This is a genomic window from Actinomadura sp. NAK00032 (assembly GCF_013364275.1).
In the GTDB taxonomy this organism is placed as follows: Bacteria; Actinomycetota; Actinomycetes; order Streptosporangiales; family Streptosporangiaceae; genus Spirillospora.
The window spans coordinates 7,420,660-7,643,538 of record NZ_CP054932.1 but is presented as its reverse complement, the minus strand read 5'-3'; the positions used below and the strand labels follow the sequence as shown (position 1 = coordinate 7,643,538).

Sequence of the window (222,879 nt, the reverse complement as noted above, 5' to 3'; positions counted from 1 at the left end):
GTCCCGGTGGCGGGGACCCCGGAGGACGTCGCGGTCTCCGGGGTCTCGGCCGCCTCGGACGTCCGGCCCTCCCCATCGGACGGTAGCAGCACGTAGCCGCCGCCCAGCGCCACGACGAACGCCGCGACGGCCACCCCGATCAGAAGCGCGCGCCGACGCCCTTTCCCACTGCGGCCCGCATCCGAAGCGGAGTCCTGGACAGTGTCCGGAGCAGCGGAGACCGCAGGCTCGGCGCCGCCCTCCCAGGCAGGTGAGGGCAGGTCACGCAGCCGCTCGCCCACGTCCGCCGCGGTGGGACGCTTGGCCGGGTCCTTGGCCAGGCACTCGCGGACGATCGCGGCGAACGGCGCCCGCAGGCCCCCGAGGTCCGGTTCGTCCTCCAGGATCGCCCGCATCACCGCCGGGATCGAACCGCCGTCGAAGGCCCGCCTGCCGGTGGCGGCGAAGACCATGGTCGCGCCCCAGGCGAACATGTCGGCGGCGGGGCCGGTCTCGTCCTCCCGGATCTGCTCGGGCGCCATGTAGCCGGGGGTGCCGACGGCCTGGCTGGTGATGATCGACTGGTTGAGGTCGAGGGCGCGGGCGATGCCGAAGTCGATGACGACCGGCCCGTCCGGCCCGAGCAGGACGTTGCCCGGCTTGAAGTCGCGGTGGACGACCTCGGCCCGGTGGATCGCGGCCAGCGCCGTCACCGTGTTGACCGCCAGCCGCTCCAGCGCCGCCCCGGTACGCGGGCCGGTGTCGCGCACCGACGCCTGGAGGGACGGGCCGTCCACGAACTCGCTGACGATGTAGGGCCGGCCGTCGACGACACCGCTGTCGAGCACCTGCGCGGTGCAGAACGGCGCCACCCGCTCGGCGATCTGCATCTCGCGGACGAACCGCGTCCGCGCCACCTCGTTGCCGAACAGATGCGGATGCAGCAGCTTGACCGCCACGGGCGCGCCGTCGGCCGAGCGGCCGACGTAGACCGTCCCCTGCCCGCCGGCGCCCAGCCGATCCTCAAGCCGATAGGGGCCGACCGAGTCCGGATCCGTGGGCAGCAGGCCCCTCCGCTCGCCCACGACCCCTCCTCACACATCCCCCGGACCGGTGATCATATCGACTCGGGAACGCGGAGATTTCGTGCTCGCCGAAGCCGACGGCGGACGGCGGACGGCCGGGGCGTGTTCGCCTCGTGGGGGAGGCGAACACGCCGGGTGGGGGTCAGAGGTTGATCATGTGGCCGGCGAGGCCGTGGACGGCCTCCTTCATCGCCTCGCCCAGGGTGGGGTGGGCGTGGACGTTGCGGGCCACCTCGTTGACCGTGAGGTCCCACTGCTGGGCCAGGGTCAGTTCGGGGAGGAGTTCGGTGACCTCGGGGCCGATCATGTGGGCGCCGAGGATCTCGCCGTACTTGGCGTCGCTGATCACCTTGACGAAGCCGTCGCCCTCGCCCATGCCGAGGGCCTTGCCGTTGGCGCTGTAGGGGAACTTCGCGGTCTTGACGTCGAAGCCCTGCTCCTTGGCCTGGGCCTCGGTGTAGCCGAAGCTCGCGACCTGCGGCTGGCAGTAGGTCGCGCGGGGGATCATGATGTACTCGAGTTCCATCGTCTCGGCGTCCGCGATGGTCTCGGCGGCGACGATGCCCATGGCCTCGGCGGCGTGCGCGAGCATCAGCTTCGCGGTGACGTCGCCGATCGCGTAGATGTGCGGGACGGACGTGCGGCAGCGGCCGTCCACGTCGATCGCGCCGCGCTCGGTGAGGGCCACGCCGGTCTTCTCCAGGCCGTAGCCCTCCACGTTCGGCTGGAAGCCGATCGCCTGGAGGACCTTGTCGGTCTCGATGACCTGCTGGGCGCCGTCCTTGCCGGTGACGGTGACCTTGACCTTCTCGCCGGAGTCGTCGATCGCGTCCACGCGGGTGGAGGTGAGGACGTCCACGCCGAGCTTGCGGTAGCGCTTGGCGAGCTCCTTGGAGACGTCGGCGTCCTCGTTCGGGACCATCCGGTCGAGGAACTCGACGATCGTGACCTTCACCCCGTAGTTGTGCAGCACGTAGGCGAACTCGACGCCGATCGCGCCCGCGCCGGCGATGACGATGCTGTCCGGCAGCTCGGAGCTGAGGATCTGCTCCTCGTAGGTGACGACCCGCTCCGACAGCGACGTGCCCGGCAGCAGCTTGGTGTGGGCGCCCGCCGCGATGATGCAGTTGTCGAACGTCACCGTCTCCGACGAGCCGTCCGCGCGGGCGACCTGCAGGGTGTTCGGGTCGGTGAACGTGCCCCGTCCGTCATAGGACGTGATCTTGTTCTTCTTCATCAGGAACTGGACGCCCTTGACGAGCTTGTCCGACACCTGCCGGCTGCGCTGGAACGCGACGCCGTAGTCGAAGGACACGCTGCCCTCGACGTTGATCCCGAAGGTCTCCTGCTCCTTGGTGAAGATGTGCGCCAGCTCCGCGTTGCGCAGCAGCGCCTTCGACGGGATGCAGCCGACGTTGAGGCACACCCCGCCCCAGTATTTCTCCTCGATGATCGCCGTCTTCAGCCCGAGCTGTGCCGACCGGATCGCGGCGACATATCCACCCGGGCCCGCGCCGAGGACCACGACGTCAAAGTGTTCGCTCATATACATGGACGATATTCGCCGCGACCATGTGTTCGCATCCCGGCGCGAGCCGCCCGCCGCCGCAGCGACCGACGTCACTGTGTTCCCGGAGGATGCGTCTGCCTTCAGGCCGGAGAGGAATCCGGCCGTCATGCATGACCTTAGAGTGGCAATATGATTACGTAGCGTTGATTGAAGGTTGGTGCTCGTGACGGCGGCAGACGGTGGGGGTAGCGCCCGGTACGGGTACCGGTTGCGGTTGTCGTCGGCCGCTGAGCGTGCGCTTCTGGCCGAGTGGGATCGGTGTCGATGGGTGTGGAATGAGTGTGTGTCCCGGTCCCGGGCCGCACACGCGGCGGGTGAGGCGTGCGGTCCGGCGCGGCTGGACAGGATGCTGACCGGATGGCGCGCCGAGCAGCGGTGGCTGGGCGCGGGCGCGTCAGTGCCCCAGCAGCAGACCGTCCGCGACTTCGGCAAGTCGCGGGCCAGGGCGTTGGCCGACATCAAGGCGGGGCTGCCGGTCGGACGGCGGGCCGGGATGCCGCGTCTGAAGAAGAGGGGCGTGGCCCGTCCGACGCTGAACTACACACGACGCGGGTTCCGACTCAAGGACGACCGCCTGCATCTGGCGTGCGGCGTCGCGGCGGTGGTGGTGTGGTCGCGCCGCCTGCCCGGGATCCCGTCCTCGGTGCGGATCCACCGCGACTGCCTGGGGCACTGGTACGCCTCGTTCGTGGTGCTCGCGCGGGTGGAGCCGCTGGCGCCCACCGGTCGCGTCCTCGGCGTGGACTGGGGTGTGGCCGAGACCGCGACCACGACCAGTGATGAACACGACCTGCCCCATGCCGGTCACGGGAAGAAGGGCGCCGCGCGGCTGGCGCGCTATCAGCGGCAGATGGCCCGGCGCCGCGCCCCAAAGGGCAAGTCGCAGTCCAAGGGATACCGCATGGCACGGCGGCGGGCGGCCAAGGCGCACACCAAGGCCGCGCGGCAGCGCCAGGACGACGCCCGCAAATGGGCCAAGAAAGTGATGCGCGATCACGACGTGGTCGCGGTGGAGGACTTCCACCCTAAGTTCCTGGCCCGCTCGACGATGGCGCGCAAGTCGGCCGACGCTGCGATCGGCGCCGCCAAGAGGGCCTTGATCGAGATGGGTCGCAAACACTGCCGGGACGTCCGTCTGGTGGACCCGGCTTACACCACCATGGACTGCGGACAGTGCGGTGCGAGAGCCAAGCACCGCCTGCCGCTGTCGGAGCGTGTCTACACTTGCACCGCGTGCGGGACGTCCCGGCCCAGGGACAAGAACTCCGCGCGCGTGATGCTGGTCCGGGCGGGTCTGGACCCGGACGGTGCCGATGGCGCAAGACCTCCCGCCCCGCCGGGGCGGGAGGCGGCCTGAGCCGTGAATCCCCGCACATCTCGTGGCGGGAGGGGGCTGAACAATCCCTTCCCTTCAGTGAGGGGAGCAGTCAAGTACAGTTGGGGTTTCGGACGGCCTTCCTGCGGTCAGCATCTCGCGGAGGCGCGTCCGGTGCAGGAGAGCGGCGCGCCGGTGCGGGTGCGCGCCCGGACCGTCCCGGCCGCGGTGCCCGGCGGTGCATCCGAACAGCGGCGTCGCGGGGCCGGTGAACCGCCGCGCGCCGGCGCCGCCCGAGCCGAGTGGAGGAGTCGCCGAGTGAGGATCCCCAAGCGCGTCAACACCGTCCTCGACTGGATGGAGGAGCACTTCGTCGCGCTTGCCGTGGTCGTCGCGCTGGTCGCCGTCGCGCTGGTGGCCACGCTCGCGCCGCCCGCGGTCGGCCTCCCCGTCGCCGGGTTCATCCTCGGCGCGGCGGCGGGCGGGTTCCTCGTGCACGTCCGGCTGAGCCGCCGCATCGCGCGGGCCCGCTCGGACGTCGACAACCTGCTCCGCGAGAACGGCATGCTGCGGCACCGCAACAACGTCCTCGCCAGCGGCGTGATCACCCGGGAGTCGGTGGAGACGCAGGCGCTCGTGTCGATCCCCGAGGACGACCTCCTGCTGGACGAGCCGGCGGGCGCGGACCGCACCGCCACCCTCGACGAGTTGCTCGACGGCGACCCGGGGCGCACCGACGAACTGCCCGGCGAGGTCGCGGACCAGCCCACCACGGCGCTGCCCGCGCTGCCCGACGACGAGGACGAGGACGAGGACACCCGCCCGGCGAAGCCGAAGGCGTCCAAGGGCGCCGCGGGCAGGTCCGGGAAGGCGTGACGGCGCCGCTCCGGCGAGTGGCCGCGGCGTGACCCGGCGTTAGCTTCGCCGATCATCGGGCAGAGGTAGCGCGTGAACGACGACGCTGAGCGCACCGGGGCGGCGGACGGGCCGGCGGACGACGGGGCGAGCCTGCCGGCGGACCGGGGCGGCACCGGCGCCGTCCACAAGGCCGTGATCGCGTCCGCGATGGGGAACTGCATCGAGTGGTTCGACTTCGGCGTGTTCAGCGCCGGGGTGATGACGGCGATCATCGGCACGAAGTTCTTCCCGGAGGAGGCGGCGGGCAGCGCGTCGCTGCGCTCGTTCGCGCTGATCGCGGCGGCGTTCCTGGCCCGCCCGTTCGGCGGGCTGTTCTTCGGTCCGATGGGCGACAAGCTCGGCCGCAAGCGGGTGCTGGCCGCGACGATCATCCTGATGTCGGGCTCGACGTTCGTGATCGGGATCCTGCCGGACTACAACACGATCGGGATCGCCGCGCCGCTGGCACTGCTGGCCGTCCGGCTGATCCAGGGCTTCTCGACGGGCGGCGAGTACGGCGGCGCCGCCACGATGATCGCCGAGTACGCGCCGACGCACCGGCGCGGGTTCTTCGGCAGCTTCCTGGAGTTCGGCACGCTGACCGGCTACATCCTCGGCGCCGGCCTGGTGTTCATCATGGACCTGGCGCTCAGCGAGAGCGCCATGCACAGCTGGGGCTGGCGCATCCCGTTCCTGGTGGCGCTGCCGCTCGGCCTCGTCGGGCTCTACGTCCGGACGAGGATCGAGGACACCCCGACCTTCCAGGCCATGGAGCAGGAGGGCAAGAAGGCCCAGTCGCCGCTCAAGGAGACGCTGGAGCACTACTGGCGCGTCATCGCGATGCTGATCGGCATCGTGTTCCTGCTGAACGTCGCGGACTACACGCTGCTGACGTTCATGCCCTCGTACCTCGTCGACTTCCTGGACATGAACGACGACACGGCGCAGCTCATCACGATCGGCGTGGAGTTCGCGATGATGGCCGTGATCCTGCCGCTCGGGCACCTGTCCGACCTCATCGGACGAAAACCCCTGCTGATGACGGCGGCGATCGGCTACCTCCTGCTGGCGTACCCGGCGTTCGCGCTCATGCAGACCGAGAACAAGCTCGGCGTCGCGGCCGGGTACGCGATCGTCGGCGGGCTGCTGGTGCTGATGCTGGCGGTGATCGGCGCGACGTTCCCGGCGATGTTCCCCACGAAGGTGCGGTACGGGGCGTTCGCGATCGGCTACAACATCTCGACGTCGCTGTTCGGCGGGACGGCGGCGGTGCTGGTCGGGTCGCTGATCGACGTGACGGGCTCCAACTACGTCCCGGCGTACTACCTGATGATCGCGGCGGCGGTGGCGCTGGTGCCGATCATGAAGATCCCGGAGACGGCGGGGGTGCCGATCGAGAAGGCCGGGAACGAGCGCGCCCCGGAACCGGCGGGTTCCGGGGCGGCGTGAAGGCCGGGTGCGCGGCCGCTCAGCGGGCGCGGCGGAAGTGCCGGCGGGCCCAGCCCGCCAGCGAACCCGCGATCACCAGTGCGGTGCCCGTCTCGATGGCCAGTGCTGTCCAGACTGCGGTCACTGGGAGCCTCCCCTCCGGTTCGCCAGACCCGTCCTGACCGGGCCTGTTGTGCTCGTTCCGTACAACACCAGGATGCGGTAGGTCTTTCCTTGCCAAGGCCGACAAATCGGGTGATCTGCCTCACGTGGCACCGCGCTGACCTGGGGCGAAACCCCACTGGACGGTAAAAACCACTGGTCGTCCGCTTGGCCTCGGCGCACGCCGGTGCGGCGCCGGATTCGGGCAGTGGCGTGTGGGTGCGAGTTGTGTGGCGATCCGGCAATCCGATGGCTCATTGCGATGTAACAATTACGTTCAGTAGCGTCACCGTTGGCCGGAAGACGGCTCATCATGACGGACCTTCGACGAATCGGTGGTGTGGACGTGACGGAACAGCAGCAGGACCAGTTGAGCCTCGGTACCGCGGCGGCACGGAATCTGGCGACCACGACCAAGTCCGTCCCGCAGATGCAGGGCATCACCTCCAGGTGGCTCCTGAAGCTGCTGCCCTGGGTCCAGGCGGCCGGCGGCGCCTACCGCGTCAACCGGCGCCTCACCTACACCCTCGGCGACGGCCGGGTCACGTTCGTGACCACCGGCGCCGACGTCCGGGTCATCCCCCGCGAGCTGGGCGAGCTGCCTCCGCTGCGCGGCTACGACGACGACCTGACGCTGGACGCCATCGCCGGCCGGTTCACCCAGCAGGAGTACGAGCCCGGCGACGTCATCGTGGAGCGCGGCCGCCCGGTCGACCGCGTCATCCTGGTGGCGCACGGCAAGCTCAGCAAGATCGGGGCCGGCGAGTACGGCGCCGACGCCGCCCTCGGCACCCTCGCCGACGGCGACTTCTTCGGCGAGCGGGCCCTGCTCGCGCCTGACGAGGGCGAGGAGCAGCCGACCTGGGAGCACACGGTCAAGGCCGTGACCGCGTGCACCGTCCTCAGCATGAGCGACGCCGACTTCCAGGAGACCCTCGGCCAGTCCGCGTCCCTCCAGGCCCATCTGGACGAGTACCGGGCGAGCCCCGACCGGCCGAGCAACGCGCACGGCGAGGCGGCCATCGAGGTGGCGTCCGGGCACGAGGGCGAGCCGGTCCTGCCCGGGACGTTCGTCGACTACGAGGCGTCCCCGCGCGAGTACGAGCTGAGCGTCGCGCAGACCGTGCTGCGCGTCCACACCCGCGTGGCCGACCTCTACAACGAGCCGATGGACCAGGTCGAGCAGCAGCTCCGGCTGACCATCGAGGCGCTGCGCGAGCGCCAGGAGAACGAGCTCATCAACAACCGCGACTTCGGGCTCCTGCACAACGCCGACCTGTCCCAGCGCATCCACACCCGCTCGGGCCCGCCCACGCCGGACGACATGGACGACCTGCTCACCCTCGTCTGGAAGGAACCCGCGTTCTTCCTCGCGCACCCGAAGGCGATCGCCGCGTTCGGCCGCGAGTGCAGCGCGCGCGGCGTCTACCCCGGCAGCGTCGACGTCGGCGGCAGCAAGGTCCCCGGCTGGCGCGGCGTGCCGATCTTCCCGTGCAACAAGATCCCGGTGAGCAGGACCAAGACCAGCTCGATCCTGCTGATGCGGACCGGCGAGGCCGCGCAGGGCGTCGTCGGGCTCCACCAGGTGGGCCTGCCGGACGAGTACCAGCCGGGGCTGTCCGTCCGGTACATGGGGATCGACGAGAAGGCGCTCATCAACTACCTGGTCAGCGCCTACTACTCGGCCGCCGTCCTCGTTCCGGACGCGCTCGGCATGCTGGAGTCCGTCGAGATCGCGCACGGCGGTGCCGGCGCGTGACGGAGCCGACCACCGACAGCGGCCCGGCCGGCGCGGCCGGGTCCACCGGGGCGCGGCTCGCGCTCGGCACGCAGGCCGCCCGCAACCTCGCGACGACGACCAAGTCCGTCCCGCAGATGCAGGGCATCACCCCGCGGTGGCTGCTCCGGCTGCTGCCGTGGGTGCGGGCCGACGCGGGCACCTACCGGGTGAACCGGCGGCTCACCTACCAGCTCGGCGACGGGATCGTCACGTTCGTCAACGACGGCGCCGCCGTCCGCGTGGTCCCGCCGGAGCTGGCCGAGCTGCCGCCGCTGCGCGACCTGGGCGACCCGGAGGTGCTGGACGGCCTCGCCGCGCGGTTCGAGCAGCACGAGTACGCGCCCGGCGAGACGATCGCGGCGGCCGGCCGGCCGCTCGACGGCGTCCACCTGATCGCGCACGGCAAGGTCGAGGAGGCCGGTCCCGGCAAGTACGGCGGCGAGGCCCGGGTCGGCATCCTCGCCGACGGCCGGTTCTTCGGCGACCGCGCCCTGCTCGGCGTCGACGAGGAGTGGCCGCACACCTTCCGCGCGCTGACCCCGGCCATCGTGCTGACGCTGCCCCGCGCGGCGGTCGAGGAGCTGACCGAGCGGTCCGAGGCCCTCCGCACCCACCTGGAGGAGTACCGCGACGCGCCGCCACCGCCGCAGACCCGGCACGGCGAGGCGGCGATCGAGGTGGCGTCCGGGCACGACGGCGAACCCGTCCTGCCCGCCACGTTCGCCGACTACGAGGCCTCGCCGCGCGAGTACGGGCTGAGCCTCGCCCAGACGAGGCTGCGCGTCCACGCCCGCGTCGCCGACCTCTACAACGGGCCGATGGACCAGGTCGAGCAGCAGCTCCGGCTCACCATCGAGGAGCTGCGCGAGCGCCAGGAGCACGAGCTCATCAACAACCGCGACTTCGGGCTGCTGCACAACGCCGACCTGCGGCAGCGCCTGCAGACCAGCGGGGGCCCGCCGACCCCCGCCGACATGGACGAGCTGCTGTCGCGGCGGCGCAAGTCCCGCTTCTTCCTCGCCCACCCCAAGACGATCGCCGCGTTCGGCCGCGAGTGCACCCGGCGCGGGGTGTACCCGTCCTGCGCGGAGGTCGAGGGACGCCGCGTCCAGGCGTGGCGCGGCGTCCCCATCTACCCGTGCGACAAGATCCCGATCACCCCGGCCGGGACCAGCTCGATCCTGGTGCTGCGCACCGGCGAGGAGGACCAGGGCGTCATTGGGCTGCGCCGCACCGGGCTGCCGGACGAGGTGGAGCCGGGCCTGTCGGTCCGGTTCGCCGGCATCGGCGACCGGGCGCTGCTGACGTACCTGGTCAGCACCTACTACTCGGCCGCCGTGCTGGTCCCGGACGCGCTCGGCGTCCTGGAGAACGTCGAGATCGCCCGCTGAGCGCGATCGCCCGCTGAAGGAAGGGGAGGACGCCATGCCCGCCGTGCCCGCCTGGAAGGACGACCCCGCCGTCGTCGGCTGCGACCACCGCCCGGACCGGCGCGCCCGGTCGGCGGCCGACATCCTGCGGTGGAGCCGGAGCCTGCTCGACCCCGCCCTGCGGGACGCGGTCGGGGCGCTGCCGGAGACGGCCCGCCGCATCGCCGAGTTCCACTTCGGCTGGCGGGACGAGCGGGGCCGGCCCGACACGGGCCCGGCGGGCAAGGCGGTCCGCCCCGCGCTGGCGCTGCTGGCGGCGGAGGGGGCCGGCGGGACGGCGGACGCCGCCCTGCCGGCCGCCGTCGCGGTGGAGCTGGCGCACAACTTCTCCCTGCTGCACGACGACGTCATGGACGGCGACACCACCCGCAGGCACCGCCCCACCGCCTGGACGGTCTTCGGGACGAACGCCGCGATCCTCGCCGGGGACGCCCTGCTCGCCGCCGCCTACGAGGCGCTCGCCGCCGACGACTCCCCGGCGGTCGCGCACGGCGTCCGCATCCTCGCCCGGTCCGTCGTCGACCTGGTCGAGGGGCAGTTCGCCGACCTCGCCTTCGAGGAGCGCACGGACGTGGCGCTCGACGAGTGCCTCGCGATGGCGAACCGCAAGACCGGCGCGCTGATGGGCGCGGCCTGCGCGCTCGGCGCCCTGTACGGCGGCGCGACCGCCGCCGAGACCGCCCGGATGCGCACCTTCGGCGAGCAGGTCGGGCTGGCCTTCCAGCTCGCCGACGACCTGCTCGGCATCTGGGGCGACCCCGCCATCACCGGCAAGCCCGTCCACTCCGACCTGCACAACCGCAAGAAGTCGCTGCCGGTCGTGGCGGCGCTGACGTCCGGCACGCCCGCCGCCGCCGAACTCGCCGCGCTGTACTTGCGCGACGAGCCGCTGACCGACGACGACACCGCCCGCGCCGCCGCGCTCATCGAGACCAGCGGCGCCCGCGCCTGGGCCGCCGCGCACGCCGACACGCTCCTCGTCGCGGCCCGCACCCACCTGGCGGGCGCGGCTCCCGACGCCGCCGCCGAACTTCTCACGCTCGTCCGGATGATGACCCGGCGCGATCACTGACCCGCCTACACTGCTGGGCGTGCAGCCCCTCGAACCGGACGACCCGCGCCAGATCGGTGCCTACCGGCTCACCGCGCGGATCGGTGAGGGCGGCCAGGGCGTCGTCTACCTCGGCACCAGCGGCGACGGCGACGGCCCCGGCGGCCCCGGCGGCGGCGACGGCGGCGACGGCGCACAGGTCGCGGTGAAGCTGTTCCACGCGCACCTGAGCAGCGACCTCGGCACGCTGAGCGCGCTCGACATGTTCACCCGCGAGCTGGAGGCGGCCAAGCACGTCGCGCGGTTCTGCACCGCGCAGGTCCTCGACTCCGGCACGTCCGGGAACCGCCGCTACATCGTCAGCGAGTACATCGACGGGCCGCCGCTCAGCCGGGTCGTCGCCGAGCGGGGCCCCCGCTCCGGCAGCGCCCTCGACCGGCTCGCCATCGCGACCGCGACGGCGCTCGTCGCGCTGCACGACGCCGGCATCGTCCACCGCGACTTCAAACCGCACAACGTGCTCATCGGCCCCGACGGCGCGCGCGTCATCGACTTCGGCATCTCGCGGGCGCTGTCCGGCGCGCAGACGATGGTCAGCCGCGCGGTCGGCACGCCCGCCTACATGGCGCCCGAGCAGCTGGAACCCGGCGAGCTGACCCCGGCCGCCGACGTGTTCGCGTGGGCGTCGACGATGGCGTTCGCCGCGACCGGGCGGCCGCCGTTCGGCAACGAGTCCGTGCCGGTCGTGTTCAACCGCATCGCGAACGGCGAGCCCGACCTGACCGGCGTGGAGGAGCCGCTGCGCGGCCTGCTCACCGAGTGCTTCGCGAAGGAACCGGCGCGCAGGCCGTCCGCGCAGGGCGTCCTCGACCGGCTCGTCCGCCCGGGGCGCGCGCCGTCGCCGCCTCCGCCGGGGACGTTACGCCCGCCCGTCCCGGCCGCCGCCCTGCTGCCCCCGCCGCCACCGGCCGCCCCGTCCGAGGCGAGCGAGAACACCGCCCACACGCCCCCGCCGCCGCCTCCCGGCATGCCGCCGCCTCCCGCCATGCCGCCGACTCCCGGCATGCCGCCGCCGGTCGTGCCGCCGCCCGCCGCTGGACGGGTGGACGCGGTCACCGCACCGCACGGCGGTGGCGGGCGCGCGAAGATCGCGCTCATCGGGGGCGCCGCTGCGGTGGCCGCCGTCGTCGCCGTCGTCTTCGGAGCGGTGTGGTTCTCCGGCGACGAGCCGGCGAAGCGGGACGAGAGCGTCGCGGTCAACGGCTCGGCCGGGCCCGACACCCCGCAGCCCAGCGCCCCGGCCGAGGCGGGCAGCGGAGCCGGGACCCGGTCGCCGAGCGCGAGCGCGAGCGCCAGTCCCTCGCGGCCGGGGGCGTCGCGGTCGCCGTCGAAGTCGGCGGGCCCGTCGCGGTCGCCGTCGAAGGCCCCGACGCGCGCGCCGAAGCCCGTGCGCGTGGAACTCGGGCCGGGGCACTTCAGCGCGTACTGCGTGAAGCTCGGCTGGGAGTGGGTCGAGTACCGCGAGACGCCGAGCCCCGGCGCGTACTGCGTCAAGCGCAAGGGCGGCACGATGAAGCTGTCGGCGGCCCAGCTCGACGGCGGCTGCCAGTGGCGGTACGGCGACGGCCGGGCCCGCCACTACTTCAAGGGCAAGTCGAACTACTGCTACGCCATGAAGCCCGCCTCGTAGCCCGCCTCGCGGCCCGCCGCTAGCCCTTGATCTGCGTCCAGGCCTGCGCCCAGCGGTCGTAGGGAACGCACTTGTCGCCGCGGTCGTCGCCGCAGTCCTTCGCGGGCGTCTTCCAGAACGCCAGGCGCCGGTAGAACTCGGGATCGCCGACGTGGTAGGTCGAGCAGAAGCCCTTGGCGGTGTACCGGCACGCCTTCGGGTTGGCGGGCGCCTCGCCGAACCACTGCGCGACCTCGGCCTGCACCTTCGGCGCGGTGATCCAGTTCATCCACTTGTACATGCAGGTGGGATGCTGCGCCTTCGACGAGATCATCCAGGTGTCGGACCAGCCGGTCGCGCCCTCCTCCGGGATGGTCGTCGCCACCGGCGCCTTCTCCGCCAGCGCCAGGTTCGCGGTCACCTGCCACGCGGTGCCCGCGTAGTTGTAGCCGCTCTTGAACGACTGGAGCTCGTCCAGGTAGTTCGACCAGTACTGGTTGACGTTCGGGCGCTGCCGCTTGAGCAGGTCGACCGCGGCCTGGAACTGCTCCTCGTCCAGCGCGTAGACGTCGGTGATCTTCAGGTCGGGGCGGTGGGCCTTCAGGTAGAGCGCCGCGTCCGCGATGTAGATCGGCGAGTCGTAGGCGACGACGTGCCCGGCGGCGGGGGAGTCCTCGTCCCACACGACGCTCCACGAGGTCGGACGCTGCAGGATCTTGTCCGTCCGGTACATCAGCATGTTGGCGCCGTAGCCGTGCGGGACGCCGTACATCTTCCCGTTGACGGAGTTGTACGGCTGGTTCTTCAGGTACGCGGCGATGTCGTCGTAGTTGCTGAGCAGGCCCGTGTTGACCGGCGCGACCAGCCCGCCGTAGACGAGCCGCAGGGACGCGTCGCCGGACGCCGACACGCCGTCGTAGCGGCCCGTCCGCATGAGCGCCACCATCGCGTCGGAGGTGTCGGCGACCTTCGTGTGCACCCGGCAGCCGGTCGCCTTCGTGAACGGGGTGACCCAGTCGACCTTCCGGTCGTTGGACCCGTCCTCGGCGTAGCCGGTCCAGGCGACGAGGTCGAGCCGGCCCTCGGGGGTGCCGAGCGTGCGCATCATCTGGACGTCGGGCGGCGCGGCGGCGCCGGACGCGTCACTGCACCCGGCCCCGAGGGCGGCGGCCGTGACGAGCGCCGCCGCGGCTAGCACGGTCCGTGACCTGCGCGTTCGGACGGGTGACCGGCCGGAATCCGTCGCATGGCGAGAACGATCCATCACGCTGAGGCATCGTAGGGGCATTTGCCGCCGTCTGTGTACACAAAACGTGATGATCCGGAAACTGTCGACACACGGTGGCGTGCGGTCTTAGGCTCTCCTTCCGTTCCGGGCGTCCCGGTCGGCACCGCGGCCCTGTCCGTTTCGCCGGCCCGCCGGCCGCCCGAGACCCCCGTCCGACCGTCCCCGGATCCTCCAGCCCCGCAAGCCGTCCGCCCTAGGGAAAGTTCAGCCGCAGTGCCAAAACGAGGCCGCACCGCCACGGACTCGGCCGCCGGACACCGGCGGGCCCCCAAGGCGGCGCGATTCCGCTCCATCCGCTTCAAGGTCGTCCTGATGGTCACCGTCTCGGTGGTCTCGCTGGGCGTGCTGTGGGCCTTCGCCGCGAGCATCGCCCTCGGCGAGGGGCTCAACCTGCGGCACGTCAAGACCGTCCAGGACCACTACGGGTACCCGTCCGGCGCGCTCGGCGGCGCGCTGCAGGCCGAGCGGCGGCTGTCGGTGGTGTACCTCGGCAGCCGCGCGGAGGGCGACCGCGCCGCGATGGAGTCGGGCCGGCTGGTCACCGACCGGCAGGCCGACCTGTTCCGCCGGCTCGCCGAGTCCGCGACCGTGCGGGGCGTCGCCCCCGCGGACGCGCAGCGCCTCGCCGGCAAGATCCTGGCCGAGCTGGACGGCCTGGACGACCGGCGCCGCGCCATCGACACCGGCAGGACCGACCGCACCCGCGCGTTCACCGACTACACGACGCTGCTCGGCGACGTCGGCGCGCTGCAGGGCTCGCTCGCCACCCTGGACAACTCCGAGGTCGCCAAGGACGCCCGCAACGAGGCGTCGCTGTCGCGTGCCCGCGAGGTCCTCGCGCAGGAGGACGCGCTGCTCGCCGGCGCGCTCGCCGCCGGCCGGATGACGCCCGCCGAGCACGCCCGGTTCGTCAAGCTCGTCGGCACCCAGCGCGCCCTCTACGGGTACGCGGCGGCCGAGCTGCGCGACCCCGACCGGGCCTACTACCAGCGCGTCGCCGGGATGCCCGAGTACGGCCGGCTCCGCGCGCTGGAGGACCGGTTCGTCGCCTCGCCCCGCCGCGTGCGGCGCTCCGGCGAGGCCGGGGTGCTGTGGAAGACCACCGCCGACTCCAACCTGACGCGGCTGCGCGGCCTCGAACTCGCCGTGTCGGCGGGCGCGGAGAGGCGCGCCGAGCCGATCTCGGACGGCATCATCACCCGCGTCGTGCTCGCCGGCGCGCTGGGCCTGGTCGCGGTCGCCGCGTCGCTCGTCCTCGCGGTGTGGGTCGCCCGGTCCGTCATCCGCGAGCTGGCCCGGCTGCGCCGCGAGGCGATCGACCTCGCCGACGTCCGGCTGCCCGGGGTGATCCGCCGGCTGCGCACCGGCGAGGAGGTCGACGTGGCCGCCGAGGCGCCGCCGCTGGCGTTCGGCACCCGGGAGATCGACCAGGTCGGCGAGGCGTTCAACGCCGCCCGCCGCACCGCGATCCAGGGCGCGGTCGAGGAGGCGACGCTGCGCCGCAACGTCAGCGAGGTGTTCGTCAACCTCGCCCGCCGCAGCCAGACGCTGCTGCACCGCCAGCTCAAGCTGCTGGACGCGATGGAGCGGCGCATCGAGACCCCCGACGACCTGGAGGACCTGTTCCGGGTCGACCACCTCGCCACCCGCATGCGGCGGCACGCCGAGGGCCTGATCATCCTGTCCGGGCAGGCGCCCGGCCGCGGCTGGCGCAGCCCCGTCGCGATCGTGGACGTCGCCCGCGCCGCCGCGTCCGAGGTCGAGGACTACACCCGGGTCAACGTCGCTCCGATGACCCGCGCCGCGATCGTCGGCCCGGCCGTCGCCGACGTCATCCACCTGCTCGCCGAGCTGGTCGAGAACGCGGCGGTGTTCTCGCCGCCGCACACGACCGTGCAGGTCCACGGGCAGGCCGTCTCGCACGGCTTCACGCTGGAGGTCGAGGACCGCGGCCTGTCCATGGACGCGCCGAGCCTCGCCGCCGCCAACGAGCGGCTCGCCACCGCCGCCGAGTTCGACCTGTCCGACAGCGCCCAGCTCGGCCTGTTCGTCGTCGGCCGGCTCGCGCGCCGGCACGGCATCAAGGTCACGCTGCGGACGTCCCCGTACGGCGGCATGACCGCGATCGTGCTGCTGCCGGAGGCCCTCGTCGTGCCGGACGAGGGCGACACCGCGCCGGGCACGCCCGCGCTCACCACCCGCCGCGCGGAGGACGCGCTCGTCCCCGTCGGCTCGGTGGTCGGCGGCCGGCCCCGCGAGCCGCGCCCGGAACCGGGCGGCGGCGCGGTGCTGCGGCTCCCGGCGGGACGCCACGCCGCCGCGCCCGGGCCGGCGGCCGACGACCCGCTGGCGCGGACCGGGCCCATTCCGGTGTTCGAGGAGCCGCCGGCGCCCGGTTCGGCGTCCAGCGGGGCGTGGGGGATCGTGCCTCCGCAGCCGTCCACGCCGGCGCCGTCGCCGTGGGGCGACCCGCCGTCCGCCGAGCAGCCCGAACCCGAACCGGAGTCCAAGCCGGCGCCGCCCGCCAAGCCGGGGATCCCGCGCTCGCCGCGGGAGGTCAGGCGGCGGCCCGCCGACGGGCCGGGCGCGGCCTCCCGGCCGCCGCTGCCGCGGCGCGTCCGGCAGGAGAACATGGCCGCCCAGCTGCGCGAGGACCCCACCGTCACATCGCCGCGGCCCGCCGCGCCGCGCCGCCCGATCCGGTCGCCCGAGGAGCTGCGGTCGATGATGTCGTCCATCCAGCAGGGCACCCGGCGCGGCCGCGCCGAGGCCCTCGACAACGAGGAATCGTGACGGGCCATGACCGGTCCAGGCAGCGAATGGCTCGATGACGAGGCCGGCCCCATCGTCCGGTCGTACGCGCTGACGCGCGGGCGCGCGCGCCCCGCGACCCGCGAGAACTTCGACATGATCACGATCGTGGCGACCGCGGCGCGGCCCCGGTCCGGCTCGCCCGGCATCGGCCCCGAGCACATCGACATCCTGGAGATGTGCGTGCAGCCGCAGCCGGTCGCCGAGATCGCGGCGCGGATGCGGCTGCCGCTGGTCGTGGTGCGCGTCCTGCTCGGCGATCTGCTGCACCACCGGCTCATCACCGTCACCCGTCCCCAACAGGAGAGCCCGCTCTCCAAGGAACGTCTGCTGAGGGAAGTGCTCCATGGTCTCCAAGCCCTCTGAGTCCGCGGCGAACGCTGAGCCCGCCGGAGACGGCGGGGCTCCGGCGGAGGGCGCGGCGGCGCCGGTCGCGGTGAAGATCCTCGTCGCCGGGGGGTTCGGCGTCGGCAAGACCACCATGGTCGGCGCCGTCAGCGAGATCCGCCCGCTGCAGACCGAGGAGCTGCTCACCGACCGGAGCGTCGGCGTCGACGACACCGCGGGCGTCGAGCAGAAGACCACCACCACCGTCGCGATGGACTTCGGCCGCATCACGATCCGCGACGGCCTGATCCTGTACCTGTTCGGCACGCCCGGCCAGGACCGCTTCTGGTTCATGTGGGACGAGCTGTCCTACGGCGCGCTCGGCGCCGTCGTCCTCGCCGACACCCGCCGCCTCGCCGACTGCTTCCCCGCCGTCGACTACTTCGAGAACCGCGGGCTGCCGTTCGTCGTCGCGGTGAACTGCTTCGACGACGGCTACGACTACACGGTCGAGGAGATCCGGGAGGCGCTCGACCTGCGTCCCGACACCCCGATCGTGCTGTGCGACGTCCGCGAGCGCGCCTCCGGCAAGGAGGTGCTGACGACGCTGGTGCGGCACCTGCTGAGCGTGCACCACGAGCAGCACCCGGCGGGCGCCCCGGCCGGGTGAGCACCCGGCGCGGTAGGCTGCCCGGGACATGTTCCGGACACGCGCACGGCTCTCCGACGGCCGCGAGATCGTCTACTACGACGAGGCGCCGGGCCGGGCGCCCGTCCCGGACCCGCGCGGCCTCGCGCCGGTCGAACCGGTCTGCGAGACGCGCCGCGACCCGCTGACCGGCGACCGCGTCACGATCACCGCGCACCGCAACACCCGGACGTTCCTGCCGCCCGCCGACCAGTGCCCGCTGTGCCCCGGCGGGCCCGCCTCGGAGATCCCCGACGCGTCCTACGACGTGGTGGTGTTCGAGAACCGGTTCCCGTCCTTCGACGTCCGCACCCCGCCCGTCCCGCCGGAGATCGACGGCGTGGAACGCTCCCGGGGCGCCGGGCGCTGCGAGGTCGTGTGCTTCACCGACGACCACTCCGCCTCGATCGCGCAGTTGCCGGTCTCCCGCGTCCGGACGATCGTCGACGCGTGGGCCGACCGGACCGCCGAGATCGCCGCGGTGCCCGGCGTCCGGCAGGTGTACGTGTTCGAGAACCGCGGCGTCGAGATCGGCGTGACGCTGCACCACCCGCACGGCCAGATCTACGGGTACCCGTTCATCACGCCCCGCACCGAGCGCATGCTGGCGATGGCCGCCGCGCGGCCCGCCCTGTTCGACGAGGTCCTCAAGGCCGAGCGGGCGGGCAGCCGCGTCGTGCTGGCGGGCGAGCACTGGACGGCCTACGTCCCGGCCGCCGCCCGCTGGCCCGTGGAGGTGCACCTCATGCCGCACCGCCACGTCCCCGGCTTCACCGCGCTGGACGCCGGGGAGCGCGACGAGCTGGCCGTCCTCTACCGCGACCTCCTGCGCCGCTGCGACGCCCTCTACGGCTCCCCGCTCCCGTACGTGGCGGGCTGGCACCAGGCGCCAGCCGGCGACGACCTGCTCCGGCTGCACCTGGAGCTGTTCTCCATCCGCCGCGCGCCCGACAAGATCAAGTACCTGGCGGGGTCGGAGTCCGGCATGGCCGCCTGGATCAACGACGTCTCCCCGGAGGACATCGCCGCCCGGCTCCGCGACGCCGCCCCGGCCGGGGGGTAACAGCGCCGCGCCCGGCGGAAACGTCACTGGGGAACCGAGTTTCCGCAAGTGCGTGGAACGGAGCGTCCGCGTGTCCTACTCTCCGTCACATGCCGGAAAGCGTGCTGGCCGAGCCGCTGGCGCAAGGATGCTTCGACGGCGCCGCCGTCACCGCCGAGGGCGCGCCGCTGGCGTTCACGTCCCAGGCGGCGCGGGGCGCGAACGCCGGGCGGCTCTGGGACCTCGCCGCCGCCGCGGCCCTCGGCACGCCGCTCCCCGGCTTCCCCGCCGACCCCGCCGCGTGGGCGTTCGGCGCCCCCGCCGGCGCGCCCACCGTCGCCTGGACCTACCGCGACCGCGTGCACGTCCACGATCTCGCCACCGGGCATGAGGCCGTGCTCGACGGCCAGCCCGACCTCCTCGGCCTCGCCGTCCACCACGGGCGCGCCGCCGTCGTCACCGTGTTCGGCCCCGCCAGCGACGCGAGCGTGGTCGTGTGGGACGCGCTCACCGGCGAGCGGCTGACCGAGTTCACCGTCTGGCTCGGCCACCGGACGGCCATCGACCGCTGGATCCTGCACGCCGCGCCCGCCGCCGGGCCCCTCATCGGCCTGCCGGGCGACGCGGCGGTCAGCATCCTGGACGTCGAGCGCGGCGAGGAGATCGCGGCGCTCCCCGGCGGGTACGCGGTGCTGACGCCGTCTCCCGACGGGCTCGTCCTCGTCCAGCCGGGGCCCGCCGAGATGCGCGTCAGCGGCTTGGACGGCGAGGCGCTCGCGGTGCTGGAGACGCCGGGGCCGTGCGACCAGGTCGCGGCGTCCCTCGCGGGCGGCCGCCTCATCGTGGCGGCCGCCCTCCAGGACGAGCCCGACACCGTCCTGGCCTGGGACGCCGCAACCGTGGTCCCGTTCCGCCTGGTGAAGGTCCCAGCCCCGGTCAACGACCTGGCCCTGGCCCCCGACGGCACCCTCCTCGCCGCCACAGACGACGGCCTGCACACCGCGCGCCTCTGCACCGGGCACGAGATCTGAGCAGGCCGACCATAATGGTGATGTGTCGTCGATTCTCGTGCTTGGTATAGATCCACACTCGGTTCCCGGGATGGACGGGGACGCGGTCCTGTCGCTGCTCGACAAGGACTTGGCGCGTCTCCACGGAGAGGGCATCGAAGCCGTCTCCGCCCTGGTCAAGATCAACGAGCCGCCCGAGGCCAGTGTGGTCGCGCCTTTGTCCCAACGGGAGTGGGACGTCGTCGTCATCGGCGGCGGCATCCGTAAGCCGGAGCCTCTCCTGCCCCTGTTCGAACAGATCGTGAACCTGGTCCGCCGGCATGCCCCGGGCGCTGCGATCGCCTTCAACGCCAGCGTCGACGACACCTACGAAGCCGCCAGACGCCATCTGTGAAAGCGGCGGACGCGTAGCCTCGTCGCCCCTTAGAAGCTCGGGGCGGCCACATGGGCGACGCGGTCCAGGGCGGCCAGGTCTCCGGCGTCCAGGCCGATGGCGTCGACGGCCAGGTTCTCTTCGAGGTGGGCGACCGAACTGGTGCCGGGGATCAGCAGCATGCGGTCGTAGTGGGCGAGCAGCCAGGCGAGCGCGATCTGCGACGCCGAGGCGCCGTGCTTCGCGGCCACCGACGCGATCGCCGGGTCGGCGGCCAGCGCCTGGGGCCCGCCGGTGAACGCGGAGCCGAGCGGGTAGTAGGGGACGTAGGCGATGCCGTTCTCGCGGCAGAGGTCGACGACCGGCTCGTCCGTGCGGTTCGCGATGCCGTAGGCGTTCTGCACCTCCGCGATCGGGGCGGTCTCCAGCGCGGCCTCGACGATCTCGGCCGAGACGGTCGAGAGGCCGATGAGATCGAGCTTGCCCTCGTCGCGCAGCTCGGTCAGGGCGCCGAGCTGCTCGGCGAGCGGAACGGCGTCCGGTTCCGGGCCCCCGACCTGGAGGCGCAGGTTCACCAGGCCGATCCGTTCGAGCCGCAGGGTCCGCAGGTCCTGCTCGACGGTCGCCCGCAGCTGCTCCGGACGGGACGCCCGGACCCAGCCGCCCTGCCCGTCGCGGGCGCCGCCGGCCTTGGTGGCGATGACGAGGCCGTCCGGGTACGGGTGCAGCGCCTCGGCGATCAGTTCGTTGACGACGTCGGGCCCGTAGACCTGCGCGGTGTCGATGTGGTCGACGCCGAGTTCGACGGCGCGGCGCAGCACGGCGCGGGCCGCGTCCGGGTCCTTCGGCGGGCCGAACACGCCGGGGCCGGCGAGCTGCATCGCGCCGAAGCCGATACGCCGCACGATCTTGTCGCCGAGTGCCGAGGTCTGAGTGATGGTGGTCATGCGGCCCACCTTGCGGTCGATCCGCCGCCCGCACCAGTGGCGGCGTCAACCTCGGACGCACAGACCCACCCAAGCCGGGCACCCGGCGCCTACCGTTGAAGCATGGCCAAGAACGGTGAGCTGCGAGAGTTCCTGCGCACCCGGCGGGCACGGGTCCGGCCGGAGGACGTGGGCCTCCCGCCCGGCGGACGGCGCCGCGTGCCCGGCCTGCGACGCGAGGAGGTCGCGATGCTGGCCGCCGTGAGCCTCGACTACTACGCCCGCATGGAGCAGGGCCGTCCGCTGCAACCGTCCGACCAGGTGCTCGACGCGATCGCCCGCGCGCTGCGGCTGGCGGAGGTCGAGCGGCTGTACCTGCACAACCTCGTCCGGTCGGCCGTGGCGGAGCCAAAGCCGGACGAACTGCGCGTCACGCCCGTCGACGCGGGCATGCGGACGATGCTCGACGGCGTCCAAGTCCCCGCGATCATCATCGACTCGCGCGGCGACGTCCAGGCGATGAACCGGATGGGACGGGCCCTGCTGGTGGGGCTCGAACCGATGCCGTCCGAGGCGGCGAGCCACCCGCGCTGGCTGTTCCTGCGGCCGGAGACCCGCGAACTCCACGTCGACTGGGAGATGAACGCGCGCGTGAGCGTCGGCGTCCTGCGGCGGACGGCGGGCCGCTACCCGCGCGACAAGCGGCTGCACGCGCTGATCGGCGAGCTGTCCGTCGCCAGCCCCGAGTTCCGGGGCTGGTGGGCCGAGCACGACGTCGAGGTGCCCTGCCGGGGCCCCAAGCGGTTCCGCCACCCCGTCGTCGGCGACCTCACGCTGCAGGTCGAGGCGCTGCAACTGCACGACGAGCGCTGGATGTACGCCTACGCGGCGGAACCGGGCTCCCCGTTCGAAGAGGCACTCCGCCTGCTCGGCACCTGGGCCGCGACCCAGGACGCCGAAGAAACGACCGGTCAGGAGGACGACGCGGAGGTGACCCGCCGGTGAACGCACCGCCGGCGCCCGTGCGAGGCGGGCGCCGGCGGTGGGTGGGTCACTTCCTCGCGAACTTGTACTGGAGCGCGGCCTCCTTGGGGGTGAGGGCGCGGTCGAGGAACATCAGGCCGTCCATGCGGCAGTTGCAGGGGTTCCGTTCGAGGTTGTTCTGCGGGAAGCTGCCGCCGATCTTGATGCCGCGGGGGTCGGTGGCGGACGTGACGTCGGGCTCGGGCTCGCCCTCGACGCCCCACGGGTCGCCCGCGACGGTGTAGAAGCCGGGCAGCGGCGCGCCGTTCTTGTAGAGCGCCATCTGACCGGTGTCGTAGTCGAACGTCGCGGCGAGGTGCACCCAGGTGTTCTGGGGGAGGACGCTCTGCCAGTCCTCGCTCGCCGCGAACGTCTGCGACTTCGACCCGTCCACGCGGCGGCCCAGCGCGACGACGCGCAGGGTGCCGGACACGTCGATGATCTCCAGCAGGGCGCGCACGCCGTGCCCGTCGGAGTCGCCGGTGAGCAGGCCCGACAGCCCGATCGCGTTGTACTTGTCGTCGGGGTTCGCGGTGACGGTGTTGGGGCTCGGGTTGGTGCCGGTCATCTTGAACCAGCCCATGAGCGTCGCGCCCTTGGCGGCGTTGAACGCGCGCAGGGACGGGACGCCCGTCGCCGAGTAGATCCCCGCCTTCCAGTCGTCGTTCCCCTTGGCGGACGGATCCACCTGCTTGAGCTGGATGGCGTGCCGGCGCGCGCCGTCCCTGACCCGCATGGCGGCGCCGCCGTTGACCAGGTCGATCGTCGTCCCGGACCGGCCGCGGTCGGCCTCGCGGGACGGGTCGCCGGGCACGGGGTGCTCGAAGTCGTAGTAGGAGATCAGGTTCTTCTTCAGGGGCGGGAAGACGCCGCCGGTCGATGCCTGGGCAGGGGCGGCGGCGACGGTGAGGGAGGCGCCGAGCAGCACGGTGGCGAGCGCTGCGGGGCCGCGGCGAATCAGCATGTGGACTCCTTGGAGCCCTCCGGGCGGGCGGCGGTGCCCACCGCCCGCCCGGAGGAGGCCGTTACTTCGCAGGGGTTCCGCGGACGGTCAGGCCGCGGAGCCGGCCGGTGTTGTCGAACGAGCCGAAGCCCACCCGGCCGGAGCCGAGGGTCGTGTCGAGCGCCGTGAACACGGGGCGGGACGAACCGTCCACGTAGACGGCGGTCTCGCCGGTCTCCGCGCAGCGGTCCACCCGGACGCCGTGCCACGCCTCGTCCGTGATGGACGGCGGCGCGCCGTGCGACCGGTTGGCGTTCCACTGCTGGTCGATGCGCTGCCGGTCGGCGCCGTTCACCAGGAAGATCCCGTTGTGCGGGTAGATGGTGTTGTCGCTGGACAGGTGCGCGTAGTAGAAGTGCGTGTCGTCCTGGTAGCCGAAGACGACGATCACGTCCCGGTTGCTGACCGACACCGGCGTGTCGAGCCGCACCTGCGCCTCGATCCGCGCCGAGCCGAGCACCGGACCCTTGGTGAGCACCGCGTACTCGAACGGGCGGCGCGGGCCGGGGCGCTGCTCGCCGGCCTCGGCGAGGACGACCTCGCCACCGGTGAACGTCCACTTCGACGGCGTGACGGGCGCCCAGCTCCCGGCGTCCGTCGCGTGCTTGACCTGGACCGGGCCCGCCTTGCAGGACGCGACGCGCTTGGTCCCGACGACCTTCCAGATCTTGCCGTTGGCCTTGGCGAGCAGGTACGGCTCGCCCTTGGCGTCCATGCCGTAGCGCAGGTCGACGCGCTCGTCACCGGCCAGCTCGCGCATCGTGACGGGCTTGCCGGAGGTGTCGTAGGCCGCGAGTTCGTAGATCTGCGCGCGGTTCCTGCCGGACGCGTCGTGCTTCATCTCCGACTCTTCGGTGTACATGAGCCGGCCGTCGACGATGTCGGTGAACAGGTACTTGCCGCGCAGCGCGGGCAGCTTCGCGCCCCGGTAGACGTAGCCGCCGGAGATCGCGTGGCCGACGTCGCTGCGGCAGTCCCAGTCCGGCGGCGGGTCGTGGTCGTAGGCCGCGAGCGGGTACTCGTAGTCGTACTTGTCGTCGTCCGCCGGCAGCGGGTACAGGTGGCAGCGGTCGTCCTTGCGGAAGGTGAACGCGCCCTCCCGCTCGCTCCAGCCGATGTTGGCGCCGGCGTAGATCTCGTGGATCGACTCGATCTCGTGCTCGCCGATGTGCGCGAGGAACATCCGGTGCGTGCCGCCGGTGTCCCAGCTGAACCGGTGCGGGTCGCGCATGCCGTAGGCGTAGATCTCGCCGAGCTTGCCGGCCTGCCCGGCGAACGGGTTGTCGGCCGGGACGCCGTACCTGCCGTTCGCGCTGTTGCTCCCCGCCGGGTCGATGCGCAGGATCTTGCCCTGCGGGACGCCGAGGTTCTGCGGGTCGCCGCCGTTGTCGCCGACGTTGCCGTTGCCGCCGTCGCCGACCGTCAGGTAGAGCATGCCGTAGTCGGCGTCGCCGGGACGGGCGTTGGGGTTGAAGTCGATCTGCTGGAGGTTGTGGATGCGCCCGGAGAACCCGATGCGCAGGATCTCGCGGTGCGTCCCGGAGAACGTGCCGGCCTTCGGGTCGGACGCCGTCCACTCGTCGATGACGCCGTGGTAGCCGGTCTTCGGCTGCGGCGTGAGGTCGGGCGTCTTGGTCTTCAGCGCGTCACCGGCCTCCACGTGCGCGGTGTAGAACTTCCCGTTCTTGCGGAAGTCGGGGTGGAACGCCACGAACCCGAAGCCCTGCCCGAGCCCGGCCTGGGAGAAGAAGTCGGGCGCGAACGTCTCGGCGACGTCCAGGTAGACGTGCGGGGTGCGGGTCTTCTTGTCGAGCAGGTACAGCTTGCCGTTCAGGTCGGGCACGTACAGCCGGCCCGAGTGGTCGGGGACCTCGCCGACGTAGTTGATGCGGTTCCACCGCAGCAGCCGGGGGTCGGTGGGGGTCCCGGTCGGTTTCGACTGCGGGAGCTGCGCGACCTCCTGCAGGACGAGGCCGAGGCCGGACGGGGCGGGGTCGTCGGGGATCGGGTCGAGGATCGGCGCGTCGTCCCGCGCCTGCGCCGCCGGGGGTACGGCGAGCAGCGGCAGCAGCAGCGCCGCGAGGGCGAGCAGACACCAGTGGAGCCTTCGTTGCATTCCGGCCGTCCAAAGGGGGGTAGGTGGTGGCTGGAAAGCGCTTTCTGGAAGCGCTTTCTCGAACGTACGACCGCCCCCGCCCAACGTCAAGAACGAATTTCGGACTTGTCACATGTCCACATCAGGTCATGACCTCGCCCGGCGGCGCCACGCGTGGACGAGCGTCGCGGCCACCGAGACGAGCAGGCCGACGGGTGCCGCGGCCGCGTATCCCGCCAAGGTCAGAGCCACGGCCACCGCCGCTCCGGGTGCCCAGATCCAGGTGGCCACGGGACGTGCGGGCCGTCCGCGCCGCCGCCGCGCCGCCTCCGCCGCCATCGGCGGGACGAGCGCCGGGAGCGCCGCGGCCAGCACCGTCAGCCAGTCGAGCAGCATCCGGTCCACGCGCAGCGCGGCGAGCACCGCGCCCGGCACGGCGATGGCCAGCACCGCCACCGTCTGCCGCGAGCGCAGCATGCGCTGCCTGGCGTCCGGGCGCTCGGCGGGGAGGAAGCGGCGGACGGCGAGAGCACCGGAGTGCACGGCGGCCAGGGTCGGCGCGATGACCGACGCGGCGACGAACAGGTTCGCGGCCGGCAGCCCGTCCGGTCCGGCGAGGACGGCGACGACGTCGGTGGAGCCGCTCGCCGCCGCCACCCCGGCGCCCACGACCGAGGCCGCGAGCGCCGGGACGACGAGCAGCGCGACGCAGGCCGCCAGGTCGCCGCGCCCGCGCAGGCCGACCGTGAAGTCGGGGGCCCGCACGGCGAACACCGACACGTAGCCGATGTATCCGGCGAGGTCGGCGGCGAGGACGCCCGGCGGCCCGTCCCGCGCGAGCGACACCGGGGACGCGGGCGGCGCGAGCTTCACCGCGACGATGCCGATCAGCGCGATCGCGGTCAGCGTGGTGACGACCGCGATCGCGTTCCACCGCCCGCCGCCCGCGATCAGCACCGCGACGAGGGGGACGGCCAGCGCCGTGACGCCGACCGCGTCCGGGACGCCGCCGAGCGCCGCGGCCGCCGCGCCGCCCAGGCCGAGGTTGAACCCGAACCAGCCCACCATCGCGACCGCGAGCAGCGCGGTGAACGCGCGCTCGGCGACCGGCGGCAGGTAGCGCGGCGCCAGGTCGGCCATGCCCGCGTCCTCGCCGGCGGGCGGGCGCAGGCCGAGCCGCCCCTGCGCGAGCAGCAGCACCGTCATGACGGCGCCGCCGACCACCAGGACCAGCAGCGGCAGCGCGCCGCCGTGCCGCCCGCCGACCTGGGCGCCGAGGACGAGGGCGCCCGGCGCCGTGCCGATCCCGAGCCACGCGCCGGACGCCGCCCGCCACGTCCGTCCCCCGTCCCCGGACGCGCGCGGACGGGCCGGCGCGGACGTCACGCGACGTGTTCCGCGAAGCGCGCCAGCGTGAGGGCGAGGGCCTCCGCGCCGGGCATGGCCCACAGCGCGTCGTTGAAGATCTCGACCTCGATCGGCCCGGTGTAGCCGGTCGCGTCCACGGCCTCGCGGAAGCGGCGCAGCTCCACGCACCCGTCGCCGAGCATGCCGCGCCCGGTGAGGACGCCCTCGGGCAGCGGCGTCACCCAGTCGGCGACCTGGAACAGCGAGATCCGGCCCTCGGCGCCCGCGCGGGCGATGCCCGCCCAGGCGTCCGGGTCCCACCACAGGTGGTAGGTGTCGACCATGACGCCGACCTGCGCGGCCGGGAACGGCGCCGCCAGGTCGAGCGCCTGCGCGAGGGTGGAGACCACGCAGCGGTCGGAGCAGTACATCGGGTGCAGCGGCTCTATCGCGAGCTGGACGCCGTGCTCGCCCGCGTAGGGCGCCAGTTCTGCGAGGAGGTCGGCGACGCGTGCGCGCGCGCCGTCCACGTCACGGGAGCCGTCCGGCAGACCGCCGCTCACCAGGCACAGGGAGGGCGCGCCCAGTTCGGCGGCCTCCTCGATGGCGCGCCGGTTGTTCTCCAGCGCGTCCGGCTCCTGGAAGAAGCCGCCCCTGCACAGGGACGTGACCGCGAGCCCGTGGTCGCGCATGAGCTTGCCGGTGCGGGCCAGGCCGTACTCGGCGATGGGCTCCCGCCACAGGCCGACGCCTGTCACTCCGGCCGCGACGCAGCCCTCGGCCAGGTCGGGCAGGGGCCAGTGCCGGGTCGTCCACTGGTTGAGACTGAACCTCGTCATGCGGCTCCTTGGACGGTCAGCCAGGCGCGCATCCGGTGCGCCGCCAGACCGGGGTCGGGGAAGAGGCCGGCGGTGTCGGCGAGCTGGAAGAGGCGGACCATGTGCGGCACGGAACGCGCGGTCTCCAGCCCGCCGACCATGCGGAAGTGCGGCTGGTGGTCGGCCAGCCAGGCCAGGAACACCACACCCGTCTTGTAGTAGTAGGTGGGCGCCTCGAAGAGGTGGCGCGACAGCGGCACGGTCGGGGCGAAGATCTCCTCGTACGCGGTGAGGTCGCCGCCGTCCAGGGCTTGCAGGGCAGCGGCGGCGGCCGGGGCGATCGGGTCGAAGATGCCGAGCAGCGCGTCGCTGTGCCCCTCGGCGTCGCCCCTGATCAGCTCCGGGTAGTTGAAGTCGTCGCCGGTGTAGAGGCGCACGCCTTCCGGCAGCCGCCGCCGGAACGCGATCTCGCGGCCGGCGTCCAGCAGCGAGATCTTCACCCCGTCGATCCGGGACGCGTGGTCGTCGATCAGCGCCAGCAGCGCACCGGCCGCCACGTCGAGGTCGGGGGAGCCCCAGTAGCCGTCCAGCGCGGGGTCGAACATCGGCCCGAGCCAGTGCAGCACGACCGGCCGCTCGACCTGCGCGAGCAGCCGCCCGTAGACGTCGGCGTAGTCCTCCGGGCCGCGCGCCGCGGCGGCCACGTGGCGGCTCGCCATCAGCACGGGGACGGCGCCGGCCGACTCGATCACCGCGAGCTGCTCGGTGTAGGCCGCGACGATCTCCTCCAGCGTCGCGGGGCCGGGCGGGAGCTGGTCGGTGCCCGCGCCGCAGACGATCCGGCCGCCGACTGAAAGCGCTTCCCGGCTGCTCCGCAGGATGAGCTCGCGGGTCGCCGCCCAGTCCAGGCCCATGCCGCGCTGCGCGGTGTCCATCGCCTCCGCGACGCCGAGCCCGTACGACCACAGGTGCCGCCGGAACGCCAGCGTCGTGTCCCAGTCGAGCGAGTCGCCGGACAGGTCGGGCACCACGTGCGCGGCGGCGTAGGCGACCCGCGCCGCGCTCGGCCCCGGAGGCGGCTCGTAGGTGCGCGGTTCGCCCATCGTGTAGGGCGCGAGCGAACCCGGCAGATCGATCTTCACAGGTCCGGAACCTCCAGCCGGCGGCCCTCCCGCCAGGAGCGCAGGCCCAGCTCGGCGAGCTGCACGCCGCGCGCTCCCGCGTAGAAGTCCCACGGGAACGGGGAGTCGTCGGCGACGCTGCGCAGGAACATCTCCCACTGCGCCTTGAACCCGTTGTCGAACTCGACGTTGTCGGGGATCTCCTGCCACTGCGAGCGGAAGTCCTCGGTGGCGGGCAGGTCGGGGTTCCACACCGGCTTCGGCGTCATCGACCGGTGCTGGACGCGGCAGCGCCGCAGCCCGGCGACCGCCGACCCCTCCGTCCCGTCCACCTGGAACTCCACGAGTTCGTCGCGGAACACGCGGGTCGTCCAGGACGAGTTGACCTGCGCGACGATCCCGCCGTCCAGCTCGAAGATCCCGTAGGCGGCGTCGTCGGCGGTCGCCTCGTAGGGCTTGCCGTCCTCGTCCACCCGCTCGGGGATGTGCGTCGCCCCGAGCGCCTGCACGGACCGGACGGGCGCGACGACCCCGTCCAGCACGTACCGCCAGTGGCAGAACATGTCGAGGATGATGCCGCCGCCGTCCTCGGCCCGGTAGTTCCAGCTCGGCCGCTGCGCGTCCTGCCAGTCGCCCTCGAACACCCAGTAGCCGAACTCGCCGCGCACCGACAGGATGCGGCCGAAGAAGCCGCCGTCCACCAGCCGCTTCAGCTTGAGCAGGCCCGGCAGGAACAGCTTGTCCTGGACGACGCCGTGCTTGATGCCCGCCTCGTCCGCGAGCCGGGCCAGCGCGAGCGCCTCGTCCAGGTCCTCGGCGAGCGGCTTCTCGGTGTAGACGTGCTTGCCCGCCGCGACGGCCGCCCGGATCGCCTCCACCCGCGCGCCGGTGACCTGCGCGTCGAAGTAGACCTCGATGCCCGGACGCGCCAGCGCCTCGGCCAGGTCCGTCGTCCACGCGGTCAGCCCGTGCCGCTCGGCGAGGTCGCGCAGCTTGGCCTCGCTGCGCCCGACGAGCACCGGCTCCGGCCACAGCACGGTGCCGTCGCCCGTGCGCACCCCGCCCTGCTCGCGGATCGCGAGGATCGAGCGGAGGAGGTGCTGGCGGTACCCCATCCGGCCGGTGACGCCGTTCATGACGATCCCGATGGACCTGCGTTCCATCCCGTTCCTTCCCAACCTGTGGTGTACGTGTCAATCGGCCGCGGCACCCGCGCCGAGCAGACCTCGGACGCGACTGGTGACGCGGGCGAACTCGGGGCGGGCCATGGTCGCGGAGTAGTCCCGCTCGGCCGGCAGGTCGACGTCGATGATCTCCTCGATCGTGCCGGGCCGGTCGCTCATCACCACGACCCGGTCGGCCAGGTACGCGGCCTCGGCGATCGAGTGCGTGACGAGCAGGATCGTCGTGCCCGTCTCCCGCCAGATCCGGTTCATCTCGACGTTGAGCTGCTCGCGGGTGAGCGCGTCGAGGGCGCCGAACGGCTCGTCCATCAGCAGGACGGGCGGCTCGTGCAGCAGCGCGCGGCACAGCGCGACCCGCTGCTGCATGCCGCCGGACAGCTCGTGCGGCAGCGCGTCCTCGAACCCGGTCAGGCCGGTCATCTCGATCAGCTCGGCGGTGCGCCGGCGGGCCTGCTCGGCCGGCATCTTGCGCATCTCCGCCTGGAGCAGGATGTTCTTGCGGGCACTGCGCCACTCCAGCAGCGCGGCGCGCTGGAACACGTAGCCGATGTCGTGGCGCGGTCCGGTGACCTTGTCGCCGCGCAGGAGAACGTTCCCGGTCGAGGGCTTCAGCAGGCCCGCGACCAGCTTCAGCATGGTGGACTTGCCGCAGCCGGACGGCCCGACGATGGCGACGAACTCGCCCATCGCGACGTCCAGCGACACCTCGCGCAGGGCGGTGACGTCGCGCTTGCGGCTGCGGAACTTGACCGCGACCCCGTCGAGGCTGACGGCGGTCTCCCGCCCGGTCCGCGGTTCGGCCGCCGATTCGCTCATGGTCTTCATCGCTCGTCCCGTCATGACTGCGGAGCGGCCGACGCCTGCCAGTACTCCGACGGCGGCTGCGCCTTCTCGATGACTCCGGCCTGCTGGAAGGTGGCGATCGTCGTCTTCCAGTCCTCCTCGGCGTTCACGCCGGGGGCCTTGCCCTGCGTCGCGGGGGTGTGCAGCAGGGTCAGCGTGGTCTTGAACTGCTCGGTGATGACCTTCTCCGGCGGGAGCTGCTCGGACGCGCCGGCCATGCTCGCGACGGCGCCCGCCTGGTCGCCCTCCGCCGCCGTCCACGACTCGCTCGTGGCGGCGACCATCTGCTTGACGAGGTCGGCGTCGCTCTTCAGCTTCCGCTCGCCGACGATCAGGCCGTTGGAGAAGAAGTTCAGCCCGAAGTCGGCGTACCGCAGGTACGAGACGGGCTTGCCGGACTTGTCGGCCATCGTCGGGCCCTGGTCGTTGGCGAAGCCCATCAGCCCGGCGGTCTTGCCGGCCAGCACCGCGGCCATCTTCCCGGCGGGGTCGGTGTTCTGGACGGGCACGTCGCCCGGGTTGATCCCGTTCTTCTGCAGGAACACCGGGAAGGTGCGCGCGAGCGCGTCCCCGGCCGTCCCGGCGATCTTCTTGCCCTTGAGGTCGGCGGGCTTCTTGATCCCGGACGAGGTGAAGGACTGCACCGACGCGGGCGTGGTCTGCAGGAACACGCCGATGCTCTTGACCGGCATGCCCTTGTCGACGGCGGCGAGCAGCGCGGGCGTGTCGGCCCAGCCGAAGTCGGTCTGCCCGGCGGCGGCCGCCTGGACGGTCTTCTGCGACCCCTGCCCGGCCTTGATCTCCAGGTCGATGCCGTGCTTTTCGTAGATGCCCTTCTTCTTGCCGTAGTAGAACGGCGCGTGCTCGCCGTACGGGTACCAGTTCAGGGTCAGCGTGACCTTGGTCAGCTTCTTGCCCGAGGCGCTGGTGGTCTCGTCGGAGTCCCCGCCGCAGGCGGTCCCGGCGAACGCCACGACCGGTGCGAGGACGGCGATGGCCAGAGTGCGGAGTTTCATATCGGAAGGCCCTCCGTGTGGGGTGGGGTTGCGGCGGGGGGTCAGTAGGTGGTGGTGACGGCTTCGCCGCGGTTGCTCGCGTGCCAGGGCAGCAGCAGCTTCTCCGCGACCTCGACGACGACGAACATCACGACGCCGATGGCCGACATGACCAGCAGCCCGGCGAACAGCATCGGGGTGTCGAGGTTGCCGTTGGCCTGGAGGATCACGTAGCCGAGCCCCTCGTTCGCGCCGACGAACTCGCCGACGACGGCGCCGGTGACGGCGAGGGTGACCGCGACCTTCAGGCCGGAGAACAGGTGCGGGAGCGAGGCGGGCAGCCGGATCTTGGTGAACGTGGCCAGCGGGCTCGCGCCCATCGTGGCCGACAGCTGCAGCATCTCCGGGTCCACCGCCTTCAGCCCGGCGACCATCGAGATCACCACCGGGAAGAACGCGATCAGGACCGCGACGACGATCTTGGGGCCGATGCCGAAGCCGAGCCACACCACGAACAGCGGGGCGATCGCGATCTTCGGGATGACCTGCGCGAACAGCAGGATCGGATACAGGGTGCGCTCGACCGTGGCCGAGTACACCATGATCACCGCGGCCGCGACCCCGATGAGCACCGCGAGCGCGAAGCCGATCAGGGTCTCGTACGTGGTGACCCACGTGTGGTGCCAGATGTAGCCCCACTTGTCGCCCATCAGCCGCAGCGTCGCGCCGGGCGAGGGGACGAGATACTCCTCGACCAGCTTGAACGCGCTGACGGCCCACCAGGCCGCGAAGCAGGCCAGCAGCAGCGCGAAGGGCCGCCACGACCGCTCCAGGCCGTCGCGTATCCGCTCGCCCGCGCCGGGCCGGTCGCGTTCGACGACGCCGGGCGCGTCCGCTGGGGACGGCGCGGTCGTCGTGCCCTGACTCACCATGGGGTCCTCCGGGACGGGTGCCTGTGAAAGCGCGTTCAGAAAGCGCTTTCTGATGTACCGTAGGAAGCGACGCGCACCGCGGTCAAGAGGGTCTTTTCCGAGACCCCCCGCGCCGACCAGCGTCGACCGAGGGGGCGGTGATGACCGAAGCGGCCGAGGAGGAGCGCGCGGAGCGGGCCTACGTGACCTTGCAGGACGTGGCCCGCGACGCCGGCGTCTCCCTCGCCACCGCGTCCCGCGTCCTCAACGGGACCTCGCAGGTCCGCGCCGACCTCCGGGAGCGCGTGCTCGCCTCCGCCGGGCGGCTCAGCTACACGCCGAACGCGCACGCGCAGGCCCTGGCCAGCGCGTCCAGTTCGTCCGTCGGGGTGATCTGCCACGACGTCAGCGACCCCTACTTCGCCGCCGTCGCCCGCGGCGTGATGCGCACCGCCGCCGACCACGGGATGCTGGTGATGCTCGCCAGCACGTTCCGCGACCCGGCCCGCGAGATCGAGTACGTGGCGATGCTGCGCGCCCAGCGGGCCCGCGCCATCCTGCTCATCGGCTCCGGCTTCGAGGACCGCGACTGGGAGCGCTCGATGGCCGCCGAACTGGAGCCCTACCAGCGCACCGGCGGCCGCGTCGCCGTCCTCAGCCGGCACCGCAGCCTCAAGGTCGACGCCGTGCTGCCGCAGAACCGGGAGGGCGCCGCCGCCCTCGCCCGCGCGCTGCTCGACCTCGGCCACCGCGACTTCGGCGTGCTGTCCGGCCCGCGCGCCCTGACCACCGTGTCCGACCGGCTCGGCGGCTTCGCCGACGCGCTCGCCGACGCGGGCGTGCGGATCCCGGCCGAGCACATCGTGGAGGCCGCGTTCACCCGCGACGGCGGCTACGCGGCGGCGACCGAGCTGCTGCGCCGCGACACCCCGCCCACCTGCGTGTTCGCCGTCACCGACGTGATGGCGATCGGCGCCCTCGCCGCCTTCCGCGACCAGGGCCTGTCGGTGCCCGGCGACATCTCCCTCGCGGGCTTCGACGACATCCCGATCGTCCGCGACCTGACCCCGCCGCTGACCACCGTCGCGCTGCCGCTCGACGCGATGGGGGAGCGCGTCATGGGCCTGGCGCTGCGCGAGCCCTCGGCCCGCCGCAGCCGCCTCGAGCGCGTCGCCGGCGAGGTCGTGCTGCGCGACAGCACCGCCGCACCCCGCTGAGACGCGAAGAACCCGCCCGGATCAACCGGACGGGTCCCGATCTATGCGCAGATCAGCGCGCCGCGAGATCCTCGCCGGGCTCGGCCTCGGCGGGACGCTCCGCGTCCGCGTCCATCGGCCGCCGCTCCGGCCACGAGTCGATCTTCGTGCGACGAGGGTTCGCCAGGGCATTCTCCATTGGTTCCGCAGTCCTCCCAGTTCGAGCCGGGGCCCAATCAGCAAATGTTCCCGGCGACCGGCCCGCTTTCGCAAAATGGTCTAGACCGCGTCCCTCCCCCGAGCAGGGACGCGGCAGCACGGGTAACGCCGGGAATTGATCATCCATTCCCGTCCGGGCGAAACCCGATGGCCGCCGCGCCGCCGCCCTGGCACGCTTCTCCCATGGACGCAGCCGAACTGGCCCGCCTGCAGAACCGGGGCACCCGCCTGAAGTTCCTGTTCTTCTGGGGCCACCAGACCCCTGGCCGGGGCTACCTCAGCCAGTGGTGGCCGTCCCCGTTCACCGTGGACGACGTCACCTATCGGACGGCCGAGCACTACATGATGGCCGGGAAAGCCCGCCTCTTCGGCGACGAGGAAACGGCCGCCGCCGTCATCGCCGCGTCCCATCCCCGCCGCGCGAAAGACCTCGGCCGCCGCGTCCGGAACTTCGACGAGGAAACGTGGCGGAACCATCGTGTGGCAATAGTCACACGGGCCAACGAGGCGAAGTTCGCCCAGCACGAAGAACTGCGCGAGTACCTCGCCGGCACCGGCGACCGCGTCCTGGTCGAGGCGAGCCCCCTCGACCGCGTCTGGGGCATCGGCCTCACCGCCGACGACCCCCGCGCCGAACAGGTCGCGTCCTGGCGCGGCGAGAACCTCCTCGGCTTCGCCCTGATGACCGTCCGCGACCGCCTGCGCTGAGTTACCTCCGAGGTAATCGCCCCCATGCCACCGCCTCTGGCAGGGTCGGCGGTATGGAACGCGCACTGGAAACGCTGGCCGCCGGCCGGGTCGCCTGGGGAACGCTGGCACTGGCCGCGCCCGGCCTCAACGTGAAACTCGCGGGCATGAGCGACCGGGACACCCCCGAGTTGCGCTACCTCATCCGCGTCTTCGGCAGCCGCGCCGTGGCGCTCGGCGCCGGCTACCTGATGAGCGACCCGGCCGCCCGACGCCGCTGGCGAAGGCTCTGCCTGCTGGTGGACGCCTGCGACACCGCGGCGGGCCTCGTCCACCTGGCCCGCGGCGACGTCCCCCGCAAGTCGATGGCCGCCCTGGCAATGATGACCGGTACTTACGCGGCCCTCGACGCCCTCGCCCTCCGCCAGGACTCCTGAGCCGTCAACGCCACCCGTAGGTCGAGAACGCGCCGCCGCCGCGCAGCCGGGCGATCGCGTCGGCGAGGTAGTCGACCGTGTTGGACGGCAGGTCGTCCGGATCGTGCCACCAGATGCGCGCGCACTTGTGCGGCTCGGCGTTGACGGGTTCGCCGGTCCAGCGGGCGGCGGCGAAGAAGAAGCCGACCCGGTCGTCCTCGCCGGGCTTGCAGCGGTGACTCACGTGGACGAACTGCGCGTCGTCCTCGGCCAACCGCACACCGACCTCCTCGTAGGTCTCCCGCAGGACGGCCTCCAGTACGGACTCGCCCGCTTCGAGATGCCCGGACGGCACACCGGCCTGGCCGTCGGCGTAGCCGGTATTGGCCCGCTCCATCAGCAGCACCCGACCCTCTTCGTCGAAGAGGAGCGCGTGTACGTCCACAATCGTCCGATGCCGTGCCTTGCTGCTCACCCCGCGACTATCCCAGGCTCAAGAGCGGTGTGGCCGGGGCCGGGGCGGTGATTCCCCCGCTGGATGGACTTCTCAAGGGACGGGGGAGCAGGTGGGGGTGGCGGTGGTGTCGAGGTGGTGGACGAGGAGTTCGGTGGTCTCTTGGAGGTCGATGAGGGGGCGGCGGAGGTAGCGGTGGGGGGTGGACCACCAGCAGAAGGTGCGGCGGTGGACCCAGACGTTGAGCGTGGGGAGGACGAGGACGGAGAGGCCGTCTTCGGTGGTGGTACGTCGGCCTTGGAAGCCGCGGCGGGTGAGGTTGAGGAGTAGGTGGTGTGCGGCGGTTTCGGGGTGGACGCGGTAGTGCAGGCCGGGCCAGTCGCGGGGGAGCGGTAGAGCGAACCAGACCGTCTTGCCGGGGACGGACGTGGTGTCGACGCGGGAGCGGGTGGGGTTGCTGCCCCAGGCGGCGGTGACTTGGCGGACGAGTTCGAGCCCCTTGCCGTGCTCGTCCAGCAGTCCGGCCCCGGAGGTGTGCGGTGCGGTCGTCCGTGCGCCGTCGAAGACGGAGACGATGAGTTGGGGGGAGGGGACGGTCCGCGCCCAGATCCAGAGTTCCGGCGGGGTGGGCGGCCGGTCGCCTCGCGCGCACCTGGCGTGCCGTAGTGCGTTGGTCGCGGTCTCGGACACGGCGAGCTTGCCGTCCTCGATCACGTCCCGGTCGAGCCGCAGTTCGGTCATCGTGTGCCGGACGAGCCGACGCGCCGTCGCCGGGCCGCTGTCGTCCCCGGGCAGCCGCCACGCGCACAGCCCCCCGGTCACCAGCCCCCACGCCCCCTTGACCTCCATCGAAGCCCGACCTCCTCCATGTACCGCCGAAAGTGATACAGAAAGCGACATTTGGTCACCCTCTGTTGTGTGTCTCGGGTCACATGATGAGAGCTCGCGATAGCTTCCGCAACTGTTTCAGGGAAGAAACTAAAGATCATTTTGGGAATCTTCCTTCAAACAGCTTGAGGCGCGATTACTCACCGGGCATGCTCGGTCACATGACAACCAGGCCACCCACCGTCCGTGAGCGCCGCCTCGCCAGCGAGTTGCGGAGACTCAGGGAATTCACGACGGCGCTGAACCTGGAGGAGGCTGCTGAACGGCTCGGTTGGAGCAAGACCAAGCTGTCCAGGGTCGAGAACGCGATCCGCAGGGTCACCGTGGGCGAGGTGCAGCAGATGCTGACTCTCTATGGCGTGAGCGGGCCGCGCCTGGACGCGCTCGCGCGCTTCGCTCGGACGGCCAGGCAGCGCGGCTGGTGGGACGTCTACGAGAACAGCCTTCCGGCGGACTACGCCACCTACATGGGGCTGGAGGCTGAAGCCGAGTGGCTCAACTCCTACACGATGGGCCTCGTCCACGGGCTGATGCAGACCGAGGACTACACGCATCACGTGGCAAAGTCGATCTTGATGCGCTTCTCGCCGGCTTCAGAAGTCGAGCGTCGCGTCACGGCCCGCATGGCACGCCAGCAGGCTTGGGCGGAGCGGGAAGATCCGACCCGACTCTGGACAATCTTGGACGAGACAGCGCTCACTCGCGTCATCGGCGGTCCGGAGGTGATGCGTGCCCAGTACAGACGCATCATTGAGATGACCGAGCAACCCAACGTGATGTTTCAGATCATGCCCGTAGCCGCCGGCGGTCATCCCGGAGTCGTCGGCAGTTTCGCTGTGCTGGGATTCCCTCAACGGTTCACCCCCAACGTGGTGTACGTCGAGAACATGACGAGCGCTCTCTACATCGAGGACGAGAAGGAGGTGCACACGTACTCGCTGGCGTTTGAGCAGATGGCGGCCATGGCGCTGAGCCCCGAGGAGTCGGTGGCTATGCTCGAACAGCTAGCGCGTCAATGAGCATATGGAGGGACAAAGTGTCCAGTCCCCTTCTTCACCGGACCGTCTTTCGCAAGAGCAGCCACAGCGAGGGCGCGAACGGTTGCGTTGAGACCTGTGTCCGCGACGCGCGCCACCTGGTTCGGGACTCCAAAGATCCCGAAGGTGGGGTCCTGGCCCTGAAGCGGGACGTGTGGGAGGCGATGGTGTCGCAGATCAAGCTAGGTGCCTACGACCTCTGATCCACCCCGGTAACACGCCGTAGCTCGTGCCGAGGTACGGCGCCGTGCGGTGGCCGGATCGGCGCCGTGCGATTCGGGCGGAGTTGCTGGTGGACGCATGCGGCATCGCCGCGGGCCTCGTCCAACCGGCCCGCGGCGATGGCCCCGCGATGCGCGCGGGGCATTGCGTCTGCTCAGGTCGAGGGGCGGGCGGTCGGCAGCGGCTGACCGGGGCCTGAGGGGGCGCTCTCACTCCTCGGGGTCTTGCCCACGAACAGGAGGACCTGGTTCTTGGCCCACGGGACCGCGTCGTGGACGTACCACGACTCCGGGACCTGGCCCGGGTAGAGGGCCTTGCTCTCGTTGCCGACCTCATGGCGGTACTCGGGGACGGAGACGTGGCGCTTCTTCAGGGCGGCCAGTACCTCGCCCACGCGGTGGCCCCGGAACGTCATGCCGTGCATGGCCTCGCCCGGCGCGGTGACCGGGGCGCTGCTGTTGTACCGCTCGCCCGGACGGGCGGCCCGGGCGAACACGACCTCGGCGGTGCCCTTGTAGTCGGTGCGGATGCGGACGCCGACCGGGCAGATGTCGCCTCCGCCGCCGGTCTCGCACTCGCCCTTCGCGGTGAGGGTCTTGACGTCGTCCGGCTTCGTGCCCTCGCTCGTGCCCATCATGACGACGGTGCCGACGATGGACGGCGACCCGGGGACGAAGGACAGCTTGACCTTGAGGCCGTGCTGGGCGAACTCCTCCCGGTACCGCTTCGGGTCGGCGAGCGGGTCGCGGACCTTCACGTCGATGTAGCCGCCCTTGCGCGTGAAGGACAGGGCCGCCACGAGGGAGACGTTCGGGCCGGGCTTCGCGGTGGTGATGGCCGGGGTGCGCTCCGGCGCGTCGTCCGAGGGGAGGACGGTCACTGCGACGGCGGCCGCGCAGGCCACGCCCGCGGTGGCCAGGGGGAGGCCGAAGGTCAGCAGCGGTGAGCGCCGCCTGCGGGGCGCGGCCGGCGCGGGGCCGGGGGCGGCGGCGGTGACGCGGTCGGCCAGGTCGGCGGCGGCGTCGTCGGGCAGCAGTTGTGCGGCCTCGGCGTCGGTGATGGTGGCGAGCCGGGCGATCTGGTGGTCGATGTCATGGTTCATGCGTGTTCTCCGTTCGGGATACGCACGGGGGTGGGCAGGGCGGACGCGTCCGCGGCGTCCAGTGCGCGGGCGAACCGGCGGCGGGCGCGGTGCAGGCGGATCCGCACGGCGTTGCGGGAGCAGCCGAGGACGGCCGCGATCTCGCCGTGGTCCAGGCCCTCCCAGCCGACCAGGGACAGCAGCTCCCGGTCGCGCTCCGGCAGGCCGCGGAACGCGGCGGCGACGCCGGCGAGGCCGGCCCCGTCCGGGGCGGCGGGGGCGGCGGTGCGGAGCCGGGCGCCGAGGTCGGCGGCCAGCGCGGACCGGCGGCGCTCGCCCCGGTGGTGGTTGGCGAGCACCCGGCGGGCCGTCCCGTACAGCCACAGCCGCGCCTGGGCGCCCGGCGGGACGTCGTCGAGCCGCCGCCACGCCGTCAGGAACGTCTCGGCGAGGACGTCGGCCGCGTCCTGCGGGTCGGCGGTGCGGCGCATCGCGTACCCGAGGATCCGCGCCCGGTTGGCCGCGTAGAGCTCCTCGAAGCGGCGCCGCCGGTCATCGGGCGGATCGTCGAAAGGGGATGGCAATCCCGCTCCTCTCGTCGCGCGCGCCGGGGCGCGGCGGATTCAGCTGACACCCCCCACATGTCCGCGTCGCGCCCGGCATTTCGCGGGACCTGGCGACGGCCCGGCCCGCAAGTAGCATGGAGGGTCGGGTGAAGATCGAATTCCGGGTCCGGAGGACGGTAAATGGGGCGTCGGCGGGGTCCAGTGTTCCCGGGTTACCTGATGATCCTGCTGGTGGCGCTGCTGGGCCTGGCGCTGCAGGTCTCCCCGCAGACCACGCACGCGGTGCAGAAGTGGGCGCTGCCGGTCATCGTCCTGTGCATGCTGCTGATCCCGCTCGTCCTCGCGTGGGAGAAGGCGCAGGACCGGCGGTCCTTCGCGCGGCCGATGTGGCGGGCCGACCGGTCGCCCTACCCGGGCCTGGACGCCTTCACCGAGGAGGACGACGGCGTCTTCTTCGGCCGCGACGGCGAGGTCCACGAGCTGATGGAGCGGCTGCGGCCGGGGAGCGGGACGCGGTCGATCGCGGTGACCGGGCCCTCCGGAGTCGGGAAGTCGTCGCTGCTGCACGCCGGTGTGCTGCCCCGGCTCCGGCAGCAGCGGGCGTGGATCGTGCTGCCGTCGCTGACCCCGGAGGACGACCCGTACCGGTGCCTCGGCTACGTCCTCGCGGACGCAGCCGGGAGCGGCGACGCCGAGCGGATCGCCGCCGACCTGCGCGACCGCCCCGCCGACCTGCTCCGCCACCTCGACGCGCTGCGGCGCGGCCGGCGGAACCGGTCGCTGCTGCTCGTCGTCGACCAGGCCGAGGAACTGCTGACGCTCACCGGCCCGGAGCGGAGCCGCGCCTTCCTCGGGATGCTGCGGGACGCGCTCGACGCCGACCCGAAGCTGTGGGTCGTCCTGGTGTTCCGCGCCGAGTTCCTCACCGCGTTCCTGAGCGGCGAGCACGCCGGCCTGTTCCGGCACCCGTTCACGGTGACCGCGCTCGACCGGGCGGCGCTGCGGACGGTGATCCGCGAGCCGGCCGAGCGGGCGGGCATCGCGTTCGAGCCGCCGGAGCTGGTCGCGCAGATGGCCGACGACACCGGCGACGGGACGGCGCTGCCGCTGCTCGCCTACCTGCTGCACGAGCTGTACCTCCGCGTCGGGCGGGACGGCACCATCACCGCCGAGCACTACCGCCGGACCGGCGGCGTCGACGGCGCGCTCACCCGCCGCGCCGACCGGGTGATGCGCGAGCTGGAGGCGCTGGAGCCCGCGCCGCCCGTCCTGGAGACGCTGCTGAAGTTCGTCCGGTTCACCGAGGGGCGGCCGACGCGCCGCCGGGTCCCGGCGAGTGAGCTGGACGACGCCGGCCGCCTGGTCGTGGACGCGTTCGTCCGGGAGCGGCTGTGCACCAGCGGCGAGGAGGGCGACCAGGCCGTCTTCGACGTCTCGCACGAGGCGCTGTTCTCCGCGTGGGCGCCGCTGCGGCAGACGATCGCGCTGCACGCCGAGGCGCTGCGCCGCCTCGCCGACCTGGCGCAGTGGGCCGCCGAGTGGGACCGCTACGGCCGCCAGGAGGCCTACCTGCTGCGCGGCGAGCGGCTCGCGGCGGCGCGCAAGTGGCTCGCCGAGGCCGACGGGCTCGCCGCCGCCGAGCCGCTGGTCACCGAGTTCGTGGAGATCTCGCACCGGTCGGACGGGGTCGCGATGCGGCGGCTCGCCGACTCGATCGCCCGGCAGGCGCTCACCGGCTTCCGCACCGACCCCGAGCACAGCCTGCTGCTCGCCCTGGCCGCGCACGAGGAGTGCGCGCCGACGCCGCTGGCCCGTCGAGCCCTGTCGGCGGCGCTCGCGGTGTCGCGGGTGCGGGGCGTGCTGCGCGGCCACGACGACCGCGTCTGGGCGGTGGCGTGGTCCCCGGACGGCGCCCTGCTCGCGACGGCGTCCTCGGACCGGACGGTCCGGCTCTGGGACGCCCAGGGCGGCGAGGTCGCGGTGCTGCGCGGGCACGAGGCACCGGTCGTCGGCCTCGCCTGGTCGCCGGACGGGCTGCGGCTGGCGTCCGCGTCCGACGACGGGACCGTCCGGGTCTGGGACGCCGCCGCCCGCACCCGGGTGGCCCTGCTGCGCGGCCACGGCGACATGGTGTGGGGCGTGGCGTGGTCGCCGGACGGCACCCGGCTCGCCTCCGCGTCCCGCGACGGCGACATCCGGATCTGGGACCCGGCGGACGGCACCGCCACGGCGACGCTGAGCGGCCATGACGGCTGGGTCCGCGACGTGGCCTGGTCACCGGACGGGACGCGGCTGGCCAGCGCGTCCGACGACCGCACGGTCCGGATCTGGGACGCCGCGGGCGGCCGCGAGACCGCCGTGCTGGCGGGGCACGAGGACACCGTCCGCACGGCCGTCTGGTCGCCCGACGGCACCCGCGTCGCCAGCGGTTCCTACGACCGCACCGCACGCGTGTGGGACGTGGCGACCGGCGCGTCCGGCCCGGTGCTGACCGGGCACGCCGACATCGTCTGGGCCGTCGCGTGGTCGCCGGACGGCGCGCGGCTCGCCACCGCGTCCCATGACCGGACGATCCGGCTGTGGTCGGCCGCTGAGGGCACCGAGCTGGCGGTGTTCCGCGGGCACGCCGAGGCGCTGCGCGCGGTGGCGTGGTCGCCGGACGGCGCCCGCCTCGCGACCGGCTCCAACGACCGCACCGTCCGGTTCTGGGACGCCGAGCGCGCCGCCGAGGTCGCGGTGATGCGCGGGCACGAGCGCGCGGTGTCGGCGGTCGGCTGGTCGGCGGGCGGGATCGCCTCCGCCTCGCACGACGGCACCGTCCGCATCTGGGACGATGCCGTCGCGGGAGGCGGCCCGCGCGTGCTGAGCGGGCACACCGACGAGGTCTGGGACGTGGCCTGGTCGCCCGACGGCACCCGCCTCGCGACGGCCTCCCGCGACCGCACCGTCCGGGTCTGGTCGGCGGACGGCGCCGAGGAGAGCGTCCTCGCCGAGCACGGCGACTGGGTGCGGGCCGTGGCCTGGTCGCCGGACGGCACCCGGCTGGCCAGCGTCTCCGACGACCGCACCGTGCGGGTGCAGGCGCCCGACGGCTCCGCGCCCCTCGTGCTGGACGGCCACGAGGACACCGTGCGCGCCGTCTCCTGGTCGCCCGACGGCGAGCGGATCGCCACCGGCTCGCAGGACGGCGCGGTCTTGATCTGGGAGGCCCGGACGGGCCTGCGGGTCACCGCGCTGACCGTGCCGCAGGGCGCCGTCCGCGCCGTGGCCTGGTCGCCGGACGGCGCCCACATCGCCGCCCTCTCCGGCGACCGCGCGGTCCGGGTGTGGAACGCCGCGGAGGGCGCGGAGGTGTCCGTGCTGTCCGGGCACGACGGCTGGCTGTGGTCGGTGGCGTGGTCGCCGGACGGCCGCGTGCTGGCGACCGCGTCCGCCGACCGGACCGTCCGGCTGTGGGACGCCCTGGCCGGCCGGGAGCTGTCGGTCGCGGCCGTCCACGACGACGACATCTGGGACGTGGCGTGGTCGCCCGACGGCGCCCGCGTCGCGACGGCCTCCGGCGACCGGACGGTCCGGGTCTGGGAGGTCGTCACCGACGGCGCGGCGCTTGTCGAGCGGGCCCGGACGCGCGTGTTCCGGCGCCTGACGCCCGACGAGCGCCACACCCTCATGATCCCGGCGCCGCGCCCCGCCCCCGAGCCCGCCGACGCCTGAGCCGCACTGCCCGCCCGGTCAGGGGGACACCCGGTTCCCGAGGCCGCCGCGGCTGAACAGGTAGAACGCCGACGTGCCGATGCCCCTCGGCTTGGGCAGGACCGGCGGGCGCTCGTCGTAGCGGTCGGACTCGCGGTGCCACTTGAGGATGCCCGCCATCCAGTCGCGCAGTTCGCCGACGTAGGCGTCGAGCGCCGCGCGTGCCGTGGCGTCCAGCTCCAGCTCGTCGGCCAGCGCCGGGAGTTCGTGGGCGGCCAGGTGCTCGAACTGGCGGCGGCGGGACGTGATGAGGTCGTTGACGATCGGCAGCGCCTCGTCGCGCCCGCAGCCGAAGAAGTTCTCGATGGCGAGGACGCCGTTGTTCAGCTCGCCCTCGTACTCGATCTCCTTCTGGTAGGAGAAGCAGTCGTTCAGCAGGCAGGCGACGTCCATCACCGACACGTCGATCTCGCGGAGCGTGCGGGTCCGGAACACCTCCTGCGGGATCTCGTGGGAGTGGTCGATCCGGCACAGCGCCATCGTCATCTCGGAGCCGAACGTGTGCCGCCGCATCTCGACGTAGTCGACGGGGTCGGGGATGCGCGACTGGAGGTGGTTGTTCAGCTCCCAGACCCAGCTCTCCACCATGTGCTCGACGGCGGCGCGGAACTCGCGGCGGCCCCGGTCGTCCATCGGCAGGGCGGTGCGCGGCCACAGGTCGGCGAGGGCGGCCTCGAAGGCGTTCTCCGGCGGGGGAGTGGAGCCGCAGTCCAGCGGCATGAAGCCGGCGACGCGGGCGTTGAACAGCTTCGCCCCCGCCATGTCGCGGTCGCGGTTGTAGATGGCGGGGAAGAAGTCGTCGCCGTAGGTGCCGAAGGCGAGCCACTGGGTGGCGAGGTCGAGGCCCTCGGCGCTGGCGTCCGGGTTCAGCGACGCCGCGCAGATCTCCAGCGCCATCCCGCTGAGCCGCTCGGCCGACCACACCGAGACGGGCAGCCGCGGATGCGGCGCGAACATGCCCATCTCGCGTGCCCACACGACGACGTTGCGGCCGGCGGCGTCGCGGTGCGGGTTCACGCGCGGCGGGTACGGGATGTCGAACTCCGGCAGCGGCGTCGGGCCGACCTTCTGGAACGGGACGTGCGGCAGGCTGATCCGCGTCGACTTCAGCAGCGCCGGGATGCGGGCGGCCGACATCCCGAGCGACTTCTTGTTCATGTAGCGGCTGGAGCGCATGTGCCACTCGTGGCCGCCGGACTGCCAGTCCTGGAGGGACTTGACGTAGGCGGCCACGCTCGCCTGCTCGGCCGGGTCGAGCGCGTGGTCGGCGACGATGTGCGGCAGCTCGGTGAGCGCGGTGTTCTCGAACTGCCGGAGCCGGGACGTGAGCAGGTCGTTCACCGTGTTCGCGGCGGTCTGCGGCGCGACGCCCAGGAACCGCTCCATCACCAGGACGCAGTTGTTGACCTCGCCCTCGGACTCGGTCTCGCGCTGGTAGGAGAAGATGTCGTTGCGCAGGTGGACGCCGTCGGCGAAGGTGTCCTTCAGCACGCGCAGCGGCCGCGTCCCGACGACGCGCTCGGGGATCTCGACCCCGGCGGCGTGCTCGGCGAGGTCGGCCGACCAGGGCGCGCCGCCGACCTTGCGCCGCATCTCGATGTACTCGACGGGGTTCGGGATGCGCCCGGTGCTGATGTTGGACAGCTCCCACAGCGACTCGCGCAGCAGGTTCACGGTGCTCACCGAGAAGCGCTCGCGCCAGGCGTCCGACTTGGCGGGGACGGTCCGCGCCCACAGGTCGGCCAGGCCGCGCTCGACGGCGTTGGTCGCCTCGGGCGGTTCGAGCGACATGAACAGCGGCAGCCGGTCGAGGTAGGCGCGGGCGCCCTCCTGGTCCTGGGTCTTCTTGAACACCTCGAGGAAGTGGTCGTCGAAGTAGAACACCCAGACGTACCAGTCGGTGATGAGGTCGAGTTCGGGGCCGTCGCAGTCGGGATGGGTGTAGGCGCACAGGAGGGCGTAGTCCATCGCTTCGAGCGCCGGCTCGTCCCAGATGTCGGGGGTGCCGGGATCCCGGTCGTCGTCCAGCATCTTCATCTCGCGGGCCCACCGCATCGTGTGCTTCCGCGCGCCCTCCAGGTGCGGGTTCAGCCGGGTGGGATACGGGACGTAGAAGTCGGGCAGCTCGAACGGTTGCATCGACCGGCCTCTCTGTCGGCTCCGGGGCGTGGTCCGGTCGGAAACCTAGCGCAACCGTCGAGTGACCGAGGGTGATACTTTGCTCTCCCGGTTCCTTCGCCCTCCTGCGGGTAAGCCGGAGGTCATGACGGAGTCGAGCGAACCCGCGGAGGTCGGCGGCTCGCTGGAGCAGAACCTGGTGCTCGCCCGGCGGGTGGTCGACGCCGCGCAGCGGGAGATGGCGGAGAAGGCCCGGCAGCGCGTCCCGGCGCTGCGGCTGGGCGCGGTCGCCGGGGTCTGCGGGGCCCTCGCGACCGCCGCGACCTACCGGATGAACGTGCTGCTGCTGGAGAAGAAGCTGCCGCCCGAACTGGCGTCGTTCGTCGCGGCGGCGGTGTACGGCGGCGGGGCGGGCGCGGCGGCGCTCGCCGCGTCCCGCAAGTGGCGGGGGCTGCCGCCCCCGCTGCCGGCCGACACCGCCCGGCAGGTCGTGGAGATACTCTCCGACTCGGACTGATTGACACACGGTAGCGGGCGTCAGCAGACTCGGCGGGGTGCGCATCAGCGAGCTGACCGACGTGCGGGCCGCGCGGCCGGGTGCGATCGCCGAGGCCGCGGCCGCCCGGCGGCGCCGGGACGCCCCGCTCGGGCCGTCCGGCCGGCTGCTGATCGTCGCGGCCGACCATCCGGCGCGCGGCGCGCTCGGCGTGGGCGGCGACCCGGTGGCGATGGCGAGCCGCGCCGACCTGCTCGACCGGCTCTGCACCGCGCTGGAGCGGCCCGGCGTGGACGGCGTGCTCGGCACCCCCGACGTCCTGGAGGACCTGCTCCTGCTCGGCGTGCTGGACGACCGGCTCGCGATCGGGTCGATGAACCGCGGCGGCCTGGCCGGGACGTCCTTCGAGATCGACGACCGGTTCACCGCCTACGACGCCGGCGCGATCGCGGCGGCGCGGCTGGACGGCGGCAAGATGCTGCTGCGCGTCGACGACGCCGACCCGGCGACCGCCCGCACGCTGGAGAGCTGTGCGCACGCGGTGTCGGGCCTCGCCGCGCACGGGCTGATGGCGATGGTGGAGCCGTTCGTCGCGCACCGGATCGAGGGCCGCGTGCGGAACCTGCTGACGCCGGAGGCGATGATCCGCGCGGTGTCGGTGGCGTCCGGGCTCGGCACGACGTCGGCGTACACGTGGCTGAAGCTGCCGGTCGTGCCGGAGATGGAGCGGGTGATGGCGGCGACGACGCTGCCCGCGCTGCTGCTCGGCGGCGAGGTCGCGGGCGAACTCGGCCCGGTGCTGGACGGGTGGCGCCGCGCGCTGCGCCTCCCCGGCGTGAAGGGCCTGGTCGCGGGGCGGTCGCTGCTGTACCCGCCGGACGGCGACGTCGGCGCCGCCGTGGACGCCGCCGTGGACCTCCTCTAGCCGGCGGGGCGCACCCCGGCTCCGGCGGGACTCACCCCGGCGGTTCCGGGTAGGGGCGCAGCATGGACACGCCTATGCACGCCGACATCACCCTGGTCGTGAACGGCACCGAGCACCGGCTCAGCGTCGACACCCGCGCGTCCCTGCTGGACGTCCTGCGGGAGGACCTCGGGTTGACGGGTTCGAAGAAGGGCTGCGACCACGGCCAGTGCGGCGCCTGCACGGTCCTGCTGAACGGGCGCCGGGCGAACGGCTGCCTGGCGCTGGCCGTCGCCCACGACGGCGCCGACATCGTCACGGTCGAAGGGCTCGAAGAGGACGGGCGGCTCAGCCCCGTCCAGGAGGCCTTCATCGAGCAGGACGCGTTCCAGTGCGGGTACTGCACGCCGGGGCAGCTCTGCTCCGCCACGGCCGTCCTCGCGGAGGCCGAACGCGGCTGGCCCAGCGCCGTGACCGAGGACCTGAGGTCCGATCCCGTCCTGGACGACGACGAGATACGCGAGCGCATGAGCGGCAACCTGTGCAGGTGCGGCGCCTACGCGGGCATCGTCGCGGCGGTCCGGCAGGCCGCCGCCGCTCGGGCGAGGGAGGAGGCGCAGGCATGAGGCCCTTCGCGTACGAGCGCGCCACCAGCGCTGAGGACGCCCTTGAGCGGCACAACGGCGGAGCCGTCTACCTGGGCGGCGGGACCAACCTCGTCGACCTGATGCGACTCGGCGTCGAGGAGCCCGGCAGGCTCGTCGATGTCGCGCACCTCCCGTACGGCGAGATCGAGCTGCGCCCGGACGGGAGCCTCGTCATCGGCGCGGCGGTGAGCAACAGCGACCTCGCCGCCGACCCGACCGTCCGGGAAGGCCACCAGATGCTGGCGCAGGCCGTCCTCATGGGGGCGTCCGGGCAGATCCGGAATCTGGCCACGGTCGGCGGCAACCTCCTCCAGCGCACGCGCTGCTCCTATTTCCAGGACGCGGCCAAGCCGTGCAACAAGCGGAACCCGGGAAGCGGATGCCCGGCCAGGGAGGGTGAGCACCACAACCTGGCGATCCTGGGGCATTCTCAGGCATGCGTGGCGACGCACCCGTCCGACATGGCGGTGGCACTGGCGGCCCTGGGCGCGTCCATCCGCGTCATGGGGCGCGCGGGGGAGCGGACCTTCCCCATCGAGGACCTGCACCGGCTGCCCGGTGACGAGCCGCAGCGCGACACCACACTTGAGGACGGCGACCTCATCACGGCCGTGGAAGTGCCCGCGCTGGGCATGGCGTCGCGCTACCGCAAGGTTCGGGAGCGCGCGTCGTTCGCGTTCGCGCTCGTCTCCATAGCGGCGGCCCTGGACGTGCGGGACGGCCTGGTGCACGACGTCCGGCTGGCCCTGGGCGGCGTGGCCCACAAACCGTGGCGGGCCTGGCGCGCCGAAGAGGCGCTGCGTGGCGGCGAGGTGACCGAGGAGGCGTTCCGGCGTGCCGCCGAGGCCGAACTGGAGGCCGCCGAGCCGCTGCGCGACAACGGCTACAAGGTGCCGCTCGCGCGCAACCTCATCGTCCGGACGCTGACGGAACTCGCGGGAACGGGGGCATCATGACCGAGCGCTTGGAGAGCCGCGAGAAGGTCACCGGGCGGGCGCGGTACGCGTTCGAGTACCAGGTCGAGAACGTCGCCTACGCCTCGGCCGTCCAGGCGAGCGTGGGCAAGGGCGAGGTCACGTCGGTCGACACCGAGGCCGCGCTGCGGATGCCGGGTGTCCTCGCCGTCCTGTCCTGCGAGAACGCCCCGGCGCTCAGCGACACCTCCGATGGCGAACTGGCCCTGTTCCAGTCGCGGACCGTCTCCTACCGGGGCCAGTTCATCGCCGCCGTGGTCGGCGAGACCCTCGAAACGGCGCGGGAAGCGGCCCGCCTCGTCAAGGTCGAGTACGCGGGAGAGCGACCCGACGTCACGCTGCGCACCGACCATCCCGGCCTCTACAAGCCGGACAAGGTGAACCCCGCCTTCCCCACCGACACCGAGCAGGGCGACCCGGAGGCGGCGTTCAGCGAGTCGGCCGTCTGCGTGGACGTCACCTACACGACCCCGGCCGAGCACAACAACCCGATGGAGCCGCACACCACGCTCGCCCAGTGGAACGACGACGGCTCCCTCACGCTCTACGACTCCACGCAGGGCGCGTCGCCCGTCCAGGCCACGCTCGCGAAGGTCTTCGGTCTGGAGCCGTCGCAGGTGCGCGTGGTGGCTCCCCACGTCGGCGGTGGGTTCGGCTCCAAGGGGACGCCCAGACCGAGCGTCGTGCTGGCGGCGATGTGCGCGCGCGCCGCAGGACGCCCGGTCAAGTTCGCCGTCCCCCGGCAGCAGATGTTCGCCACGACCGGCTACCGCACGCCGACCATCCAGCGCATGCGGCTCGGCTGCGACGAGAACGGCCGCCTGAACGCCATCCTGCACGAGGTGTTCGAGCAGTCCTCCACCGTCAAGGAGTTCGCCGAGCAGGCCGCTACGCCCACCCGCGTCATGTACCAGGCGCCGCATCGCCGCACGTCCCACCGCCTGGTGCGCCTGGACGTGCCCACACCGTCCTGGATGCGCGCTCCGGGCGAGACGCCCGGCATGTACGCGCTCGAATCGGCGATGGACGAACTGGCCGGTGCGGCCGGCATCGACCCCGTCGAGCTGCGCGTCCGCAACGACACCGACCGTGAGCCGGGCAGCGGGCTGCCGTTCAGCTCCCGCAACCTGGTCGGGTGCCTGCGGGAGGGCGCCGACCGGTTCGGCTGGGACCACCGCGACCCCGCCCCCGGCACCCGCCGGGAGGGTCGCAAGCTGATCGGCATGGGCGTCGCCGCGTCCACCTACCCCGCCTACCTGCAGCCCAACCGGGCGACGGCCCGCGCCGAGCCCGACGGGACGTTCACCGTCCGGATCGCCGCCGCCGACATCGGCACCGGCGCCCGCACCGCGCTCACGCTGATCGCCGCCGAGACGCTCAAGTCCGACCTCGACCACGTCAGGGTCGAGATCGGCGACAGCGCGTTCCCGAGGGCGTCCGTCGCGGGCGGATCGGCCGGGACGGCGAGCTGGGGGACGGCCGTCGTCCGGGCATGTGAGGCGTTGAAGGGCAAGCTGAACGGCGCCGTGCCGCCCGAGGGGCTGGAGGTGTCCGCCGACACGGCCGAGGAGGTCCGCGGGCGGGACGAGTACGCGCGGCACGCGTTCGGCGCGCAGTTCGCCGAGGTCGAGGTGGACGCCGACACCGGCGAGATCCGCGTCCGCCGCATGCTCGGCGTCTTCGCCGCCGGCCGGATCATCAACCCGACGACCGCGCGCTCCCAGTTCATCGGCGGCATGACGATGGGCATCGGCATGGCGCTGATGGAGGAGAGCGTCATGGACCGGGAGTTCGGCGACTTCCTCAACCGCGACCTCGCGCAGTACCACGTCCCGGCCTGCGCGGACGTCCGCGACATCGACGCGGCGTGGCTGGAGGAGTCCGACCCGCACCTGAACCCGATGGGCTCGAAGGGCATCGGCGAGATCGGCATCGTGGGCGCCGCGGCGGCCGTCGGCAACGCCGTCCACCACGCGACGGGGGTCCGGGTCCGCGACCTGCCCATCACCCCGGCGAAACTCCTGCACCACCTCTGAACCGCGCCACCTCTGAACCGCGCCACGGCTCTGACCGGGGACGGAGGCCCTGACCAGGGTTGACTGATTGAAAAGTTCACTATCAAGGTGATCTGCGTCACGCGGGTGGGTATCGATCACGTGCTCGGGGGCGCTCCCTACCCGCGAGGTGATCGCCGTGTACCAGCAGGTCCTCGATCCCATCGCCGATTCGCTCGGCTGGAGCTCACTGGTCGCCGCGCTGCCGCTCGCCGTGCTGTTCGTGCTGCTCGGCGGCGTCCGCATGCGCGCGTGGCTCGCGTCCCTGATCGCGCTGGCCGTCTCCCTGGCCGTCGCGATCTGGGCCTACGGAATGCCCGCCGGCCAGGCGCTCCTCGCCGGCACCGAGGGCGCCGCGTTCGGCTTCTACCCGATCCTGTGGATCGTCATCAACGCGCTCTGGGTCTACAACATCACCGTCACCACCGGCCACTTCGACGTGCTCCGCCGCTCGTTCGCGCAGGTCAGCGACGACCACCGGCTGCAAGCCGTGCTGATCGCGTTCTCCTTCGGCGCGCTGCTGGAGGCCCTCGCGGGCTTCGGTACCCCCGTCGCGGTCACGTCCGTCATGCTGATCGCGCTCGGCTTCCAGCCGATCAAGGCCGCCGTCCTCGCCCTCACCGCCAACACCGCCCCGGTCGCGTTCGGCGCGATGGCGACGCCGATCCTCACCCTCGGCAAGGTCACCGGGGAGTCCAGCGACACGCTCGGCGCGATGGTCGGGCGGCAGACCCCGATCCTCGCGGTGTTCGTCCCGCTCGTCCTCGTCGCCATCGTGGACGGGCGGCGCGGCCTGCGCGAGACCTGGCCCACCGCCCTGCTGTGCGGCGCCGCGTTCGGCGTCGCGCAGTACGTCACCGCCAACTTCATCTCGGTGCCGCTCGCCGACGTCGTCGCGTCCCTGGTCTCGGCCGCCGCGGTCGTGCTCGCCGTCCGGCTGCGCCCGCACCGGGCGGCCCGGCCCGCGCCGGTCGCCGGCGGCGCCGCCGACGAGCCCACCCCCGAGTTCGCCGCGCGCGTCGAGAAGGGCGGCGAGCCGGACCCGCGCGCCGAGGTCGCCCGCGCCTACGCCCCCTACGCGATCATCATCGCGGTCTTCGTGGTCTGCCAGATCGACCAGGTCAAGGAGCAGCTGGACAAGGCCACCCGGACGTTCTCCTGGCCCGGCCTCGACCTCACCGGCCCGACCGGGAAGCCGCTCACCCTGCCGACCTTCAATTTCAACTACCTGACCACGCCCGGCACGCAGATGCTCGTCGCCGGGCTGATCACCATGGCCGTGCTCGGGGTCGGCCTCGGCAAGGCCCTGCGCGCCTACTGGACGACCCTCGTCCAGCTCAAGTGGGCGATCATCACGGTGATGGCGGTGCTCGCGCTGGCGTTCGTGATGAACGCGTCCGGGCAGACGGTCACGCTCGGCACGTGGATGGCCGGGGCGGGCGGCGCGTTCGCGCTGCTGTCCCCGGTCCTCGGGTGGCTCGGCACGGCCGTGACCGGGTCGGACACCTCGTCCAACTCGCTGTTCGGCGCGCTGCAGGTCACCGCCGCGAACAAGGCGGACCTGTCGCCGGTGCTGATGGCCGCGACCAACAGCTCCGGCGGCGTCCTCGGCAAGATGGTGTCCCCGCAGAACCTCGCCATCGCGGCCGCCGCCGTGGGCCTGGACGGGCGCGAGGGCGACATCTTCCGCCGCGTCGTGCTGTGGAGCCTGCTGTTCCTCGCCGGGATGTGCCTGCTGTCGGGCCTCCAGTCGACCGGCGTGCTCGGCTGGATGGTCCCGTGACCCCGCTCTCCGCGCCGGGGGCGGGCTACTGCAGGTAGCCCTCCACCTCACCGGCGGGGCGGACCTCGGCGTCGTCCGGGTTCTGCCCCGCCGCCATCCGGGCGCGGCGCTGGCGCAGCAGGTCCCAGCACTGGTCGAGCGCCACTTCCAGCCGCCGCAGCCGCTCCTGCGCCTCGGCGTCGCTCGTCTCGGCGCGCTCGTGCGCCTGCCGCAGGCCGTGCTCCTCCTCGATGAACTCGTTGATACGGTCCAGAATGGCCTTCTCGTCCATGAAATCCGCCCGGTTGGGTTCATAACGTGCCGACAGGTGAGAGCCTGGCATACACGGGGCCGCGCACGGTAGCGGCGCCCCGTCCATGGACGAGGTGCGCAACGACATGACCATCTGGCGGATCAGCGGCGGCGAGGGCGGCCCCGGTCCCGGGGAGCGCCCGGCTCCCCGGGGCGGCGAGGCGCCCCGCTGCGACGTCGTCGAACTCGACACCGCGCTCCTGCACATCGCCGCGGCCTCCTCCTCGCCCTGGCTCCGGATGGCCGGCGAGATCGACGTCTCCAACGCCCCGGACGTGGGCGCCGCCCTGCACGCCGCGCAGGCGCGCGTGCCCGGAGACCTCCACGTCGACCTGGCCGCGATCGCCTTCATGGACGTCGCCGGGCTGCGCGCCCTCACCCTCGCGGCCCGCGAGCTCCACGAGCACGACCGCATGCTCGTCCTGCACGCGGTGTCGCCGCACCTCGACCGGCTGTTCCGGCTGATCGGCTGGGACGCGACCCCGGGCCTGGCGATCCACTGCCGCCCCCGCGGCTGACCCCGGCCCTGCGCTCCGAACCGCCCCGCGGCGCTCCCGCTGCCGTGAGGTCAACCAGACACCATGCCCGCGTCGAGGTCCGGTAAACGAGGCGCCGGCGGTGCTGCTTTCCCGTTGTATCCCGCTTCGTGGCAGTTTGACTGCTCAAACCACGGTTAGGAGGGGTTCTACAGCTCTCCGATTCCAGAGGAGGGATCTCATGGCAAGGCGAAGAGAGCACGCGCAAACGCCGATGTCCGGCGAGCGCGCCGCACCACCGACGCCCGCCGAGGGCGCCGCCACCCCCGCTCCGGGCGCCGCCACGGCGGCACCGCGCAGGGGCGCCAATGAGCCGGGCGAGCACGCGCTCTGGGAGGACCGTACGCGGGTCATGCTGCAGCCCATCGCGGCTCCGTCCATCCTCGGGCTGTTCGGCTTCGCGGGCGCGACCATGATGGTGGGCGCCTGGCAGGCGGGCTGGTACGGGACGGCCGCCACCCCGCTCATCCTGTGGCCGTTCGTGCTCATGTTCGGCGGCCTCGCCCAGTTCCTCGCGGGCATGTGGGCCTACCGCGCGCGGGACGGTCTCGCGACCGCCGTGCACGGCATGTGGGGCTCGTTCTGGCTCGCCTGGGGCCTGCTGTTCCTGCTCGTCAGCGTGGGCGCCGTGCCAGTGGCGCTCGCACCAGTGCTCGGCGTGGCCAGTCACGGCTTCGCGTTCTGGTTCATCGCGCTGGCGGTGATCACCGGGCTGACGGCGCTGGCGGCGCTCGGCGAGAACATCGTGACGGCGCTGCTGCTGGCGTGCCTCGCCGTGGGCGCGGGCTTCACGGCGGCCGGCTTCTGGGCGCCCTCCAACTGGAGCCTGGACGTCGGCGGCTGGCTGTTCGTCGCCGCGGCGGTCATCGCGCTCTACGCGGCGGCCGCGATGATGATGGAGAACACCTTCGGCCGGACGATCCTGCCCACCGGCAAGTACCGCGCCGGCGGCAACATCCCGGGCGGCCGCGGCGTGCGGCCGCTGGAGTACCGGCACGGCGAGCCGGGGGTGAAGATCGGGCAGTGAGTTCGCCGGTCACCGGCGTTTCGCCTTGACATTCCCGTTGCCTTATCCTGGGCCGATCCGGAAGGTTCGGCTCGGAGGGGGAGCGGGAATGTCATCGGCGGTCCGACGGACGTGGCGGCGCCTCGTCCAGTCCTACATCACGCTCTGCGCGCGCGACGACGCCGCGAAGCACGGCTACAGCATCCCGACGGGCGTCTGGTCGTGCGTGCGCTGCAACCAGCCGCACCTTGAGCTCGCCACGCTCAACCACCACCTCCGCACCGAGCACGGTGTGATCGCGGGCTGAGCCCCGCCGTTTCGGCCCGTCCTGTTCCGGGCGATCTCCCGTCCCGACCAGACCCACTGTGGCCCGCCTTATTGGCAGTGTGCTAGTAGTGTGAAGGCGCACCTCAACGACTGCGGGGTGCGGCTCACCGGCGCCGACCTGCACTCCTGGTTCCTCGATCCGGCGATCGTCCCGAACGGCAGCGGCGTCACCAACGACACCCCGCTTTTCATCGGATACCTGAGCGTGGAGACCCCGTCCTTCAGGGCGGGGAGGAAGCGCGGCACGATGCGGTGCTGTGGTCTCCTGGTTTTGTCGGTGGTGGTCGGTAGGTTGCGGGGTGTGTCCCGGTACCGGCTGTGTCCGACCCCCGCGCAGGAGGCGGGGCTGCTGGAGCTTTGCTCGCATGCCCGGTTCGTGTGGAACCTGGCGGTGGAGCAGCACTCCTGGTGGACGCCGCGACGGGGCCCGGCACCGGGGTATGCCGCGCAGGCACGGCAGCTCACCGAGGCCCGGGCTGTGTTCGGGTGGCTGGCGGCGGGGTCGCAGACGGTGCAGCAGCAGGCGCTCAGAGACTTCGCGCAGGCGATGGCGAACTTCTTCGCGGGTACGCATCGGCGCCCGACGTGGCGCAGGGCGGGGGTGCATGAGGGGTTCCGGGTCGTGGGGGCGCGGGGCCGGGCGTGGGAGGTGCGGCGGTTGTCGCGCCGCACGGGTGAGGTGCGGGTGCCGAAGGTGGGGTGGGTGCGGTTCCGCTGGTCCCGCCAGGTTCCGCCGGGGGTGAAGTCGTTCCGGGTGAGGCGTGACCGCGCCGGCCGCTGGCATGTCGCGTTCGCGCACGTGCCCGCCCCGGTGCCCGCGCCCGGCAACGGCACGGCGGTCGGTGTCGATCGGGGCGTGGCCCTCAGCGCCGCACTGTCCACCGGCCAGACCTCTACCGTGCCGGGGTTGACGCCGGGTGAGGCCGAGCGGTTGAAGCGGCTGCTGCGCCGCCTGGCCCGCGCGAAACGAGGGTCGAACCGGCGTGCCCGTGTCAAGGCCGCCATCGCCCGGCTCAGGGCGCGTGAGGCCGATCGCCGCAAGGACTGGGTGGAGAAGACCTCGACGGACCTGGCGCGCCGCTTCAACGTCATCGCCGTGGAGGACCTGAACGTGCCCGCCATGACCCGGTCCGCCAAAGGAACCATCGACGTTCCCGGTGCGGGTGTGCGGCAGAAGGCCGGGCTGAACCGGGGCATTCTGGCCAGCGGGTGGGGGCGGCTGGTGACCCGGTTGGAGCACAAGGCGCCGGGACGGGTCGTCAAGGTCGACCCCCGTTACACGTCGCAGACCTGCAACGCCTGCGGGCACCGCGCCCGGGACAACCGCGAGAGCCAAGCGGTGTTCCGGTGCACGGCCTGCGGGCACCGGGCCAACGCCGACGTCAACGCCGCACGCAACATCAAAGACACTGCCATGAGAGACACCGCCGTGGGACGCACGGTGGCCGCGCGGGGAGGCACGCCGTCAGGCGGGCCGGTGAACCGCGAACCCCAACCCACTCTCCTCTCCGTATAGGAGACGGGTTGGAATCCCCCGCCTTCAGGCGGGGGAGGACGTCAACCAGCAGCCGGGGTCGTGGAAGCTGCGCCCGAACTCCAGGACGAGGATCCCGAACCTGTTCCTCGCGGGGGACTGGGTGAAGACGCCGATCAACGTCACCACGATGGAGGGCGCCAACCAGGGCGGCCGGCAGGCCGTCAACGCGCTGCTGGACGCGGCCGACTCCAACGCCGACCGGTGCGACGTCCACGAGCTGTTCGAGCAGCCGCTGTGGGCGCCGTTCAAGGCCAACGACAGGATCCGGTACGCGCTGCGGCTGCCGCACCAGTTCGACGTCCTCGACACGCGCTGGCCGGGGAGGTGACCCTGCCTCCCCTCAGTGCAGTGACCGGCGGGCGACCAGCGCCGCGTTCAGCAGCTGCAGGTCGCTCGGCCGGGCCGGGTCGAGCCCGGTCAGCGCGCTGATCCGGCGGACGCGGTAGGCCACCGTGTTCGGGTGGACGTGCAGCGCCGCGCCCGTCGCCCGCCGGTCCAGGTCGCAGGCCAGGTACCGCTCCAGCGTGCGCAGCAGCTCCGGCTTGCGGTCGAGCGGCGCCAGCAGGGCGGCGAGCCCGGCGAGCGCGCCGCTCGGCCGGCTCAGCTGGTAGTCGAGCAGGACGTCGGCGAGCCGGTACAGGCCGGGCGGGCGGGCGGCCCGGCGGACCAGGTCCATCACCTCGGCCGTCCGCATGGCGGCGGCGGGGACGCCGGCGGGGCCGGTGATCTCCGCCGCCGCCGTGACGTCGGTGTCGGCGCACTTGGCGGCCCGCGCCACCAGCTCGTGCAGGACGTCCCAGCCGGCCGAGAACGGCAGCAGGGCCGTCCCGCCGGCGCTGTCCAGTGCGGTGAGCGCGGGCTCGTCGGCGACCTCGTCCAGCGCCGTCCGGATCCGGCGGATCTTGCGCCGGGCCGCGATCCGGGCGCGCTGGCCCGTGCCCGCCTCGTCCGGGTGCGGGGCGAACGCCAGCGTCAGCACCGCGTAGCGGGCCGCCGGGCGGTGCCCGGCGGTGTCCCCGCCGAGCAGCGCGGTCATCAGCGCGTGCCGCCCGCCGTGCTCCTGGCTGTCGATGATCTGCCGGACCTCCAGGTAGGCGGAGCTGACCGCCGAGAGCAGCAGCCGCTGGAAGTCCAGGAAGTAGCCGAGCGCCTCCTGGAGGGCGGGCAGGTCGGCCGGCCGCGCCCCGGCGGTCAGCTCCTCCCACGCCATCGCCGCGCCGATCTGGTACGCGCTGAGGATCGCGTCCAGCGGCACCTCCTCCTCGGCGCGCAGCGCCGCCGAGTCGCGCTGGTCGCCGAACTCCTCCGGCGCGGCGGGGCGGCGCCGCTCCAGCACGTCCGCGAACTGCCGCAGGCTGTGCTGGACGATCCCCGCGATGTCCCCGGCGACCTCCTCCTGCGGTAGTTCGGCGTAGACGGGCAGCTCGGTGAGCAGCCGCGCGACGACGCGCCGGGTCAGCCGCGGGGCGCGGGCCCGCAGATACGGCGCCATCGGCCGCCCCGCCATGCACAGCCCCGTGTTGTCCCGCGTCACAACGGCTCCCGCAAGAGTCTGTTTTCACGCCAATTGAACGGTCTGTCCAGATTCTGGACGATCACGGCGACATCGTCCATGACGCCGGGAGTTGGCATGAAGCGTCTGTTGCACGGCATGGTCGGCGCGCTCGTCATCGCGGGCACGGCCCTCGTCGCGTCCCCCGCCCACGCGGCCGCGGTGGAATATGTCGCCCTGGGCGACTCGATGGCCTCCGGGCCGCTCATCCCGAACATCACCGGCCCGATCGGCTGCGGGCGGTCCACCCACAACTACGCGCACGAGCTGGCCGGCGAACTAGGCGCGAACCTCCGCGACGTCACGTGCAGCGGGGCGAAGAGCAAGCACATGACCGAGTCGCAGAGCACCAGCGTCGCCGGCGTCGACACCGGCACCGTCCCGCCGCAGTTCGACGCGCTCAGCGCCTCGACCACCCTCGTCACCCTCACCATCGGCGGCAACGACGTCGGCCTCGTCGGCATCGCCGAGGACTGCGTCAACCTCGACCCCACCGCCACTCCCTGCAAGGGCGAGTTCGAGGCCGAGGTCGCGCAGCGCACCCGCGACTTCGCCCCGCGCCTCAGCGCCGTCCTGGACGGCATCCGCGCCCGCTCGCCGAAGGCCCGGATCGTCGTGACGGGCTACGGCCTGTACATCAAGCCGAACGGCTGCTGGCCCATCCAGCCCGTCCTGCCGACCGACGCCAACTTCCTCCAGGGCGCCGTCAACGCCATGAACGGCGTCATTCGCGACCAGGCGAACGCCCACGGCGCCACCTACATCGACCTGGTCACGCCCAGCGCGGGCCATGACGCGTGCCAGTCGGCGTCCAAGCGGTGGCTGGAGGGCTACGTGCCCCTCAACCCGGCCGCTCCGCTGCACCCGAACGCGCGGGGCGAGGCCGCCTACGCCGCCATCATCGGGAACACGCTCGGTGCCTGAGCGGGCAACGCAAAGTTCTCATTGGTTGGACCTTCCCAAGTGTTGATCTTGAATTTATGATCAACATCACAGCACGCCAGACGGCGCGCCGGCACCGCGGTCCTCCGGGAGGTCCCATGCAGAAGGTCGAACAGGCGAAACCGGCCCCGAAGGCCAAGAAGATCAAGCTGGAGATCAAGCGGCTGGAGAAGGTCGAGACGACCGGTCTCCGCGAAGGCGGCTGATCCTCCCCGAGTGTCCCGGCCGGCCAGGCCCACGGGCCTGGCCGGCCGTTCCCTGCCCACGACCGGAAGGCTCGCATGCGGCTCCCTCGAATCAAGCGCGTCCACCAGCCCCTCGCCCTGCCCGGCGACCGGATCCTGATCGGCCTGATGCAGCAGGGCGTCGCGGCGGAGATCCAGGACAGTGAGGACGGCGCGGTCGCCCGGCTCATCACGCTCATGGACGGCAGCCGTACGGTCGACGAGGTGTGCGCCGCCTTCGCCGAGACCCACCCCGGCGTCGAGGAGGACAGCGCCCGCGAGGTGATCGACGACCTGATCGCGGGCGGTTTCGTCGAGGACGCCGGCGCGCCGCTGCCCGGGAACCTGGACGGACGCGAGGCCGCCCGCTACGAGCCCGCCCGCAACTTCTTCGCGTGGATCGACACGGCGCCGCGCAGCTCGCCGTACGAGATCCAGTCCAAGGTCAAGGACGCGCGGGTCGGCCTGCTCGGTCTCGGCGGCACGGGTTCGGCGGTGGCCGCCGGGCTGGTGGCCAGCGGGATCGGCGCCCTGCACGTCGCCGACTTCGACACGGTGGAGGAGTCCAACCTCACCCGGCAGCTCCTCTACACCGAGGACGACATCGGTCGGCCCAAGGTCGACCGCGCCGTGGAGCGGCTCCGCGCCATGAACGGCCTCGTGGAGGTGACCGGCGACACCGTCAAGGCGGACGGACCCGACGGGATCGCCGCGATGATGGAGGACTGCGACCTGTTCGTCCTCTGCGCCGACGAGCCGCACCCCGACATCATGTTCTGGACGAACGAGGCGGCGCTGCGGACCGGCACCCCCTGGTTCGTCAGCTTCTACACCGGGCCGATGGCCGTGGTGGGCGGCCTGGTGCCCGGCGAGACGGGATGCTGGGCGTGCCTGCGCCGCCATGAGGACCAGCGTGAGTTCAAGGCCCACGGCCGCTCCCTCACCGAGGAGCGCCCCAACGCGGTGATCGCGGCCAGCGCCAACGTCAGCGGGCACCTCTGCGCGCTGGAGGTGCTCTACCACCTCGGGGGGCTGCCCACGCAGGCGCGCGGCAAGGTCTTCCACTGGAACTACGCGATGTGGGACCACTCGTACTTCATCGAGATCCCGCACGACGGCGACTGCCCCGCATGCGGGAAGCCGTGACCACGGTCGAGTTCCACCCGCTCGTGGTCCGCCCGGACGACGACGACCCGGAGGCGGTCGTCGTCGGACGGCTGCGGATCGGCGAGTTCGTGGAGCTCCCCGCCGTGTACGGCGACGGGATCGCCCTGATGCGCGACGGCCTGACGGTCGCCGCGGCCGAGGAGCGCATCGCCGCCGACCACGGCGTCGAGGTCGACCTCTCCGAACTCGTGGAGGCCCTCAGCGACCTCGGGTTCGTGCGGTCCGTCGACGGGGACCCGCTCCCGGACCCGGCCGAGGACGCCCCGCGCAGTCACTTCGCCCGGCTCACCGAGCGGAACACGTCCTGGCTGTTCGGCCTCCCGGCGAAGCTGCTCTGGTCGGCGGCGGTCGGCGCGGCGCTGGTCACGCTCGTCCTGCGGCCCTCGCTGCTGCCGAACTACTCCGACTTCTTCTGGAACGACTACGTCGGGTTCACCGTCCTGGTCAACACGGTGATGATGTCGATGTCGATCAGCGTGCACGAGCTGATGCACCTGATGGCGGCGCGCTCGCTGGGCGCGCCCGGACGCATCGGCTTCGGCACCCGCCTGCACAACCTCGTGGCGCAGACCGACGTCACCGGGGTGTGGGGGGTGCCGCGCCGCTCCCGGTACCGGGTGTACCTCGCCGGGCTCGCCTGGGACGTGCTGCTGATGTCGGCGCTGGTCCTGCTCGTCGCCCACGCCGGGCTGCCCGGGACGGTGGACGCGCTGCTCCAGGCGCTGGTCATCACCGTCCTGATGGCGATCCCCTTCCAGCTCCAGGTCTACATGCGCACCGACCTCTACTTCGTGCTGCGCGAACTCCTGCGGACCCGCAACCTCTTCGACGACGGGCTGGCCTACGCCAAGTACCTGCTCGCCAGGTCGGCCGCCGCGGTGCGCCGGCGTCCGGGCGCCGTGGAGGACCCGACGGCCGAACTGCCGCGCCGGGAGCGCCTCGCGACCCGCGTCTACTCGTTCTTCCTGGTGTTCGGCGCCGGCATCACGCTCACGTCGTTCGCGCTGTTCGGCGCGCCGATCGCGGTCACGGCGTTCCTGCGCGCGGTCGAGGGCGTCGCCGACGGCTTCACCGGCGGACCGGTGCTCCAGGCCCTGGACTCGGCGCTGCTGATCCTCATCGAGGGCGCGATCCAGGTGCTGTTCGTGGTCACCTTCGTCCGGACGCACCGGCACTGGTTCCGCCGCCGCGACCGGCGGGGCGCGCCGGCCGAGGCCGATGCCCCGGCCGAGGCGGCGCCCGCCGGCTGACGCTCCGCTAACCGGCCCCGGCGCCGGTGCGCAGCCGCACCAGCACCGTCCCGTACATCCGGTCCGAGGGGCAGAGGCCCCACTGCTTGGAGTCCTCCGAGCGGGGGTGGTCCCCGCGCAGCGCGAGCATCCCGTGCGGGACGTCGCCGGTCAGGTCGCCCGCCACCCAGGACGGCACCGGGTCCCCGGCCGCCGCGAGGACCCGCTTGACGTACCAGCCGGCGCCGCCGGAGGGATCGGCGGGGCCGCGCCACCCGGTGCGCCGGTCGGGCCGCTGGACGACCACGATCCGGCCGGGCCGGGCGCGGCGCCGGTGGCGCAGCACCAGCAGCACGTCGCCGTGCTGCAGGGTCGGGGTCATGCTGCCGCCCCGCACGGTGACGGTCGACAGCAGGCTCCGGGCCGCCAGCGCCGCCGCCCCGGCCACCAGCGCCGAGGGGACCGCCCAGCCCAGTGCCCGGCTCATCCGGCGGTCACCGCCTGGTAGCCCTCCGCCTGGTTGCGGAAGAGCCGGGCGTACACCCCGTCAGGGGACGCCATGAGGGACGCGTGGTCGCCGCTCTCCAGGATCCGGCCGTCCTGCACGACGACGATCCGGTCGGCCTGCCGGACGGCGCTGAGCCGGTGCGAGACCAGGACGCTCGTGGCGCCCGCCCGCAGTTCCCGCAGCCGCTCGTGGACCTCCCGCTCGGCCACCGCGTCGAGGCCGGAGCTGGGCTCGTCCAGGATCATCAGGTCGCGGCCCCGGCGCATCAGGCCGCGGGCCAGCGCGAGGCGCTGCCACTGCCCGCCGGAGAGGTGGACCCCGTTCGTCAGGGCGGCCTCCTCCGGGTCGCCGTCCGCGTCCCCGGCGTGGAACAGCCTGCTCAGCATCGTCCGGTAGCCGGCCGGGAGCCGCTCGATGGTCTCGTGGACGCCGGCGCGCTCGGCGGCGGCCCGGATCCGGTCCTGGTCGTCGAGCGCCTCCAGGTCCCCGAGCCCGATGTTCTCGGCGGCGGTGAGGTCGTAGTCCATGTAGTCCTGGAACACCGCCCCGATCCGCTGGCGCAGCTGCTCCACGGGGACGTCGCGGATGTCCACGCCGTCCCACAGCACGGCGCCGCGCTGCGGATCGTAGAACCGGCAGAGCAGCTTGACGAGCGTGCTCTTGCCCGCGCCGTTCAGCCCCACCACGCCGAGGGTGGTGCCGTACGGGACGGTCAGGTCCAGCCCGCGCAGCACCCAGGGGGAGTCCTCGCTGTAGCGGAACCACACGTCGCGGAACTCGATGGACTGGGACAGCGGAGCGAGTTCCCGTGGCCGGGAGGGTCCGGCCAGATCGTCGTCACTGTCGACCACCGTCAGGTAGTGGTGGAACAGCAGGGCGGACTGATGCCCCTGGGCGATGCCCTCCACCAGGGCGCCGAGCCCGGACTGGAGCCCCGCCAGCGACGCGATGAACACCGACACGTCGCCGACGCTGATCGACCTGGTGGCCGCGGCGTGCACGGCCCACACCAGGCCCACCGCCGCCAGCAGCGCCCCGAGGGCGGCGAGGAGGACCTGGACGCGCACCACGCCCCGCTCCAGCCGGTCCTCGGCGTCGTTGGCGGCGCGCAGTTCGGTGAGCATCCGGCCGTGCAGGAGGTTCCCGAGCCCGAAAAGGCGGACCTCCTTGGCGGCCTGCAAGTCCGTGAGCAGCATCTGGTAGAAGAGCTTGCGCCGCAGGCCGGGGCTCATGTGCCAGAGCAGCCCGGCCCGTCGCCGGCTCAGCGCCAGGTGGGCGAGCAGCGCGGGCGCGGCCGCCGCCAGCGCGGCGCCCGCCATGACCGGGCTGATCGCCACGAGGGCGCCGAGGAACCCGGTGACGGCCAGGGTGCCCTGCAGCGAGGCGAGGCCCATCTGCAGCAGCTGGTCGGGGGCCTGCTCGGCGGACTGCTGGGCCAGCCGCAGCCGGTCGTGGAAGCGCGGCTCCTCCAGCCGGGCCAGCCCGTTCATGCGGTTGACCGCGGCGAACATCCGGTCCTGGGAGTGCAGGCCGATGGCGCGCCGGGCGCGCCCCTGCGCGTAGGTCGCGACGGCCGAGGTGACGGCCGTCGCGAGGCCGAAGGCGCCGATGGCGGACGCCAGCCACACCAGCGTCCCGGTGCGGGGGTCGCCGGCGGTGAGCTCGTCGATCGCGACCTTGGTCAGCCAGGCGGTCGCCACCGGCGCCGTACCGCCGAGCACCGCCATGGCGAGCTGGAGGGCCAGCATGCCGGGGCAGGCGCGCCACGCCAGCACGTAGGCCGCCTTCATACCGCGCAGAACGGAGACGCGCGGCTCCGCCGCCTCTCCGGACGCCGTCACGTCGCCGCTCATGGCATCGCCGGCCGCAGCGCCGCGTCCAGCTCGTCCAGGCCGAGGCCGGCGGCGGTGGCGACCCCGTCCGGGCCGTAGTGGACGAAGCCCGGGTAGAGCCGGACGCCGAAGGCGGCGCCGAGCGGCGCGTCCAGGAACTCGGGCACCACGTGGTCGGCGATCCCGGCGAGCCGGGCGGCCAGGTCGCTGCCGGCCGCGTCGACGCCGACCACCGTGGCCAGCACCAGCCCGCCGTCGTCCCGGACGCGCCGCGCGTGCTCGGCGAAGCCCGGCACGCTGTCGTCGCAGCCGGGGCACTCCAGCGACAGGAAGGCGATCAGCGCCGGACGGCCCGCGAGCCCGTCCGCGGTGACCGTCGCGCCGCCGGCGTCGGTCGCGGTGAACGCGGGCATCGGGTCGCCGGGCGCGATGCCCAGCTCCGGCCCCCCACCGGAACGGCCGGGGTCGTGATCATGGTCGTGGCCCTGGTGGCCGCCGTCCGGCGGGGCGGCCGCGTGGGCGCGCCAGCGGCGCATCGCCGCCACGGTGAGCAGAAGGTTCAGCGCGGTGAGCGCCGTGGCCAGGAGGAGCCCGGCGACGAGGTATTCCACGGATGTCCTTTCCGGCTCCGGCGGCTCACCGGCCCCGGTCCCCGGCGGCGACCGGGGGCCGGAGGAGCGCGGCGATGTCGTCGACGAAGACGGTCAATGTGGTGAGCAGGCCCGCCGCGACCACGGCCAGCGCGATCCCCGGCGGCTCGCCGGGGACGCCTCCGCCGCGGGTCAGCGCCACGGCCGCGCCCAGGCAGGCCACCGCCAGCAGTGCCGCGTTGCGGACGATGTGCACGCCGCCCATGGGCACCTCGGAGGTGCCGAAGCAGGCGCACGCGACCTTCTGCCCGCGCACCACGACGAGGGTCGGGACGGCCGTCAGGCCGCAGCAGAACAGCGCGGCGGCGAGGAAGCCGGCGGTGACGGTGGCGGGCAGCGCCAGCAGCAGCACGATGAGCAGCTCGGCGGCCGGGACGAGCACGGCCAGCGGGCGGCGCAGCCGCGCGGGGACGAAGTCGAGACCCTCCAGGGAGGCGGCGAAGGCGCCCGGCGCGCGGAGCTTGGCCACCGCCGCCAGCGTCATCACCGCCGCCAGGGCGAGGCGGCAGGCGAGCGAAACGAAAAGCACGGAGGCTCCTGGACAGGGCAGGGCAAGGAGAACAACGGGGAAGCAACGGGACCGGGGCGCGGCGGCCCCCGTCGGAGGGCGCCGCGCCCCGGCGTCGGGCGGGCGTCACGCCCGCCCGCCGGGCATCAGCAGTTGTTCTTGTTGGTGCTGCCCCAGAGGCCGCAGTAGACCTTGCAGGCGCCGTTGGTCGAGCAGGTGCGCACGAAGCAGACGCCGCCGATGGTCTTGTACTGCTGCCAGGAGTCGGGCGGGCAGCCGGCGTCGGCGGTGGTGGTGGGGAGCATCACCTCGATGGCACGGGTGACGCGCCTGGTCACGCTCTGGAGCATGGTTCCTCCTTGTGGTGGGGGTGACTGATTCCGCGCACGGGCGGGTACCGCCGAGAAAGGGTCGATCGCGGCGGAGCATGCCCGTGGGGTATTCGGTAGCGGCTTTTTCCAGCGCGCTAAGAAGTGACCAGTTCAGTACGCAGGGCTGCGATGCCCGCGCCCGCCGATGTCACCATTCCATCGGCTCCGTACCAGGCATAGGTCGGATAATTCTTCGCCCCGTACCGGCGCGACAGTTCCGCATTCGCGTCCTCGGCGATGACGAGGTCCATCACCTCGCCGAGCGCCGCGGCCAGCTCGCTGCCGGCCGCGCCGTCCCCGTGCACGATCGCCAGCGAGACGCCCCCGTCCGCGCGCAGCCGCTCGGCGTGCCCGGCGAACAGCGGCACCGAGTCCGCGCAGGCCCTGCAGGTCAGCGAGAAGAAGCCGACCAGGGTCTCCCTGCCGAGCAGGGTCCGCTCGGTCACCGGGGTGCCGTCCACGGCGCGGGCGGAGAAGGCCGGGACGCGGTCGATCATCCGGACGCCGGCGGCGGCCCGGGCGGCGGGCGTCCCGGCGGCCTCCGCCAGCTCCCGCCAGCGCCTGAGCATGATCAGGAGAATCGCCAGGTTGAGCACGCTGACGACCCCGACCAGTACGAGCCCTGCTGAAGCGAATATCACGACAGGCGTCCTTTCCCAGAATCTGGGTCACCGGTCGGCCGCGGCCACCCGCCCATGATCACCTAGGAATGATCGGGAGGCAATACCCGATTTCCGGATGCACTGCCGCGGCGGGAATAAACATCCGCTGTGTCATCATCATCTCAACAGTTTCGACGCCTGGCCCGCGGGGCCCGGGCGGCCGACGGAGGGCTGACATGAACGACGCGATGCGCGCCAACACCGCCGCCTACGAGCAGACGATCCGCTCCTCCCTCGCGCTCGCCGCGACGCTTGGCGCGGACGACTGGGACCGTCCCACCGAATGCCCCGGCTGGACGGTCAAGGACCAGTTCGCCCACCTGGCGGGCGTCGAGCTGAGCATCCTCGGCGACCCCGCGCCCGAGATCGAGGTGCCGGAGTTCGCGCACGTCCGCACCGACTTCGGGCGGTTCATGGAGGCGCAGGTGCACGCGCGGCGCCCGGTCCCGGGCCCGGCCGTCGCGGCGGAGCTGGCGGCCGCCCTCGACCGCCGGCTGGTCGAGCTCCCGTCCATCGACCCCGACCGCGCGATCATGTGCCCGGACGGCAAGGAGGGCCCGTACTCCCGCTTCATGCAGTTCCGGGCCATGGACTGCTGGACGCACGAGCAGGACGTCCGCCGCGCGACCGGCCGCCCCGGCAACCTGGACGCCCCTGCGGCGCGCTGCTTCTGGGACCTGTTCAGCGCCGCGCTGCCGTTCCTGGTCGCGCGCCGCGCGAAGGCGGCGCCGGGCGAGTCCGTCGGGCTCGCGATCTCCGGCCCGCCCGACTTCGAGGTGGCCGTCGAGGTCGGCGCGGACGGCCGCGGTGCCTGGTCGTCCACCGGCGCGCACACCGCCGGGCTGGCCATGGACTGGGAGAGCTACGTCCGGCTGACGGCCGGGCGCTGCGGCCCGGATGACGCCTCCGTGACCGTCTCGGGCGACCGCGACCTGGCCGCCCGGCTGCTGGCGGTCATGGCCGTCACCCCCTGACGCCGTCACTCCCTGACGCCGTCACTCCCTGACGCCGTCACTCCCTGACGCCGTCACTCCCTGACGCCGTCACTCCCTGACGCCGTCACTCCCTGACGCCGTCACTCCCTGACGCCGTCACTCCCTGACGCCGTCACTCCCTGACGCCGTCACTCCCTGACGCCGTCACTCCCTGACGCCGTCACTCCCTGACGCCGTCACTCCCTGACGCCGTCACTCCCTGACGCCGTCACTCCCTGACTTCGGCGCCCCCGGCCGTCCGACATCGGCCAGAATCACACTCGGTTTTTCGGGGGGACAGGTGTGATCTGTGCTGGTCAGCGTGCCATGATGCGACGATCATCGTTGGAACGTTCCGGGGGAACCCATGACCGAGGTCCACCACTTCTCCTACGGCCTCGTCACACCGGTGGCCGCCTACCTCATGTCCTTCGTCGGCTCGCTGCTCGGGCTGCTGTGCACGGCGCGGGCGCGGGCCACCACCGGCCGCTCCCGGGCGTCCTGGCTCGGCCTCGCGGCGCTGGCCATCGGCGGCACGGGGATCTGGGTCATGCACTTCATCGCGATGCTCGGCTTCAGCATCCCGGACGCCGAGATCCGCTACGACGTCCCGCTCACCCTGCTGAGCTGCGCCACCGCGATCGCGGTCGTCGCGGTCGGGCTGTTCATCGTCGGCTTCGCCGGGGAGGGCGCGCCGGTGGTCGTCACCGGCGGCGTGCTCACCGGCATCGGCGTGGCGAGCATGCACTACACCGGCATGACGGCCATGAAGATGGGCGGCGACATCGGCTACCAGCCCGGCCTGGTCGCGCTGTCGGTGGTGATCGCCCTCGTCGCGGCCACCGCGGCGCTGTGGTTCGCGCTCAAGGTGCGCGGCCTGCTGCCGACCGCCGGCGCGGCGCTGATCATGGGCGTCGCGGTGACCGGCATGCATTACACGGGCATGGCCGCCATGCGCATCAAGCTGCACGAGCACGCGCACGGCGCGCCCCGGGGCGGGGTCGAGCCGACGGACTTCCTGCTCCCGCTCGTCGGCGGCGTCGGCGCGGTCGCGACCATCCTGTTGATCATCATCGCGATGGCGCCCAGCGAGGACGAGATGCGCGTCGAGGCCCAGCTCCAGGAGCGCCTGGCGGCCCGCCGCCAGAGCCCCCAGGCGAGCGCCCCCGCCAACCCCGCCGGCACCGCGGACGCCGCCGAGCGAGGCCGCACCGCCGGCGAATGGTTCGGCGGCGGCACGCCCCGCCGCTGACCCGTCTCCGCCCCCCGCCGGCGCGTCAGCGGTGGCGGGTGGCGGTGGGGAAGTGGGAGGCGAGGAGGTCGGGGGACTCCTCGCGGCCGTCCAGGACGCGGTTGGTGCGGTTGACGGCGCGCCAGCCCTGGGGGGTGCGGCGCAGGTGCCAGTGGTTGGCGGTCGCGCGGCGCAGCACGAAGCCGTCCCGGTTGACGATCATGAGCGTGTAGCCGACGGCGGTGGCCTCGTCGCCGTCCAGGGTGACGTGCGGCGGGCCGACGAAGTGGGCGCAGCCGCCGGAGATCCAGCGCTGGTGGTTGCCGGACCGGACCATCGCCTCGATCTCGCCCGTCCCCTCCATGAGGATCTCGTCCACGTCGTAGACGCCGTCCTCCTCCCACAGGCCGGCGACCTCGGCGGCGCAGCCGCTGTCGACGAGCGGACCGTAGGACAGGATCAGCCGGGTGATCTCCCGCTCGTCCTCCAGCGCGCGCAGGCGGTCCTCCAGGGCGGCTGATCGGTCCTCAAGTGCTGCAAGGCGGTCCTCGACGGTCACAGCTTCTCCTCGAAGGTCAGCCCGTAGGCGCCGGACAGCTCGCGCAGCGCGGCGAGCTGCTCGCAGTAGTGCTCGGCGGACGTGGACGCGAACTTGACGCCCGCGATGGTCGCGCCCGCCTCGCGGAGCCGGGCCAGGGCGGTCCCGGCGGCGTCCGGGTCGCCCAGCGGGTCCAGCAGGCGGGACGGGGCGAGTACCACGTCGAACCCGGGCGGGACGCCGGCGTCGGCGAGCATCGCGGCGAGCGTCTTCAGTGGCAGCCCGAACGGGACCCAGCCGTCGGCGGTCAGCGCGCGGCGCAGGGAGCGCCCCGACCGGCCGCCGATCCACAGCGGGAGCCGCTCCTGGACGGCGTGCGGCTCCACGACCATGCCCTCGAAGTCGTAGTGCGGGCCGTGGTGCTCGGGGACGCGCTTCCCGAGGGCGGCGCGGAGCGCGGCGAGGGCGTCGTCGGCGCGGGCGCCGCGCCCGGCGAAGGGCGCGCCGAGCAGGTCGAACTCCTCCTCCAGGCTGCCGACGCCGAGGCCGAGCACGAGCCGGCCGCCGCTGACCCGGTCGAGCGTCCCGTAGCGCTTGGCGATCGCCAGGGGGTGGTGGTAGCCGAGCACGAGGACCTGCGTGGCGAGCCGGATCCGCGACGTCCGGGCGGCGAGGTAGCCGAAGGTGGCGAGCGGGTCCCAGTAGACGCCGCCGCGCTGCTCGGCCGCCTCGGCGGGGACGGCGACGTGCTCGCTGCAGGTGACGTGGTGGTAGCCGAGGCGGTCGGCCGCCTCCGCGATCCGGGCGATCTCCTCGATTCCCGCGTCCCGCTCCCATGCGGCGTTGCCGGGCGGCGGCTGCGCCACCACCGGCGTGACGATACCGACACGCATCGTTGCTCCCCTCCTCGGCAGGAAAACGTTCTATCACGGGCCCCGCAGCGCCCCGGGCAGCGGATCCCACATCCTGGACTCCGCTGACCTGGTCTTATGGGGGGTCTTCCCATGGCAACAAGCGGTTGCTACATTCCAGGTAACAAGAATTCATTTCAGTCATGTTCTGGGAGGTGCGATGACCGAGGCGATGATTCGCGGGGCAGCGACGCCGGAGGCCATGACGGCGGAGGGGTTGACGGGTCCGGAGATGGGCGGGGCGCGGCGGGAGTCGCCGCCGTCGATGATCGAGCGGATGACGCTGATCCTGGACGCGTTCAACGGGCCCACCGCCCGGCTGACCTTGGAGGACGTGGCGCGCCGCACCCGGCTGCCGCGCTCGACCGCGCACCGCATCCTGGACCAGCTCGTCCGGCAGCGCTGGCTCGCGCACCACTCGTTCGGCTACGGCCTCGGCCAGCGCGCCCTCGGCCTCGGCGGGCAGGACGGCGGGCACGGCAAGATCCGCGAGGCCGCGGCGCCGCTGCTGCACGAGCTGCAGATCACCACCGGCCTCGTCGCCCACCTGGCCGTGCTGGACGGCGCCGAGGTCTTCTACCTGGACAAGCTCGGCGGGCGGCTGGCCACGTCGGTGCCGTCGCGGGTCGGCGGGCGCGCCCCGGCGCACTGCACCGCGCTCGGCAAGGCGATGCTGGCCTGGCTGGAGCCCGAGCAGGTCGACGCGCTGCTCGGCCCGGACATCACCCGGTTCACCAACCGGACGATCGGCGAGCTGGGCACGCTGCACCAGGAGCTGCACCGCATCCGGCAGCGCCGCGGGCTGGCGTTCGAGCGCGGCGAGTCGTTCCCCGGCATCGCCTGCGTCGCGGCCGCGATCCGCAGCGCCGAGGGCCCGGTCGCCGGCATCTCGCTGGTCGGCGACATCCGCACGCCGCTGGAGAACGTCGCCCCGCTGGTGGTCACCGCCGCCCGCGAGACCGCCCAGATCCTCTTCCCCGGCTCGGCGCCCGGCGCCGACCGGCCGCGCGGCCGGCGCGGGATCCGCCGCGCGAGCGAGGCGCCGACCTGGTCGCCGGAGACGATGAACCGGCTGCTCGCCGTGGACGGACGCGGCGACTGGATGTGAGCGGCGCCGGAGAGGCCCGGCGCCGCGCCGCTCCGGGCGGGGCTCAGCCCCAGCCCCACCGGTCGCCGAGGCCCCAGGGATCCGGGGCGATCGGCGCGTCCGGCTCGCCGACGCCGAACCGGCTGCGGAAGAACACCATCGGCCGCCGCCACGCGCCGTCCCGGACGTCGTGCCGCTCGACCTGCAGCACCCGCCCGATCACGACCTCGTGGTCGCCGGCCTCGTGCACGTCGTGGACGACGGCGTGGACGGCCAGCAGAACGTCCGGCAGCACGGGCGCGCCCCACGCGGACATGCCGCAGTCCAGCCCCTCGAACTTGGCCCCCCGGCTGGAGCCGAAGCGCTCGCACAGGTCGCGCTGCTCCTCGCCGAGCACGTTGACGCAGAAATGCCCCGCCGCGCGGATCCGCGGCCAGGAGCGGCCGCGCTTGTCCGCGCAGAACAGGATCAGCGGCGGTTCCAGGGACACCGACGCGAACGACTGGCAGGCGAACCCGACCGGTTCGCCGCCCTCGCAGGCCGTGATCACGGTGACCCCGGTGGCGAACTCCGCCATGGCCTTCCGGAACTCCGCCGGGTCCGGCGCGGCGGCGTCGGAGGGCGTGCGGCCGGTCTCTGCGGTCAGCGCTGGCTCGGCAGGCATCTGTTCCCCTCGGGGCTCGGTGGGCGGGACGGTCCCGGTCAGCGTCCCTCGTCGTCGACGTCCAGGTTCAACAACAACATGTCCGCGAACAATGCCCCATAAGCGGCAATGTCCGATAAGCAGGGTCGGTACGGTGCCGTCCCCGGCGCCGGTCGATGCCGAACGTAGGCAGCCCCCGGACGGCCGGCGCGCACCGGTCCCGATGAGTGGAAGCGCGTGCCGGACGGCCCCCGGACGGCCCCGCTGAGACCCGCGTCCCGCTGATCGGGATCCGCGGGGTGACCTTGCCCCGACCAGAATTACGTTCACGTCAAGCCACCGTCGAAGGACTGGGAGATCATGCCTGCGGAGCTGACCTACGAGTCGACGTTGCGCGAGCTCGCCACCGACCAGGGCGTCCTGCGCTACCACGAGGCCGGCGACGGCCCGCCGCTGCTGATGCTGCACGGATCCGGTCCCGGCGTGACCGGCTGGCGCAACTTCCGCGGCAACCTCGCCCGCTTCGCCGAGCACTTCCGGTGCCTGGTCCTGGAGTTCCCCGGGTTCGGGGTCAGCGACCCGACCGACGAGCACCCCATGATGGCGGCCGGCGGTTCGGTGATCCGCTTCCTGGACGGCCTCGGCCTGTCCCAGGTCGACGTGATCGGCAACTCCATGGGCGGGATCGTCGGCGCCCAGGTGGCGCTCAAGCACCCCGACCGCGTCGGCCGGCTCGTCACGATCGGCGGCCTCGGCCGGAACGTCTTCAGCCCGTCGCCCGGCGAGGGCATCAAGCTGCTGATGGAGTTCACCGACGAGCCGAGCCGCGAGCGCCTCGTCCGGTGGCTGAACTCCATGGTCTACAACCCGCGGATCGTCACCGAGGAGATGATCGAGGAGCGCTGGCAGCAGGCCACCGACCCCGAGACCCTCGCCTCCGCGCGCCGCATGTACGGGTCGAAGGCGATGGCCGCCCGCGCCAAGGCGATGGCCGTCTCCGACGAGCCGCCCTACTGGGCGATGCTCCACAAGCTCAAGGCCAAGACCCTCATCACCTGGGGCCGGGACGACCGGGTCAGCCCGGTCGACATGGCGCTCATCCCCATGCGGACGATCCCCGACGTCCAGGTGAACATCTTCCCGAACTGCGGGCACTGGGTGATGATCGAGCAGAAGGCCGCCTGGGAGAGCGCCGTCCTCGCCTTCCTGACCACCAAGGAGCAGGGATGAGCGCCGCGCCTGAGTGGGACCACGAGTACGACCTGGTCATCGTCGGCAGCGGCGGCGGCGGGATGACCGCCGCGCTCACCGCGCACGACATCGGCCTGTCCGCGCTGATCGTCGAGAAGGGCAAGCGGTTCGGCGGCTCCACCGCCGTCTCCGGCGGCGGCATCTGGATCCCGAACAACCCGACGCTGAAGGCGCGCGGCCACAACGACAGCCGCGAGTCGATCCGCAAGTACCTGGACGAGCTCACCCAGGGCCGGGTCCCGGGGGAGCGGCTGGACGCCTTCATCGACAACGGCCCCGCCGCGATGGAGCTCATCGGCAAGAGCAAGTGGATGCAGTTCTTCTGGACGAAGGGCTACGCCGACTACCACCCCGAGTACGAGGGCGGCCGCCCGCTCGGCCGGTCCATCGAGGCCAAGCCGTTCGACACCCGCAAGCTCGGCGAGGACGAGAAGTCCCAGCGGCCGAACAGCATGAAGGGCCCGCTCGGCCTGTGGATCACCGCGAAGGACTACCACGACCTCGCGATGGCCAAGCGCACCTGGGCCGGCCGGCGCGCGTCGCTGGTCGCGGCGTGGCGCGTCTCGTCCAACATGGTCCGCCGCCGGCACATGTCGACCGGCGGCCGGGCCCTCGCCGCCCGGCTCCGGATGGCGCTGAAGGACGCGGGGCTCCCGCTCTGGCTGAAGACCACCATGACCGAGCTGGTCACCGATGAGGACGGCCGCGTCACCGGGATCGTCGCCACCCGCGACGGAGCCACGGTCCGCATCCGCGGCCGCAAGGGCGTCCTGCTCGCCACGGGCGGTTTCGACCACAACCAAGAGATGCGCGACAAGTACCTCCCCAAGGGCGGCCAGGAGGACTTCGCGATGGGCGCCCGCGAGAACACCGGCGACGGCATCCGCGCCGGCGCGAGCGTCGGCGGCGCGCTGGACCTGATGGACGACGCCTGGTGGATGCCGGCCGTCCGGCACCCGGCCGGCGCGGTGATCCCGCTGCTGTCGGAGCGGTGCATCCCGCGGTCGGTGATCGTCGGCCAGGACGGCAAGCGGTTCACCAACGAGTCGGCCCCCTACGTCAACTTCGTGCACGACCAGCTGGAGGGCGGCCACGTCCCGTGCTGGTTCGTGATGGACGCCAAGGCCCGCGCCCGCTACCCGTTCGCGCAGATCCTGCCGGGCGCGCCGATCCCGAAGGCGTTCTACGACAAGGGCATCGCGTTCAAGGCCGACTCGCTGGAGGAGCTGGCCGGGAAGATCGGCGTCCCGGCGGACGCGCTGACCGACACCGTCCAGAAGTTCAACGGGTACGCCCGCACGGGCAAGGACCCCGAGTTCGGCCGCGGCGACTCCGCCTACGACCGCTACTACGGCGACCCCAACCTGAAGAACCCGAACCTGGACGTCATCGAGGGCGGCCCCTACTACGGCTTCCGGATGGAGGTCGGCGACCTCGGCACCAAGGGCGGCCTCGTGTCGGACGAGCACGCCCGCGTCCTGCGCGAGGACGGCTCGGTCGTCGACGGCCTGTACGTGACGGGCAACTCGTCGGCGTCGGTGATGGGCAACGAGTACGCCGGCCCCGGCGCGACGATCGGCCCGTCCATCGTGTTCGGCTACATCGCGGCGCGGCACGCCGCTGGAAAGGCCGCGGGACGGTCATGACGGCTCTGAAGGCGCGGGTGGTGGAGGTCGTCCACGAGACGGCCGACGCGCACTCGCTCGTCCTCGAACCCGCCGAGGGCGACCGGGACCGGTTCACCTACCGCCCCGGGCAGTTCCTCACGGTCCGGGTCCCGGCCGAGGACGGCTGGGCGGCGCGCTGCTACTCGCTGTGCAGCTCGCCGCACACCGACGACCGGCTGAAGGTCACGGTCAAGCGGGTCGCGGGCGGTCTCGGGTCCAACTGGATCTGCGACAACGTCACCGCCGGCGACGTGCTGGAGGTGCTGCGCCCGGCGGGCACGTTCAGCCCGGCCTCGCTGGACGAGGACCTGCTGCTCGTCGCGGGCGGCAGCGGCATCACCCCGGTCATGTCGATCCTGAAGTCGTGCCTGGCCGGCGGGACCGGCAAGGTCGCGCTGCTGTACGCGAACCGCGACGAGAAATCGGTGATCTTCGCCGCCGAGCTGCGGGAGCTGACCGAGCGGCACCCCGACCGGCTCACGGTCGTCCACCTGCTGGAGTCGGTGCAGGGGCTGCCGACCCCGGCGACGCTCCGCTCGCTGGCCGCGCCCTACACCGGGCGGCAGGCGTTCGTGTGCGGGCCGGAGGTCTTCATGGACCTCGTCACCGGCACGTTCACCGACCTCGGCCTCCGCGTCCACGTCGAGCGCTTCTTCTCGCTGGAGACCGACCCGTTCGAGGAGCCCGAGGAGCCGCCCGAGGACACCGGGGACGCCGGCGAGGTCGAGGTCGAGATGGACGGGGAGACCCGCACCGTCCCCTGGGCGAAGTCGGAGCGCCTCCTCGACGCGCTGCTGCGCGCCGGCGTCGACGCCCCGTACTCCTGCCGGGAGGGCAACTGCTCGGCCTGCGCCTGCATCCGGCTGGAGGGCGAGGTCACCCTGGACGCCAACACGGTCCTCGACGAGCAGGATCTCGCCGACGGCCTCATCCTCGCCTGTCAGGCGAGGCCGGTCACCGACCGGCTGAAGATCACCTACGACGGCTGAAACACATCACGGGAGACAGGCGATGGCGAACCGCGTGCTTGACACGATCATGGAGAGGGCGGAGCAGATCCGCGAGCTGGGCCCGGCCAACGAGGCCCTCGGCCGGCTGGACGACAAGGCCGCCTCGATCCTGCGCGAGACCGGCGTGATCCGGCTGCTGCAGCCCGAGGCGCACGGCGGCCTGGAGGTGCACCCCCGCGAGTTCGCCGAGACGGTGATGGGGATCGCGTCCCTGGACGGCTCCACCGGCTGGATCGCCGGCATCGTCGGCGTCCACCCGTGGGAGATGGCCTACGCCGACCCGAAGGTGCGCGAGGAGATCTGGGGCGCCGACCCCGACACCTGGATCGCCTCCCCGTACGCGCCGATGGGCATCGCCCGCCCGGTCGACGGCGGCTACATCTTCAACGGCCGCTGGCAGTTCTCCTCCGGCACCGACCACTGCGACTGGATCTTCCTCGGCGGGATGCTCGGCGACGAGGACGGCAAGATGGCGATGCCGCCGCGGTCGCTGCACCTGATCCTGCCGCGCTCCGACTACGAGATCGTCCAGGACTCGTGGGACGTCGCCGGGCTGAAGGGCACCGGCAGCAAGGACATCATCGTCAAGGACGCCTTCGTCCCGACCTACCGGACGCTGGAGTACTCCAAGGTCGTCGACGGGTCCGCGCCGCGCGAGGCCGGGCTGACCAACCCGTCCTACCTGATGCCGTTCTCCTGCGTGTTCCCGCTCGGGATCACCTCCGCGGTGATCGGCATCGCCGAGGGCGCGCTGCACCACCACCTCGCCTACCAGCGCAACCGCGTCCAGATCACCGGCACCAAGATCAAGGACGACCCGTACGTGCTGTACGCGATCAGCGAGGCCGCCGAGGAGATCAAGGCGTCCCGGACCGCGCTGCTCGACAACTGCTCCCGGATGTACGACATGGTCGCCGCCGGGCACGTCCCGACGTTCGCCGAGCGCGCCGCCGGCCGCCGCACCCAGGTGCGCGCCGCCTGGCGGGCCTGCCAGGCGATGAACGAGATCGTCGTCCGCTCCGGCGGCAACGCGATGCGCAACGACAACCCGATCCAGCGTTTCTGGCGCGACGCGCACGTCGGCCTGGCCCACGCGATCCACGTGCCCGGCTCCGTCTACCACGTCAGCGCCCTGACGGACCTGGACATCGAGCCCCCGCAGGGCCCGATGCGCTCGATGATCTGACCGTCCTCCAGATCACCCGCCCTCTAGACGGCGTGCCGTGGCCGGGAGCGCCTTCACCGGCCACGGCGCGCTTTCCAAGCGGGTCAGTCCAGGAGACCGAGTTCGGCGACGAGCTTGGGCGTCCAGACGACCCGCCCCAGGAACTTCTCCGCCTCCGGGTGCGTGACCAGCCAGACGACGGCCGCGCCCGGGGCCTCCTCCGGGGTCGCCTCGAAGCCCCTGCCTTTGAGGGCGTCGATGCCGCCGCGCGCGGCGCCCGCGTCGGTGACCACGAAGCCGGGGTCGAGGTTGAACGCGCGGATACCGCGCTCCCGGTACTCGGCGTTGACCGCGCCCGCGAGCCGTCCGAACGCCGCCTTGGACGCCGAGTACGCCACGCCCCAGCCGCCCTCGCCGGGCGGCGCCGGCGGGTCGCTGGTGGCCGACCCCGAGCACAGGTTCACGATCGTCCCGCCGCCCTGCTCCACCATCGCCGGAAGGACGGCCTGGAGCAGGACGATCTGGTTCAGGTAGTTGCCGGCGGCCAGTCGCTCCGCCACGTCCACGTCCAGGTCGAGGAACCGCTCGTGCGTGCCGGGGAGGTGCGCCACCGCGTTGTTGACCAGGACGTCGACCCGTCCCCACGCGTCCAGCACGGTCCGCGCGGCGGCCCGGACGCTCTCCCGGTCGAGCAGGTCCATGCGCACGGGCAGGGCCCGCGCGCCGAGCGCCTCGATCTCCGCCCGCGTCTTCTCCAGGCTGCCGGGGACGGGGATCGCCGCCGCCGCGCCCCGCCGCGGCGGGATCCGGCCCTCGCCCTCCGCGACGGTCCGCGCGGTGAACGCCACGTCGTGCCCGGCGGCGGCCAGCGCGAGCGCCGTCCGCCGGCCGATGCCCCGGCTCGCCCCGGTCACCAGCGCGACCGGTCTCGTTGCTGTCATCACAGGATGATGACACCGGCCGCCCGGCCGGGCCCGCCGCGAGGTTCTCACTGAGCGGGAAGCCGGCGGCACGCCACCGCGGGGGTTTGGCAGGTTGAGCATTGACCGCCGTCCGCGCGGCCCGCGACACCGAAGGGATCGAGGACAGTGACGCAGATCCGAGGGCTGGGTTATCTCAAGGTCCAGACCCGCCACATCGACCGCTGGCGCGAGTTCGCCCTCGACGGGCTCGGGTTCGCCGAGGGAAGCGGCCCGGACCCCGAGGGCCTGTACCTGCGTATGGACGAGCGCCGGTCGCGCCTCCAGGTGCTGCCCGGCGACAGCGACCGGGTGCTCGCCGTGGGCTGGGAGGTCCGCGACCAGTACGCGCTGGCCGCCGTCCGCGAGGCCGTCGAGAAGTCCGGGACGGCCGTGACGGCGCTGTCGGCCAAGGAGGCAGCGGAGCGCGACGCCGAGGAGGTCATCGCGTTCACCGATCCGGGCGGCACGCCCGTCGAGGTGTTCTTCGGCCCGGTGCTCGACCACAGCCCGGTCCGCACCGGCTTCGCGCAGAAGTTCATCACCGGCCCGATGGGCATGGGGCACGTCGTCCTGCCGACGCCGAACTTCGCCGAGACCGTCACGTTCTACAACGAGGTGCTCGGGTTCCTGCCGCGCGGCGCGATGAAGGTCGGCGGCGGCGCCGTCCGCATCCGCTTCATGGGCGTCAACCAGCGGCACCACAGCCTCGCGATCTGCCCGGCCCCGCACGACGGCGACCCGGGCCTCGTCCACCTGATGGTCGAGGCCGACACCCTCGACGCGGTCGGCATCGCGCTCGACACCGTCAAGGAGAAGGGCTTCTCCATCTCCTCCACGCTCGGCCGGCACACCAACGACAAGATGGTGTCGTTCTACGTCCGGGCCCCCGGCGGCTGGGACGTCGAGTACGGCTGCGAGGGCATGCTCGTCGACGAGACGTACTACACCGCCGAGGAGATCACGAAGGACAGCTACTGGGGCCACGACTGGTCGGGGTCCGAGCCGCTGGCCGCCTTCGCCCCGAAGCAGAAGGGCTGACGCCGATGGCGAAGCCCTCGGTGGAGCCGGCCCGCGCCGCGGAGGCGGAGTTCGACCACGAGTGCGACGTGCTCGTGGTCGGCTTCGGCGCGGCCGGCGCCGCCGCGGCGTACGAGGCCGCGGCGGCGGGCGCCGACGTGCTCGTGCTGGAGCGGTCGAGCGGGCCCGGCGGGACGTCCGCGCAGTCCGGCGGCGAGCTGTACCTCGGCGGCGGCACACGGGTGCAGCAGGCGTGCGGCTTCGACGACACGCCCGACGACATGTTCGCCTTCCTCAAAGCGGCGCTCGGCCCGCACGCAGACGAGGAGAAGCTGCGGCTGTACTGCGACGGCAGCGTGGAGCACTTCGAGTGGTTCCGCGCGCGCGGCGTCCCGTTCAAGGAGAGCCTGTTCGAGGCGCCCTGCTGGATGCCGTACACCGAGGACGGCCTGATGTGGCTCGGCGAGAACGCCTGGCCGTACAACACGATCGCCCGGCCCGCGCCGCGCGGGCACCGCCCGGAGACCCCGATGTTCGCCGGCGGGATCCTGATGGAGAAGCTCATCGCGGCCGTCGCCGAGGCGGGCGCCGCCACCCACCAGGACACCTACGCCACGAACCTCGTCGTGGACGGCTCCGGCCGCGTCACGGGCGTCGTCGCGCGCAAGTTCGCCGACACCGTGACCTACCGGGCGCGCAAGGGCGTCATCCTCACCGCCGGCGGGTTCGTCGACAACGAGGAGATGCTCGCCGACCACGCGCCGGTGCTGCTCGGGCACGACAAGGTCAGCGACGGCACCAGCGACGGCTCCGGCATCCGGATGGCGACCGCGCTCGGCGCCGCGACCCGCCGCATGGCGTCGGTGGAGATCGCGCTCACCGCCAACCCCGCCGTCATCTGCCGGGGCATGCTCGTGGACGGCCTCGGCCGCCGCTTCATCAACGAGGACGTCTACCCGGGCCTGTTCAGCCACCGGGCCGTCCAGCACCAGCCCGGCCCGTACTGGGCGATCATCGACGAGACCGGGCACGACGAGATCTCCGAGGCCGACATGTGGGGCGTCCGCCCCAAGCACGCGGCGGAGACCCTCGCCGAGCTGGAGGAGTCCCTCGGCCTGCCGCCCGGCTCGCTGGAGGCGACCGTCGAGACCTACAACCGGTTCGCCGAGCGGGGCGAGGACCCCTACTTCCACAAGGACCCCAAGTGGCTGCGCCCGCTGAAGGGGCCGTTCGCCGCGATCGACCCCGCCGACGGGTTCTTCGGCGCGGGCAAGCACGGCGCCGGGACGGGCGCCGCCGGGTTCACCCTCGGCGGCCTGGACACCACCGTGGACGGCGAGGTCCGCAACCACTCCGGCGAGGTGATCCCCGGCCTGTACGCCGCAGGGCGCACGGCCGCCGGCATCCACGGTGAGGGCTACATCAGCGGGACGTCCCTCGGCGACGGCACCTTCTTCGGCCGCCGCGCCGGACGCGCCGCCGCATCATCGAACTGAGAGGTATTGCATGAAGTACGCCGTCCTGCTCCCCGTCGCAGCGGGCGTGACCGCCGATCCGGCCTGGATCGGCGCGTACGTCCGGCACGCCGAGGCCTGCGGCTTCGAGTCGGTCGGCGCGGTCGAGCACGCGGTGGTGGCGAGCGCCTACTCCAGCGTCTACCCGTACGACACGTCCGGGAAGATGGAGCTGGCCGACGACCTGGACATCCCCGACCCGCTGGACCTGCTGGCGTTCCTTGCCGGGCAGACCTCGCGGATCGGGCTCGCCACCGGCGTGCTCGTCCTCCCCAACCACCACCCGGTGGTGCTCGCCAAGCGGGTCGCGACGATCGACGCGCTGTCCGGCGGGCGGCTGCGGCTGGTCGTCGGCATGGGCTGGATGCGCGAGGAGGTCGAGGCGTGCGGCGCCGACTTCGACTCGCGGGGCCGCCGCGCCGACGAGCAGCTCCAGGTGCTGCGCAAGCTGTGGGCCGACACCGCCCCCGAGGGCGCCACCCATGACGGGGAGTTCTTCCAGTTCAAGGGCGCGATGAGCTACCCGAAGCCCGTCCAGGAGGGCGGCGTGCCGATCCACGTCGGCGGCCACACCAGGGCCGCCGCGCGCCGCGCCGGCCGCTACGGCGACGGCCTCCAGCCGCTCGGCGTCGCCGGTGACGAGCTCAAGGCGCTCATCGCGCTGATGCGCGAGGAGGCCGAGAAGAACGACCGCGACCCGGACGCTCTCGAACTGACCCTCGGGCACACCTTCGCCGGGATCACCCCCGAAAAGTCGGAGAAGCTCGCGGCCCGTGGCGCCAGCCGCCTCGTGCTGCGCGGCAACCCGACCACGGACCTGAACGAGGCCAAGGACGAGCTGTCGGCCTGCGCCGAGCGCCTGGGCCTTTCATGACGCTGGGAGTCGTGGACCAGATCGCCCTCGGCGATCTGGTCGCCCGGTACGCCCTCCACGCCGACCGCCGCGAGATCGACGCGATGGCGGCCCTGTTCACCGAGGACGCCGTGCTCGTCCTGCCCGACGCCCCCGCCGACCTCGACCCGGTGCGCACCTTCACCGGACGCGAGGCCATCACGGCGACGCTGTCGGTGCTGAACAGCATCCCTGTCACGTTCCACGCCCTCGCGGGCCAGGTGTTCGACGTCGGCTCCGAGCCCGGCACGGCCACCGGCGAGATCGCCTGCGTCGCCCACCACCTGACGTCCCGCGAGGACGGCAAGGTGTCCGACCTCGTCTGGCACTGCCGCTACACCGACACCTACCGCCTGGACGGCCAGACCTGGCGGATCGCCCGGCGCGAGCAGCGCATCGACTCCATCGAGACCCGTCCCGTCCGGAGGTGGCGCGGTGAGTGAGAACCCGCGGGTCAGCGTCGTCACGGGCGGCGCGCTCGGCATCGGCGGCGCGATCTCCCGCCGCCTCGCCGCCGGCGGCGACCTGGTGATCCTCAACGACATCGACGCGGACGCCGCCGCCCGAGCCCAGGCCGACATCTCGAAGGCCGGCGGCCACTGCGTCACCGTCATCGGCGACATCGTCGAGGACGAGACCGTCGCGAATGTGGTGGCGGCGACACCAGGCCGCGTAGACGTCCTGGTCAACAATGTGGGCGACTTCCGCCCGGCCGCCCCGTCCTTCCAGGACAGCACGCCTGACCAGTGGCAGCGCCTCTACGAACTGAACCTGCTGCACGTCTTCAAGCTCACCCACGCGCTGCTCCCCGGCATGATCGAGCGGCGCTCCGGCAGCATCGTCAACAACTCCACGGTCGAGGCGTTCCGCGGCATCCCGCAGCACCCGGTGTACTCGGCGTTCAACGCGGGCGTGTCGGCCTTCACGCGCAGCCTCGCCGTCGCGGTCGGACGGCACGGCGTCCGCGTCAACGCCATCGCGCCCGACCTCGCCAACACCGAGCAGACCCCGGTCGAGTGGATGCGGCGCGGCTACGACGAGGGCCTGGAGCACACCTGGGTCCCGCTGGCCCGCTTCGGCGAGCCCGACGACTACGCCGCCGTCGTCGCCTTCCTGGCCTCCGACGACGCCCGCTTCGTCACCGGCCACACGATCCCGGTCGACGGCGGCACGCTCGCCGCGTCCGGCTGGTTCGCCCGCGCCGACGACCAAGGCTGGACCAACCGCCCCCACCGCGCCTAGCGACGCCAACGCATCAACCAGGCTCTTTCCCACCCGCCTGGCGCTCGTACTCGTCCCACTGGTCAAGCGAGGCGATCAGCACGTCCTCGAACTGTCCGGCCGCCGCCCGAGGGCGCCTCGAACACCCGGCGCGCCTCCGGCGCGGCACCGCCGAAGAGGAGACCACCTCCGGGTGCTCGCGGAGCGGAGGCCGGGCGGCGTGGCGCTCATTCCGCCACGCCGCCCAGACACCGCACAGCATCCGCACGGCAGTCATCGGACGACCTCGAACCACACGGTGTGGCGTCCGTCTTCCCCGCGAAGCACGCCCCAACGGTCGGCCAGCTCCCGCACCATGAGGAGCCCGCGTCCGGCCTCGTCCCACGCCGAACTCTGCACGGGGATCACCGGACGTCCCTTCGAGCCGCCGTCGTCCTGAATCTCCACCCGCAGCCGCGCGGCCGACGCGAGCAGGGTCACCCGCACTCCACCGCCGGCCCGCCCGCTGGCGCTGTGCCGGACGGCGTTGGTGGCGACCTCGCAGACCAGCAGGTCCACATCGTCCAGGTCGAACCTGTCGGCGACCTGGTACAACGCCCGCCGCACCCGAGCCCGTACGTCCCGGACACCGCCCGAGCACACCCGCTCGCTGTGCACCTCGTCCCACACGATCACCGGGTCACCCCGGCGATCAGTTCGGCCGCAACCGGCGCCGACCGCGCCGGCGTCCGGTGAGCGGCGTCCCACAGGTACGACCACCCGCCCGGGTCCTGGACGACGAGCACCGCCATCGACCGCCGCCGCGATACCACCGGCACCGCCAACACGGGCTCGGCCCGCCCGTGCATGTACAACACCGGGCCCCGCCCGAGGCCGCGCAGGCTCACCATCAGCCTGACCAGCAACTCCAGCCGCTCCGTAGTCACCGCCGGTACCGCTAGCCGGCCTCCCGGGGGCGGCGGAGCTGAGGTGTTGGGTAGGTTCGTCATGGGTCCGACTCCTTGTCAGTCGGGTCAAGGCCTCGGGGCGGTGGTGCAAGCACCGGCCCGAGGCCGCTCCTTTTCCTGTTGATCGCTCGCAGACGCTCAACTTCTTGTGGCACGCTCTGCAAAGGATGCATTACTCAGAGTGTGGATGCAAGGGTTGCATTAACCTTGCTTGCATTCACGAGCAGGCAGGTGTGCAGGGCAGGCGCGTCTTGCGTCTTCGGCCAGGTGGAAGGAGCCACAGTGGGGGCACCGACGGTGCGTCTTCGACGTCTCGCGGCTGAGCTTCGCCAGCTACGCAAGGACAGTGAGCTCACGCGCGAGCAGGTGAACGAGCAGACCGGCATCAACGTCGCCACGCTCTACCGAATCGAGACCGCCCGCGTCCGCCCCCAGGCACGGACCTTGACCAGCCTCTTGGACGCGTACCGAGTGGCCGAGCCGAAGCGCACCGAACTGAAGACCCTGCTCAAGCAATCGGCGACTCGCGGCTGGCTGCACACCTTCGCCTCAGACCTCCCGGAGCGGTACGCCTCCTACATCGAGTTCGAGTCCGAGGCGTCTGACGTGCTGAACTACGAATGCCTGTTCATCCCCGGCCTCCTCCAGACCGAGCGTTACGCCAGAGCTGCGGTCAGCGGTGCCCTCCCGGAGTCATCCCGTGAGGAGATCGAGAGCCGTGTCGAGGCGAGGATTCGGAGGCAGGCGGCACTCACCAAAGAGCAGCCGTTGAAGCTTTGGGCGATCGTGGACGAGGCTGCCGTCCGCCGTGTCGTCGGTGGCGCCGAGGTCATGCGAGAACAGCTTGACCACCTGCTCGCGGTCACTGAACTCCCGAACGTGCATCTCCAGGTAATCCCCTTTGACGCAGGCGGCCACCCAGGTATGACCGGGTCCTTCGTCGTCATGAACTTCGCTGAGGGCGTTGGGAGCGACATCGTCTACATCGAGAGTCAGGCAGGCGATATCTTCCTGGAGGAGGAAGCCGACATCGCTCGATATAACCTGGTAAGCACGCATCTCCGCGCTGGAGCGCTCAGCCCGAGCGCATCTGCTTCGTTGATCGCTGCGGCGGCGGAAGCCCTCTGTCCAGGCAAAGGAGCACGATGACCATGGCGCACGACATATTGCGTGCCCAGTGGCGGAAGAGCAGCAGGAGCGGCGGTAACGGCAACTGTGTTGAGATCGCCGACTTGGTGGCGAGCATCGGCGTCCGGGACAGCAAGGCCCCGGACGTCGGGCACCTGAACTTCGCCCACCAAGTTTGGGCCGCTTTCCTATCGCAGGCGAAGGCTGGACGCTACGACCGTTGAACGTCTGCGTCACTGGCTTCCCTGATGGTCCGCCTGTGGGGAGTTGGGTCTCCGGGCGCCGGACATGCGCTCGGGCGGTAGGCCGGCCCCGGCCCCATCTCCTGAATCCCCGCGCTGATCGCCATCCTCTCCCCGGCGGTCTTGAGGGGCACTCTTCTGTCTCATAGCGGTGAGCGCTTGTCGTGGTGTGCGCACGGACGCTTGACGGCGGGGGCGGCGGCACGGAGGATCGATCCAGTCGCATGCAAGCCGACGCATGCGCTGGTGCCGGAGGTCAGCATGGCTCTGGAGTTCTACGGCAAGGACGACACCAGCAAGAACCAGGGCTCGCCAGCCGTCTTCCTGGACCGTGCGAGAGGGGAACTCGTGATCCAGGGGTGGACGGAGACCGAGGCAGCCGTGCTGGCTGAGATCTCGTCCTACAGCCGCACGGCCGAGAACGAGTCCTCGGTGCGAGTTCCTGCGCGCATGAAGCCGATGATATTGAAGGCCTTGGAGGCGCTCGATGGGGACGCCGCTGACCAACGAGAAGTTTGAAGACCTTCTCGCCGCAGCGACCAGCTCCGCCGTCCACCTTGAGTTGCGTGACGCCTACATGGCGGATGCCACTTTCGTGGAGTGGCTTGAAACCGGAACCGTGTCCACCGATGCCAACGATGAGTGGTGGATATCGACGGTCGGGAAGGCGGTTTCGAGAGGGGTTGATGTCCGACGGGCGCGGATTGTTTCCGAGCCGCTCTCTGACTACGCTCGCTGGCTCTGGGAATGTACGGCGTCGGTTAACTTGACGGCGGGGGAGCGGGTGCGGTGGCTGCCTCGCCATCGGACCGCCGGCCTGCTGACGCCGCCAAGCGACTTCTGGGTCTTCGACTCTGCCGTTCTTGTATGGAATCACTTCGCCGGGGACGGAGAATGGGCCGGTAATGAAGTGACCCGTGATAAATCCTTGGTCGCGCAGTGCTCCACTGCCTTCACGGCCGTGTGGCAGCGGGCGACCGACCACGGTGAGTACCGACCCTCCTGACGTCCATCCATGTCGATCCCCCCGTCATCATCCATCCAGCGGGCCCGTGAGGCACTGGCCGTCCGGCTGCGGGAGATTCGTTTGGATTCCGGTCTATCGGCCCGGGAGGTGGCGGCCGCGTGCGGCTGGCACGAGTCGAAATGCAGTCGAATGCAGAGCGGTCGGCAGGCTGTTACAGACTCCGACATCAGGGCATGGTGCGCGGCATGCGGAGCAGATGAACGGGTCGCGGCCGAACTGGTGTCGATCAATCGCCAACTCGACTCGGCTTATGTGGAGTGGCGGCGCATGCAGCGTGGCGGCCTGAAGCGCTTGCAGGATGCCGTGATGCCACTGTGGGAGCAAACCGCGAGTTTCAGGATCTACGAGCCGGGTGTTGTGCCCGGCTTTCTGCAGACCGAGGGCTACGCCGGGGCAGTGCTCGCCAGGATAGCCGACTTCTTCTCGCTTCCCGGTGAAGGTGACGAGGCGGCCAAGGCAAGAATTGATCGGCAGCGGCTGCTCTATGACGGGGGCCGCCGTTTTGCGGTCGTCATCGAGGAGTCGGTGTTGCGCACAAGCTTTGGCGGCGTTGACGTGATGGCCGGACAACTGGGCCATCTGCTCGACATCATGACTCTTCCGTCTGTATCACTCGGTATTATTCCGTTCTCTGTTTTGCGCGCCATGTGGCCGGTCGAGGGTTTTTGGATCCTGGATGAGGATCAGGTCGTCATCGAGACCGTCTCCGCGAAGATCACAGTGCGGCAGGTCGGCGAACTGGACCTTTACCGGAGAACCTTCTCCGAACTCTCCTCGATGGCGGTTCACGGTCGGGCCGCACGCAGTCTGATCATGGCGGCGATCGCTGCTCTCTGAGTCCGTGTGCAAGTTCACGCAAGTCTCTGGCGCGGTCGATGAGCGGCTTTCTAGCGTCCTTGCCATGAGCTTCGGCGCACCGGACGGCCGGAGAATCACCGTCCGCCGATCGCAGATGAGGAGAAGGCCATGTCCGTCATGACCACGCGTCCAGGTCCGGCTGCCACCGACCCGAAGAGACTGATCAGCGCCGACCTGTTCGGTCGGCTGGTGACCCGCATAGTCCGCGAAGAGCACGTCAGCACCGAGAAGGCCGAGCGGATTCTGAACCAGGCGTTGGCCTTCTTGATGGCGTGTGCTCTCAATCCCGGCGCCGAGCTGGCCCCGTCCAAGTCCGTGGACGTGGGATGGCACGCCTTCGTCCTCCACACCCGCGAGTACGCCGACTTCTGCCACCGCGTCGCGGGCCGATTCATCCACCACACGCCCGACGACCGGAGCGAGACCGGCAGTGGAGGAGCCTCCATCAGGGCTACCGTGGCCGCCATGGAACAGGCTGGGCTGAGCGTCGACCCCGACCTGTGGGAGACGGCCGGTGACTGCAGCCAGTGTTACCAGGGCTGCCACGACTCCCCGAAGGCGGGATGAGTGTGGGGAACCCTCAGTGGGAGGGGCTTCCCGGTGGGGTGCGGGCGGCCGTGGAGGAGCGGTTCGGGACGGTGCTCAAGGCTGAGGTCGCGGAGCGCGGGATCATGCCGGGGGTGGCTGCGAGGCTTCATGTGGAGGGCGCCGGCAGTGTCTTCCTCAAGGGGATTCCGGCCGACGAGCCCGCCGCTCGTCTCTATGCGCGTGAGCGGGCGGCGAACCTCGCGCTCGCGTCGGCCGTTCCGGCCCCTCGGATGCTGTGGTGTGCCGATGTCGGCGGTTGGGTCCTGCTGGTGTTCGAGTTCATCGGCGGCGCGCGGAGCGCTGACCTGGCGCCCGGGTCTCCGGATCTGCCCAACGTGATCGATGCCCTGTCGCTACTCGGAAGACCGGGCGGGGAACTGCCCTGCGTCTCGGTCAACCTGGATGTTCTGCAGAAGACGGCGGCTGCTCTGTTGGGCGAGAACCTGTGCGGGCGACGGTGGGGCATGTACGCGGAGGCTCTTGAAGGGTTGTCCGTGGAGTCACTGCAGGGGGACACCCTGCTGCACTATGACCTGCACAGCGGGAACCTCCTCATCGCCGGTCAGGGAGTCCATGTCATCGACTGGTCGTTCGCATGTCGGGGGCAGGCTTGGATCGATGCCGCGCTGCTCGTCCCCCGGCTGATCGAGGCTGGACACAGCCCCGCCCAGGCGGAAGCGCTTGTCGCCGCACACCCTGCTTGGAGGGCGGCTCCAGTTGATGCGGTCACTGGGCTGGGAGCGCTGTGGACGATGTTCCGCGAGTACAAGGCCATGCACAGGCTGGAGGAAGCACGCGGCTTTCGCGCTAAAGCGGCGCAGGCGGGTCGTGCCTGGGTCGCCTACCGGATGGCGTGACGGAGAGCGGGGACGCGCGAAGGTCGATGCGGGGGTGCCGTTACACCAGGTGGCAGGCTACGTGGTGGCCGTTGGCGGTTTGGCGGAGTTTCGGTTCTTCCTGTGCGCAGCGGTCGGTTGCCAAGGGGCAGCGGGTGCGGAAGCGGCAGCCGCTTGGTGGGGCGATCGGGGACGGTAGTTCCGCCTGCTCCTGCTCCGCCGCGTCCTGGGGGGCGTCCGGGACCGAGGCGAGGAGGAGGCGCGTGTAGGGGTGCAGTGCCGACTCCGCCAGCGCGCCGGACGGGACGACCTCGCACACCTTTCCCAGGTACATCACCATGATCCGGTCGCTGACGTTCTTCACCACCGCGAGGTCGTGCGCGATGAAGATCATGCTGAGGTTCAGCCGCTTCCGGGTCGCCTCCAGCAGGTTGAGGATCTGCGCCTGCACCGACACGTCCAGGCTCGACACCGGCTCGTCGCAGATCAGCACGCGCGGGTCGAGCAGCAGCGCGCGGGCGATGCAGACGCGCTGGCACTGGCCGCCGGACAGCTCGTGCGGGCGGCGGTCCCAGACGGTCGCCGGGTCCAGGCCGACCGCTTCCAGGGCCGCCTCGATCTTGGCCCGGTCCGGCTTGCCGCCCCACACCACGGGTCCCTCGGCGACGAGGTCGGCGACCTTGCGGCGCGGGTTCAGGGCGGCGACCGGGTTCTGCAGGATCATCTGCATCTGGCGGCGGCGCTCGCGCAGCGCGGGCCGTCCGAGGCCGGTCAGCTCGGTGCCGTTCAGCTTCACCGAGCCGGCGGTGGGCGGCGGCAGCTGCATCACCGCGCGGCCCGCGCTGGACTTGCCGCAGCCCGACTCGCCGAGGATGCCGAGCGTCTCGCCGTCCAGCAGGTCGAAGCTGATGCCGGAGACGGCGTGCACGGTCCGGCCGCGTCCCGCCGGGAACTCGACGACCAGGTCCTCGACGGACAGGACGCGCTCGCCGTCGCGCAGGTGGGTGGTTCCGGTGCCGGCCATCAGGCGCCTCCGATGCTGACGGGGTGGTGGCAGGCGACGGCGTGGCCGCCGTCCGCGACGAGGTCGGGGGCCGTCTCGCAGGCCGCGGTCGCGTAGCGGCAGCGGGGCGCGAACCGGCAGCCGGGCGGCGGCGCCGCCATGTTCGGCGGGGCGCCGTCGATCGCCTGGAGCGGGGAGTGCGGCGGGTCGGCGAGGCGCGGCACCGATGCCAGCAGCGCCTCGGTGTAGGGGTGGCGGGGGCCGCCGAACAGGGTCTCGGCCGGGGCCAGCTCCGCGAGCCGTCCCGCGTACATGACGGCGACGCGGTCGGCGCGCCCGGCGACGACCGCGAGGTTGTGGCTGATCAGCACGATCGCCGTGCCGAGCTCGGCCTGGAGCCGGCCGAGCAGGTCGAGGATCTGCTTCTGCACGGTGACGTCCAGCGCGGTCGTCGGCTCGTCGGCGATCAGCAGCGACGGCTCGCCGGCCAGCGCGACCGCGATCACGACGCGCTGCCGCATGCCGCCGGACAGCTCGTGCGGGTACTGGCCGAGGCGGCGGCGCGGCTCGGGGATGCCGACGAGGCGCAGCAGCTCCTCGGCCCGGTCGCGGGCGGCGGCGCGGGACAGGCCCCGCATGCCCTCGGTGAGGTGCCGGCCGACCTTCTTGACGGGGTTGAGCGCGGTGGAAGGGTCCTGGAAGACCATCCCGACCTCCGACCGCCACAGTCGGCGGCGCCCGGCGGTCGAGAGCGCGTGCACGTCCTGCCCGGCCAGCACGACCTTGCCCGACACCGCCATCGACGGACCGGAGGTGTACAGGCCCATGACCGTCCGGCCGAGCACCGACTTGCCGGAGCCCGACTCGCCGACGATGCCGAACATCTCTCCGGGGCGGACGGTGAAGGACACGCCGTCCACCGCCTTGAGCGGTCCCCGGGCGGTGCGGATCTCGGTGCGCAGGTCCTCGACCGTGAGGAGGGGACTGTCGTTCATACCGGCTCCCTAGAGCTTCGCCTGGCGGGGGTCCCAGCGCTTGCGGGCCTTCTCGCCGATGAGGTTGAACGCGAAGACGGTCAGGAAGAGCGTGATGCCGGGCACCAGCACGATGTGCGGGTACTGCGTGAAGGCGTCGTTCTCCTCGCCCTCGGCGATCATGTTGCCCCAGGACGGCGCGGGCGGCTGGACGCCGAGGCCGAGGAAGCTCAGCGACGCCTCGGCCACGATCAGCACCGACACCATCACCATGCCGTAGGACGCGAGCGGCAGCAGCACGTTCGGCAGCAGCTCCCGCGTCATGATCCGCCACCGGGACGCGCCGATCGCCTCCGCCGCCGTGACGAACTCGCGCCGCGCGAACGCCAGCGTGCTCGCCCGCGCCATCCGGATCATGCTGGGGATCGCCAGCAGCGACAGGGCGACGGAGATGTTGCGCAGGTTCGGCTCCAGCACGGTGCCGAGCGCGATCAGCAGGATCAGCGGCGGCACGGCGAGCAGCGCGTTCGTCAGCACCCCGACGCCCGCGTCGGTGGCCCGCCCGAAGTAGCCGGCGACGATCCCGACCGTCCCGCCGACGACGATGCCGATCGCGACCGCGCCGAGCGACACCACGAGCGACGACCGCGCCCCGTAGACGACGCGGGAGAGCTGGTCGAGGCCGAAGTTGTTGGTGCCGAGCGGATGCGCGGTGGACAGGTCGGGGACGGCCATGCCGGGCGTCCCGAGCGTCTTGACGATGTCCTGGTGCTCGCCGAGCGGCAGCACCGGCGCCAGGACCGCCGCCCCGACCAGCAGGACGAGCCACACCGCGCACAGCCAGAACATGAGGTCGAAGGAGGCGCCGAACAGGTCGCGCCCGGCCGCGTTCAGGCCGGCGTAGGCGGCGGCGAGGCCCGCGACGACGGCGACGGCCTGCGTCCAGCCGTCGCCGGCGAGGACCGTCACCGACAGCCCGAACACGGCGAGCCCGGCGACGGCCAGGGCCCCGCCCCACCAGCGGCCCGCCGGCCGCGACGCGGCCGGCGCTACGGAGATGTCAGACATGTGCCCGCCTGATTCGTGGGTCGAGCCGGCCGTAGGACAGATCGATCAGCGCGTTCACCAGCACGTAGATCAGCGCGATCACGAGCACCGCGCCCTGCACCATCGGCACGTCGCCGGCGTCCGCCGCGCCGATGATCAGCGTGCCCATGCCAGGCAGCGCGAACAGGTACTCCACGATCACCGTGCTGCCGATGAGCCGGCCCAGGCTGATCCCCATCAGCGTGATCAGCGAGAAGGACGAGGGGCGCAGCGCGTCCCGGACCAGCACGTGGACCGGCGTCATCCCCTTCGCCTTCGCCGACAGGATGAAGTCCTCCTGGAGCGTCGTGATGAGGTCGCCGCGCAGCACGCGGGTGAACGTCGCCGTCTCCATCAGCGCGATCGTCAGCGCCGGGAGGAACGCGTGGTAGAGGTTGTCGCCGATCCCGTCGCTGAGCCGCGCCCACTCCAGCCGGGGGAACCAGCCGAGCCGCTCGGCGAACAGCGCGATCAGCAGCATGCCGGCGAGGAAGCTCGGCACCGACAGGATCCCGAACGTCCCGGCGCTGACGATCCGGTCGACCAGGCCGCCGGCCCGGTACGCCGACCACATCGCCAGCGGCACCGCCAGCAGCAGCGCCATCAGCATCGCGAGGACCGCCAGTTCGACGCTCACCGGCAGCGCCGCCGCGACCCGGTCGGCGACCTCGCTGTTCGGCGGGACGAACGAGGTGCCGAGGTCGCCGGTCAGCGCGTCCCCCAGCCAGCTCCCGTACCGGACGGGCAGCGGGTCGGTCAGCCCCATCGCGTCCCGCTGCGCGGCGTACTCCGCCGCCGTGTGGCCCTCGCCGAGCACCACCACCGCGGGGTCGCCCGGCATCAGGTCCACCAGCGCGAACGTGCCCATGCTGACGATCAGCAGGACCAGCACCAGCTCGACGAGCCGCCGCACAAGATCACGCGCCATCACGATTCTCCTCAGCCGCTGCCCCTGTGGGGGGACGACCCCCCACACCCCCCGACACACGCCCGATGAGCGTCTTCCACTCCGCTGGCGCTCCGTTCCAGACGCTCATCGGGCGGCTATCCACGCGTCGTCGAGCAGGACCATGCTGTTGACGGTGCCGACGACGCCGTGGACGTCGTCCGTCCAGGCGACGAGTTCGGGTTGGGGCCCGAACACCAGCGCGGGGACGTCCTCGTTCCACTGCGTCTGGATGCGGCCCATGACCGCGCGCTGGTCCTCCAGCGTCGGGGCGCCGCGCAGCTCCTCGATGAGCGCGGACATCTCCGGCGTCGTCGGCATGCCGACCGTGAGGTTGCCCTTGCCGTGCAGCGTCGCGTACATGCGGCCGAACGGGCCCGCCTCGCGCCAGCTGATGCCCCAGCCGGACACGTCGTAGCTCTTGCGGATCGACACCTTCGTGATCTGGTCGGCGATCGAGCGGACCAGGTCGAGTTCGACGTCGAAGCCGACGTTCTCCAGCATCGCCTTGGCGGCGAGGGCCGTCGTGCGGGACGCGGGGTCCTGCGCGTCCAGCCAGGTGACCTTGCCGTCGTAGCCGTCCGCCTTGGCCTGCTTGAGCAGCTCGCGGGCCTTGTCCGGGTCGTAGGGGAGCGGCTTGACGCCGGTGTGCCAGACGGAGAACTCGGGGAACAGCGCGTTGCTCGCGAGGCCCGTCCCCGGGTAGGCGCGCCGGTAGATGACCTCGGGCTGCATGGCGTAGTGCATGGCCTTGCGGACGCGCGGGTCGGCGCCCGGATGCCCGGGGGTCGCGTTGATGACGGCGACGTTCCCGAGCGCGACCATGCTCAGGTAGCCGTGCTTGCCGTCCTTCAGCGCCTTCTGGACGACGACCGGGTCCCGCAGGAACGCCGACTGGATCCGCTCGGTGTTCAGCGTGTCCAGCGCGGCGTTCGGGTCGTCGACGTAGACCAGCCGGATGCGGTCCAGGTGCGGCTTGCCGTCCCAGTAGCCGGGCCGCGCCTTCAGGACGGTCTCTTCCTTCGGCTTGTAGCTCTCGAAGGTGAACGCGCCCGCGCCGACCGGGGTGAACTTCCCCTTCGCGTCGGACGACTTCGCGACGATCATCCCGGGCCCGGTGGTGAGCATGTACGGGAACGTCGGCCACTTGTGGGCGAGCTTGAACACCACGGTCAGGTCGTCGGGCGTCTCGACGGCCTTGACGTTGTTCTTCCAGAGCGCCGCTTCGTCGGCGCCCTTCTTGACGTAGCGCTCGATGCTCCACTTCACGGCCTGCGCGTCCAGCGGCGTCCCGTCGCTGAACGTGACGCCGTCCCGGAGGCTGAGGGTGAACTCGGTGCCGTCGCCGTTCGGCTTCAGGTCCTCGGCGAGCTGCGGGTGGAGTTCGCCGGTCTTGCTGTCCCAGCGCATGAGCACGTCGTAGATCGCGGCCATCTCCATGCCGCCCGTGGACCCCGCGACGATCGTCTCGGCGGGGTCGAGCAGCCCGGCCTCGGCGTAGGCCGCGAACGTCATCGTGCCGCCCTCGACGGGCTTCCCGCCCCCGGCGTCGCCGATCATGCCGACCTTGTACTCGGCGGGCTTCCCGGCGCCGGCGTCCCGGCCCTCGCCGTCGCTCTGCCACGCGCACGCCGACGCCATCACCGCGACGGCGAGGAGCCCGGCTGCGCGGCGGCTCTTCCCGGAAGTCTTCACGATCCTCCTGCTGCCTTTATGTCGGGCCGGAACGAGGTAAACAGGGCCGTCCGCATTCGGCGCCGCCGGTCCCGCTGAGTGGGATCCGGATCACAGTCGGTGCCCGCGGTGGCCACCGTGGTCGGCGTGGAACAGGAGAAGACCGCCGTCCTGGGCGACGACCGCCCGGGCCGCGAGACCGCGTTCGCGGAGCTGGTCGCGGCCCGCGCCGGCGACGACCGCACCGCCCTGAACTTCGAGGACGTGTCCTGGACGTGGCGCGAGGTGGTCGCCGAGTCCCGGCGCCGGGCGGGGCTCGTCCGGGAGCTGCGCGGCCATGCCGGGCTGTTCCTGGACAACGGCCCCGAGCACTTGTTCTGGCTGCTCGGCCTGGCGCTCGCCGGGATCCCGGTCGTCGAGCTGAACCCGACCCGCCGGGGCGCCGAGCTGGCCCGCGACATCGCCCACACCGACTGCGCGCTGCTGGTCACCGAGACCTCCCGCGCGCCGCTGCTGGACGGCCTGGCCGACATCCGGACGCTGACCGTCGACGCTCCCGAGTACGGCGACCTCCTGGCCGCCGCCGAGCCCGCGCCGCCCGTCCCCGCCGCCGTCGCCCCGGAGACGATCTTCTCGCTGGTCTTCACCTCGGGCACGACCTCGGCCCCCAAGGCGGTCATCTGCTCGCAGGGCAGGCTCGGCCGGATCGCCGTCCAGCAGCGCGACCGCCGCTCGCTCACCCGCGACGACGTCTTCTACGTCGTCATGCCGATGTTCCACTCGAACGCGCTGATGGCCGGCATCGCGCCCGCCGTCGCGACGGGCGGCCGCATCGTGCTGCGCCGCAAGTTCTCCGCGTCGGGCTTCCTGCCGGACGTCCGCCGCCACGGCGTCACGTTCTTCAACTACGTCGGCAAGCCCCTCAACTACATCCTGGCCACCCCGGAGCGGCCGGACGACGCCGACAATCCGCTGCGCATCGCGTTCGGGAACGAGGCGAACGAGCGCGACATCGCCGAGTTCTCGCGCCGCTTCGGCTGCACGGTCATCGACTCCTACGGCTCCAGCGAGGGCGAGATCCGGCTCAACCGCGTCCCCGGCACGCCCCGGGGCTCGCTCGGCGTCGCCGAGGCCGGGACGCTCGTCATCGACCCCGGCACCCTCCAGGAGTGCCCGCGCGCCAAGTTCGACGAGAACGGCACGCTGCTCAACGCCGACGAGGCCATCGGCGAGATCGTCGACACGGGCGGCGCCGGCAAGTTCGAGGGCTACTACAACAACCCCGAGGCGACGGCGAAGCGCGTCCGCAACGGCTGGACGTGGTCGGGCGACCTCGCCTACCGCGACGAGGACGGCTACTGGTACTTCGCCGGCCGCGACGACGAATGGCTGCGCGTGGACGGCGAGAACTTCGCCGCCGCCCCCGTCGAACGCCTGCTGGCCCGCTACGAGCCCTTCACCGACGTCGCCGTCTACGCCGTCCCGGACGCGCACGTGGGCGACCAGGTGATGGCCGCCGTGACGCTCGCCGAGGGCCGCACCTTCGACCCCGCGTCCTTCACCGCCTTCCTGGCGGCCCAACCGGACCTGGGCACCAAGTGGACGCCCCGCTACATCCGCCTGGTGGACGCCCTGCCCCGCACCCCCACCAACAAGGTCATCAAACGGACCCTCCGCGACGCGGCCTGGAACACCCCCGACCCCGTCTACGAGCACCGCGCCGGCACCTACGAACTGACCTGAGGGGCCCCTCCCGTCCGGCGGACATCCGCCCGCCCTTGTGGAAAAGTGCGATCCTGATCACCAGTCGGTGCGGGAGGACGTGCGGGTGTCGAGCGAGAAGCTGAAACCGCTCCAGGCGGGCGACCCGAAGAGGATCGGCGAGTACCGGCTGCTGGCGCGGCTGGGGGCGGGCGGCATGGGCCGCGTCTACCTGGGCCGCTCGAAGGGCGGGCGGCCGGTCGCGGTCAAGGTGATCCACCCCCACCTCGCCGAGGACGCGCAGTTCCGGCGGCGGTTCGAGGCGGAGGTCGCGGCGGTGCGGCGCGTCGGCGGCGTGCACACCGTGCAGGTGGTGGACGCCCGCGCCGACGCCGACCCGCCCTGGCTCGTCACCGAGTACATCGCGGGCCCGTCGCTGCACGAGGCCGTCACCGAGCACGGCGCGTTCTCCGCCCCGGCGGTCGCGGGACTCGGCGCGGGCCTGGCCGAGGGCCTGATGGCGATCCACGAGCGGGGCGTCGTCCACCGGGACCTCAAGCCCGGAAACGTGCTGCTCGCGCAGGACGGGCCCCGCATCATCGACTTCGGCATCGCCCGCGCGCTCGACGCGACCTCGCAGACGACCACCAGCACGGTCGGCACGCCCGGGTTCATGTCGCCGGAGCAGCTCCGGGGCGGCGAGGTCGGCCCGGCCGGCGACGTGTTCTGCCTGGCCGCCGTGCTGGCCTTCGCCGCCACCGGACGGCGGCCGTTCGGCGACGGCCCGATCGAGGCCCTCGGCTACCGCGTCGTCAACGAGGAACCCGACCTGGACGGCGTGCCGGAGCCGCTGCTCCCGCTGATCACGGCGGGCCTGGCGAAGGACCCGGCCGACCGGCCCGGCCCGGAGGAGTTCCTCGACCGCTGCTCCGCGCTCGTCCAGGACGAGGACGCCACGCTGCCGGAGCCCGTCGCCACGATGATCGCCACGCGCGTGGCGGAGACGGACGTGCTGGCGCCCCCGGCCGGGGGCGCGTCGCGGATCCCGCCGCTCGGCCGGCCGAGGCCCCCGCTGGTCGCGGCCGCGGCGGCGGTGCTGGGCGTCCTCGTGATCGCCTTCGCCGTCTGGGCCATCGGGAACGGCGGGGAGGAACCGGCCGCGCCCGCCGCCGCGGCCACCACCGCGAGCACCGCCGGCCCGTCCCCGACTCCCACGACGCCCAGCCCCCGGGCGTCCGCCGCGAGCACGTCCGACAGCGTCGTCCTCTCCGGCTCGACCCGCGCGGCGTTCGAGAAGATCTCCGTCGGCGACTGCCTGGACGCCCACCGGGACCCGTACAAATCCGACGAATGGAGCAGGAGCAAGCCGCGCGCGGTCGACTGCGGCCGCGCGGACGCCTACGTGAAGGTGTTCAAGGTGGCCGACGACCCAGCCGCCTGCCGCGGCGGCAGCGAGCTGGAAGGGCAGTCGCGGTGGAGCCACGGCGAGGAGGGGAACGAGATCGTCCTCTGCGTGCGGCGCCAGTTCCGGGTGGGCCAGTGCTTCCTGGCCAACAAGGGTGCGGAGGAGGACACGGTCTCCGTCAGCGAAGCCGACCTGATGACCTCGTGGCCCTGCGGGGACGGCTCCGCTCCGGGAACCTACGAGTTCGTCCTCCGCATCACCGCGTACACCACCGCGTCCTCCTGCCCGCCCGGCGGCAGAAGGGTCGACTGGGAGATCCGCGGCCGCACCCTCTGCACCCGCATCGTCTGACGCCCCGCCACACCGACCTGAGTGGAGGCCGAATGGATCGCGACGCGTCCTCGGTCATGGAGTTCCGGGACCGGCTGCTGGCGCAGGGGCTCGCCGGCCCCGGCGACTTCCTCGGCTGCTCCGGCGAGGAGATCGCCGCCGTCGTGCGGGCCCAGCGGGTCGTCGCGCTGCCCGCGCTCTACCGGGACTTCCTCGCGGTGATGGGCAAACGCCCCTACCCGCTGATGCGGGGCACCGACTGGGCCTACCGGGACCTCCTCGAACTGCGGCAGGACGCGGCCGAACTGCTCGCCGAGAACGACCTCGACCCGTCCATGCTGGACGACGCGCTCGTCATCGCCATGCACCAGGGATACGTCCTGTACTACATCCCGCACGCCTCGACCGCTCCGGCCGACCCGCCGGTGTGGACGTACGTCGAAGGCGAGGAGCCGTCCGAGTCGTTCGCCACGTTCCGCGAGTTCCTGGTCTCGCTGGAGAACATGCGGCGCCGCGAGCTGGCCGCCCACCGCGACCTGGAGGCGTCCGGCCGGTTCGGCATGACCCGTGTCGAGGACGACGGCTGACCACGGATCTGTGCCGCCGGTCAGGCCAGCAGGACGACCTTGCCGCGGCCGTGGCCTGTGGCGACCTCGCGGTGGGCGTCGGCGGCACGCTCCAGCGGGAAGGACGCCCGCACGTGGATGCGCAGGCGGCCCTCGTCGTAGAAGCGCGCGGCCTCGGCGATGCGGAACACCGACCGCTTCGTGGGCGGGATCGTCCGCACGCCGAGGTCGGCGGCGCGCGCGTGGTCGACCAGCGTGAAGACGCGGGTCCGGTCCTTGACCAGGTCGAGCGACACGTCCAGGGCATGGCCGCCGGCGCCGTCCAGGGCGGCGTCCACGCCGTCCGGCGCCAGGGCGCGCACGCGCTCCGCCAGCCCGTCCCCGTAGGCGACGGGGATCGCGCCGAGCGAGCGGAGGTAGTCGTGGTTGGCCTCGCGGGCGGTCCCGATGACCGTCGCGCCGGCGATGCGGGCGAGCTGGACGGCGACCGTCCCGACACCGCCCGCCGCCGCGTGGACGAGCAGCGTGTCGCCCTCCCCGATCGCCATCTCCTCCAGTGCGATGTGCGGAGTCATGACGGCGGCCGGGAAGCCGCCCGCCACGTCCCACGGCATGCTCGCGGGCTTGGCCGTCACCGCGTCGGCCGGGACGACGACGTACTCGGCGTAGGCGGTGAGGCGGCAGAAGCCCAGCACCTCCTCGCCCGGCCGGACGGTGGTGACGCCCGCGCCCACCTCGTCCACCACGCCCGCGAACTCGTTGCCGGGGACGCGCGGGAAGCCCTCCGGCGTCCCGGGCGGCGCCCATCCCTCCCGGATGGCCAGGTCGTAGGGCTGCACCCCGGCGGCCCGCACCCGGACCCGCACCTCGCCCGGTCCCGGCTCGGGCGCCGGCAGCTCCAGCGGCCTCAGCACGTCCGGCCCGCCCGGCTCGTCGAATCCCATCGCCTTCATGACGTCCCCCTTCAGTAGTGATCGGGAACGACGTTAAGACCTCAACCAATCTTGAGGTCAAGCCGTGCGGGAGCGGAGCAGGCGCGGCCAGCAGGACGGGCGGCGCAGGCCGGTGAGCAGGACGGGAAGCGGATCGGAGTAGGAGGCGCGGGCCCGGATCGTCCCGTCGGCGATGGCGAACCGGTCGCAGACCCCAAAACGGACGGCCTTTCGCCCGAGGGTCGCGGTGCAGTCCGACTCGATGAACACGGTGCCGCCCTGGACCGCGCTGGTCCGGACGGTCAGGTCCATGTCGGGGAACAGGGCGAACAGCCGCCGGAACATGCGCTCGACCTCCGCGAGCCCGTGCGCGTCGGGGAACATCGGCTGGGTGAAGACCGCGTCGCCGTGGATGAGCGGCCGGAAATGGTCGAGGAACGCGTCCGGTTTGGGCAGCGCCCAGCCCTCGGCGAAGACGGCGGGGAAGTCGTCCGGCGTCATCGGGCCGCCCTTCGCGAGAGGAAGCCGGCGAGCGGTTCGGTGAGCCGCTCGGGCCGGTCGTGCGGGACGAACGTGCCGGAGCCCGCGACCGTCTCCAGCTCTTCATGACTGACAGTCGAAAACTGACTCATGGTCGAAGACTGTAATCTGGTCGGCATGTCCGTCAAGAGCCGCCGTGCCGAATACAGGGAACTCACCCGGGGCGCGGTGCTCCAGGCCGCGCGGGAGCTGTTCACCGAGCGGGGCTTCGCGGCCGCCACGATCGACGACGTCGCCGACGCGGCGCGCGTCAGCAAGGGGTCGGTGTACTACCACTTCACCGACAAGGCCCACCTGTTCGAGGCGGTGTTCACCGAGGGCCAGCACCGGCTGGTGGAGGCGGTCGCCGCGGCGGCGGCCCGGCACGACACCCCGTGGGAGCGGCTCATGGCCGCTCTGGACGCCTACATGGACGGGACGGTCGCCGATGCCGCGCACCGCTCCCTGCTGCAGCAGGCCCCGGCCGCGCTGGGCGTCGAACGGTGCCGGGAGCTCGACGCGGAACTGGGGCTGCCCGCCGTCCGCGCGCTCCTGGCGGACCTGGCGGCGGCCGGCGAACTCGCGGTCGACGCGATCGACATGCTCACGCGCCTGCTGTTCAGCGCGCTGTGCGAGGCGGCCATGACCGCCGGGGCCGCCCCCGACCCGGCCCGGGCGCGGGACGAGGCGGCCGGCGTGCTCCGAGCGATCATGGCCGGGCTGCGGCGCGGCTGACCCTCACTCCGGCCCGCCGGCGAAGGCGGCGATGAGCGCCCACACCCGGTCCGGCTGCTCCTCCTGGGCGAAATGGCCCGCGTCCTCGATGATCGCGGTCGTCAGGTTCTCGATTCCGGCCTCGCGGAAGCCGGCCGCGTAGACCGGCATGGCGCCGTGCTCGCCGTCGCCTCGCAGGTAGAGGACGGGTGTCGCGGTCGGCTCGGTGAGCGCGGCGTTGTCCTCGGCGTCCTTTGCGAAGGCCCGGTAGAGGTCGAAACCGGCCGTCAGCGCGGTGTCGCTCTCGTAGGCGGCGACGTGGGCGGCCCGCGACTCGGGGGTGATCCTGGACGGGTCCACCGACAGCACGTCGTAGAAGTAGTCGAAGTAATCGGCCTGCCGCCCGCGCACGAGGGTCTCGGGCAGGGAGGGGACCGCGTGCAGCCCGAAGTGCCAGATGTACGGGTTCCGCAGGACGTCGCTCCACGGGTCGACCCCGGGGATCACGGTGTTCATGATGACCACGCGGCCCACGGGATACCGGCGCAGGTACGCGTAGGCGACCATCCCGCCGGCGTCGTGCCCGACCAGTGTGAGATCGGTCAGGGACAGCTGCTCGACCAGGGCGTGCACCACGGACGCCAGCCCTGCCTTCGATCCGTCCGTGCCGCCCGTCGAGCCGCCGATGCCGGGCAGGTCGAGGGCGATGACGCGGGCGTCGGGCGGGGCGGCGTCCATCACTGGCTTCCACGTCCGCCACGACTCGGGCCAGCCGTGCAGGAACAGGTAGGGCCGCCCGGAGGGGTCTCCCGACTCCTCGACATGCAGCGACCGGCCGTCCACCGAAATAATAGACATGAATCATGTCTATCAGAGCACATGCATCATGTCGAATATGATGGACGCCGTGGACGGCCCTCGCTACGAACGTGGAACCGGGTTCCTGCTGGCCCGCATGGGGTCGCTCACGGCCCGCTCATGGACGGCCTTCCTGGCCGCCCACGACCTGACGCAAGGCCAGTACACGGTCCTCTTCGCCCTCGACGAACGCGGCTCGACGGGCCAGCGGCGGCTCGCCGAACTCGTCGCCGTGGACGCGCGCAACATCGTCGCCGTCCTCGACCCGCTGGCCCGCAGGCGCCTCATCGAGCGCCGGACCGACGCCGCCGACCGCCGGCGCCGCCTCATCGCGCTCACCGAGGAGGGGACGGCCCTCGTCCGGGACCTGGCGAACAGAGCGGCCCAGGAGCAGGAGGACTTCCTGGAACCCCTGGGCCGCGATGACCGCCTGCAGCTGAACCGGCTGCTCAAACGCCTCTACGAGGCGCACGTCGAGGGCGGTTAGGACGGGTCGGGCAGCATCCGCTTCATGGCCTCGTGGGCGCCGAGGACCTTGCGGTCGCGGGGGAAGCCCGCGCGCTTCTGGGCCGCCTCGTAGTTGCCGCCCGCGACCCAGATCGGGCCGTCCTTCAGGTGCTCCAGGCCCTCGCGGGCGATGTCGTCGGGCTCGGCGACGTTCAGGCCCGGCATGTCCATGTTGAGGCCGGCGCGCTCCATCGCCGGGGTGCGGGTCACGCCGAGGACGAGCTCCAGGACGTCCACCCCGTGCTCGCGCATCTCCAGCCACAGGCCCTCGGCGAACACGCGGCCGAACGCCTTGACGGCGGAGTAGATGCTGATCTGCGCCTGGCCCATGTACCCGGCGAGGGAGCCGACGAGCAGCAGGCCGCCGCGGCCCCGCTCCTTCATCAGCGCGCCGAAGTGGTGGGTGAACGCCAGCTGCGCGGTGATGTTCAGGTCGATGACGCCCTGGAAGCGCTCCAGGTCGCCGGTGACAAACTCGTGGCCGTAGCTGTTCGCCCCCGCGTTGAAGATCATCAGGCCGACGTCCAGGCCGTCGGTGACCTCGCGGACCTTCGTCAGCGGGTCGGGGGAGATCAGGTCCAGCTCCAGCGTGCGGACCTGCACCCCCTTCGCCCGGACCGCCTCGGCGGTCTCCGCCAGCGGGCCCGGCTTGCGGGCGATCAGCACGAGGTTCAGGCCCGCGTCGGCGAGGCGGTGTGCGAACGCGGCGCCGACCCCCTCCGAGCCGCCGGCGATGACGGCCCACGGGCCATAGGTGTCGATCATTGCTCTCCGTCCAGGTCCGGGGTCCAGGCGACGCCGTTGATGTGCGAGCCGCCGTCCGCGAACAGGGTGTTGCCGGTCAGGTAGCGGGCGTCCTCGGACGCGAGGAACACCGCCACCGGTGCGATGTCGGTCTCCGGGTCGCCGAGGCGGCCCATCGGGTTGGCGCGGTCGGCCGCGGCCTCGATCTCCGGGTGCTCGGACGCCATCCGCCGGAACGCCGCGCTCTTGGCGCCCGGGCAGATCGCGTTGACGACGACGCCCGTCGGCGCCCACTCGCGGGCGGCGGTACGCGTCAGCGTCCGGAGGGCCTCCTTGGCCGAGTTGTACTCCAGGGTCCCCACGTGGGCGTTGACCCCGTTCAGCGAGCACATGTTGATGACGCGCCCCCACCCGCGCGCCTTCATGTGGGGGAACGCGGCCTGCATCGCCCACAGCGGGCCGTAGTAGCCCATCGCGAAGCCGCGGGCGAGCTGCTCGTCGGTCTTGGTCTCGACGCGGCTCACCGTGCCGGCGCCCCAGGCGTTGTTGACCAGGACGTCGACCGAGCCCCACGCCTCGACGGCCGCCGCGACCATGCCGTGGACCTGCGCCTTGTCGGTCACGTCCGTCGGCACGAACCGCGCCTCGGCGCCGAACTCCTCGGCCAGCTCCCGGGCCACCGCCGCGCCGCTGTCGGCGTTCAGCTCCGCCACCAGGACGCGGGCGCCCTCGGCGGCGAAGCGGCGCGCCACGCCGCGTCCGATGCCGTCGCCCGCGCCCGTCACGACCGCGACGCGCCCGGAGAGTCGTCCGGTCACTCGACCACCCGCACGGCGCCGGTCAGCGCCGCCTCCTGGATCGCCGAGCGCAGCGCCGGGCAGGTGTCGTGCGGGTCCTCGGCGAGGTTCACGCACGCGGCCCGCGCGGCGGCGTTCCACTGGATGCTCGTCTGCTCCCAGCTCGACTTGCGCACCAGCACCTCGGCGGCGCAGCGGCGGCAGGCGACGGGCACCAGCGGGCCGTCCAGGAGGCGTTCGTCCTGGCGTGTCGTCACGCCGAGGCCCCTTCGGCGTCCAGGCGCGCGAGGTTCTCCTCGACCTCCTTCTTCCACGACTCCACCGGACGGGTCGTGTCGATCTCGAACTCGAACCGGTCGGTCATCTCCGGCTTGACCTCGGCGACGTCGGTGTAGAACTGCTCGTACCAGCGGCGCAGCTGGTAGACGGGGCCGTCCTCCTCGCACAGCAGCGGGTTGTCGATGCGGGTCTTGTTCTTCCAGATCTCGACGTCCTGCTGGAAGCCGACCAGGATGAACTCCGACAGCTTCTGCGCCGTCGCCTCGGCCGCCTCCGGCGGCAGCTTGTCGCTGTGCTGCACGATGATCCCCGAGTGCAGCGAGAACGAGTTCTCGTCGATCGGGTAGTGGCAGTTGATCAGGACGGAGTTCAGGTCGTACCCCTCGTAGTGGTACGTCAGCTCGTCGATCATGAACGAGGGGCCGTGGTAGGACGCGACGGAGGTGTTGCCGAGCATCCGCGGCCCGCCGCCGCCGGAGCCCTCGCGCCTGCGCCGGGAGTCCTCCCGGGTCACGCCCTTCATGATCTGCGTGGCGGTCTGGCCCTCGAAGATGTTCTTGAAGTACGTCGGGAACGACTGGTGGATGTAGAAGAAGTGGGCCATGTCGACCACGTTGTCGATGACCTCGCGGGCGTTGGTGTGGACCACCTGCTCCGTCCAGCGCCAGTCGGTCCAGTCGTCGCGGGTCGCGCCCTCGATCACCGGGATCGTCACGTCCGCCGGGGGTTTGTTGCCCTCCGGGTCGTTCCAGACGAACAGCAGCTTGTCCTGCTCCATCGTCGGCCAGGCGGCGGTGCGGGCGCGCAGCGGGACGCGGCGCGAGTACGGGATCTTCTTGCAGCGCCCGTCGCCGCCCCAGCGCCAGTCGTGGAAGGGGCAGGCGATCTCGTTGCCCTTGACGGTGCCCTGGGACAGGTCGCCGCCCATGTGCCGGCAGTAGCCGTCCAGGACGTTGGTCTTCCCGTCCTCGCCGGTGAACACGACGAGCTTCTGGCCGAACGCGTGGACCGTGTGGGGCTTGCCGTCCTTGAAGGTCTCGGCCAGCCCGAGGCAGTGCCATCCCCGGGCGAAACGGCGGGAGATCGCCTCCGCCTCGATGGCGCGGACGGCGTCCGACTCGGTTGCGGTCACGTGGATCATCCCTTCGGCGATGGATGGGTAAATCGAACGTTAGGTCGCAGGTCACCGTCCCGGCCGGTGAGTCCCGGTGGCCGGGACGCCCGCCCTCGCGGCGGCACGGCAGCATGGTCTCCTGCAAAAGCCGTATCAGGAAGACGGGAGCAGGGATGAGCAACGAGGTCCTGGACGCCGTGCGCGAGCTGCTGCCGGGCATCGCCGAGCGGGCCCGGTCCGTGGACGAGAAGGGGGGCATCCCCGCCGAGACGATCCGCGAGCTGACCGCCGCCGGGGTGTTCCGGATGCTGCAGCCCGCCCGGTACGGCGGCACCGAGGGCGACCCGGTGGCCTTCTACGAGGTGGTCCGGGAGATCTCCGGCGCGTGCGGGTCGACCGGCTGGGTCGCCGCGATCCTCGGCGTCCACTCCTGGCACCTCGGGCTGTTCGACGACGAGGCGCAGCGCGAGGTGTGGGAGGCCGGGCCCGACACGCTCGTCTCCTCGTCCTACGCCCCGATCGGCCGGCTCACCCCGGTCGACGGCGGCTACGAGCTGTCCGGCCGCTGGTCGTTCTCGTCCGGCGTCCAGTTCGTCTCGTGGGCGCTGCTCGGTGCGCTCGTCGTCGGCGCGGAGGGCCGCCCGGTCGACTTCATGACGGTGCTCGTCCCGAAGCAGGACTACGAGATCCGCGAGGTCTGGGACTCGATGGGCCTGCGCGGCACCGCCAGCGACGACATCGTGGTGGAGCGCGCGTTCGTGCCGTCCCACCGGGCCATGCGCAACTTCGAGCAGGCGCAGCTGCGCAACCCGGGCCGCAAGGTCAACGCCGGCCCGCTGTACCGGATGCCGTTCGGGACGATCTTCACCAGCACCGTCGCGGCCAGCGTGATCGGCATGGCGGCCGGCTGCCACGACCACTACGTGGCGAAGATGCGCGACCGGATCCGGCTCAGCCTCGGCGGCGGCCGCTTCGTCGAGGACCCGCACGCCCAGGTCGCGGTCGCCCGCGCCGCGTCGGAGATCGACGCCGCGATCCTGCAGACCGACCGGAACGTCCGGGAGATCCACGAGTACGCGGCCCGCAACGAGAAGATCCCGATGGAGCTGCGGCTGCGCGCCCGCCGCGACCAGGTCCGCGGCACCGAGCGGGCCATCGAGGCGATCGACATCCTGTTCAAGACCGCCGGCGGCAACTCGCTGCACCGCGGCAACGTCATCGAGCGCGCCTGGCGGGACGCCCACGCCGGCAGCGTCCACGTGGCCAACGACGTCGAGCACGCCCTGTCCATGTGGGGCCGCGGCATCTTCGGCCTCAAGGTGGAGGACAACCTGGTCTGACCCGGGGATCCGGGACGCGCGCCGCACGGCCCCGTCCGCGAGGGGACGGGGCCGCGCGCGCCGGTCAGCAGGTGATGGGCTCAGCAGGTGGTGGGCGGGGTTCCGCCGTTCTGCACGGACTTGGCGAACCGCAGGGCCGTGTCGAACGACGCCGGGATGGCGCCCCGGTGGTCGGCGCCCTCGAACGGCCGGTAGGCGATGCTCCCGTAGCGCTTGCAGAGGTCGCCGACGATGTTCTGCGTCGCGGCGGGGGAGACCTCGCGGTCGGCGGTGCCCTGGACGACCAGCGTCGGGACCTTGATGGTCAGGCCGAGCGCCTCCTGCGAGTCGTAGTAGTTCTCGAACCGCGTGAGGTCGGCGTCCGGGCGGAACACGTTGTTCAGCGCCAGGTTCTTGCTGAGCTGCTTGAGCTGGAGCAGGCACGCGTCCGTCCGGCCGGCCTTGGCGACGGCGGCGGCGTCGTCGGTCAGCAGGTCCTCGGGGACGAACGCCGGGTCGGCCGCGTTCGCCCCGTTCAGCAGGACGAACAGGAACGGCAGCGCGATCTCGGCGCCGGGGTACTGCGCCTTCACGTACTGCGCGGTCTGGCTCATGGACGAGCCGGGCGCGATCGCCACGGCGCCCTTCAACCGGACGTCGCGGGGCTTCTGCGCGGCCGCGGCCGTGTAGAGCGTCGCCTGGCCGCCCTGGCTGTGCCCGGCGACGTACCAGTCGCGTCCGATGCGGTGGTCGGCCTTGCGGGCGGCCCGCACGATGTCGGTGACGGTGTTGGCCTCGCTGGCGCCGTTCATGTACGGGTGCCCGCCGGGCGTGCCGAGGCCCTCGTAGTCGGTCTGGACGACGGCGAACCCGTTCGCGACCCACTTGTCCAGGTACTGCTCGGTGACCGACAGGTAGTCGTGCGCCGGGCCGTCCGCGGTGTCGGCGGACGGCGCGCAGCGGTCGGCGGTGCCGGTGGTGCCGTGCGCCCAGCTCAGCACCGGCCAGCCGCCGCGCGGCGGGGTGCCCTTCGGGACGGCGACCGTGCCCGTCACCGTGATCCGCTTGCCGCCCACGCCTTCGGAGACGTAGGTGACGAACCGGTTCGCGGACGCGCTCGGCAGCGCCGCCGCGTTCGCCAGCGGGCGGCTGCTCAGCAGCTTGCCGCGCTGCGCGGGCGCGGCCTGCGCGGGGACGGCGGTGATGCCGGCCGCCGCCGCGCAGGTGACGGCCGCGACCGCGACCCTTCCCATGATTCTCACGTGTGGTCCCTCCTGATGTGCTGGACGGCGCGGTAGGCGAACGCCATGGCCGACCCGATCGGAACGCCCGGCCCCGGGTAGACGGGGCCGGTGAACGAGGCACTGGTGTTGCCGGCGGCGTAGAGGCCGGGGATGGGGCGGTCCTCGCCGTCCAGGACGCGGGCGTCGGCGTCGGTGCGCAGCCCGCCCTTCGTCCCGAGGTCGCTCAGCACGACCTCCGCCGCGAAGTACGGGGCCTGGTCGACGGCGACGACGCACGGCTTTCCGCCGGAGAAGTACAGGTCGTAGGGGTCCTCGCCGCGGTGGAAGTCGTCGTCGGAGCCCTTGGCGGCGAAGCCGTTGAAGCGCTCGACGGTCGCGGTCAGCGCGTCGGCGGGCAGGCCGGTCCTCGCGGCGAGATCGGTGATCGAGTCCGCCTGGACCCACGTCCCGGACGCCACCTGCTCGTCGGCCGCCAGCGGCGGGACGGAGATCGCGGGCAGCCCGCCCGACCGCGCGTCGAAGACCAGGTGGAACGGTCCCTCGGCGGCGGCCAGCTTCCGCCCCATCTGGTCGTAGGGGAGCGACTCGTTGGCGAAGCGGCGGCCCGAGCCGTCCACGATCAGCCCGCCCCGGAAGCCCAGCGTGAACGCGGGCCGCCCGTCGGCGGTGAGCAGACCGGGGCAGAACCACGCCTGGTCGAGCAGGCCGGTGGACGCGCCGATCTCCACGGCCGCCTCGATCGCGTCGCCGGTGTTCGCGCCGTCGGGGGCCATCGTCCAGTCCGCGCCGCCCGGCACGCCACGCGCCGACCGCAGCTCGGCGGACGCCTCGAACCCGCCCGCCGCCAGCAGCACGCCCCGCGCGGCCCGGATCCGGCGCCCGCCCGCCTCGACGCCGGCGACCCGGCCGTCCTCGACGATCAGGCCGGTCAGCGGGGTCCCGGTCAGGACGGACCCGTTCCCGGTCGCGGTGAACGCCAGCAGCAGCCGCCCGATCAGCGCGCGGCCCTGCGCCAGCGGCTTCGCCGAGTGGCCCCGGCCCGCCCGGTCGCGGTCGACCGGCGGACGCACCAGCCCGGCCTGCTCGCCGAGCCGCTCGACCGGCAGCTCCAGCGGCACGAACGACCGGCCCATGTCCATGCGGCCGGGCGCGGCGAAGTAGTCGGGGAACGCCTGGAACCGGAACTCGATCTCCGGGTCCTTCTCCAGGAACTCCACCAGCTCGGGCGCCGTCGCGAGGAACGCCTCCCGGCGCTCCTCCTCGGCGTCACCGAGCAGCGCCCGCAGGTACGTGCGCGCCGCGTCCGCCGAGTCGCCGAGCCCGGCGCGCTCCTGCACCTGCGTACCGGGCAGCCAGATCGCCGACCCCGAGTACGCCGACGTTCCGCCGAGCACCCGCGTCTTCTCCAGGACGGCCGTCCGCAGCCCTCCCGAGGCCGCGGCGAGCGCCCCGGCCATCGCGCCGGCCCCCGAGCCGGCCACCACCACGTCGTACTCGTCGTCCCATTTCCCCACGGTGACGTCCCCTCCAGCCTCGCGATCCAGCGCGGCCACAACGTAAACGTGGCGTGCGACACGGGGGGACGGCGCGTCCCACTGACCGGTATCGGCGATCGCGGGAAAGACGCGGAGGCTGGATATTCTTCCTTGTCAGCACACCGATGGACCCGGGGGGAGGACCGTGGCGAGGATCGCAGCGGCGAGGATGTCCGCCGAGCCCAGCTCACCCGAGCAGCACGACCGGCGGCAGCGCATCCTCCGCGCCGCGTCGCGCATCGGTACGGAGAAGTCCCTCGAACGCGTCCAGATGCACGAGGTGGCGAAGGCCGCCGGGGTGGCGATCGGCACCCTGTACCGGTACTTCCCGTCGAAGGTGCACCTGTTCACCGCGGTGATGGCGGCGCAGGTCGACCGGCTCCGCGAGCAGGTGGTCGAGCCCGCGCCCGGCGTGGCGCCCGAGGACGCGGTCGCCGACCTGCTCGTGCAGGCCAGCCGGAACCTGATGGCGCAGCCCGTCCTGTCGGCGTCGATGCTGCACGCGTCGAACACCGCGCACGTCGCGACCGTCGCCGACACGGTCCACATCGACAGCACGTTCCGCGAGATCCTGCTGCGCGCCGTGGGCATCGAGGTCCCGACCGCGCAGGACGTCACGCTCGTCCGGCTGCTGATGCAGTGCTGGTACGGGGTGCTCCAGTCGAGCCTGAACGGGCGCGCCTCCATGGCGGACGTGGAGAGCGACATCCGGCTCGCCTGCCGGCTGCTGCTCGCCCCCCGCTCCAACGCGACCCCGGGCGGCGCCCCCGGCGGGGCGGCCGATGGGGCGGCCTCCCAGTGATCGGGACGGTCCCGGCGGGCCGGCCGGGGCCGCGGCTAGCGTGCCGCCATGAATCGCTATGACGGCGTGAAAGTGCTGCTCACCGGGGCGGCGTCCGGCATCGGACGGGCCACGGCGATCCGCCTCATCTCCGAGGGTGCCGCGGTCTACGCCGTGGACCTCGCCGAGAAGGGCCTGGCCGAGACCGCCGCCGCGGTCACCGGGCCCGGAACCATCGCGACCCGCACCGCCGACGTCACCGACGAGGCCGCCGTGGTCGCGGCCGTGGCGGACGCGGCGGACACCCTCGGCGGCATCGACGTCCTGGTCAACGTGGCGGGCATCCACAAGACCACCCCCATCGAGACGCTGACCGTCGACGACCTGAACCGGCTGTTCTCCGTCAACCTCGTCGGCACGGCGCTGTTCTGCCGCGAGGCGCTCAAGCACCTCCCCGACCGCACCGGCGTGATCGTCAACACCGCCTCGCTGTCGGCGACGCAGGGCAACCCGTACATGACGGCGTACTCGGCGTCCAAGGGCGCCGTCCTGGCGTTCTCCCTCAGCCTCGCCGCCGAGCTGGCCGCGCGCCGCATCCGCGTCGTGCCGATCTCCCCGGGCGCGGTCGACACGCCGCTGGTTCGGTCGCCCGACATGTTCCCGCCCGGCCTCGACCTCGACTACTTCTCCAAGATCCGGTCCTACTACGGCGCCGCGAAGCCCGAGCAGATCGCCGCCGCGATCGCGTTCGCCGCCTCGTCCGACGCCGGCTACTACACCGGTGCCGACTTCCGCGTCGACGGCGGCGCCCACACCTAGGAGGCAGACACATGGCACGGGAGGCAGGCATGGCACGCACCATCGCCGTCAGCGGTTCGGCGTCCGGCATCGGCGGGTCCCTCGCCGGGATGCTCCGCGACGCCGGCGAGAACGTCATCGGCATCGACCTGCGCGACGCCGACGTCTGCGCCGACCTCAGCGTCCCCGAGGGCCGGGCGAGCGCGGTCGCGCAGACGCTGGAGAGGGCCGGCGGACGGCTCGACGCCGTCGTGGCCTGCGCGGGCGTCTCCGACTTCACGGTCATGCCGGTGAAGGTGAACTTCTTCGGCGTCGTCGGGCTGCTGGAGGGCCTGCGCCCCGCCCTCGCCGCGGCCGAGGCGCCGCGCGCCGCCGTGGTCGGCTCGATCTCCGGCACGCACCCGGTGGACGACGACGTCGTCCGCGCCTGCCTGGAGGGCGACGAGCCCGCGGCGCTGGCGGCGGCGACGAAGGTCGAGGAGAGCGGCGCCGGCGGCCGGCTGTACCCGTCGTCGAAGTCGGCGCTCGCGCAGTGGCTCCGCCGGGTCTGCACCACCCCCGAGTGGGCGGGCGCGGGCATCCCGCTGAACGCGATCGCGCCGGGCGTCGTGAAGACCCCGATGAGCGCCCCGCTGTTCGAGGACGAGGGCATGTTCCAGATCATGAAGGAGGCCGTCCCGATGCCGCTCAACGGCTTCGCCGGCCCCGAGGTGATCGCCTCGGCCCTGGACTGGCTGATCTCCCCGGCCAACAGCCACATGACCGGCCAGGTCATCTACGTCGACGGCGGCGCCGAGGCGACCCTGCGCGACGCGGCGCTCTTCTGACAGGGCGCACTTCTGACACGGCGCACTTCTGACGGGCGCCGGTGGCCGCCCCTCGCGCCGAGGGCGGCCACCGGCGGGTCCGAAGGCGGGGGTCAGTACTTGCTGGTGCCGGTGTTGTCGAGCGCGGCGACGCTGTAGGCGGCGTAGGTCTTGTGCGGGTCGCGGCCCTCGAAGTACGGCGTCACCTGCGCGCCGAACTCCTCGACGGAGAACACGCCGTCCGCCGCGGTGAACTTCTGCTCCACGGTCGGCGCGGCCATCAGCGCGACCATGTCGCCGTACACCACGAACACCTGGCCGGTGATCTTCTCGGACGCGGGGGAGGCCAGGTAGCCGACGAACGTGCCGACCCGCTCGGGCGCCATCACGTCCACGCCGCCGGGCGCGGTGCCCTCGGCGAACGTCGCCTCCGTCATCGCGGTCCGGGCGCGGGGGCAGATCGCGTTGGCGCGCACCCCGTACCGGCCGAGCCCGGCGGACGTCGACAGCGTCAGCGCGACGATCCCGGCCTTGGCGGCGGAGTAGTTCGGCTGGCCCGCGGACCCGAACAGGAACGCCTCCGACGCGGTGTTGACCACGCGCCCGTAGACGGGGCCGCCGGCCGCCTTGCTCGCGGCGCGCCAGTGCACGGCGGCGGCGCGGGACACCGACGCGTGGCCCTTCAGGTGGACGTGGATGACGTCGTCCCAGTCCGACTCGGACAGGTTGAACAGCATCTTGTCGCGCAGCACGCCCGCGTTGTTGACCAGGACGTCCAGCGAGCCGAAGGTGTCGACGGCGGCCGCCACCAGCGTGTCGCCCATCGACCAGTCGCCGACGTCGCCCTTCACCGCGAGGGCCTCGCCGCCCGCCTTCTTGATCTCGGCGACGACGTCGTCCGCCGCCGGGCCCATGTCGTTCACGACGACGTTGGCGCCCTGCGCGGCCAGGGCGAGGGCCTCGGCGCGGCCCAGCCCGGCGCCCGCGCCGGTGACGATGGCGGTGCGGCCCGCCAGGGAGAGGTCAGCGTTCATCGAAGCCTCCGGGTCGGTGTGTTCGGTTGCCGGTGTCGGAGGCTAGTACGAATTCTACTTCTACCCGGGATCGGGTCCCGCTGAGCGGGTGCCGGTGGTACACGCCATCGGCGCGACCGCTGAGTGGGACTCTCGTTGCCTCCAGATGAGAACGAATTCTAGTGTGACGGGTATGACGCTGAACCTGGCGACCCTCTTCGAGGCCGTGGCGGCGGCCGTGCCGGACCGCCGTGCCCTCGTCTGCGGCGACCGCGGGCTGACCTTCGCCGAGCTGGACGCCCGCGCGGACGCGGTGGGCCGCCGGCTGCGCGCGGCGGGCATCGCGCCGGGCGAGCACGTGGGCCTGCACATGCTGAACAGCGCCGAGTACGTCGAGACGCTGCTCGGCTGCCTCAAGGCCCGCGCCGTGCCGGTCAACATCAACTACCGGTACACCGACCGCGAGCTGCACTACCTCTACAGCAACGCCGAGCTGACCGGCCTGGTCGTGGACGACGCGTTCGCGCCCGCCGCCGCCCGCGTCGCCGGCGACTGCCCGGACCTGCGCGCCGTCACCGTCGTCCGGACGGGCGAGACCGCCGAGAAGCCCGCGTGGCCGGCCCGGATCAGCGTCGAGGACTACTCCGCCGAGCCGGGCGAGCCCGACCCGTCCCTCCGCGAAGGCCGCAGCGCCGACGACCACTACGTCCTCTACACGGGCGGCACGACCGGGAACCCCAAGGGCGTCGTCTGGCGGCACGAGGACTTCTACTTCGCCGCGCTCAAGGGCGGGAACCCCTACGGCGACCCGCGCCTCACCGCCGGCGAACTCGCCGAGGCCGCGAAGAGCGGCTTCGAGCTCAGCTTCCTGCTCACGATGCCGCTCATGCACGGCGCCGCGTCCTACACACTGCTCATGGCGCTGTTCACCGGCTCCAAGACGATCCTGATGCGGCGCTTCGACCCGGTCGACGCGCTCCGCACGATCGACCGCGAGCAGCCCATGATCGTCGCGGTGGTCGGGGACGCGATCGCGCGCCCGCTCGCCGACGCGATCCGCGCGCACGGCGCCGAGCACGACATCTCGTCGGTGAAGGTGCTCGGCTCGGGCGGCGCGATCCTGTCGCGCAGCGTCCAGGACGAGTTCGCCGAGCTGATCCCCGGCATCCACGTCAACAACGGCTTCGGCGCGTCCGAGTCGGGCGTGGACGGCAACATCAGCGTCGGCGACGACGGCCTGATGCGCCTCGCCGCCGACTCCCGCGTCACCGTCGTGGACGCGGCCATGCGGCCCGTCGCGCCCGGCTCGGACGACGTCGGGTACGTCGCCCGCTCCGGCAACGTCCCGCTCGGCTACCACAACGACCCGGAGAAGACCGCGAAGACGTTCCCCGTCATCGACGGGAAGCGCTGGTCGATCCTCGGCGACATGGCCCGCGTCGAGGCGGACGGCACCGTCGTCGTCCTCGGCCGCGGGTCCGGCTGCATCAACACCGGCGGCGAGAAGGTCTTCCCCGAAGAGGTCGAGCAGGCGCTCAAGGCGCACCCCGCCGTGATGGACGCCCTCGTCGCCGGCGTCCCCGACGACCGCTTCGGCGAGCGCGTCGCCGCCGTCGTCGAGCTGCGCCCGGGCGCGTCCGCCACCGCCGAGGACCTGCGCGCCCACTGCCGCGAGCACCTCGCCGGCTACAAGATCCCCGCCGTGGTCACGTTCACCGACACGGTCCTGCGCTCACCGAGCGGGAAGGCCGACTACCGGTGGGCCAAGCGCGTCCTGACCCAGACCGACTGACCCAGACCGACTGACACGGGACCGGCCGACCCCGGACCGACCGACACCGATCCCGGCCCGACCGGGGCACCCGCCACGCATTCAAGGAGACACCCATGCCCGAGGCCGTCATCGTCGATGCCGTCCGGACACCGGTCGGCAAGCGCTACGGCGCCCTGTCCGGGCTGCACCCGGCGCAGCTGCTCGGGGCGACGCAGCGCGGGCTGCTCGACCGCGCCGGCGTCGACGCGGCCACGGTCGGGCAGGTCGTCGGCGGCTGCGTCACCCAGGCGGGGGAGCAGTCCAACAACGTCACCCGCAACGCCTGGCTGTACGCGGGCCTGCCCTACACGACGGCCTGCACGACCATCGACTGCGCGTGCGGCTCGTCCCAGCAGGCCGTGCACCTGATCGCCGGGCTCATCGCGGCCGGAACGATCCACACGGGCATCGGCTGCGGCGTCGAGGCGATGAGCCGGGTGTTCCTCGGGCAGGCGCTGACCCCGGAGACCGGCAGCCCCGCACCCGAGGGCTGGGACATCGACTACCCCGACCAGTTCACCGCCGCCGAGCGCATCGCGAAGAACCGCGGCGTGACCCGCGAGGCCGCCGACGCGCTCGGCCTGGCCTCGCAGGCCAAGGCGAAGGCGGCCTGGGCGGACGACCGGTTCGCCGGGCAGATCCTCCCGGTCGAGGCGCCCGTCATGACCAAGGAGGGCCCGACCGGCGAGACCGCCGTCGTCACCCGCGACCAGGGGCTCCGCGACACGACCGCCGAGGCGCTCGCCGGGCTGAAGCCGGTGCTGCCGGACGGCATCCACACCGCCGGCAACTCGTCCCAGATCAGCGACGGCGCGGCCGCCGTGCTGCTGATGTCCGCCGAGCGGGCCGCCGAGCTGGGCCTGCGCCCCCGCGCCCGGATCGTCGCGTCCGGCATGGTCGGGTCCGACCCGTACTACCACCTGGACGGGCCGATCGAGTCGACGCGGCACGTCCTGGAGCGGGCGGGCATGAAGCTGTCCGACATCGACCTCGTCGAGATCAACGAGGCGTTCGCGTCGGTCGTGCTGTCCTGGGCGTCCGTGCTCGACGCGGACATGGACAAGGTCAACGTCAACGGCGGCGCCATCGCGCTCGGCCACGCGGTCGGCTCGACCGGCGCCCGCCTCATCACGCAGGCCGTGAACGAGCTGGAACGGTCCGACAAGTCGACCGCGCTCGTCACGATGTGCGCGGGCGGCGCGCACTCCACGGCCACGATCATCGAACGGATCTGAGCAATGACCATCGGGCTGACCGAGGAGCACCGCGACCTGCGCGACGCCGTGCGCGCCTTCACCTCCCGGCAGGTGACGCCGGCCGCGGTCCGCACCAGTGTGGACGCCGGCCGCGAGAAGGCGCCGGAGTTCTGGACCGACCTCGCCGCGCAGGGCCTGCTCGGCCTCCACCTCCCCGAGGACGCCGGAGGCGCGGGCTACGGCATCGTCGAGCTGGCCGTGGTCCTGGAGGAACTGGGCCGCGCCATCACGCCGGGCCCGTTCCTGCCGACCGTCCTGTCGAGCGCCGTCCTGCACCGCGCCGGGCACACCGAGCACCTGCCGTCCCTGGCCGACGGCACGAAGACCGCCGCCCTGGGCCTGGACGCGGGCACGCTCGAACTGACCGGAACCACCCTCACCGGCAAGTCGGGCCCCATCATGGGCGCGCCCCTGGCCGACCTCCTGATCGTCCCGGCCAGGCAGGGCACCGAGACGATCTGGACGGTCCTGCCCAGAACCGCCGCCGTCGTCGACGAGCACCCGAGCCACGACCTGACCCGCCGCCTGGCCACCATCGAGGTGACCGGCGCGCTCGTCGCCGTCCTGGACATCGACGCGCGGACCGTCCGGGACCTGGCCGCGGTGCTGTTCGCGGCCGAGGCGTCCGGGCTCGCCGACTGGGCGACGGCGACCGCCGCCGACTATGCCAAGGTCCGCGAGCAGTTCGGCCGCCCCATCGGCCAGTTCCAGGGCGTCAAGCACCGCTGCGCCCGCATGCTCGCGCACGCCGAGCAGGCCCGCGCGTGCGCCTGGGACGCGGCCCGCGCGCAGGACGAACCGGCCTCCCGGGAAGCGTCCCTCGCCGCCGCCGTAGCGGGAGCGACCAGCGTCGAAGCGGCGTTCCAGACCGCCAAGGACTGCATCCAGACCCTGGGCGGCATCGGCTTCACCTGGGAGCACGACGCCAGCCTCTACCTGCGGCGCACGCAGACGCTCCGCGTCCTGCTCGGCTCCACGGCCTCGTGGCGCCGCCGCGTCGCCCGGCTGACCCTCGACGGCGTCCGCCGCGAACTGAGCGTCGAACTCCCGCCGGAGGCCGAGGAGATCCGCACCGGCATCCGCGCCGAGCTGGAACCCGCCAAGGCCCTCACCGGCAAGGAGCGCACCACCTACCTCGCCGACCGCGGCTACACCTCCCCGCACCTCCCGGCCCCGTGGGGCAAGGGCGCGGACGCCGTCACCCAGCTGGTCATCGCCGAGGAGATGCGCGCCGCCGGCCTGCGCGCCCACGACATGATCATCGGCAACTGGGTGGTGCCGACGCTGATCGCGCACGGCTCGGCGGCCCAGCACGAGCGGTTCCTGCCCGGCTCCCTGCGCGGCGACATCCGCTGGTGCCAGCTGTTCTCCGAGCCCGGCGCGGGCTCCGACCTCGCGGCGCTGTCCACCCGCGCGGAGAAGGTCGAGGGCGGCTGGAAGATCACCGGCCAGAAGGTGTGGACGTCCATGGCCCGCGAGGCCGACTGGGGCATCCTGCTCGCCCGCACGGACCCGTCCGTCCCGAAGCACCGGGGACTGTCGTACTTCCTCCTGGACATGAAGTCCCCGGGGATCGACATCCGGCCGCTCCGCGAGCTGACCGGCGACACCCTCTTCAACGAGGTGTTCCTCGACGGCGTCTTCATCCCGGACGACCTCCTCGTCGCCGCCCCCGGCGACGGCTGGAAGCTCGCCCGCACCACCCTCGCCAACGAGCGCGTGTCGCTGTCCAACGACTCGTCCCTCGGCAGCGGCGGCGAGGCCCTCCTCAAGCTCGCCAAGGACGCCGACGACGAGCGCCTGACCACCCTGGGCGGCATCCTCTGCGACGCCCAGTCCAGCAGCCTGTTCGGCCTGCGCACCACCCTGCGCACCCTCGCGGGCGGCCAGCCGGGCGCCGAGTCGAGCATCGGCAAGCTGATCGGCGTCGAGCACATCCAGCAGGTGTGGGAGACCGCCGTGGACTGGATCGGCCCCGAGGCCCTCACCGGCCGGGGCGAGGGCGGCATGGGCGACCCGACCTGGATGTTCCTGAACTCCCGCAACATGTCGATCGCGGGGGGCACCACCGACGTCCAGCTCAACATCATCGGCGAGCGCATCCTCGGCCTGCCCAGGGACGCCGCATGACGATAGACCTGCCCTCGGGCACCCGCCCCGCCGGAGTGGACGCGGCCGTCGAGGCGGCCCGCCGCGTCATCGACGCCCTCGTCCGCTCCGGCGACATGACCGACGCCGACATGGCGTCCGTCACCGACCGCCTCAACGCCGTCGCCGACGACCTGGAGGCGACGGCCCCGCCCATGGAGGACCGCCTGGTCGACATGTGGCGCGGCGACGGCATGACCCGCCACGACCCCGTCACCGGCTCGGAGAACCCGATCGCCCCACCCGTCGCCTACAGCGCCGTCGACTCCCGCACCATCGAGGGCACGGTCACGCTGGGCCTGCCCTACCAGGGCCCGCCGTCCAGCGTCCACGGCGGAGTCTCCGCGCTCCTCCTCGACCACACCCTCGGCGTGGCGAACGGCTGGGCGGGCAAGTCGGGCGTGACGGCGGAACTCACCCTCCGCTACCACCACCTGACCCCGCTCTTCGAGCCCCTGACGATCACCGCCCGCCAGACCTCGGTCGACGGCCGCAAGATCCGCACCACCGGCGAGATCAAGGCGGGCGGGAAGATCTGCGTCTCCGCCGAGGGGCTTTTCATCGCCAAACACCCACCACGCCCCCGCTGACGGAAGTCTCGGGGCATGATGGACATATGAGCGATGACGAGCGGTCCGAGAACACGGATGGCCGTTGGCGGGCACTGCCGCCGCGCGTCCACCTGGAGGACACGGTGTCCGGCCAGGAGGTCCCGCCCAAACCCCAGGTGATAGCGGACCCGAGCAGCGCGGAGGTCGACGAGGCCACCCGCTACCCGGTCTAGCCGGGGAACCCCCTCCGCCGCACGCGGAGGGGGCCTGTCAGCTGACGTCAGAACCCTTTCCATAATGGTGCTGAATGGCGTTCAGCACCTCGGGGAGTTGGTCGCGGGCCGCCGCCGATCGCAGATGGTCCAGGTAGTCGCGGGATTCGACGATCTTCCCGTCCCGGACGCGCATGACGAAGATGCCCGGGATCGTGAAGGGCTCGCCGGTCTCCACCACGACGCCTTCGTACTGGAATTCCGCCACGATGACCTCGGGATCGGTGGTCTCGTGGACGTTGATCCGGGTCGGCCGGCGCCGCAGCGTGGTGCCTTGGTACGGCTGCGGCCCGCCGCCGAAATGGGTGCGGAGTTCCTCTCGCGAAAGCATGGGAGGAGCTCCCAGCGGGTGGAACGGATGGGAGACGTCTGTCTGCTCCGCGTACAGGTCCACCACGTCCGCCCAGCGCTCTTCGCAGACGCCGTGCACGAGCTTCAGGAAGATGTCGCGAGGAGTCTCGGTCATCGGCTCACCATAACCCCGCCGCGAGGCGAGAATTGCGGACGCAGGCCCCAACAGTGTGCACAGGGCCTGCGTCCCGGCCGGTCAATCGGTGAATGGCCGATTCGCGGCGCGCAGAGCGTCCCAGGCGTCGCCCACGGGGCCGACGTGGTGGAGCTTGTCGGGGTTGTTCACCGTGCGGATCGTCTGGATCCGGCCGTCGAGGATGTCGAGGGCCCACGTGCTGAGGACCCTGCCGTCCCCGTCGCGGACGATCGCGCCCGGCTGCCCGTTCACCTCCCGCTGTTCCAGCACGGCGCCGGCCCGGACGAACCGCGAGACGGACCAGGCGAGCGCGTGGGCCACCTTCTCCAGGCCGATGATCTGGCTGCCGAGCTGCGGGGCCTTGCCGCCGGCGTCGCCGACCATCTGGACGTCGGCGGCCAGGAGTTCGCGCAGTCCCTCGACGTCCCCTTCGCGGAAGGCGTCGAGGAACCGCCCGGCGAGTTCCGTGCGCTCGGTCCGGTCGGCGGTGAACCGGGTGCGGCCCGCGTCCATGTGGCGGCGGGCCCGCACCGCGAGCTGGCGGCAGGCGGCCTCGGAGCGTCCGACGGCGGACGCGACCTCGTCGAAGCCGAACCCGAACACGTCCCGCAGCACGAAGACCGCGCGTTCGAGCGGGCTGAGCCGCTCCAGGAGCAGCAGCGCCGCCATCGACAGCGAGTCGGCCAGTTCCGCCGAGCGCTCCGGGTCCTGGTAGGGGTCGGTCAGCAGCGGCTCGGGGAACCACGGCCCGGCGTACTCCTCCCGGCGCAGCCGGGCCGACCGCAGCACATCGATCGATATCCGGGTGACCACCGCCGAGAGGAAGGACTTGGTGGACACGGGCCGAGTCGGGGAGGACGTGTACCGCAGCCAGGTCTCCTGGACCGCGTCCTCGGCCTCGCCGACACTGCCCAGGATCCGGTAGGCGATCGAGAACAGCAGCGGCCGCAGGGCCTCGAAGTCCTCCTCTCCGCCGTCCATCACCAGGCCACCGGCCCCTCTTCGGCGAAGAAGCCGGCGGTCGGCCCGTCCGCGTCCAGCGTGGCCAGGCGCACCACGGTCGCGGCGGCCTGCTCGACGGTCAGGAATCCGGTGTGGTCATTGCTGTCGGTGTCGACGAACCCCGGGGCGACGGAGTTGACCAGGACGCCGTCCTTCCGCAGCTCGTTGGCGTAGTGCACGGTCAGCGCGTTGAGCGCGGACTTGGACGGGCTGTACGCCGCCGACGGCAGCAGCGCCGCGAAGGGGCCGTCCGGGTCGCTGAGCAGGGTGAGCGACGCGGCGTGGCTGCTGACGTTCACGACGCGGGGCGCCGGTGAGCGGCGCAGCAACGGCAGCATCGCGTTCGTCACCGCGATCACCCCGAACACGTTGGTCTCGAACACGGCCCTGACCATGTCCAGGTCGACCGTACTCGGCACCTGGTCGGTGGCGTCCTCCGGGGAGACCTGGCCCGAGCCGGTGATCCCGGCGTTGTTGACCAGCACATCGAGGCGGCCGAACCGCTCCTCGATCAGGCGCGCGGCCGCCTCGGCGGTGGCCGGGTCGGTGACATCGAGGGCGACCGCGTGCACATCGCCGCCGCCGACGCCCGCCTCGCGCAGCGCGGCGGCGGCCTCCGCGCCGCGCCGCGCGTCCCTGGCACCGGCGAAGACCGTCATGCCCAGCGCGGCGAGCCGCCCGGCGACCCCGCGGCCGATCCCCTTGTTCGCCCCGGTGACCAGCGCGACCTTGCGCTCCCGGTTCTCTTCGACCTGCTCGTTCACGTCCCGCTCCTCAGCGTGTCGCCCAATGAACCCGTCTTCGAGACCCGAGACGAGACAGCCGCGCCCGCTGTGACACGCCGAGCGGAAAACCTTGCGAGACGACCTCCGCCAGTCCCCGGGGCTCAGTTGCCGGTGGCCGGGGCGCGTTCGTAGACGCTGATGTGACGCCAGCTCTCGGACGTGTACGGCTCGCCCTTCCAGCCGCCCCACCGTTCCCGCAGGCGGAGCCCCGCGAGGCGGGCCATCAGGTCGAACTCGGGCGGATGGGCCAGGCGGAGCCTGATGGGATCGAGGACGATGCCCGACGCGCTGATCCGGACATGGTTCTTGTCCAGGATCTGCGTCACCGGGTCGTACCGGCAGACGTCCAGGCCGACGCTCTCGGCGTCGATGTGCTCGGGGTCGACGAACCGGTGGCCGGGACGGGCCGGGGCGGTGGGGACGCGGCATTCGAGGACGAACGCCCCGTCGCCGTCCAGGTGCCGGGCGGCGTTCTGGAAGCAGCGGACCTGGTCGTCCTGGCCGAGGAGGTTGCCGATCGTGTTGAACACCAGGTAGACGAGCCCGTAGGTGCGCCCGGTCGTGACGCGGGACATGTCGCCCATCGTGACGTCGATCCGGTCGCCGTCCGGCTTCTCGCGCATCCGGTCGACCATGTCCGGCGACTGCTCGATGCCGTCCACCCGTACGCCGGCGGCCCGTGCCAGCGGCAGTGCGATGCGGCCGGTGCCGACGGCGAGTTCCAGCACGGGACGCCCGTTCGCGAGGCCGGCGAGGTACGCGACCGTCTCCCGCTCGTCGCCCCGGCTCTCCTCGGCGTCGTAGCGTTCGGACACGTCCTTGCCGAAGCTGGTCCGCGGGTCGAAGCCCTTCATATGCCCGTCCTTCCGTCAGGTGGTACGGGCAAGTCCACGTCGGACGGGCGTCAAGGCCAAGAGATGTAGCGTGGCGCTTAATGGTCGGCTTCGGGCCCGGCGTCGAGGGTCTCGCCGGACACGCCGTTCGCCGTGCCGCCGCTGAAGTAGCGGCGCGGGTTGTCGATGAGCATGGTGTCGATCTGGCGGTCGGAGACCCCGGCGTGGCGCAGCGCCGGAAGGACCGTGTCGTGGATGTGCGTGAACTGCCAGTGCGGAGCGAGTTCTTCCCGGACGCCGGGCGGGAACCAGTCGATGTGGCAGGAGGCGTCGTGTGAGAGCACCATCCTCTCGGCGAGCCCCTGCTCGGCGAGCTTGGCGACGGTGGTCACCCGCTGGTCGCCGGGCAGCAGGATGTCCAGGCCGAAGCGGTCCATCCCCACATAGGAGCCGTTGTCGATGAGTTCCCGGAGGTAGTCCAGGTCCGTGGTGTCGCCGCTGTGCGCGATCACCACCGCGCCGAGATCGACGCCCTCCTCGGTCAGGATCCGCTGTGCGAGCAGCCCGGTGCGTGCGGCCGGGTTGGTGTGCACGGTGATGGGTGCTCCCGTGCGCTTGTGCGTCTCGGCCACGGCCCGCAGCACCCGTTCGACTCCGGCGGTCAACTCCCCTTCGAGCGCGCATTTGAGGAAGGCGGCCTTGATCGCCGTACCCGCGATTCCCCGCGTCAGGTCCTGGACGAACAGCGAGACCATCTGCTCGTCGTTGCCCCGCGCCGTTTTCGGGCCGTTGTACTCGAAGAAGTGCGGCAGATCGTTGTAGGTGTAGATCCCGGTCGCCACGATGATGTTGATGTCGACCAGCGCGTTGACCCGGGCGACGCGCGCGACGTCGCGGCCCAGGCCGATCACCGTCGGGTCGACGATCGTGTCGACACCCGCCTGCTTCAGCGCGGTGAGCTTGCTCACCGCTTCGGCGATCCGTACGTCCTCCTGCCACAGATGCGGGTAGTTGAGCTGGATCTCCGGGTCTGTCACGAAAACGTGTTCGTGCATCAGGACCGAGTTCAGTTCGGTGACCGGCACTCGCCCGCGCACCGTCTCCACCGAGGGCTGGGGCGCCCGGTCCGGGACGGGGGTCGGACCGCCGGAGGATGGTGCGTCGGACATGGTCGTTCCCGTCGTTGATGGATGTCCTGCTCAAGGCCCGTGACCGGCCCGGGAGCAGCAGGGCCACCCGTCGGTCACTCTGAGTAGTTATAACATGACCACTTGTATCCGACGCGGGACATGGGGGGCGTGCGGAACGTGGCCGGGTGGGCGGCAGGGATCGTACGCGTGCGGTACTGGGTGCTGGCGATGACGCTGCTGGTGCTGGGGGGCGCGGCATGGGCCGGGGCCGGAGTGCACGACCGGTTGGTGATGGGCGACAACCTGCCGGTCTCCACCCGGTCGGCGCAGGCCGACCGGTGGCTGCGCGCGCACGCCGGAGCGGGCAAGCCCGACCTCGTCGTGGTGGCCGAGGTGACCGCCGGGCCGGCGGGCGCGGCGGCGGGCGGGGTCGACGACGTGCGGGCCGCGGCGGCGGGCCGGCGGCTGACGGCGGCGCTGGCCGCCGATCCCGGGGTGTCGCTGGCCAGGTCGTACTGGGCCGGCGGCGACCGCGGCCTGCGGTCCTCGGACGGCCGCAGCGCGGTGGCCATGGCGTGGCTGCGCGGCGATCTGCAGGACCGTTTGCGGACCGCCCGCCGACTGGTGCCCCGGCTGCCGCGGCATCAGGGGCCGCTGGCGGTGACGGTGGGAGGGGACTCCCAGGTCCGCGTGGAGGCGCAAAAGCGGAGCGAGCACGACCTGCGGGTGGCCGAGCTGGTGGCGCTGCCGCTGACGCTGGCGGTGCTGCTGGTGGTGTTCGGCAGTCTGGTCGCGGCGCTGATACCGCTGGCCATGGGCGCCTTCTGCCTGGTGGGTGCGATGGCGCTGCTGCGGCTGCTGAGCGAAGTGACCCCGGTGTCGGTCTATGCCCTCAACATCGCCTCGCTGATCGGGTTCGCGCTGGCGGTGGACTTCAGCCTGTTCATCGTGACCCGGTTCCGCGAGGAACTGGCCCGGCAGCGGCCCGTCCCGGAGGCGGTGCGGCACGCGATCGCGACCACGGGCCGGGCGATGGGGCTGTCGGCGGTCAGCGTGCTGGCCGCGCTGGCCGCGCTGCTCGTGATCCCCTCACCGATCGTCCGCTCGATCGCCTACGGCGGCATCGCGGTGACGGCGCTGGCGGCCCTCGCCGCGCTGGCGGTGCTGCCGGCCGCGCTGGCGGTGCTGGGCGCCGGTGTGGACCGGCTGGCGGTCCCGGGCCCGTGGAGCGCGGGGCGCCGGTCCGGGCCCGGCGCCGCCGCCCAGGGCTCCCCGTTCTGGGCGCGGCTGGCGCGGCTCGTCATGCGGCGGCCGGTGGCGGTGACCACCGCCGCGGGGGCGCTGTTGCTGCTGCTGGCCGCCCCGCTGCTGCACGTGCGGTTCGGGATCGCCGACGAGCGGATCCTGCCGCCGCAGGACCCGGCGGCCCGCGCCGGGCAGCTGATCCGCGACCGCTTCGACGCGCAGCTGCTGCCGCTCACCGTGGTGCTGCCGCATCGAGCGCACCCCGGCGACTATCCGCGGCGGCTGTCGGCCGTACCGGGGGTCGTGCGGGTGCAGGCCGCGAACGGGACCTTCGCCGGCGGCCGGCGGATCGGTGCGCCGGACGCGCGGTCGGCGCGCTACAGCGTCCCGGCCGGCACCTGGATGGCGGCCACCACCGCCGCCGCCCCCTTCGATCACGCCACCGCCGCCGTCGCCGAGCGGCTGCGCGCGGTCGCCGCCCCGGAGCGGGCGCTGGTCGGCGGGCCCGGCGCCGAACTCGCCGACACCCGCCGGCTCGTCGGCGGGCGGCTGGCCTGGATGCTGGCGATCATGGCACTGGCGACCATCGGCGTGGTCATGTGGATGACCGGCAGCCCGCTGCTGGGGCTCAAGGCGCTGCTGCTCAACGCGCTCACCCTGACCTCGACGTTCGGGGTGCTGGTGGCGGTCTTCCAGGACGGCCGTCTGCACCGGCTGGTCGGCGAGTTCACCACCACCGGGACCCTGGACGTGATCATGCCGGTCGTGGTGCTGGGCGTGGCGTTCGGGGTGTCGATGGACTACGAGATGTTCCTGCTCGCCCGCATCACCGAGGAGTACCGCCGCCACGGCGACACCCCCGCCGCGGTGATCGCGGGCCTGCACCGCACCGGTCGGCTGTTCACCTGCGCCGCAGCGGTGTTCGCACTGGTCATGGCGGCCATGGCGACCTCCTCGGTGGTGCTGGTGAAGATGGTCGCCGTGGGGGTGCTGACGGCGGTCGTGGTGGACGCCACCCTCGTGCGCGCCCTGCTGGTCCCGGGAATCATGAGGCTGGCCGGCCGCGCGAACTGGTGGTCGCCCTGGCGAGCGTCACCGATTGCCCGCCGGCCGGCCGCCGCCCCGGCCTCTGCCCCGACCGCCGCCCCCGCCGCCTCGGCCGCTCCCGCGATCAGAACTGATACTTCCCTTTGAGGAGCTTGAGGGTGTCGGCGAGGCCCTCCATGTGCTCCTTGCTGTGCCTGAGATTCGGGATGATGCGCAGAAGGGCCTTGCCTCTCTCCGCGGCGGGGTAGCGGAAGACCGAGACGAGGTATCCGTGTTCCTGGAGCTCGCAGCGCACCACTTCGGCGACACGTTCGTCGCCGACGTGAATCGAGATGATGTAGCTGGGGTTGTCGTTGAGGTCGCAGCCCACGCTGATGAGCTGCTCACGGAACCACGCCACCATGCTCAAATAGTCATCGACGCGCTGCCGATCTTCCCGCGAGCGTCCGATGATGTGGGCGATGGTGCTGGCGGTGGGCGGCTGCAGCGCCGCGGTGAACATGGACGTCCCGGAGAAGTACTCGATCACCTTGGCCGCGTCCGCGGGACCGGCGATCGCGCCGCCCACCATGCCGATCGCCTTGGTGAACGAGGTCATGACGAACGTGGCCTGCGACAGCTTCCGGAACTCGTCCGTGTAAGGCCCCGTTTCGTGGTCGTAGACCATGAAGCCGTTCGCGTCATCGACATAGCTGACCGCGTCGTACTCCGCGCAGAGGTCGGTGATGGCGCCGATCGGCGCGACGCTGCCGTCGCCGGAGTACACGCTCTGGAAACCGACGATCACACGCTTGCCCTGGTGGCGCGCCAGGAGTGTGCGGAGCCGCTCGACGTCGTTATGGCCGAACGAGAACAGCTGCCTGCCGGGCTGCATTTTCTCCACGGCCTTCCACATCGACCAGTGGCAGGCGCGGTCCATGAGGAAGACGACATCACTGAAATCGGCGGTGATCGTGGAGGTGACCTGGATCTTCGACGTCATCGCGTGCACGAAGCCCACGGTGGCGAGCATTCCGGAGGCGAAGGTGATGGCACTTTCCTTGCCGTAGATCTCGCAGACCTGCCGCTCGATCTCGCGCAGCGGCCGGGAGATCGCCTGGGCCCGTGAGCCGCCGTTCGCCAGCCCGTAGGTCCTCGCGGCGTCGGTGAAGTGGGCCACCACGTCCTCGTCGTGCTGCCAGCCGAGAAAATCGACGCATCTGAAGTTGATGAACCGGCGCCCGGCGATATGGACGACGGTTCCGTTGGCTCCGTCGATGGCGGGCACGTCGGCCGGCATCAGGCCCGCCTCCCGCACCATCCGCACCCCGTCGGAGAATCCCCACTTCGCCAACGCCCGACTTGAGTCCCGCAAGGCCGCACTCCCTTATACTCGTCACATGGGGCCGCGATTATCTCCGCGCCCTGATAATTGCCGAGCAGCGACAATTATCCCGTCGTGATAATTGCGCTGCGTGATCAAGTTATCACACAGAGTGATCACTCGCCGGAGGCTCGGCGGGCACGGGCGGATGTAGCGTGGGGCTTAATGATCAGCTTCGAGCTCGGGGTCGAAGACCTCGCGGACACCCGGTTCGCGCTGTCGCCGCTGGACGAGACGTGCCTGAGCCTGCGCGTCCTCCGCGAGCCCGGTCTCCAGCCCCTGCATCTGCCGTGGCGCCGGGCGGCGCTCGCCCGGCTCGACCCGGACGACGTCCGCCTGCTGACCTCCCTCGTCGGGACGAGGCTGGCCATCCCCGACTTCCTGGGACCACGCCCCACGACGTTCGCGCCGCGCTTCGAGGACCAGCTGTCCCTCGTCCGGCGGACGCCCCCTGGGAAGGTCCGCAGGGACATGGAGGCTGCCCTCGTCAAGGCGACGCCCCCGGACGACGCCTCAGCCGCCCGGCTCCGCGACGACGCCTGCGACGTGCTGCTGCGCTACTGGCGGACGGCGGTCGAGCCAGTCTGGCCGCAGATGCGGCTGGTGCTGGAGGCCGACATGACGTACCGGGCGCGGCAGCTGGCCGTGGGCGGCGCCCGCCTGCTGTTCGCCGACATGCACCCGAACCTGACCTGGCGGGACGGGGTGCTCTCCATCGACAAGATGATCGGACGGCACCACGTCCAGGCGTCCGGGCGCGGCCTGCTCCTCATGCCGGCGGTGTTCGCCCACAAGCCCGCCCCGCCCGTCCATCCCGACGAGCCGCCCAGCCTGTCCTATCCGTGCCGCGGCGCCGCCACCCTGTGGACACCGGCCCCGGCCCCCGACACCACCGCCCTGTCGGCGCTCCTCGGCGTGCGCCGCGCCGAGCTGCTGGCCGTCCTCGACGAGCCGCTGCCCACGATCGAACTCGCGCGCCGCCTGAAGGTGACCCCCAGCGCCGTCTCGCAGCACCTGCGGATCCTGCATGACGCGGGGCTGCTCACCCGCGCGCGGGACGGCCGGCACGTCCTGTACCGCCGCAGCCCCCTCGGCGACCAGCTCGCGGCCCCGCACCTCAGCAGGTGAGGACGAGCCGCCGCCCAGGGCCGGCGGGGGCCGTCCAAGCCTCCTCGACGTCCCGCAACGGCACCGGCACCGGGTTCGCGCTCAAAGCGCCCGAGGTGATCTCCGCCGCGAGCGACGGCAGCTCCGCGAGGATGCCGCACGTGGACACCGACCCCTGGCCGCTCCCCAGGATGCTCACGTTCGCGGCGCGCAGCAGGAACGACGGCAGGGTGATGTCCGAGCCCGTCCACGTCGTCCAGGCCGAGCGCCTCGGAGGCTCCGAGCGCCTTCAGCGGGCCGAGGCGCTCCGGATCGCGGCCCGCGCCGATCACCCGGCCCGCGCCGAGGCGTCCGGCGATCTGGACGGCGAGCCGCCCCGCGTTCCCCGTGGCGCCCAGCACCAGCACGCTCTGCCCGGCCCGGAAGTCGACGCGCCGGCGCAGCGCCACCCACGACGACATGCCGGGGTTCATCGCGGCGGCGATGGCGACTGCGTCGCTCCCGGGCGGCAGCTTCAGCGCGCGGCGCCGGTCGATCACCGTCCGCTCGGCCATCGAGCCGAACGCGGCACCCTGGCGGCCCTCGCGTCCCGCGTCGCGGGAGCCGGCGTCAGTACTGGAAGTCGCGGGGCCGCTGCTGGAGGCTGACCCAGTGGTCGGTGGTGAACTCCTCCACGACCCAGTCGCCGCCGAAGCGCCCCAGCCCGGACGCCTTCTCGCCGCCGAACGCGATGTGGACGTCGTCGTTCACGGTGGTGTCGTTGACGTGGGTCATCCCCGCCTGCACCCGGAGCGCGAAGTTCAGGCCCCGGTCCCGGTCACCGGAGTAGACGCCGCTCGACAGCCCGTACTCGGTGTCGTTCGCCAGGTGGAGGGCGTGGTCCTCGTCGTCCGCCTTGATGATGGTCGCGACGGGCCCGAAGACCTCCTCGGCCGCCGTGGCCACCGTGTTGTCGCCAAGGAGCACCTGCGGCGGAAGCACCTGCCCCGTGGGCCCCACCGGGTCACCGCCCAGCAGCAGCTCCGCGCCGTCCGCGACGGCCTGCGACACCTTCCCCCTGATCGAGTCGAGCTGCTTCGCGTTGATGACGGGCCCCAGCTGCGTCCCGTCGTCGCGCGGGTCGCCGTAGCGCAGTGAGGCGGCGGCGGAGACGAACAGATCGACGAAGGCGTCGTGGACGGCGGCGTCCACGATGATCCGGTTGGTCGCCATGCACACCTGGCCCATGTGGAAGTAGCTCCCGTACAGGGCACCCGCCACCGCCTGCTCCAGGTCGGCGTCGTCCAGCACCACCAGCGGGCCGTTGCCGCCCAGTTCGAGCGCGAGCCTCTTCAGCCCGGCCTTCGCGGCGATGCCCCGTCCGACCGGCGTGGACCCGGTGAAAGAGACCACCCGCGGGACGTCGTGCTCCACGATCGCGTCGCCGATGTCGCCGCCCTTGCCGATGACCACGCTCAGCAGGCCCGGCGGCAGCCCCGCCTCCTCGTAGACCTTGGCCAGGAACAGCCCGCCCGTGACCGGGGTGTCGCCCGCCGGCTTCAGGACGACCGCGTTGCCCAGTGCCAGCGCGGGCGCCACGGAGCGGTTCGACAGCTGGACGGGGAAGTTCCACGGGCTGATCACCGCCACCACGCCCGCCGCCTGCCGGTAGACGCGGTTCTCCTTGTCCGGGACGTCCGAGCCCGTGCCCATGAAGGTGTTGATCCGGTCGGCCTGCTCGGCGGCCTTCTGCGTGACGGCGCGCACCAGCGCCAGCTCCATCCCGGCCCTGCCCCGCGTCGCCCCGGCCTCGCGCTGCAGCCAGCCGGCCAGCTCGTCCTCCCGGTCGGCGAGGATCCGCGCCGCGTTCGCCATGACCTCGGCGCGTTCGGCGGCGGGCCGCGCCGCCCAGGCCGGCTGCGCGTCGCGCGCCGCCCGGTACGCCTCGTCGAGGTCGTCCGCACCGGCCAGGGGGATCTCCGTCAGCACGTCCCCGGTGTAGGGGTCGGTGTCCTCGCGGCCGCCGCCCGCCCGGCCGGCCCGCCACTCGCCCGCGATGGGCATCCGGTCGAACCCCGTGTAGACGTCGAGCATCGTTCCCCCCGCCATGGTGTGCCTCCTCGCATCCGCTCGCGGTCCTTCTGCCCTTGCCCGGACGGGCCCGTCCACACCGCCCGCCCGGCAAAAACAACCCCTCGCCCCGGCGATGTCACATTCCGGGCGGCCGTTCCGTCTGCACGGGTGAAGGCACGGACACAGCCCAGTTGGAGGAATCATGAGCGCGCCCATCCTGGTCACCGGCGGAACGGGCACGATCGGACGGCAGGTCGTCCCGCTGCTGCGCGACGCCGGCGCCGACCTCCGGGTGCTGAGCCGGCGGACCCGCGAGCCCGCCGACGGCGTCGAGTACGTGACCGGCGACCTGTTCAAGAACGAGGGCATCGAGGCCGCTCTGGACGGCGTCGAGACCCTTCTGCACCTGGCGGGCGGCAACAAGGGCGATGAGGTCGTCGCGCGGAACCTCATGTGGGCCGCGGCCAACACGGAGGTGGAGCACGTGGTGCTGATCTCGGTGATCGCCGCCGACCGCGTTCCGCTCTCCTGGATGCGGACCCAGGTGGAGACGGAGCAGGCCGTGATCGACTCGGGCGTCCCGTACACGATCCTGCGCGCCGCCCAGTTCCACGACCTGGTGCTGAAGGTCGTGGAGAGCATGGCCAAGCTGCCGGTCGTCCCGATCCCGGGCGGGCTCCGGTTCCAGCCGGTCGACACGCGGGACGTCGCCGCGCGGCTCGTCGAGCTGACGTTCGGCACCCCGTCCGGACGCGTCCCCGACCTGGCCGGGCCCGAGGTCTACGGGATGGGCGACCTCGTCCGCGGGTACCTGGAGGCGCGCGGCAAGCGCCGCCTGACGATGCCCGTCCGCATCCCGGGCAAGGCCGGGCGCGCCTACCGCGCCGGCGACAACCTCAGCCTGGACGGCGCCGACCGGGGCACCCGCACCTGGGAGGACTTCCTGGGCGAGCGCCTCGGCCGCACCGCCAAGACCCTCACCGGTGCCCGAGCAAGCTGAGCGCGCCCAGCGAGACGGCGCCGACCAGCACCGTCGACAGGAGGCCGAGGAGGAGGCCGCGCCGTCCCGTCCGCAGCAGCGCGCCGACGCGGACGGACGTCCCGAGCCCGAACATCGCGGCCGCGAGCAGCACCGTCGAGACCTCCTTGGCCCCTGTCACGACCGCGCCGGGCACGACACCGGCGCTGCGGACCAGCAGCATCACCAGGAACCCGGCGACGAACAGCGGCACGATCGGCGGACGCCTCCCGTCCACCGCGCCGCCGGCGCGGCGCTCGATGATGCCCATCCCCGCCACCATGGGCGCGAGCAGCACCACCCGGGTCAGCTTCACGATCACGGCGGTGCCCACGGCCGCCGCGCCGGCGGGGGACGCGGCGGCGACGACCTGCGCGACCTCGTGGACGCTCAGCCCCGCCCACATGCCGACGGTCTCCGGGTCCAGCCCCAGCACGTGCGAGCCGAGGAACGGGACGACGGCGATGGCGGCGCTGCCGTAGATCGTCACGAGCGTGACGGCGGTCGCGACGTCCTCCTTCTCGCTGCGGGCGACGCCGTCCATCGCCACGATCGCCGAGGCGCCGCAGATCGAGAACCCGGTGGCGACCATCAGCCCCAGGCCGCGCGACACCCCGGTCAGCCGGCCGAGGGCGAGCGTGCCGGTGAAGGCCAGCAGCACCGTGGCGACGACCACGGTGAGCATCCCCGGCCCGAGCCGCAGCACCTCCGCGAGGCTGAGCTGGAGGCCGAGGAACACCACCCCCGCGCGGAGGAGCGCGCGGGTCGCCCACTGGAGGCCCTGCGCGGTCACCGCGGGCAGCGCCCCGCCGACCAGCACCCCGGCGAGCACCGCGACGGTGAGCGCGCTCAGCGCGGGGACGAGCCGGTTGACCGCCATCGCCACGCCCGCGCCGCCCGCCGCCACCGCCAGGCCCGGCGCCGCCCGCTCCCACCATGACCGTGCCCGCCCGCTGCGGACCGCTTCCAGAACGCTCATGGATCCGAGGCTTGCGCGCACTCCGCCGTCCCGGTACCGGGCGGTTCGGCCTCACGTCATAGCCTGGGGGCATGACCCCCGAGCCCGACATCGAGTCGCTGCGGCTGCTGGTACTGGTCGCCGAGCGGGGCAGCCTCACGGCCGCCGCCGGGGAGCTGCGGATCAGCCAGCCGTCGGCGAGCAAGCGGCTGTCCCGGCTGGAACGCCGCCTCGGTGTCCGGCTCGTCGACCGGACCCGGCGCGGCTCGTCCCTCACCCCCGCCGGGACGGCGGTCACGGGCTGGGCGCAGCGCGTCCTGGACGCCCTGGCCGCGCTCGGCGCCGGCGTCGAGGCGCTGCGCCGCGAGCACACCGGCAACCTGACCGTCGCGGCCAGCCTCACCGTCGCCGAGCACCTGCTGCCCGCCTGGATCGGGGAGCTGCGCCGCGCCGACCCCGACCTGCACGTCGGCATGCGGGTGACGAACTCGGCGCACGTCTGCGAGCTGGCGCGCGACGGCGCGGCCGACATCGGCTTCATCGAGTCGCCGGGCCGCCCGGCGGGGCTGCGGTCGCGGACCGTCGCGCGGGACCGGCTCGTCCTCGTCGCGCCGCCCGGCCACCGCTGGACGCGCCGCACGCGGCCCGTCCCGGCCGCCGAGGTCGCCGCGACCCCGCTGATCAGCCGGGAGGCGGGTTCGGGCACCCGGCAGGCTGCCCGCCAGGCGATGGCCGCCCAGGGCCTGGACCTCGTCCCGCCGCTGCTGGAGTTCGGCTCCAGCACCGCCGTGCGCAACGCGGTCGTCGCCGGCGCGGGCCCCGCCCTGATCAGCGACCTGGTCGTCGGCGCCGACCTCGCCGCCGGCGCCCTCGCCGAGATCCCCGTCGACGGCCTGGCGCTGGAACGCTCCCTGCGCGCCGTCTGGCGCACCGGCACCACCCCCTCCGGCCCGGCCGCCGCCCTCCTCGCCATCACCCGCCGCGGTAGCCGCTAGCGCGGCAATCGGTCAGTCGCGCCAGCCCGCCGGGTTCCTACAAGATTCGCGGGAGATGCCCGAACCGGTGTCCGGGAAGTCGCCGAAGCGCTCCCGGTGCAGGTGCGCGAACAGGTAGCACATCGCCTCGCAGTCGGCGTCCTCGATGGCGATGCGCGGGTCGGCGGCCACCGCCGTGTAGAACTCGCGGCCGAGCGCGACGATGAAGCCGCGCGCGTACAGGAACCCGTCGTCGGACCCGTCGGTGACCTCGTGGACGTCCGAGCGGTCGATGTCGTGGAGCATGCGCTCCGCCACCCGGTCGAGGTCGGTCAGCTCCGCCGAGCCGAGGTCGCGGGCGAGCCCGCGGAGGCCCTCGACGAACGCGTCGAGGGCCTTCTCGACCGCCGTGTACTCCGGCATCTCGTAGCCGACCACGTCGGGGTCGCGGGTGGCGAGCGCCCTGCGCGCCTCGTCGACGCCCAGCGGCGCCCACGCCGCCTCGATCAGATCCCAGAACCGCTGTTCGTCCACGATGTCCTCCTCCTGCCGGTGGTACGCATTCGACCAGTGGCCACCGACAGAAGGGGGGCGCTCAGGAGATGTCGTCCTCGACCTGCTTGCGGAGGACCTTGCCCGTGGCGTTGCGGGGGAGCGGGTCGGTGGTGATGTGCCAGCGGGTCGGGACCTTGAAGTAGGCGAGCCGCTCCTGGGCGAACGCCGCCAGCTCCTCGGGCGAGGGCGGCGCGTCGGCGAACACCACGACCGCCGCGACCTCCTGGCCGAGGTCGGTGTGCGGGACGCCGATGACGATGCACTCCCGCGCGCCCGGGTACTCGGCGAGGACGTTCTCGATCTCGGCGGGGTAGACGTTCTCGCCGCCGCGGATGATCAGGTCGGAGCGGCGGGTGGTGAGCCGGATCCGGCCCTGCTCCAGCACGCCGATGTCGCCGGTGTGCATCCAGCGGTCGCCGTCGAAGGCGCGGGCGGTGGCCTCCTCGTCCCGCCAGTAGCCGATCATGTTGTAGGCGCTGCGGACGCAGACCTCGCCCTCGGTGCCCTCCGGCAGCGGCTTGTTGTCGGGGTCGCGGATCTCCACCTGGACGCCGATCGTGGGGCGGCCGAGCGTCCCGGGCGCCTCGGCGAGGTCGGCCGGGGTGGCGGTGGAGATGCCGGTGCACGACTCGGTGAGCCCGTAGCTGTCCACGAGGCCGCCCTTGGCGGGCGGGAAGACGGCCTGGAGCCGCTCCTTGAAGGCGATCGAGGACGGTGCCGTGGCCAGCGAGAACGCGCTGAGCGAGGACAGGTCGTACTTCGCCAGGTCGCCGTGCTCGATCATGCGGTGCGCCATGGTGGGGACGGCGCCCCAGTTCGTGACGCGCTCCCTCTCGACCAGGCCGAGCACCTTGTCGACGTCGAAGCCGCCCTCGTGCATGATCACGGCGGTGCCGGTGGCGAGCCGCGGGACGGCGAGGTTGTGCAGGCAGGCGATGTGGAACAGCGGCAGCGCCAGCAGGTAGCGGCGCTTGGACGGGTCGTCCCCGAACGACTTCAACATCGCGTCGTTGAACCGGTGGTACTCGATCACCGACGTGAGGTTGCGGTGCGAGTGGACGGCGCCCTTGGGCCGTCCCGACGTGCCGCTCGTGTAGAGGATGACGGCCGGGTCGTCCTCGGCGACGTCCGGGACGTCGAGCGCGGCGTCCGGGTAGCGGCGCATCAGGGACGGGACGTCCTTCTCGATCGTCAGCACGTCCTCGGAGATCAGCGCGGCGCGCTTGGCGTCGGCGATGACGACCTTCGGGTCGGTGTGGCCGAGCGCGTACTCGATCTCGCGGGGCGCCCACCAGGCGTTGTAGCCGACCGCGACGGCGCCGGCGGCGATCGTCGCCCAGAAGGAGATGATCCACTCGGGGCTGTTCGCGGCGTTGATCGCGATGCGGTCGCCGGGCCGCACGCCGAGGTCGTCCCGCAGCGCCTTGGCCATGGACGCGACGGCGGCGGCGTGCTCGGCGAAGGTCAGCCGGCGGTCGGCGGTCACGATGTAGTCCCGGTCGCCGTACTCCGCCGACCGGGCCAGCACCTCACCGAGGCCGCGGGCGCGGTTGGCGAACACGGGCAGCCGCGCGCCCAGCACCTCCTCTTCCCGGAGCTCGAACTCGCCACCGGGACCGGTCAGCTGCCGGATGATCTCCATCGGACCCCTCCTCCTCGCCGGGACGGCCCATTGTGGGCTGCGGCACACCGGCTCCACCAGGGCATTCCGCTCAGCGGGACGGTCACGGACCGTTCCATCCTGAACTCATTCCCGCTCAGCGGGACTGGAGCTTTTACGTGCGCCGCGTCACATCACCATGACCGCACCAGGACTGAGCAGACCGGACCGACCGGGGCGGACCCGACGGACCGGGCTGGGCGCGCAAGCAGGACTGAGCGGGAGAACCACATGGGAAGCCTCAGCGACAAGGTCGCGATCGTGACCGGAGCGGGACAGGGCGTCGGGCAGGGCATCGCGCTCGCGCTGGCGTCGGAGGGCGCGGCGGTGGCCGTACTCGGCCGCACCGCGGCCAAACTGGACGCGACCTGCGGGCTGATCCGGGAACGCGGCGCGAAGGCGGAGCCCTTCGTGTGCGACGTCGCGGACACCGAGGCGATCCCCGGCGTGGTGGAGCGGGTCGCCGCCGCGTTCGGCGGCGTCGACATCCTGGTCAACAACGCCTACTCGGGGTCCTACGGCCCGCTGCTGGAGATGAGCGACGCCAAGTTCCAGAAGGGCTTCGTCACCGGCCCGTTCGCGGCGTTCGCGTTCATGAGGGCGTGCCATCCGCACATGAAGGCGCGCGGCGGCGGCAGCATCGTCAACCTGGTCACCTCCGCCATGGTCCGCTGGGACCCGGCCACGTACGGCGCCTACGCGGCGGCCAAGCAGGCCCTGCGCTCGCTGACCCGGACGGTCGCCGCCGAATGGGGCCCGGACGGCATCCGCGCCAACAACATCGCCCCGCACGCCCTGTCGCCGGGGCTGAAGTGGTGGGCGGAGAACAACCCCGAGGCGGCCGAGGAGTTCCGCAAGACGATCCCGCTCGGCTACATCGGCGACTGCGAGGACGACATCGGCAAGGCCGTCGTCGCGCTCGTCCAGCCGGCGATGCGCTACCTGACCGGGGCGACGATCCCGCTGGACGGCGGCCAGGCCAACTTCGGCTGACCACGGGATCCGGACACCCGCTTCACCCCACCGCGGTTCGCCGCACCCGACAACACCCGCAGTTCCCTCTGAAGCTCGGCGTGCCGCAGTGCCGCAGTGCCGTAGTGGCGCAGCGCGGCAGTGCCGCCGGGCCGGATCTCCCTACCCGAGAACCCCGTCCCCCGCCTGCCCGAAACACCACTTGCCGCCTCGGCGGCCGGTGAAAGGAGTACGACCTATGAAGGTCGACAAGATCGGACGCCTCGCAGCGGGCGCCCTCGCGGTGGCGCTCGTCACCGCGTCCTGTTCCAGCGAGCGTTCGGGCACCGACGGCGTGTCCGGCGGCGGCGACTCCGGCGGCGCGACCGCCGCCGCGAGCAAGACGTTCGGGACGCTGGCGTCCCCGTGCGGCCCCGGCGACGCCAAGGGCAAGACCGACCAGGGCATCACCGACGACGCCATCACGATCGGCTTCGGCGACGACCGCGGCTTCGCGTCCGCGCCGGGCCTGTCCAAGGAGATGGGCGACGCCGTCTCGGCGATGATCGACTGGTGCAACCAGCAGGGCGGCATCAACGGGCGCAAGATCAAGGGCAACCAGTACGACGCCGCCTACGCGCAGTCCGCGAAGGTGATGCAGGAGTCCTGCAAGCAGGACTTCATGCTCGTCGGGCAGGGCTTCGCGATGGACGAGGCCGCCGAGCAGTACCGGGTGGCGTGCAAGCTGCCGACGGTCGCCGGCTACACCGTCGGCCCGAACGCCGCGATGGGCCCGATGAAGTACGAGGCCGTCCCGTACCCGGTCGACATGATGAACATCGGCGGGCTCCGCCTCGCGGAGAAGCTGTTCCCCGACTTCAAGGAGAAGACGGACCTGCTGCTGTCGACCTCCCCGGCGGTCAGCACCGGCACCGGCAAGATCGCCGGCGCGATGAAGGAGATCGGCATCAAGCCGCTGGAGTGCGGCGTGCGGCTGAACGACGCCGGCGAGAGCAGCTACATGCCGTTCGCCGAGAAGATCAAGAAGTGCGGGGCGGGCTACCTGTGGTCGTCCGACTCGCCCGACCCCGGCCAGTTCAGCCTGCTGGAGTCGATCGAGCGCGCCGGCGCGGAGCCGAAGTACGTGTTCGAGGCGACCTGGTACAGCACGATGGTGTCGAAGTGGAACACCTCGGGCGCCGGTGACAACCTGCACGTCGGCATGATCTTCCAGCCGTTCGAGAACGCGGACAAGGTCCCCGCGGTCAAGCAGTACACGGACATCGTCAACGCCAAGCAGGGGAAGGTCGCGCTGCTCGGCATGCAGGCCACCTCCGCGTTCCTGCTGTGGGCGCAGTCCGCGCAGAAGTGCGGCTCCGACCTCACCCGGCAGTGCGTGATCAACGAGCTGTCGAAGGTGCACGAGTGGACGGGCGGCGGCCTGCACGCGCCGACCGACCCGGGCAACAACAAGCCGGCGTCCTGCTCGCTGATGGTCAAGCTCAACAAGACCAAGTACGAGCAGGTCTACCCGAAGAACGTCGGCGAGTTCGAGTGCGGCCCCGAGTTCGTCGTGAAGACCGACCCGAAGGCCTCGGGCGTGCAGCTGAACGGCGACCGGATCTCGACGAAGTTCCTGACCGACGACGTCATCAAGCCCCAGTCCTCCTGATCCGAACCCGCCGGAGGCGGTGACCCACATGGCGGTGAGCAAGTGACGACGTTCCTGACCTACACGATCCTGGGGCTGGTCCTCGGGTCGGTGTACTCCATCGCGGCATCGGGGCTCGTACTGACGTACAACACCTCGGGCATCTTCAACTTCGCCCACGGCGCGCAGGCGATGTTCGGCACGTTCCTGTACTGGCACTTCACCGAGCGGTGGGGCTGGCCGGTGTGGCTCGCGCTGGTCGTCGTGATCGGGGTGGTCGGTCCCGCGATGGGCGCCGCGCTGCACGCCGCGATCATGAAGGGGCTGCGCGGCACCGCCGACGTCACGAAGATCATCGTGACGGTGGCGGTGCTGCTCGGCACCGTCTACCTGGCGCAGTGGATCTGGAATCCGGACGAGGCCCACACCGTCGACATGTTCTTCGGCGCCGGCTCGAAGATCACGGTCGGCGGCGTGGTGGTCCGCTACCACGAGATCGTCTGCCTGGTCACCGCCGTGGCGATCGCCGTCGGGCTGCGGGTGCTGTTCACCCGCAGCCGGATCGGCGTCGTCATGCGCGGCTCGGTCGACGACCCGGACCTGCTCCGGCTGAACGGCCACGACCCCGAGCGCGCCGCGATGCTGTCGTGGGCGCTCGGCTCCACCCTCGCCGTCCTCGCCGGGGTGCTGATCGTGCCGATCAGCGGCGGCGGCCTGGACGCGAACGCGCTGACCCTGCTGGTGATCGACGCGTTCGCGGCGGCGATGTTCGGCCGGCTGCGCAGCATCCCCCGCACGTTCGTCGGGGCGATGGTGCTCGGCCTGGCCGCCAACTACGTGCTCGCCTACCTGCCGTCGGCGGGCACGTTCACCGGCAACCTGCGCGTCTCGCTGCCGATGATCATCCTGTTCGTGGTGCTGGTGGTGCTGCCCCAGGACCGGCTGCGCGGGGCCGCGATCCGGACCCGCGAGCGGTACCGGGTGCCGACCGTCCGGGGCGCGGCCGTGTGGGGCCTCGTGCTCGTCGCGGTCGTGTACCTCTACAGCCTGCTGCTGTCGGACGGCGCCGTGACGACGTTCGCGCTCGGCATGACGTTCGCGATCATCGCGCTGTCGCTGACCGTCCTCACCGGCTACGCGGGCGAGTTGAACCTCGCGCCGCTGGCGTTCGGCGCGGTCGGGACGGTGGTGGCGTTCCACGCCGGGGTCGTCGGCACCGGCCTGGACGCCCGGATGAACATCCAGGGCGTGCTGCTGGCCGTCGTCGCGGCGGCGATCGTCGGCGGGCTCGTCGCGCTGCCGGCGCTGCGGCTGCGCGGCCTCTACCTGGCGCTCGCGACGATGGCGTTCGGCGAGTTCCTGTCGAACATGGTGCTGCGCGACACCACCCAGCACGAGCTGTTCGGCGTGAAGTTCACCCTGTTCCCGGACGGGTCGCTGATCGTCCCGCCGCTGAAGGTCGGCCCGCTCGACCTGCGGGACGGGACGACGTCGCTGATGACGGCGACCGTGCTGTTCGCGCTGATCGCCCTCGGGCTCGCCGCGCTGCGCAACAGCGGCTACGGGCGGCGGCTCGCGGCGATGAAGGACAGCCCGGCGGCGTCGGCGATGCTCGGCCAGAACCTGGTCCGGCTGAAGCTGAGCGTCTTCATGATCTCCGCGGCGATCGCGGGGCTCGGCGGCGTGCTGATGTCGTCGGCGACCGGGACCGTCGCGCAGGAGAACTTCTCCTTCGTCGGCAGCCTCGCGCTGCTGATGCTCGTCGTGGTCGCCGGGATCGGCTACCTCAGCGGCGCGCTGCTCGGCGGGCTGATGGCGGGCGTCGGCTCGGCCGTGCTGGTGTCGACGTTCGGCGACCTGGCCCTGGAGAACGAGGGCCTGTCGACCATCTACACGGCGCTCGGCCACCTCGTCCTCGTCGGGACGGCGCTGGTCGGGATGGGCGTCGGCCGCAACCCGAGCGGCTTCGTCCACGACATCATCGACGGCTACCGCGCGATGCGGGACGCCAAGCCCGTCCTGTACGGGGCGGCGGCGTTCGGCGCCGTCCTCTACGTCCTCGCGCTCACCGGCGTCATCGGGACGTGGCTGTTCGCGATCATCGCGCTCTGCGCCGTCATGCTGCTGCCCGTCTTCGGCCGCATGTACCTGGACGAGGGGCGGCGCAACCGTCCGACGCCGCTGGAACTCCTCGGCGTGGACGAGCCCTACACCGACGAACTGCGCGCGCGCATCGACCGCGAGCTCGGCCTGAAGGGAGGGGTCCATGCCTGACACGACGTCAAAGCCCGCAGCGGCGCTGCTGGAGACGCGCAACATCACCGTCCGGTTCGGCGGCAACACCGCCGTGGACGACGTCGGCCTCACGATGGCCGGCGGGCAGATCACCGGGCTGATCGGCCCGAACGGCGCCGGCAAGACCACCATGTTCAACACCATCACGGGCCTGCAGAAGCCCGCGTCCGGCCAGGTGCTCCTGGACGGCGACGACATCACCAGGCTGTCCCCGGCCAAGCGCGCGCGGCGCGGCATGGCGCGGACGTTCCAGCGCCTGGAGCTGTTCCTGTCGCTCTCGGTGCGCGACAACGTCCGCGTAGCGGGTGACATCCTGCGCAGCCACAGCCGCAAGCGCTTCGACCTGGACGAGCAGACCGACAAGATCCTCGAACGGACCGGGCTCACCGACATCGCCGACCGCGATGTGTCCGACATCCCGATCGGACGGGCCCGCGTCGTGGAGGTGGCGCGCGCGCTGATGACCTCACCGCGCGTCCTGCTGCTGGACGAGCCCGCCTCCGGCCAGACCGAGCGCGAGACGGAGGCGTTCGCCGAGATGCTGACCGGCCTCGCCGGGGAGGGCCTCGCGATCTGCCTCGTCGAGCACGACCTGCCGCTCGTGATGAAGCTGTGCGCCACGATCCACGTCCTCGACTACGGCGCGCTGATCGCGTCCGGCACCCCGGCGGAGATCAAGGAGTCGCCGGAGGTCATCGCCGCCTACATCGGCACGGAGGAGGCGTCCCATGCCTGAATCGAAGGTGGTCCCCGAGCAGCGGGCGGCGGCGGAGACGGCGGAGGCCGAGCCGCTGCTCGAACTGGCCGGGGTCCGCGCGGGCTACGGCGCGATCGAGGTGCTGCACGGCGTCGACCTGGCGCTGAAGCCCGGGTCGCTGCTGGCGCTGCTCGGCCCGAACGGCGGCGGCAAGTCGACCACGATGCGCGTGTGCGCGGGCCTGCACCCCCCGACCGCCGGGGAGCTGCGGTTCGCGGGCCGCAAGGTGAACGGCATCTCCGCGCAGGACGCGGCCCGCCTCGGCGTCTGCTCGATCCCCGAGGGCCGCGGGATCTTCCCGAACCTGACGGTGCGGGAGAACCTGTGGGCCGCCACCGGCACCGGCGCCCGGCTGGAGGACCTGGAGGAGAAGGCGTACGCCCGCTTCCCGATCCTCGGCGAGCGCCGCCGCCAGCTCGCCGGCTCCATGTCCGGCGGCGAGCAGCAGATGCTCGCGCTGTCGCGGGCGCTCGGCACCGATCCGGCGGTGCTGCTGCTCGACGAGCTGTCCATGGGCCTCGCGCCCATGATCGTGACCCGGATGTACGAGACGGTCGCCGAGCTGGTCGAGGGCGGCCTGTCGGTGCTGGTCGCGGAGCAGTTCGCCCGCGCCGTCCTGCCGATCGCCGACACCGCCGCGCTGATGCTGCACGGGCGCGTGGCGGCGGTGGGCCCGCCCGACGAGATCGAAGACCGGCTGTCCAGCGACTACCTGGGAGGTTGACCCCGAATGCTCACTGAGGAACGACGCAAGCAGTTCAAGGACGACGTGGCCGGCCAGAAGCTGAAGACCGACCAGTCCCGCTTCGACGGGGTGCTCCGCATCGCCGGCGCCCTCGCGATGGTCGCCGGCGTCGTCGGCGCCTTCATCGCCTACAACGTCTCGCTCACCAAGGACGACATGCGGGACGTGGGCTCGCTGCAGACGCTCGCCACCGGGTTCCTGGCGGTGACCGTCCTCGGCGCGGCCCTGTACCTGGCCGCCGCCGTGACCCGCGTCCTGCGGCTGTGGCTGCTGCGGCAGCTCATGGAGCAGCAGGCGCAGGCCGACCAGATCGCCGCCGCGCTGCGCGACCAGGGGTAGCGGGCCAGGTCGACGCTCCCGGTCAGCGGGATGTCCGGAGTGCCCGGACATCCCGCTGATTAACGTCTTGTCCCGGATGGAGGACGCTGAATGAACGACGCCACCTCGCCGAGCCGGCCCCGGGAGGCCGCGAGTGCGTGACGAGACGATCGCGGCGATGCTGCTGGACCGGGTGGGCGACACCCGGCACGGCCTGCGCAGCCGCGAGCGGACGTGGACCTGGGACGAGGTCGTCCGGGAGAGCGCCGCGCGCGCGTCGCTGGCCCGCGGGCTGCGGCAGGACGGACCGTTCCACATCGGGGTGCTGCTGGAGAACGTCCCGGAGTACGTCCTGTGGCTGGGCGCGGCGGCGCTGAGCGGCGCGACGATCGTCGGCATCAACTCGACCCGGACCGGCGCCTACCTGGAGCAGGAGGTCCGGCACACCGACCTGCAACTCCTCGTCACCGACCAGGCCGGGCTGAAGCTGCTGGACGGCCTCGACATCGGCGTCCCCCGCGACCGGTTCGTCCTGATCGACGACGAGGACTACGCGGCCCGGGTCGAGGCCCACGCCTGCGAACCCTGGGTGGACGCCTCCGTGACGCCCGAGACGCAGATCCTGCTGCTGTTCACGTCCGGGACCACGGGCGCGTCGAAGGCGGCGCGCTGCTCGCAGGGCCGCCTCGCCGAGCTGGGCCGCAACAACAGCGCCAAGTACGACATCAAGCGCGAGGACATCAGCTACTGCTCGATGCCGCTGTTCCACGGCAACGCGCTGATGGCGCTGTGGGCGCCGTCGCTCGCGGTCGGCGCGGCCGTCGTGCTCGCGCCGAAGTTCTCCGCGTCCGGGTTCCTGCCGGACGTCCGGTACTACGGCGCGACGTTCTTCAACTACGTCGGCAAGGCGATCGGCTACGTCCTCGCCACGCCGGAGCGGCCGGACGACGGCGACAACACGCTCACCCACGGCTTCGGCACCGAGGCGTCCCCCGAGGACAAGGCCGCGTTCCTGCGCCGGTTCGGCGCGCGGCTCGTGGAGGGCTACGGCTCCAGCGAGAGCGCCGGCATGATCAAGCGGGACCCGGCCGCGCCGCCGACCGCGTTCGGCCGGCCCGCCCACGACGGCGTCCGCATCGTCAACCCGGAGACGCGCGAGACCTGCGTCCGCGCCGTCCTGGACGAGCACGGCCGCGTCACCAACGCCGAGGCCGCCGTCGGCGAGATCGTCGACGTGCACGGCGCCGCGAAGTTCGAGGGCTACTACAAGAACCCGGAGGCGGACGCCGAGCGCGTCCGGCACGGCTGGTACTGGACGGGCGACCTCGGCTACATCGACGGCGACGGGTTCCTGTACTTCGGCGGCCGGTCCGGCGACTGGATCCGGGTCGACTCGGAGAACATCTCCGCGCTGCTCACCCAGAACGTCGTGCGCCGCCACCCGAGGATCGTGGACGCGGTCGCGTTCGGCGTCCCCGACCCGCGCTCCGGCGACCAGGTGATGGCCGCGATCGAGATCCCCGAGGGCGTCGCGTTCGAGGACCTGGACCTCCCCGCGTTCCTCGCCGCGCAGGACGACCTCGGCACCAAGGGCGCCCCGCGGTTCGTGCGCGTCTCGCACGCGCTGCCGACGACGGGCTCGGGCAAGCTCAAGAAGAAGGAGCTCCAGCTCGACGGCTGGCGCACGTCCGACCCCGTCTACCGCTGGGCCGGCCGCGGCGCCCCCGCGTACGCGCTGATGACCGAGGCGGACAAGGCCGCGCTCCGGGACGAGTTCATCGCCGCCGGACGCGTGCGCTTCCTCCCATGAACTGTGGCTCCGTGAACCGTGGAAAGGGCAGGTATGGATCTGCGTGAGTCCGACGCGCATCGCGAACTGCGCGCGGAACTGAGGGCGTACTTCGCGGGCCTGCTGCCCGAGGACGTGCGCCGGCGCGCCGGCGAGCAGGGCGTCGGCGGCGACCGGTTCCGCGAGATCGTCAAGATGCTCGGCAACGACGGCTGGCTCGGCTACGGCTGGCCGGCCGAGTACGGCGGGCAGGGCAAGTCGATCGCCGAGCAGTACGTGTTCTTCGACGAGGTGCAGCGCGCCGGGCTGCCGTTCCCGTTCGTCACGGTGAACACGGTCGGCCCGACGCTGATGCGCTTCGGCACGGACGAGCAGAAGAAGAAGTACCTGCCCGGCATCCTGTCCGGCGACATCGTCTTCGCGATCGGCTACACCGAGCCCGACGCCGGCACCGACCTCGCGTCGCTGCGCACCAAGGCCGTCCTGGACGGCGACGAGTTCGTCATCGACGGCAGCAAGGTGTTCACCAGCGGCGCCAACACCGCCGACCACATCTGGCTCGCCGCCCGGACCAACCCGGACGCGCCCAAGCACAAGGGCATCTCGATCCTGATCGTCCCGACCGACGCGGACGGGTTCTCCTGGAGCCCGATCCCGACCGTCGGCGGCATGGTCGTGACCTCGACGTACTACAACGGCGTCCGGGTGCCCGCGTCCTCGGTCGTCGGCGACGTCGACGGCGGCTGGAGCCTGATCACCACCCAGCTCAACCACGAGCGCATCGGCCTCGCCGCGCTCGGCGGCCGGATGATCCGGCTGTGGGAGGACGTCCGCGACTGGGCCCGCGACAACGGTGTGATCGACCTGCCGTGGGTCCGGACCGACCTCGCCCGCACGTACGCGAGGCTTGAGGCGATGCGGCTGATGAACTGGAAGATGACCATGGCGGTCGAGGCGGGGGAACTCACCGGCGCGCAGGCCGGGGCCACCAAGACCTACGGGACGGAGACGCACATCTTCGTCCAGCGGACGCTGACCGGGGTGCTCGGCGCGGCCGGGCGGATCCGCCCCGAGTCGCCGGGCGCGGTGCTGCACGGGCAGATCGAGCAGCTGTCCCGGCAGGGCATCGTCAACACGTTCGGCGGCGGCGTCAACGAGGTGCTCCGCGACATGGTCGCCGTCCAGGGCCTGGGCCTGCCGAGGGTGAAGCGGTCATGAGCGACTACGCGGTTATGGACGACTACGAGGAGAGGCTGCAGTCCTGGGTCGGCCGCGAGCTGCTGACCCGGCGCTTCGGGCAGGACCCGGTGAACCTCCCCATGATCCGGCACTGGGTCGAGGCCATGGCGGACGAGAACCCCGTCTACCTGGACGAGGACGCCGCCAAGGAGACCGGCCGCGACGGCGTCGTGGCGCCCGCGTCGATGGTGCAGGCGTGGACGATGCGCGGCTACGCGGCGTCCGTCCGCCCCGACCCGGAGCCGACGGGCTCCGACGAGCTGACGGCGCTGCTCGCCGAGGGCGGGTACACCTCCGTCGTCGCCACCGACTCGGAGTTCGAGTTCGTCCGGGAGCTGGTGCCGGGCGACCGCGTCAGCGTCGAGGAGGTCGTGCAGGCGATCTCCCCGGAGAAGAAGACCGGGCTCGGCGTCGGCCGCTTCATCTCCACGCTGCGGACCTACCGCGACGCGTCCGGCGAGGTCGTCGCGACGCAGGGGTGGCGGCTGCTGCGCTTCCGCCCCCCGGAGAAGCCGGCGGCCGAGGAGGAGAAGCCGAAGGCGCTGCGCCCGCGGCCCCCGATCAACCTCGACAACGCGTTCTGGTTCGAGGCGGCGCGCGAGCACCGGCTCGTCATCCAGCGCTGCGCCGACTGCAAGTCGCTGCGGCACCCGCCCGGCCCGTGCTGCCCGCAGTGCGGCTCGTTCGAGTGGGACACCGTCGAGGCGCAGGGGAACGGCCACGTCTACAGCTACGTCGTCAACCACCACCCGCGCCACCCCGCCTTCGAGTACCCGCTGGTCGTCGCGGTGATCGAGCTGACCGAGGGCACCCGGCTGATCGCGAACATGACCGGGGTCGCGCCGGACGACGTCGAGATCGGCATGCCCGTCGTCCTCGACTGGATCGACCCGGACCCCGACCTGTCCCTGCCGGCGTTCCGCCCGGCCGACGCAGACGCTAAGGAGCGCTGATGGACTTCACCCTGGGCGAGGAGCTGGAGGCCGTCCGGGACCTGGCCCGCCAGATCTTCACCGATCAGGCGTCCCAGGCGCGGATCAAGGCCGCGGAATCCTCCGAGCGCGGCGTGGACGAGGGCCTGTGGGCCGAACTCGGCGCGGCGGGGCTGCTCGGCATCGCGCTGCCGGAGGAGGCGGGCGGGGCCGGGCTCGGCGCCGCCGGGCTGGCCGTCCTGCTGGAGGAGCAGGGCCGCGCGGTCGCGCCCGTCCCGGTCTGGCCGGCCGCCGTCGCCGCGATGACGCTGGCCGCGCACGGGTCGGCGGCGCAGCAGGAGATCCTGCCGCCCGTGCTGGACGGGTCCGCGCGGCTGACGGTCGCGCTGGAGGAGTTCGGGCCGTCCGACCCGGCGGCGCCGCGCTGCGCCGCCGTCCCCGACGGCGACGGGTGGCTGCTGACCGGCACGAAGGCGGTCGTCCCCACCCCGTTCGGCACCAGCCACGTGCTGGTGTCGGCGTCCGCGCCGGACGGCCCCGGGCTGTTCCTGGTCGAGACGTCCGCCGCCGGGGCCTTCTGGGAGGCGACCGAGACCACCACGCACGACAAGGCCGGCCACCTCACCCTGGACGGCGTCGCGGCGCAGGCCCTCGGCGAGGGCGCGCTGGCGGAGGCGCTGCGGCTCGCCCGCGTCTCGGTCGCCGCCCTCCAGGTCGGCGTGGCCGAGGGCGCGCTGCGGATGGCCGCCGACTACCTGTCCGGCCGCGAGCAGTTCGGCCGCCCGCTCGCCACGTTCCAGGCCGCGCAGCACCAGCTCGCCGACTGCTACATCGAGATCGACGCGCTCCGCGTCTGCCTCTGGCACGCGGTCTCTCTGGTCGCCGCCGGGGAGGACGCCGACACCGCCGTCCTGGTCGCCAAGTGGTGGTCGGACGAGGGCGGGCTGAACGTCGTCCACCGCGTCCAGCACCTGCACGGCGGCATCGGCGTGGACGTCGACTACCCGGTGCACCGCCACTTCCTGTGGGGCAAGCAGCTCGCCGGGACGCTCGGCGGCGCGTCCGCCGACCTCGACCTGCTGGGGGCGGCCCTGTGAGCCGGGACAAGGTGAGCCGAGACAAGGTGAGCCGGGACAAGGTGAGCCGGGACAAGGTGAGCCGGGACAAGGTGAGCCGGGACAAGGTGAGCCGGGACAAGGTGAACCGCGCCTACGCCGACGTCGCGGTGGGGGAGGAGCTCCCCGAGCTGCGCATCCCGCTGACCCGCACGATGATCGTCGCGACCGCGCTGGCGAGCCGCGACTACCAGGACGTCCACCACGACCCGTCGCTCGCGGTCGAGCGCGGCTCCAAGGACGTCTTCATGAACATCCTGACGACGAACGGGCTCGTCGACCGGTACGTCACGAGCTGGGCCGGGCCCGCCGCCGTGGTCAAGGCCATCAAGATCCGGCTCGGCGCGCCGAACTACCCGGGCGACACGATGGTCCTGACCGGCACCGTCACCGAGAAGCGGGACGGCGGCCGGGTGGAGATCAAGGTGCGCGGCGTGAACGCGATCGGCCCGCACGTCACCGGCACCGTCGTGGTTCAACTGCCCGTCGTCCAGCTGGAAGGGAGCGGGGCATGAGCGTGCTGCCGGGAGCGGCCGCGATCGCCGGGATCGGCGCCACGGAGTTCTCCAAGGAGTCCGGGCGCAGCGAGCTGCGGCTCGCCTGCGAGGCCGTGCTCGCCGCGATCGTGGACGCCGGCCTCCAGCCGTCCGACGTGGACGGGATGGTGACGTTCACCGCCGACACCAGCTCCGAGATCCACATCGCCCGCAACCTCGGCATCGGCGAGCTGAAGTTCTTCTCCCGCATCGGGCACGGCGGCGGCGCCGCCTGCGGCACCGTCCAGCAGGCCGCGATGGCCGTCGCGACCGGCGTCGCCGACGTCGTCGTCTGCTACCGCGCGTTCAACGAGCGCTCGGGCACCCGCTACGGCCTCGGCCAGGCGAACCGGCCGATGGACGTCAGCGCCGACAGCGCCGCGTACGCGTGGATGAACCCGTTCGGCCTGTCGACGCCCGCCCAGTGGGTCGCGATGTTCGCCCGCCGCTACATGCACGAGTACGGCGCGACCAGCGAGGACTTCGGCCGCGTCGCCGTCGTCGACCGGGCGCACGCCGCGAAGAACCCGGCCGCGTGGTTCCACGGCCGCCCGATCACCCTCGAAGACCACCAGGCGTCCCGCTGGATCGCCGAACCGCTCCGGCTCCTCGACTGCTGCCAGGAGAGCGACGGGGGCCAGGCCCTGGTCATCGTGTCCGCCGAGCGCGCCCGCGACCTCCCGCACCGCCCCGCGCTGATCTGGGGCGCCGCGCAGGGGTCCGGCAACGACCAGCACATGATGACGAGCTACTACCGCTCCGAGATCACCGGCATCCCCGAGATGGGCCTGGTGGGACGGCAGCTGTACGCGCAGTCGCGGCTCACCCCGGCCGACGTCCAGGCCGCGATCCTCTACGACCACTTCACGCCGCTGGTGCTGCCGCAGCTCGAAGAGCTCGGCTTCTGCGCCAAGGGCGAGGCCAAGGACTTCGTCGCGGACGGCAACCTCGAACTCGGCGGCCGGCTCCCGTTCAACACCCACGGCGGGCAGCTCGGCGAGGCGTACATCCACGGCATGAACGGCATCGCCGAGGGCGTCCGCCTGGTGCGCGGAACGTCCTCGAACCAGCCGGGCGACGTCCACAACGTCCTGGTCACCGCCGGCACCGGCGTCCCGACCAGCGGCCTGATCCTGGGAGCCGACGCGTGAACGAATGGCAGGGCAAGGACCTAGGCACCCGGACCATCACCTATGACGAGACCCGGGCGATCCTCTACGCGCTGGCGGTCGGCGCGGACGCCTCCGACCTCGACCTGGTCTTCGAAGAGAAGCTCCGCGTCCTCCCGACGTTCGCGCTGACCCTCGCCCAGTGGGCCCTGGACGCCCTCGGTTCGGCGGGCGCGTTCGACACCGGGACGGCCGTCCACGGCACCCAGCGCCTGCGCGTGCTGAAGGACCTGCCGCGCTCGGGCGCCGTGGAGATGAGCGCCCGCGTGGCGGAGGTCTGGGACAAGGGCTCGGCGGCGGTCTTCGACGTGGCCGTGGCGAGCGAGTACTTCGAGGCGACATGGTCGGTGTTCGCCCCGGGCGCGGGCGGCTTCGGCGGCGACCGAGGCCCGTCCGCCCGCCGCCGCCCAGAAACACCGCCGTCCGCCACACTCGACATCCGGACGGCCACGAACCAGGCGGCCCTCTACCGCCTCCTGGGCGACCGCCACCACCTGCACATCGACCCGGAGGCGGCGAAGAAGGCCGGGATGCCGCGCCCCATCATGCACGGCCTGTGCACGCTGGCGGCGATCACCCTGCCCCTCGCCTCGGCCGTCGGCGCCCACCCAGCCGACCTACGTGAACTAGAGGGCCGCTTCGCCGCCCCGGTCTTCCCAGGCGACACGCTACGCATCGAGACCTGGAAGGACGACGCCGGCGCAACCCTCTTCGAGGCCACCGCAGACGACCGCACGGTAATCTCCGCCGCCCTCGCCCGCTTCGCCTGACTTCGATCTTTGCGGGGGGTGTGGGAGGCACGCCGTGCCTCCCACATACCCTCGCTCTCTTGAAACGGGGTCAGACGGGCATCTGAGCCCAGACGATCTTTCCTTCGCAGGTGGCTGAGGGGCGCGTGCCGGTCTCCTTGGCGTAGGCGGAGACGATGGCGAGGCCGCGCCCATTCTCGGCCGTGAGGGACGGCGGGGCCGGGTTCGGTAGATCAGGGGACGGGTCCCAGCACTCCAGGAGAGGCGTCCCGTCCTCGAGAGCGCAGCGGAGCCGGATCTCCCGGCCGCGCGCCGCCGTGACGGCGTTGGTGACGATCTCGCTCATCACGAGCGTCGAGTCGTTGATCACTTCGCGACTGAATCCCCAGTTCGTCAGGGCGTAGCGGACGAGTTCGCGAGCCAGCACGACGGTTGACGGTACGGCGAGCAAGGTCAGCCGGACCTCGGGGACGCCAGACGCCGGAGTGACGAGACCAAGACCATTCATGAGAACCATCCCCAGTTCGCGGATTCTGCCCTCACTCTTGGTGTTCATGACTTAACGTGAAGTGATTTCGAGGTGGCGCGATACACCCGTGGGGGAGCGATGAGTGTTCGAGAGTCGATCGACCCGGCGTCCTCACTGTGGGCCTGGCTGGCCTTTGACCTGTGGTTTCATCGCACCCAGCGAGGTCTCTCGCTCGCGCAGACCGCCATGATCGTCCACGTGACCCGGGCGACCGTATCCAACTGGGAAGCGGGACGTCTGCGTCCGCGCGCCATCTACATGAAGCGCCTGGACGAGGCATGGAACACCGGCGGCCACTTCGAGCGCCTGTTCATGTTTGCTTGCAGCGGCCACGACCCCGACTGGTACAAGCAGTACCTCCAGTACGAGCGGGGCGCCTCGAATATTGAGGTCTACCACGGCAAGACCGTCCCGGCACTCCTGCAAACGGAGGCGTACACCCGCGCACTCGTCGCTGACAGTGACCAGAAGTTGGACGTCGTCAAGGAGACTGAAGCGCGCTTGCAGCGTCAGCAGATTCTGGCCAAGGAGGAGCCGCCCTATCTCTGGGTTCTTCTCGATCAAGAGGTGTTGGAGTCCCACGTTGGTGGACCCGACGTGATGCTGGAGCAACTCTCCTATCTAGCAGAAGTCGGCAGTTCGCCGAGATCGGCCGTCCGAATCGTCCCTCGATCGGCAGGTCGGCATCCCGGTCATGATGGGGCGATCCAGATACTTCGAGTAGGCTCCCGTGAGGTGGCGTACGTGGGCGCGCAGCTCGGCGGGCGGCTCATTGAAGGCGGAGACGAGATCGCCAAGCTTGCAATTCGATTCGCCCAGATCGGTGCCGTTGCGCTCTCGAAGGCTGACTCTCGGAACTTGATCGAGCAGACGATGAGGACATACGCGAATGATCGAGTGGCGTAAGAGCACCCACAGTGGTGGTGACAGCGATCCTGCGTGCGTGGAGTTGGCGGAGTCGGGTGGCCGGGTGTGGGTGCGTGACTCCAGGGATCCGGACGGGGAGCGGCTGGCGTTCGGGCGAGAGGCGTTCGCCGGGCTCCTGGAGCGCGCGAAGCGCGGGGACCTAAGCCTTTAGCGGGAAAAACGGGGTGGTGAGCCCCCGGTAAGCACGCTGACGTGAGCCCGGGCGCTGGTACCAGCGCCCGGGCTGGACGACTGGGGCGGTGGCCGGAGCCGGCGCGTCCTCTTCATCAAGAGCACTGGCCTCGTGGCCGGGGCCGCCGCAAGGCTGATGATTCAACGATGCTTCACCTTCCGTGCCGCCGCCTGCTCGCGGCCGAGTTTTCGCAGGTCGCGGGCCCCTGATTGATGCGGGCGACGAATCGCTTCTTCTCGAAGTACATTTTTAAGAGATCGATGCACTCGTGCTGCTCGGGTCGATTGGCGAGCCTTGATGGAAGAGACGTTAAGGACGTACGAATGATCACCTGGCGGAAGAGTTCCTACAGCGGCGGTGGGAACGACGATGCGTGTGTGGAACTGGCCGAGTTGGGCGGCCGGGTGGTTCTGGTGCGTGACTCCAAGGATCCCGACGTGGTGCGGCTGGCGTTCGGCCGGGAGGCGTTCGCCGGGCTCCTGGAGCGTGTGAAGCGCAACGACCTGGATTAGGTCTGGATCAGTGGTTTCAACCTTCGCTCGGCTGCACCTCCCGCGCGCCTTCCGGTTCACGTCGGTGACGGACCCGGCGATCGAGGGTTGGCTGCTCATCGTGTTCCGCGTCCCGCGTGTCCTGAGCGAGACACCGTGGGCCCCACCGCGAACGCCCCTCGCCCTCCTCTGGGTGGACGGGGGCGCCCTACTCGTGTTCAGCGCCGGTCGCGCCGGTGCATGGCCCACCGGACGGCGGCATCGACGACTGCCCGGGCCCACGGGTGGGCGGGCGTCCAGAACGCCTCCAGCCATGTCGTGGCCAGAAGCCGGGCGTAGTAGTCGACCACCTCGGCGTCGGCGCCCCGCCAGGCTTCCAAGTCGCCCACGGTAGCCTCGGCGTCCTTGGGGGTGTGGCCGCACTCACTTCGAGCAGACCCCGCTGGGCGCCTCGCACTGGTGCGGACCTCGATGGCCGAACGCACCAGGCTGAGCGAGTCCACCATCGGGCGGATGTGGCGTCGGGGTTGATGACCGAGGGCGCGTCTGGTCTGCGACAAGCTGGCCAGCCACGAGACACCGCCGGTCGACGATCGGTTGGCCTGCCACCCCCGGGCCCGCCTTGTGACCTTGTGCAGCTGGCGGTTCGGCAACTCGATGCCGTCGGTGGTGGAGGCGGCTTGGGGAAAGCCGAATTGGCGGGGGTTCTGTTGTTGGTCCCGGTTGCGGCGGTCTTTTACCGGAATAGTGTGGTTGCTGCGGGTGCCCGGTTGCGGTGGCCCCTGCGGGTCGGTGTGGACGTTGCGGTCGTGGTGGGCTGGAGTCACTTCGGCTGGGCTCGGTGGCGTGGGTGTGGTGGTTCGGCTGCGGGTCGGTGCGTGGCCGCTGCCCTGGACCCGGGGCCTTCGGCCCCGAAAGACCGCGGCTGGGTGATCCGGTCCGTTTACGGCGCCCGGGTGGGCGAAATATTCCCCGATTCGGCTCGGCGGTAAAGACGACAAGATTCTTTATCAAAACCGGGTGATCTTGCGTGAGTGTTCGATAACATTGAGTCATGTGTTCGAGCTGGATCGACACCGCGTCGATGTCCACCGCAGAGCTGGTGGACGCGGCGGCGGCGATCGCGGCCGAACTCGCCCACCGCGACGCGCCCGCCTCGGCCGCCGCCTGCCTCGCCCAGGCCGAGACCCTCGCCCGCGCCACCGACCAGCACGAAAGCGCACTGGCCGCTCGGATCGCCCGCGTCGACGCCTCCGGGGAGATGCGCCGGTGGGGGCTGCCCTCCACGCTGGCGTGGCTGCGGACCCGGCTGGGCATGCGCGAAGCCCGCGCCAGGGAACGCCTGCACCTGGCCCGCCAGCGCCACCGCCTCCCCGAAGTCACCCGCCGCCTCATCGACGGGGAACTGTCCTACGGCTATGCCGGCACCATCAGCGCCGCCGTCGCACGCCTGGACGACACCGACTGCACCGCAGCCGAACACATCCTCCTCGACCTGGCCGGGCAAGGATTCTCCGCGGGCAAGGTCGCCGCGTTCGGCAACAAGATCACCGACCTCATCGCCGAACGCGACGGGCACGAGCAGGCCCCCGAGGACGCCGCGCGGGGGTACGAGCGGTCCTGGATCGACTCGACCCGGTCCCTGGACGGCGGCCGCTACATCAAAGGCTGGCTCAACGCCGAAGACGCAGCGATCTGGGACGGCACCCTGGGGCCGCTGGCCAAACCCGCCGGAACCGACGACCACCGCGACCTGTCCGAACGCACCGCAGCGGCATTGACCAGCGTGCTGGCGGGCGGGCACAAGGCCACCAAGGTGACCGTCATCTGCGACCTGGACACCCTCACCGGCGGCACCGCACCGGCACGGCTCACCGACGGCACCCCCATCCCCGCAGAACAGGCCCGGCGCATCGCCCTGAACGCCGGAGTCTCACCCCTGATCCTGGGACACGGCAACACCCCGCTCTACCTAGGGCATCGGGTCCGGTTCGCCACCGCCGCACAACGCCAAGTCCTGGAAGCCCTCTACGCGACCTGCGCCGTCGCGGGGTGCGAGGTGCCCGGGACGCTGTGCGAAGTCGACCACGTCCACGGCTGGGCCCTCGGCCACAGCCCCACCGACATCGACCAACTCACCCTCACCTGCGGATGGCACAACCGCTTCAAACACACCAACCCCCAGCAAATCGCCATTCTTCACGACCATGCCGGACGCTACGTCTACCGCGTCCTGTCACCCGACGGCCCACCCGGCACCCACACACCGCCGGTGCGGCAACCCTCAGCCAACGACCTTTGGACGACCACCACACACCACGTCCGGCCACGGGCCCGCCAGACCCGGCGCGTCCCCCACAAGAGCCGCCGCCAGACAGCCGGGCCGTAACACGAGCAGTCTGGGAGCAGCTACTCTTCGGCACTTGCCGCTCTGCGAGTCCCCTCAAAGTGTGGAGACAGCTTTCGGCGGTACTCCGCCTGTGCGGCAGGCCCTGGGGCGTGGCCTCGTCTTCAGGGCGGTGCGGCTGCCGCGCGGCAGGTCGTCGAACCGGTCGCGCGACGTCCACAACGTCCTGGTCACCGCCGGGACCGGCATCCCGACCAGCGGCCTGATCTCGGGAGCGGACCACTGACCGAGTGGAGCGAGCTGGAGGGTGTGGGATGTTGCCCATCCACAGAAAACACGAGTGAGTGGATCGCCAAGGCCCTCGGAGCTCAGACCGTCACCTATGGCGAGACCCGAGCGACCCTCTGTGTGCTGGCGGACGGCGCGGATGACGCCGACCCCGACCTCGTCTTCGAGGAATCGCCCGGTGGGCGCCGGACACACTCGGCTCGGCAGGCGCCTTCGGCGTCCGGACGGCCGTCCACGGCACCCAGCGACTCCGCGTCCTGGAGGACCTCCCGCGTTCGGGAGCCGTGGAGATGAACGCCCGCGTGGCGGTGGTCTGGGACAAGGGCTCGGCGGCGGTCTTCGACGTGGCCGTGGAGAGCGAGCGCTTCGAGGCCACCTGGTCGCTGTTCGCCCCACGATGCGGCGCCTTCGGCGGTCACCGGGCCCGTCTGCAAGCGCCCCGAGGCAACCCCGGACGACTCGCTGACCGTCCGGACGGCCACGAACCAGGCCGCCCTCCACCGCCCCCTGGGCGACCGGCACCACCTCGCATCGACCCGGAGGCGGCGAAGAAGGCCGGGATGCCGCGCCCCATCATGCACGGCCTGTGCACAACTGGCGGCGCCCACCCAGCCGACCTACGCGAACTAGAGGGCCGCTTCGCCGCCCCGGTCTTCCCAGGCGACACGCTACGCATCGAGACCTGGAAGGACGACGCCAGCGCAACCCTCTTCGAGGCCACCGCAGACGACCGCACGGTAATCTCCGCCGCCCTCGCCCGCTTCGCCTGACTTCGGTGATGCCGAGCCGGTGCCCGATCGGCCGGTGAGGCGGACGGCACGGTGAGGCGGACGGCACGGTGAGGCGGACGGCACGGTGAGGCGGACGGCACGGTGAACGCCGATCCCACGTCGTGCGCGCACGCGGCCGGCGCGGCAAGGGCGGCGACGTCCTGGCACCATCGCTGCCTGCGCCGCGACGCCCGTTCTCATTCACGTCCGGTGGCGCCCACGGGCCGGGTCATCGGACGAAGACCCCGGCCCGGGCGGCGGCGAGGACCATGGCGAGGGTTCGTTCGGCGACGCCCTCGTCCACCGGCTCGCGGGTGATCGTCGCGCGGTAGCAGAACGGGGCGGCGAACATTCGGAAGAACTCGACGCCGTCGGTTCCGGGGGGCAGTTCGCCACGGGTGACGGCGCGGTCGATCAGGGCGGCGGCCTCGCGGTTGCGGTCGTTGTAGAAGGTCTGCAGGGCGTTGCCGGCGGCGGGTTCGCGGGACGCGGCGGAGATCACCCCCTGGATCGCGGCCTGGAGCCGTTCGTCCTGGTGAGCGGCCAGCGTGGTGGCCGCGAACGCGCGCAGGTCCCCCTCCAGCGAGCCGGTGTCGGGCATCGGCATGGCCTCCTCGCCGATGAGGGCCAGCAGGTCGGCGGCCAGCCCCTCAGGAGTGCCCCAGCGGCGGTAGACGGTGGTGCGGCCGACCCCGGCGCGGGCGGCGACGCGGTCCATGTTGAGGGCGGCGTAACCGTTCTCGGCGATCTCATCGATGACGGCGGCCAGCACGGCCGCGCGGACCCGGGCGGTCCGGCCCCCTGGGCGCGCCCGGCCCTTCGCCGAGCCGTCAGGGGCGGAAGGCTCCTCCCGCAAACGGGACTGCTGTTCCATTAGCGCTCCTGTGTCTGCTACGGTCGTTCACAGCTTACTGGGATTTCTGTTCCGTTAACGAGGCTTCGGGGGCCGACATGACCGCTCTGCTCGAACCCGCCCGGCTTGGCTCAACGCCCCTGCGCAACCGGCTGGTGATGGCGCCGCTGACGCGCAACCGCGCCACGGCGCACGGAGTGCCCAGGTCGATCATGAGGACGTACTACGCGCAGCGCGCGTCCGCCGGGATGATCGTCGCCGAGGCGGCCACGCCGAACGTCGTGGGCCGCACCTACCCGAACATCACCGCGATCTACGGCCCGGAGCATGTGGCGGGCTGGCGACGGGTGACCGACGCGGTCCACGCCGAAGGCGGCCGCATGTTCCTGCAGATCCAGCACGGTGGCCGGGTCGGCCACCCCGAGACCAGCGGCCACATCCCGCTCGCGCCGTCGCCGATCCCGCTGCCCGGCACGATCGTCACCCCGAACGGCCACCGCCCCACCGTCATGCCGCGGGAGATGACCGCCGACGACATCGCGGCGACCGTCGCCGACTTCGCCCAAGGGGCACGGAACGCCATGGCCGCCGGATTCGACGGCGTCGAGGTGCACGGCGCGAACGGGTACCTCATCCACCAGTTCATGTCCGGCAACACCAACCACCGGTCCGACGGGTACGGCGGTGACGCCGAGGGCCGCACCCGGTTCGCCGTCGAGGTCATCAAGTCCGTCGCGGAGGCGATCGGCCCGGGGAACGTCGGATTTCGCGTCTCCCCCTACGGCACTGCCAACGGCATCGAGGAAGCAGACACCGAGGACATCTACGACACGCTGTTCGCCGCGCTTCAGGGGCTCGACCTCGCCTACGCCCACGTCGCCTTCGCCGACCCCGGAACCCCGACGTTCAATACGATCCGCGCGTCCTGGCACCGGCCCCTCATCGCCAACCCCAAGCTCCCGCTGGACCGCCTCCCCGACGACGGCGGGAAGGCGGCGGGCGAACGTCTTATTGAGGCGGGAGCCGACCTCGTCTCGTTCGGACGTGCGTTCCTTGCCAACCCAGACCTCGTGGAACGGCTCCGTATCGATGCACCCCTCAACCCCGTCCGCGACAAGGGCCTGATGTACACCGGCGACGAGAACGGCTATATCGACTACCCGACATTGGCCGAATCGGCCGCGCAGACGGTCGCGACGTAACCGGGGTTGAGCGGGCCGGTAACGAACCCACCCGGCCACGAGCAGTAAGAACCAGGACATCGCTGGCAGGCCGGACTTTTCGCTGATCATTTCGCGCGCCATCATGCGCGGCCTGTGCACGCCGCCGGCGTAGGGGACACCTGTGCCCGCTCTGTGGCCTGCCCGCGCACCGGCCGCTTTGTCGGCCTCGCCTGCTTCGGGTGAGCGTTCGTTCAGGGAGTCTTCATTCGCTGTACCGCGCCCGTATCGGGAGGCTCACCGGCCGTGGTCGTGCAGGTCGCGGGGGTGGGGGCGGGGTGGTGACGGCAGCATCCGACCAAGGGTGGGCCTGCGGCTGGGCAAAGCGTGACATTTAACCGTAATTGCCTGAAATGTCACCGTCGCAGTGCCGCCGTTCCCGATCCCCCTCGGGGCGCCCCCCCGCCCCGGCCGGGAGCGGCAGCGGAAGGGCTCCCCCCATGCGACGACTGCTGTCGTTCCTGCTCCCGGCCCTCTTGGCCGGGGCGCTGATCGCCGTCCTGGACGCGCCGGCGTCCGCGACCCCGCCGAACATCCCGTCCGCCGCCACCGCCGCGACCCGGCTCGCCGAGCTCACCGTCGCCGCCGAATCGCACCAGAGCACCTACGACCGCGACCTGTTCCCGCACTGGATCACGATCTCCGGCGCGTGCAACACCCGTGAGACCGTCCTCAAGCGGGACGGCACGGGCGTCGTGACCGACTCGTCCTGCTACCCGACGTCCGGCAGCTGGTACTCGCCCTACGACGGCGCCACCTGGACCCTCGCGTCCGACCTGGACATCGACCACATGGTGCCGCTGGCCGAGGCGTGGGCGTCCGGTGCCTGGGCCTGGACGACGTCCCGCCGCCAGACCTACGCCAACGACCTCGGCGGTCCCGAGCTGTGGGCCGTCACCGACAACGTCAACCAGAGCAAGAGCGACAAGGACCCGGCCGAGTGGCAGCCGCCGCGCACCGCGTTCCGCTGCACCTACGCCCGCGCCTGGATCCAGGTGAAGTGGTACTACGACCTGGCGGTCGACAGCGCCGAGAAGAGCGCGCTCACCTCGATGCTCGGCACCTGCTGACCCGTCCCGCCGCCCAGGTGTCTCTGCCGGGGCCTAGATTCACCGGCAGAGACACGGCGGACAGGGAGAACGATGGCGGCGACCGGCCTTGAGGGCATTGACGACATCGACTGGGCCTCGCTCGGTCACGCCTACGGGTCGGCGGAGGACTTCCCTCAGACGCTGCGCGACGCGGTCGGTGACGACGACGAACTGGCCGGCGACGCGACCGAGCACCTGTTCAGCAGCGTCTACCACCAGGGCACGCTGTACACGGCGACGCCGTGGGCGGTGCCGTTCGTCGTCCGCCTCGCCACCGACCCCGGGACGCGCAGGCGCGAGGCGCTGGTGTCGCTGCTCAGCGCGATCGCCGCCACCGAGGACGCGACCCCGCAGGTCCTCGCGGACGTCCGCGCCGCCCTGGGCCGTGAGGCTCCGCTGCTGGTCCCGCTGCTGGACGACCCGGACGCCGACATCCGGCACTACGCCACCTACCTGCTCGGCCACCTCCCGGACTCGTGCGCCCCCGAGGTGCTGCCCGCGGTCAAGGCCCGGCGGAAGAAGGAGCGCTCGCCGCTCGTGCTGGCGGGCCTGCTCGCCGCCGCCGGACGGCTCGACCCGCAGGGCAGCGCCGCGTGGCTGGCCGAAGAGGTCGCGGGACGGTCCGCCACCGTCCGCGCCGGAGCGCTGTGGGCGATCGCCGCCAACGGCCTCCCGTGGCCGGACGCCGCCTCGGAGGTGGTCGCCCGGTGCTGGATGGACGGCGAGCCGCTGAAGGGCTGGATCTGGGCGGACGACCCGTTCGACGACATCGCCGGCCGCATCGACGGCGCGTCGTTCGCCGACGTGGCCCGCACCCTGCTCGCCCAGGGGCCCGCCGAGTCCGCGCGGACGGCCGTCGACGCCGTCTACCAGCGCTGCGTACGGTCGCGTTCGGCCCGTGCCGAGGCGGCGCCGCTGCTGGCGGCGGGCCTCCGGCACTCCGACCTCAGCGTCCGCGTCGCCGCCGCGACCGCGATCCGCGACGTGCGCGAGGTGGCGGTGGAGGCCGTCGACACGCTTGTCGTCCTCGTCGCCGAGCCGCCCTCGGAGGCCGACTCGCTTGAAGCGCGGGTCTTCGACGCGGCTCTGGAGACGCTGATCGACCTCGGCGACCCCCGCTGGCGCGGGCCCTTCATCGCCGCGCTCGGCGCGGGCGCGGTGACGACCGACGCCGTGAGCCTGATCATCGACTCCGGCGTGCCCGCCGACGCGGAGCTGCTCGCGGCCGTGCGGCGGCGGCTGGCGGCGATCCCTCTCGGGGAGCCTGAGGGATCCGGCGGATACGACGCCTACCTCGGCAGGATGCGCCGGCACAACGAGGTGAACGGCCTGACCCGGCTGCTGCACCGGTGGGGTCCGGATGCGGCGGAGGCGGTGCCCGAACTCGTCCGGCTCGTCCCGCACGACACCTGGTGGACGGTCCGCGCGCTGGCCGCGATCGGCCCCGCGGCCTCGGCGGCGGTGCCCGCGCTGGCCTCGACCCGCGACGACCCGGAGGCGTCCTGGCGGCAGCGCCTCGACTGCGCGCGGGCCCTCGCCGCGATCACCGGCGACACCGGCCGGCTGACCGCCTGTATCGCCGAAGCCGCCGCCTCCGACCCCGTGTTGGCGGCGCGGACGGCCATCGACCACGAGCTGCCCACCGACCACGAGCTGCCCACCGACCACGAGCTGCCCACCGACCACGAACTGTCCATCGACGACGTCCTCCCCGCCCTGCGCGCCCTCGCCGGCGAGACGCCTGCGGAAGACGACCCGTCCGCCATCCGGGACCGGCTGGAGGCGGCGCGCCTGTTGCTGCGCACCGGCGACAAGGCCCCGGCGCTCCGGGCCGCCGCCGACGCACTCGACAGGCGCCGCCTCACCGCGGACGCGGCCGAACTCGCCGGGCTCGCCGGCCCGGACGCCGAGCCCCTCCTCCCGCGCCTGTGGGAGCTCCTCGGCGACCGGTACTCCGACATCGCCGCCGCGCGGGCTATCCGCAACATCACCGGTGACCCGGCCCCGCTCCTGGAGGCCGTCCGCCGCAACCTCCCCACCATGGGAGCCGGTCCCTGGCTCATCGGCGCGCTGCGCGAACTCGGCACGGACGCCGCCTCGCTCGTCCCCGAACTGCGCGAGCTGATCGAAGGCGACGCCGCGATCCAAGGCATCGGCGTCTACGGCCGGCAGGTCCGCCAGGACGAGGAGGAGCGCCGCGAACTCATCGCCGTCCTCTCCGGCCTCACGTCTTAGCGTCGCCCGGTGATCCGCCGGGCGGCCAGATGTGCTCCGGCGACGCCGGCGGCGGCGAACGCCAGGCCCAGCGCGGCGTCCCGTGCCCTTGCGGGACGCAGCACGCCCTGGCGACGCAGCCGGGCGCGGGCCCACACCGTGTACGGGACGACCACCAGGGCCGAGGTGACCGCGCCGGGCGTGTACTGCCGCAGCGCGGCGGCCTGCCCGAGGTGGACCAGGCCGTGCAGCCCGAACCCGGCGAGCGCGGTCTGGTACGTGGCGGACCGTCCGCCGGTGCGCTGCCCGTCGACCGCCGCCCCCGCGACGAGCGCCCCCATCAAGGCCACGGCGACGGCGAACTCGCGCTCGTCCACCGATTCCATCCACCGCCACACGGCGGCGGGCGCCTGCGGGAACCGCTCCCGCAGTTCCGGCAGGTGCGCCCGGATCCAGCGCGGCCCGGCCGCGACCTCCTCGGTGTCGTGCACCGCCCACGCGACGAGCAATCCGATCCCGGCATCTCGCATCACGCCGCCAGTCTGGCAGGGGTGATCATGAGGAGCGGCGGCGGAGGCGGCCCCAGGGCTTGGCGACGGCGAGGACGGTGGCGAACGTCAGGGCCGTCAAGGAGACCGCCGGCGGGAAGAACAGGTTCGAGATGAAGGCCGGTTCGGGCGCGTCGGAGTTGAAGGTGCGGCCGTAGTCGTTCACCTCGGCCATGCCCGGCTGGAGGGCCACCAGGATGAGGGTGCACAGGATCAGGTTGAGGACGAGCTTGACCGCCACCCACCAGTAGCGCACCAGGCCCCACTTGGTGCCGAGGCCCAGGATCACGCCGGTGACCAGGCAGATGAGCGCGGACGTCAGCATCGGCCACACGACGAAGGTCGCCAGCGCCCGGTAGGCGAGGCCGCGGACGTCGTCGCTCGTGCCGAACCGGCCGGTCAGGACGAGGACGGCCACGATGACGTCGATCCCGATCCACGCCCCGGCCGACACGATGTGGACGATCAGCGTCGTCTTGCGCCAGCGCCTGCCGAGGTGGAAGCGGCCGTCCTGCCGTGCGCGGGTGCGTTCCTGTATCGCCATGTCCACGGTCCTTTCTGTGCGGTCTGCCATGACGATGCCGGTCGGGTTCGGGGGGTGTCGTCACGTGCGCGGCGGCTTCGCGCGTACGACGGGCGGCGCAGCGGGGCGGCGGGCGGTACCACGGGCGAGGTAAATCGGAGACTCTCTCTAGAGAAGGTCTCTGGAGCTCGCTACCGTGCCCGGTATGAGCGAGGCGTTGCGGGTCGCCGTCACCGGCGGGAACCGGGGTGTGGGACGCGCGGTGGCGGGCGAGGCCGCCCGGCGGGGGCACCGGGTGGTGATCGTGGCGCGGCGGCCGGACGCGGGCGCGGCCGCCGCGCGCGAGGTCGGTGCGGAGCTGGTCGTGGGCGACCTGTCGTCCGTGCGGGCCGTGCGGGAGCTGGCCGGTGAGCTGGCCGACGTCGACGTGCTCGTCCACAACGCGGGCGTCTGGCCCAGCCGCCGGGTGCTCACCGAGGACGGGTTCGAGCAGGCGTTCTTCACCAACCACCTCGCGCCGTTCCTGCTGAACCGGCTGCTGGAGGAGCGGCTGCGGCGGGTGGTGCAGGTCAGCGCGGGCCTGTACGTCACCGGGCGGGTCGACCCGGACAGGACGCCGACCGGGGACGACTTCCATGCCGTCCACACGTATGCCAACACGAAGCTGGCGAACCTGATGATGGTCCCGCTGTTCGCAGAACGGTGGAAGGACGCCGGGGGGACGATCGACGCGGTCCATCCCGGAGTGCTCCGGACGGACCTCGGCGCGCGCACGGGACTCTTCGGCGTCCTGCTGAAGACGGTCAAGTGGACGCTGAAACCCGCGTCGAAGAGCGGGCCGCCCGTCGCCGACCTGATCACCGCCGACGGAACGGGCCGGTACTTCCACGTGCGGAAGGAGACGCCGTTGAAGGCGAAGGCGCTCGACGCGCCGCTGGCGGCGAGGCTCTGGGACGACGCCGAGAAACTGCTCGATGTCGCCTAAGCACCATGTCGCCTAAGCACCAGGGCACGGACGAGACCGTCGCGCGGATCCTGACCGAGGCGCTCCGGGTACACGCCGAGCGCGGGCACGAGGGCTTCACGATGAAGGCCGTCATCGCCGCCACCGGGATGAGCAGCGGCAGCCTCTACCACCATTTCGGATCGTTCGACGGCCTCGCCGCCGCCCTCTACGCGCGCTGCATGGCCGACCTGCTCGACGCCCTGTTGGACGCGTTGGCCGGCGTCACTGACGCGCGAGCGGGTGTCGAGGCGGCGACACGGGCCTACCTGGGTTTCACGCGCGAGCGCAGTGACGCGGCACGGTTCATCCATTCCTCGGCCTATGCGGCGTTCCTGCCGGAGCACGCGGCCGTCATCGCGGAACTGAAGACGCCGCGCATCGCGAAGCTCGTGGCGTGGATGCTGCCGCATGTGGCGGGCGGCCGGGTCGCGCGGCTGTCGCCGGTGATGATGGAGATGCTCCTGATCGGGCCGGTCGCCGAGACGGCGCGGCGCTGGCTGTCCGATCCGAGCGCCGTGGACCTGGACGAGGCCGCCGCCGTCCTGCCGTCCCGTATCTGGGCGTCCCTCCAGCCGTGACGGCCTGGTCGGCTCAGTCGGCGGCGTAGCGGAAGCCGGTGTTGCCCGAGGAGCTGTCGGGGGAGTTGGCGGTGCGGGCGGCGATGCGGTAGCGGTTGCAGTAGGACGCGTGGCACAGGTAGGAGCCGCCGCGCAGTGCCCTGCCGTCGCCCCAGGCGTCGGCGCACCATTCCCAGACGTTTCCGGCCATGTTGTGCAGGCCGTAGCCGTTGGGCGGGAAGGCGGTGACGGGGGCCGTGCCCTTGTAGCCGTCCTCGGCGGTGTTGCGGGTGGGGAAATGGCCCTGCCAGATGTTGCACATGTGCTCGCCGTCCGGGGTGAGGTCGTCGCCCCACGGGTAGCGTTTCCCGGTCAGGCCGCCGCGGGCCGCGTACTCCCATTCGGTTTCCGCCGGCAGCCGGACGCCTGCCCAGCGGCAGAACGCGGCGGCGTCGTTCCAGGAGACGTGGACGACGGGATGGTCCGCCCGTCCGTCGAGGGTCGAGCCGGGCCCTTCGGGGTGCCGCCAGTCCGCGCCGCGCACGGCGCACCACCACGGGGCGCGGCCGGCCCTGGGGGAGACGCGGCGCAGCCGGCCCGGCAGGAACCCCGCGAAGACGTGCGACCAGCCGAACCGCTCGGCGTCGGTGCGGTGGCCGGTCGCGTCGGCGAACGCGGCGAACTCGTCGTTGGTGACGGTGTACGGGGAGATCGCGAACGGGGCCACGGCGACCTCGCGGACCGGGCCCTCGCCGTCGCCGGGGTTGGCGTCCGGGTCGTCGCCGCCCATCAGGAACGTCCCGCCGGGGAGGCGTTTCAGCGCAGGCTCCGGCGCGGTCCCAGGCTTGGGCGCGGTCCCAGGCTCCGGCACGGTCACAGGGCCGCCAGGTCGGCGGCGATCGCGTGCAGGGTCTCGCGGTCGATGACGCCGACCGCCAGGCCCGCGATCTCCAGCAGGGAGAACGGCATCGCCTCGGGCAGCAGCGGGCTGTCCATGAGGGCGCCCAGGTGCTTGCGCAGCACCGCCTCGGCGGCCGGTTCGGCGACCAGGAGCCGGGTCGGGGTCGTCACCGACAGGCGGGACGCGGGGAACTCGGCGGCGGTCAGCGGCGGGCGCTCCGACGCCACGACCTGCTCCCACTGCCGCCGGACGAGCAGGTGCCCGGATGCCACCGGGCCGTCCGCCGGAAGGCCGAGCCGCTCGTACTGCTCCGGAGGCGCGTCGTTCGCACGCATCAAGTCGACCATCAAGGCGGCCATGCGCAGCTCCAGGTCGTCGTCGATGAGCGGTGACAGTTGCTCGGGGTCGGCGGCCAGGTCGTAGAGGAGCGTGCCGAACGCGTGCGGGTCGGTGTAGGAGAAGCCGGGGAGGCGTAGCGGCGGCACGCCCTTCGTGAAGGAGAAGGGGGATTCCAGGGTGGCGTCGCGGAGCGTCTCCACCGGCATGCGGCCGCGCATGTGGGTGGGCATGAGCGTGTACTCGGCGAGCGGCCGGTTCCCCGGTTCCGCGCAGGCGCGCATGTAGACGTGGCGGCCGTCGGTGACGCTGACGTGGCCGCCGAAGCAGCCGAACAGGCCCGCCTCCCGGACGGGGGAGTCGCGCGCGACGGTCTCCCGCAGCGGGACGCCCAGCATGTCGGCGGTGCGGTCGACGCCGAAGAACTCCAGCAGCGTCGGCCCGAAGTCGATGGTCTGGACGAGGCTAGACCGCCGTTCCCCGGCGACCCGGCTGCGCGGGTCCCAGATGAACAGCGGGGTGTGGATGGTCTCGTCCCAGAACGGCGGTGCGTTCTTCCCCCACCAGTCGTGCTCGCCGAGCAGCAGGCCGTGGTCGGTGCAGACGATCAGGAGGGTGTCGTCCCACAGGGACAGTTCGTCCATCAGGTCCAGGACGCGTCCGAGCGACCGGTCGCACATCGACAGCAGCGCCAGGTACTGGTTCCGCAGGTGCTCGACCTGCTCGGGCGTCTCCGTCACGCGCCGGTAGTCGGGCCAGTCGAAATGCGGGCCGTCGTAGTCGTCCGGGTAGAGCTTCTTGTAGTGGTCGTAAGAGAAGAAGGGCTCGTGCGGGTCGAACGTCTCGATCTGGAGGAACCAGTTGTCCTCGGCATGGTTGGTCTTGATGAAGTGCACGCCCGCGTCGAACGTGCCCGTCTGCGGATGGTCGGCCTCGTCCTTCATGTAGAGGCGGTTCACCCAGTCTTGGCGGCGCAGCGGGTTCGCCGTATGCGGGACGGAGTCGGGCACCTCGGGATCGGCGACATGCCCCTTCCACTCGTCGCCCTCCTGCCCCCGGAAGAACTCGAAGGTGTTGTAGCGCGGGTGGTAGGTCGCGCCGCCGTCCAGCCAGTAGTGCTGGTGGTCGGTGGCGAGATGGGTGTAGACGCCGTTCTCCTTCAGCATCTCCGGGACGGAGTCGTCGAAGGGCTCAAGCGGCCCCCAGCCCCGGTGCAGGAAGTTGTGGCGGCCGGTGTGCATCTCCCGCCGCGCCGGCATGCACGGCATGCTCCCGCCGTAGCAGTTGTCGAACGTCGCGGTGCGCTCGGCGAGCCGCGCGAAGTTCGGGGCATGCACGTCCGATGCCCCGTACGGCGGCAGGAAGCGCCGGTTGAGGGTGTCGAACATGACCATGACCGCTTTCACGAAACCCCTTTCAACGGACACTCCTGATCCGGTAAACGGAGGCGGAGCCCAGCAGCATGATCACGGCGGACACCGCGTACAGCACGCGGTAGCCGCCCACGAAGGTGAGCACGAACCAGGCGACGCCGAAGGCCAGCGGGACGTTCTGCGCCGCGTTGACGACACCGAGGTCGCGGGCGCGGCTGCGCTGGTCGGGGAGCACGTCGGTGACGAGCGCCTGGTCGACCGACAGGAACGCGCCGTAGCCCGCCCCGAGCAGCACCGCGCCCGCCATGGCGGACGGCCAGGTCGGCGCGATCGCGAGCAGCGCCGCCGCGCCCGCCTGGAGCGCGCCCGCGACGGCGATGAGGTCGCGGCGGCGGCCGAGCGCGTCCGACGCCCTCCCGCCGAGCCAGCCGGTCGCCGCGCAGCACACCAGGTAGATCAGCGTGAGGACCAGCAGCGACCCGTCGGGGTCGCGCCGGTGCAGGACGTCGGTGAGGAAGTACAGCAGGTACGTCGTCCCGGCCAGGTTCCCGGCGTTGATCAGCACGCGTGACAGCAGCGCCCAGTAGTAGTCCGGGTGCCGGCGCGGATGCGGGAACGGGACCCGCCCGCCCGCGCCCGGCGCCGGTCCCGCCTCCTGCAAGGCGGGGCGCGTCCGCGTCCGGACGAGGAAGAACGGCAGCGCCGACACGGCCGCCAGCACCGCGATCAGCGCCCACATCCCGGGGACGGACGTGACGACCATCGTCACCAGCACCATCCCGACGACGAGCGCGACGACCTGCGGGACGCCCATCGCGGCGGACGCGGCGCCCCGCTGGTGGTGCGGCACCCGGTCGGCGATCACGGCGCTGAGCGCGGCGAGCACCGCCGCCGCGCCCATCGACACGACGACCATCAGGCCCGCCACGACCGGCCAGCTCGTCTGCGCGCCGATCAAGGCGTACGGGACGGCCGCGACCGCGAACCCGCCGAGCGCCCAGACGCGGCGGCGGCCGAAGCGGGTCCGGGTGCGGTCGCAGGCCATCCCGGCGAGCGGCACGCACAGCACCACCACCACGGAGTTCTGGATCAGCAGGTAGGACAGCACGTCCACCTTGTCGTCCGCCGCGATGCGGCCGATGAGGTGCGGCGTCATGAACTGCGGCGGCAGCAGGATCACCAGCCAGTACCCGAACCACGCGGCGGCGTAGCCGAGCAGCCAGCTGCGCCCGACCTGCGCGGCGCCGCGCTCGCCGGGGCGGCGGGCGGCGGTCAGTTCGTTCACGCGCCTCCCGTCCAGGTCTCGGCGCGGCGCCACATCTCCAGGTACGCCTGCGCGCCGCGGGCCATGTCGTCGACGAGCGCCTGCCCGCCGTAGCTCCGCATGTCGGCGATCCAGTCGGCGACGAGCCCGTAGTTGGCGACGCCGTCGGTGTTCAGGTCCCAGGTGCGCAGGCCGGTGCGGAGCCGGTCGAGCTTCACCGCCGGGTCGATCGGCGAGGTGAACGGGTAGCGCAGCGGGTTCTCCTTCGCGTCCGCGCGCGGCGACGGCAGCGGGCCCATGCCGTTGGCGTCCAGCCCGTACCCGTAGCCGAAGGTGAAGCGCGGGTCGCTCGCGCTCTTGTTGCGCCGCCACTCGGCCGCGAAGCGGTCGGCGGGGCTCCCGTAGCCGGTGATCATCCCGCCGAGGCGGTAGACGCGCCGCATGTAGGTCTCGTCCGTCCAGCTGTGGGACGAGACGACGCCCGAGTATCCGGCGTCCTCCAGCAGGCGCAGGGTCTGGTCGGCGGCCTTCACGCTCATGTGGTCGATCTCGACGAGCATGTGCCGCTTCATCAGGCCCTCCACCATGTAGGCGCCGAGGTCGGTCAGCCCGAGCAGGTTGCAGTGCGGTGCGTCCGGATACAGCGGAAGCGTGATCCCGGCCTGCCCGAGCAGCCGCAGGAGTTCGGCGACCTGGCCGTTCACGGCGCCGGCCGGGGCGATGGTGTTGTCGTGGGCGGCGCCGGTGCACGTCTCGGCCTGCCAGAACCGTCCGGTGCCGAGGAAGTTGCCCGCGTTGATGACGGCGCCGGTCGCGCCGCCGTCGAACCGCACCCCGCACAGGGCGTTGTCGAACTTGTGGCACAGGAACATCGAGGACACGCCGAGTTCCTTCATCTCGTCCAGGCCCTTGTCGATGTCGGCGCGCGTGCACTGCGGGACGCCGCCGATCACGCGGCAGCCGAACGGCTCGGACGTCTCGATGCCGAGGACGACGGCGAGCTTGCCCTGCTCGATCACCGTGCGGGCCTCGGCGGCGTCGCGCACGATCCGGAACCAGCCCTTGCCGGGGCCGCCGCTCAGCCCGTCGATGTAGGACTGCATCTCGCGCATCCGCCGCGCTTCGAGCCGGATGATCGCCATCTCGTCGCACGCGCTGCGCTTCAGCGGGTAGATCTCGCAGAGCTGCCGGTTGGCGACGAGCTGGTTGACCAGGACGCGCTGCCCGGCGCGCCAGGACCGTTCCAGCCACGCGTAGTAGACCTGCTGGTGGGTGCGGGAGTCCCAGGCGGGCCAGTCCTTGAACGTCGGCCAGCCGGTGGGGTCGTGGGTGCCGAACGGGGTGCCGTGCCTGGTGAAGTTCTCGAACCAGGCGAACGCGCCGTTGGCGGCGTGGTCGGGGCAGTCGCGCAGCGCCGCCTGGATGCCGTCCGGGTCGAACGGCTTGCCGCACAGCAGCTGCCCGCCGAACGCCTCGTACGACATCAGGTGGCTGTGGGCGTCGATGTAGCCGCGCACCTCACCGCCGGCGGCGGCCGGTGACGCGGGCTGGGCGGCCGGCGCGGCGGCGAGCCCGGAGGCCGGCGTGGCGAGCAGGGCCGTGAGCAGCGCCGCGAGCAGCGCCGCGAGCAGGGCGAGGACGAGCGGGATGCAGGCGGTACGTCGGAGGGAGCGTCGGAACGGCATGGGGCACCTCGACCGGGGTGGGGGACCGCGGATCTGAGGTGAGTGATATCACCGATCGAGGAAAAAGTGAACAAGGCTCATGTTATGGATCTGGCACGGGATCCGTCGCGAGGTCGGTGAAGTAGGCGCGCAGCAGCCGGGCGCCGAGCGCGACCACGGCCGGGTCGCCGTCCTCCGCCGACTGGTAGGCGAGCCGCAGCAGGCCGTCCGACGCCGTGATGGCGACCAGGAGGACGCGCTCGTGGTCGGGCAGCGGCGGCAGGCCCGCCTTCTGCGTGCCCAGCTCGTACATGCGCGCGGCCATCTCGGTGTCGATCCGGCGGACGAGGCCCTGGTCGATGGCGCCGGTGTCGCGGAAGTCGGCGATGAAGAAGCCCGGCACGGTGCGGCGTAGCGCGAGGCTCTCGTCGTAGACGAGCACGGCCGCGTCCGCCCACGTCCGCACCGGCTCGGACGTGAGCCGCTCGTGGACCCGCCCGATCAGGATCGCCAGGTTCCGCATGGCCAGCTCGTACAGCAGCCCCGACTTGCCGTCGAAGAACTGGTACAGCGTGCCGATCGGGACGCCCGCCCGGCGGGCGACGTCCCTGGTGGTCAGCGCGTCGTGCCCGGCCTCGGTGAGCAGTTCCGCGCAGGCGTCGAGCAGCCGCTCGAACCGCTCCGCGCTGCGGCGCTGCGTGGGCCTGCGGCGCACCCCGTCCGTCATCGCCCCTCCCGATCCCCGGTCGCTCCGACCGAACATGACACATGTTCATGTTTTAATGTGACGTCCACTCATGTTAGGAGAGGAGGCGCGCGTGCTTCCCCGCTTTCCCGAGGGCTTCCTGTGGGGCACGGCCACGGCGGCGTACCAGATCGAGGGCGCCGTCAAGGAGGACGGGCGCGGCCCCAGCATCTGGGACTCCTTCTGCGCCCAGCCCGGCCGGATCAAGAACGGCGACACCGGCGAGATCGCGTGCGACCACTACCACCGCTGGCCCGAGGACGTCGCGCTGATGGCCGGCCTCGGCGTGAACGCCTACCGGTTCTCGGTGGCGTGGCCGCGCGTCCAGCCGGACGGGCGCGGCCCCGCGAACCCCAAGGGCCTCGACTTCTACGACCGGCTCGTGGACGCCCTCGCCGAACGTGGCATCCTGTCCGCGCTCACCCTCTACCACTGGGACCTGCCGCAGGCGCTCCAGGACGCCGGCGGCTGGATGAACCGCGACACCGCGCACCGGTTCGCCGAGTACACCGCCCTCGTCGCCGACCGGCTCGGCGACCGCGTCGGCGCCTGGATCACGCTGAACGAGCCGTTCGTCCACATGACCGAGGGCTACGGCGTCGGAACCCACGCGCCCGGCGAAGCGCTCCTCCTGGACGCCCTTCCCGCCGCCCACCACCTGCTCCTCGGCCACGGCCTCGCCGTCCCGGCGCTGCGCGAGCGGACGTCCGGCCAGGTCGCGATCACCAACAACTACAGCCCGGTGTGGGCCGCGAGCGACACGCCCGCCGACCGGGCCGCAGCCGCCGCGTTCGACGCCCTCCAGAACCGCCTGTTCACCGACCCCCTCCTGCTGGGCCGCTACCCGGACCTGAGCGCGTACGGCGTGGCCGACCTCCCGTTCGTCCGGGACGGCGACCTCGCCGCGATCGCCGCGCCGCTCGACCTGCTCGGCGTCAACTACTACAGCCCGACGAAGGTCGCCGCGCCGCACGGGCACGCACCGGCCGCCGGCGGCGCGTCGGTGCTGCGCGAGGTCGAGCGCCATCTCGAAGGGGTGGGCCTGCCCTTCGAGGACGTCCCCATCGACGGGTACCCGGTCACGGCGTTCGGCTGGCCGGTCGTCCCGGACGGCCTGCACGAGCTGCTGACCGGCCTCCGCGCCACCTACGCGGACGCGCTGCCGCCGATCCTGATCACCGAGAACGGCTGCTCCGCGCCCGACGAGCCCGGCCGCGCCGACCAGGACCGGATCGACTACCTGGACGGCCACCTCCGGTCACTGCACCGCGCCATCGGCGACGGCGTGGACGTCCGCGGCTACTTCGTCTGGTCGCTGCTCGACAACTTCGAGTGGGCGGAGGGCTTCGACCAGCGCTTCGGCCTCGTCCACGTCGACTACGCCACCCGGCGCCGCACGCCCAAGGCGTCCTACCACTGGCTGCGCGAGGAGCTGGCCCGGTACCGGTGAGCGGGATGCCCTGGCCTGATCACCCCGGCCGCGCCCATCATGGAGGGTTATGAGCGAGCTGACGATTCCGGGTCTGCTGGAGCGGGCCGCGCAGGACTCTCCGGACGCCGAGGCGGTCGTGGACGGCGACGTCCGGGTGACCTACGCGGAGCTGCGCGAGCGGGTGCGGGAGGCGACGGCCGCGTTCATCGGCGCGGGGATCGAGCCGGGCGACCGCATCGCGATCTGGGCGCCGAACGGGCTGCGCTGGATCGTCACCGTGCTCGGCGCCATGGGCGCGGGCGCGACGCTCGTCCCGCTGAACACCCGGTACAAGGGCGACGAGGCCCGGTGGCCGCTCACCAAGGCCGAGGTCAAGATCCTCTTCGTGGAGGACGGGTTCCTCGGCATCGACTACCCCGGCATGCTCGGCCTGGACGCGTCGGGCGCCGTCCCCGGGCTGCCCGCGCTCCGGCGCATCGTCACGTTCAACGGCCCCGCGCGGCCGGGCGTCGCCGCCTGGGACCAGTTCACCGCCGGGGCCGTGCCCGCGGCGGAGGCCGACGCGCGGACGGCGGCCGTCCGGCCGGACGACGTCGCCGACATCCTGTTCACCTCCGGGACGACCGGCCGGGCCAAGGGCGTCGTGGTCACCCACGAGCAGAACGTCCGCACCTACGGCGGCTGGACGAGCCGGACCGGCCTGAAGGCCGGCGACCGGTACCTCATCGTCAACCCGATGTTCCACACGTTCGGCTACAAGGCGGGCGTGCTGGCGTGCGTGATGAAGGGCGCCGCGATGGTGCTCCAGCGCACCTTCGACGTCCCGGAGACGCTGCGGCTGATCGAGCAGGAGAAGATCACCGTGCTGCCCGGCCCGCCGACCATCTACACCTCGCTGCTGGACGCTCCCGGCCGCGAGGAGCGCGACCTGTCCTCGCTCCGGCTGGCCGTGACCGGCGCGGGGGACGTGCCCGTCGCGCTGGTGCGGCGCATCAAGGCGGAGCTGTTCCCGCAGGTCGTGACCGCGTACGGGCTGACCGAGTCGTCCGGCACCGTGACCGCCTGCTCGGTGGACGACGATGACGAGATCATCGCGACGACCTCCGGCCGGGCCATCGACGACGTCGAAGTCAAGATCGTCGACGAGAAGGGCGAGCAGGTTCCGGCGGGCACCGACGGCGAGATCCTCGTCCGCGGCTACAACGTCATGAAGGGCTACCTCGGCGACCCGGAGGCGACGGCCGAGACGATCCGCGACGGCTGGCTCGACACCGGCGACCGGGGGCGCGTCGACGAGCGCGGCAACCTCGCCATCACCGGGCGGAGCAAGGAGATGTTCGTCGTCGGCGGGTTCAACGTGTACCCGGCCGAGGTCGAGGACGCCCTTGCCCGCCACGACGCCGTCGCCGAGTCGGGCGTCATCGGCGTCCCCGACCAGCGGATGGGCGAGGTCGCCCGCGCCTACGTCCGGCTCCGCCCCGGGAGGAGCGCCACGGCGGACGAGCTGGTCGCGCACTGCCGGGAGCGGCTCGCGAACTTCAAGGTCCCCCGGGAGGTCGTCTTCGTGGACGACCTCCCGAAGACCGCGTCCGGCAAGGTCCGCCGCCTCGAACTCAAGGACCTCAAAGAGCGGCGATGACGCGGGCCCTGTGCTCGGCCACCGAGCCCCAGGCCGAGTACAGTGCGCGCGCCTTGCGGATCCACAGCGACGGGTCGTACTCGTCGGTGTAGCCGATCGCGCCGTGCACCTGAAGGGCCGTCTTGGCCAGCCCGTAGGACGCCTCCGACGCGGCGACCTTCGCGGCCGAGACGTCCCGGGCGAAGTCCGGCGTCCCGTACGCCAGGGCCGCCCCGTACACGAGCGGACGGGCGAACTCCAGCTCGACCATCGCGGTCGCCAGGTGGTGCTTGATCGCCTGGTACTCGCCGATCGGGCGCCCGAACTGCTGCCGCGTCTTGGCGTACTCGACGGACACGTCCAGCAGCGCCTGGCCGAGCCCGATCTGCTGCGCCGCGCACATCAGCACGCCGAAGTCGGTGTACCCGCCGCCGCCTTCGACGCGGAACAGGCGCCGCGCCGGGTCGAGCGACGCGAGCGCCTCACCGGCCTTGCGCTCCACGCGGTCGGCGGTCAGGACGAGGTCGGCGACGTCGGCGTCCAACGCGTGCGGGACGGCCAGCGTCACGACCGCCTCGCCCTCCGCGATCCGCGGCAGCCACGGCGACTCGCCCAGCAGCTCCGCCGCCGCGAGCGTCTCCACGTACGGCCCCGGAGCGGCGGCGCGGCCCAGCTCCTCCGCCGCGACGACCAGCTCGACCGGCAGCCGCCCGGCGCCGCCGAACTCCTCCGGCACCGCGACCGCGAACACCCCGGCCTCCGCGACCGCCGTCCACAGCTCCCGGCCCGGCCCGGTGTCCCCGGCCGCCCACGCCCGCGCGACCTTCGCGGTACCCGCGTCCGCGAGCAGCCGCCGCAACGTCTCCCCGAACATCCGCTGCTCGGCGTCCAAAACGAACTTCATCGTGATCCTCTCGGCAGGCCGAGCAGCCGCTCGGCGATCACGTTGCGCTGGATCTCGTTGGTGCCCGCGTAGATCGGGCCGGCGAGCGAGAACACGTAGTTCTCCAGCCACTCCGACTCGATCTCGCCGTCCGGGCCGAGCAGGTCGAGCGCGGTCTCGTGCAGCGCCACGTCCAGTTCCGACCAGAAGACCTTGTTCAGGCTGGACTCGGCGCCGACGTCGTCGCTCCGCGAGATCGTCTCGAAGCCCTTGAGCCGGTAGGCGCGCGACCTGATCCAGGCGTCCGCGACGCGGTCCCGCAGCGCGGTGTCGGACGGGTCGGCGCGCTCCTTCCACAGCTCGACGAGCCGCTCGGTCGCCGCCGTGAACCGGCCGGGGCTGCGCAGCGTGAGGCCGCGCTCGTTGCCGGCCGTCGCCATCGCGACCCGCCAGCCGTCGCCCGGCGCGCCGATGACGTCCGCGTCGGGGACGAACACCTTGTCGAGGAACAGCTCGGCGAACGCGGGCTTGCCGTCCAGCCGCCCGATCGGGCGCACGGTCACGCCTTCGGCGTCCAGCGGGAACATCACGTAGGTGAGGCCCTTGTGGCGGGACGATTCGGGGTCCGACCGGAACAGTCCGAAGCCCTGGTCGGCGAACGCCGCGCGGGAGCTCCACGTCTTCTGCCCGTCCAGCAGCCAGCCGCCGTCGGTGCGCGTCGCGGTGGCGCGCAGCGCCGCGAGGTCGCTGCCCGCGCCCGGCTCCGACCACGCCTGCGCCCAGATCACCTCACCGGCCGCCATCGGCGGCAGGATCCGCGCGAGCTGCTCCGGCGTGCCGTGCTTGAGCAGCGTCGGCGCCAGCAGGTTGATCCCGTTCTGGCTGACCCGGCCGGGCGCGCCCGCCGCGTAGTACTCCTCCTCGAAGATCAGCCACTGCAGGACCGACACGCCCCGGCCGCCGTACTCCGCCGGCCACGACACCACCCCGAGGCGCGCCGCGCCGAGCGTCCGCTCCCACTCGCGGTGGGCCGCGAACCCCTCCTCGGTCTCCAGCGAGGGCAGCGGCTCGGCCGGGACGTGCGCGCGCAGCCACGCCCGCACCTCGGCGCGGAACGCCTCGTCCGCCGTCCCGAACTCAAGATCCATGAGCACCTTCTTTCTAACAACTGTTTGGTAGAGTAACCGGCTTCGCGGGCGGGCGCCCGCGCACCCTCCCGTCCAGTGAGATCCCCGGACCGCGTCGCCGGCCGTTACGGGCGGCGAAAGCCGGCGGACGCCTCGGCGAAACCTTTCCCCCCGCGGACGGGGTAGGCCGCTGGAGACCGGGCCGCGCCGGGACGGTTCCCGGCCGGCCCCACCGCGACCAGGGAGGGGGCATGGTGACCGAGCAGACCACCGCTCACAAGGAGACGGCCCGCCGCTTCATCGAAGAGGACGAACTCGGCGACCGCGTGCAGGAATACGGCGAGCTGTGCACGGCGGACTACGTCGAGCACGACCCCTCGATGCCCCACGAGTCGGTGGGCTTGGCCGAGGCCAGGGAGAACTACGGGGAGCTGTCCGCCGCGTTCGCGCTCCGCCACCGCGTGGACAGCATGATCGCCGAGCGGGAGCTGGTGGCGCAGCGGTTCACGGTCCGGGGCCGGCACGTCGGCGAGTACCGGGGCCTGCCGCCCACCGGCCGGACCTTCGAGGTCACCGGCCAGGTCACCTACCGCTTCCAGGACGGGAGGATCGCCGAGAGCTGGTTCAACGTCGACATGGAGGGCCTGCGGGAGCAGCTCGCCATCGAGTCCTAGCCGCTCGGCGGCGGCGTCGCGCCGCTCGGCGCGCGGGCGTCGCCGCTCCCCGCATGGGCGAAAAACGCTCCTATTGCGGATCTTCCTCGCCGATCTACGTTCGGGCCGTACATCGGGACGAGGCGGTGAGGAGGGGCGGTATGCGGCGGAGGAGAGGGTTCTTCGCGGTCGCGCCGGCGGGGGCGGCGCTCGCGCTGGCGGTGCCGATCGGGGTGTCGGCGCCCTTACCGGCCGCGGCGCGGGGCGCGAAGGCGCCGGCCTGCGCGGACGGGACGACCGTCCAGACCGGCGAGGGAGCGGTGTGCGGCACGGCCGGGGACGGCGTGCGGGCGTGGCGGGGCATCCCGTACGCGGCGGCGCCCCTCGGCGACCTGCGGTGGGCGCCGCCGGCGCCGCACGCCGCCTGGACGTCCACTCTCCAGGCGACCGAGCCGAGCAGCCCGTGCCCGCAGCCGCCCGGCCTCGGCCCCGGATCGTCCGACGAGGACTGCCTGAAGCTGGACGTCGTCGCGCCCGAGAAGCCCGGCGGGAAACCGCTGCCGGTGATGGTGGAGCTGCACGGCGGCGGGTTCCGGCTCGGGGCGCCGTCCGACGGGACGCACCTGGTCAAGGAGGGCGGCGTCATCAACGTCGGCGTCCACTACCGGCTCGGCGTCTTCGGGTTCATGGCGCACGCGGGGCTCGGCGCGCACTCCGGCAACTACGCGCTGCGCGACCAGCAGGCGGCGCTGCGCTGGGTGCGGCGCAACATCGCGCGCTTCGGCGGCGACCCGCGCAACGTGACGATCTACGGTGCGTCCGCCGGCGGGTCGAGCGTGTGCGCGAACACCGCGTCCCCGGCGGCGAAGGGCCTGTTCCAGAAGGGCATCGCGCAGAGCGGCGAGTACAACTCGCTGCGCGGCGTCGACGTCCAGTGGCAGGCGCAGGACTGCAAGGCCCCCCTGCCGAGCGAGCGGGAGGCGCAGCGGGCGGGCGCCCGGTTCGCGGACGCGCTGGGCTGCGCCGACATCGCCTGCCTGCGCGCGCTGCCGGTGGCGAAGCTGCTGGAGCAGGCCGGGGAGGGCATCGGCGCCGACGTCGGTACGCAGGGCCCGGTCGTGGACGGCGAGATCCTCCCGATGTCGCCCGGCCAGGCCTTCGCCGAGGGGAAGGTCAACGACGTCACGCTGATGCACGGCGTCGACCGGGACGAGGTGCAGCTGCCCTCGGCCGAGACACCGGAGCAGTACCGGGAGTTCGTGCGGCGGCAGTACGGGCCGCTGGCCGACCGGGTCTTCGCGCTGTATCCGCTGAAGCGGTTCCCGGAGCCGTCGGCGTTCATCGCCTACCGGACGATCGTCGCCGACTCCAACTCGGTGTGTCCGGCGCTCCTCATCGACGAGCGGCTGGCCAGGCACATCAAGGTGTTCGCCTACCAGACCGACAACGCGGACGCGCCGCCGATGTTCTTCCTCGACCCGACGAAGCCGAACGGGTCGTACCACGTCAGCGAGACGCCGTTCCTGTCGCCGATGCCCGGCGGAGCGGAGCCGACCCCGAACCAGGAGGCGTTCGGCAGGCAGCTGACCGCGCAGTGGACGGGCTTCGCCCGCACCGGGAACCCGACCGTGGACGGCACGCCGTACTGGCCGCGCTTCACCCGCCGCGACCCGGCCGTGCTGTCGCTCATCCCGGCGGGGGACAGCCAGGTCACGCACGAGATCTCGCGGCAGCACCACTGCCGCTTCTGGAACCGGTACGCCCCGTTCGCACACTGACCGCTTTGTTATGGAATGCCACGGTCTATGCCAGGCGTGCCAGATGCCCCACCCCGCCCTTGATCGTCACCGGCCCCGCGGTTTGCATGAGCGCATGCGAGCCACAGTGCCCAGCCGAACCACGGTGCGCAGCCGAACCACGGTGCGCAGCCGAACCACAGTGCCCAGCCGAACCACAGTGCCCAGCCGAACCACAGTGGTCGTCATGGTCGTGCCGCCGGGCGGCGCCGACGAGGTGATCCCGGTCGGGGTGGGGCGGACCGTCCGGTTCGTCCGGCGGTCGGACGTCCGGTACGCCGAGGCCAGCGGCGACTACGCGCGCCTCCACACCGGCACGGGCAGCCACCTGGTCCGGGTGCCGCTGGCCGTGCTGGAGGAGGCGTGGCGGGACGCCGGGTTCGTCCGGATCCACCGGTCGCACCTGGTCTCGCTGGCCCACGTCGAGGAACTGGTCATCGAGTCGGGCCGGTGCACGCTGCGGGTCGGCGGCGCCCGGCTGGCCGTCAGCCGCCGCAACACCGGCGCGCTCCGCGACCGGCTCGTGCGCGGCGCCCTCCCCGGCGCCCCCCGGCACCGGACCGCCCGGCGCCGCGCCGCCCCCACCCCCTGAGGGAGAACGATCATGCGTCCCACGAGAAGGGCGGCGGCCGTGCTCGCCGCCGCCTGCCTGGCCCTGGCCGGGGCGGCCGCGCCGTCCGCGCCGTCCGCGTCCGCCCATCCGCGGTTCGGCGACTGGCCGTCCTGGCAGAAGGATCTGCGCGGCAGCCGCTTCAACCCGGCCGAACGCCGCATCACGCCCGCGAACGTCGGCGGCCTCAAGCTCAAATGGGCGTTCGGGTTCCCGGCGGGAACCGGCGCCCCGCACAGCCAGCCCGCCGTCGTCGGGCGCACCATCTACTTCGGCGGCCCCGACGGCCGCTTCCGCGCGCGCGACGCCAGGACGGGCGCGCCCAGGTGGGAGTTCGACCTCAGCACGGTCGGGACGGGTTTCGCCCAAGTGCGGGACGGTGCCGCCGTATCGCGCGGCAAGGTGTACTTCGGTGACACCCGCGGCTACCTGTACGCGCTGAACCAGTACACGGGGAAGCTGCTCTGGGTCACCCGGCTCGACACCACCGTCAGCGCCATCGTGACGAGTTCGCCCATCGTCTTCCAAGGCCGCGTCTACGTCGGTGTGTCCAGCGGTGAGAACCTCCTGGGCAAGGAACACGCCTGCTGTACGTTCCGGGGCCACGTCGACGCGCTGGACGCCGACACGGGCAAGCTCGACTGGCGCTACTACACCGTCCCTGAGCCGAAGCAGGACGGAACCTGGCCGAACGGGGTGCCACGCTATGCGCCGTCCGGTGGCGGCGTGTGGAGCACCCCCGCCATCGACCCCGCGACCCGCACCCTCTACGTCGGCACAGGGCAGAACTACACCGGCAGCGGAGGGCACTTCGATTCCGTCCTCGCGCTGGACACCCGCACCGGCCGCGCACGCTGGACGCGCAAGATGACCGATGTCGACACCTGGCGCCAAGAGTGCAGCAGCCCGACCCCGGAAGACCACCAGTACTGCCCCAACCTGCCGGACGGGACCGCCCTCGACTTCGACCTCGGCGCCGCGCCCAACATCTTCACCGCGGGCGGGCGCCGCCTCATCGGCATCGGCCAGAAGGTCGGCGTCTACCACGTCCTGGACGCCCGCACCGGCCGGATCGTGTGGCAGCGGCAGCTCTCCACGCCCATGCCCGGTGGCGGCCTCAGCGGTATCCAGTGGGGCTCGTCCTACGACGGGCACCGCCTCTACGTCGCGACCTACATGGCGAACCCCGGCACCCTCTTCGCGCTCGACCCCGCCAACGGCCACGTCATCTGGAAGACCCCGAACCCGTCCGACGGATGCACGACCGGCGGCGCGTCCCAGTACCCGCGCATCTGCCGGCTCGGCCACCCGCCCGCCGTCACCACCACCCCCGGCCTGGTCTGGGAGGGCAGCATGGACGGCAAGGTGCGCGCCTACTCGTCCCGTACCGGCGAGGTGCTCTGGAGCTTCGACACCATCGCCGACTTCCCGACCGTGAACGGCGGCACCGGACGCGGCGGCTCCCTCTCCGGCGGAGGCGGCGCGGTCGTCGCGCACGGCATGGTCTACGTCCTGACCGGCGACATGTTCACCCCGTACCCGAACGACAAGGGCCCGGTCCTGCTCGCCTTCGGCCGCTAGCCAGCGCCGGCGAGGCCGTGCCGGGCCCTGTCGGAAGTGCCGCCGCCAGGGTTAGGATCGGCGCTCTAGAATCGCGTTCGGAACCTTCGGAGGGTCCATGGCGAGGATCGTCGAGCACGGCACCTGGAACCTGACGCCCGCGGACGAGGGACTGCACGAACCCGGCCCCGAACTGCTGTGGAACGAGTCCTACTACTTCGACTTCGCCGCCCCGGACGGCTCCGTCGCCGGCTACGTGCGGCTCGGCCTGTATCCGAACTGGGACCGCGCCTGGTACTGGGCCGCGCTGGTGCGGCCCGGCCGCCCGCTGCTCCTCATCGCCGACAACAACGCACCGCTGCCCAAGCCCGGCACGGCCGACGTCCACGCCGATGCCTACACCGCGACCCAGCGGATCCCCGACCCGTTCGGCCCGGCCCGGGTCACGCTGCAGGGGACCGCGTCCGTCCATCCCGACCCGGCCGGCCCCGCCACCGGGACCGCCGGGCTCTCCTTCGACCTGCGCTGGGACACCGCCGGCGGCGTCTACCCCTACAAGGACATCCCGCGCTACGAGATCCCGTGCACCGTCACCGGCCTGGTCAGCGTGGCCGGCGAGAAGATCGCCGTCGAGGCGCCGGGGGAGCGCGACCACAGCTGGGGCGAGCGCGACTGGTGGAAGGTCTCCTGGCTCTGGACGTCCGGCCGCCTCTCCGACGGCATGTTCGTCCACGGCATGCAGGCCAACATCGGCTTCCCCCTCCCGTGGCCGTGCTTCGCCGTCCCGCCGGGCGGCGAGATCGAGCACCGCGCCGGCTTCTCCGCCGAGACGGCCTTCGCCGACGGCCTGCCCGCCCGCTCCGACCTGCGCTTCCCCGGCGCGCCCATGACCGTGACCCCGGTGGCCTTCGCCCCCGTGTCCGTCACGTCCCCCGACGGGCGGGACGCCCGCTTCCCCCGCGCCCTGTGCCGCTTCGAGACCGAGGACGGCCGCACCGGCCACGGCTGGACGGAATGGCACCAGCCCCCCGGCTGGCAGGACCACGGCTGGACGCACCTGGCCGAGGAGACCGCGTGACCCCCGCCCCCGGCGGCACGAGCCCGGTCTCCGGCGGCATGACCCCCGCCCCCGGCGCCGCGGGCCTGACGGCGTCCTGGCTGTCGGACGCCCTCGAAACGAAGGTGACCGCCGTCCGGACCGAACCGGTGGGCACCGGCCAGGTCTCCGACAGCCTCCGCCTGCACCTCACCTACGCGGGCGAGACGCCCCTGCCGCCCACCATGGTCGCCAAGGTCCCGGCCGCCGACCCGTCGAGCCGCGCCGCCGCCCGCGCCATCCGCACCTACGAGGTCGAGGCGAGCTTCTACGCCGAACTCGCGGGCGATCTCGACGCGGGCATCCCCGCCTGCTACTTCTCGGCCTACGCCGCCGAGGAGGACGAGTACACCGTCCTCCTGGCGGACCTCGCCCCCGCGCAGCCCGGCGACCAGCTCGCGGGCGTCGCCCCCGAGGACGCCGCCGCCGCGATCAGCGAGATGGCCGCCTTCCACGCCGCGGGCTGGGACGATCCCGGCCTGGCCGCCCTGCCCTGGCTGAACCGCCACGACGCCGACGCCACCGCCTTCACCGCCGCGATGGTCACCGACCTCTACACCGGCTTCAAGGACCGCTACGCCGCCGACCTGGGCCACGACGTCATCACCCTGATCGAAGACTTCATGCCCTCGCTGCCGGCCTACCTGACCGCCCGCGAGGGGCCGCTGACCCTGTCCCACGGCGACTTCCGCGCCGACAACCTGCTGTTCGGCGGAGCCCGTACCGCCGTCCTGGACTGGCAGACCTGCGCCTACGGCCCCGGCCTCGCCGACCTCTCCTACTTCCTGGGCTCCAGCCTCCCCACCGAGGCCCGCCGCGCCCACGAGAAGGCCCTGGTCAAGCGCTACTGCGACACGCTGACATCGCGAGGCGTCACCCTGACCTGGGACGACTGCTGGACCGCCTACCGCCACCACACCTTCCACGGCATCGTCATGGCGATCGGCGCCTCGATGCTCGTGGAACGCACCCCGCGCGGCGACGAGATGTTCCGCACCATGACCACCCGCCACGCCCACCACGCCCGCGACCTGGACTCCCTGTCGCTCCTCGCATGAGCCATATACCGGTCAGAAGACGCTTATATGCTGTCGACCAATATCAATGGCGGCATTCGAGGAGGGTTCGTGGCATCGGACGGAGAGACGTCGGGCCAGGACAAGCTTGCCCGGGTCAACACGAGCATCCCTCATCCCGCCCGCGTCTATGACGCCTGGCTCGGCGGGAAGGACAACTTCGCCGCCGACCGTGCCGCCGCCGAGGCCGGGCTGAACGCTTTCCCGTCCACGGTCAAGTCCGTCCGGGCCAACCGCGCGTTCCTGGCGCGGACGGTGGAGTACCTGGTGGCCGAGGCCGGAATCCGCCAGTTCCTCGACATCGGCACGGGCCTGCCGTCGGCGAACAACACCCACGAGGTCGCCCAGGCGATCGCGCCCGAATCCCGGATCGTCTACGTCGACAACGACCCGATCGTGCTGGTCCACGCCGAGGCGCTGCTGAAGAGCAGCGGGGCGGGCGCGACCGACTACATCGACGCCGACCTGCGGGACCCCGCCACGATCCTCCAGGAGGCGTCCCGCACGCTGGACTTCAGCCGGCCGGTGGCGGTCATGCTCATCGCCGTGCTGCACTTCGTCTCCGACGAGGCGGACCCGTACAAGCTCACCGACACCCTGATGGCCGCGGTCCCGCCGGGCAGCCACCTGGTGGTGTCCCACACCGCGAAGGACATCTTCCCCGAGGAGATGGCCGCCTTCGAGCGGGCCATGAACGAGAACTCGGCGGAGAAGGTCACGCTGCGCGACCGCGAGCAGGTCACCGGGTTCTTCCACGGGCTGGACCTCATCGAGCCCGGCGTCGTCGAGGTCCCCCGCTGGCGCCCCCGCTCCGACCTGGAGGCGTCCGCCCCGGCGGCCCTCTGGGGCGGAATGGCCCGCAAGCCGGCCTGACGCCGGTCAGCCCTCGTTCGAGCCAGCGCGCCGCTCATGGCGCGCACGTGCGAGACGGTAGGCCGCGTCCAGCAGTTCGCGGACGGCGGCTTCAGTGCGCGGGCCCGGGTTCACCACCGCCAGCCAGCCGGCGGTGCCGTAGACGGGATGGGCGATGACGGTGTCGGCGGCGCCGGCGTCGACCTCCGCGCCGGCCGGCTCGCGCGGCGCGTGGCCGGTCCACCGGATGAACGCCTCCTTCCCGGCGGAGACGTTCACGCGGAAGGCGCCCGGCCGGTCCAGGCGCGATGTGTCGTCGCCCGGATAGTCCTTGGTCACGAGCGTCGCGAAGGGCTGGGTGTTCGCCGGGACGACGCCGTCGGGCGAGTAGTAGAAGAACGTGTCGGCCCAGCTGATCTCCGGCGACCCGTCGCCCGGCCCCGGCCTGGAGGCCAGGACGCCGTCGAGGCCCGCCATGAATTCGATGATCTCGTCCGTCGTCATGTGTTCTAGCCTGGCATTGAAGTGCTTGTGGAGACTTTCGGACCGGTACTGAGGGGCTTCGGGGTGTCAGGTCTCAACTCGCGCGGCATGCGCACCGTGGACGTCGCGCGGCGCGCCGGGTACTCCGTCCAGCAGGTGCGCAATCTCGAACGCGACGGCGTCCTGCCGCCGGCGACGCGCACGGCCACGGGCTACCGCGTCTACGGGGAGGTCCATGTGCGTTCCGCGCTGGCCTACCGCGCCCTCGCGGCGGGCGCGGGCCCGGTCGAGGCCAAGAGGATCGTCCGGGCCGTCCACCAGGGCCCCGCGTCGGAGGCGCTCGCCATGCTCGACGCGGTGCACGCACGCCTCCACACGGAGCGCGGGGAGGTACGGCTGGCCAGGGAGGCCGCCCGGACGATCACCAGCGAGCCGCTCGGCGACGTCCGCGCCTCGGACTCCATGAGCATCTCCGAACTCGCCGCCGCGCTCGGCGTGCGCCCCTCGACGCTGCGGCACTGGGACAGGGAGGACCTCGTCGTCCCCGACCGCGCCCCCGCCGGAGCAACGCGGCGGTACACACCGGCCCAGGTGCGGGACGCGCGGATCGTCCACCAACTGCGCCAGGCCGGCTACCGCATCACACCCCTCCGCGCCCTCATGCCGGAACTGCGGAGCGCCCGGCGGCTGGAGGACGTCGCCGCCGCGCTGGACGCCAGGGACGCCGGCATCGAGGCTCGCTCCCGAGCCCTCCTCGACGGCGCCGCCGCACTCGGCACCCTGCTCCCGAGCGGCGCCGTCTGATGTACTGGGCGGGTTCCGGCCGACGGACGACCTGGGGAGGCGCACGGCATGGTGAACGAGAACACCGCCCGGCTGGCGGTGCTCATCGACGCCGACAACGCGCAGCCCGGAGTCGTCGAGGGACTGCTGGCCGAGGTCGCCAAGTACGGGACCGCGCACGTCAAACGCGCCTACGGCGACTGGACGGGAACGAACCTGCGCGGCTGGAAGGAACACCTGCTCGACCAGTCGATCCAGCCGATCCAGCAGTTCGCCTACACCTCCGGCAAGAACGCCACGGACGCGGCGATGGTCATCGACGCGATGGACCTGCTGTACTCCGACCGCTTCGACGGGTTCTGCATCGTCTCCAGCGACAGCGACTTCACCCGGCTGGCGGCGCGGATCCGGGAGTCCGGGCTCACCGTCTACGGGTTCGGGGAACGCAAGACGCCCAAACCGTTCGTGGCGGCGTGCGACAAGTTCATCTACATCGAGAACCTCGCCTACGACCAGGGCTCGGCCGCGCCCACCGTGACGGCGCTGAAGCCCGCGCCGCCGACGCCGGCCGCCAAGCTCAAGCAGGACACCGCGCTCGTCAACCTGCTGCGCAACGCCGTCGAGGCGGCCTCCGACGAGGACGGATGGGCCCCGCTGGCGTCCGTCGGCCACATCATCACCAAGCAGCGCCCCGAGTTCGACTCCCGCAACTACGGCTACGCCAAGCTGAGCGAGCTGATCACCGCGACGACGCTGTTCGTCCTGGAGCGCCGCAGCCCCGGCGACGGCAAGGCGGCCATCATGTACGTCCGCGACAAACGCCACCAGGACAAGAAGTCCTGAGCGTCACCGGCCGCCGGGGGAGCCGCAGCACTTCTTGTACTTGCGGCCCGAGCCGCACCAGCAGGGCGCGTTGCGTTCCGGAGGCCAGGCGAGGGTCCGGGCGCCCTCGCCGATGCGGTCCATGAGGTGGTCGGCGCGGGTCTGCTCGTCCTTCGGGTCGCGGCCCCGGGCCTCGGCGTACTCCAGCAGGTCGTCCACCCGCGTGGGGAGGACGCGGAGCTTGGACGCGCCGGCCTCGTCGCAGGAGGCGCGCCAGCCCCGTTCGACATCGCGGAAGTAGGACGGGGCGTCGGCCGGAACCGTGCCGTGGACCAGACCCTCGGCGAAGGCTCGGTCGACGTCCGAGCGGACGAAGAACGAGCCCGCGCCGGGCGGCGCCGGCTGCGCGGCCCGTTCCATGAGCCCGGCCAGGTCGCTCCGCCGGTCCTCGGCGCGCTGGTCGAGCGCGTCGGCCGGGAGGCCGAGCGCCCGGCGGACGCGTGACCGTCCGCGCAGCCCGGGCCGGACGAAGAGCTCCGCCTCGCCGCCGTCCGCCACGATGTCGCGGCAGGCGATGTTGAACCAGGTCAGAGCCTCCTCCAGGCGGCCCTGCTCCTCCAGCATCTCCGCGACCAGCTCGGCCGGGCCCGGGTGGACGCGTGCCCGGCCGAGCCGGGCCAGCTCCTCGTCCGCCTCCGCGGTCCGGCCGAGTTCGGTGAGCAGCGAGATCCGCTCCGCGGTGGCGAACTGCGCGTCCTCGCCCCCGTCCCTGGCGATGACATCGTCGTAGATGCGCAGTGCCCGGTCGGGCTCGCCGGCCATGGCCCACTGCCCGGCGGCCTCCAGCAGGATCTCCGCGCGCTCGTCGGGATACTTCACGGCCTCGGCTGCGAGCTTCTCGGCGATGCGCCGTGCCCGTTCCTTGGAATCACCCACGGGAGCACCGTATTGCGAAGCCGCCGGCGGGAGCGGCGCTTCGCGTCAGTCGCGGGCGTTCGGGGCGAAGACGCCGATGCCGTTGGCCACGGCGCGTTCCGTGCCGTCGGACGGGGTGTTGCGGACGGTCACCGAGGCGGCGCCGGGGGCGCGCGCGACGAACGTCGAGGAGCCGCCGCCGTCCAGGTTGACGGCGTCGTCGGCGCCGACCTTGTCCAGGAGGGACGCGAGTTCGGCGACCGTCAGGCCGCCGCTCCGCTCCGACCTGCCGTCCGCCACGACGAGGTACAGGTGCCGGCCGTCGCGGCTGACCCCGGCGGCGGTGCGCGGGGCCGGGCCGTTCGGGCTCAGGCCGTCCAGCGGCGCCCCGTCCCGCAGGATCGGGAACCCGCCGACCGCGAACCGGAAGCGGACCGGGCCGGTGAACCGGTACGACACCCGCACCCGGTCGCCGGGCCGGAGCCGGCGCAGCGCGTCGGCGCCCTTCTCCCGCCCGACCAGCACGGTCGTCCCGGCGGGGATCGCGCCCGCGCCGACCGTGTCGGACACGCCCGTCACCACGCCCCGCCGCACGGTCACCTCGGCGGTGTTCGTGCTGCACGGGGCGCTGCGGACCTCGTCCGTCCCGCAGACGGCGCGCTGCCGCGAGACCTCGCCCCAGCGCGAGTCGAACGCGCCCACCCCACCGACGCGGAGCGCGTACTGGTTGAGCCCGCGCAGGTCGATGGACTTCTTGCCCGACCGGACGGTGCCGGTCAGGTGCAGCCGCGCGACGTGCCCGCGCCGGTCGCGGCCGACGCCGATGACGTCCTCGGTGGACGTGCCGGGCGGCAGCCCCGGCCCGAACCGCTGCCCGTCCGGCACCGCGCCCTTGAGCGGACGGCCGCCGTCCACCGCCGGGCCGGACGACGAGCCGGTCGCCGGCACCCCGGGGTGGGTCTCGCTGATGTTGAAGAAGTCGCCGTTCACCCCGGCCACCGCCTTCTGTGCCCCCGCCATCTCCGACACCGTCCGGCGCGCGGCGACGACGGGCGGACGCAGCAGCCCGACGGAGACCTTCGGGCTGCGCAGGTCGACGTCCAGCAGGTCGCCCAGAACGCGGCCGCCGGTCCCGGACGTCTCGAACGTCCGGAAGGTCACGCCGGGCGCGGTCCGCTCCGACGAGGTGAACCGCACCGGCCCGACCTCGGAGGACGGCAGCGCCCGCGCCCGCGCCTCGGGCCGCTCCCCGGACCCGGCCCCGTCCACCGGCCCCGGCGGCGGCGCCGCGAACGCCGGGACGGCCCCGGCCCCCACCAGTCCGACCACGATCATCCCGGCCACGAACCCGCGCATCGACGCCCCTCTCAACGGAAGACCAGCCCGCTGATCATGGCCCGTCCCCGGTGAAACCCCCACCCGCCGGACGCGAAGACTCACTCAAGAGCAAGTGACGTGTAGGCGAAGGCGCGGCCGGTGATTAGTCAATTACCGACTGTCATTAAATGCGGGCAGCGGGTAAGGGGGAAGCGAGGGAAGGAAAGGGGGCTGTGGTGACAACTGCTCGGGTGCGGCTGCGCCAGGTCGACGCCGAGGACGTCGCCGAGTTGGAGAGGGCGATCAGCGATCCCGCGGTCATGGCGCCGTTCGAGTGGTACGGCTGGCGGGACCGGCACCGGCTGCGGCGGGAATGGGAGCGCGACGGCCTGATGTCGGACGAGCGGGGCGCCCTGATGGCGGAGGGCGACGACGGGCCGCTGTGCATGGTGAGCTGGACGCGGGTACCGACCAGTCCGGCGGCGTTCTGCTGGCGGATCGCGGGTCTGTCGCTCCCGGCCGCGCGAGGTCGCGGTTACGCCGCCGAGACCCTCGGCCTCCTGGTCCGCTACCTGTTCGACTGCAGCCCCGTCCACCGGATCGAAGCCGCCGTCGAGGTCGGCAACATCGCCTCGCAGCGGGTGTGCGAGAAGATGGGTTTCGTCCAGGAAGGGCTGCTGCGCGGCTATACCTTCCGGGCCGGCCAATGGCGCGATTGCCTGATGTTCAGCATCCTTCGTCCCGAGGCCGCCGACACCGCGGGCGAGCCGGCCGTGGCGGCGACGACCGCGGGCTGAGGCGGCCGGGCGCCGCCGTCATGACAGGGCGCGGGACAGGGCGAGCGTCGCGGCGACCACCCCGGCGATCGTGGCGTGCCGGTGCGACCGGAGATGCCGCTCGTCATCGTCGTGATGCGAGGTCCGGGCGTCGGCGGGGACCATTCCGTCGTCCTGCTGGGCGGCGGCCAGCAGGGCCCAGTCCCCGGCCGGGCAGGCGGGTTCGTGCAGGCAGGCGTCGGCGGCCAGGAGTTCGGCGACCAGGTCCCACTGCTCGACCTCGGCCCACACCCGCACCCAGACCGGCACCCATTCGCGCAGGTAGTCCCGCACGGGTGCTGGCATGCGCTCGGGAACGCGGCCCCAGTCGGTGACGTGGAAGACGGTGTGCGTCACGGCGTAGGCGGTGGCCCAGTCGATGGCCCAGGGCGGCGGGGTCTGGCCGAGCCAGGTCGCCGCGGTGAGCGACGCCCAATGCGGCTGGGGCAGCCCGTCGGGCGGCAGCGCGAGGGTCTCCATCGCGTTGGCGACCGCCAAGCGGTGGTGGGGGACGAGTTCGCCCGTCTGCCAGATGCCGAGCCGGCACTGGTGGACGAGCAGGTCCCGCAGGCGCTCGTGGCGCAGGCCCGCGCGGGCGAAGTGGGCGTAGGACTCCATCGGGTCGGTGAACAGGGGATTGCGCAGCGCGCGCTCGTACAGCAGGTCGCCGTGGCCGAGCCGGGCCCAGGCGTGCTCGACCAGGTCGCCGGCCTGCCGGGTCTGCTCGGCACCGGTGACCGCTTCGCGCCGCACCAGGGACGCGCACAGCGCGATCTCGCCCAGCGCTTTCTGGAACGAGGCCGGGCCGTCCGCGAGGTGCTCCGTTCCGGGCATCGCGGTGCGGGTCTTGTGCAGCCAGCCGAGGCCCGCGCACAGCACCCGATGTGCGGTGGCGGCCGCCTCGCGCCTCATGACCGTCCTCCCGTCCGGCCCAGCAGGTGGGAGGCGATCCGCAGGTGCAGGACGGTGCGCGGGGTGCCGTCGCATGCCGTGATGTGCTCGATCAGCAGCGCCGTCCGCAGCGGCGGCGCGTCGTGGCCGGGCAGTGCCAGCCAGCGGGTCAGCGCGGCGGCGACGGGAAGGTCCCGGCGCAGCACCGACCGCGTCGCGCCCCGGGCGATCGCGAGACCGCCGGCGGCGGCGCCGCGGTGCAGCGGGCTGTCCAGACCGGGGACGGCCAGGGCCGCCAGCGCGGCCAGCGCCGACGACCAGGCGTGCCAGTCGCCGCCCTCCGCCTCCTCGGGTGCGGCGGGCGGGGGCAGGCCGGCCATGTGCGCGGCCGGCTCCAGGCCGGCGCCGCAGTCACCGGCCAGCCGCACGACCGCCCAGTCCCGGGCGCGCCGCAGCCGCTCCGCCGCGCCGTCCGCGCCGGTCAGCGGGAAGACGTGCAAGGCCTGCTCCAAGACCTCGGTGTCGGCCGCGCCCAGCGGAGTAGCGCCGAGCAGATGCGCCGACAGCAGCTCCACGTCCAGGATCCGCACGGCCGCCAGCGCGGCCGTGCGGTCGGCCGTCTCGGCGGCGAACTCGGCCAGCCAGCCCGGGCCCCGCAGGCCGTGCAGGACCTGCGGAACCCGGGTGGCCAGTTCCTCAGCCGCGCGCCCGTAGTCGGCTCGGGCGTGACCCGTCACAGCCATGGGCGGCCGGCTCCCTCGTCGGTCAAGGAAGGATGATGAGCGGCACGCACCGCTCCTCCTCGAGCGGGGCGCCGCTGACCGGGGCTTCACCGCGCATCAGCTCGGCCATGACCGTCGCCTGCTCCACCTCGGCGGCCAGGTCCGTCTTCCGCGGCCGAGGCGTCTCCATGGTCATTTCCATGCTCTGCTCCCTTCCATTCGGAGATTGGTTGCGCCGCCCCTTATCAGGGACGGCCGACCGCCCTCCTACCCGCCCTCTCCAGAGCCTCACCTAAAGCATTTCTATAAAATAGGCAGGCTGCGCCCGGCGACCGGTGCCTATCCCACGGCCGAGTCACAAAAGATCGAGGCTAGAAGTCGTAACGTACAAGGCGTCCGGTTTTTTGCGCGGCGGGAAAGTGTTTGGTCAGTGCGACGGCCAGGCGCGTCTGCCAGCCGAAACGGGCCATCTCCGGTACGCCGAGGAAAGCCTGCTGCTTGCCGAGGCGCAGCCCTGGAACCAGCGATTCGACCGTTGCGGGATCGTCGATACCCCAGCCTCCGGGCCTCGCCCCGGTCGCCCGCAGCGCCTTTCGATGGCGGCCGAGCCGCATCGCCAGGGAACTGCACGCGTCGAACATGACCACGCCGCGGGGAAACCGTTCCACGATTCTGGTGAACAGGTCGACTCCCTCGGCCTCGGTGAGGTACTGCACCATGCCCTCGGCGACGACAACGCCGGGACGGTCGGCGGGCACTCGTGCCAGCCATCGCGGGTCGGTGACCGAGCCGCCGATCGTGTGGTGGCCGGGATGCTCCCCGTACAGCCGCCGGCGCAGTTCGATGACCTCCGGCCGGTCGACGTCGTACCAGCGGACGCCGGGCGGCGGATCCACGCGCCGGGCGCGGCAGTCCAGGCCGCATCCCAGATGCAGCACGGTCGCGTCCGGGTGGTCGGACAGCGCCTCGCGCGTCCAGCGGTCGAAGTAGGCCGAGCGCAGCGCGATCGCCAGCGCGGAGTCGCGGGAGACGCCGAGCCGGGCGAAGTCGTAGTCGAGACGTTCGACGGCGCCCTCGGCGTCCAGGTCCACCAGCACCGGGTCCGCCGCGCGACTCGCTACGGCCTTGCCGTACAGCGTGGCCAAGGTCGTCTCCGCGACCCCGCTCAGCCGCACCTTCTCGCGTTCGATCATGTCCTGCCCCCTGCCGGCCGTCACCCGCAGCGCTCATCCCCAGGCGAGACGCGTTCATACAGGTCAAAAGCCTGAATGTGACCGGCAGGCGGGCGGCCGTGGACGCCGCCCCGAGGGCCTCCAGCGCCGTGCGGCAGTCGTCCGAGTCCGGCGACCGGACGCGGCCGTCCCCGAGAACGACTACGGGCGGAGCCGGACGTGTTCGGGACGCTCGATCTTGAAGCCGAAGGCGTCGAGCGGGACGCCGCCGAACCGTTCGGCGATCGCCAAGGCGATGCGTCCCGCCTGGTGGAGATGCTCGTCCGGGATCGGCGGCGTCCCGTCTTCGAGCGCGATGCCGCACTCCAGAGCGGGATACCAGGTCACCAGCGGCGGGGCCGCGGCGAAATCGAACGCCAGCCTGGACGAGCATTCGACGGTGACCGGCCCGTCGTCCTTCGGGCGGTAGGACCAGTGCTGGAAGCCCTCGTCCTCGTCCTCGTCGTGCTCGATCTCCGCGGCGCCCACCAGCGGCATGACGACTTCGTGCATCTCCTCCGCCGATACCGGTTCCTCAAGGAGCGCCGAGGCCACGTGATCGACCCACTGCGCGTCCTCCTGGCCGGGACGGTCCGAGGGGTCCTCCACCTGCAACGACCAGAGGTCGAACCACCGGTCATCGGTCATGACCGCGCCGTCCAGGACGCCCGTGCCGTCCAGGGCGTGCGCCATGCCCAGGGTGAACGGCAGCACGAACTCCGTCCGGAATCTGCCGACCGCCGCCCTCGGCGGACGGAGGTCTTTCACGATGTAGGCCGTAGAGCGGTCGATGGGCAGTCGCGCCTTCGCGGTCAGCCCGGGGTCGAGCGCGATCGGGCCGAGGAGATGCAACTCGCGAAGCTTGATCTTCCCGCTGACGCGTTCCGCGGACGGATCGTACCGCCGGACCGCCGCCAGCAATTCGTCCTCAGGCATGTCGCGCAGCAGGAGCGTCGGCCCCCCACGCAACTGCCTGGCCAACCGCGATCCCAGCACCCGCTCCACCTCCACTAAAGGGAAGGGCATGGGCCGCTATCCGGAAGAACGCGCCCCGCAGCCAACCCTGTCAGAGGACGCAGTGCCCCGCGCCCCTTTTCGGCGCCATCGCTGCTCCGCCCTGTGAGGTTCGGACTCGCTCGCCCGTTCCGGACGTTTTGAACGAGCGCCAAGGAGACGAGGTCGCAGGCGACAGTGCCCGGCCCGCCGAGAGTCCCCGGACATGCCAGCGGCCCCGCCAGAAGGCGAGGCCGTTCGCGATACCAGGAGTCAGAGGTGCAGTTCTCCCTGCTTGAGGGCGGTGATGAGCTGGGCGAAGCTCTCTGCGGAGAGCGTGATGTGTCCGGCGTCGGGGGCCTTGCTGTCACGCACACCGATCACGCCAGTAAGAGCGGCCAGTTCCACGCACCCATCGCCACCGCCGGCGCTGCCCCCGCTGCGGCTGGACTTGCGCCATACAGGTGGATTCACTTCATGGCCTCCATAAGCTCACGCAGGAGACTCCGGGTCGAGTCTCGAGACAGGGCATCATCCCCTATCAAATCCCACCGTAGTCGGTACGCCCTGACCTTCGTCGGATCAGATACCAGGCGCCCGCCGTTGACGGCGGGTGACCAGGCATGTTCCGCCTGGCCGATCCTCAAGATCGCGAACGAACCGTCGACCCCTGCATGGGCGGCCTTCGCCTTTGGGAGAGCCCTCACCACGACTCCCTTGCGTTGGCTCAAGTCCAGCAAGTGACCAAGTTGTGCCCGCATCACTTCGGGCCCGCCCACAGGATCCTCTAGAACCGACTGGCGTACGAATAGACGGAACTCGGGGGCATGGGCGGCCTCCCAGACCTGCCGCCGCTCCATCCGGGCCGCGACGGTCTCCTCGACGTTGTCGACGACCTGCGCCCCTTCGATCAGAGCCCGCGCGTAGTCCTCGGTCTGGAAGAGCGCGTGTATGACGAGCGCGGAGTAGGCGCTGATCGCCTCGGCCCTCTGCTCGTACCGCGTGTACTGGTCGAACCAGTTCGGATCATGAACAGTCTCCGCGTGTCGGTGAATTCGGGCAAAATGGCCGCGAGTGCGCCAAAGCTGGTCAAGAATTTCGGCCTTGCGTTCGGGGACTTTTGATGTGCCCGATTCATAGTTCGAAACCGTGGAATCGTCGACGCCCAGGATCTCGGCGAGCTGGGCCTGTGACAGGTTGCGTTCGAGGCGCCATATTCGCAGGTCAACGGCCAGCCAGTGCCACGGGTTGTTGTCCGGATCGAGCCGGTCGGCCTTCCCCATTCAAGATCCTTAATGTTGATATTCCTGACTGAAAGAAGACAAGCGTAACCGGCTGACGTCAGTCTGTGGGCAGAAACGGAGACCGCGAGGAGGGCAGTCGATGGCCGCGATATCCATCATGGACATAGATCAACAAAACATGCTCAGTGAGACGTTCCGGGCTTATCCGGAGACCGTCTATCTCGCGCGGGAGCTCGTGCGCAGTGCACTCGCCTCCTGGGGGCTCGGTGCCTTCGAGGGCGACGCCTGCCAGATCATGACCGAACTCGCGTCGAACGCGGCCCGGCTCTGCAAGGGCAGGAGCATCCGCGTGTGGACCAGCCGCATCGACCAAGGTGTCGAAATGTGCGTGTGGGACGACCACCCCGGCCGGCCCGTGATCCAGCAGCCCCACCTCTTCGACACGTCCGGACGCGGTCTAATCCTGGTCCAGGCGTTCGCGTCCGGCGGCTGCGGATGGTTCGCGATCGGCGAGGGCAAGGCCGTGTGGGCGCGGATCGCCATCGACCACGGGTACATGCTCGACGCCGCACGCAGGGCAGGGCGCCCGGTCATCGGAGCACTGAGTCACGTCGACAGGCCGCGCACGCCGCTGCACTCATAGACTGCCCCCGCCCTGCGGACGCGTCCCACCAGTTCCCCCAGCTCGGTGGGCTTCCCCCGCAGCCCGCAGGGCGGGCGGCGACCACACTGAGCGTCGTCCTGGACGGGGCTCAGAACACGGGAAATGCCAGCCCGCGCCGCCGCCCGCACAGGCCTGTGCGGCTCCAGATCATTTAAGCCTCAACCAGCTTCATCAGGGCTTCCCGCTTGCCGGAGGGGGCGTCGCGCAGCACCTGTCGGGCGCGCAAGAGGGCGTCCACATCGGCGGTGGCGGCGGCGACCTCCGCGGCAACCGAGTCGATCTTCCCGAGCCCGGCATCGGCAAGCCAGCGAGACACCTGTGCCCAGGAGTAGAGCTTGACGCGACTGCCGCGATGGATGACCGGAGCGGGAAAACCCCCAGGCCCGCGCTGACCGGTCGTCCAGTGCCCTACCGCCGGAGCGGACCTGCTGGTCCTCTCGGCGATGTCGTCGATGGTCACCAGGTCTTCCATGACACCGGTCACCGACAGCCCGCTGCTCTCGCTGTCGTCGATGGCCGACAGGATCGCCCCGACCGCGTTGCGCGCCTCGCGTGAGAACAGGATGCTGCCGCCGTGCTCGTCGCCGGAGAGTTGACCGTCACCGCAACGCGAGTAAAGCCGTTCCGCGGCCTCCTCAAGGTCGCTCACCGGACCGACCTCAAGCTCGAACCAGTAGGTGCTCATCAGTCCTCTCCTTCCTGCCGTTCGGTCACCTTGGCGTTGTGCTGTCGCATCCGCCTCCGGATCTTCTGTGCCTCATGTTCGTCAACGTCGGGGGTTCCGTTGATCGAGAAGGGAGGAGCGCAGCAGCCAGGGCCGCCAGGGCAGGACGCCCTCGCAAAGGCGTGCGCCCGTCCGCTCGTGTAGGTGACCTTCCAGCCGGCGTCCTCTAACTCCTTGATGGCCGCCCGCGTATGCTTTCCCGGCATGTAGCGATAGTACTACCCAAGTAGAGCTAGATTAACACGCCCGTTTGATCATGCCCAACCCTGTTCCCCTTGCTGGGGTCGGGCGCCCCGGTGACCACGGCCGGCGGCAGTGTCCGTACCTCGGCCGCGCTCCAGGCCCGCTCTGCGGTTCCTGCTGGACAACGCAACAGAGGCGCCGCACATGCGACGCCTCTGCGAGTGGTAGGCCGGGCGGGCCCCCCTCGTCCCGCCCGGCCCAATATCAAGAACTCATCCAGTCATGTGGATGCACGCCACCAGGACGGCGGGCGCCACGGTGAGTACCAGAGCGACAGGTAGAATTTTATTCAAGAAGCGGGCCACGGAAAGTTCCATCCGATGAGAAGTGAACAGCCCGGTGTGGGCGGCTTTCCGGTGAAGAGAGTACTAAGCCTGGATGGTCCTGCGTGGCAACTTCCACGAATCTCATGCCCGGCAGGTCGAGATGCCGCATTGCATGGGAGTTGTCGGAGGCGATGTGTCCGGTTCTGTGGAACGTGCGCACGGCGGGTAAGTAGAGTAGAACCGGTTTCTTGTGCGATGTTCGGTGCTGTGCAGGACGGTGTTCGGGGAAGGCGTCCGGCTGAGAATGGAATGGGTTCTAGTGTAGGTCAGGTGCCGGTGGCGTGGTCAAGGGACTGGAGCCGGGCTCTCAAGTCCTGCGCCTCGGGGAGGTTCAGCGTGGTGAAGAGCCGGAGGGCCTCCTCCCACGGGCGGCGGGCGGCTTCGCTGCCCTGGACGTGGAGGAGGGCGGCGCCCAGGCTTGCCAGGGCCTTCGCCTGCTCGTCGGGAACGCCTATTTCGGCGGACAGAGCATACGCCTGTCGAAGGTGCTCGACGGCGGTTCGATAGCGTCCGGAGGTAGTGAGCGCCTCGCCTAGATGACGGAGGGCGACTGTCTCTTCGTAACGCTCGTTGATGGAGCGTGAAATGGCCAGGGCTCGTTCATGATGAATGATGGATTCGCCGTAGCGGCCGGTGTTATGGAAAGTGGCGCCGATGCCGATGAGGGTGTCGACCTGGGTTCGCCGGTCGCCTAATTCCATCGCTATCGCGAGTGCCGCACGGTAATTGGCCAGGGCCGTTTCGTAAGCTCCGGTACGGCGGTGGACGTGGGCCGCGTTGATGAGCACGATGGCCTCGTGCTGGCGGCTCAGTTCGGGGAGGCCGGCGATCTGCGCGTAGTACTCGGCGGCTCGGTCGACGTCGCCCCTGCGGATCATCAGGTCGCCCATGTTGTTGAGCGCCATCGTCCGCAGGCCCGGGGCGTCGATCTCGTCGAGGATCGCGAGTGCTTCGAGGCGGAGACGTTCGGCCTCGCGATAGTCGCCGGTGAACTCCAAGACGATCGCGGTGCGATCGAGGTTCTCCGCCTCTCCGCGCCGGTCGCCGAGAGAGCGGTGGATTTCCACCGCCTCCCGGCAGCAGGTCAATGCCTCGGGAAAACGCGACTGGTGCCAGTGGATGAGGCTTATGCGGCCGAGAATATGTGCTTCTCCGCTGCGGTCGCCGATCGAACGGTAGATATCCAGCGCCTTTTCCGCGTCTTCCATCGCGGTGTCGTAGTCGCCGACACGGAATCGGATGTGGCTCAGGTCGACGAGGGCGCGTGCGGTTCTCGGATGGTCGTCCAAGCCCTGGAGCGCCTCGACCGCCTTGGTGTGCAGGCGTGCGGCGGCGTCCCAGCGGCCGCGCGACTCCAGATGGCCGGCGAGTACACGGGAGAAGCGGGCGACGTGTTCTGCTGAGCCGATGCGGTCGGCCTCTGCTGCGGCGTTCATGAGGCAGGCGTGTTCGGCGGCGAACCATTCGGCTGCGTCCGCCTCGTTCTCAAGGGGCGGCGAGTGCTGCTGCGGCCCATCGGGCTCTGTGTCACCCGTGCGGTGTGGGGAGAGCAAGTGGTTCGCGTGGTCGGCCGCCGCGAGGTAGAAGTCGAGGATCCGGTGGACGGTCCGGCGGCGCTCCTCGTCGGTGTCGGTCTCGCGGGAGACGCGGCGGGCGTAGTCCTGGACGAGGTCGTGGAAGCGGTAGCGGCCCCGGGCGGGTTCGGTGATCAGGTGGCGGTCGAGCAACTCCTCTAAGATCCGCTCGGCCTCCCGGACCGGGCACGCCAGCGCCGCGGCCCCCGCGTCGGCCGTCAGGTCGGGGCCGGGGTGCAGGCCGAATGCGCGGAATGCGTCTCGCAGTTGCGGCGGAAGACCTCGGTAGGAGACCTCGAAGACGGTGGTGATCTCGCGGTCCTCGTCGCGCAGCTCGTCCAGGCGCCGGTCGTCGGAGGACAGCCGGGCCAGCAGGTCGCCGGTGTCCCAGGTGCGGCGGTGGCGCAGCCGGCTCGCCGCCATGCTCACCGCGAGCGGCAGCCGTCCGCAGCACTCCACCACTGCGGCGACGTCGGCGTCGGTCTCCGCGCGGCCGGCGCCCGCGATGCCCGTGAACAGCACCATCGCGTCCCGGACGGGCAAGGTCTCCAAGGAGAGCGGCCACGCGTCGTGCAGCCCGGTCAGGCGGCGGCGGCTCGTCACGATCACCAGGCAGCCGGCGGACGCCGGGAGCAGCGGCCTGACCTGGTCGTGCCCGGCGGCGTCGTCCAAGACGAGGATCGCGCGGCTGCCCGCCAGCTCGGACCGCCACAGCGCGGCGCGCTCGTCCAGCGCGCGCGGCACCCGCGTCACCGGGACGTTGATCATGCGGAGCAGTGTGTCGAGCGCGTCCGCCGGATCCACGGGCTTCTGCCGGGCGTCATGCGCGTGCAGCGGAAGGAACATCTGGCCGTCGGGAAAGTGAGCCGCCAGCCGGTGTGCGAGGTGGACGGCGAGCATCGATTTGCCGACGCCGGCCATGCCGTCCAGGGCGATCACGGTCACGGCCGATCCGGCCGGTGGGCCTGCGGCCATCGGCACCATGTCCATGAGTTGCCGTAACTCGTCCTCACGTCCGACGAAGACGCGCGCGTCATGCGGCAGCGTGTGCGGGCGCCGGTCGACGCTCAACTGAGTACCGGGAACCCGGAGCAGTTCCGGGTCTCCCCGCAGGATCTGTTGCTGGATCTGCCGCATCCCAGGGCCCGGATCGGTTCCCGACTCGGCCACGAGGAGGTCGTGGGTGCGCCGGTAGACATCCAGTGCCTCGGCCTGGCGCCCGCAGCGGTAGAGCGCGACCATCAACCGCTCGGCCGGCCACTGGTTCTGGGGATGGCGTTCGGTGAGGTCGTAGAGTTCGCGGACGAGGTCGGCGTGGTTCCCGCGTCGCAGTTCCAGATCGATCCGCAGAAACGCGGCGGCCAGCAATTCCTGTTCGAGAGCGTGCCGGATGCGCTCGGCCCAACTCCCCGACAGGTTGGCGAGCGGTTCGGCGCGGCACAACTCCGCGGCTCGGCGATGGTGGTCGAGGGCGTATTCGTCGTCGCCGCTCTCGGCGATCGCCCGGGCCTGGTCGCGCAGCCGCCGGAAGCGGTGCAGGTCGACCGATTCGTCGTCGACATCGATCAGGTAGGACCCCTGACGGGAGATCAGCGCGACACCCTCGACGTCCTCCAGTCTTCGGCGCAGCCGCGTCATGTAGACGTGCAGCCCCTGCCGCGCCTTGGCCGGCGGGTCGTCGCCCCACACCCGGCGGATGATGGTCTCCGCCGGCACCGGCTGCCGCGGGGCGAGGAGGAGCACGGCCAGCACGCAGCGTTCCTTGGACGGTCCAAGGTCGCGCCGCCGGCCGTTCACCCACAGCTCGACGGGCCCTATGATGCGGAACTCCACCGGTTCCCCTTTGTGGAAATCTCCTCCTGAGCCGATTTTGGCACCGCGTGTACCGAATGGCCAGAGCGGCGCCGTGTTCCTCGCGGCTTGACGGCTGTCTCGCTACTCTCCGAGTCAGGACGATTGCAAGTTTTCGTCAAGCTCCCCGATCGACACTCGATTCCGGAGGGCAGGTCAATTCGATCTGCGACGGAGAGACGGATGTTCGCATCCGAGGTCAAAGGGGGTTCGTTGACCGCAATGACCGGCTTCGAATGGCGTCGGGCCCTGACCGGGTTCGACCCCGGCTGGTGGGGACGGCTGGGGGACCGGCGCACCGTGCTGGTTGTGGTGGGCTCGCCCGTACCGGGGCAGCCCGCACTGGACGTGGCGCGGTTCGCGGGGACCGACCCGCGGCTGCGCGTGCTCTTCGCGGCGGCCCCCGGGCCGTCCTCGGCCACCGTGGAGGTGATGCTCAAAGACGCCGGCGCGGCACCGCTGCCCTGGTCTGAACTCGCGGACGGCGACGTCGGCCTGGTCGTCACCGCGCACCGCGTACCGGCACGGCCGCCGGGCGCGCCGCTCATCGCACTGCCCGGCACGATCCCGGCGGAGGTCGCGCACCGGCCCGCGCCGGCCGTGTTCACCTACGCCCATCACCTGGACCGCCCTCCGGACGCCGAGTCCGGCCGCGCCGTCGTGGTGGGGGACTCCGACCATGACAGGCTCGTGGCGAGCCTGCCGTTGCGCGACTTCTACCGCCGCGCCCTCGGTGTCGACGGGCGGCGCGGCCTCGTCGTGGTGGCCCTGCCCGCGACCGGCGGCGTCGGCGGGTGCGCGTGCCGCCGGTCACCGGACATCGTGCACCGCCTGCTCACCGAACTGCCGTCCGACCGGTACCACGTCCTCGGCGTCCCGGAGCCGCGCGGCGACCGGTGCCCGAACGGGCCACCGGGCCTCGGCGTCCACCTGCGGGCGGGGCTGAGCCTCATGCCGCCGGAGGCGGACTGGCGGGCCGCGCTCGTCGCCGCCGACTGGATCCTCGGGCCACCGGGCCCGGTCACCCGGTACGGGACGGTCATCGGGGTCCCGGTGCTCATCACCGGGCCGCCGCCGGGGGACGCGCTGCGCCTCCTCGCCGTCCGGCTCGCCGCGCACCGGCCGATCCGCCCGCAGCTGACCGAGGCCGCGGCGCGGTGGCGGCCCGAGCGGGTCCGGCCCGTCCTCGGGCGGATCACGTCCGAGCCGGGACGGTTCGACCGCAACATGCGCAGCCTGATGTACGGCCTGCTCCGGCTGCCGCAGCCGGCCACGATCCCCGTGGCGGACCCGGTCTCGCCGCCCTTCCGCATCGGCTGCCGGGCCGAGCAGACCTGCCGGGGAGGAGTGCGATGAACCCCCCGGTGGACGGCTGGGTGCCCGGTCCGTTCGGGCTCGACGCTCTGAAGGGCTCGACCGTGCAGGCGCTCAGGACAGTCCTCGCCGTCGCGCATCACGTGACGGCGGCGACCCGGCTCGCCGACGTCATGCCCCTGCTGGAGACCGACCGGCGGGTGGCGGTGGCGTACACGGCTGCTCCGGCGTCGGCCAACACCGGTGGCCTGGACACGCATCTGCGTGATCTCGGTGGGCTGGTGCTGCCCTGGCGGCAGGCGATCAGCACGAAGTGGGACCTCGTCGTGGCGGCGGGCCACGGGATGCTGGAGAAGCTGCACGGACCCGTCATGACCGTGTCGCACGGTGCCGGGCCGGGCAAGCTCCACCCCCGCAACGTCGGCTCCGGGCCGGCGGCCGCGCGTGCGATCAGCGACCTGATCAGGGAGCGGCTTGTCGTCGGCGGGCGGGTCGTGCCGTCGTCCATCGTCCTGGCGCACGACAAGCATCTGGAGATGCTTGAACGCGAGTGCCCCGAGGCGCGCCCGGTCGCGTTCGCGGGCGGCGACCCCTGCCTGGACCGGCTGCTGGCGAGCCTGCCCTACCGGGAGGAGTACCGCCGCGCGCTCGGCGTGCGGCCCGGCCGGCAGCTCGTGTTCGTCAGTTCCACCTGGAACGAGGACTCGCTGTTCGGCCGCCATCCCGACCTGCTGCTGCGCGTCGCGGCCGGGCTCCCGCGCGACAGGTACCAGGTCGTCGCGGCGCTGCACCCGAACGTGTGGTCCTTCTACGGGAAACGCCAGGTGCTCGCCTGGCACGCGGACTGCCTGCGGCTCGGCGTGCGGCTGTTCCCGCCCGAGGAGGGATGGCGGGCGGGTCTGGTCGCCGCCGACGTCCTCATCGGCGACCACGGGTCGGTCACCTGCTACGGCGCGGCGATCGGGGTGCCGGTGCTGCTGGGCGCCTTCCCGGAGGACGCCGTCGCGCCGGGGACCCACGTCGCCCGGCTCGGTGCGCTCGCGCCGCGCGTCGACTGGGGCCGGCCGCTGGCGCCGCAGGTGGAGGACGCGGTGCACGCCTTCACCGGACGGGTCCACGCCGCGATCCGGGGCGACATCACCTCCCGGCCGGGGGAGGCGGCCCGCCTCATCCGCGGGGAGATGTACCGGCTGCTGCGGCTGCCCGACCGGGACCGCCTGCCGGACGTCGAGCCGGTGCCGCTGCCGGCCTCCCACGGGCTGAGGGCGGCGTGATGGCCACCGTGGTGCGGGTCTGGGACGACGTGCCAGGCCCGGTGCGGGTGCTCATCGGCGGGCGGGCGTTCACACTGGGGCGCCCCGCCGGGGACGGCCCGGTCCCGTCGCCGTGCGACGAGCATCTCGTGGCCGGGCCGGAGGAGACCTCGCCCGCCTGGCTGGCCGCTGCGGACGTGATCGTCGCCAGGGCTGGGGAGCCCGCCCGACTCCTGACGGCACATCCGGGATGCCTGGTCGCGGTGGCCGTCACCGAGCAAGGCTGCCTGCTGGCGGCCGGCGGCGTGCAGGCGCGTCTCGACCCGGTTCTGGGCGGGACGTGCACGGTGGACGACGCGGCCGCCTTCGCGTCCGCCGTGCACGCCTGGCTCGTGACGGGCGGGTCTCCGGCCGCGCTCGCCCGGCTCGCCCTCGTCCGCGAGAACACGGTCACGGTGGTCAGGGTGCGGCATCGCCGGACGGCGCGGCCGGGAGTTCGGCGAGCCGCTCGCTGACCTCCGCCGCCTGCGGCGAGCCCAGCGCGGTGTAGATACCGAGCGCCTGTTCCAGCAGCAGGCGCTCGGCCGCCGGGTCGTCCAGCTGCTCTGCGATCCGGGCCAGCTCGCGCAGCGCGCCCGCCTCGACGTGCGGGGCGTCCATCTCCTGCGCGACCTCATGCGACTCGCGGAGGGCGGCGGCGGCCTCGGCGTGGCGCCCGGCCCGCAGCCGGGCCTGGCCGAGGCAGGTGAGCGTCCGCGCGTGGTGGTACGGCTCGTCGTGCCGGTCGAACTTCTCCAGGACGCCGCTCAGCGTCGCTTCCGCCTCGTCGTGGCGTCCGGCGATGCTGAGCGCCTCGCCGATGTGCCGGTCCATCAGCGCGATCCCGCGCGGGCGCCCGAGGCCGACGTGCACGTCCCGGGCCTGGGAGAACAGCTCGATCGCGCGGGACGGGTCGCCGGTGGCGAGTGCCGCGACGCCGAGCCCTTCGAGCGCCGATCCCTCGCCGAGCCGGTGGCCGGCCTGCCGCTCCAGGGCGAGCGCGGTCTCGTAGTGGTCGGTCGCTCTGCCGAATTCCTGCAGGTTGAGGTGGGCGACCCCGAGCCCCTCCAACATCCGCGCCTGGGCCTTGATGTCACCGCACGATGCGGCGGCGGCGCGTCCCAACTCGTACATCCGGAGCCAGGACGTGTAGTTCCTGCGCTGGAGGAACAGCGGCCACATCGCCTCGGCGAGCTGCCAGGTGACGTCGTGCAACCCGGTGTCGTGGGCCTCCTGCGCGACGGCCGCCAGGTTCGGGCGCTCCCGGTCGAGCCAGTCCAGGGCCTTCGTGCGGGACGCGAACCGGTCGTCCGGCGGTGCCGCGTACCGCTCGCCGAGGTGCCAGCGGCCCGGCATCAGGGTGCGGTCGGCGGCGACGGCCGTCGCCAGGTACCAGTCGGCGAGGCGCGCGAACCCGGCCGCGCGGTCCGCCGCCGGCGCGAGGGACGGGTCCCGCGCGTGCAGGCGGACGAGGTCGTGGAAGCCGTACCGGTCCTCCGGACGCTCTTGGAGCAGGCTGGCGTCCACCAGGCCGTCCAGCAGCCGCGCCGCGTGCTCCTCGTCCGTGCCGATGAGGGCGGCCGCGGCGGCGGCGCCGAGATCGGGGCCCGGATGGACGCCGAGCAGCCGGTAGGCGGCCGCCTGCTCCGCGTCGAGCGCCTGGTAGGAGGTGTTGAAGACCGCGCCCACCGAGATGTCGCCCTCCCCTGTGCGCAGCGCGGCGAGCCGCCGCGCCTCGTCGCCGAGTTCGGCCACGGCGCGGGCGATCGGCCAGCGCCGCCGCGCCGCCAGGCGGGCACCGGACGCGCAGACCGCCAGCGGCAGCGTGCCGCACAGCGCGACGAGGTCGCGGGCATGGTCGCGCTCCGCGCCGATCCGGTCCGCGCCGATCAGCCGCTCCAGCAGTTCCAGCGCCCCCGGCTCGCCGAGCGGATCGACGTCCAGGAACCGCGCGCCGTCCACCACGAGCCCGGTCAGCCGGTGGCGCGAGGTGACGACGACGAGCGCGGGCCCGGCCCCGGGCAGCAGCGGGCGGACCTGCGCCGCCGAGACGGCGTTGTCGAGCATGATGACCAGGCGGCGCCCCGCGGTCATGGAGCGGAACAGCGCGGACTGCTCGTCGGCGCCCGCCGGGATGTGCTCGGGCGCCGCGCCGAGCGCGCGCAGGAAGCGCTCCAGCGGTTCGTCGGGCGGCAGCGGCTCGCCGCCGGAGAAGCCGCGCAGGTCGATGAACAGCTGCGCCTCGAAGTCGTCCTTGATCTCGTGCAGCCAGTGCAGCGCCAGCGTGGTCTTGCCGACGCCGCCGGGGCCGGTGAGGACCACGGGCCCCGAGCCCGGCCGCTCCGCGAACGCCGCCAGGCGGCGCAGTTCGGCGCGCCGGTTGGCGAACAGGCCGGGCGGGGGCAGCTGGGCGGGGGCGGGCAGCGGCGCCGCGCCGGGCGCGGTGATGTGCACGCCGCCCGCGATGGACCCGGCCTGGACGCTGGAACCCGCTATCCTCCCCGTCAGTTCGTTGGTCCACCGGTCCCGTTCGTCGGGAGACTGCACGTTCGATCCATCCCATTGCCTCAGTGGTGCGTTGATCGCCCCGCTTTATGGTTAACGTACCTGAATGCCCGGTTATAAATAACGGCAGGCAGTATTTGCTATTTTGGTCATGCCTTTTATTGGGAGTCAGTCAGAATGGCGATTGTCGGTGCCGTCACGGCGTGGTGAACTGTGGGGGTGACAGATCCGATGACCGTCGCCATCGCCACCGCCATGGCAGGGAAGGCCGTCGAGGTGGCCGGCGAGCCGGTCCGGGCCGCCGTCGCCGAGCTGTCCCGGCGGGTCCGCGAGCGCTTCCGGGGGCGTCCGTCCGACGAGGCGGCCCTGGAGCGGGCCGCCGGCGACCCGACGCCGGAGCGGGTCGCGGTCCTCACGTCCGCCGTCGCCGCCCTGATGGCCGACGACCCCGGGTTCGAGGCGGAGGCGCGCGACCTGTGGAACCAGGCGCAGACGAACGCCGCCGCGACGGGCGACGGCGTGGTCAACGTGCTCAACGGACAGGCGGGCAGGATGGTCCAGCTCCGCGACGTGCACGGAGACCTGAACATCGGCTGACGGCCGCGGCCCGCCCCGGGCGGCCCGCCCCGGGCGGCGCGGGGCGGTCAGGCGTCGGCCGTGAGGCCGTAGCGCTCCTGGTCGGACGGGCGCGGGGACTCGGGCCCGTCCCGGCCGAGGCGGAGCATGCGCGACACCCGGACCGTGCGGAACTCCCGGCCGCGGACGCTGAACGCGTGGCCGGACGTGGCCCGGACGCCCGCCGCCATCGCCTCCCACTCGGCGAGCTCCGCCGCCGACGCCGGGTCGCCGCCGAACTCCCGGAGCCGCGGCAGCAGGCCGGTGAAGTGCCCGGCCAGCCGCTCGCGCGCCTCGTCGGGGTCGTCGCCGCCGGTGAGCGGCGCCCAGGAGTCGCCGTCGAGCTCCACCACGATGAACGTGGGCGGCAGCACCACCACCCCCGGATGCGCCTGGATCGCGTGCCGCGCCTCCGTCCGGACGATGTCCGGGACCGACCCGGCGACCGGCATGAACGCGACCAGGTTCAGCCGCAGCTGCGCCTCCCACTGCCCGCACGGCGCCGCCGGGTCGATCGGGTGGTCGCGCAGCAGGCCGTCCGCGGCGAGGTCGGCGTCGGTGGACCGCGGCGGCTCCAGCACCCGGTCACCGAACTGGATGAACTTCTCGACCCGGACGATCCGGTACCGGCGGTCGCCGATCTCCCACTCGTCCTTGGCGAGCTGCTCGCCGTCCTCCGGGTCGAGCCGGTCGGCCGCCGCCCGCATGGCCGCGGCGGTCGGCGCGTCCGGTTCGGCGCCGGCCTCCGTCCGCAGGTCCATGGCGAGGCCGTAGCGGGCCGCGGCCGGGTCGTCGCAGCCGAGCGCGCCGACGCGCCACGCGTCCCCGCGCTGCACCGCGTGCCCGAAGTCGGGGGCGCCGGCGGGAAAGATCTTCGGATAGCGCAGAATCCGCTCGCCGAGTTCCCGGTCGCGGACCGCCGCGACCGGATCGAGGCGGGCCACCACGTTGATGTGGTCGTACCCGCGCAGCAACGCGAAGGCCATGCCCCGCATCCTGACCGGACGGCCGCCGCCCCCGCACGGCTTTTCCCGCATTGCCGGACGACCCCGCCGACCTTATGCGGAATTAACCGCCTTTCGGTCCGCAGTTTTTTCTCCGGCGGTCACCCCTCCAGGTCGATCACGACCTTCACGTCGTCGGGGTGCGGGGTGAAGGCCGCCTCGTACTCCTCCAGCGGGACGCGCCGCGAGATCAGCCGCCCGAGCCACCCGAGGTCGGCTTCGGCCAGGGCCCGCGCCGCCGCCGCGTAGTGGCGCAGGTTCGCGTTCACCGACCCGAAGATCGCGTCGTTCTCCAGCACGATGTCGCGGTTGAGCGCGCCCGCGTCGACCTCCAGCGGGCGCCCGGACGGCGACACCCCGGTCAGGCACACGATCCCGTACGGGGCGTTGTTCGCCATCGCGCCGAGCACCAGCTGGGACACGCCGGTCGCCTCGATCACCACGTCCGGCGCGCCGCCGCGCACCGCCTCCGCGAGGCCCTCGTGGTGGTAGGTCGCGCCGAGGTCGGCGACGAGCCGCGGCTTCGGGCCGTCCGGCACCCGGTCGAGGACGTGCACGTCCAGCCCGCGCTGCACGCCCAGCAGCGCGGCGAGCAGTCCGATCGGCCCGGCGCCCGTCACCAGCACCCGGCGCGGCTCGAACCAGGCCCGCCCGCCGATCCTCTCGATCTGGTCCCACGCCTTGGCGACGATCGTGGCCGGCTCCATCAGCACGCCGACCTCGGCGAGCCGCGGGTCCAGCCGGACGGCGTAGTCGGACTCGACCCGCCACGCCCGGCTCGCGAACCCGTCGAGCTCCTTGATGCCGCGCTCGGTGTAGCGGCCGTTGCGGCACATGTCGAACTCGCCGTGCGCGCACGCCCCGCACGGCTCCGGGTCGGGCCGCCGGACCACCCCGACGACCAGGTCGCCGGGGGAGAAGCCGCTGCCGGACGGGGCCTCCCGCACCCGGCCGAGCGACTCGTGCCCGATCACCAGCCGCTCGCGGCCGGGCGGCGCCCAGCCGTAGTCGCCGGCGGCGATCTCCCGGTCGGTGCCGCACACCCCGACCGCGAGCCCGTCGACCAGCAGGTCGCGCTCCCCGGGCTCGGGGTCGGGGACGTCGGTGACGGCCAGCGAGCCGGACTTCTCCGGCAGGACGGTCAAGGCGCGCATGGCGCTTCTCCTTCCGCGAGTTCCAGGATCAGGACCGGCGCCCGTCGGCGCCGCTCAGCCGCCGCGCCGTGTTGACGAGCCCGACGTGCGAGTACGCCTGCGGGGTGTTGCCGATCTGCCGCCCCGCGCGGGTGTCGTACTCCTCGCTCAGCAGCCCGAGGTCGTTGCGCAGGCCGAGCAGCCGCTCGAACAGGTCCGTCGCCTGCCCGGTGCGGCCGATGCCGTGCAGCGCGTCCGCCAGCCAGAACGTGCACGCCAGGAACGCGCCCTCGTCGCCGGGCAGCCCGTCCACGCCGCCGCCGTCGGCGGCCGTGTCGTAGCGGAGCACGAACCCGTCCCGGTACAGCTCGCGCTGGACCCCGTCGACCGTGCCGATCACCCGCGGGTCGTCCCACGGCAGGAACCCGACCTGCGGGATCAGCAGCAGCGCCGCGTCGAGCCCGTGCGAGCCGTAGAACTGGGTGAACGTGCCCCGGTCGGCGTCGAAGCCGTTGGCGCACACGTCGGCGTGGATCTCCTCGCGCAGCGCCTTCCACTTGTCGACCGGGCCTTCCAGGCCGTACCGCTCGACGCCCTGCACCATGCGGTCGACGCCGGCCCACGCGAGCACCTTGGAGTGGACGAAGTGGCGCCGCTCCCCGCGCACCTCCCACAGGCTGTTGTCGGGGTCGCTCCAGTGCCCTTCGAGGAAGTCCATCAGGGCGAGCTGCATGTCCCAGGCGTTCTCGTCCGTCTCGATGCGGGTGGTCCGCGCGAGGTGCAGACCCTCCAGCACCTCGCCCCACGTGTCGAGCTGGAACTGGTCGGACGCCGCGTTGCCGACCCGGACCGGCGTCGACCCCTCGTAGCCCGGCAGCCAGTCCAGCTCGAACTCGGTGAGCCGCCGCGTCCCGTCGATGCCGTACATGATCTGCAGGTCGGCGGGGTCGCCGGCGACCGCGCGCAGCAGCCACTCCCGCCACGCCTTGGCCTCCGCGACGAACCCGGTGCCGAGCAGCGCCTGCAGCGTGAACGTCGCGTCGCGCAGCCAGCAGAACCGGTAGTCCCAGTTGCGCGGCCCGCCGAGCTGCTCCGGCAGGGACGTGGTCGCCGCGGCGACGATGCCGCCGGTCGGCGCGTAGGTGAGCGCCTTCAGCGTGATCAGCGAGCGGCGGACCGCCGCGTCCCAGCGCCCCTCGTAGGAGTACTCGCCCATCCAGTCCGACCAGAACAGCTCGGTGTCGGTGAGCGCCCGCTCGGCCTCGACCGCCTTCGGGCGCGGCAGGTGCGACGGCTTGTAGGTCAGCACGAACGGCACCCGCTCGCCCGCCGACACCGCGAAGTCGGCGTAGGTGGCGAGGTTGCGCCCCTCCATCGGGACGGGCGTGTTCAGCCACGCCGCGTCCGGGCCCGCGATCGCGTTGCGCTCGCCCTCGCGGTGCCGCACCCACGGGACGATCCGCCCGTAGTCGAAGCGCAGCCGCAGCTCCGCCCGCATCGGGACCCGCCCGCTCACGCCCTCCACGATCCGGACGATGTCGGCGGCCTCGCCGCGCGGCGGCATGAAGTCGATGACCCGGACGGTGCCCTCCGGGGTGTCCCACTCGCTCTCCAGGATCAGCGTGTCGTCCCGGTAGCGGCGCCGCGTGCACAGGCCGCCGGACGCGGGCGCGAGCCGCCAGAACCCGGCCCGCTCGTCGCCCAGCAGGGCGGCGAAGCACGCCGGGGAGTCGAACCGGGGCAGGCACAGCCAGTCGATCGACCCGTCCTTGCCGACCAGCGCCGCCGTCTGGGTGTCGCCCAGCAGCCCGTAGTCCTCGATTCTCAGTGCCAAAACGCGCACCCCCGCTTTCCGCCTCGCCGCTTTCCCGGACCTACCCGTGATAGTGGATGTATGTCCCGAGCGTCAGAGGTTCCCGGGTAAGAGCCTTGTCCGGAAACGGGCCGGCACGGCGGCATGGGAGCTGCCGCCGTGCCGGGAGTCGAGGGGATGTCAGGGGGCGCTGCAGGTGATGGACGGGTTCGCGACGTTCCCGCCCGGCGCGCTCGCGGTGAAGCCGAACGACGCGGACGCGCCCGCCGCGAGGGCGGAGTTCCAGCCCACCGGCTTGACGGTCACGACGTTGCCGCTCGTCGTCGGGGTGCCGTTCCACAGGGCGGCGACCGTCTGGCCGGAGTTCATCGTCATGACGACCGTCCAGGAGCTGACGGCGCCGCTGCCGGCGGTGACGGTGACCTGGCCGTTGAAGCCGTTGTTCCACTGCGCGGTGCGGGTGTAGGCGCAGCTGACGGTGCCGTCGCCCCCGTCATCGCCGCCGCCGTCGTCCCCGCCGCCGTCCGAGCTGCCGCCGAGGGCTTCGAGGGCCGCGGTGTAGGCGGGCTTCTTGTTGTAGTTGTCGTCGAAGAGCAGGGCCGCGCCCTCACCGGGGAAGGTGTCGGGCACCCACGAGTACTTGTCGGTGATGCCCCACACGGTGATGACGTTGCACCGCGACACGGCGAGGCAGGCGGAGACGACCTTCTTGTAGTCGTTGGCCTGGGTGGCGAGCTTGGAGCTGTCCGCCGGGGTGTTCATGCGGATGTCCAACTCGGTGATGTGGACGTCCACGCCCAGGGCCGCGAACCGCTGCATGTTGGCCTGCATGTCGGACGGGACGTTGCCCAGCGTCAGGTGCGCCTGGAGCCCGACGCAGTCGATCGGCACGCCGCGCGCCTTGAAGTCCTGCACCATGCTGTAGACGGCATTGCTCTTCGCGTTCTGGCCGTCGATGTTGTAGTCGTTGTAGCAGAGCTTGGCGTTGGGGTCGGCCTGCCGTGCCGCCCGGAACGCCTCCTCGATGTAGCTGTCGCCGATGACCCGCTGGAACACCGAGTCCCGGCGGGCGCCGGACCCGTCCTGGAACGCCTCGTTCACGACGTCCCAGTAGTCGACCTTCCCGGCGAAGTGGCCGGCCTCCTTCGCGATGTGGTTCCGCATGACGCTCAGCAGGTCGTCGCGGCTGGAGATGCCGCTGACCCAGCCCGGCAACTGGTTGTGCCACACCAGCGTGTGCCCGCGGATCGCCATGCCCTGCCCCTGGGCGTGGCTGACGAGCTGGTCGGCCGCGCTGAAGTTGAACGAGTTCCGGGACGGCTCGGTCGTCTCCCACTTCATCTCGTTCTCGGGCGTGAGCTGGTTGAACTCACGGTCGAGCGTGCTGACGTAGGCGGACTCGCCCATATGGCCCTGGGCTGCGGCGGTACCGAAGACGCGGCCCTTGGCGGCGGCCGCCTCTCCGAGCGTGCCGGGGGCCGCCGACGCGGGGACCGCGACGGCCACGAGCATCGCGAGGAGCAGCGGCACTGCTCCCAGCACCGCGCTGAGTGCTCTTCTCATGGTTTCGTTCCTCCTTGAAGGACGGGGCTTGAGCGAAACCCGGCCCGCCGGCTTTCCGGGGGCCCGAGATAGGAGGTCCTGAGTCCTCCGGTGTCGACCACGAGCTTCTGCAGGACGACGGTCGGGTCGACCATCCAGAACTTCAGGGTGTGCGTCCCCGATCGGGTGATGGTGTGGGTCGTGACCGTGCGGTTCACGTTGTCGGAGGTGTTCCGCTCCCACTGCTTGTTCATCGTGGTGTCGTTGGCGCCGGTCTGCGTCGTGACGTTCACGACCTGCGGCTGCTCGTCGTCGATGGAGACGGCGTATTTCAGGCCCTCGGTGGAAAGGACGCTGTTGCGCGGCGACAGGTAGGCCCAGACCTTCACCGGGCCGGTCGTCGTCAGCGTCATGTCGTATTCGAGGCGCGGGCCCTTGCCGGGCTCCTGGCTGGACGCGGTGACGGGGAACGGCTCCATTCCGGCGTCGGTGCGCCCGATTCCGGGGACCCGCTTCCACCGCGCCGCCGTCGTGTCCGTCGCGCGGGTGTAATGGCCCGCGTTCATGGAGACGTAGCCGCCGGCCTCGACGAAACCGTGCGCCCGGTACGACGCCGGCTTGTCGACGACGGCCTGGACGGTCACCGTCCGCCCGTCCGGCCCGGAGACCTCGATGGGGACGCGGCTGGTGCCCTTGGGCGCGCGCGACCAGTCGATCCACACGGTGGCGCGGATCTGCTTGTCGACTCGTCCGCGGTCGTGGGTGACGCGCACCCAGGGCTCACCGGGTGTGATCGTGTACTGGAAGGGGTCGGACCCTCGGTTGAACACCTCGATGTACTGCGCGGGGCCGCTCTGGTAGGGGCTGAACTCCGGCAGGACGGCCTCGGACTTCGCCGCCGGCCACCACTCGTCGGAGCCGTCGACGGCCACGCCCATGTCGGCGCCATCCGGGACCTCGATGCGCTTCAGCTTCGGGAAGATCTCGTCCGGCAGGGCCACGTTGTCCTTTTCGGGCTGCTGCCAGGGCGCGTTCGGGCCGTAGCGTTCGACGTCGCCGTAGCCGATGTGCGGCTGGCTCTGGAAGCCGTCCCATTTCCCGCCGGCGATCCCGGTGTTGTAGTGGTTCGCCATCGCCTGGTCGTCGGCGAAGCGGGCCTCGGCGAGGTCGGCGTAGTCGTTCGTGGCCGCCCGTCCCTGCTTCGCGTACAGGATGTTGGTGAACTCGGCCTCGCGCAGCTCGTACAGGTTCGCGGTGGCCTTCACCTGGTAGTGGACGAGCTGGTAGTAGGCGTCCTGGTATTGCTTCGGCAGCCGTTCGCGGATCCGTTCCGCCTGCGCCGCCAGCCGCTTCCAGCGCGCGGTCAGCGTCGCCATCTCCCGGTACTGGTTGAGGTAGAACGGCGTCTGCTGGTCGTCATAGACGACGGCGCTGGAATCGGTGGGCAGGTCCTTGTCCGGGTCGAGGGTGATGCGGCGGTTGAGCAGTTCCGGCTTCCGCAGCGCCTGCAGATTCCCGTACGTGTCGAGGACTTCGGCGATCTCGCCGGCGTGCTCCGGGCCGAAGTTCTGCGCGGCGTACTGCCGCTCCCATTCCCTGAGGTTCTCCAGCGGCCACTTGCCGGGGTTCCAGGCGTAGTCGAGGAAGAACTGGAGGGGCAGCTCGTTGCCCTTCATGTCGCCGACGTTCGCCACCCACAGATTGCGGATGCCGTACTGGTACGACTGGTGGAGCTGCTCCCACGTGTTCCCGAGCTGCGCGGTGTCGACCCACTTGTAGTTGCGTCCGCCGCCGACGTAGTCGAAGTGGTAGTAGAGCCCGTATCCGCCCGCGCGGTCCGGCAGGCTCCGGTCGGGCATCTTGCGCATGTTGCCCCAGTTGTCGTCGGTGAAGACGACCGTGACGTCGTCGGGCACGCGCAGGCCCCGGTCCCAGTAGCGCTGGACCTCCTTGTAGAGCGTCCACACCTGCGGGGTGGCGGCCGGGTCCTTGCCGGTGACGTCGCCGAGGATCTCGCGCTCCTTGGCGATGATGCCGCGCATCAGCTCGATGCCGTCGCCGTCCGGCAGGCTGACGTCGCCGTTCCCGCGCATGCCGAGGGTGACGACGCCCTCGAAGTCCTCTTCGACCATCCGTTGGACGCCGTCTTTCCAGTACTTCTCGATGGCGGCGGCGTTGCGTCGGTAGCTCCACTCGCCGGTGCCGCCGTACGGGTCGTGGCCCGGCTTGACGATGGTGCCGTCCGCGTCGCGCTGCGCCGGGACGGCGTGCCGGTTCCACTCCTCGATGCCGCGCATCATCGGCGCCTCGTGGGAGGTGCCCATGACCACGCCGTACCGCTTCGCGGTCGCGTGGTTCAGCGGGTCGTCCTCGGCGAACGCCCGCCCCCACACCGCCGGCCACAGGTAGTTGGCCTTCAGCCGCAGCATGGTCTCGAAGATCTTGGCGTAGAACGCGTGGTTGAAGCCGCCCGGGAAGCCGGGCGCCTTGCCCGGCCCGAAGAACTTCGGCGCCCACCGGTTCAGCGCCGGGTTCTCGTCGTTGATGAAGAAGCCCCGGTACTTCACTGCGGGCGTGCCCTGCGTGTGCCGGCCCGGCTTCACGTACAGCGCGCGGCGGTGCTCGGACGGGACGTCGTTCCAGAAGTACCAGGGCGAGACGCCGATGCTCCTCGACACGTCGTACGCGCCGTAGATCGTCCCGCGCTGGTCGCTGCCGGCGATCACGAACGCGCGGCGGACGCCCGGCAGCGGGTGCTCCACCACCTGTTCGAGCGAGGTCTCCCACTTGCCGGCGATGCCCCGCACGTCGAGCTTGCCGGACGCGACGAGCCCGTCGATGAGCGGGCTCTTGCCGATCGTGCCGACGATGACGACGTCCCGCCCGGACGGCGCCCCGCCGGTGACCGTGGTGACCTCCGGCTTCACACCGGTCACCCGCTCGACGTCGGACCGCAGGTCGCCGACGACCCGCAGCACGCCGGGGAAGTCGGCGCCGCTGACCAGCAGCGGAGCGGCCCTGCCGTGCTCGACGAGCGGGAAGTGCCCGCGCCCGTCGCGGAAGGAGATGTAGGACGCCGGATCGGCGGGGCCGGCCCGGCCGCGGCCCGCGGGAGCGGCAGCGGCCGGCCGCGCGGCGGGCAGGGCGGTGAAGGCGACGACGGTGGGGACCAGGGTCAGGAGGACTTTCCACGTCCGCGGGGCTCTGCCCATCGGCGGTCTCCTCAGTGGGGGAGCGGCCTCGAAACATTTCGATAGCTTTTCGAGATCAGACAGGAAAGTAACCCCAAGCGCACCTGGCGTCAACCACTTGCCCACGCTTTCAGTGGTCAGCGTGCCCGCACGGCGGCCGCCGCTGGTGATCGTTTCTTCGAAACCTTTCGAATCCGCCGCCGACCGTCTCGGCGGGCCTAGCGGCGGGCTTGCCGCGCGCCCGCAGTGGGCATCAACAAGAAGTAAGGCAAGTGGAACCCGAATCGGGGGGTCTTCCCGTTCCTCTGCCGCAAGTCGCCGCACATTTCGCGGCGGAGGGAGAATGGCCCATGAACGGCTGCGCGGACCTCGTTCTCGAGGGCGGCGGAGTGAAGGGGATCGCGCTCGTCGGCGCGATCGCGGAGATGCGGGACCGGGGCTACCGGTTCGGCGCGCCCGCCCGCGTCGCCGGGACGTCCGCCGGCGCGATCGTCGGGTCGCTGCTGGCCGCGGGAATGCCCGTCCCGGACATGGTCCGGGTGATGCGCGAGGTCGACTACCGGTCCTTCCAGGACGGCTCGCGGTTCGCCGTCGTCCGGGGCGTGTCGCTGCTCGCGACCCTCGGCCTGCACCGGGGCGACGCGCTGCACCGCTGGATCGGCGCGCGGCTGCGCGAGTGCGGCGTGGAGACGTTCGGGCAGCTCAGGCTGCACGACCCCGGCTCGGCGCTGCCGCCCGAGCGCGCCTACAAACTGGTCGTCGTGGTGTCGGACGTCAGCAGCGGCCGCATGGTGCGGCTGCCGTGGGACTACGACCGCTACGGCCTCGACCCCGACGAGCAGCCGGTGGCCGACGCCGTGCGCGCCTCGGCGTCCATCCCGGTGTTCTTCCGGCCGTGCCGCGTCCGCCGCGCGGACGGCCGCAGGAGCGTGCAGGTGGACGGCGGCATGCTGTCCAACTACCCGATCACCATCTTCGACCGGGCGGACCGCGAGCCCCGCTGGCCCACGTTCGGCGTGAAGCTGTCGGCGCGGCCCCCGTCCGGCGGCATGTACCGGCGGTGGCACCGCGTCCGCGGCCCCGTCGGCTACGGGCGGTCGCTGATCTCGACGATGGCGGAGGCGCACGACCGCGTGCAGATGGACGAGCCGTCGATCGTCGCGCGCACGATGTTCGCCCGCACCGACGGCGTCCTCGCGACCGACTTCGACCTGGACGCGGCCGCGCGCGAGGAGCTGTACGCCGCCGGACGGGACGCCGCCGCCCGCTTCCTCGACCACTGGGACCACGCCGGCTACCTGGCGCGGTACCGCCCCCGCCCGGCGTCCCCCAGCGGGTTTGTGGAAGTTACGTAATTACGTAGTATTGGAGGCATGGCCGAGGAGGAGAGCCTGGCGGACCGCGTCGCCCGCCTGGAGGAGCGCGTGGCCCGCCTGGAGGGCCGGCCTCCCGAGAGCGCCGAGCCGCCGGACGCCGAGGACGCCTTCTGGGCGCTGCGCGGCCTGAAGGAGCGCGCCGCCGACCCCGGCGCCGTGCTGTTCACCGGCTCGGTGACGCTGCCGTCCGGCGAGCACTACGAGTGGCAGCAGGGGCACCCGGCGGGCGACCTGCTCGCCGACGACTGGGCGCAGGCCGCCGACACGCTGGGCGCGCTGGCGCACCCGGTGCGGCTGCTGCTGGTCCGCGAGATCCTGCACGGCGCCCGCACCACCGCCGAGCTGGCCGCCCACGAGGGCCTCGGCACGACCGGCCAGCTCTACCACCACCTGCGCCGGCTGGTCGCGGCCGGCTGGCTGCGCACCACCGCGCGCGGGCAGTACAGCGTCCCGGGCGAGCGGGTGGTACCGCTGCTCGCCGTGCTCGCCGCCACGCGCCGCTGACCGATCGGAGAAGAAGATGTTCAGGACGATCGCCCGTTTCCGCACACTGCTGGTCCTGCTCGGGCTGCTGCTCACCTTCACCGAGTCCCTGCACGGCGACGACCGGCTCGCGATCGCCGGGTTCGCCCTGATCGGGGCCGGGGTCGTGCTGATCTTCGTGCCCGGCGGGCGCGCGGACCGGGAGCCGGTCGTCGTGGACGCCCCGGTCCGCGGCCGCTGGCTGCCCGTCAACAGCCCCGCCGACAAGGTGCCGAGCCACGGGACGCACGAGCTGGGCCAGACGTACGCGATCGACCTCGTGCACGTCCCGGACCCGGCGGAGCCGTGGCGCCCGCTGCGCCGGCGGATCGCGTCCCGTCCGGAGACGTTCCCGGCGTTCGGGCAGGACGTCCTCGCGCCGGCGGACGGCGTCGTCGTCCAGGCCGGCGGCCGGCAGCGCGACCACTGGAGCCGCAACTCCTGGCCCGCTTTCCTCTACCTGCTGGTCGAGGGCATGGTGTTCCGGCAGGTGCTCTCCCTGCTGACCCTGTCGGGCGGACGGTTCATCGTCGGCAACTCCGTCACCCTCGACCTCGGCGACGGGGTGTACGCGGTCTTCGCGCACCTGCGCCGCGGCTCGGTGCGCGTCGCGAAGGGCGACCGGGTCCGGGCGGGCGACGTCCTCGGCGAGGTCGGCAACTCCGGCAACTCGTCCGAGCCGCACCTGCACTTCCACCTGATGGACCGGCCGCGGCCCCTCGCCGCCGCCGGCGTCCCGTTCGCCTTCCGCTACGAGAGCGGCGGGCGGACGCGGACCGGCGCCCCGGGCGGCCGGGAGCCGTTCACCGTTCCGCAAATGGAAATAGCGTCGTAGTAACAATTATCTGACCTGCGGGGACCGACCCATTCAGCGGCCGTCCCGGACGGGGTGAGCGGCTGTTGACGGCGCTATAGGCCCGCCGGATAATTTGCCTCACTCTCCACGACGGGAGAACGGCGTGCGGGCTTATCCTCTGGACGCGGCGGAACTGGCCGGCTGGGTCGCCGACGGCTGCGAGCGGGCCCTGCAGCTGGTCGCGGACCTCGACGACGAGCAGCTGGTCGGGCCGCTGCTCCCGACCGTGAACCCGCTGCTCTGGGAGATCGGCCACCTCGCCTGGTTCCAGGAGAAGTTCGTGCTCCGCGACGCCTGCGGGCACGACCCGATCCTGCCGTTCGGGGACGCCCTCTACGACTCCGGCGCGATCCCGCACGACACCCGGTGGCGGCTCGTCCTGCCGTCCCGCAAGGAGACCGCGTCCTACATGCGCACCGTCGCCGACCGGGTGGTGGAAGAGGTCATGCGCCCGGACGCGACCGACGTGGTGCGGCATTTCGCCCGCTACACCGTCCACCACTACGACACCCACACCGAAGCGTTCACGTACACGCGGCAGGGCCTCGGGTACTCCGCGCCGGACCTGCCCGGCCTCACCGACGTGCAGGCGCCGGAAGACGCGGGCGGCCCGCTGCCGGGAGACGTCGAGGTGGGCGGCGGGACGTTCACACTGGGCGCGCTCCAGTCCGACCCCTTCGTGTACGACAACGAGAAGTGGGCGCACCGCGTCGAGGTGGCGCCGTTCGCGATGGGGCGCGCGCCGGTCACGCAGGGGGAGTTCGCCGAGTTCGTCGAGACGGGCGGGTACGCCGACGCCCGGTGGTGGTCGGACGGCGGCGCCTGGCTCGCCGCCACCGGCGCGACCCATCCGCTCTACTGGCGCGGCTCGCCCGCCGAGGGCTGGAGGCGCCGCCACTTCGACACGTGGCTCGACCTTGAGCCGCACCTGCCCGTCACCCATGTCTGCTGGTGGGAGGCGGACGCCTACTGCCGCTGGGCGGGGCGGCGGCTGCCGACCGAGGCGGAATGGGAGTACGCCGCCACCGGCGGCGCGCGCGCCGGCGCCTACCCGTGGGGCGACGGCGAGCCGGACGCCGCGACCGCCGCGACCGACTGGCGCGGGCTCGGCCCGGCCGGTGTCGCGTCCTGCGCGGCGGGGGAGAGCCCGGCCGGCTGCCGGCACATGATCGGCAACGTGTGGGAGTGGACGGCGAGCGACTTCACCGGCTACCCCAACTTCGAGCGGGACGCCTACTTCGAGAACTCCGAGCAGTTCTTCGGCACCCGCAAGGTGCTGCGCGGCGGCTCGTGGGCCACCCGCGGCCGGTACGTGCGCACCACCATGCGGAACTACTTCCCGCCGGACCGCCGGGACGTGCTCGGCGGGTTCCGCACCTGCGCGGCCGGCGGGTGATCCTGCTCGTCACGCCGCACGCGCCGGGCAGCACGTCCGGCAACGGCGTGTCGGCCGCGCGCTGGGCCGCGATCCTGCGCGGGCTCGGCCACCGGGTGGAGACCCGCGCGGACTGCCCGCGCGGTCCCACGGCCGGTGAGTACACCGCCCTCTTCGCGCTGCACGCCCGCAAGAGCGCCGCCGCCGTCCGGGCCTTCCACGCCGACCGCCCCGGCGTGCCGATCGTGATCGCGCTGACCGGGACGGACCTCTACCCGGACCTGCGCAGTGCCGGGACGGACCCCGAGGTGCTCGCGCTGGCCGCGCGGCTGATCGTCCTGCAGCGGCACGCCCCCGACCGGCTCGGCCCGGAACTCGCCGCCCGCGCCCGGGTGATCGTGCAGTCCGTTCCGGACATCCCGCCCCGGCCGCCGCGCGCCGGCCGCTTCGAGGCGGCGTTCCTGGCGCACGTCCGGCCGGTGAAGGACCCGCTGCGCCCCGCCGCCGCGACGCGGCTGCTCCCGGCGGACTCCCGCGTCCTCGTCACGCACGCCGGTGAGGCCCGGGACCGGCGGCTCGCCGGCCGCCTCGCCGCCGAGTCCGCGGGCAACCCCCGCTACGACTGGCTCGGGCCGGTGCCCCGGGACGAGGCCCTCGCGATCCTGGCGCGCGCCCGCCTGCTCGTCCTGCCGTCCCTGCACGAGGGCGGGGCCAACGTGGTGTCCGAAGCGCTCGCGGCGGGGGTGCCGGTCATCGCCTCGGCCGTGCCCGGCTCGATCGGGCTGCTCGGCGAGGACCACCCCGGCTACTTCCCGGCCGGGGACGCGGAGGCGCTGGCCGCCGCCCTGTACGCGGCGGAGAAGAACGCCGGCGGCTACTACGACCGGCTCCGCGAGCACTGCGCCGCGCTGCGCCCGCTGGTCGATCCGGCCCGGGAGCGGCGGGCGTTCGCCGCGCTGCTCGCCGAACTCGGCATCCGGCCTGAACAGGGCGCCTAATCCCGTCCATAAGCGGGCTCCGCAAGATATGTCGCTATTTGCCGGACTAAAAATGTCACCTTGTTGGCGGGAAGGCGCCGTGTAACACTTTCGGCGGGCCTGGGGCGGAATGCCGTGAGAGAGGACGGGATCGATGCCGTACGACCACGCGAGTGCCGTGCACGGAGTCATCGACGCCACCATCGCCCCGCAGGCCGCCGACGTCGACCGCACCGGGACGTTCCCGCGCGCGAACGTGGACGCGCTGGCGAAGGCCGGCCTGCTCGGGCTCGTCAGCGCGGCCGAGAACGGCGGCCGGGGCGCCGGGCTGCGCGCGGCGGCGCACGTGATCGAGCGGCTCGGCGGCACCTGCGGCTCGACGGCGATGGTCCTGCTCATGCACTACGCCGCCACCGCGATCATCGAGGCGCACGGGCCCGCCGAGGCGCGCCGCGCCATCGCCCGCGACGAGCACCTCTGCACGCTCGCCTTCTCCGAGGCGGGGTCGCGCAGCCACTTCTGGGCGCCGATGAGCTCCGCGAGCGCGGACGGCGACGGCATGGTCCGGCTGGACGCGCAGAAGAGCTGGGTGACCTCGTCCGGCGAGGCCGACGTCTACGTCTGGTCGAGCCGCCCCCTGGAGGCCGACGGCCCGATGACCCTCTGGCTGGTGCCCGCCGGTGCGCCGGGCGTCACGGTCTCCGGCCCGTTCAACGGGCTCGGGCTGCGCGGCAACGGCTCCAACCCGGTGACCGCCGAGTCGGTACCCGTCCCGCGCGAGGCCATGCTGGGGGCCGACGGCGCCGGCCTCGACATCGCGCTCCAGACCGGCCTGCCGTTCTTCCTGGTGCTCAACGCCGCCTTCTCGCTCGGCCTCATGGACGCGCTCGTCGCGCGGGCCGCCGACCATCTGTGCCGCACCCGCCTCGACCACCTCGGCCAGACGCTCGCCGAGCAGCCGACGCACCGGGCCCGGTACGCGGGCCTGCGCACCCGCGCCGACCAGGTGCGGGCCTTCCTCGACGACACCCTCACCGCCATCGAGACCGGCCGCGAGGACGCGACGCTCCGCGTGCTCCAGGTGAAGGCGGTCGCGGCGGAGGCAGCCTCGGACGTCGCCGACGGCGTCATGCGGCTGTGCGGCGGATCGGCGTTCCGCAAGGACTTCGGCGTCGAGCGCCTTTTCCGCGATTCGCTGGCCGCCCGCGTCATGGCGCCCACCACCGAGGCGCTCCACGATTTCGTCGGCCGGATAGGGCTCGGCATGGCCCTGCTCTGAGATCGCTCTGAGGAGGAATTGATGACCTTCGTACTGGGCGCCGTCGCCTACGACCCCAAGGTGGTCACGATCTGGGGCGGTTTCCGCTCCTGGCTGCGCGACCAGGATTTCGACTTCGACTTCGTCCTGTACTCCAATTACGAGCGGCAGGTGGAGGACCTCGTCGCCGGGCGCGTCGACGGCGCGTGGAACTCGCCGCTCGCCTGGGTCCGCGCCGACCGGACGGCGGCGGCGCACGGCCGCCGCCTGCGGCCCCTGGTCATGCGCGACACCGACCAGGACCTCACCTCGGTGGTCGTCGTCCGCGGCGACTCGCCCTACAAGGACGTGGCCGACCTCAAGGGCGAGACCATCGCGGTCGGCGCGGTCGACTCCCCGCAGGCGACCCTCATCCCGGCGTCGTTCCTGCGCGCGTCCGGCGTCCGGCCGGGCGAGGACGTGGCCGTCACCCGGTTCGACGTCGGCGTCGGGCTGCACGGCGACCACATCGGCGGCGAGCGCGACGCCGCCCGCGCGCTGATGGCCGGGCGCGTCGCGGCGGCCTGCATGATCGACGGCAACCACCTGCTGTTCGGGCGGGAGGGCACGCTGCCGCCCGGCGGCACCCGCGTCCTCGCGCAGACGCCGCCGTTCGACCACTGCAACCTCACGGTCGGGGACGGCCCGGAGGCCGACCGGTTCGGGGAACTGCTGCTCTCGATGTCCTACGCCGACCCGAAGGTCCGGCCGCTGTTCGACCTGGAGGGCCTGACCGCCTGGCGGCCGGGCCGGACGACCGGCTACCCGCCGCTCGAACGGGCGGTCGACGAGGCCGGCTTCTACGACGCCGAAGGCGCGGTCACGGCCGCCGACTACCGGCCGTGAACCCGCAGGCCGGGCCGCCCGTCGTCCGGCTCGACGGGCTCGGCTTCGAACGGGGCGCGCACCTGCTCGTGCAGCGCGCCCTGCGCGACCTGCCGCCGGGGGCGGAACTCGCGGTCACCGGGCACGACCCGGCGCTGACCGTCCACCTGGAGAGCTGGTGCCGGTCGCAGGGCCACCGCGTCCGCCGGCCCGACGACCGCGACGACCCGGTCCGGGCCTACGTCGTCCGGGGCCGGACGGACCTGGACCGCTGGGCGGGCGCCGAGCGGGCCGGCGACCCGCGCCCCGGCGGCGTGCGGAAGGAGCCGAAGGCGCACTGGGGCCTCGCGGCGCGCGGCGCCCTGGTGGAGCCGGGCGGCCCCGAACCCGCCTTCGACCTCGCCGACCGCGACCTGGTCTGGGCGGACGTGGCGCCCTCCCTCTACGCGCACGCCGCGTCCGCCCAGTGGGACCCGGCGCAGGCCGTCGACTGGGACGCCGGCTTCGCACTGCCCGCCGACATCGAGCGCGCGGTCGTCCAGGTCATGACGTTCCTGGTGGAGAACGAGCAGGCGGCGCTGGTCGTCCCGGCGCGGCTGCTCGGCCGCGTCCACCCGCACTTCCGCGAGGTTCTCCAGCTCCTGGCGGTGCAGGCGGCCGACGAGGCGCGGCACATGGAGGTCTTCACCCGACGCGCGCTGCTGCGCGGCGGCGAGATGGGCACCTCGTCGGTGAGCGGGCGCGAGTCGCTCGCGACCCTGCTCACCGAGCCCGACTTCTCCCTGGCGTCGTTCCTGCTGTCGGTGCTGGGCGAGGGCAGCTTCCTGAACCTGCTGACGTTCCTCGACCGGCACGCCCCCGACCCGGTCACCCGCCAGGTCACGCGGCTGGCCCGGCAGGACGAGGCCCGGCACGTCGCCTTCGGGGTGGCGCACCTGCACCACCAGTCCGAACTGGACCCGTCCCTGCGGTCCCGGCTCCGCACGGCCGTCGAGCGCCGCCACGACACCCTCGTCGAGACGTCCGGGCTGAACCAGGACGTCTTCGACGCCCTGGTCCTGCTCGCCGCCGGGGGCTGGGCGCCGGAGGACGTCGGCCGGGGCCACGACGAGGTCCAGCGGCTGAAGACCGAGATGGACGAGGGGCGGCGGCACCGCCTCGTCCGCCTCGGCTTCCCCGCCGACGAGGCCGCCGACCTGTCGGCCCTGCACACCCGCAACTTCATGTGACCCCGGAGCCGGGTCAGCCGCCTGGGGCGGCTCGCGCGCCGGTCGCGCGGGACCGGAGCAGATCGGCGACGTCGGCGAGGCCCGTCTCGATGCGGCCGTAGACGCGGGGGGTGAGCAGCGTGGTGCCGTCGAAGTCCCCGGCGGACGCGAACACCGCGACCGGCACCGTCAGCGCCTGGAAGAACGCGAACAGCGGCCGGAGCGCATGGTCCAGGACGAGCGCGTGGTGGTCGCCCCCGCCCGTCGCCGCCAGCAGGACGGGCTTGTTGGCGAGCGCGTACTGGTCGACGAGGTCGAAGAAGTGCTTGAACATGCCGGGGTAGGAACCCCGGTACACCGGCACCGCCGCGATCAGGAAGTCGGCGTCCTCGGCGAGCCGGAGCGCGGCCTCGACGTCGGGCGGCACGTCGTCGCGCTCGACGGCCCCGGTGAACCCGGGGCCGAGGCGGTACACGTCGATCCGGGACGTCTCGACGGGCAGCATCCCCTCCAGCGTGCCGAGGACGGCGTCGACCAGGCCCATCGTCTTCGACGGCCGGCTCGGGCTCCCGTTGACGACGACGACCCGCAGCGCGGCGCCGCCCGCCGCCGGAGCGTCCGGCCGCGCGTCGATGGTCGGGGTGGTCATGCCGCCTCCTTCCGCCGGGCGGCGACCTCGCGCCGGACGACGGGCGCGACCTCGGTGCCGAGCCGCTCGATCGCCGCCAGGTGCTCCTTCTGCGGCATCCCGCCGAAGCCCATCTGGATGATGGCGCGGTCGAGGCCGTACAGCTCGTGGTAGCCGAGCAGCTTGTCGATGACCTCCTGCGGGCTGCCGACCAGCAGGCCGGCGCGCGGCGACGACTGCGCATCGAACGCCACCCGCGGGAGCAGCATGCCGTGGCCCCGCTGGTGGTTGTTGTCCATCATCCCCTTCGCGAAGTAGGGGTACATGGTGTCCCTGGCCTCCTGGCTCGTCCGTCCGACGAAGCCGTGGACGTTGATGCTGACCGGCAGCGCGGCGGCGTCGTGCCCCGCCTCGGCGGCGGACGCGCGGTACAGCTCGACGGTCTGCTCGTGGGAGGTCATCGGGCCCAGCAGCAGGGCCAGCGCCATCGGCAGGCCGAGCCGCCCGGTGCTGATCGCGGACGCCGGCGACCCGCCGACGCCCACCCAGATCGGGAGGGTCGCGCCGTCCGCGCGCGGCGCGATGTCGGCGTCGGCCAGCGCGGCGCGGAAGCGCCCCGACCAGGTGAGCGGGTTCCGCTCGCGGATCTGGAGCAGCAGGTCGAGCTTCTCGCGGAACAGCTCGCCGTAGTCCCGCAGGTCGTAGCCGAACAGCGGGAAGGACTCGGTGTAGGAGCCCCGGCCCGCGATGATCTCGGCGCGGCCGGCCGAGAGCAGGTCGATCGTCGCGAACTGCTCCCAGACGCGCACCGGGTCCTCCGAGCCGAGCACGGTGACCGAGCTGGTCAGCCGGATGCGCTCGGTCGCCTCGGCGGCGGCCGCCAGCAGGATCGCGGGGGCCGAGCCGACGAAGTCGGAGCGGTGGTGCTCGCCGACGCCGAACACGTCCAGGCCGGCCTCGTCGGCGACCCTCGCCTGCTCGATCGTCTCCCGCACCCGCTCGCGCGGCGACGGCGGCGCGCCGGTGACGGGGTCCTCGGTCACCTCGCCGAAGGTCATGATCCCGATTTCGAAAGCCATCGTCCGGTCTCCTCTCCGCCGGGGCGTCCCCGGCGCGTCCGGTAAAAGTTATCTGCGCAGGCAGATATTCCCGGCGCTGCGGTGGCCGCAAGCGGTCACCACGACCGGTGCCCGGATGTGCTGGGCTTATGGCGGGAGTGAGGAGCCGCGCGTGGGAGTCCGCTACAGCCTGTACGACTACGGCATCCATCAGGACCCGTACCCGGTGTACGCGCGGCTGCGGGACGACGCGCCGGTGTTCCGCAACGACGACGAGGACTTCTGGGCGCTGTCGCGGCACGCCGACGTCGCCGCGGCCTTCCGCGACTTCCGGCGCTTCTCCAACGCCAACGGGATCATGCTCGAACCCTCGGTGTGGGGCCCGCAGGCCCGCCACCACGCGTCCCTCCTGGCGATGGACCCGCCCGAGCACACCCGCCTGCGCGGCTTCGTCTCCACGGCGTTCACCCCGCGGCGCGTCGCCGCGCTCGAACCGCGCGTCCGCGACATCGCCCGCGGCCACCTCGACCGGGCGCTGGCGGGCGGCGAGCGCTTCGACCTGGTCGGCGACTACGCCGCGCTGCTGCCGATGGACGTCGTCTCCGAGCTGGTCGGCGTCCCCGAGGCCGACCGTCCCGAGCTGCGGCGGCTCGCGGACGCGATCGTCCACCACGAGGAGGGCGTCCAGGACGTGACCGGCGCCGGGCGCGCGGCGATCGGCGCGCTCCGCGACGCCATGGGCAAGCTGGTCGCCGAGCGGCGCCGGGATCCGCGCGACGACCTGGCCTCGGCGCTGCTCGGGGCCTCCGACGGCGCCGACCGGCTCACCGAGGCCGAGATCCTCGGCGTGCTGTTCATCCTCGTCGCGGCCGGGAACGAGACGACCGCCAACCTGATCGCGAGCGCCTGGCACTGCGCGTGGCGGCACCTGGACCGGCCGTCCGAGGCGTTCGGCCGGACCGGCGCGTGGATCGAGGAGACGCTGCGGCTGGAGGCGCCGGCGCAGGCCGACGCCCGGACGGCGACCGAGGAGTTCACGCTGCACGGCGTGACGGTCCCGGCGAACGCCCGGATGCAGCTGCTGATCGGGTCCGCCAACCGCGACCCCCGGGTGTTCCCCGACCCGGACCGCTTCGACCTCGGCCGGGACACCTCCGCCAAGATCAGCTTCGGGTCCGGGCGGCACTACTGCATCGGCGCGCACCTCGCCCGGCTGGAGGCGCGCGTCGCACTGGAGGAGCTGACGGCCCGCGTCGCCGACTACGACATCGACGAGGCCGCGGCCCGCCGCATCAACTCCCCGGACGTGCGCGGCTTCACCGTCCTGCCGACGACGGTGGCGCGCCGCACCGCCTGACGGTCACCGCCTGACGGTCACCGCCTGATGGTCACCGCCTGATGGTCAGGGCTTGCGGGCGATGCCGCCGATGAAGTGGCTCAGCTGCGGGTCGGCGGCGGGCGCGGGCGGGTGCGGCAGGCCCCATTCGGGGATCCACACGATGCCCGGGGGTAAGACGTCCAGCCCGGTGAGCAGGCCCGCCACCTGCTCGGGGCCGCGCGAGCAGATCGGCGCGGCCGTCCCGCGGCGGACGCCGATGGCGTGCTCGACGTCGCCGGGGTCCATGCCGCCCTCGTAGCCGTGGGAGACCACCACGTGGCTGCCGGACGGCAGCCGCTCGACCAGGCGCGCGACGAGCCCCGCCGGGTCGTCGCCGTCCGGGATGAAGTGCAGGATCGCCACCAGCAGCAGTCCCACGGGCTCGGTGAGGTCGATCAGCTCGGCCAGCCGGGGGTCGGCCATGATCTCCTCGGGGCGCCGCAGGTCGCCGCGGATGACGGCGACGTTGGGGCTGCCCTCCAGCAGGGCCCTGCCGTGGACGAGCACCGTCGGGTCGTTGTCGACGTAGACGACGTGCCCGTCCGGCGCGACACCGTGGACGATCTCGTGCACGTTGCCCTGCGTGGGCAGGCCCGCCCCGACGTCGACGAACTGCCGGATCCCGGCGTGCGCCGCCAGGTACCGGACCGCCCGGGCCAGGAAGGCCCGGTTGGCGCGCGCCGCCGCCGGCGCCTCCGGCACCGTCTTCATGATCGCCTCGGCGGCCGCCCGGTCGACCTCGTAGTTGTCCTTGCCGCCCAGGTAGTAGTCGTAGATGCGGGCGGGCGAGGCGGTGCCGGAATCGATGCGCAGACCGGCGGCCCGGTCGGGGGCCAGCGGGGTCAGGACGGGACGGGGCCGCAAGTCCAGCCGCGGATCGCGGCGGCCGATCAGCTCGGCCGTCCGCCGCAGCCCGGGTCCGGCGCCGGCCGGCTCCAGCAGCGCGGCCGTCTTCTCGTAGAGGCGCAGCGCCTCGGCCGCGCGGCCGTCCCGGTGGAGCGCGAGCATCAGCAGGCCGATCAGGTGCTCGTTCACCGGTTCCTGCGCCGCCCACGACCGTCCGGGGACGATGAACTCGCGGTGCCCGCCCCGCGCGAGCAGTATCTCGGCCAGCTCCTCGCGGACCTGGCTCCGCTCGCCGAGCAGCGACCGGCGGACCGGCTCCATCGCGAGGGTGGACGGGAGGTCGCCCAGCGGCTGGTCCGCCCACAGCCGCAGCGCCCGCCGGCAGCTCGCGGCGGCCGAGTCGGCGTCGGAGCCGCGCCGCCGCCGGGCGTCCGCGGCCAGGTCCCGGAACTCGCGCAGGTCCAGCAGGTCGCCTTTCTCCAGTCGGAGCCGGAGCCCGCCGTCCCCGATGACCAGGAGGCCGTCCGGCAGCACCCGCCGCGCGGTGGCGGCGACCTGCTCCAGCTCGGCGGCCGGATCCGTGCCGTCGGCCGGGTCCCAGAGCCGTCCGGCGAGCACGTCCGCCGGAACCGGCCGGCCCTCCGCGGCCAGCAGCACCGCCAGCAGCCGCCGCACCTGCGGCCGGAAGACGCCGATGGCCTCGCCTCTCGCCCCCCGGACTCTGACCCGACTGCCAAGGATGCGGAACTCCACCAGGGCGACCCTTCCGTGTTGTCCTAGTTCGGGATGACTCAGCACGTTAATCCAGATGACCATCCGCTTGACCCGGCGATGGCCGTCTCCGGTCACACCGCGCAAAGCGGTAACGGCCCCCGGGGCGGGGTCACTCCGGCCGCGTCACTCCGGCTGCGTCACTCCGGTTCGGCGGCGAGCCGCTCCCAGATGTCGGCGAGGACGCGCAGGTCGTCCTCGCCGAGCCGGTCGAGGAACAGCCTGCGGATGTCGTCGTGCTGCTGCCGCCACGCCTTGCGCAGGAGGGCGCGCCCCTCGTCCGTCAGCGTCACGTCGAAGCCGCGCCCGTCGGCGGCCGACCGCCGCCGCTCGATGAGCCCCCGGCTCTCCAGCCGGTCGGCGAGGCGGGTGAACCCGCCGGTGGACAT

216 protein-coding genes (2 of these 216 cut by a window edge) are annotated in these 222,879 nt (G+C 72.2%); 121 read left to right on the top strand and 95 right to left on the bottom strand.

Features of this window, described 5'->3' with window-relative positions:
• Together HUT06_RS34940 and lpdA are read right to left on the bottom strand one after the other, a co-directional pair.
• Positions 1-1,064 carry the 5' portion of a serine/threonine-protein kinase gene (locus tag HUT06_RS34940; protein WP_176199618.1) on the bottom strand. 394 nt of this gene lie to the left of the window's left edge, so the window shows 1,064 of its 1,458 coding nt (coding positions 1-1,064); the start codon lies at positions 1,062-1,064; the stop codon falls past the left edge of the window.
• A 142-nt stretch (positions 1,065-1,206) separates the two neighbouring features.
• Positions 1,207-2,610, bottom strand: coding sequence for a dihydrolipoyl dehydrogenase (gene lpdA / locus HUT06_RS34935; protein ID WP_176199617.1), 1,404 nt, complete (start codon positions 2,608-2,610; stop codon positions 1,207-1,209).
• Between the two features lie 181 nt (positions 2,611-2,791).
• Here lpdA and HUT06_RS34930 point away from each other — a divergent pair, with 181 nt between their 5' ends.
• The 7 genes from HUT06_RS34930 (at position 2,792) to HUT06_RS34900 (ending at position 12,387) form a co-directional block, all read left to right on the top strand.
• Positions 2,792-3,991, top strand: a complete 1,200-nt coding sequence (locus HUT06_RS34930; RefSeq protein ID WP_368407043.1) for an RNA-guided endonuclease InsQ/TnpB family protein — start codon at positions 2,792-2,794, stop codon at positions 3,989-3,991.
• Positions 3,992-4,267: 276 nt separating this feature from the next.
• Positions 4,268-4,825, top strand: a complete 558-nt coding sequence (locus HUT06_RS34925; RefSeq protein ID WP_176199615.1) for a hypothetical protein — start codon at positions 4,268-4,270, stop codon at positions 4,823-4,825.
• 72 nt (positions 4,826-4,897) lie between these two features.
• The gene (locus tag HUT06_RS34920) at positions 4,898-6,295 is read left to right on the top strand and encodes an MFS transporter (RefSeq protein WP_254715542.1); all 1,398 of its coding nucleotides are present in this window, start codon (positions 4,898-4,900) and stop codon (positions 6,293-6,295) included.
• Between the two features lie 454 nt (positions 6,296-6,749).
• Positions 6,750-8,195: a family 2B encapsulin nanocompartment shell protein gene (locus tag HUT06_RS34915; RefSeq protein ID WP_176199614.1), complete on the top strand. Its 1,446-nt coding sequence runs from the start codon at positions 6,750-6,752 to the stop codon at positions 8,193-8,195.
• Positions 8,192-9,607 (top strand): family 2B encapsulin nanocompartment shell protein, encoded by a 1,416-nt coding sequence (locus HUT06_RS34910; RefSeq protein ID WP_254715541.1) that lies wholly within the window; start codon positions 8,192-8,194, stop codon positions 9,605-9,607. The genes HUT06_RS34915 and HUT06_RS34910 overlap by 4 nt, the downstream gene beginning before the upstream one ends.
• A 34-nt stretch (positions 9,608-9,641) precedes the next feature.
• Positions 9,642-10,718: a family 2 encapsulin nanocompartment cargo protein polyprenyl transferase gene (locus HUT06_RS34905; protein WP_176199613.1), complete on the top strand. Its 1,077-nt coding sequence runs from the start codon at positions 9,642-9,644 to the stop codon at positions 10,716-10,718.
• A 19-nt stretch (positions 10,719-10,737) separates the two neighbouring features.
• Positions 10,738-12,387 (top strand): serine/threonine-protein kinase, encoded by a 1,650-nt coding sequence (locus tag HUT06_RS34900; protein ID WP_176199612.1) that lies wholly within the window; start codon positions 10,738-10,740, stop codon positions 12,385-12,387.
• Between the two features lie 19 nt (positions 12,388-12,406).
• Here the strand turns inward: HUT06_RS34900 and HUT06_RS34895 are convergent, their stop codons facing one another.
• Positions 12,407-13,564 carry an ABC transporter substrate-binding protein gene (locus HUT06_RS34895; RefSeq protein WP_217711585.1) on the bottom strand — a complete coding sequence of 386 codons (1,158 nt, stop codon included), beginning with the start codon at positions 13,562-13,564 and terminating at the stop codon, positions 12,407-12,409.
• A gap of 402 nt (positions 13,565-13,966) precedes the next feature.
• Between HUT06_RS34895 and HUT06_RS34890 the strand changes: the two genes are divergently transcribed.
• From HUT06_RS34890 to HUT06_RS34865, 6 genes are all read left to right on the top strand, one after another.
• Complete coding sequence (locus tag HUT06_RS34890) at positions 13,967-16,447, top strand: nitrate- and nitrite sensing domain-containing protein (RefSeq protein WP_176199611.1); 2,481 nt, start codon at positions 13,967-13,969, stop codon at positions 16,445-16,447.
• 6 nt (positions 16,448-16,453) lie between these two features.
• Complete coding sequence (locus HUT06_RS34885) at positions 16,454-16,831, top strand: DUF742 domain-containing protein (protein ID WP_176199610.1); 378 nt, start codon at positions 16,454-16,456, stop codon at positions 16,829-16,831.
• On the top strand, positions 16,812-17,462 hold the full coding sequence (locus tag HUT06_RS34880; protein WP_176199609.1) for an ATP/GTP-binding protein: 651 nt from the start codon (positions 16,812-16,814) through the stop codon (positions 17,460-17,462). The genes HUT06_RS34885 and HUT06_RS34880 overlap by 20 nt, the downstream gene beginning before the upstream one ends.
• A 28-nt stretch (positions 17,463-17,490) precedes the next feature.
• Positions 17,491-18,543, top strand: a complete 1,053-nt coding sequence (galT, locus tag HUT06_RS34875; protein ID WP_176199608.1) for a galactose-1-phosphate uridylyltransferase — start codon at positions 17,491-17,493, stop codon at positions 18,541-18,543.
• An 89-nt stretch (positions 18,544-18,632) separates the two neighbouring features.
• Complete coding sequence (locus HUT06_RS34870; RefSeq protein WP_176199607.1) at positions 18,633-19,553, top strand: hypothetical protein; 921 nt, start codon at positions 18,633-18,635, stop codon at positions 19,551-19,553.
• Between the two features lie 70 nt (positions 19,554-19,623).
• Complete coding sequence (locus HUT06_RS34865; protein WP_217711584.1) at positions 19,624-19,926, top strand: hypothetical protein; 303 nt, start codon at positions 19,624-19,626, stop codon at positions 19,924-19,926.
• A gap of 29 nt (positions 19,927-19,955) precedes the next feature.
• Here HUT06_RS34865 and HUT06_RS34860 read toward each other — a convergent pair whose 3' ends face one another.
• A complete protein-coding gene (locus tag HUT06_RS34860; RefSeq protein ID WP_176199605.1) occupies positions 19,956-20,852 on the bottom strand; it encodes an aldo/keto reductase in 897 nt (298 codons plus the stop codon).
• A 102-nt stretch (positions 20,853-20,954) separates the two neighbouring features.
• Between HUT06_RS34860 and HUT06_RS34855 the strand changes: the two genes are divergently transcribed.
• Positions 20,955-21,836 carry a helix-turn-helix transcriptional regulator gene (locus HUT06_RS34855; protein WP_176199604.1) on the top strand — a complete coding sequence of 294 codons (882 nt, stop codon included), beginning with the start codon at positions 20,955-20,957 and terminating at the stop codon, positions 21,834-21,836.
• Positions 21,837-21,882: 46 nt separating this feature from the next.
• Here the strand turns inward: HUT06_RS34855 and HUT06_RS34850 are convergent, their stop codons facing one another.
• The 9 genes from HUT06_RS34850 to HUT06_RS34810 form a co-directional block, all read right to left on the bottom strand.
• Positions 21,883-22,818, bottom strand: coding sequence for a LamG-like jellyroll fold domain-containing protein (locus HUT06_RS34850; protein WP_176199603.1), 936 nt, complete (start codon positions 22,816-22,818; stop codon positions 21,883-21,885).
• 61 nt (positions 22,819-22,879) lie between these two features.
• Positions 22,880-24,973, bottom strand: a complete 2,094-nt coding sequence (locus HUT06_RS34845) for a sorbosone dehydrogenase family protein (protein ID WP_176199602.1) — start codon at positions 24,971-24,973, stop codon at positions 22,880-22,882.
• Positions 24,974-25,099: 126 nt separating this feature from the next.
• Positions 25,100-26,338 (bottom strand): hypothetical protein, encoded by a 1,239-nt coding sequence (locus HUT06_RS34840; protein ID WP_176199601.1) that lies wholly within the window; start codon positions 26,336-26,338, stop codon positions 25,100-25,102.
• Complete coding sequence (locus tag HUT06_RS34835) at positions 26,335-27,138, bottom strand: sugar phosphate isomerase/epimerase (protein ID WP_176199600.1); 804 nt, start codon at positions 27,136-27,138, stop codon at positions 26,335-26,337. The genes HUT06_RS34840 and HUT06_RS34835 overlap by 4 nt, the downstream gene beginning before the upstream one ends.
• Entirely contained in the window at positions 27,135-28,220 is a 1,086-nt protein-coding gene (locus HUT06_RS34830; protein ID WP_254715822.1) for a dihydrodipicolinate synthase family protein, read from the bottom strand. Before HUT06_RS34830 ends, HUT06_RS34835 begins: the two co-directional genes overlap by 4 nt.
• Positions 28,221-28,255: 35 nt before the next feature.
• Positions 28,256-29,401, bottom strand: a complete 1,146-nt coding sequence (locus HUT06_RS34825; protein WP_176199598.1) for a Gfo/Idh/MocA family protein — start codon at positions 29,399-29,401, stop codon at positions 28,256-28,258.
• Between the two features lie 30 nt (positions 29,402-29,431).
• Positions 29,432-30,238 carry an ABC transporter ATP-binding protein gene (locus tag HUT06_RS34820; protein ID WP_254715540.1) on the bottom strand — a complete coding sequence of 269 codons (807 nt, stop codon included), beginning with the start codon at positions 30,236-30,238 and terminating at the stop codon, positions 29,432-29,434.
• Between the two features lie 20 nt (positions 30,239-30,258).
• Positions 30,259-31,281: an ABC transporter substrate-binding protein gene (locus HUT06_RS34815; protein WP_176199596.1), complete on the bottom strand. Its 1,023-nt coding sequence runs from the start codon at positions 31,279-31,281 to the stop codon at positions 30,259-30,261.
• A 41-nt stretch (positions 31,282-31,322) separates the two neighbouring features.
• Entirely contained in the window at positions 31,323-32,192 is an 870-nt protein-coding gene (locus HUT06_RS34810) for an ABC transporter permease (protein WP_176199595.1), read from the bottom strand.
• Positions 32,193-32,332: 140 nt separating this feature from the next.
• Between HUT06_RS34810 and HUT06_RS34805 the strand changes: the two genes are divergently transcribed.
• Positions 32,333-33,388 carry a LacI family DNA-binding transcriptional regulator gene (locus tag HUT06_RS34805; protein ID WP_176199594.1) on the top strand — a complete coding sequence of 352 codons (1,056 nt, stop codon included), beginning with the start codon at positions 32,333-32,335 and terminating at the stop codon, positions 33,386-33,388.
• Positions 33,389-33,440: 52 nt separating this feature from the next.
• Here HUT06_RS34805 and HUT06_RS45380 read toward each other — a convergent pair whose 3' ends face one another.
• Positions 33,441-33,566 carry a hypothetical protein gene (locus tag HUT06_RS45380; protein WP_302931860.1) on the bottom strand — a complete coding sequence of 42 codons (126 nt, stop codon included), beginning with the start codon at positions 33,564-33,566 and terminating at the stop codon, positions 33,441-33,443.
• 203 nt (positions 33,567-33,769) lie between these two features.
• Between HUT06_RS45380 and HUT06_RS34800 the strand changes: the two genes are divergently transcribed.
• A complete protein-coding gene (locus HUT06_RS34800; RefSeq protein WP_217711582.1) occupies positions 33,770-34,294 on the top strand; it encodes an NADAR family protein in 525 nt (174 codons plus the stop codon).
• 53 nt (positions 34,295-34,347) lie between these two features.
• Complete coding sequence (locus tag HUT06_RS34795) at positions 34,348-34,710, top strand: hypothetical protein (protein WP_176199592.1); 363 nt, start codon at positions 34,348-34,350, stop codon at positions 34,708-34,710.
• Between the two features lie 4 nt (positions 34,711-34,714).
• Here HUT06_RS34795 and HUT06_RS34790 read toward each other — a convergent pair whose 3' ends face one another.
• A complete protein-coding gene (locus tag HUT06_RS34790) occupies positions 34,715-35,164 on the bottom strand; it encodes an NUDIX domain-containing protein (protein ID WP_254715539.1) in 450 nt (149 codons plus the stop codon).
• A gap of 72 nt (positions 35,165-35,236) precedes the next feature.
• Complete coding sequence (locus HUT06_RS34785) at positions 35,237-35,992, bottom strand: anti-sigma regulatory factor (protein WP_176199591.1); 756 nt, start codon at positions 35,990-35,992, stop codon at positions 35,237-35,239.
• A gap of 188 nt (positions 35,993-36,180) precedes the next feature.
• Between HUT06_RS34785 and HUT06_RS34780 the strand changes: the two genes are divergently transcribed.
• Positions 36,181-37,050, top strand: a complete 870-nt coding sequence (locus HUT06_RS34780) for a helix-turn-helix transcriptional regulator (protein ID WP_176199590.1) — start codon at positions 36,181-36,183, stop codon at positions 37,048-37,050.
• Entirely contained in the window at positions 37,047-37,271 is a 225-nt protein-coding gene (locus HUT06_RS34775) for a DUF397 domain-containing protein (protein WP_176199589.1), read from the top strand. The genes HUT06_RS34780 and HUT06_RS34775 overlap by 4 nt, the downstream gene beginning before the upstream one ends.
• A gap of 173 nt (positions 37,272-37,444) precedes the next feature.
• Here HUT06_RS34775 and HUT06_RS34770 read toward each other — a convergent pair whose 3' ends face one another.
• On the bottom strand, positions 37,445-38,392 hold the full coding sequence (locus HUT06_RS34770) for a hypothetical protein (protein ID WP_176199588.1): 948 nt from the start codon (positions 38,390-38,392) through the stop codon (positions 37,445-37,447).
• A complete protein-coding gene (locus HUT06_RS34765) occupies positions 38,389-38,955 on the bottom strand; it encodes an RNA polymerase sigma factor (protein WP_176199587.1) in 567 nt (188 codons plus the stop codon). Before HUT06_RS34765 ends, HUT06_RS34770 begins: the two co-directional genes overlap by 4 nt.
• Positions 38,956-39,156: 201 nt before the next feature.
• Between HUT06_RS34765 and HUT06_RS34760 the strand changes: the two genes are divergently transcribed.
• Positions 39,157-42,651 (top strand): WD40 repeat domain-containing protein, encoded by a 3,495-nt coding sequence (locus HUT06_RS34760; RefSeq protein ID WP_176199586.1) that lies wholly within the window; start codon positions 39,157-39,159, stop codon positions 42,649-42,651.
• Positions 42,652-42,669: 18 nt separating this feature from the next.
• Here HUT06_RS34760 and HUT06_RS34755 read toward each other — a convergent pair whose 3' ends face one another.
• The gene (locus HUT06_RS34755; RefSeq protein ID WP_176199585.1) at positions 42,670-44,829 is read right to left on the bottom strand and encodes a germacradienol/geosmin synthase; all 2,160 of its coding nucleotides are present in this window, start codon (positions 44,827-44,829) and stop codon (positions 42,670-42,672) included.
• 124 nt (positions 44,830-44,953) lie between these two features.
• On the opposite strand from HUT06_RS34755, the gene HUT06_RS34750 reads away from it, so the two are divergent.
• From HUT06_RS34750 to HUT06_RS34725, 6 genes are all read left to right on the top strand, one after another.
• A complete protein-coding gene (locus tag HUT06_RS34750) occupies positions 44,954-45,325 on the top strand; it encodes a phage holin family protein (protein ID WP_176199584.1) in 372 nt (123 codons plus the stop codon).
• Positions 45,326-45,362: 37 nt separating this feature from the next.
• Positions 45,363-46,229, top strand: coding sequence for an aldolase (locus tag HUT06_RS34745; RefSeq protein ID WP_176199583.1), 867 nt, complete (start codon positions 45,363-45,365; stop codon positions 46,227-46,229).
• A 74-nt stretch (positions 46,230-46,303) separates the two neighbouring features.
• On the top strand, positions 46,304-46,834 hold the full coding sequence (locus tag HUT06_RS34740) for a 2Fe-2S iron-sulfur cluster-binding protein (RefSeq protein WP_176201820.1): 531 nt from the start codon (positions 46,304-46,306) through the stop codon (positions 46,832-46,834).
• On the top strand, positions 46,831-47,811 hold the full coding sequence (locus HUT06_RS34735) for a xanthine dehydrogenase family protein subunit M (RefSeq protein WP_176199582.1): 981 nt from the start codon (positions 46,831-46,833) through the stop codon (positions 47,809-47,811). Before HUT06_RS34740 ends, HUT06_RS34735 begins: the two co-directional genes overlap by 4 nt.
• Entirely contained in the window at positions 47,808-49,865 is a 2,058-nt protein-coding gene (locus HUT06_RS34730) for a xanthine dehydrogenase family protein molybdopterin-binding subunit (RefSeq protein ID WP_176199581.1), read from the top strand. The genes HUT06_RS34735 and HUT06_RS34730 overlap by 4 nt, the downstream gene beginning before the upstream one ends.
• A gap of 157 nt (positions 49,866-50,022) precedes the next feature.
• Positions 50,023-51,666, top strand: coding sequence for an L-lactate permease (locus tag HUT06_RS34725; protein WP_176199580.1), 1,644 nt, complete (start codon positions 50,023-50,025; stop codon positions 51,664-51,666).
• Positions 51,667-51,691: 25 nt separating this feature from the next.
• On the opposite strand, the gene HUT06_RS34720 is transcribed toward HUT06_RS34725, so the two are convergent.
• Positions 51,692-51,937 carry a DUF2630 family protein gene (locus HUT06_RS34720; RefSeq protein ID WP_176199579.1) on the bottom strand — a complete coding sequence of 82 codons (246 nt, stop codon included), beginning with the start codon at positions 51,935-51,937 and terminating at the stop codon, positions 51,692-51,694.
• An 85-nt stretch (positions 51,938-52,022) separates the two neighbouring features.
• Here HUT06_RS34720 and HUT06_RS34715 point away from each other — a divergent pair, with 85 nt between their 5' ends.
• The 5 genes from HUT06_RS34715 (at position 52,023) to HUT06_RS34695 (ending at position 55,691) form a co-directional block, all read left to right on the top strand.
• On the top strand, positions 52,023-52,475 hold the full coding sequence (locus HUT06_RS34715) for an STAS domain-containing protein (RefSeq protein WP_176199578.1): 453 nt from the start codon (positions 52,023-52,025) through the stop codon (positions 52,473-52,475).
• 199 nt (positions 52,476-52,674) lie between these two features.
• Positions 52,675-53,520 carry an acetate uptake transporter family protein gene (locus HUT06_RS34710; protein ID WP_176199577.1) on the top strand — a complete coding sequence of 282 codons (846 nt, stop codon included), beginning with the start codon at positions 52,675-52,677 and terminating at the stop codon, positions 53,518-53,520.
• 88 nt (positions 53,521-53,608) lie between these two features.
• Positions 53,609-53,806 (top strand): hypothetical protein, encoded by a 198-nt coding sequence (locus HUT06_RS34705; RefSeq protein ID WP_176199576.1) that lies wholly within the window; start codon positions 53,609-53,611, stop codon positions 53,804-53,806.
• 90 nt (positions 53,807-53,896) lie between these two features.
• Positions 53,897-55,342, top strand: a complete 1,446-nt coding sequence (locus tag HUT06_RS34700) for an RNA-guided endonuclease TnpB family protein (protein WP_217711581.1) — start codon at positions 53,897-53,899, stop codon at positions 55,340-55,342.
• Positions 55,343-55,355: 13 nt separating this feature from the next.
• The gene (locus tag HUT06_RS34695; RefSeq protein WP_368407042.1) at positions 55,356-55,691 is read left to right on the top strand and encodes an FAD-dependent oxidoreductase; all 336 of its coding nucleotides are present in this window, start codon (positions 55,356-55,358) and stop codon (positions 55,689-55,691) included.
• Positions 55,692-55,703: 12 nt separating this feature from the next.
• On the opposite strand, the gene HUT06_RS34690 is transcribed toward HUT06_RS34695, so the two are convergent.
• A complete protein-coding gene (locus tag HUT06_RS34690; protein ID WP_254715538.1) occupies positions 55,704-56,897 on the bottom strand; it encodes a CdaR family transcriptional regulator in 1,194 nt (397 codons plus the stop codon).
• 96 nt (positions 56,898-56,993) lie between these two features.
• Here HUT06_RS34690 and HUT06_RS34685 point away from each other — a divergent pair, with 96 nt between their 5' ends.
• The 3 genes from HUT06_RS34685 (at position 56,994) to HUT06_RS34675 (ending at position 60,498) form a co-directional block, all read left to right on the top strand.
• On the top strand, positions 56,994-57,839 hold the full coding sequence (locus HUT06_RS34685; protein ID WP_217711580.1) for an SGNH/GDSL hydrolase family protein: 846 nt from the start codon (positions 56,994-56,996) through the stop codon (positions 57,837-57,839).
• A 299-nt stretch (positions 57,840-58,138) separates the two neighbouring features.
• Complete coding sequence (locus tag HUT06_RS34680) at positions 58,139-59,227, top strand: ThiF family adenylyltransferase (RefSeq protein ID WP_176199573.1); 1,089 nt, start codon at positions 58,139-58,141, stop codon at positions 59,225-59,227.
• Entirely contained in the window at positions 59,212-60,498 is a 1,287-nt protein-coding gene (locus HUT06_RS34675; protein ID WP_176199572.1) for a hypothetical protein, read from the top strand. The genes HUT06_RS34680 and HUT06_RS34675 overlap by 16 nt, the downstream gene beginning before the upstream one ends.
• A gap of 7 nt (positions 60,499-60,505) precedes the next feature.
• Here HUT06_RS34675 and HUT06_RS34670 read toward each other — a convergent pair whose 3' ends face one another.
• The 6 genes from HUT06_RS34670 to HUT06_RS34645 form a co-directional block, all read right to left on the bottom strand.
• Positions 60,506-60,964, bottom strand: a complete 459-nt coding sequence (locus tag HUT06_RS34670) for a S24/S26 family peptidase (protein WP_176199571.1) — start codon at positions 60,962-60,964, stop codon at positions 60,506-60,508.
• Positions 60,961-62,838, bottom strand: a complete 1,878-nt coding sequence (locus tag HUT06_RS34665; protein WP_176199570.1) for an ABC transporter ATP-binding protein — start codon at positions 62,836-62,838, stop codon at positions 60,961-60,963. The genes HUT06_RS34670 and HUT06_RS34665 overlap by 4 nt, the downstream gene beginning before the upstream one ends.
• Positions 62,835-63,428, bottom strand: coding sequence for a redoxin domain-containing protein (locus tag HUT06_RS34660; protein WP_176199569.1), 594 nt, complete (start codon positions 63,426-63,428; stop codon positions 62,835-62,837). Before HUT06_RS34660 ends, HUT06_RS34665 begins: the two co-directional genes overlap by 4 nt.
• A gap of 25 nt (positions 63,429-63,453) precedes the next feature.
• Entirely contained in the window at positions 63,454-63,996 is a 543-nt protein-coding gene (locus HUT06_RS34655) for a MauE/DoxX family redox-associated membrane protein (protein WP_176199568.1), read from the bottom strand.
• A 125-nt stretch (positions 63,997-64,121) separates the two neighbouring features.
• On the bottom strand, positions 64,122-64,325 hold the full coding sequence (locus tag HUT06_RS34650; RefSeq protein WP_176199567.1) for a hypothetical protein: 204 nt from the start codon (positions 64,323-64,325) through the stop codon (positions 64,122-64,124).
• Between the two features lie 116 nt (positions 64,326-64,441).
• Positions 64,442-64,987 carry a redoxin domain-containing protein gene (locus HUT06_RS34645; protein WP_176199566.1) on the bottom strand — a complete coding sequence of 182 codons (546 nt, stop codon included), beginning with the start codon at positions 64,985-64,987 and terminating at the stop codon, positions 64,442-64,444.
• Positions 64,988-65,184: 197 nt separating this feature from the next.
• Between HUT06_RS34645 and HUT06_RS34640 the strand changes: the two genes are divergently transcribed.
• Positions 65,185-65,982: a maleylpyruvate isomerase family mycothiol-dependent enzyme gene (locus HUT06_RS34640; RefSeq protein ID WP_176199565.1), complete on the top strand. Its 798-nt coding sequence runs from the start codon at positions 65,185-65,187 to the stop codon at positions 65,980-65,982.
• Between the two features lie 367 nt (positions 65,983-66,349).
• The gene (locus HUT06_RS34635; RefSeq protein WP_176199564.1) at positions 66,350-67,234 is read left to right on the top strand and encodes an MHYT domain-containing protein; all 885 of its coding nucleotides are present in this window, start codon (positions 66,350-66,352) and stop codon (positions 67,232-67,234) included.
• Positions 67,235-67,259: 25 nt separating this feature from the next.
• Here the strand turns inward: HUT06_RS34635 and HUT06_RS34630 are convergent, their stop codons facing one another.
• Together HUT06_RS34630 and HUT06_RS34625 are read right to left on the bottom strand one after the other, a co-directional pair.
• On the bottom strand, positions 67,260-67,772 hold the full coding sequence (locus tag HUT06_RS34630) for a nuclear transport factor 2 family protein (protein WP_176199563.1): 513 nt from the start codon (positions 67,770-67,772) through the stop codon (positions 67,260-67,262).
• A complete protein-coding gene (locus HUT06_RS34625; RefSeq protein ID WP_176199562.1) occupies positions 67,769-68,644 on the bottom strand; it encodes a TIGR03619 family F420-dependent LLM class oxidoreductase in 876 nt (291 codons plus the stop codon). Before HUT06_RS34625 ends, HUT06_RS34630 begins: the two co-directional genes overlap by 4 nt.
• A 178-nt stretch (positions 68,645-68,822) precedes the next feature.
• Here HUT06_RS34625 and HUT06_RS34620 point away from each other — a divergent pair, with 178 nt between their 5' ends.
• Complete coding sequence (locus tag HUT06_RS34620; protein ID WP_254715537.1) at positions 68,823-69,770, top strand: IclR family transcriptional regulator; 948 nt, start codon at positions 68,823-68,825, stop codon at positions 69,768-69,770.
• Positions 69,771-69,813: 43 nt separating this feature from the next.
• Here the strand turns inward: HUT06_RS34620 and HUT06_RS34615 are convergent, their stop codons facing one another.
• Positions 69,814-70,413, bottom strand: coding sequence for a flavin reductase family protein (locus HUT06_RS34615; RefSeq protein WP_176199561.1), 600 nt, complete (start codon positions 70,411-70,413; stop codon positions 69,814-69,816).
• A 339-nt stretch (positions 70,414-70,752) separates the two neighbouring features.
• Between HUT06_RS34615 and HUT06_RS34610 the strand changes: the two genes are divergently transcribed.
• The 4 genes from HUT06_RS34610 to HUT06_RS34595 are packed head-to-tail and all read left to right on the top strand — an operon-like array spanning position 70,753 to position 75,506.
• Complete coding sequence (locus HUT06_RS34610; RefSeq protein ID WP_176199560.1) at positions 70,753-71,622, top strand: alpha/beta fold hydrolase; 870 nt, start codon at positions 70,753-70,755, stop codon at positions 71,620-71,622.
• Positions 71,619-73,289 carry an FAD-binding protein gene (locus tag HUT06_RS34605; protein ID WP_176199559.1) on the top strand — a complete coding sequence of 557 codons (1,671 nt, stop codon included), beginning with the start codon at positions 71,619-71,621 and terminating at the stop codon, positions 73,287-73,289. The genes HUT06_RS34610 and HUT06_RS34605 overlap by 4 nt, the downstream gene beginning before the upstream one ends.
• Positions 73,286-74,299, top strand: coding sequence for a ferredoxin--NADP reductase (locus tag HUT06_RS34600; RefSeq protein WP_176199558.1), 1,014 nt, complete (start codon positions 73,286-73,288; stop codon positions 74,297-74,299). Before HUT06_RS34605 ends, HUT06_RS34600 begins: the two co-directional genes overlap by 4 nt.
• 34 nt (positions 74,300-74,333) lie before the next feature.
• Entirely contained in the window at positions 74,334-75,506 is a 1,173-nt protein-coding gene (locus HUT06_RS34595; RefSeq protein WP_254715536.1) for an acyl-CoA dehydrogenase family protein, read from the top strand.
• 83 nt (positions 75,507-75,589) lie between these two features.
• Here HUT06_RS34595 and HUT06_RS34590 read toward each other — a convergent pair whose 3' ends face one another.
• The gene (locus HUT06_RS34590) at positions 75,590-76,426 is read right to left on the bottom strand and encodes an SDR family oxidoreductase (protein WP_176199556.1); all 837 of its coding nucleotides are present in this window, start codon (positions 76,424-76,426) and stop codon (positions 75,590-75,592) included.
• A gap of 147 nt (positions 76,427-76,573) precedes the next feature.
• Between HUT06_RS34590 and HUT06_RS34585 the strand changes: the two genes are divergently transcribed.
• Genes HUT06_RS34585 through HUT06_RS34565 form a run of 5 tightly spaced genes read left to right on the top strand, consistent with a single transcriptional unit; the run spans position 76,574 to position 81,112 of the window.
• The gene (locus HUT06_RS34585; protein WP_176199555.1) at positions 76,574-77,485 is read left to right on the top strand and encodes a VOC family protein; all 912 of its coding nucleotides are present in this window, start codon (positions 76,574-76,576) and stop codon (positions 77,483-77,485) included.
• A gap of 5 nt (positions 77,486-77,490) precedes the next feature.
• On the top strand, positions 77,491-78,960 hold the full coding sequence (locus HUT06_RS34580) for an FAD-dependent oxidoreductase (RefSeq protein ID WP_176199554.1): 1,470 nt from the start codon (positions 77,491-77,493) through the stop codon (positions 78,958-78,960).
• Between the two features lie 10 nt (positions 78,961-78,970).
• Entirely contained in the window at positions 78,971-79,852 is an 882-nt protein-coding gene (locus tag HUT06_RS34575) for an LLM class F420-dependent oxidoreductase (protein WP_176199553.1), read from the top strand.
• Positions 79,853-79,863: 11 nt separating this feature from the next.
• Positions 79,864-80,313 carry a nuclear transport factor 2 family protein gene (locus HUT06_RS34570; protein ID WP_217711579.1) on the top strand — a complete coding sequence of 150 codons (450 nt, stop codon included), beginning with the start codon at positions 79,864-79,866 and terminating at the stop codon, positions 80,311-80,313.
• A complete protein-coding gene (locus tag HUT06_RS34565) occupies positions 80,306-81,112 on the top strand; it encodes an SDR family NAD(P)-dependent oxidoreductase (RefSeq protein ID WP_176199551.1) in 807 nt (268 codons plus the stop codon). Before HUT06_RS34570 ends, HUT06_RS34565 begins: the two co-directional genes overlap by 8 nt.
• Positions 81,113-81,364: 252 nt before the next feature.
• Here the strand turns inward: HUT06_RS34565 and HUT06_RS34560 are convergent, their stop codons facing one another.
• Positions 81,365-81,766, bottom strand: coding sequence for an ATP-binding protein (locus tag HUT06_RS34560; protein ID WP_176199550.1), 402 nt, complete (start codon positions 81,764-81,766; stop codon positions 81,365-81,367).
• Positions 81,763-82,017 (bottom strand): hypothetical protein, encoded by a 255-nt coding sequence (locus tag HUT06_RS34555; RefSeq protein WP_176199549.1) that lies wholly within the window; start codon positions 82,015-82,017, stop codon positions 81,763-81,765. The genes HUT06_RS34560 and HUT06_RS34555 overlap by 4 nt, the downstream gene beginning before the upstream one ends.
• Positions 82,018-82,320: 303 nt before the next feature.
• On the opposite strand from HUT06_RS34555, the gene HUT06_RS34550 reads away from it, so the two are divergent.
• From HUT06_RS34550 to HUT06_RS34520, 7 genes are all read left to right on the top strand, one after another.
• The gene (locus HUT06_RS34550; RefSeq protein ID WP_217711578.1) at positions 82,321-83,187 is read left to right on the top strand and encodes a helix-turn-helix transcriptional regulator; all 867 of its coding nucleotides are present in this window, start codon (positions 82,321-82,323) and stop codon (positions 83,185-83,187) included.
• Entirely contained in the window at positions 83,184-83,390 is a 207-nt protein-coding gene (locus HUT06_RS34545) for a DUF397 domain-containing protein (RefSeq protein WP_254715535.1), read from the top strand. Before HUT06_RS34550 ends, HUT06_RS34545 begins: the two co-directional genes overlap by 4 nt.
• A gap of 279 nt (positions 83,391-83,669) precedes the next feature.
• On the top strand, positions 83,670-83,927 hold the full coding sequence (locus tag HUT06_RS34540; RefSeq protein WP_176199548.1) for a hypothetical protein: 258 nt from the start codon (positions 83,670-83,672) through the stop codon (positions 83,925-83,927).
• Positions 83,896-84,414 carry a DUF6879 family protein gene (locus HUT06_RS34535; RefSeq protein WP_176199547.1) on the top strand — a complete coding sequence of 173 codons (519 nt, stop codon included), beginning with the start codon at positions 83,896-83,898 and terminating at the stop codon, positions 84,412-84,414. The genes HUT06_RS34540 and HUT06_RS34535 overlap by 32 nt, the downstream gene beginning before the upstream one ends.
• A 9-nt stretch (positions 84,415-84,423) precedes the next feature.
• The gene (locus HUT06_RS34530) at positions 84,424-85,272 is read left to right on the top strand and encodes a helix-turn-helix transcriptional regulator (RefSeq protein WP_176199546.1); all 849 of its coding nucleotides are present in this window, start codon (positions 84,424-84,426) and stop codon (positions 85,270-85,272) included.
• A gap of 129 nt (positions 85,273-85,401) precedes the next feature.
• Positions 85,402-85,860, top strand: coding sequence for a hypothetical protein (locus tag HUT06_RS34525; RefSeq protein ID WP_217711577.1), 459 nt, complete (start codon positions 85,402-85,404; stop codon positions 85,858-85,860).
• Positions 85,861-85,910: 50 nt separating this feature from the next.
• Positions 85,911-86,738 (top strand): phosphotransferase family protein, encoded by an 828-nt coding sequence (locus HUT06_RS34520; protein ID WP_176199545.1) that lies wholly within the window; start codon positions 85,911-85,913, stop codon positions 86,736-86,738.
• 40 nt (positions 86,739-86,778) lie between these two features.
• On the opposite strand, the gene HUT06_RS34515 is transcribed toward HUT06_RS34520, so the two are convergent.
• The 5 genes from HUT06_RS34515 to HUT06_RS34495 form a co-directional block, all read right to left on the bottom strand.
• Positions 86,779-87,741, bottom strand: a complete 963-nt coding sequence (locus HUT06_RS34515) for an ABC transporter ATP-binding protein (protein ID WP_176199544.1) — start codon at positions 87,739-87,741, stop codon at positions 86,779-86,781.
• Complete coding sequence (locus tag HUT06_RS34510) at positions 87,741-88,715, bottom strand: ABC transporter ATP-binding protein (RefSeq protein ID WP_176199543.1); 975 nt, start codon at positions 88,713-88,715, stop codon at positions 87,741-87,743. Before HUT06_RS34510 ends, HUT06_RS34515 begins: the two co-directional genes overlap by 1 nt.
• A 9-nt stretch (positions 88,716-88,724) precedes the next feature.
• Positions 88,725-89,762, bottom strand: coding sequence for an ABC transporter permease (locus tag HUT06_RS34505; protein WP_176199542.1), 1,038 nt, complete (start codon positions 89,760-89,762; stop codon positions 88,725-88,727).
• Complete coding sequence (locus HUT06_RS34500) at positions 89,755-90,708, bottom strand: ABC transporter permease (protein WP_176199541.1); 954 nt, start codon at positions 90,706-90,708, stop codon at positions 89,755-89,757. The genes HUT06_RS34505 and HUT06_RS34500 overlap by 8 nt, the downstream gene beginning before the upstream one ends.
• A 105-nt stretch (positions 90,709-90,813) precedes the next feature.
• Positions 90,814-92,421 carry an ABC transporter substrate-binding protein gene (locus HUT06_RS34495; RefSeq protein WP_254715534.1) on the bottom strand — a complete coding sequence of 536 codons (1,608 nt, stop codon included), beginning with the start codon at positions 92,419-92,421 and terminating at the stop codon, positions 90,814-90,816.
• 126 nt (positions 92,422-92,547) lie between these two features.
• On the opposite strand from HUT06_RS34495, the gene HUT06_RS34490 reads away from it, so the two are divergent.
• The 3 genes from HUT06_RS34490 (at position 92,548) to HUT06_RS34480 (ending at position 96,423) form a co-directional block, all read left to right on the top strand.
• Positions 92,548-94,143 carry an AMP-binding protein gene (locus tag HUT06_RS34490; RefSeq protein WP_254715533.1) on the top strand — a complete coding sequence of 532 codons (1,596 nt, stop codon included), beginning with the start codon at positions 92,548-92,550 and terminating at the stop codon, positions 94,141-94,143.
• Positions 94,144-94,228: 85 nt separating this feature from the next.
• Entirely contained in the window at positions 94,229-95,857 is a 1,629-nt protein-coding gene (locus tag HUT06_RS34485; protein WP_217711576.1) for a serine/threonine-protein kinase, read from the top strand.
• Between the two features lie 32 nt (positions 95,858-95,889).
• On the top strand, positions 95,890-96,423 hold the full coding sequence (locus HUT06_RS34480) for an SMI1/KNR4 family protein (RefSeq protein WP_176199540.1): 534 nt from the start codon (positions 95,890-95,892) through the stop codon (positions 96,421-96,423).
• A gap of 20 nt (positions 96,424-96,443) precedes the next feature.
• Here HUT06_RS34480 and HUT06_RS34475 read toward each other — a convergent pair whose 3' ends face one another.
• Genes HUT06_RS34475 through HUT06_RS45375 form a run of 3 tightly spaced genes read right to left on the bottom strand, consistent with a single transcriptional unit; the run spans position 96,444 to position 97,966 of the window.
• Positions 96,444-97,355, bottom strand: coding sequence for an NADP-dependent oxidoreductase (locus HUT06_RS34475; RefSeq protein ID WP_176199539.1), 912 nt, complete (start codon positions 97,353-97,355; stop codon positions 96,444-96,446).
• A 57-nt stretch (positions 97,356-97,412) separates the two neighbouring features.
• Positions 97,413-97,835, bottom strand: coding sequence for a nuclear transport factor 2 family protein (locus HUT06_RS34470; protein WP_176199538.1), 423 nt, complete (start codon positions 97,833-97,835; stop codon positions 97,413-97,415).
• Positions 97,832-97,966: a hypothetical protein gene (locus HUT06_RS45375; RefSeq protein WP_302931859.1), complete on the bottom strand. Its 135-nt coding sequence runs from the start codon at positions 97,964-97,966 to the stop codon at positions 97,832-97,834. Before HUT06_RS45375 ends, HUT06_RS34470 begins: the two co-directional genes overlap by 4 nt.
• Positions 97,967-97,991: 25 nt before the next feature.
• On the opposite strand from HUT06_RS45375, the gene HUT06_RS34465 reads away from it, so the two are divergent.
• Positions 97,992-98,588 (top strand): TetR/AcrR family transcriptional regulator, encoded by a 597-nt coding sequence (locus tag HUT06_RS34465; RefSeq protein WP_176199537.1) that lies wholly within the window; start codon positions 97,992-97,994, stop codon positions 98,586-98,588.
• Positions 98,589-98,591: 3 nt separating this feature from the next.
• Here the strand turns inward: HUT06_RS34465 and HUT06_RS34460 are convergent, their stop codons facing one another.
• The gene (locus tag HUT06_RS34460) at positions 98,592-99,425 is read right to left on the bottom strand and encodes an alpha/beta fold hydrolase (RefSeq protein WP_176199536.1); all 834 of its coding nucleotides are present in this window, start codon (positions 99,423-99,425) and stop codon (positions 98,592-98,594) included.
• Positions 99,426-99,474: 49 nt separating this feature from the next.
• On the opposite strand from HUT06_RS34460, the gene HUT06_RS34455 reads away from it, so the two are divergent.
• On the top strand, positions 99,475-99,912 hold the full coding sequence (locus HUT06_RS34455) for a MarR family winged helix-turn-helix transcriptional regulator (protein ID WP_176199535.1): 438 nt from the start codon (positions 99,475-99,477) through the stop codon (positions 99,910-99,912).
• Here the strand turns inward: HUT06_RS34455 and HUT06_RS34450 are convergent.
• Genes HUT06_RS34450 through HUT06_RS34435 form a run of 4 tightly spaced genes read right to left on the bottom strand, consistent with a single transcriptional unit; the run spans position 99,909 to position 102,893 of the window.
• The gene (locus HUT06_RS34450) at positions 99,909-100,697 is read right to left on the bottom strand and encodes an SDR family oxidoreductase (RefSeq protein WP_176199534.1); all 789 of its coding nucleotides are present in this window, start codon (positions 100,695-100,697) and stop codon (positions 99,909-99,911) included. The genes HUT06_RS34455 and HUT06_RS34450 overlap by 4 nt on opposite strands.
• Positions 100,694-101,494, bottom strand: coding sequence for an SDR family NAD(P)-dependent oxidoreductase (locus HUT06_RS34445; protein ID WP_176199533.1), 801 nt, complete (start codon positions 101,492-101,494; stop codon positions 100,694-100,696). Before HUT06_RS34445 ends, HUT06_RS34450 begins: the two co-directional genes overlap by 4 nt.
• Positions 101,491-101,730 carry a ferredoxin gene (locus tag HUT06_RS34440; RefSeq protein ID WP_176199532.1) on the bottom strand — a complete coding sequence of 80 codons (240 nt, stop codon included), beginning with the start codon at positions 101,728-101,730 and terminating at the stop codon, positions 101,491-101,493. The genes HUT06_RS34445 and HUT06_RS34440 overlap by 4 nt, the downstream gene beginning before the upstream one ends.
• Positions 101,727-102,893, bottom strand: coding sequence for a Rieske 2Fe-2S domain-containing protein (locus HUT06_RS34435; protein WP_176199531.1), 1,167 nt, complete (start codon positions 102,891-102,893; stop codon positions 101,727-101,729). Before HUT06_RS34435 ends, HUT06_RS34440 begins: the two co-directional genes overlap by 4 nt.
• Positions 102,894-103,039: 146 nt before the next feature.
• Between HUT06_RS34435 and hsaA the strand changes: the two genes are divergently transcribed.
• Complete coding sequence (gene hsaA / locus HUT06_RS34430; RefSeq protein ID WP_176199530.1) at positions 103,040-104,206, top strand: 3-hydroxy-9,10-secoandrosta-1,3,5(10)-triene-9,17-dione monooxygenase oxygenase subunit; 1,167 nt, start codon at positions 103,040-103,042, stop codon at positions 104,204-104,206.
• A gap of 80 nt (positions 104,207-104,286) precedes the next feature.
• On the opposite strand, the gene HUT06_RS34425 is transcribed toward hsaA, so the two are convergent.
• Entirely contained in the window at positions 104,287-105,438 is a 1,152-nt protein-coding gene (locus HUT06_RS34425; RefSeq protein ID WP_254715821.1) for a S9 family peptidase, read from the bottom strand.
• A 5-nt stretch (positions 105,439-105,443) separates the two neighbouring features.
• Positions 105,444-106,982, bottom strand: a complete 1,539-nt coding sequence (locus tag HUT06_RS34420; RefSeq protein WP_254715532.1) for an FAD-dependent oxidoreductase — start codon at positions 106,980-106,982, stop codon at positions 105,444-105,446.
• Positions 106,983-107,109: 127 nt separating this feature from the next.
• On the opposite strand from HUT06_RS34420, the gene HUT06_RS34415 reads away from it, so the two are divergent.
• The 3 genes from HUT06_RS34415 to HUT06_RS34405 are packed head-to-tail and all read left to right on the top strand — an operon-like array spanning position 107,110 to position 109,370.
• Entirely contained in the window at positions 107,110-107,766 is a 657-nt protein-coding gene (locus tag HUT06_RS34415; protein WP_176199528.1) for a TetR family transcriptional regulator, read from the top strand.
• Between the two features lie 48 nt (positions 107,767-107,814).
• Complete coding sequence (locus HUT06_RS34410; RefSeq protein ID WP_176199527.1) at positions 107,815-108,564, top strand: SDR family NAD(P)-dependent oxidoreductase; 750 nt, start codon at positions 107,815-107,817, stop codon at positions 108,562-108,564.
• Positions 108,565-108,593: 29 nt separating this feature from the next.
• Positions 108,594-109,370 (top strand): SDR family oxidoreductase, encoded by a 777-nt coding sequence (locus HUT06_RS34405; protein ID WP_176199526.1) that lies wholly within the window; start codon positions 108,594-108,596, stop codon positions 109,368-109,370.
• A 92-nt stretch (positions 109,371-109,462) separates the two neighbouring features.
• Here HUT06_RS34405 and HUT06_RS34400 read toward each other — a convergent pair whose 3' ends face one another.
• Entirely contained in the window at positions 109,463-110,383 is a 921-nt protein-coding gene (locus HUT06_RS34400; RefSeq protein ID WP_176199525.1) for an SDR family NAD(P)-dependent oxidoreductase, read from the bottom strand.
• A 172-nt stretch (positions 110,384-110,555) separates the two neighbouring features.
• Between HUT06_RS34400 and HUT06_RS34395 the strand changes: the two genes are divergently transcribed.
• The 5 genes from HUT06_RS34395 (at position 110,556) to HUT06_RS34375 (ending at position 116,363) form a co-directional block, all read left to right on the top strand.
• Entirely contained in the window at positions 110,556-112,154 is a 1,599-nt protein-coding gene (locus HUT06_RS34395; protein ID WP_176199524.1) for an acyl-CoA synthetase, read from the top strand.
• A 95-nt stretch (positions 112,155-112,249) separates the two neighbouring features.
• Positions 112,250-113,410: a steroid 3-ketoacyl-CoA thiolase gene (locus HUT06_RS34390; protein WP_176199523.1), complete on the top strand. Its 1,161-nt coding sequence runs from the start codon at positions 112,250-112,252 to the stop codon at positions 113,408-113,410.
• A gap of 3 nt (positions 113,411-113,413) precedes the next feature.
• Positions 113,414-115,561, top strand: a complete 2,148-nt coding sequence (locus tag HUT06_RS34385) for an acyl-CoA dehydrogenase (RefSeq protein ID WP_176199522.1) — start codon at positions 113,414-113,416, stop codon at positions 115,559-115,561.
• On the top strand, positions 115,558-116,169 hold the full coding sequence (locus HUT06_RS34380) for a PaaI family thioesterase (protein ID WP_176199521.1): 612 nt from the start codon (positions 115,558-115,560) through the stop codon (positions 116,167-116,169). The genes HUT06_RS34385 and HUT06_RS34380 overlap by 4 nt, the downstream gene beginning before the upstream one ends.
• Positions 116,170-116,195: 26 nt before the next feature.
• Positions 116,196-116,363 carry a hypothetical protein gene (locus tag HUT06_RS34375; RefSeq protein WP_176199520.1) on the top strand — a complete coding sequence of 56 codons (168 nt, stop codon included), beginning with the start codon at positions 116,196-116,198 and terminating at the stop codon, positions 116,361-116,363.
• 37 nt (positions 116,364-116,400) lie between these two features.
• On the opposite strand, the gene HUT06_RS34370 is transcribed toward HUT06_RS34375, so the two are convergent.
• The 5 genes from HUT06_RS34370 to HUT06_RS34350 form a co-directional block, all read right to left on the bottom strand.
• Complete coding sequence (locus HUT06_RS34370) at positions 116,401-116,868, bottom strand: nuclear transport factor 2 family protein (RefSeq protein ID WP_176199519.1); 468 nt, start codon at positions 116,866-116,868, stop codon at positions 116,401-116,403.
• A gap of 81 nt (positions 116,869-116,949) precedes the next feature.
• The gene (locus tag HUT06_RS34365) at positions 116,950-117,870 is read right to left on the bottom strand and encodes an RNA polymerase sigma-70 factor (protein WP_176199518.1); all 921 of its coding nucleotides are present in this window, start codon (positions 117,868-117,870) and stop codon (positions 116,950-116,952) included.
• Entirely contained in the window at positions 117,870-118,655 is a 786-nt protein-coding gene (locus HUT06_RS34360) for an SDR family NAD(P)-dependent oxidoreductase (protein ID WP_176199517.1), read from the bottom strand. Before HUT06_RS34360 ends, HUT06_RS34365 begins: the two co-directional genes overlap by 1 nt.
• A 122-nt stretch (positions 118,656-118,777) precedes the next feature.
• Positions 118,778-119,530 (bottom strand): class I SAM-dependent methyltransferase, encoded by a 753-nt coding sequence (locus HUT06_RS34355; RefSeq protein WP_176199516.1) that lies wholly within the window; start codon positions 119,528-119,530, stop codon positions 118,778-118,780.
• Between the two features lie 77 nt (positions 119,531-119,607).
• Entirely contained in the window at positions 119,608-120,678 is a 1,071-nt protein-coding gene (locus HUT06_RS34350) for a phosphotriesterase (protein WP_176199515.1), read from the bottom strand.
• A 168-nt stretch (positions 120,679-120,846) separates the two neighbouring features.
• On the opposite strand from HUT06_RS34350, the gene HUT06_RS34345 reads away from it, so the two are divergent.
• Positions 120,847-123,078, top strand: a complete 2,232-nt coding sequence (locus HUT06_RS34345; RefSeq protein WP_176199514.1) for an MMPL family transporter — start codon at positions 120,847-120,849, stop codon at positions 123,076-123,078.
• On the opposite strand, the gene HUT06_RS34340 is transcribed toward HUT06_RS34345, so the two are convergent.
• Entirely contained in the window at positions 123,056-124,264 is a 1,209-nt protein-coding gene (locus HUT06_RS34340) for a pyridoxal phosphate-dependent aminotransferase family protein (RefSeq protein WP_176199513.1), read from the bottom strand. The two genes, HUT06_RS34345 and HUT06_RS34340, sit on opposite strands and share 23 nt — an antisense overlap.
• Before the next feature lie 195 nt (positions 124,265-124,459).
• Between HUT06_RS34340 and HUT06_RS34335 the strand changes: the two genes are divergently transcribed.
• The gene (locus HUT06_RS34335) at positions 124,460-125,422 is read left to right on the top strand and encodes an ArsR family transcriptional regulator (protein ID WP_176199512.1); all 963 of its coding nucleotides are present in this window, start codon (positions 124,460-124,462) and stop codon (positions 125,420-125,422) included.
• On the opposite strand, the gene HUT06_RS34330 is transcribed toward HUT06_RS34335, so the two are convergent.
• Together HUT06_RS34330 and HUT06_RS34325 are read right to left on the bottom strand one after the other, a co-directional pair.
• Complete coding sequence (locus HUT06_RS34330; RefSeq protein WP_176199511.1) at positions 125,412-125,600, bottom strand: hypothetical protein; 189 nt, start codon at positions 125,598-125,600, stop codon at positions 125,412-125,414. The two genes, HUT06_RS34335 and HUT06_RS34330, sit on opposite strands and share 11 nt — an antisense overlap.
• A gap of 410 nt (positions 125,601-126,010) precedes the next feature.
• Complete coding sequence (locus HUT06_RS34325; RefSeq protein WP_176199510.1) at positions 126,011-127,489, bottom strand: aldehyde dehydrogenase family protein; 1,479 nt, start codon at positions 127,487-127,489, stop codon at positions 126,011-126,013.
• Between the two features lie 166 nt (positions 127,490-127,655).
• On the opposite strand from HUT06_RS34325, the gene HUT06_RS34320 reads away from it, so the two are divergent.
• A complete protein-coding gene (locus HUT06_RS34320; RefSeq protein WP_176199509.1) occupies positions 127,656-128,453 on the top strand; it encodes an SDR family oxidoreductase in 798 nt (265 codons plus the stop codon).
• Here HUT06_RS34320 and HUT06_RS34315 read toward each other — a convergent pair.
• On the bottom strand, positions 128,431-129,450 hold the full coding sequence (locus tag HUT06_RS34315; protein ID WP_176199508.1) for a YeiH family protein: 1,020 nt from the start codon (positions 129,448-129,450) through the stop codon (positions 128,431-128,433). The genes HUT06_RS34320 and HUT06_RS34315 overlap by 23 nt on opposite strands.
• Positions 129,451-129,521: 71 nt before the next feature.
• On the opposite strand from HUT06_RS34315, the gene HUT06_RS34310 reads away from it, so the two are divergent.
• On the top strand, positions 129,522-130,424 hold the full coding sequence (locus HUT06_RS34310; RefSeq protein ID WP_176199507.1) for a LysR family transcriptional regulator: 903 nt from the start codon (positions 129,522-129,524) through the stop codon (positions 130,422-130,424).
• A 12-nt stretch (positions 130,425-130,436) separates the two neighbouring features.
• On the opposite strand, the gene HUT06_RS34305 is transcribed toward HUT06_RS34310, so the two are convergent.
• Entirely contained in the window at positions 130,437-130,937 is a 501-nt protein-coding gene (locus HUT06_RS34305) for a DUF4240 domain-containing protein (protein ID WP_254715530.1), read from the bottom strand.
• A 61-nt stretch (positions 130,938-130,998) separates the two neighbouring features.
• Positions 130,999-132,600, bottom strand: coding sequence for a class I adenylate-forming enzyme family protein (locus HUT06_RS34300; protein WP_176199506.1), 1,602 nt, complete (start codon positions 132,598-132,600; stop codon positions 130,999-131,001).
• A 249-nt stretch (positions 132,601-132,849) separates the two neighbouring features.
• On the opposite strand from HUT06_RS34300, the gene HUT06_RS34295 reads away from it, so the two are divergent.
• The 13 genes from HUT06_RS34295 (at position 132,850) to HUT06_RS34235 (ending at position 146,885) form a co-directional block, all read left to right on the top strand.
• Positions 132,850-133,611: an SDR family NAD(P)-dependent oxidoreductase gene (locus HUT06_RS34295; RefSeq protein ID WP_176199505.1), complete on the top strand. Its 762-nt coding sequence runs from the start codon at positions 132,850-132,852 to the stop codon at positions 133,609-133,611.
• A gap of 217 nt (positions 133,612-133,828) precedes the next feature.
• Positions 133,829-135,241: an ABC transporter substrate-binding protein gene (locus HUT06_RS34290; RefSeq protein WP_176199504.1), complete on the top strand. Its 1,413-nt coding sequence runs from the start codon at positions 133,829-133,831 to the stop codon at positions 135,239-135,241.
• Positions 135,242-135,283: 42 nt separating this feature from the next.
• The gene (locus HUT06_RS34285; RefSeq protein WP_176199503.1) at positions 135,284-137,494 is read left to right on the top strand and encodes an ABC transporter permease; all 2,211 of its coding nucleotides are present in this window, start codon (positions 135,284-135,286) and stop codon (positions 137,492-137,494) included.
• Positions 137,487-138,251: an ABC transporter ATP-binding protein gene (locus HUT06_RS34280; protein WP_176199502.1), complete on the top strand. Its 765-nt coding sequence runs from the start codon at positions 137,487-137,489 to the stop codon at positions 138,249-138,251. The genes HUT06_RS34285 and HUT06_RS34280 overlap by 8 nt, the downstream gene beginning before the upstream one ends.
• Entirely contained in the window at positions 138,244-138,996 is a 753-nt protein-coding gene (locus tag HUT06_RS34275) for an ABC transporter ATP-binding protein (RefSeq protein ID WP_176199501.1), read from the top strand. Before HUT06_RS34280 ends, HUT06_RS34275 begins: the two co-directional genes overlap by 8 nt.
• Positions 138,997-139,002: 6 nt before the next feature.
• Complete coding sequence (locus tag HUT06_RS34270; RefSeq protein WP_176199500.1) at positions 139,003-139,356, top strand: hypothetical protein; 354 nt, start codon at positions 139,003-139,005, stop codon at positions 139,354-139,356.
• A 133-nt stretch (positions 139,357-139,489) separates the two neighbouring features.
• Positions 139,490-141,145, top strand: a complete 1,656-nt coding sequence (locus HUT06_RS34265; protein WP_176199499.1) for an AMP-binding protein — start codon at positions 139,490-139,492, stop codon at positions 141,143-141,145.
• Positions 141,146-141,178: 33 nt separating this feature from the next.
• Entirely contained in the window at positions 141,179-142,342 is a 1,164-nt protein-coding gene (locus tag HUT06_RS34260) for an acyl-CoA dehydrogenase family protein (protein ID WP_176199498.1), read from the top strand.
• Positions 142,339-143,316 (top strand): bifunctional MaoC family dehydratase N-terminal/OB-fold nucleic acid binding domain-containing protein, encoded by a 978-nt coding sequence (locus HUT06_RS34255; RefSeq protein WP_254715529.1) that lies wholly within the window; start codon positions 142,339-142,341, stop codon positions 143,314-143,316. The genes HUT06_RS34260 and HUT06_RS34255 overlap by 4 nt, the downstream gene beginning before the upstream one ends.
• Entirely contained in the window at positions 143,316-144,392 is a 1,077-nt protein-coding gene (locus tag HUT06_RS34250; RefSeq protein WP_176199497.1) for an acyl-CoA dehydrogenase family protein, read from the top strand. Before HUT06_RS34255 ends, HUT06_RS34250 begins: the two co-directional genes overlap by 1 nt.
• Positions 144,393-144,418: 26 nt before the next feature.
• Complete coding sequence (locus tag HUT06_RS34245; RefSeq protein WP_254715528.1) at positions 144,419-144,925, top strand: MaoC family dehydratase; 507 nt, start codon at positions 144,419-144,421, stop codon at positions 144,923-144,925.
• Positions 144,922-146,097 (top strand): lipid-transfer protein, encoded by a 1,176-nt coding sequence (locus HUT06_RS34240; RefSeq protein ID WP_176199496.1) that lies wholly within the window; start codon positions 144,922-144,924, stop codon positions 146,095-146,097. The genes HUT06_RS34245 and HUT06_RS34240 overlap by 4 nt, the downstream gene beginning before the upstream one ends.
• Positions 146,094-146,885 carry a MaoC/PaaZ C-terminal domain-containing protein gene (locus HUT06_RS34235; protein ID WP_176199495.1) on the top strand — a complete coding sequence of 264 codons (792 nt, stop codon included), beginning with the start codon at positions 146,094-146,096 and terminating at the stop codon, positions 146,883-146,885. The genes HUT06_RS34240 and HUT06_RS34235 overlap by 4 nt, the downstream gene beginning before the upstream one ends.
• Before the next feature lie 70 nt (positions 146,886-146,955).
• Here the strand turns inward: HUT06_RS34235 and HUT06_RS34230 are convergent, their stop codons facing one another.
• Entirely contained in the window at positions 146,956-147,420 is a 465-nt protein-coding gene (locus tag HUT06_RS34230) for an ATP-binding protein (protein WP_176199494.1), read from the bottom strand.
• A 51-nt stretch (positions 147,421-147,471) separates the two neighbouring features.
• Here HUT06_RS34230 and HUT06_RS34225 point away from each other — a divergent pair, with 51 nt between their 5' ends.
• The 3 genes from HUT06_RS34225 to HUT06_RS34215 all read left to right on the top strand — a co-directional run bounded on the left by HUT06_RS34225 (position 147,472) and on the right by HUT06_RS34215 (position 149,004).
• Positions 147,472-148,299, top strand: coding sequence for a helix-turn-helix transcriptional regulator (locus HUT06_RS34225; RefSeq protein WP_176199493.1), 828 nt, complete (start codon positions 147,472-147,474; stop codon positions 148,297-148,299).
• On the top strand, positions 148,283-148,471 hold the full coding sequence (locus HUT06_RS34220) for a DUF397 domain-containing protein (protein ID WP_176199492.1): 189 nt from the start codon (positions 148,283-148,285) through the stop codon (positions 148,469-148,471). Before HUT06_RS34225 ends, HUT06_RS34220 begins: the two co-directional genes overlap by 17 nt.
• A 344-nt stretch (positions 148,472-148,815) precedes the next feature.
• Entirely contained in the window at positions 148,816-149,004 is a 189-nt protein-coding gene (locus tag HUT06_RS34215; protein WP_176199491.1) for a DUF397 domain-containing protein, read from the top strand.
• Between the two features lie 197 nt (positions 149,005-149,201).
• Here the strand turns inward: HUT06_RS34215 and HUT06_RS34210 are convergent, their stop codons facing one another.
• A complete protein-coding gene (locus HUT06_RS34210; RefSeq protein WP_176199490.1) occupies positions 149,202-149,363 on the bottom strand; it encodes a hypothetical protein in 162 nt (53 codons plus the stop codon).
• Between the two features lie 674 nt (positions 149,364-150,037).
• Between HUT06_RS34210 and HUT06_RS34205 the strand changes: the two genes are divergently transcribed.
• From HUT06_RS34205 to HUT06_RS34195, 3 genes are all read left to right on the top strand, one after another.
• Complete coding sequence (locus HUT06_RS34205; protein WP_176199489.1) at positions 150,038-151,372, top strand: HNH endonuclease signature motif containing protein; 1,335 nt, start codon at positions 150,038-150,040, stop codon at positions 151,370-151,372.
• A 91-nt stretch (positions 151,373-151,463) separates the two neighbouring features.
• Positions 151,464-151,616, top strand: a complete 153-nt coding sequence (locus tag HUT06_RS34200) for a hypothetical protein (protein WP_176199488.1) — start codon at positions 151,464-151,466, stop codon at positions 151,614-151,616.
• A gap of 292 nt (positions 151,617-151,908) precedes the next feature.
• Positions 151,909-152,388: a MaoC/PaaZ C-terminal domain-containing protein gene (locus HUT06_RS34195; protein ID WP_217711575.1), complete on the top strand. Its 480-nt coding sequence runs from the start codon at positions 151,909-151,911 to the stop codon at positions 152,386-152,388.
• Positions 152,389-152,617: 229 nt separating this feature from the next.
• On the opposite strand, the gene HUT06_RS34190 is transcribed toward HUT06_RS34195, so the two are convergent.
• Positions 152,618-153,262, bottom strand: coding sequence for a TetR/AcrR family transcriptional regulator (locus tag HUT06_RS34190; RefSeq protein ID WP_176199487.1), 645 nt, complete (start codon positions 153,260-153,262; stop codon positions 152,618-152,620).
• 77 nt (positions 153,263-153,339) lie between these two features.
• Here HUT06_RS34190 and HUT06_RS34185 point away from each other — a divergent pair, with 77 nt between their 5' ends.
• The 3 genes from HUT06_RS34185 (at position 153,340) to HUT06_RS34175 (ending at position 157,787) form a co-directional block, all read left to right on the top strand.
• Positions 153,340-154,443 carry an alkene reductase gene (locus HUT06_RS34185; RefSeq protein ID WP_176199486.1) on the top strand — a complete coding sequence of 368 codons (1,104 nt, stop codon included), beginning with the start codon at positions 153,340-153,342 and terminating at the stop codon, positions 154,441-154,443.
• A 458-nt stretch (positions 154,444-154,901) separates the two neighbouring features.
• The gene (locus HUT06_RS34180) at positions 154,902-155,531 is read left to right on the top strand and encodes an HNH endonuclease family protein (RefSeq protein ID WP_176199485.1); all 630 of its coding nucleotides are present in this window, start codon (positions 154,902-154,904) and stop codon (positions 155,529-155,531) included.
• A 72-nt stretch (positions 155,532-155,603) separates the two neighbouring features.
• A complete protein-coding gene (locus HUT06_RS34175; RefSeq protein ID WP_176199484.1) occupies positions 155,604-157,787 on the top strand; it encodes a hypothetical protein in 2,184 nt (727 codons plus the stop codon).
• On the opposite strand, the gene HUT06_RS34170 is transcribed toward HUT06_RS34175, so the two are convergent.
• Positions 157,784-158,296: an HXXEE domain-containing protein gene (locus HUT06_RS34170; RefSeq protein ID WP_176201806.1), complete on the bottom strand. Its 513-nt coding sequence runs from the start codon at positions 158,294-158,296 to the stop codon at positions 157,784-157,786. The two genes, HUT06_RS34175 and HUT06_RS34170, sit on opposite strands and share 4 nt — an antisense overlap.
• Positions 158,297-158,321: 25 nt before the next feature.
• Positions 158,322-158,858 (bottom strand): hypothetical protein, encoded by a 537-nt coding sequence (locus HUT06_RS34165; protein ID WP_176199483.1) that lies wholly within the window; start codon positions 158,856-158,858, stop codon positions 158,322-158,324.
• A gap of 184 nt (positions 158,859-159,042) precedes the next feature.
• Here HUT06_RS34165 and HUT06_RS34160 point away from each other — a divergent pair, with 184 nt between their 5' ends.
• Both HUT06_RS34160 and HUT06_RS34155 read left to right on the top strand, forming a co-directional pair.
• The gene (locus tag HUT06_RS34160; RefSeq protein WP_176199482.1) at positions 159,043-159,822 is read left to right on the top strand and encodes an SDR family NAD(P)-dependent oxidoreductase; all 780 of its coding nucleotides are present in this window, start codon (positions 159,043-159,045) and stop codon (positions 159,820-159,822) included.
• 5 nt (positions 159,823-159,827) lie between these two features.
• The gene (locus tag HUT06_RS34155) at positions 159,828-160,421 is read left to right on the top strand and encodes a TetR/AcrR family transcriptional regulator (RefSeq protein ID WP_176199481.1); all 594 of its coding nucleotides are present in this window, start codon (positions 159,828-159,830) and stop codon (positions 160,419-160,421) included.
• Between the two features lie 13 nt (positions 160,422-160,434).
• On the opposite strand, the gene HUT06_RS34150 is transcribed toward HUT06_RS34155, so the two are convergent.
• The 5 genes from HUT06_RS34150 to HUT06_RS34130 form a co-directional block, all read right to left on the bottom strand.
• Positions 160,435-161,271, bottom strand: a complete 837-nt coding sequence (locus HUT06_RS34150) for a formylglycine-generating enzyme family protein (RefSeq protein WP_254715527.1) — start codon at positions 161,269-161,271, stop codon at positions 160,435-160,437.
• Positions 161,272-161,273: 2 nt separating this feature from the next.
• Positions 161,274-163,043, bottom strand: coding sequence for a sulfatase (locus tag HUT06_RS34145; RefSeq protein ID WP_217711573.1), 1,770 nt, complete (start codon positions 163,041-163,043; stop codon positions 161,274-161,276).
• Positions 163,044-163,053: 10 nt separating this feature from the next.
• Positions 163,054-164,295, bottom strand: coding sequence for an MFS transporter (locus tag HUT06_RS34140; RefSeq protein ID WP_176199479.1), 1,242 nt, complete (start codon positions 164,293-164,295; stop codon positions 163,054-163,056).
• Positions 164,292-165,959 carry a dipeptidase gene (locus tag HUT06_RS34135; protein WP_254715526.1) on the bottom strand — a complete coding sequence of 556 codons (1,668 nt, stop codon included), beginning with the start codon at positions 165,957-165,959 and terminating at the stop codon, positions 164,292-164,294. The genes HUT06_RS34140 and HUT06_RS34135 overlap by 4 nt, the downstream gene beginning before the upstream one ends.
• Positions 165,960-166,041: 82 nt before the next feature.
• Positions 166,042-166,665: a TetR/AcrR family transcriptional regulator gene (locus tag HUT06_RS34130; protein WP_176199478.1), complete on the bottom strand. Its 624-nt coding sequence runs from the start codon at positions 166,663-166,665 to the stop codon at positions 166,042-166,044.
• Positions 166,666-166,735: 70 nt separating this feature from the next.
• Here HUT06_RS34130 and HUT06_RS34125 point away from each other — a divergent pair, with 70 nt between their 5' ends.
• Together HUT06_RS34125 and HUT06_RS34120 are read left to right on the top strand one after the other, a co-directional pair.
• A complete protein-coding gene (locus HUT06_RS34125; RefSeq protein WP_176199477.1) occupies positions 166,736-168,133 on the top strand; it encodes a GH1 family beta-glucosidase in 1,398 nt (465 codons plus the stop codon).
• A 49-nt stretch (positions 168,134-168,182) separates the two neighbouring features.
• A complete protein-coding gene (locus HUT06_RS34120; RefSeq protein ID WP_176199476.1) occupies positions 168,183-169,754 on the top strand; it encodes a FadD3 family acyl-CoA ligase in 1,572 nt (523 codons plus the stop codon).
• On the opposite strand, the gene HUT06_RS34115 is transcribed toward HUT06_RS34120, so the two are convergent.
• Positions 169,738-170,637 carry an acyl-CoA dehydrogenase family protein gene (locus tag HUT06_RS34115; RefSeq protein ID WP_176199475.1) on the bottom strand — a complete coding sequence of 300 codons (900 nt, stop codon included), beginning with the start codon at positions 170,635-170,637 and terminating at the stop codon, positions 169,738-169,740. The two genes, HUT06_RS34120 and HUT06_RS34115, sit on opposite strands and share 17 nt — an antisense overlap.
• Positions 170,634-171,764: an acyl-CoA dehydrogenase family protein gene (locus HUT06_RS34110; RefSeq protein WP_176199474.1), complete on the bottom strand. Its 1,131-nt coding sequence runs from the start codon at positions 171,762-171,764 to the stop codon at positions 170,634-170,636. Before HUT06_RS34110 ends, HUT06_RS34115 begins: the two co-directional genes overlap by 4 nt.
• Positions 171,765-171,994: 230 nt before the next feature.
• Between HUT06_RS34110 and HUT06_RS34105 the strand changes: the two genes are divergently transcribed.
• The 7 genes from HUT06_RS34105 to HUT06_RS34075 all read left to right on the top strand — a co-directional run bounded on the left by HUT06_RS34105 (position 171,995) and on the right by HUT06_RS34075 (position 179,407).
• Positions 171,995-172,417 carry an ester cyclase gene (locus HUT06_RS34105; protein ID WP_176199473.1) on the top strand — a complete coding sequence of 141 codons (423 nt, stop codon included), beginning with the start codon at positions 171,995-171,997 and terminating at the stop codon, positions 172,415-172,417.
• Between the two features lie 140 nt (positions 172,418-172,557).
• Positions 172,558-174,174, top strand: a complete 1,617-nt coding sequence (locus tag HUT06_RS34100) for a carboxylesterase/lipase family protein (protein ID WP_176199472.1) — start codon at positions 172,558-172,560, stop codon at positions 174,172-174,174.
• A gap of 205 nt (positions 174,175-174,379) precedes the next feature.
• Positions 174,380-174,784, top strand: a complete 405-nt coding sequence (locus HUT06_RS34095) for a LytTR family DNA-binding domain-containing protein (RefSeq protein WP_254715525.1) — start codon at positions 174,380-174,382, stop codon at positions 174,782-174,784.
• A gap of 12 nt (positions 174,785-174,796) precedes the next feature.
• On the top strand, positions 174,797-176,383 hold the full coding sequence (locus HUT06_RS34090) for a PQQ-binding-like beta-propeller repeat protein (protein WP_176199470.1): 1,587 nt from the start codon (positions 174,797-174,799) through the stop codon (positions 176,381-176,383).
• A 97-nt stretch (positions 176,384-176,480) separates the two neighbouring features.
• Complete coding sequence (locus HUT06_RS34085) at positions 176,481-177,440, top strand: hypothetical protein (RefSeq protein WP_176199469.1); 960 nt, start codon at positions 176,481-176,483, stop codon at positions 177,438-177,440.
• On the top strand, positions 177,437-178,516 hold the full coding sequence (locus HUT06_RS34080; RefSeq protein WP_176199468.1) for a phosphotransferase family protein: 1,080 nt from the start codon (positions 177,437-177,439) through the stop codon (positions 178,514-178,516). Before HUT06_RS34085 ends, HUT06_RS34080 begins: the two co-directional genes overlap by 4 nt.
• A 69-nt stretch (positions 178,517-178,585) precedes the next feature.
• Entirely contained in the window at positions 178,586-179,407 is an 822-nt protein-coding gene (locus tag HUT06_RS34075) for an SAM-dependent methyltransferase (RefSeq protein WP_254715524.1), read from the top strand.
• A gap of 6 nt (positions 179,408-179,413) precedes the next feature.
• Here the strand turns inward: HUT06_RS34075 and HUT06_RS34070 are convergent, their stop codons facing one another.
• Positions 179,414-179,890 (bottom strand): DUF6194 family protein, encoded by a 477-nt coding sequence (locus HUT06_RS34070; RefSeq protein ID WP_176199466.1) that lies wholly within the window; start codon positions 179,888-179,890, stop codon positions 179,414-179,416.
• 63 nt (positions 179,891-179,953) lie between these two features.
• On the opposite strand from HUT06_RS34070, the gene HUT06_RS34065 reads away from it, so the two are divergent.
• Complete coding sequence (locus HUT06_RS34065) at positions 179,954-180,673, top strand: MerR family transcriptional regulator (RefSeq protein ID WP_254715523.1); 720 nt, start codon at positions 179,954-179,956, stop codon at positions 180,671-180,673.
• Positions 180,674-180,721: 48 nt separating this feature from the next.
• On the top strand, positions 180,722-181,495 hold the full coding sequence (locus HUT06_RS34060; RefSeq protein WP_176199465.1) for an NYN domain-containing protein: 774 nt from the start codon (positions 180,722-180,724) through the stop codon (positions 181,493-181,495).
• A 3-nt stretch (positions 181,496-181,498) separates the two neighbouring features.
• Here HUT06_RS34060 and HUT06_RS34055 read toward each other — a convergent pair whose 3' ends face one another.
• Together HUT06_RS34055 and HUT06_RS34050 are read right to left on the bottom strand one after the other, a co-directional pair.
• Entirely contained in the window at positions 181,499-182,410 is a 912-nt protein-coding gene (locus tag HUT06_RS34055; protein ID WP_176199464.1) for an SEC-C domain-containing protein, read from the bottom strand.
• 45 nt (positions 182,411-182,455) lie between these two features.
• Positions 182,456-183,745 (bottom strand): phosphodiester glycosidase family protein, encoded by a 1,290-nt coding sequence (locus tag HUT06_RS34050; protein ID WP_217711572.1) that lies wholly within the window; start codon positions 183,743-183,745, stop codon positions 182,456-182,458.
• A 197-nt stretch (positions 183,746-183,942) separates the two neighbouring features.
• On the opposite strand from HUT06_RS34050, the gene HUT06_RS34045 reads away from it, so the two are divergent.
• A complete protein-coding gene (locus tag HUT06_RS34045; RefSeq protein ID WP_176199463.1) occupies positions 183,943-184,503 on the top strand; it encodes a GNAT family N-acetyltransferase in 561 nt (186 codons plus the stop codon).
• An 18-nt stretch (positions 184,504-184,521) separates the two neighbouring features.
• On the opposite strand, the gene HUT06_RS34040 is transcribed toward HUT06_RS34045, so the two are convergent.
• The 7 genes from HUT06_RS34040 to HUT06_RS34010 form a co-directional block, all read right to left on the bottom strand.
• The gene (locus HUT06_RS34040; RefSeq protein WP_176199462.1) at positions 184,522-185,433 is read right to left on the bottom strand and encodes a hypothetical protein; all 912 of its coding nucleotides are present in this window, start codon (positions 185,431-185,433) and stop codon (positions 184,522-184,524) included.
• Positions 185,430-186,155: a hypothetical protein gene (locus tag HUT06_RS34035; RefSeq protein WP_176199461.1), complete on the bottom strand. Its 726-nt coding sequence runs from the start codon at positions 186,153-186,155 to the stop codon at positions 185,430-185,432. Before HUT06_RS34035 ends, HUT06_RS34040 begins: the two co-directional genes overlap by 4 nt.
• Before the next feature lie 22 nt (positions 186,156-186,177).
• Positions 186,178-186,336 carry a hypothetical protein gene (locus HUT06_RS34030; protein ID WP_176199460.1) on the bottom strand — a complete coding sequence of 53 codons (159 nt, stop codon included), beginning with the start codon at positions 186,334-186,336 and terminating at the stop codon, positions 186,178-186,180.
• Positions 186,337-186,505: 169 nt separating this feature from the next.
• Entirely contained in the window at positions 186,506-187,327 is an 822-nt protein-coding gene (locus tag HUT06_RS34025; protein WP_176199459.1) for a class I SAM-dependent methyltransferase, read from the bottom strand.
• Between the two features lie 180 nt (positions 187,328-187,507).
• Complete coding sequence (locus HUT06_RS34020) at positions 187,508-188,281, bottom strand: hypothetical protein (RefSeq protein WP_176199458.1); 774 nt, start codon at positions 188,279-188,281, stop codon at positions 187,508-187,510.
• Between the two features lie 330 nt (positions 188,282-188,611).
• Positions 188,612-188,812, bottom strand: a complete 201-nt coding sequence (locus tag HUT06_RS34015; protein ID WP_176199457.1) for a DUF397 domain-containing protein — start codon at positions 188,810-188,812, stop codon at positions 188,612-188,614.
• A complete protein-coding gene (locus HUT06_RS34010) occupies positions 188,809-189,621 on the bottom strand; it encodes a helix-turn-helix transcriptional regulator (protein ID WP_176199456.1) in 813 nt (270 codons plus the stop codon). The genes HUT06_RS34015 and HUT06_RS34010 overlap by 4 nt, the downstream gene beginning before the upstream one ends.
• A 100-nt stretch (positions 189,622-189,721) precedes the next feature.
• Here HUT06_RS34010 and HUT06_RS34005 point away from each other — a divergent pair, with 100 nt between their 5' ends.
• Entirely contained in the window at positions 189,722-190,225 is a 504-nt protein-coding gene (locus tag HUT06_RS34005; protein ID WP_176199455.1) for an ATP-binding protein, read from the top strand.
• A gap of 172 nt (positions 190,226-190,397) precedes the next feature.
• On the opposite strand, the gene HUT06_RS34000 is transcribed toward HUT06_RS34005, so the two are convergent.
• From HUT06_RS34000 to HUT06_RS33990, 3 genes are all read right to left on the bottom strand, one after another.
• Positions 190,398-190,931, bottom strand: a complete 534-nt coding sequence (locus HUT06_RS34000) for a hypothetical protein (protein WP_176199454.1) — start codon at positions 190,929-190,931, stop codon at positions 190,398-190,400.
• The gene (locus HUT06_RS33995) at positions 190,931-191,176 is read right to left on the bottom strand and encodes a hypothetical protein (RefSeq protein WP_176199453.1); all 246 of its coding nucleotides are present in this window, start codon (positions 191,174-191,176) and stop codon (positions 190,931-190,933) included. The genes HUT06_RS34000 and HUT06_RS33995 overlap by 1 nt, the downstream gene beginning before the upstream one ends.
• Before the next feature lie 629 nt (positions 191,177-191,805).
• Positions 191,806-194,946: a tetratricopeptide repeat protein gene (locus HUT06_RS33990; protein WP_217711571.1), complete on the bottom strand. Its 3,141-nt coding sequence runs from the start codon at positions 194,944-194,946 to the stop codon at positions 191,806-191,808.
• Between the two features lie 231 nt (positions 194,947-195,177).
• Between HUT06_RS33990 and HUT06_RS33985 the strand changes: the two genes are divergently transcribed.
• From HUT06_RS33985 to HUT06_RS33975, 3 genes are read left to right on the top strand one after another with little or no spacing between them, the layout of a single operon-like run.
• Positions 195,178-196,320: a hypothetical protein gene (locus tag HUT06_RS33985; RefSeq protein ID WP_176199451.1), complete on the top strand. Its 1,143-nt coding sequence runs from the start codon at positions 195,178-195,180 to the stop codon at positions 196,318-196,320.
• Positions 196,317-197,552 carry a hypothetical protein gene (locus HUT06_RS33980; RefSeq protein WP_176199450.1) on the top strand — a complete coding sequence of 412 codons (1,236 nt, stop codon included), beginning with the start codon at positions 196,317-196,319 and terminating at the stop codon, positions 197,550-197,552. The genes HUT06_RS33985 and HUT06_RS33980 overlap by 4 nt, the downstream gene beginning before the upstream one ends.
• Positions 197,552-198,046 (top strand): hypothetical protein, encoded by a 495-nt coding sequence (locus HUT06_RS33975; RefSeq protein WP_176199449.1) that lies wholly within the window; start codon positions 197,552-197,554, stop codon positions 198,044-198,046. The genes HUT06_RS33980 and HUT06_RS33975 overlap by 1 nt, the downstream gene beginning before the upstream one ends.
• On the opposite strand, the gene HUT06_RS33970 is transcribed toward HUT06_RS33975, so the two are convergent.
• Positions 197,991-200,117 (bottom strand): tetratricopeptide repeat protein, encoded by a 2,127-nt coding sequence (locus HUT06_RS33970; protein WP_176199448.1) that lies wholly within the window; start codon positions 200,115-200,117, stop codon positions 197,991-197,993. The genes HUT06_RS33975 and HUT06_RS33970 overlap by 56 nt on opposite strands.
• Before the next feature lie 189 nt (positions 200,118-200,306).
• On the opposite strand from HUT06_RS33970, the gene HUT06_RS33965 reads away from it, so the two are divergent.
• A complete protein-coding gene (locus tag HUT06_RS33965; RefSeq protein WP_176199447.1) occupies positions 200,307-200,672 on the top strand; it encodes a hypothetical protein in 366 nt (121 codons plus the stop codon).
• Between the two features lie 47 nt (positions 200,673-200,719).
• Here the strand turns inward: HUT06_RS33965 and HUT06_RS33960 are convergent, their stop codons facing one another.
• From HUT06_RS33960 to HUT06_RS33940, 5 genes are all read right to left on the bottom strand, one after another.
• Positions 200,720-201,676 carry a DUF5954 family protein gene (locus HUT06_RS33960; protein WP_176199446.1) on the bottom strand — a complete coding sequence of 319 codons (957 nt, stop codon included), beginning with the start codon at positions 201,674-201,676 and terminating at the stop codon, positions 200,720-200,722.
• Between the two features lie 119 nt (positions 201,677-201,795).
• A complete protein-coding gene (locus HUT06_RS33955; protein ID WP_176199445.1) occupies positions 201,796-202,848 on the bottom strand; it encodes a glucose 1-dehydrogenase in 1,053 nt (350 codons plus the stop codon).
• 28 nt (positions 202,849-202,876) lie between these two features.
• Positions 202,877-204,661 (bottom strand): glycoside hydrolase family 15 protein, encoded by a 1,785-nt coding sequence (locus HUT06_RS33950; protein WP_176199444.1) that lies wholly within the window; start codon positions 204,659-204,661, stop codon positions 202,877-202,879.
• A gap of 159 nt (positions 204,662-204,820) precedes the next feature.
• Positions 204,821-206,203 (bottom strand): endo-1,4-beta-xylanase, encoded by a 1,383-nt coding sequence (locus HUT06_RS33945; protein ID WP_176199443.1) that lies wholly within the window; start codon positions 206,201-206,203, stop codon positions 204,821-204,823.
• Positions 206,200-209,394 carry a glycosyl hydrolase 115 family protein gene (locus tag HUT06_RS33940; protein WP_176199442.1) on the bottom strand — a complete coding sequence of 1,065 codons (3,195 nt, stop codon included), beginning with the start codon at positions 209,392-209,394 and terminating at the stop codon, positions 206,200-206,202. The genes HUT06_RS33945 and HUT06_RS33940 overlap by 4 nt, the downstream gene beginning before the upstream one ends.
• A 329-nt stretch (positions 209,395-209,723) precedes the next feature.
• Here HUT06_RS33940 and HUT06_RS33935 point away from each other — a divergent pair, with 329 nt between their 5' ends.
• The 8 genes from HUT06_RS33935 (at position 209,724) to HUT06_RS33900 (ending at position 217,830) form a co-directional block, all read left to right on the top strand.
• Complete coding sequence (locus tag HUT06_RS33935) at positions 209,724-210,728, top strand: patatin-like phospholipase family protein (RefSeq protein ID WP_176199441.1); 1,005 nt, start codon at positions 209,724-209,726, stop codon at positions 210,726-210,728.
• An 18-nt stretch (positions 210,729-210,746) separates the two neighbouring features.
• On the top strand, positions 210,747-211,253 hold the full coding sequence (locus HUT06_RS33930) for a helix-turn-helix transcriptional regulator (protein ID WP_176199440.1): 507 nt from the start codon (positions 210,747-210,749) through the stop codon (positions 211,251-211,253).
• Positions 211,254-211,269: 16 nt separating this feature from the next.
• A complete protein-coding gene (locus HUT06_RS33925; RefSeq protein ID WP_176199439.1) occupies positions 211,270-212,106 on the top strand; it encodes a M23 family metallopeptidase in 837 nt (278 codons plus the stop codon).
• A gap of 124 nt (positions 212,107-212,230) precedes the next feature.
• Positions 212,231-213,523 (top strand): selenoneine synthase SenA, encoded by a 1,293-nt coding sequence (gene senA, locus HUT06_RS33920; protein ID WP_217711570.1) that lies wholly within the window; start codon positions 212,231-212,233, stop codon positions 213,521-213,523.
• A complete protein-coding gene (gene senB / locus HUT06_RS33915; protein ID WP_176199438.1) occupies positions 213,520-214,500 on the top strand; it encodes a selenoneine biosynthesis selenosugar synthase SenB in 981 nt (326 codons plus the stop codon). The genes senA and senB overlap by 4 nt, the downstream gene beginning before the upstream one ends.
• 133 nt (positions 214,501-214,633) lie before the next feature.
• Positions 214,634-215,758: an acyl-CoA dehydrogenase family protein gene (locus tag HUT06_RS33910; RefSeq protein ID WP_176199437.1), complete on the top strand. Its 1,125-nt coding sequence runs from the start codon at positions 214,634-214,636 to the stop codon at positions 215,756-215,758.
• 21 nt (positions 215,759-215,779) lie between these two features.
• Positions 215,780-216,622 carry a phosphate/phosphite/phosphonate ABC transporter substrate-binding protein gene (locus HUT06_RS33905; RefSeq protein WP_176199436.1) on the top strand — a complete coding sequence of 281 codons (843 nt, stop codon included), beginning with the start codon at positions 215,780-215,782 and terminating at the stop codon, positions 216,620-216,622.
• Positions 216,619-217,830 carry a sulfurtransferase TusA family protein gene (locus tag HUT06_RS33900; RefSeq protein WP_176199435.1) on the top strand — a complete coding sequence of 404 codons (1,212 nt, stop codon included), beginning with the start codon at positions 216,619-216,621 and terminating at the stop codon, positions 217,828-217,830. Before HUT06_RS33905 ends, HUT06_RS33900 begins: the two co-directional genes overlap by 4 nt.
• Positions 217,831-217,843: 13 nt before the next feature.
• On the opposite strand, the gene HUT06_RS33895 is transcribed toward HUT06_RS33900, so the two are convergent.
• Positions 217,844-218,458 (bottom strand): NAD(P)H-dependent oxidoreductase, encoded by a 615-nt coding sequence (locus HUT06_RS33895; RefSeq protein ID WP_176199434.1) that lies wholly within the window; start codon positions 218,456-218,458, stop codon positions 217,844-217,846.
• Positions 218,455-219,516: an LLM class flavin-dependent oxidoreductase gene (locus HUT06_RS33890; protein ID WP_176199433.1), complete on the bottom strand. Its 1,062-nt coding sequence runs from the start codon at positions 219,514-219,516 to the stop codon at positions 218,455-218,457. The genes HUT06_RS33895 and HUT06_RS33890 overlap by 4 nt, the downstream gene beginning before the upstream one ends.
• A 151-nt stretch (positions 219,517-219,667) precedes the next feature.
• Between HUT06_RS33890 and HUT06_RS33885 the strand changes: the two genes are divergently transcribed.
• Entirely contained in the window at positions 219,668-220,852 is a 1,185-nt protein-coding gene (locus tag HUT06_RS33885; protein ID WP_217711569.1) for a cytochrome P450, read from the top strand.
• Positions 220,853-220,897: 45 nt separating this feature from the next.
• Here the strand turns inward: HUT06_RS33885 and HUT06_RS44905 are convergent, their stop codons facing one another.
• Both HUT06_RS44905 and HUT06_RS33875 read right to left on the bottom strand, forming a co-directional pair.
• Positions 220,898-222,472, bottom strand: coding sequence for an SAM-dependent methyltransferase (locus HUT06_RS44905; protein WP_254715522.1), 1,575 nt, complete (start codon positions 222,470-222,472; stop codon positions 220,898-220,900).
• 158 nt (positions 222,473-222,630) lie between these two features.
• A protein-coding gene (locus tag HUT06_RS33875; RefSeq protein WP_176199431.1) for a MarR family winged helix-turn-helix transcriptional regulator crosses the window boundary here: on the bottom strand, positions 222,631-222,879 show its 3' portion. Its footprint extends 198 nt past the window's final position; 249 of the gene's 447 nt are visible here — the last part of the coding sequence; its start codon lies beyond the right edge, outside the window; the stop codon is at positions 222,631-222,633.

What these genes read in the sequence shown, in the direction of transcription:
- lpdA (WP_176199617.1), bottom strand. Translation starts at nt 2,610, where the DNA reads ATGAGCGAACACTTTGACGTCGTGGTCCTCGGCGCGGGCCCGGGTGGA.
- HUT06_RS34915 (WP_176199614.1), top strand. Translation starts at nt 6,750, where the DNA reads ATGACGGACCTTCGACGAATCGGTGGTGTGGACGTGACGGAACAGCAG.
- HUT06_RS34905 (WP_176199613.1), top strand. Translation starts at nt 9,642, where the DNA reads ATGCCCGCCGTGCCCGCCTGGAAGGACGACCCCGCCGTCGTCGGCTGC.
- HUT06_RS34890 (WP_176199611.1), top strand. Translation starts at nt 13,967, where the DNA reads ATGGTCACCGTCTCGGTGGTCTCGCTGGGCGTGCTGTGGGCCTTCGCC.
- HUT06_RS34885 (WP_176199610.1), top strand. Translation starts at nt 16,454, where the DNA reads ATGACCGGTCCAGGCAGCGAATGGCTCGATGACGAGGCCGGCCCCATC.
- HUT06_RS34880 (WP_176199609.1), top strand. Translation starts at nt 16,812, where the DNA reads ATGGTCTCCAAGCCCTCTGAGTCCGCGGCGAACGCTGAGCCCGCCGGA.
- galT (WP_176199608.1), top strand. Translation starts at nt 17,491, where the DNA reads ATGTTCCGGACACGCGCACGGCTCTCCGACGGCCGCGAGATCGTCTAC.
- HUT06_RS34870 (WP_176199607.1), top strand. Translation starts at nt 18,633, where the DNA reads ATGCCGGAAAGCGTGCTGGCCGAGCCGCTGGCGCAAGGATGCTTCGAC.
- HUT06_RS34865 (WP_217711584.1), top strand. Translation starts at nt 19,624, where the DNA reads ATGGACGGGGACGCGGTCCTGTCGCTGCTCGACAAGGACTTGGCGCGT.
- HUT06_RS34860 (WP_176199605.1), bottom strand. Translation starts at nt 20,852, where the DNA reads ATGACCACCATCACTCAGACCTCGGCACTCGGCGACAAGATCGTGCGG.
- HUT06_RS34855 (WP_176199604.1), top strand. Translation starts at nt 20,955, where the DNA reads ATGGCCAAGAACGGTGAGCTGCGAGAGTTCCTGCGCACCCGGCGGGCA.
- HUT06_RS34850 (WP_176199603.1), bottom strand. Translation starts at nt 22,818, where the DNA reads ATGCTGATTCGCCGCGGCCCCGCAGCGCTCGCCACCGTGCTGCTCGGC.
- HUT06_RS34845 (WP_176199602.1), bottom strand. Translation starts at nt 24,973, where the DNA reads ATGCAACGAAGGCTCCACTGGTGTCTGCTCGCCCTCGCGGCGCTGCTG.
- HUT06_RS34835 (WP_176199600.1), bottom strand. Translation starts at nt 27,138, where the DNA reads ATGACGAGGTTCAGTCTCAACCAGTGGACGACCCGGCACTGGCCCCTG.
- HUT06_RS34830 (WP_254715822.1), bottom strand. Translation starts at nt 28,220, where the DNA reads ATGGGCGAACCGCGCACCTACGAGCCGCCTCCGGGGCCGAGCGCGGCG.
- HUT06_RS34825 (WP_176199598.1), bottom strand. Translation starts at nt 29,401, where the DNA reads ATGGAACGCAGGTCCATCGGGATCGTCATGAACGGCGTCACCGGCCGG.
- HUT06_RS34820 (WP_254715540.1), bottom strand. Translation starts at nt 30,238, where the DNA reads ATGAGCGAATCGGCGGCCGAACCGCGGACCGGGCGGGAGACCGCCGTC.
- HUT06_RS34815 (WP_176199596.1), bottom strand. Translation starts at nt 31,281, where the DNA reads ATGAAACTCCGCACTCTGGCCATCGCCGTCCTCGCACCGGTCGTGGCG.
- HUT06_RS34810 (WP_176199595.1), bottom strand. Translation starts at nt 32,192, where the DNA reads ATGGTGAGTCAGGGCACGACGACCGCGCCGTCCCCAGCGGACGCGCCC.
- HUT06_RS34805 (WP_176199594.1), top strand. Translation starts at nt 32,333, where the DNA reads ATGACCGAAGCGGCCGAGGAGGAGCGCGCGGAGCGGGCCTACGTGACC.
- HUT06_RS45380 (WP_302931860.1), bottom strand. Translation starts at nt 33,566, where the DNA reads ATGGAGAATGCCCTGGCGAACCCTCGTCGCACGAAGATCGACTCGTGG.
- HUT06_RS34800 (WP_217711582.1), top strand. Translation starts at nt 33,770, where the DNA reads ATGGACGCAGCCGAACTGGCCCGCCTGCAGAACCGGGGCACCCGCCTG.
- HUT06_RS34795 (WP_176199592.1), top strand. Translation starts at nt 34,348, where the DNA reads ATGGAACGCGCACTGGAAACGCTGGCCGCCGGCCGGGTCGCCTGGGGA.
- HUT06_RS34785 (WP_176199591.1), bottom strand. Translation starts at nt 35,992, where the DNA reads ATGGAGGTCAAGGGGGCGTGGGGGCTGGTGACCGGGGGGCTGTGCGCG.
- HUT06_RS34780 (WP_176199590.1), top strand. Translation starts at nt 36,181, where the DNA reads ATGCTCGGTCACATGACAACCAGGCCACCCACCGTCCGTGAGCGCCGC.
- HUT06_RS34775 (WP_176199589.1), top strand. Translation starts at nt 37,047, where the DNA reads ATGAGCATATGGAGGGACAAAGTGTCCAGTCCCCTTCTTCACCGGACC.
- HUT06_RS34770 (WP_176199588.1), bottom strand. Translation starts at nt 38,392, where the DNA reads ATGAACCATGACATCGACCACCAGATCGCCCGGCTCGCCACCATCACC.
- HUT06_RS34760 (WP_176199586.1), top strand. Translation starts at nt 39,157, where the DNA reads ATGATCCTGCTGGTGGCGCTGCTGGGCCTGGCGCTGCAGGTCTCCCCG.
- HUT06_RS34755 (WP_176199585.1), bottom strand. Translation starts at nt 44,829, where the DNA reads ATGCAACCGTTCGAGCTGCCCGACTTCTACGTCCCGTATCCCACCCGG.
- HUT06_RS34750 (WP_176199584.1), top strand. Translation starts at nt 44,954, where the DNA reads ATGACGGAGTCGAGCGAACCCGCGGAGGTCGGCGGCTCGCTGGAGCAG.
- HUT06_RS34740 (WP_176201820.1), top strand. Translation starts at nt 46,304, where the DNA reads ATGCACGCCGACATCACCCTGGTCGTGAACGGCACCGAGCACCGGCTC.
- HUT06_RS34735 (WP_176199582.1), top strand. Translation starts at nt 46,831, where the DNA reads ATGAGGCCCTTCGCGTACGAGCGCGCCACCAGCGCTGAGGACGCCCTT.
- HUT06_RS34730 (WP_176199581.1), top strand. Translation starts at nt 47,808, where the DNA reads ATGACCGAGCGCTTGGAGAGCCGCGAGAAGGTCACCGGGCGGGCGCGG.
- HUT06_RS34720 (WP_176199579.1), bottom strand. Translation starts at nt 51,937, where the DNA reads ATGGACGAGAAGGCCATTCTGGACCGTATCAACGAGTTCATCGAGGAG.
- HUT06_RS34715 (WP_176199578.1), top strand. Translation starts at nt 52,023, where the DNA reads ATGGACGAGGTGCGCAACGACATGACCATCTGGCGGATCAGCGGCGGC.
- HUT06_RS34710 (WP_176199577.1), top strand. Translation starts at nt 52,675, where the DNA reads ATGGCAAGGCGAAGAGAGCACGCGCAAACGCCGATGTCCGGCGAGCGC.
- HUT06_RS34705 (WP_176199576.1), top strand. Translation starts at nt 53,609, where the DNA reads ATGTCATCGGCGGTCCGACGGACGTGGCGGCGCCTCGTCCAGTCCTAC.
- HUT06_RS34685 (WP_217711580.1), top strand. Translation starts at nt 56,994, where the DNA reads ATGAAGCGTCTGTTGCACGGCATGGTCGGCGCGCTCGTCATCGCGGGC.
- HUT06_RS34680 (WP_176199573.1), top strand. Translation starts at nt 58,139, where the DNA reads ATGCGGCTCCCTCGAATCAAGCGCGTCCACCAGCCCCTCGCCCTGCCC.
- HUT06_RS34675 (WP_176199572.1), top strand. Translation starts at nt 59,212, where the DNA reads ATGCGGGAAGCCGTGACCACGGTCGAGTTCCACCCGCTCGTGGTCCGC.
- HUT06_RS34670 (WP_176199571.1), bottom strand. Translation starts at nt 60,964, where the DNA reads ATGAGCCGGGCACTGGGCTGGGCGGTCCCCTCGGCGCTGGTGGCCGGG.
- HUT06_RS34665 (WP_176199570.1), bottom strand. Translation starts at nt 62,838, where the DNA reads ATGAGCGGCGACGTGACGGCGTCCGGAGAGGCGGCGGAGCCGCGCGTC.
- HUT06_RS34650 (WP_176199567.1), bottom strand. Translation starts at nt 64,325, where the DNA reads ATGCTCCAGAGCGTGACCAGGCGCGTCACCCGTGCCATCGAGGTGATG.
- HUT06_RS34640 (WP_176199565.1), top strand. Translation starts at nt 65,185, where the DNA reads ATGAACGACGCGATGCGCGCCAACACCGCCGCCTACGAGCAGACGATC.
- HUT06_RS34635 (WP_176199564.1), top strand. Translation starts at nt 66,350, where the DNA reads ATGACCGAGGTCCACCACTTCTCCTACGGCCTCGTCACACCGGTGGCC.
- HUT06_RS34625 (WP_176199562.1), bottom strand. Translation starts at nt 68,644, where the DNA reads ATGCGTGTCGGTATCGTCACGCCGGTGGTGGCGCAGCCGCCGCCCGGC.
- HUT06_RS34620 (WP_254715537.1), top strand. Translation starts at nt 68,823, where the DNA reads ATGACCGAGGCGATGATTCGCGGGGCAGCGACGCCGGAGGCCATGACG.
- HUT06_RS34615 (WP_176199561.1), bottom strand. Translation starts at nt 70,413, where the DNA reads ATGCCTGCCGAGCCAGCGCTGACCGCAGAGACCGGCCGCACGCCCTCC.
- HUT06_RS34610 (WP_176199560.1), top strand. Translation starts at nt 70,753, where the DNA reads ATGCCTGCGGAGCTGACCTACGAGTCGACGTTGCGCGAGCTCGCCACC.
- HUT06_RS34605 (WP_176199559.1), top strand. Translation starts at nt 71,619, where the DNA reads ATGAGCGCCGCGCCTGAGTGGGACCACGAGTACGACCTGGTCATCGTC.
- HUT06_RS34600 (WP_176199558.1), top strand. Translation starts at nt 73,286, where the DNA reads ATGACGGCTCTGAAGGCGCGGGTGGTGGAGGTCGTCCACGAGACGGCC.
- HUT06_RS34590 (WP_176199556.1), bottom strand. Translation starts at nt 76,426, where the DNA reads ATGACAGCAACGAGACCGGTCGCGCTGGTGACCGGGGCGAGCCGGGGC.
- HUT06_RS34580 (WP_176199554.1), top strand. Translation starts at nt 77,491, where the DNA reads ATGGCGAAGCCCTCGGTGGAGCCGGCCCGCGCCGCGGAGGCGGAGTTC.
- HUT06_RS34575 (WP_176199553.1), top strand. Translation starts at nt 78,971, where the DNA reads ATGAAGTACGCCGTCCTGCTCCCCGTCGCAGCGGGCGTGACCGCCGAT.
- HUT06_RS34545 (WP_254715535.1), top strand. Translation starts at nt 83,184, where the DNA reads ATGACCATGGCGCACGACATATTGCGTGCCCAGTGGCGGAAGAGCAGC.
- HUT06_RS34540 (WP_176199548.1), top strand. Translation starts at nt 83,670, where the DNA reads ATGGCTCTGGAGTTCTACGGCAAGGACGACACCAGCAAGAACCAGGGC.
- HUT06_RS34535 (WP_176199547.1), top strand. Translation starts at nt 83,896, where the DNA reads ATGGGGACGCCGCTGACCAACGAGAAGTTTGAAGACCTTCTCGCCGCA.
- HUT06_RS34530 (WP_176199546.1), top strand. Translation starts at nt 84,424, where the DNA reads ATGTCGATCCCCCCGTCATCATCCATCCAGCGGGCCCGTGAGGCACTG.
- HUT06_RS34525 (WP_217711577.1), top strand. Translation starts at nt 85,402, where the DNA reads ATGTCCGTCATGACCACGCGTCCAGGTCCGGCTGCCACCGACCCGAAG.
- HUT06_RS34515 (WP_176199544.1), bottom strand. Translation starts at nt 87,741, where the DNA reads ATGGCCGGCACCGGAACCACCCACCTGCGCGACGGCGAGCGCGTCCTG.
- HUT06_RS34510 (WP_176199543.1), bottom strand. Translation starts at nt 88,715, where the DNA reads ATGAACGACAGTCCCCTCCTCACGGTCGAGGACCTGCGCACCGAGATC.
- HUT06_RS34505 (WP_176199542.1), bottom strand. Translation starts at nt 89,762, where the DNA reads ATGTCTGACATCTCCGTAGCGCCGGCCGCGTCGCGGCCGGCGGGCCGC.
- HUT06_RS34500 (WP_176199541.1), bottom strand. Translation starts at nt 90,708, where the DNA reads ATGGCGCGTGATCTTGTGCGGCGGCTCGTCGAGCTGGTGCTGGTCCTG.
- HUT06_RS34480 (WP_176199540.1), top strand. Translation starts at nt 95,890, where the DNA reads ATGGATCGCGACGCGTCCTCGGTCATGGAGTTCCGGGACCGGCTGCTG.
- HUT06_RS34475 (WP_176199539.1), bottom strand. Translation starts at nt 97,355, where the DNA reads ATGAAGGCGATGGGATTCGACGAGCCGGGCGGGCCGGACGTGCTGAGG.
- HUT06_RS34470 (WP_176199538.1), bottom strand. Translation starts at nt 97,835, where the DNA reads ATGACGCCGGACGACTTCCCCGCCGTCTTCGCCGAGGGCTGGGCGCTG.
- HUT06_RS45375 (WP_302931859.1), bottom strand. Translation starts at nt 97,966, where the DNA reads ATGAGTCAGTTTTCGACTGTCAGTCATGAAGAGCTGGAGACGGTCGCG.
- HUT06_RS34465 (WP_176199537.1), top strand. Translation starts at nt 97,992, where the DNA reads ATGTCCGTCAAGAGCCGCCGTGCCGAATACAGGGAACTCACCCGGGGC.
- HUT06_RS34460 (WP_176199536.1), bottom strand. Translation starts at nt 99,425, where the DNA reads ATGTCTATTATTTCGGTGGACGGCCGGTCGCTGCATGTCGAGGAGTCG.
- HUT06_RS34450 (WP_176199534.1), bottom strand. Translation starts at nt 100,697, where the DNA reads ATGATCGACACCTATGGCCCGTGGGCCGTCATCGCCGGCGGCTCGGAG.
- HUT06_RS34435 (WP_176199531.1), bottom strand. Translation starts at nt 102,893, where the DNA reads ATGATCCACGTGACCGCAACCGAGTCGGACGCCGTCCGCGCCATCGAG.
- hsaA (WP_176199530.1), top strand. Translation starts at nt 103,040, where the DNA reads ATGAGCAACGAGGTCCTGGACGCCGTGCGCGAGCTGCTGCCGGGCATC.
- HUT06_RS34425 (WP_254715821.1), bottom strand. Translation starts at nt 105,438, where the DNA reads ATGGGAAGGGTCGCGGTCGCGGCCGTCACCTGCGCGGCGGCGGCCGGC.
- HUT06_RS34410 (WP_176199527.1), top strand. Translation starts at nt 107,815, where the DNA reads ATGAATCGCTATGACGGCGTGAAAGTGCTGCTCACCGGGGCGGCGTCC.
- HUT06_RS34405 (WP_176199526.1), top strand. Translation starts at nt 108,594, where the DNA reads ATGGCACGCACCATCGCCGTCAGCGGTTCGGCGTCCGGCATCGGCGGG.
- HUT06_RS34400 (WP_176199525.1), bottom strand. Translation starts at nt 110,383, where the DNA reads ATGAACGCTGACCTCTCCCTGGCGGGCCGCACCGCCATCGTCACCGGC.
- HUT06_RS34395 (WP_176199524.1), top strand. Translation starts at nt 110,556, where the DNA reads ATGACGCTGAACCTGGCGACCCTCTTCGAGGCCGTGGCGGCGGCCGTG.
- HUT06_RS34390 (WP_176199523.1), top strand. Translation starts at nt 112,250, where the DNA reads ATGCCCGAGGCCGTCATCGTCGATGCCGTCCGGACACCGGTCGGCAAG.
- HUT06_RS34385 (WP_176199522.1), top strand. Translation starts at nt 113,414, where the DNA reads ATGACCATCGGGCTGACCGAGGAGCACCGCGACCTGCGCGACGCCGTG.
- HUT06_RS34380 (WP_176199521.1), top strand. Translation starts at nt 115,558, where the DNA reads ATGACGATAGACCTGCCCTCGGGCACCCGCCCCGCCGGAGTGGACGCG.
- HUT06_RS34375 (WP_176199520.1), top strand. Translation starts at nt 116,196, where the DNA reads ATGAGCGATGACGAGCGGTCCGAGAACACGGATGGCCGTTGGCGGGCA.
- HUT06_RS34370 (WP_176199519.1), bottom strand. Translation starts at nt 116,868, where the DNA reads ATGACCGAGACTCCTCGCGACATCTTCCTGAAGCTCGTGCACGGCGTC.
- HUT06_RS34365 (WP_176199518.1), bottom strand. Translation starts at nt 117,870, where the DNA reads ATGGACGGCGGAGAGGAGGACTTCGAGGCCCTGCGGCCGCTGCTGTTC.
- HUT06_RS34355 (WP_176199516.1), bottom strand. Translation starts at nt 119,530, where the DNA reads ATGAAGGGCTTCGACCCGCGGACCAGCTTCGGCAAGGACGTGTCCGAA.
- HUT06_RS34350 (WP_176199515.1), bottom strand. Translation starts at nt 120,678, where the DNA reads ATGTCCGACGCACCATCCTCCGGCGGTCCGACCCCCGTCCCGGACCGG.
- HUT06_RS34335 (WP_176199512.1), top strand. Translation starts at nt 124,460, where the DNA reads ATGATCAGCTTCGAGCTCGGGGTCGAAGACCTCGCGGACACCCGGTTC.
- HUT06_RS34325 (WP_176199510.1), bottom strand. Translation starts at nt 127,489, where the DNA reads ATGGCGGGGGGAACGATGCTCGACGTCTACACGGGGTTCGACCGGATG.
- HUT06_RS34320 (WP_176199509.1), top strand. Translation starts at nt 127,656, where the DNA reads ATGAGCGCGCCCATCCTGGTCACCGGCGGAACGGGCACGATCGGACGG.
- HUT06_RS34315 (WP_176199508.1), bottom strand. Translation starts at nt 129,450, where the DNA reads ATGAGCGTTCTGGAAGCGGTCCGCAGCGGGCGGGCACGGTCATGGTGG.
- HUT06_RS34310 (WP_176199507.1), top strand. Translation starts at nt 129,522, where the DNA reads ATGACCCCCGAGCCCGACATCGAGTCGCTGCGGCTGCTGGTACTGGTC.
- HUT06_RS34300 (WP_176199506.1), bottom strand. Translation starts at nt 132,600, where the DNA reads ATGGAGATCATCCGGCAGCTGACCGGTCCCGGTGGCGAGTTCGAGCTC.
- HUT06_RS34295 (WP_176199505.1), top strand. Translation starts at nt 132,850, where the DNA reads ATGGGAAGCCTCAGCGACAAGGTCGCGATCGTGACCGGAGCGGGACAG.
- HUT06_RS34290 (WP_176199504.1), top strand. Translation starts at nt 133,829, where the DNA reads ATGAAGGTCGACAAGATCGGACGCCTCGCAGCGGGCGCCCTCGCGGTG.
- HUT06_RS34280 (WP_176199502.1), top strand. Translation starts at nt 137,487, where the DNA reads ATGCCTGACACGACGTCAAAGCCCGCAGCGGCGCTGCTGGAGACGCGC.
- HUT06_RS34275 (WP_176199501.1), top strand. Translation starts at nt 138,244, where the DNA reads ATGCCTGAATCGAAGGTGGTCCCCGAGCAGCGGGCGGCGGCGGAGACG.
- HUT06_RS34270 (WP_176199500.1), top strand. Translation starts at nt 139,003, where the DNA reads ATGCTCACTGAGGAACGACGCAAGCAGTTCAAGGACGACGTGGCCGGC.
- HUT06_RS34260 (WP_176199498.1), top strand. Translation starts at nt 141,179, where the DNA reads ATGGATCTGCGTGAGTCCGACGCGCATCGCGAACTGCGCGCGGAACTG.
- HUT06_RS34255 (WP_254715529.1), top strand. Translation starts at nt 142,339, where the DNA reads ATGAGCGACTACGCGGTTATGGACGACTACGAGGAGAGGCTGCAGTCC.
- HUT06_RS34250 (WP_176199497.1), top strand. Translation starts at nt 143,316, where the DNA reads ATGGACTTCACCCTGGGCGAGGAGCTGGAGGCCGTCCGGGACCTGGCC.
- HUT06_RS34240 (WP_176199496.1), top strand. Translation starts at nt 144,922, where the DNA reads ATGAGCGTGCTGCCGGGAGCGGCCGCGATCGCCGGGATCGGCGCCACG.
- HUT06_RS34230 (WP_176199494.1), bottom strand. Translation starts at nt 147,420, where the DNA reads ATGAACACCAAGAGTGAGGGCAGAATCCGCGAACTGGGGATGGTTCTC.
- HUT06_RS34225 (WP_176199493.1), top strand. Translation starts at nt 147,472, where the DNA reads ATGAGTGTTCGAGAGTCGATCGACCCGGCGTCCTCACTGTGGGCCTGG.
- HUT06_RS34220 (WP_176199492.1), top strand. Translation starts at nt 148,283, where the DNA reads ATGATCGAGTGGCGTAAGAGCACCCACAGTGGTGGTGACAGCGATCCT.
- HUT06_RS34215 (WP_176199491.1), top strand. Translation starts at nt 148,816, where the DNA reads ATGATCACCTGGCGGAAGAGTTCCTACAGCGGCGGTGGGAACGACGAT.
- HUT06_RS34205 (WP_176199489.1), top strand. Translation starts at nt 150,038, where the DNA reads ATGTGTTCGAGCTGGATCGACACCGCGTCGATGTCCACCGCAGAGCTG.
- HUT06_RS34195 (WP_217711575.1), top strand. Translation starts at nt 151,909, where the DNA reads ATGAACGCCCGCGTGGCGGTGGTCTGGGACAAGGGCTCGGCGGCGGTC.
- HUT06_RS34190 (WP_176199487.1), bottom strand. Translation starts at nt 153,262, where the DNA reads ATGGAACAGCAGTCCCGTTTGCGGGAGGAGCCTTCCGCCCCTGACGGC.
- HUT06_RS34185 (WP_176199486.1), top strand. Translation starts at nt 153,340, where the DNA reads ATGACCGCTCTGCTCGAACCCGCCCGGCTTGGCTCAACGCCCCTGCGC.
- HUT06_RS34180 (WP_176199485.1), top strand. Translation starts at nt 154,902, where the DNA reads ATGCGACGACTGCTGTCGTTCCTGCTCCCGGCCCTCTTGGCCGGGGCG.
- HUT06_RS34175 (WP_176199484.1), top strand. Translation starts at nt 155,604, where the DNA reads ATGGCGGCGACCGGCCTTGAGGGCATTGACGACATCGACTGGGCCTCG.
- HUT06_RS34170 (WP_176201806.1), bottom strand. Translation starts at nt 158,296, where the DNA reads ATGCGAGATGCCGGGATCGGATTGCTCGTCGCGTGGGCGGTGCACGAC.
- HUT06_RS34165 (WP_176199483.1), bottom strand. Translation starts at nt 158,858, where the DNA reads ATGGCGATACAGGAACGCACCCGCGCACGGCAGGACGGCCGCTTCCAC.
- HUT06_RS34160 (WP_176199482.1), top strand. Translation starts at nt 159,043, where the DNA reads ATGAGCGAGGCGTTGCGGGTCGCCGTCACCGGCGGGAACCGGGGTGTG.
- HUT06_RS34155 (WP_176199481.1), top strand. Translation starts at nt 159,828, where the DNA reads ATGTCGCCTAAGCACCAGGGCACGGACGAGACCGTCGCGCGGATCCTG.
- HUT06_RS34135 (WP_254715526.1), bottom strand. Translation starts at nt 165,959, where the DNA reads ATGCCGTTCCGACGCTCCCTCCGACGTACCGCCTGCATCCCGCTCGTC.
- HUT06_RS34130 (WP_176199478.1), bottom strand. Translation starts at nt 166,665, where the DNA reads ATGACGGACGGGGTGCGCCGCAGGCCCACGCAGCGCCGCAGCGCGGAG.
- HUT06_RS34125 (WP_176199477.1), top strand. Translation starts at nt 166,736, where the DNA reads ATGTTAGGAGAGGAGGCGCGCGTGCTTCCCCGCTTTCCCGAGGGCTTC.
- HUT06_RS34120 (WP_176199476.1), top strand. Translation starts at nt 168,183, where the DNA reads ATGAGCGAGCTGACGATTCCGGGTCTGCTGGAGCGGGCCGCGCAGGAC.
- HUT06_RS34115 (WP_176199475.1), bottom strand. Translation starts at nt 170,637, where the DNA reads ATGAAGTTCGTTTTGGACGCCGAGCAGCGGATGTTCGGGGAGACGTTG.
- HUT06_RS34110 (WP_176199474.1), bottom strand. Translation starts at nt 171,764, where the DNA reads ATGGATCTTGAGTTCGGGACGGCGGACGAGGCGTTCCGCGCCGAGGTG.
- HUT06_RS34105 (WP_176199473.1), top strand. Translation starts at nt 171,995, where the DNA reads ATGGTGACCGAGCAGACCACCGCTCACAAGGAGACGGCCCGCCGCTTC.
- HUT06_RS34100 (WP_176199472.1), top strand. Translation starts at nt 172,558, where the DNA reads ATGCGGCGGAGGAGAGGGTTCTTCGCGGTCGCGCCGGCGGGGGCGGCG.
- HUT06_RS34095 (WP_254715525.1), top strand. Translation starts at nt 174,380, where the DNA reads ATGGTCGTGCCGCCGGGCGGCGCCGACGAGGTGATCCCGGTCGGGGTG.
- HUT06_RS34090 (WP_176199470.1), top strand. Translation starts at nt 174,797, where the DNA reads ATGCGTCCCACGAGAAGGGCGGCGGCCGTGCTCGCCGCCGCCTGCCTG.
- HUT06_RS34085 (WP_176199469.1), top strand. Translation starts at nt 176,481, where the DNA reads ATGGCGAGGATCGTCGAGCACGGCACCTGGAACCTGACGCCCGCGGAC.
- HUT06_RS34070 (WP_176199466.1), bottom strand. Translation starts at nt 179,890, where the DNA reads ATGACGACGGACGAGATCATCGAATTCATGGCGGGCCTCGACGGCGTC.
- HUT06_RS34060 (WP_176199465.1), top strand. Translation starts at nt 180,722, where the DNA reads ATGGTGAACGAGAACACCGCCCGGCTGGCGGTGCTCATCGACGCCGAC.
- HUT06_RS34050 (WP_217711572.1), bottom strand. Translation starts at nt 183,745, where the DNA reads ATGCGCGGGTTCGTGGCCGGGATGATCGTGGTCGGACTGGTGGGGGCC.
- HUT06_RS34040 (WP_176199462.1), bottom strand. Translation starts at nt 185,433, where the DNA reads ATGAGGCGCGAGGCGGCCGCCACCGCACATCGGGTGCTGTGCGCGGGC.
- HUT06_RS34035 (WP_176199461.1), bottom strand. Translation starts at nt 186,155, where the DNA reads ATGGCTGTGACGGGTCACGCCCGAGCCGACTACGGGCGCGCGGCTGAG.
- HUT06_RS34030 (WP_176199460.1), bottom strand. Translation starts at nt 186,336, where the DNA reads ATGGAAATGACCATGGAGACGCCTCGGCCGCGGAAGACGGACCTGGCC.
- HUT06_RS34025 (WP_176199459.1), bottom strand. Translation starts at nt 187,327, where the DNA reads ATGATCGAACGCGAGAAGGTGCGGCTGAGCGGGGTCGCGGAGACGACC.
- HUT06_RS34020 (WP_176199458.1), bottom strand. Translation starts at nt 188,281, where the DNA reads ATGCCTGAGGACGAATTGCTGGCGGCGGTCCGGCGGTACGATCCGTCC.
- HUT06_RS34010 (WP_176199456.1), bottom strand. Translation starts at nt 189,621, where the DNA reads ATGGGGAAGGCCGACCGGCTCGATCCGGACAACAACCCGTGGCACTGG.
- HUT06_RS34005 (WP_176199455.1), top strand. Translation starts at nt 189,722, where the DNA reads ATGGCCGCGATATCCATCATGGACATAGATCAACAAAACATGCTCAGT.
- HUT06_RS34000 (WP_176199454.1), bottom strand. Translation starts at nt 190,931, where the DNA reads ATGAGCACCTACTGGTTCGAGCTTGAGGTCGGTCCGGTGAGCGACCTT.
- HUT06_RS33995 (WP_176199453.1), bottom strand. Translation starts at nt 191,176, where the DNA reads ATGCCGGGAAAGCATACGCGGGCGGCCATCAAGGAGTTAGAGGACGCC.
- HUT06_RS33980 (WP_176199450.1), top strand. Translation starts at nt 196,317, where the DNA reads ATGAACCCCCCGGTGGACGGCTGGGTGCCCGGTCCGTTCGGGCTCGAC.
- HUT06_RS33975 (WP_176199449.1), top strand. Translation starts at nt 197,552, where the DNA reads ATGGCCACCGTGGTGCGGGTCTGGGACGACGTGCCAGGCCCGGTGCGG.
- HUT06_RS33965 (WP_176199447.1), top strand. Translation starts at nt 200,307, where the DNA reads ATGACCGTCGCCATCGCCACCGCCATGGCAGGGAAGGCCGTCGAGGTG.
- HUT06_RS33960 (WP_176199446.1), bottom strand. Translation starts at nt 201,676, where the DNA reads ATGGCCTTCGCGTTGCTGCGCGGGTACGACCACATCAACGTGGTGGCC.
- HUT06_RS33955 (WP_176199445.1), bottom strand. Translation starts at nt 202,848, where the DNA reads ATGCGCGCCTTGACCGTCCTGCCGGAGAAGTCCGGCTCGCTGGCCGTC.
- HUT06_RS33945 (WP_176199443.1), bottom strand. Translation starts at nt 206,203, where the DNA reads ATGAGAAGAGCACTCAGCGCGGTGCTGGGAGCAGTGCCGCTGCTCCTC.
- HUT06_RS33940 (WP_176199442.1), bottom strand. Translation starts at nt 209,394, where the DNA reads ATGGGCAGAGCCCCGCGGACGTGGAAAGTCCTCCTGACCCTGGTCCCC.
- HUT06_RS33935 (WP_176199441.1), top strand. Translation starts at nt 209,724, where the DNA reads ATGAACGGCTGCGCGGACCTCGTTCTCGAGGGCGGCGGAGTGAAGGGG.
- HUT06_RS33930 (WP_176199440.1), top strand. Translation starts at nt 210,747, where the DNA reads ATGGCCGAGGAGGAGAGCCTGGCGGACCGCGTCGCCCGCCTGGAGGAG.
- HUT06_RS33925 (WP_176199439.1), top strand. Translation starts at nt 211,270, where the DNA reads ATGTTCAGGACGATCGCCCGTTTCCGCACACTGCTGGTCCTGCTCGGG.
- HUT06_RS33910 (WP_176199437.1), top strand. Translation starts at nt 214,634, where the DNA reads ATGCCGTACGACCACGCGAGTGCCGTGCACGGAGTCATCGACGCCACC.
- HUT06_RS33905 (WP_176199436.1), top strand. Translation starts at nt 215,780, where the DNA reads ATGACCTTCGTACTGGGCGCCGTCGCCTACGACCCCAAGGTGGTCACG.
- HUT06_RS33895 (WP_176199434.1), bottom strand. Translation starts at nt 218,458, where the DNA reads ATGACCACCCCGACCATCGACGCGCGGCCGGACGCTCCGGCGGCGGGC.
- HUT06_RS33890 (WP_176199433.1), bottom strand. Translation starts at nt 219,516, where the DNA reads ATGGCTTTCGAAATCGGGATCATGACCTTCGGCGAGGTGACCGAGGAC.